188 protein-coding genes, 4 tRNA genes and 1 other RNA gene (2 of these 193 running past the window's edge) are annotated in these 230,686 nt (G+C 65.8%); 95 read left to right on the forward strand and 98 right to left on the reverse strand.

Annotated features, from left to right (window positions below):
* Nucleotides 1-429, reverse strand: partial view of a 4-hydroxy-3-methylbut-2-enyl diphosphate reductase gene (ispH, locus tag AM586_RS10135; RefSeq protein WP_197416517.1) — the 5' end (the start) only. Its footprint begins 513 nt before the window's first position; the window shows 429 of its 942 coding nt (coding positions 1-429); it begins with the start codon at nt 427-429; its stop codon lies beyond the left edge, outside the window.
* 10 nt (nt 430-439) lie between these two features.
* The gene (locus tag AM586_RS10140) at nt 440-895 is read right to left on the reverse strand and encodes a peptidylprolyl isomerase (protein ID WP_047826834.1); all 456 of its coding nucleotides are present in this window, start codon (nt 893-895) and stop codon (nt 440-442) included.
* Between the two features lie 95 nt (nt 896-990).
* Between AM586_RS10140 and radC the strand changes: the two genes are divergently transcribed.
* Nucleotides 991-1,665 (forward strand): DNA repair protein RadC, encoded by a 675-nt coding sequence (gene radC / locus AM586_RS10145; protein ID WP_047826833.1) that lies wholly within the window; start codon nt 991-993, stop codon nt 1,663-1,665.
* 10 nt (nt 1,666-1,675) lie between these two features.
* Here radC and AM586_RS10150 read toward each other — a convergent pair whose 3' ends face one another.
* On the reverse strand, nt 1,676-3,214 hold the full coding sequence (locus AM586_RS10150) for a glycosyltransferase family 39 protein (protein ID WP_052234494.1): 1,539 nt from the start codon (nt 3,212-3,214) through the stop codon (nt 1,676-1,678).
* 279 nt (nt 3,215-3,493) lie between these two features.
* On the opposite strand from AM586_RS10150, the gene rpmB reads away from it, so the two are divergent.
* From rpmB to AM586_RS10175, 5 genes are all read left to right on the forward strand, one after another.
* Nucleotides 3,494-3,730 carry a 50S ribosomal protein L28 gene (gene rpmB, locus AM586_RS10155; protein WP_060567073.1) on the forward strand — a complete coding sequence of 79 codons (237 nt, stop codon included), beginning with the start codon at nt 3,494-3,496 and terminating at the stop codon, nt 3,728-3,730.
* A gap of 13 nt (nt 3,731-3,743) precedes the next feature.
* Nucleotides 3,744-3,911: a 50S ribosomal protein L33 gene (gene rpmG, locus AM586_RS10160; RefSeq protein ID WP_005665735.1), complete on the forward strand. Its 168-nt coding sequence runs from the start codon at nt 3,744-3,746 to the stop codon at nt 3,909-3,911.
* A gap of 151 nt (nt 3,912-4,062) precedes the next feature.
* Entirely contained in the window at nt 4,063-5,184 is a 1,122-nt protein-coding gene (locus AM586_RS10165) for a hypothetical protein (RefSeq protein WP_047826830.1), read from the forward strand.
* A gap of 125 nt (nt 5,185-5,309) precedes the next feature.
* The gene (locus tag AM586_RS10170; protein ID WP_047826829.1) at nt 5,310-5,597 is read left to right on the forward strand and encodes a hypothetical protein; all 288 of its coding nucleotides are present in this window, start codon (nt 5,310-5,312) and stop codon (nt 5,595-5,597) included.
* Nucleotides 5,598-5,698: 101 nt separating this feature from the next.
* Nucleotides 5,699-6,892 carry a fatty acid desaturase gene (locus AM586_RS10175; RefSeq protein ID WP_047826828.1) on the forward strand — a complete coding sequence of 398 codons (1,194 nt, stop codon included), beginning with the start codon at nt 5,699-5,701 and terminating at the stop codon, nt 6,890-6,892.
* Between the two features lie 77 nt (nt 6,893-6,969).
* Here the strand turns inward: AM586_RS10175 and AM586_RS10180 are convergent, their stop codons facing one another.
* The 5 genes from AM586_RS10180 to AM586_RS10200 form a co-directional block, all read right to left on the reverse strand.
* Nucleotides 6,970-8,181: a fatty acid desaturase gene (locus AM586_RS10180; protein WP_047826827.1), complete on the reverse strand. Its 1,212-nt coding sequence runs from the start codon at nt 8,179-8,181 to the stop codon at nt 6,970-6,972.
* A 120-nt stretch (nt 8,182-8,301) separates the two neighbouring features.
* Complete coding sequence (locus AM586_RS10185) at nt 8,302-9,627, reverse strand: mechanosensitive ion channel family protein (RefSeq protein ID WP_047826826.1); 1,326 nt, start codon at nt 9,625-9,627, stop codon at nt 8,302-8,304.
* A 10-nt stretch (nt 9,628-9,637) separates the two neighbouring features.
* Entirely contained in the window at nt 9,638-10,963 is a 1,326-nt protein-coding gene (locus tag AM586_RS10190) for an RsmB/NOP family class I SAM-dependent RNA methyltransferase (protein WP_047826825.1), read from the reverse strand.
* A gap of 13 nt (nt 10,964-10,976) precedes the next feature.
* The gene (purN, locus tag AM586_RS10195; protein ID WP_047826824.1) at nt 10,977-11,594 is read right to left on the reverse strand and encodes a phosphoribosylglycinamide formyltransferase; all 618 of its coding nucleotides are present in this window, start codon (nt 11,592-11,594) and stop codon (nt 10,977-10,979) included.
* Nucleotides 11,595-11,757: 163 nt separating this feature from the next.
* On the reverse strand, nt 11,758-12,207 hold the full coding sequence (locus AM586_RS10200) for a barstar family protein (protein WP_060567075.1): 450 nt from the start codon (nt 12,205-12,207) through the stop codon (nt 11,758-11,760).
* Nucleotides 12,208-12,510: 303 nt separating this feature from the next.
* Here AM586_RS10200 and AM586_RS10205 point away from each other — a divergent pair, with 303 nt between their 5' ends.
* The 4 genes from AM586_RS10205 (at nt 12,511) to AM586_RS10220 (ending at nt 15,923) form a co-directional block, all read left to right on the forward strand.
* Nucleotides 12,511-13,029, forward strand: coding sequence for a glycine zipper 2TM domain-containing protein (locus tag AM586_RS10205; protein ID WP_052234493.1), 519 nt, complete (start codon nt 12,511-12,513; stop codon nt 13,027-13,029).
* 139 nt (nt 13,030-13,168) lie between these two features.
* Nucleotides 13,169-13,993, forward strand: a complete 825-nt coding sequence (locus tag AM586_RS10210) for a spermidine synthase (protein WP_047826823.1) — start codon at nt 13,169-13,171, stop codon at nt 13,991-13,993.
* 3 nt (nt 13,994-13,996) lie between these two features.
* A complete protein-coding gene (locus tag AM586_RS10215; protein WP_047826822.1) occupies nt 13,997-15,793 on the forward strand; it encodes a GspE/PulE family protein in 1,797 nt (598 codons plus the stop codon).
* A gap of 54 nt (nt 15,794-15,847) precedes the next feature.
* Nucleotides 15,848-15,923 (forward strand) — tRNA-Lys (locus AM586_RS10220).
* Nucleotides 15,924-15,992: 69 nt separating this feature from the next.
* Here AM586_RS10220 and AM586_RS10225 read toward each other — a convergent pair.
* Both AM586_RS10225 and AM586_RS10230 read right to left on the reverse strand, forming a co-directional pair.
* The gene (locus AM586_RS10225; protein WP_162600536.1) at nt 15,993-17,567 is read right to left on the reverse strand and encodes a family 16 glycosylhydrolase; all 1,575 of its coding nucleotides are present in this window, start codon (nt 17,565-17,567) and stop codon (nt 15,993-15,995) included.
* Nucleotides 17,568-17,672: 105 nt separating this feature from the next.
* Nucleotides 17,673-17,858, reverse strand: a complete 186-nt coding sequence (locus AM586_RS10230; RefSeq protein ID WP_060567077.1) for a hypothetical protein — start codon at nt 17,856-17,858, stop codon at nt 17,673-17,675.
* A 91-nt stretch (nt 17,859-17,949) separates the two neighbouring features.
* Here AM586_RS10230 and AM586_RS10235 point away from each other — a divergent pair.
* The 5 genes from AM586_RS10235 to AM586_RS10250 all read left to right on the forward strand — a co-directional run bounded on the left by AM586_RS10235 (nt 17,950) and on the right by AM586_RS10250 (nt 24,888).
* Nucleotides 17,950-18,025, forward strand: a tRNA-Lys gene (locus tag AM586_RS10235).
* A gap of 802 nt (nt 18,026-18,827) precedes the next feature.
* On the forward strand, nt 18,828-21,455 hold the full coding sequence (locus tag AM586_RS10240; RefSeq protein ID WP_060567079.1) for a type VI secretion system Vgr family protein: 2,628 nt from the start codon (nt 18,828-18,830) through the stop codon (nt 21,453-21,455).
* A gap of 1 nt (nt 21,456) precedes the next feature.
* Nucleotides 21,457-23,334 (forward strand): triacylglycerol lipase, encoded by a 1,878-nt coding sequence (locus AM586_RS10245; protein ID WP_109370457.1) that lies wholly within the window; start codon nt 21,457-21,459, stop codon nt 23,332-23,334.
* A gap of 94 nt (nt 23,335-23,428) precedes the next feature.
* The gene (locus AM586_RS28085) at nt 23,429-24,517 is read left to right on the forward strand and encodes a T6SS immunity protein Tli4 family protein (protein WP_162600537.1); all 1,089 of its coding nucleotides are present in this window, start codon (nt 23,429-23,431) and stop codon (nt 24,515-24,517) included.
* A gap of 92 nt (nt 24,518-24,609) precedes the next feature.
* A complete protein-coding gene (locus tag AM586_RS10250; protein WP_082439690.1) occupies nt 24,610-24,888 on the forward strand; it encodes a PAAR domain-containing protein in 279 nt (92 codons plus the stop codon).
* Between the two features lie 295 nt (nt 24,889-25,183).
* Here the strand turns inward: AM586_RS10250 and AM586_RS10255 are convergent, their stop codons facing one another.
* Nucleotides 25,184-26,767 carry a methyl-accepting chemotaxis protein gene (locus tag AM586_RS10255; RefSeq protein WP_047824784.1) on the reverse strand — a complete coding sequence of 528 codons (1,584 nt, stop codon included), beginning with the start codon at nt 26,765-26,767 and terminating at the stop codon, nt 25,184-25,186.
* A gap of 189 nt (nt 26,768-26,956) precedes the next feature.
* On the opposite strand from AM586_RS10255, the gene AM586_RS10260 reads away from it, so the two are divergent.
* Nucleotides 26,957-27,592, forward strand: a complete 636-nt coding sequence (locus AM586_RS10260; RefSeq protein ID WP_047824783.1) for an outer membrane beta-barrel protein — start codon at nt 26,957-26,959, stop codon at nt 27,590-27,592.
* Nucleotides 27,593-27,712: 120 nt separating this feature from the next.
* Here AM586_RS10260 and ilvD read toward each other — a convergent pair whose 3' ends face one another.
* Nucleotides 27,713-29,572, reverse strand: a complete 1,860-nt coding sequence (ilvD, locus tag AM586_RS10265) for a dihydroxy-acid dehydratase (RefSeq protein WP_047824782.1) — start codon at nt 29,570-29,572, stop codon at nt 27,713-27,715.
* Between the two features lie 188 nt (nt 29,573-29,760).
* Here ilvD and AM586_RS10270 point away from each other — a divergent pair.
* The 5 genes from AM586_RS10270 to AM586_RS10290 all read left to right on the forward strand — a co-directional run bounded on the left by AM586_RS10270 (nt 29,761) and on the right by AM586_RS10290 (nt 33,844).
* Nucleotides 29,761-29,836 (forward strand) — tRNA-Lys (locus tag AM586_RS10270).
* A gap of 162 nt (nt 29,837-29,998) precedes the next feature.
* Entirely contained in the window at nt 29,999-30,496 is a 498-nt protein-coding gene (locus tag AM586_RS10275; RefSeq protein ID WP_047824781.1) for a hypothetical protein, read from the forward strand.
* A 73-nt stretch (nt 30,497-30,569) separates the two neighbouring features.
* Nucleotides 30,570-31,160, forward strand: coding sequence for a YigZ family protein (locus AM586_RS10280; RefSeq protein ID WP_047824780.1), 591 nt, complete (start codon nt 30,570-30,572; stop codon nt 31,158-31,160).
* An 85-nt stretch (nt 31,161-31,245) separates the two neighbouring features.
* Nucleotides 31,246-32,550, forward strand: coding sequence for a lipopolysaccharide biosynthesis protein (locus AM586_RS10285; protein ID WP_047824779.1), 1,305 nt, complete (start codon nt 31,246-31,248; stop codon nt 32,548-32,550).
* Between the two features lie 109 nt (nt 32,551-32,659).
* Nucleotides 32,660-33,844, forward strand: a complete 1,185-nt coding sequence (locus AM586_RS10290; RefSeq protein WP_082439742.1) for an MFS transporter — start codon at nt 32,660-32,662, stop codon at nt 33,842-33,844.
* On the opposite strand, the gene AM586_RS10295 is transcribed toward AM586_RS10290, so the two are convergent.
* The 7 genes from AM586_RS10295 to AM586_RS10325 form a co-directional block, all read right to left on the reverse strand.
* Nucleotides 33,810-34,643 (reverse strand): HDOD domain-containing protein, encoded by an 834-nt coding sequence (locus AM586_RS10295; RefSeq protein ID WP_047824778.1) that lies wholly within the window; start codon nt 34,641-34,643, stop codon nt 33,810-33,812. The genes AM586_RS10290 and AM586_RS10295 overlap by 35 nt on opposite strands.
* A gap of 138 nt (nt 34,644-34,781) precedes the next feature.
* Complete coding sequence (locus tag AM586_RS29135; protein WP_052233662.1) at nt 34,782-35,888, reverse strand: BON domain-containing protein; 1,107 nt, start codon at nt 35,886-35,888, stop codon at nt 34,782-34,784.
* Nucleotides 35,889-35,994: 106 nt separating this feature from the next.
* Nucleotides 35,995-36,687 (reverse strand): hypothetical protein, encoded by a 693-nt coding sequence (locus tag AM586_RS10305; protein WP_047824777.1) that lies wholly within the window; start codon nt 36,685-36,687, stop codon nt 35,995-35,997.
* Nucleotides 36,688-36,807: 120 nt separating this feature from the next.
* A complete protein-coding gene (locus AM586_RS29175; RefSeq protein ID WP_052233661.1) occupies nt 36,808-38,460 on the reverse strand; it encodes a methyl-accepting chemotaxis protein in 1,653 nt (550 codons plus the stop codon).
* 195 nt (nt 38,461-38,655) lie between these two features.
* Nucleotides 38,656-40,392, reverse strand: a complete 1,737-nt coding sequence (locus AM586_RS10315) for a DNA mismatch repair protein MutT (RefSeq protein ID WP_047824775.1) — start codon at nt 40,390-40,392, stop codon at nt 38,656-38,658.
* Nucleotides 40,393-40,447: 55 nt separating this feature from the next.
* Nucleotides 40,448-41,743: a nitrate/sulfonate/bicarbonate ABC transporter ATP-binding protein gene (locus AM586_RS10320; RefSeq protein WP_047824817.1), complete on the reverse strand. Its 1,296-nt coding sequence runs from the start codon at nt 41,741-41,743 to the stop codon at nt 40,448-40,450.
* 27 nt (nt 41,744-41,770) lie between these two features.
* Entirely contained in the window at nt 41,771-43,498 is a 1,728-nt protein-coding gene (locus tag AM586_RS10325) for an ABC transporter permease subunit (protein ID WP_082439743.1), read from the reverse strand.
* A gap of 454 nt (nt 43,499-43,952) precedes the next feature.
* Here AM586_RS10325 and AM586_RS10330 point away from each other — a divergent pair, with 454 nt between their 5' ends.
* On the forward strand, nt 43,953-44,723 hold the full coding sequence (locus tag AM586_RS10330) for a PEP-CTERM sorting domain-containing protein (RefSeq protein WP_047824774.1): 771 nt from the start codon (nt 43,953-43,955) through the stop codon (nt 44,721-44,723).
* 17 nt (nt 44,724-44,740) lie between these two features.
* Here the strand turns inward: AM586_RS10330 and AM586_RS10335 are convergent, their stop codons facing one another.
* Nucleotides 44,741-45,787, reverse strand: coding sequence for a hypothetical protein (locus AM586_RS10335; RefSeq protein ID WP_047824773.1), 1,047 nt, complete (start codon nt 45,785-45,787; stop codon nt 44,741-44,743).
* Nucleotides 45,788-45,857: 70 nt separating this feature from the next.
* Between AM586_RS10335 and AM586_RS10340 the strand changes: the two genes are divergently transcribed.
* Nucleotides 45,858-46,130 (forward strand): hypothetical protein, encoded by a 273-nt coding sequence (locus AM586_RS10340; protein ID WP_307164101.1) that lies wholly within the window; start codon nt 45,858-45,860, stop codon nt 46,128-46,130.
* Here the strand turns inward: AM586_RS10340 and AM586_RS10345 are convergent.
* From AM586_RS10345 to AM586_RS10355, 3 genes are all read right to left on the reverse strand, one after another.
* Complete coding sequence (locus tag AM586_RS10345) at nt 46,127-47,626, reverse strand: efflux transporter outer membrane subunit (protein WP_373887931.1); 1,500 nt, start codon at nt 47,624-47,626, stop codon at nt 46,127-46,129. The genes AM586_RS10340 and AM586_RS10345 overlap by 4 nt on opposite strands.
* A 139-nt stretch (nt 47,627-47,765) precedes the next feature.
* Nucleotides 47,766-49,355, reverse strand: coding sequence for a DHA2 family efflux MFS transporter permease subunit (locus tag AM586_RS10350; protein ID WP_047824771.1), 1,590 nt, complete (start codon nt 49,353-49,355; stop codon nt 47,766-47,768).
* Between the two features lie 9 nt (nt 49,356-49,364).
* Nucleotides 49,365-50,501, reverse strand: coding sequence for an HlyD family secretion protein (locus tag AM586_RS10355; protein ID WP_047824770.1), 1,137 nt, complete (start codon nt 50,499-50,501; stop codon nt 49,365-49,367).
* A gap of 115 nt (nt 50,502-50,616) precedes the next feature.
* Between AM586_RS10355 and AM586_RS10360 the strand changes: the two genes are divergently transcribed.
* The 3 genes from AM586_RS10360 to aqpZ all read left to right on the forward strand — a co-directional run bounded on the left by AM586_RS10360 (nt 50,617) and on the right by aqpZ (nt 52,615).
* Nucleotides 50,617-51,279, forward strand: a complete 663-nt coding sequence (locus AM586_RS10360) for a TetR/AcrR family transcriptional regulator (protein WP_052233660.1) — start codon at nt 50,617-50,619, stop codon at nt 51,277-51,279.
* A 127-nt stretch (nt 51,280-51,406) separates the two neighbouring features.
* Entirely contained in the window at nt 51,407-51,592 is a 186-nt protein-coding gene (locus tag AM586_RS10365; protein ID WP_047824769.1) for a hypothetical protein, read from the forward strand.
* A 276-nt stretch (nt 51,593-51,868) separates the two neighbouring features.
* Entirely contained in the window at nt 51,869-52,615 is a 747-nt protein-coding gene (gene aqpZ / locus AM586_RS10370) for an aquaporin Z (protein ID WP_047824768.1), read from the forward strand.
* Nucleotides 52,616-52,628: 13 nt separating this feature from the next.
* On the opposite strand, the gene AM586_RS10375 is transcribed toward aqpZ, so the two are convergent.
* The 3 genes from AM586_RS10375 to AM586_RS10385 are packed head-to-tail and all read right to left on the reverse strand — an operon-like array spanning nt 52,629 to nt 54,893.
* The gene (locus AM586_RS10375; protein WP_047824767.1) at nt 52,629-53,144 is read right to left on the reverse strand and encodes a DUF1993 family protein; all 516 of its coding nucleotides are present in this window, start codon (nt 53,142-53,144) and stop codon (nt 52,629-52,631) included.
* Nucleotides 53,145-53,165: 21 nt separating this feature from the next.
* The gene (locus AM586_RS10380) at nt 53,166-53,999 is read right to left on the reverse strand and encodes a hypothetical protein (RefSeq protein WP_047824766.1); all 834 of its coding nucleotides are present in this window, start codon (nt 53,997-53,999) and stop codon (nt 53,166-53,168) included.
* 15 nt (nt 54,000-54,014) lie between these two features.
* Nucleotides 54,015-54,893 carry an NAD(P)-dependent oxidoreductase gene (locus AM586_RS10385; RefSeq protein ID WP_047824765.1) on the reverse strand — a complete coding sequence of 293 codons (879 nt, stop codon included), beginning with the start codon at nt 54,891-54,893 and terminating at the stop codon, nt 54,015-54,017.
* 98 nt (nt 54,894-54,991) lie between these two features.
* On the opposite strand from AM586_RS10385, the gene AM586_RS10390 reads away from it, so the two are divergent.
* Both AM586_RS10390 and AM586_RS10395 read left to right on the forward strand, forming a co-directional pair.
* Nucleotides 54,992-55,426, forward strand: a complete 435-nt coding sequence (locus AM586_RS10390; protein ID WP_047824764.1) for a potassium channel family protein — start codon at nt 54,992-54,994, stop codon at nt 55,424-55,426.
* Between the two features lie 165 nt (nt 55,427-55,591).
* Nucleotides 55,592-56,011 carry a hypothetical protein gene (locus AM586_RS10395; protein WP_156328162.1) on the forward strand — a complete coding sequence of 140 codons (420 nt, stop codon included), beginning with the start codon at nt 55,592-55,594 and terminating at the stop codon, nt 56,009-56,011.
* 16 nt (nt 56,012-56,027) lie between these two features.
* Here the strand turns inward: AM586_RS10395 and AM586_RS10400 are convergent, their stop codons facing one another.
* The gene (locus tag AM586_RS10400) at nt 56,028-58,415 is read right to left on the reverse strand and encodes a PAS domain S-box protein (RefSeq protein ID WP_052233659.1); all 2,388 of its coding nucleotides are present in this window, start codon (nt 58,413-58,415) and stop codon (nt 56,028-56,030) included.
* Between the two features lie 145 nt (nt 58,416-58,560).
* Between AM586_RS10400 and AM586_RS10405 the strand changes: the two genes are divergently transcribed.
* A protein-coding gene (locus tag AM586_RS10405) for an IS3 family transposase (RefSeq protein WP_109370458.1) occupies nt 58,561-59,921 on the forward strand; the annotation gives its coding sequence in 2 pieces (ribosomal slippage) (nt 58,561-59,040 and nt 59,043-59,921; 1,359 coding nt in all).
* A 72-nt stretch (nt 59,922-59,993) separates the two neighbouring features.
* Here the strand turns inward: AM586_RS10405 and lpdA are convergent.
* The 3 genes from lpdA to aceE form a co-directional block, all read right to left on the reverse strand.
* Nucleotides 59,994-61,844, reverse strand: a complete 1,851-nt coding sequence (lpdA, locus tag AM586_RS10410) for a dihydrolipoyl dehydrogenase (RefSeq protein ID WP_060567083.1) — start codon at nt 61,842-61,844, stop codon at nt 59,994-59,996.
* A 12-nt stretch (nt 61,845-61,856) separates the two neighbouring features.
* Nucleotides 61,857-63,497: a dihydrolipoyllysine-residue acetyltransferase gene (gene aceF, locus AM586_RS10415; RefSeq protein WP_060567085.1), complete on the reverse strand. Its 1,641-nt coding sequence runs from the start codon at nt 63,495-63,497 to the stop codon at nt 61,857-61,859.
* A gap of 80 nt (nt 63,498-63,577) precedes the next feature.
* Nucleotides 63,578-66,274 carry a pyruvate dehydrogenase (acetyl-transferring), homodimeric type gene (gene aceE / locus AM586_RS10420; protein WP_060567087.1) on the reverse strand — a complete coding sequence of 899 codons (2,697 nt, stop codon included), beginning with the start codon at nt 66,272-66,274 and terminating at the stop codon, nt 63,578-63,580.
* 395 nt (nt 66,275-66,669) lie between these two features.
* Between aceE and folD the strand changes: the two genes are divergently transcribed.
* From folD to AM586_RS10445, 5 genes are all read left to right on the forward strand, one after another.
* On the forward strand, nt 66,670-67,578 hold the full coding sequence (gene folD / locus AM586_RS10425) for a bifunctional methylenetetrahydrofolate dehydrogenase/methenyltetrahydrofolate cyclohydrolase FolD (RefSeq protein ID WP_052233273.1): 909 nt from the start codon (nt 66,670-66,672) through the stop codon (nt 67,576-67,578).
* Nucleotides 67,579-67,606: 28 nt separating this feature from the next.
* The gene (locus AM586_RS10430; RefSeq protein ID WP_052233272.1) at nt 67,607-69,691 is read left to right on the forward strand and encodes a M3 family metallopeptidase; all 2,085 of its coding nucleotides are present in this window, start codon (nt 67,607-67,609) and stop codon (nt 69,689-69,691) included.
* Between the two features lie 13 nt (nt 69,692-69,704).
* Complete coding sequence (locus AM586_RS10435) at nt 69,705-70,130, forward strand: DNA polymerase III subunit chi (protein ID WP_052233271.1); 426 nt, start codon at nt 69,705-69,707, stop codon at nt 70,128-70,130.
* A complete protein-coding gene (locus tag AM586_RS10440) occupies nt 70,127-70,561 on the forward strand; it encodes a hypothetical protein (protein ID WP_052233270.1) in 435 nt (144 codons plus the stop codon). The genes AM586_RS10435 and AM586_RS10440 overlap by 4 nt, the downstream gene beginning before the upstream one ends.
* A gap of 133 nt (nt 70,562-70,694) precedes the next feature.
* Nucleotides 70,695-71,837, forward strand: coding sequence for a branched-chain amino acid ABC transporter substrate-binding protein (locus AM586_RS10445; protein ID WP_052233269.1), 1,143 nt, complete (start codon nt 70,695-70,697; stop codon nt 71,835-71,837).
* A gap of 116 nt (nt 71,838-71,953) precedes the next feature.
* Here the strand turns inward: AM586_RS10445 and AM586_RS10450 are convergent, their stop codons facing one another.
* The gene (locus AM586_RS10450; RefSeq protein WP_052233268.1) at nt 71,954-72,262 is read right to left on the reverse strand and encodes a c-type cytochrome; all 309 of its coding nucleotides are present in this window, start codon (nt 72,260-72,262) and stop codon (nt 71,954-71,956) included.
* A gap of 174 nt (nt 72,263-72,436) precedes the next feature.
* Between AM586_RS10450 and AM586_RS10455 the strand changes: the two genes are divergently transcribed.
* From AM586_RS10455 to AM586_RS10470, 4 genes are all read left to right on the forward strand, one after another.
* Entirely contained in the window at nt 72,437-72,661 is a 225-nt protein-coding gene (locus AM586_RS10455) for a TIGR04438 family Trp-rich protein (protein ID WP_052233267.1), read from the forward strand.
* Between the two features lie 147 nt (nt 72,662-72,808).
* Nucleotides 72,809-73,702: a LysR family transcriptional regulator gene (locus AM586_RS10460; RefSeq protein ID WP_052233266.1), complete on the forward strand. Its 894-nt coding sequence runs from the start codon at nt 72,809-72,811 to the stop codon at nt 73,700-73,702.
* 2 nt (nt 73,703-73,704) lie between these two features.
* Nucleotides 73,705-74,520, forward strand: a complete 816-nt coding sequence (gene lgt, locus AM586_RS10465) for a prolipoprotein diacylglyceryl transferase (RefSeq protein ID WP_052233265.1) — start codon at nt 73,705-73,707, stop codon at nt 74,518-74,520.
* Between the two features lie 51 nt (nt 74,521-74,571).
* On the forward strand, nt 74,572-74,781 hold the full coding sequence (locus AM586_RS10470; protein ID WP_052233264.1) for a hypothetical protein: 210 nt from the start codon (nt 74,572-74,574) through the stop codon (nt 74,779-74,781).
* Here AM586_RS10470 and AM586_RS10475 read toward each other — a convergent pair.
* From AM586_RS10475 to AM586_RS10490, 4 genes are all read right to left on the reverse strand, one after another.
* Nucleotides 74,774-75,253, reverse strand: coding sequence for an EVE domain-containing protein (locus tag AM586_RS10475; protein ID WP_052233263.1), 480 nt, complete (start codon nt 75,251-75,253; stop codon nt 74,774-74,776). The genes AM586_RS10470 and AM586_RS10475 overlap by 8 nt on opposite strands.
* 54 nt (nt 75,254-75,307) lie before the next feature.
* Nucleotides 75,308-75,488: non-coding RNA, 6S RNA (ssrS, locus tag AM586_RS10480), on the reverse strand.
* Between the two features lie 44 nt (nt 75,489-75,532).
* Nucleotides 75,533-75,844 carry a cell division protein ZapA gene (locus tag AM586_RS10485; protein WP_052233262.1) on the reverse strand — a complete coding sequence of 104 codons (312 nt, stop codon included), beginning with the start codon at nt 75,842-75,844 and terminating at the stop codon, nt 75,533-75,535.
* On the reverse strand, nt 75,841-76,101 hold the full coding sequence (locus tag AM586_RS10490; RefSeq protein WP_052233261.1) for a hypothetical protein: 261 nt from the start codon (nt 76,099-76,101) through the stop codon (nt 75,841-75,843). The genes AM586_RS10485 and AM586_RS10490 overlap by 4 nt, the downstream gene beginning before the upstream one ends.
* Nucleotides 76,102-76,364: 263 nt before the next feature.
* Between AM586_RS10490 and groES the strand changes: the two genes are divergently transcribed.
* The 3 genes from groES to AM586_RS10505 all read left to right on the forward strand — a co-directional run bounded on the left by groES (nt 76,365) and on the right by AM586_RS10505 (nt 78,876).
* Entirely contained in the window at nt 76,365-76,655 is a 291-nt protein-coding gene (groES, locus tag AM586_RS10495) for a co-chaperone GroES (RefSeq protein WP_052233260.1), read from the forward strand.
* A gap of 41 nt (nt 76,656-76,696) precedes the next feature.
* Nucleotides 76,697-78,343: a chaperonin GroEL gene (groL, locus tag AM586_RS10500; protein ID WP_052233259.1), complete on the forward strand. Its 1,647-nt coding sequence runs from the start codon at nt 76,697-76,699 to the stop codon at nt 78,341-78,343.
* Nucleotides 78,344-78,438: 95 nt separating this feature from the next.
* The gene (locus AM586_RS10505) at nt 78,439-78,876 is read left to right on the forward strand and encodes a hypothetical protein (protein ID WP_052233258.1); all 438 of its coding nucleotides are present in this window, start codon (nt 78,439-78,441) and stop codon (nt 78,874-78,876) included.
* Between the two features lie 23 nt (nt 78,877-78,899).
* Here AM586_RS10505 and AM586_RS10510 read toward each other — a convergent pair whose 3' ends face one another.
* Nucleotides 78,900-80,267, reverse strand: coding sequence for a serine hydrolase (locus AM586_RS10510; protein ID WP_052233257.1), 1,368 nt, complete (start codon nt 80,265-80,267; stop codon nt 78,900-78,902).
* 176 nt (nt 80,268-80,443) lie between these two features.
* Nucleotides 80,444-82,063 carry a methyl-accepting chemotaxis protein gene (locus tag AM586_RS10515; RefSeq protein WP_052233256.1) on the reverse strand — a complete coding sequence of 540 codons (1,620 nt, stop codon included), beginning with the start codon at nt 82,061-82,063 and terminating at the stop codon, nt 80,444-80,446.
* A 133-nt stretch (nt 82,064-82,196) separates the two neighbouring features.
* Here AM586_RS10515 and AM586_RS10520 point away from each other — a divergent pair, with 133 nt between their 5' ends.
* Entirely contained in the window at nt 82,197-82,643 is a 447-nt protein-coding gene (locus tag AM586_RS10520; protein WP_052233255.1) for a hypothetical protein, read from the forward strand.
* An 87-nt stretch (nt 82,644-82,730) separates the two neighbouring features.
* On the opposite strand, the gene AM586_RS10525 is transcribed toward AM586_RS10520, so the two are convergent.
* A complete protein-coding gene (locus AM586_RS10525; RefSeq protein ID WP_082439746.1) occupies nt 82,731-83,594 on the reverse strand; it encodes a helix-turn-helix transcriptional regulator in 864 nt (287 codons plus the stop codon).
* Between the two features lie 74 nt (nt 83,595-83,668).
* Between AM586_RS10525 and AM586_RS10530 the strand changes: the two genes are divergently transcribed.
* Nucleotides 83,669-84,877, forward strand: coding sequence for an MFS transporter (locus tag AM586_RS10530; protein WP_052233254.1), 1,209 nt, complete (start codon nt 83,669-83,671; stop codon nt 84,875-84,877).
* On the opposite strand, the gene AM586_RS10535 is transcribed toward AM586_RS10530, so the two are convergent.
* Nucleotides 84,874-85,623, reverse strand: a complete 750-nt coding sequence (locus AM586_RS10535; protein ID WP_052233253.1) for a FadR/GntR family transcriptional regulator — start codon at nt 85,621-85,623, stop codon at nt 84,874-84,876. The two genes, AM586_RS10530 and AM586_RS10535, sit on opposite strands and share 4 nt — an antisense overlap.
* A 117-nt stretch (nt 85,624-85,740) precedes the next feature.
* On the opposite strand from AM586_RS10535, the gene garD reads away from it, so the two are divergent.
* The 8 genes from garD to AM586_RS10575 all read left to right on the forward strand — a co-directional run bounded on the left by garD (nt 85,741) and on the right by AM586_RS10575 (nt 95,269).
* Complete coding sequence (gene garD / locus AM586_RS10540; RefSeq protein ID WP_052233252.1) at nt 85,741-87,309, forward strand: galactarate dehydratase; 1,569 nt, start codon at nt 85,741-85,743, stop codon at nt 87,307-87,309.
* 95 nt (nt 87,310-87,404) lie between these two features.
* Complete coding sequence (locus AM586_RS10545; protein ID WP_052233251.1) at nt 87,405-88,481, forward strand: porin; 1,077 nt, start codon at nt 87,405-87,407, stop codon at nt 88,479-88,481.
* A 20-nt stretch (nt 88,482-88,501) separates the two neighbouring features.
* Complete coding sequence (locus AM586_RS10550; RefSeq protein ID WP_052233250.1) at nt 88,502-89,410, forward strand: LysR family transcriptional regulator; 909 nt, start codon at nt 88,502-88,504, stop codon at nt 89,408-89,410.
* A 199-nt stretch (nt 89,411-89,609) separates the two neighbouring features.
* Complete coding sequence (locus AM586_RS10555; protein ID WP_229412959.1) at nt 89,610-90,890, forward strand: MFS transporter; 1,281 nt, start codon at nt 89,610-89,612, stop codon at nt 90,888-90,890.
* Nucleotides 90,891-90,921: 31 nt separating this feature from the next.
* The gene (gene gudD / locus AM586_RS10560) at nt 90,922-92,262 is read left to right on the forward strand and encodes a glucarate dehydratase (RefSeq protein WP_052233249.1); all 1,341 of its coding nucleotides are present in this window, start codon (nt 90,922-90,924) and stop codon (nt 92,260-92,262) included.
* Nucleotides 92,263-92,273: 11 nt separating this feature from the next.
* Nucleotides 92,274-93,068 (forward strand): 2-dehydro-3-deoxyglucarate aldolase, encoded by a 795-nt coding sequence (garL, locus tag AM586_RS10565; RefSeq protein ID WP_229411033.1) that lies wholly within the window; start codon nt 92,274-92,276, stop codon nt 93,066-93,068.
* Nucleotides 93,069-93,092: 24 nt separating this feature from the next.
* Complete coding sequence (gene glxR, locus AM586_RS10570; RefSeq protein ID WP_052233248.1) at nt 93,093-93,986, forward strand: 2-hydroxy-3-oxopropionate reductase; 894 nt, start codon at nt 93,093-93,095, stop codon at nt 93,984-93,986.
* A complete protein-coding gene (locus tag AM586_RS10575) occupies nt 93,983-95,269 on the forward strand; it encodes a glycerate kinase (RefSeq protein WP_052233247.1) in 1,287 nt (428 codons plus the stop codon). Before glxR ends, AM586_RS10575 begins: the two co-directional genes overlap by 4 nt.
* Before the next feature lie 84 nt (nt 95,270-95,353).
* Here the strand turns inward: AM586_RS10575 and AM586_RS28090 are convergent, their stop codons facing one another.
* The 3 genes from AM586_RS28090 to AM586_RS10585 form a co-directional block, all read right to left on the reverse strand.
* Nucleotides 95,354-95,512, reverse strand: coding sequence for a hypothetical protein (locus tag AM586_RS28090; protein ID WP_156328084.1), 159 nt, complete (start codon nt 95,510-95,512; stop codon nt 95,354-95,356).
* 153 nt (nt 95,513-95,665) lie between these two features.
* Nucleotides 95,666-97,534, reverse strand: coding sequence for a glucokinase (gene glk / locus AM586_RS10580; protein WP_060567091.1), 1,869 nt, complete (start codon nt 97,532-97,534; stop codon nt 95,666-95,668).
* A gap of 2 nt (nt 97,535-97,536) precedes the next feature.
* Nucleotides 97,537-99,183: an alpha-amylase family glycosyl hydrolase gene (locus AM586_RS10585; protein ID WP_052233245.1), complete on the reverse strand. Its 1,647-nt coding sequence runs from the start codon at nt 99,181-99,183 to the stop codon at nt 97,537-97,539.
* A 226-nt stretch (nt 99,184-99,409) separates the two neighbouring features.
* Here AM586_RS10585 and AM586_RS10590 point away from each other — a divergent pair, with 226 nt between their 5' ends.
* Nucleotides 99,410-102,151, forward strand: coding sequence for an alpha-1,6-glucosidase domain-containing protein (locus tag AM586_RS10590; protein ID WP_052233244.1), 2,742 nt, complete (start codon nt 99,410-99,412; stop codon nt 102,149-102,151).
* 2 nt (nt 102,152-102,153) lie between these two features.
* Here AM586_RS10590 and AM586_RS10595 read toward each other — a convergent pair whose 3' ends face one another.
* From AM586_RS10595 to AM586_RS10610, 4 genes are all read right to left on the reverse strand, one after another.
* Nucleotides 102,154-103,944 carry an FAD-binding oxidoreductase gene (locus AM586_RS10595; protein WP_052233243.1) on the reverse strand — a complete coding sequence of 597 codons (1,791 nt, stop codon included), beginning with the start codon at nt 103,942-103,944 and terminating at the stop codon, nt 102,154-102,156.
* Nucleotides 103,945-104,193: 249 nt separating this feature from the next.
* Entirely contained in the window at nt 104,194-106,065 is a 1,872-nt protein-coding gene (locus tag AM586_RS10600; protein WP_052233242.1) for a glucokinase, read from the reverse strand.
* A 120-nt stretch (nt 106,066-106,185) separates the two neighbouring features.
* Nucleotides 106,186-107,679 (reverse strand): MDR family MFS transporter, encoded by a 1,494-nt coding sequence (locus AM586_RS10605; RefSeq protein WP_229411032.1) that lies wholly within the window; start codon nt 107,677-107,679, stop codon nt 106,186-106,188.
* Nucleotides 107,676-108,128 (reverse strand): MarR family winged helix-turn-helix transcriptional regulator, encoded by a 453-nt coding sequence (locus AM586_RS10610; RefSeq protein ID WP_052233241.1) that lies wholly within the window; start codon nt 108,126-108,128, stop codon nt 107,676-107,678. The genes AM586_RS10605 and AM586_RS10610 overlap by 4 nt, the downstream gene beginning before the upstream one ends.
* A 195-nt stretch (nt 108,129-108,323) precedes the next feature.
* Between AM586_RS10610 and AM586_RS10615 the strand changes: the two genes are divergently transcribed.
* Complete coding sequence (locus tag AM586_RS10615; RefSeq protein ID WP_156328083.1) at nt 108,324-108,674, forward strand: hypothetical protein; 351 nt, start codon at nt 108,324-108,326, stop codon at nt 108,672-108,674.
* Here the strand turns inward: AM586_RS10615 and AM586_RS10620 are convergent.
* Together AM586_RS10620 and AM586_RS10625 are read right to left on the reverse strand one after the other, a co-directional pair.
* Complete coding sequence (locus AM586_RS10620) at nt 108,598-109,815, reverse strand: MFS transporter (RefSeq protein ID WP_052233240.1); 1,218 nt, start codon at nt 109,813-109,815, stop codon at nt 108,598-108,600. The genes AM586_RS10615 and AM586_RS10620 overlap by 77 nt on opposite strands.
* 10 nt (nt 109,816-109,825) lie before the next feature.
* Nucleotides 109,826-110,875, reverse strand: coding sequence for an NAD(P)-dependent alcohol dehydrogenase (locus AM586_RS10625; protein WP_052233239.1), 1,050 nt, complete (start codon nt 110,873-110,875; stop codon nt 109,826-109,828).
* A 134-nt stretch (nt 110,876-111,009) separates the two neighbouring features.
* Here AM586_RS10625 and AM586_RS10630 point away from each other — a divergent pair, with 134 nt between their 5' ends.
* On the forward strand, nt 111,010-111,939 hold the full coding sequence (locus AM586_RS10630) for a LysR family transcriptional regulator (protein WP_052233238.1): 930 nt from the start codon (nt 111,010-111,012) through the stop codon (nt 111,937-111,939).
* On the opposite strand, the gene AM586_RS10635 is transcribed toward AM586_RS10630, so the two are convergent.
* Nucleotides 111,928-112,365: a GNAT family N-acetyltransferase gene (locus tag AM586_RS10635; RefSeq protein WP_052233237.1), complete on the reverse strand. Its 438-nt coding sequence runs from the start codon at nt 112,363-112,365 to the stop codon at nt 111,928-111,930. The genes AM586_RS10630 and AM586_RS10635 overlap by 12 nt on opposite strands.
* A gap of 123 nt (nt 112,366-112,488) precedes the next feature.
* On the opposite strand from AM586_RS10635, the gene AM586_RS10640 reads away from it, so the two are divergent.
* The gene (locus AM586_RS10640) at nt 112,489-113,706 is read left to right on the forward strand and encodes a YeeE/YedE family protein (RefSeq protein WP_052233236.1); all 1,218 of its coding nucleotides are present in this window, start codon (nt 112,489-112,491) and stop codon (nt 113,704-113,706) included.
* Between the two features lie 9 nt (nt 113,707-113,715).
* On the opposite strand, the gene AM586_RS10645 is transcribed toward AM586_RS10640, so the two are convergent.
* On the reverse strand, nt 113,716-114,780 hold the full coding sequence (locus AM586_RS10645) for a DUF5694 domain-containing protein (RefSeq protein ID WP_052233235.1): 1,065 nt from the start codon (nt 114,778-114,780) through the stop codon (nt 113,716-113,718).
* Between the two features lie 161 nt (nt 114,781-114,941).
* Here AM586_RS10645 and AM586_RS10650 point away from each other — a divergent pair, with 161 nt between their 5' ends.
* A complete protein-coding gene (locus AM586_RS10650; protein ID WP_162600538.1) occupies nt 114,942-115,226 on the forward strand; it encodes a colicin immunity domain-containing protein in 285 nt (94 codons plus the stop codon).
* Nucleotides 115,227-115,238: 12 nt separating this feature from the next.
* Here AM586_RS10650 and AM586_RS10655 read toward each other — a convergent pair whose 3' ends face one another.
* The 4 genes from AM586_RS10655 to AM586_RS10670 all read right to left on the reverse strand — a co-directional run bounded on the left by AM586_RS10655 (nt 115,239) and on the right by AM586_RS10670 (nt 121,987).
* Nucleotides 115,239-116,930 carry an alpha-amylase family glycosyl hydrolase gene (locus AM586_RS10655; RefSeq protein ID WP_052233233.1) on the reverse strand — a complete coding sequence of 564 codons (1,692 nt, stop codon included), beginning with the start codon at nt 116,928-116,930 and terminating at the stop codon, nt 115,239-115,241.
* Nucleotides 116,931-116,988: 58 nt separating this feature from the next.
* A complete protein-coding gene (locus tag AM586_RS10660; protein ID WP_052233232.1) occupies nt 116,989-118,620 on the reverse strand; it encodes an alpha-D-glucose phosphate-specific phosphoglucomutase in 1,632 nt (543 codons plus the stop codon).
* A gap of 88 nt (nt 118,621-118,708) precedes the next feature.
* Entirely contained in the window at nt 118,709-120,034 is a 1,326-nt protein-coding gene (locus AM586_RS10665) for an MFS transporter (protein WP_052233231.1), read from the reverse strand.
* Nucleotides 120,035-120,163: 129 nt separating this feature from the next.
* Nucleotides 120,164-121,987 (reverse strand): DEAD/DEAH box helicase, encoded by a 1,824-nt coding sequence (locus AM586_RS10670; RefSeq protein WP_052233230.1) that lies wholly within the window; start codon nt 121,985-121,987, stop codon nt 120,164-120,166.
* Nucleotides 121,988-122,118: 131 nt separating this feature from the next.
* Here AM586_RS10670 and AM586_RS10675 point away from each other — a divergent pair, with 131 nt between their 5' ends.
* The 4 genes from AM586_RS10675 to AM586_RS10690 all read left to right on the forward strand — a co-directional run bounded on the left by AM586_RS10675 (nt 122,119) and on the right by AM586_RS10690 (nt 124,449).
* The gene (locus AM586_RS10675; RefSeq protein ID WP_052233229.1) at nt 122,119-123,018 is read left to right on the forward strand and encodes a LysR family transcriptional regulator; all 900 of its coding nucleotides are present in this window, start codon (nt 122,119-122,121) and stop codon (nt 123,016-123,018) included.
* Between the two features lie 95 nt (nt 123,019-123,113).
* Complete coding sequence (locus AM586_RS10680; protein ID WP_052233228.1) at nt 123,114-123,356, forward strand: tautomerase family protein; 243 nt, start codon at nt 123,114-123,116, stop codon at nt 123,354-123,356.
* Nucleotides 123,353-124,027: a carboxymuconolactone decarboxylase family protein gene (locus AM586_RS10685; RefSeq protein WP_052233227.1), complete on the forward strand. Its 675-nt coding sequence runs from the start codon at nt 123,353-123,355 to the stop codon at nt 124,025-124,027. Before AM586_RS10680 ends, AM586_RS10685 begins: the two co-directional genes overlap by 4 nt.
* Before the next feature lie 2 nt (nt 124,028-124,029).
* On the forward strand, nt 124,030-124,449 hold the full coding sequence (locus AM586_RS10690) for a cupin domain-containing protein (protein ID WP_052233226.1): 420 nt from the start codon (nt 124,030-124,032) through the stop codon (nt 124,447-124,449).
* On the opposite strand, the gene AM586_RS10695 is transcribed toward AM586_RS10690, so the two are convergent.
* Both AM586_RS10695 and AM586_RS10700 read right to left on the reverse strand, forming a co-directional pair.
* Nucleotides 124,400-125,932: a tryptophan halogenase family protein gene (locus tag AM586_RS10695; protein WP_052233225.1), complete on the reverse strand. Its 1,533-nt coding sequence runs from the start codon at nt 125,930-125,932 to the stop codon at nt 124,400-124,402. The genes AM586_RS10690 and AM586_RS10695 overlap by 50 nt on opposite strands.
* An 89-nt stretch (nt 125,933-126,021) precedes the next feature.
* Nucleotides 126,022-128,787, reverse strand: a complete 2,766-nt coding sequence (locus AM586_RS10700; protein WP_052233224.1) for a TonB-dependent receptor — start codon at nt 128,785-128,787, stop codon at nt 126,022-126,024.
* Between the two features lie 527 nt (nt 128,788-129,314).
* Between AM586_RS10700 and AM586_RS10705 the strand changes: the two genes are divergently transcribed.
* From AM586_RS10705 to AM586_RS10715, 3 genes are all read left to right on the forward strand, one after another.
* Nucleotides 129,315-131,201 carry a glycoside hydrolase family 13 protein gene (locus AM586_RS10705; RefSeq protein WP_052233223.1) on the forward strand — a complete coding sequence of 629 codons (1,887 nt, stop codon included), beginning with the start codon at nt 129,315-129,317 and terminating at the stop codon, nt 131,199-131,201.
* Nucleotides 131,202-131,280: 79 nt separating this feature from the next.
* Nucleotides 131,281-134,202, forward strand: a complete 2,922-nt coding sequence (locus AM586_RS10710) for an esterase (RefSeq protein ID WP_052233222.1) — start codon at nt 131,281-131,283, stop codon at nt 134,200-134,202.
* Nucleotides 134,203-134,213: 11 nt separating this feature from the next.
* Nucleotides 134,214-135,299, forward strand: a complete 1,086-nt coding sequence (locus AM586_RS10715; RefSeq protein WP_052233221.1) for an alpha/beta hydrolase — start codon at nt 134,214-134,216, stop codon at nt 135,297-135,299.
* Between the two features lie 120 nt (nt 135,300-135,419).
* Here the strand turns inward: AM586_RS10715 and AM586_RS10720 are convergent, their stop codons facing one another.
* The 3 genes from AM586_RS10720 to AM586_RS10730 form a co-directional block, all read right to left on the reverse strand.
* Nucleotides 135,420-135,935, reverse strand: coding sequence for a GNAT family N-acetyltransferase (locus tag AM586_RS10720; RefSeq protein WP_052233220.1), 516 nt, complete (start codon nt 135,933-135,935; stop codon nt 135,420-135,422).
* Between the two features lie 4 nt (nt 135,936-135,939).
* Nucleotides 135,940-136,470 (reverse strand): GNAT family N-acetyltransferase, encoded by a 531-nt coding sequence (locus tag AM586_RS10725; protein ID WP_052233219.1) that lies wholly within the window; start codon nt 136,468-136,470, stop codon nt 135,940-135,942.
* A gap of 173 nt (nt 136,471-136,643) precedes the next feature.
* Nucleotides 136,644-137,924, reverse strand: a complete 1,281-nt coding sequence (locus AM586_RS10730; protein ID WP_052233218.1) for an amidohydrolase family protein — start codon at nt 137,922-137,924, stop codon at nt 136,644-136,646.
* A gap of 175 nt (nt 137,925-138,099) precedes the next feature.
* Here AM586_RS10730 and AM586_RS10735 point away from each other — a divergent pair, with 175 nt between their 5' ends.
* From AM586_RS10735 to AM586_RS10750, 4 genes are all read left to right on the forward strand, one after another.
* A complete protein-coding gene (locus AM586_RS10735; RefSeq protein WP_052233217.1) occupies nt 138,100-138,852 on the forward strand; it encodes a phasin family protein in 753 nt (250 codons plus the stop codon).
* A 74-nt stretch (nt 138,853-138,926) separates the two neighbouring features.
* Entirely contained in the window at nt 138,927-140,678 is a 1,752-nt protein-coding gene (locus AM586_RS10740) for an ABC transporter ATP-binding protein (protein WP_052233216.1), read from the forward strand.
* Nucleotides 140,668-142,464 carry an ABC transporter ATP-binding protein gene (locus tag AM586_RS10745; RefSeq protein ID WP_052233215.1) on the forward strand — a complete coding sequence of 599 codons (1,797 nt, stop codon included), beginning with the start codon at nt 140,668-140,670 and terminating at the stop codon, nt 142,462-142,464. Before AM586_RS10740 ends, AM586_RS10745 begins: the two co-directional genes overlap by 11 nt.
* Nucleotides 142,465-142,575: 111 nt before the next feature.
* A complete protein-coding gene (locus AM586_RS10750) occupies nt 142,576-144,663 on the forward strand; it encodes a tetratricopeptide repeat-containing diguanylate cyclase (RefSeq protein WP_052233214.1) in 2,088 nt (695 codons plus the stop codon).
* A 62-nt stretch (nt 144,664-144,725) separates the two neighbouring features.
* On the opposite strand, the gene AM586_RS10755 is transcribed toward AM586_RS10750, so the two are convergent.
* The 7 genes from AM586_RS10755 to AM586_RS10785 all read right to left on the reverse strand — a co-directional run bounded on the left by AM586_RS10755 (nt 144,726) and on the right by AM586_RS10785 (nt 153,952).
* Complete coding sequence (locus tag AM586_RS10755; protein ID WP_229411031.1) at nt 144,726-145,022, reverse strand: hypothetical protein; 297 nt, start codon at nt 145,020-145,022, stop codon at nt 144,726-144,728.
* Nucleotides 145,023-145,088: 66 nt separating this feature from the next.
* The gene (locus AM586_RS10760) at nt 145,089-145,997 is read right to left on the reverse strand and encodes a hypothetical protein (protein WP_060567095.1); all 909 of its coding nucleotides are present in this window, start codon (nt 145,995-145,997) and stop codon (nt 145,089-145,091) included.
* Between the two features lie 9 nt (nt 145,998-146,006).
* Nucleotides 146,007-149,783, reverse strand: coding sequence for a tubulin-like doman-containing protein (locus tag AM586_RS10765; protein ID WP_047821975.1), 3,777 nt, complete (start codon nt 149,781-149,783; stop codon nt 146,007-146,009).
* 18 nt (nt 149,784-149,801) lie between these two features.
* Nucleotides 149,802-150,254 (reverse strand): hypothetical protein, encoded by a 453-nt coding sequence (locus AM586_RS10770; protein ID WP_047821973.1) that lies wholly within the window; start codon nt 150,252-150,254, stop codon nt 149,802-149,804.
* A 37-nt stretch (nt 150,255-150,291) separates the two neighbouring features.
* The gene (locus AM586_RS10775) at nt 150,292-151,797 is read right to left on the reverse strand and encodes a hypothetical protein (RefSeq protein ID WP_229411030.1); all 1,506 of its coding nucleotides are present in this window, start codon (nt 151,795-151,797) and stop codon (nt 150,292-150,294) included.
* Nucleotides 151,794-153,296: a hypothetical protein gene (locus AM586_RS10780; RefSeq protein ID WP_047821968.1), complete on the reverse strand. Its 1,503-nt coding sequence runs from the start codon at nt 153,294-153,296 to the stop codon at nt 151,794-151,796. Before AM586_RS10780 ends, AM586_RS10775 begins: the two co-directional genes overlap by 4 nt.
* A gap of 137 nt (nt 153,297-153,433) precedes the next feature.
* Nucleotides 153,434-153,952 (reverse strand): DUF3828 domain-containing protein, encoded by a 519-nt coding sequence (locus AM586_RS10785; protein WP_082439748.1) that lies wholly within the window; start codon nt 153,950-153,952, stop codon nt 153,434-153,436.
* A 111-nt stretch (nt 153,953-154,063) separates the two neighbouring features.
* Here AM586_RS10785 and AM586_RS10790 point away from each other — a divergent pair, with 111 nt between their 5' ends.
* Together AM586_RS10790 and AM586_RS10795 are read left to right on the forward strand one after the other, a co-directional pair.
* Complete coding sequence (locus AM586_RS10790; protein WP_047821965.1) at nt 154,064-155,113, forward strand: hypothetical protein; 1,050 nt, start codon at nt 154,064-154,066, stop codon at nt 155,111-155,113.
* Entirely contained in the window at nt 155,110-155,958 is an 849-nt protein-coding gene (locus tag AM586_RS10795) for a phytanoyl-CoA dioxygenase family protein (protein WP_229411029.1), read from the forward strand. Before AM586_RS10790 ends, AM586_RS10795 begins: the two co-directional genes overlap by 4 nt.
* Nucleotides 155,959-155,961: 3 nt before the next feature.
* Here AM586_RS10795 and AM586_RS29180 read toward each other — a convergent pair whose 3' ends face one another.
* On the reverse strand, nt 155,962-157,503 hold the full coding sequence (locus AM586_RS29180) for a methyl-accepting chemotaxis protein (RefSeq protein WP_060567097.1): 1,542 nt from the start codon (nt 157,501-157,503) through the stop codon (nt 155,962-155,964).
* Between the two features lie 252 nt (nt 157,504-157,755).
* On the opposite strand from AM586_RS29180, the gene lplT reads away from it, so the two are divergent.
* The 6 genes from lplT to AM586_RS10830 all read left to right on the forward strand — a co-directional run bounded on the left by lplT (nt 157,756) and on the right by AM586_RS10830 (nt 167,401).
* Complete coding sequence (lplT, locus tag AM586_RS10805) at nt 157,756-158,982, forward strand: lysophospholipid transporter LplT (RefSeq protein ID WP_047821961.1); 1,227 nt, start codon at nt 157,756-157,758, stop codon at nt 158,980-158,982.
* A gap of 186 nt (nt 158,983-159,168) precedes the next feature.
* Entirely contained in the window at nt 159,169-161,541 is a 2,373-nt protein-coding gene (locus AM586_RS10810) for a M1 family metallopeptidase (protein WP_229412956.1), read from the forward strand.
* A 113-nt stretch (nt 161,542-161,654) separates the two neighbouring features.
* Entirely contained in the window at nt 161,655-164,075 is a 2,421-nt protein-coding gene (locus AM586_RS10815; RefSeq protein WP_060567101.1) for a M1 family metallopeptidase, read from the forward strand.
* On the forward strand, nt 164,072-164,581 hold the full coding sequence (locus AM586_RS10820; protein ID WP_047821958.1) for a DUF6702 family protein: 510 nt from the start codon (nt 164,072-164,074) through the stop codon (nt 164,579-164,581). Before AM586_RS10815 ends, AM586_RS10820 begins: the two co-directional genes overlap by 4 nt.
* Nucleotides 164,582-164,594: 13 nt before the next feature.
* Nucleotides 164,595-166,625, forward strand: a complete 2,031-nt coding sequence (locus tag AM586_RS10825) for a TonB-dependent receptor (RefSeq protein WP_047821956.1) — start codon at nt 164,595-164,597, stop codon at nt 166,623-166,625.
* A 23-nt stretch (nt 166,626-166,648) separates the two neighbouring features.
* The gene (locus AM586_RS10830; protein WP_047821954.1) at nt 166,649-167,401 is read left to right on the forward strand and encodes a 2OG-Fe dioxygenase family protein; all 753 of its coding nucleotides are present in this window, start codon (nt 166,649-166,651) and stop codon (nt 167,399-167,401) included.
* Nucleotides 167,402-167,560: 159 nt separating this feature from the next.
* On the opposite strand, the gene AM586_RS10835 is transcribed toward AM586_RS10830, so the two are convergent.
* Entirely contained in the window at nt 167,561-168,808 is a 1,248-nt protein-coding gene (locus AM586_RS10835; protein ID WP_047821952.1) for a DUF1501 domain-containing protein, read from the reverse strand.
* Between the two features lie 46 nt (nt 168,809-168,854).
* Entirely contained in the window at nt 168,855-170,309 is a 1,455-nt protein-coding gene (locus AM586_RS10840) for a DUF1800 domain-containing protein (RefSeq protein WP_047821950.1), read from the reverse strand.
* A 185-nt stretch (nt 170,310-170,494) separates the two neighbouring features.
* Between AM586_RS10840 and AM586_RS10845 the strand changes: the two genes are divergently transcribed.
* Genes AM586_RS10845 through AM586_RS10855 form a run of 3 tightly spaced genes read left to right on the forward strand, consistent with a single transcriptional unit; the run spans nt 170,495 to nt 175,137 of the window.
* A complete protein-coding gene (locus AM586_RS10845) occupies nt 170,495-170,845 on the forward strand; it encodes a DUF3147 family protein (protein WP_047821948.1) in 351 nt (116 codons plus the stop codon).
* An 8-nt stretch (nt 170,846-170,853) separates the two neighbouring features.
* The gene (locus AM586_RS10850) at nt 170,854-172,011 is read left to right on the forward strand and encodes an efflux RND transporter periplasmic adaptor subunit (protein ID WP_047821946.1); all 1,158 of its coding nucleotides are present in this window, start codon (nt 170,854-170,856) and stop codon (nt 172,009-172,011) included.
* Between the two features lie 9 nt (nt 172,012-172,020).
* Nucleotides 172,021-175,137 carry an efflux RND transporter permease subunit gene (locus AM586_RS10855; protein ID WP_047821944.1) on the forward strand — a complete coding sequence of 1,039 codons (3,117 nt, stop codon included), beginning with the start codon at nt 172,021-172,023 and terminating at the stop codon, nt 175,135-175,137.
* A 148-nt stretch (nt 175,138-175,285) separates the two neighbouring features.
* Here the strand turns inward: AM586_RS10855 and AM586_RS10860 are convergent, their stop codons facing one another.
* The 4 genes from AM586_RS10860 to pepN all read right to left on the reverse strand — a co-directional run bounded on the left by AM586_RS10860 (nt 175,286) and on the right by pepN (nt 180,283).
* Nucleotides 175,286-176,089 (reverse strand): YqjD family protein, encoded by an 804-nt coding sequence (locus AM586_RS10860; protein WP_047821943.1) that lies wholly within the window; start codon nt 176,087-176,089, stop codon nt 175,286-175,288.
* Nucleotides 176,090-176,382: 293 nt separating this feature from the next.
* A tRNA-Thr gene (locus AM586_RS10865) sits at nt 176,383-176,458 on the reverse strand.
* Nucleotides 176,459-176,533: 75 nt separating this feature from the next.
* Nucleotides 176,534-177,535, reverse strand: a complete 1,002-nt coding sequence (locus tag AM586_RS10870) for a class 1 fructose-bisphosphatase (RefSeq protein WP_047821941.1) — start codon at nt 177,533-177,535, stop codon at nt 176,534-176,536.
* 93 nt (nt 177,536-177,628) lie between these two features.
* Entirely contained in the window at nt 177,629-180,283 is a 2,655-nt protein-coding gene (gene pepN, locus AM586_RS10875) for an aminopeptidase N (protein ID WP_047821939.1), read from the reverse strand.
* A 209-nt stretch (nt 180,284-180,492) separates the two neighbouring features.
* Between pepN and AM586_RS10880 the strand changes: the two genes are divergently transcribed.
* Complete coding sequence (locus tag AM586_RS10880) at nt 180,493-181,131, forward strand: DUF4136 domain-containing protein (RefSeq protein ID WP_047822121.1); 639 nt, start codon at nt 180,493-180,495, stop codon at nt 181,129-181,131.
* A 49-nt stretch (nt 181,132-181,180) separates the two neighbouring features.
* On the opposite strand, the gene AM586_RS28575 is transcribed toward AM586_RS10880, so the two are convergent.
* Genes AM586_RS28575 through AM586_RS10895 form a run of 4 tightly spaced genes read right to left on the reverse strand, consistent with a single transcriptional unit; the run spans nt 181,181 to nt 183,642 of the window.
* Nucleotides 181,181-181,333 carry a hypothetical protein gene (locus tag AM586_RS28575; protein WP_197416363.1) on the reverse strand — a complete coding sequence of 51 codons (153 nt, stop codon included), beginning with the start codon at nt 181,331-181,333 and terminating at the stop codon, nt 181,181-181,183.
* A 5-nt stretch (nt 181,334-181,338) separates the two neighbouring features.
* Entirely contained in the window at nt 181,339-182,313 is a 975-nt protein-coding gene (locus tag AM586_RS10885; RefSeq protein ID WP_047821937.1) for a quinone oxidoreductase, read from the reverse strand.
* 17 nt (nt 182,314-182,330) lie between these two features.
* Nucleotides 182,331-182,708 carry a methylglyoxal synthase gene (locus tag AM586_RS10890; protein ID WP_047821935.1) on the reverse strand — a complete coding sequence of 126 codons (378 nt, stop codon included), beginning with the start codon at nt 182,706-182,708 and terminating at the stop codon, nt 182,331-182,333.
* Between the two features lie 10 nt (nt 182,709-182,718).
* Complete coding sequence (locus tag AM586_RS10895; RefSeq protein WP_047821933.1) at nt 182,719-183,642, reverse strand: DMT family transporter; 924 nt, start codon at nt 183,640-183,642, stop codon at nt 182,719-182,721.
* A 132-nt stretch (nt 183,643-183,774) separates the two neighbouring features.
* On the opposite strand from AM586_RS10895, the gene AM586_RS10900 reads away from it, so the two are divergent.
* The 3 genes from AM586_RS10900 (at nt 183,775) to purD (ending at nt 186,681) form a co-directional block, all read left to right on the forward strand.
* Complete coding sequence (locus tag AM586_RS10900; RefSeq protein ID WP_047821931.1) at nt 183,775-184,542, forward strand: DUF2182 domain-containing protein; 768 nt, start codon at nt 183,775-183,777, stop codon at nt 184,540-184,542.
* A 126-nt stretch (nt 184,543-184,668) separates the two neighbouring features.
* The gene (locus AM586_RS10905; protein WP_047821929.1) at nt 184,669-185,394 is read left to right on the forward strand and encodes a YebC/PmpR family DNA-binding transcriptional regulator; all 726 of its coding nucleotides are present in this window, start codon (nt 184,669-184,671) and stop codon (nt 185,392-185,394) included.
* A gap of 18 nt (nt 185,395-185,412) precedes the next feature.
* Entirely contained in the window at nt 185,413-186,681 is a 1,269-nt protein-coding gene (purD, locus tag AM586_RS10910) for a phosphoribosylamine--glycine ligase (RefSeq protein ID WP_047821927.1), read from the forward strand.
* 120 nt (nt 186,682-186,801) lie between these two features.
* Here the strand turns inward: purD and AM586_RS10915 are convergent, their stop codons facing one another.
* Entirely contained in the window at nt 186,802-187,095 is a 294-nt protein-coding gene (locus tag AM586_RS10915; protein ID WP_047821924.1) for a GIY-YIG nuclease family protein, read from the reverse strand.
* A 227-nt stretch (nt 187,096-187,322) separates the two neighbouring features.
* On the opposite strand from AM586_RS10915, the gene hemF reads away from it, so the two are divergent.
* From hemF to AM586_RS10950, 7 genes are all read left to right on the forward strand, one after another.
* On the forward strand, nt 187,323-188,234 hold the full coding sequence (gene hemF / locus AM586_RS10920; protein WP_047821922.1) for an oxygen-dependent coproporphyrinogen oxidase: 912 nt from the start codon (nt 187,323-187,325) through the stop codon (nt 188,232-188,234).
* Entirely contained in the window at nt 188,231-188,890 is a 660-nt protein-coding gene (locus AM586_RS10925; RefSeq protein WP_047821920.1) for a nicotinate-nucleotide adenylyltransferase, read from the forward strand. The genes hemF and AM586_RS10925 overlap by 4 nt, the downstream gene beginning before the upstream one ends.
* Entirely contained in the window at nt 188,890-189,612 is a 723-nt protein-coding gene (gene rsfS, locus AM586_RS10930) for a ribosome silencing factor (RefSeq protein ID WP_047821918.1), read from the forward strand. Before AM586_RS10925 ends, rsfS begins: the two co-directional genes overlap by 1 nt.
* Before the next feature lie 19 nt (nt 189,613-189,631).
* On the forward strand, nt 189,632-190,102 hold the full coding sequence (gene rlmH, locus AM586_RS10935) for a 23S rRNA (pseudouridine(1915)-N(3))-methyltransferase RlmH (protein ID WP_047821917.1): 471 nt from the start codon (nt 189,632-189,634) through the stop codon (nt 190,100-190,102).
* Nucleotides 190,103-190,104: 2 nt separating this feature from the next.
* Nucleotides 190,105-190,725, forward strand: coding sequence for a nucleoside triphosphate pyrophosphatase (locus tag AM586_RS10940; protein WP_047821915.1), 621 nt, complete (start codon nt 190,105-190,107; stop codon nt 190,723-190,725).
* Nucleotides 190,726-190,820: 95 nt separating this feature from the next.
* Complete coding sequence (gene rng / locus AM586_RS10945) at nt 190,821-192,305, forward strand: ribonuclease G (protein ID WP_047821913.1); 1,485 nt, start codon at nt 190,821-190,823, stop codon at nt 192,303-192,305.
* A gap of 329 nt (nt 192,306-192,634) precedes the next feature.
* On the forward strand, nt 192,635-193,738 hold the full coding sequence (locus AM586_RS10950) for a glycosyltransferase family 9 protein (protein WP_047821911.1): 1,104 nt from the start codon (nt 192,635-192,637) through the stop codon (nt 193,736-193,738).
* Between the two features lie 10 nt (nt 193,739-193,748).
* Here AM586_RS10950 and AM586_RS10955 read toward each other — a convergent pair whose 3' ends face one another.
* From AM586_RS10955 to AM586_RS10985, 7 genes are all read right to left on the reverse strand, one after another.
* Nucleotides 193,749-194,519, reverse strand: a complete 771-nt coding sequence (locus tag AM586_RS10955) for a substrate-binding domain-containing protein (RefSeq protein WP_047822118.1) — start codon at nt 194,517-194,519, stop codon at nt 193,749-193,751.
* Between the two features lie 66 nt (nt 194,520-194,585).
* Entirely contained in the window at nt 194,586-195,263 is a 678-nt protein-coding gene (locus tag AM586_RS10960) for an energy-coupling factor ABC transporter ATP-binding protein (RefSeq protein WP_047822115.1), read from the reverse strand.
* 65 nt (nt 195,264-195,328) lie between these two features.
* A complete protein-coding gene (locus AM586_RS10965; RefSeq protein ID WP_047821909.1) occupies nt 195,329-196,030 on the reverse strand; it encodes an ABC transporter permease in 702 nt (233 codons plus the stop codon).
* A gap of 62 nt (nt 196,031-196,092) precedes the next feature.
* Entirely contained in the window at nt 196,093-196,962 is an 870-nt protein-coding gene (locus tag AM586_RS10970; RefSeq protein ID WP_047821907.1) for a formate dehydrogenase accessory sulfurtransferase FdhD, read from the reverse strand.
* Nucleotides 196,955-199,771, reverse strand: coding sequence for a formate dehydrogenase subunit alpha (gene fdhF / locus AM586_RS10975; protein WP_047821905.1), 2,817 nt, complete (start codon nt 199,769-199,771; stop codon nt 196,955-196,957). Before fdhF ends, AM586_RS10970 begins: the two co-directional genes overlap by 8 nt.
* A complete protein-coding gene (locus tag AM586_RS10980) occupies nt 199,768-201,477 on the reverse strand; it encodes an NADH-ubiquinone oxidoreductase-F iron-sulfur binding region domain-containing protein (RefSeq protein WP_047821903.1) in 1,710 nt (569 codons plus the stop codon). Before AM586_RS10980 ends, fdhF begins: the two co-directional genes overlap by 4 nt.
* A gap of 120 nt (nt 201,478-201,597) precedes the next feature.
* Nucleotides 201,598-203,289, reverse strand: a complete 1,692-nt coding sequence (locus tag AM586_RS10985; protein ID WP_047821901.1) for an OFA family MFS transporter — start codon at nt 203,287-203,289, stop codon at nt 201,598-201,600.
* A 130-nt stretch (nt 203,290-203,419) separates the two neighbouring features.
* Here AM586_RS10985 and AM586_RS10990 point away from each other — a divergent pair, with 130 nt between their 5' ends.
* Nucleotides 203,420-204,505, forward strand: coding sequence for a substrate-binding domain-containing protein (locus AM586_RS10990; protein WP_047821898.1), 1,086 nt, complete (start codon nt 203,420-203,422; stop codon nt 204,503-204,505).
* Nucleotides 204,502-206,004, forward strand: a complete 1,503-nt coding sequence (locus AM586_RS10995; RefSeq protein WP_047821895.1) for a class I adenylate-forming enzyme family protein — start codon at nt 204,502-204,504, stop codon at nt 206,002-206,004. Before AM586_RS10990 ends, AM586_RS10995 begins: the two co-directional genes overlap by 4 nt.
* Here AM586_RS10995 and AM586_RS11000 read toward each other — a convergent pair.
* On the reverse strand, nt 206,001-206,237 hold the full coding sequence (locus AM586_RS11000; RefSeq protein WP_047821893.1) for a hypothetical protein: 237 nt from the start codon (nt 206,235-206,237) through the stop codon (nt 206,001-206,003). The two genes, AM586_RS10995 and AM586_RS11000, sit on opposite strands and share 4 nt — an antisense overlap.
* Before the next feature lie 192 nt (nt 206,238-206,429).
* On the opposite strand from AM586_RS11000, the gene AM586_RS11005 reads away from it, so the two are divergent.
* Entirely contained in the window at nt 206,430-208,679 is a 2,250-nt protein-coding gene (locus tag AM586_RS11005; RefSeq protein ID WP_047821891.1) for a family 1 glycosylhydrolase, read from the forward strand.
* Nucleotides 208,680-208,834: 155 nt separating this feature from the next.
* Entirely contained in the window at nt 208,835-209,779 is a 945-nt protein-coding gene (locus AM586_RS11010; RefSeq protein ID WP_052233211.1) for a VirK/YbjX family protein, read from the forward strand.
* Between the two features lie 90 nt (nt 209,780-209,869).
* Here AM586_RS11010 and waaF read toward each other — a convergent pair whose 3' ends face one another.
* From waaF to AM586_RS11025, 3 genes are read right to left on the reverse strand one after another with little or no spacing between them, the layout of a single operon-like run.
* Nucleotides 209,870-210,907, reverse strand: coding sequence for a lipopolysaccharide heptosyltransferase II (gene waaF / locus AM586_RS11015; RefSeq protein WP_047821890.1), 1,038 nt, complete (start codon nt 210,905-210,907; stop codon nt 209,870-209,872).
* A complete protein-coding gene (msbA, locus tag AM586_RS11020) occupies nt 210,904-212,634 on the reverse strand; it encodes a lipid A export permease/ATP-binding protein MsbA (protein WP_229411028.1) in 1,731 nt (576 codons plus the stop codon). The genes waaF and msbA overlap by 4 nt, the downstream gene beginning before the upstream one ends.
* Nucleotides 212,627-213,868, reverse strand: coding sequence for an O-antigen ligase (locus AM586_RS11025; protein WP_047822111.1), 1,242 nt, complete (start codon nt 213,866-213,868; stop codon nt 212,627-212,629). The genes msbA and AM586_RS11025 overlap by 8 nt, the downstream gene beginning before the upstream one ends.
* An 82-nt stretch (nt 213,869-213,950) precedes the next feature.
* On the opposite strand from AM586_RS11025, the gene AM586_RS11030 reads away from it, so the two are divergent.
* Nucleotides 213,951-214,760: a glycosyltransferase family 2 protein gene (locus AM586_RS11030; RefSeq protein ID WP_307162655.1), complete on the forward strand. Its 810-nt coding sequence runs from the start codon at nt 213,951-213,953 to the stop codon at nt 214,758-214,760.
* On the opposite strand, the gene AM586_RS11035 is transcribed toward AM586_RS11030, so the two are convergent.
* The 4 genes from AM586_RS11035 to dnaE form a co-directional block, all read right to left on the reverse strand.
* Entirely contained in the window at nt 214,742-216,550 is a 1,809-nt protein-coding gene (locus tag AM586_RS11035; RefSeq protein ID WP_047821883.1) for a S8 family serine peptidase, read from the reverse strand. The two genes, AM586_RS11030 and AM586_RS11035, sit on opposite strands and share 19 nt — an antisense overlap.
* A 195-nt stretch (nt 216,551-216,745) precedes the next feature.
* Nucleotides 216,746-218,296 (reverse strand): methyl-accepting chemotaxis protein, encoded by a 1,551-nt coding sequence (locus AM586_RS11040; RefSeq protein WP_109370459.1) that lies wholly within the window; start codon nt 218,294-218,296, stop codon nt 216,746-216,748.
* Between the two features lie 202 nt (nt 218,297-218,498).
* Nucleotides 218,499-219,353, reverse strand: coding sequence for a MipA/OmpV family protein (locus AM586_RS11045; RefSeq protein ID WP_082439751.1), 855 nt, complete (start codon nt 219,351-219,353; stop codon nt 218,499-218,501).
* 275 nt (nt 219,354-219,628) lie between these two features.
* Complete coding sequence (dnaE, locus tag AM586_RS11050; protein WP_047821876.1) at nt 219,629-223,123, reverse strand: DNA polymerase III subunit alpha; 3,495 nt, start codon at nt 223,121-223,123, stop codon at nt 219,629-219,631.
* A gap of 164 nt (nt 223,124-223,287) precedes the next feature.
* Here dnaE and AM586_RS11055 point away from each other — a divergent pair, with 164 nt between their 5' ends.
* The gene (locus tag AM586_RS11055; protein WP_047821875.1) at nt 223,288-224,172 is read left to right on the forward strand and encodes a sulfurtransferase; all 885 of its coding nucleotides are present in this window, start codon (nt 223,288-223,290) and stop codon (nt 224,170-224,172) included.
* A 111-nt stretch (nt 224,173-224,283) separates the two neighbouring features.
* On the opposite strand, the gene AM586_RS11060 is transcribed toward AM586_RS11055, so the two are convergent.
* The 5 genes from AM586_RS11060 to AM586_RS11080 all read right to left on the reverse strand — a co-directional run.
* Nucleotides 224,284-224,865 (reverse strand): DUF4214 domain-containing protein, encoded by a 582-nt coding sequence (locus AM586_RS11060; protein WP_047821872.1) that lies wholly within the window; start codon nt 224,863-224,865, stop codon nt 224,284-224,286.
* Between the two features lie 213 nt (nt 224,866-225,078).
* The gene (locus AM586_RS11065; RefSeq protein WP_229411027.1) at nt 225,079-226,449 is read right to left on the reverse strand and encodes a TolC family outer membrane protein; all 1,371 of its coding nucleotides are present in this window, start codon (nt 226,447-226,449) and stop codon (nt 225,079-225,081) included.
* Nucleotides 226,450-226,451: 2 nt separating this feature from the next.
* Nucleotides 226,452-227,822: an HlyD family type I secretion periplasmic adaptor subunit gene (locus AM586_RS11070; protein ID WP_047821870.1), complete on the reverse strand. Its 1,371-nt coding sequence runs from the start codon at nt 227,820-227,822 to the stop codon at nt 226,452-226,454.
* The gene (locus AM586_RS11075) at nt 227,822-229,672 is read right to left on the reverse strand and encodes a type I secretion system permease/ATPase (protein WP_047821869.1); all 1,851 of its coding nucleotides are present in this window, start codon (nt 229,670-229,672) and stop codon (nt 227,822-227,824) included. The genes AM586_RS11070 and AM586_RS11075 overlap by 1 nt, the downstream gene beginning before the upstream one ends.
* 406 nt (nt 229,673-230,078) lie before the next feature.
* A protein-coding gene (locus AM586_RS11080; protein WP_047821867.1) for a DUF4214 domain-containing protein crosses the window boundary here: on the reverse strand, nt 230,079-230,686 show its 3' end. Its footprint extends 3,553 nt past the window's final position; the window shows 608 of its 4,161 coding nt (coding positions 3,554-4,161); its start codon lies off the right edge, out of view — the gene reads right to left on this strand; the stop codon is at nt 230,079-230,081.

The raw sequence follows: 230,686 nt of genomic DNA on the forward strand, positions 1-230,686 counted from the left end.
GACCAGGTGCATGCCCTCTTCCGCCTGGCCCATGGTGCCCTCGACTTCCGGGTGGCCGGCGTGGCCGATCATGATGATCTCGGCGCCCTGCTTGCGCATCTTGGCGACTTCGACGTGGACCTTGGTGACCAGCGGGCAGGTGGCGTCGAAGACTTTCAGGCCGCGCGATTCGGCTTCGTCGCGCACGGCTTTCGACACGCCGTGGGCCGAGAACACCAGGGTGTTGCCCGTCGGAACGTCGTCGAGCTCTTCGATGAAGATCGCGCCCTTGTTGCGCAGGTCGTTGACGACATAGGCGTTGTGCACGATCTCGTGACGCACGTAGATCGGCGCGCCGAACTGCTGCAGGGCGCGCTCGACGATCTCGATCGCACGGTCGACACCGGCACAGAAGCCGCGCGGCTGGGCTAACAGGATCTCGTTTTCCATGATCTTATTTTTACAGGACAGAAATCAGTTGCACTTCGAACTTCAGGGTCTGGCCGGCCAGCGGGTGGTTGAAGTCGAACAGGGCGTCGTTCTCGCGCATCTGCAGCAGGACGCCGGCAAAACGGCCGCCGCCCGGCGCGGCGAAGTCGACCAGGTCGCCGACCTGGTAATCGGCGTCCGGCACCGAATTCTCCGCCAGCGTCTTCTTCGACACGGCCTGGATCAGTTCCGGGTTGCGCGGGCCGAAAGCTTCATCGGGACCCAGTTCGAAGGTCGTATGCGTGCCTTCTGCCATGCCCAGCAGGCGTTGCTCGAGAGGCGGCGCGAGCTGGCCCTGGCCCAGCATCAGGGTGGCCGGCGTGCTGCCGAAGGTTGTGACGATATCAGTACCGTCGGCGGTGGCAAGACGATAATGCAGAGTCAGGTAAGCCGTTTCGGTGACGATGGGAGCGTTGGTGGTGGACATTGCGGAGTGCGTAGTGTGTGGACATGCAAACCGCTATTGTAAGCCAGAGCCGCCAGTCCCGTCCGTTCCAGCCCACTTTTTACGGAGAGGCCGCCATGGGAATCAAGGACTGGTCCGAACAGGAAAGACCGCGCGAACGCCTGGTGCGCGAAGGCGCGCAGGCGCTGTCCAATTCCGAGCTGCTGGCCCTGCTGCTGCGGGTGGGCGTGCGCGGCAAGAGCGCGGTCGAGCTGGGGCGCGACATCCTGCAGCACTTCGGCTCCCTGCATGGCCTGTTCGGGGCGACGCTGTCCGATTTTTCCGAAGTGCATGGGCTAGGCATGGCCAAATATGCGCAGATGCAGGCCGTGATGGAGCTGGCGCGCCGCGCGATCGCCGAGCAGATGCATGCCGGCGATGTGCTGTCCTCGCCCGAGGCGGTCAAGCGCTACCTGCGCATCAGGCTCGGCGGACGCTCCTACGAATCCTTCGTGGTGTTGTTTGTAGACGTCAAGAACCGCCTGATCGCCGACAAGGAGCTGTTCCGCGGCACCCTGACGCACGCCAGCGTCCACCCGCGCGAGGTGGTCAAGGAAGCCCTGGCCTGCAATGCGGCCAGCGTCCTGCTGGCGCACAACCACCCGTCCGGCTCGCCGGACCCGAGCGAAGCCGACCTTCGCCTGACGCATACGCTGAGCCAGGCGCTGGCGCTGGTCGACATCCGCGTGCTGGACCATTTCGTGGTGGCCGGGCCGCTGGTTCACTCGTTTGCCGAGCACGGCCAGCTCTAGAGGATGGCGCTTACGGCGGACCGGCCGGGACGCAAGCCAGCATGAAGGCCATGCGCCTGCCGCTGCCCCCGCCGTGTTCCAGCGCCAGCTCCACCACCTCGCCGCGCGCCAGCCGGGCCGCCGGCCAGATCGCGTGGAAACTTGCCAGCGCGGCGGGCGCGTCCTGCGCATGGGCCACCAGCACGGCCGGCGCGGCCAGGTCGTGACGCTCGCGCCGTTCGTCTTCCAGCAGCACGGAGCGCAGCGTGGGCAGGGCGAAGCGCAGGTTGCCGGCCGTCAGCAGGCTTTCCGTCACGATCGTGCGCGCGGCCGGGCATTGCCGCTGCAGCGCCTGCGCCAGCGCGGGATAGGGGTGATTGCGCGTCATGTCCTTGCCCAGGACCGGCCCCAGCCAGGGTCGCGCCGGCAGCAGGGCCAGCAGGCACAGCGCAACCGTCACGGCGATGCGCCGGATATCGGCGTAGATGGCGTCCCGGCCCAGCGCGGGAAACATGACGACGACGCCCAGCGGCAGGGAAAACAGCAGCGGAATCATCCAGCGTTCCTTGATCGTGCCGACCTCCCCCGTCAGCGCGAGCACGAGCAGCGCTGCGCCGCAGATGGCGTACAGGCAGGCGAAGAAGCGGCTGGCCGGCGCGGTACGGTCGAAGCTGGCCCGCCCGCGCCACAGCGCCCTGCGGCGCCAGCAGACCGCCGCCCAGACCAGCGCCGGCGGCGTGACGAAGCTGGCGACCGCCTTCAGCTCCCCCAGGCCGCCCTGCACCACCCGCCGGAGCCACGGCGCGGCGATCGCCCCATCCTGCATCTTGCGCAGCGTGCCGCCGAAGGCCAGGCCGGGATCCTGCACCATCCAGCCGGCATGCGGCAGCACCAGCAGGATGGCCGGCAGCACGGCAGTCCAGATCCTGCGGTTCCACAGGAGCTCGCGATGCGCGCGCACCAGCAGGCTGGCCCCCAGCAGGCCCATCAGGAACACGCCGTAGTTGTACTTGGCCTGCAGGCCGAGCCCGCACAGCAGCCCGAAGCCGACATGGCGCGCCAGCGTCGGCCTTCCCAGCAGCGCGAAGTACAGCCACAGGGTGGCGCCGGCAATGGCGGTCATCAGCACCGAATGGGTCTGGATGCGCATCGCTTCCCAGCCGACCTGGGGAAACAGCGCCAGCGACGCCGTGATGGCCAGCGCGCCATGGCGTCCGATCAAGAGCCGGGCCGCCCGGTACACCGTGATGCAGGTCGCGGCCAGCACCAGGGTCTTGAGGATCAGCAGGCCGAAGCGGTTGATGCCGAAGATGTCGAAGCTGAGCCACTGCAGCCAAGCGTACAGCGGCGGCTGGGTGCCGTAGCCGAGCCGCAGATCCTGGGTGAGATAGACGATCTCGGCCTCGTCGCGCTCGAGCGTGCCGTGCTCCGCCAGGCGGATGAGGAAGTAGGCCAGGCACCAGGCGAGCAGCGCCAGCAGTGGGCGCGCGTCCGCGCCGGATGGCGGATCCGGGGGCGCGGCGCGGGAATCTGGCGGCCGCTGCAATTCGGCCGGCGAGTCGTCGTGCATGGCAGCCTCGTGGTGTCGACCTGCCCACACTGAGGCATCCATGCATCATGGGATTGAAGTTCGACAAAGGTGCGGCATGGCCAGCGAGGGGCTGCTTATTACACCGGATAACAGTGTGAAAACAGCAGCTTAGCGCACAAGACTTGCCAAATTTTACGATTGTTAAATCTGTGAGATATTCTAAGAAACAATTTTTTTCCGCAAGTTGTTGATTACGCGGCTGTTTTCACGCTATACTCTCGTTTTTCCAATTGTGGAAGTTTACTCAAGGAGTGCGCTATGGCACGTGTTTGCCAAGTTACTGGCAAGGGCCCGATGGTTGGCAACAACGTCTCCCACGCCAACAACAAAACCAAGCGTCGTTTTCTGCCGAACCTGCAGAACCGCCGCATCTTCGTAGAATCCGAAAACCGCTGGGTCTCCCTGCGTATTTCGAATGCCGGCCTGCGCGTCATCGACAAGCTGGGCATCGACGCTGTGCTGGCCGATCTGCGCGCCCGCGGCGAGAAAATCTAAATAGGGAGCTATCATGGCAAAAACTGGCCGCGACAAGATCAAACTGGAATCGACCGCAGGTACCGGTCACTTCTACACCACGACCAAGAACAAGCGCACGATGCCGGCGAAGATGGAAATCACCAAATTCGACCCGAAAGCACGTAAGCACGTGATCTACAAAGAAACCAAGATCAAGTAATCTGGTTTCTTCGGTCCCAAAAAAAGCCGCCCACTTCGCAGTGCGCGGCTTTTTTGTTGTTGACTCGGATCAGCCCGCCATTGAATTGCTTCCGCCGCCCGGCGGCAGGCTCGCTATAGTCGAATGTCTGCCGCTCTCGGAGGAAAGAACCATGTGGCAAGCTTTCCGTTTCAATCTCCGCCTCAAACTCCTCGTCCTGCTCATCCCCGGCCTGCTGGCCGCCTGCTCCACTCCCTACCGCCCCGCGGTTGTCGTGCGCGACAGCGCGCCCTTCCCCGGCATCGCCAACCTGGTCCGGACCGGCAGCGGCCGCCCGCTCGACGTCATCCTGGTGCATGGCATGTGCACCCACGACGCCACCTGGGCCAACCGCGGCATCGACCACATCGCCGGCGTGGTGTCGGCGAACGTCCCGGAGCAGGCGACGCAGAGCGCCAACGGCGTCCAGGTCGTCGAGCGCACCCAGCAGATCGGCGGGACCCCGGTGCGCTTCCACGCCCTGCTCTGGTCGCCGCTGACCTCGCCGCTCAAGCGCCAGCTCGACTACGACAACACCGGCAGCCCGAGCGATTGCTCGGCCGCCGGCAGTGGCGAGTGCAAGCCGAAGCGGGCCCGGCTGAATGGCTACGTCAAGGACAATCTGCTGAACGACTGCCTGTCCGACGCCGTGATCTACGAAGGCGCCAGCCATGATGCGATCCGCGACGCCATGGTCGAGTCGATCTCGCGCATCCTGGAAAGCAATCCGAACGGCGACCACACCCTGGCCGTGGTCGCGGAAAGCCTGGGCAGCAAGATCCTGTTCGACGCGCTGAGCAGCATGCTCGAATCGCGCCAGCCGCGCACCCGGGAGCTGGGCCAGCAGGCGGCGCGCCGCCTCGGCCTGCTGTTCATGGCCGGCAACCAGCTGCCCATCCTCGGGCTGGCCGAGCAGGACATCGAACGCCAGCCCGGCAACCGCAGCGCGGGGGCGCCGGACTCGCTGCAGCGCTTCCTCGAACTGCGCCGTCGCCAGACGGCCCCGCGCGCGGAAACGATCGCGCGCCTGGCCGTGGTCGCGTTTACCGATCCGAACGACCTGCTGTCCTACCGCCTGCTGCCGGCCCGCTATGCGGCGCCGGACGTGGCGGTGGCGGACGTGCTGGTGTCGAACGCCAGGACCTGGCTCGGCCTGATCGAAGACCCGGTGTCGGCGCACCTGGATTACCTGGCGAATCCGGAGGCGGCCAGGCTGGTCGCATGCGGCTGGCCGGACACCGGCGCCTGCCCTTGAACGGCGCCGGCGCGGCCGCTGGCGTGCGCCCCGCGCCCTCGAATGCGCGTAGATTCAAAGGAGGCAGATCGTGCCGCGGCGGCTTCGCCGCAGGGTAGACCGGCCACGCGCAGAGCGAGGGCATCATGACTGAAAACGATCCGCGGACCAGCTTTCGCGGCCTGCCGCTGACCGCGGAACAAGACAGCGAAATCAGGCACTACATCCACGTCCGGACACGCCTCGGCCTCCCCTGGGATACCCCCGAGCTGCAGGCGATGCTCGACGACATGCTCGACCCGCCCGAATCCGCGGACGAAGACCGGCAGGCGCTGGCCGACAGCATGGGCGCACACGGCCTGCAGGCGGAGGACGACGCGGACGACGACGCCGCAGCAGCACCGCACGAACACCATGGCTGGCAGGCTCCCTAGCGGTGTCAGGCCCCGGCCCTGGACTGCCACACGGCAGCGGTTCGACGGCGCCGCCGATCGGGGTTAAGCTGGTCCGGGCACCGCTCTCATGGAGGACCGGCATGGATCGACTTTCGCAATTTGTCGCGCACGGCCTGCTGGATGCAGGCGCCTGGCACATCGTTGCCTATACCCTGCTGACGACCCACCTGACCATCGTCGCCGTCACCATCTACCTGCACCGCTGCCAGGCGCACCGGTCCCTCGAGCTGCATCCGGCCGTCAGCCATGCCTTCCGTTTCTGGCTCTGGATCGCGACCGGCATGGCCACGCGCGAATGGGTTGCGGTGCACCGCAAGCACCATGCCCATTGCGAAAAGGAGGGCGACCCGCACAGCCCGCAGCTGGCCGGCATTCGCAAGGTTTTGTTGGAGGGAACGGAACTTTACCGGGCCGCAGTGCGCGATCCGGCCACCGTCGAGCGCTTCGGCCAGGGCACGCCCGACGACTGGCTGGAGCGGAAAGTGTACGCGGCCTGTTCCTGGCAAGGCGTGGGCCTGTTGCTGCTGGCCGACCTGGCGATGTTCGGCGCGATCGGCGCCACCGTGTGGGCCGTCCAGATGCTGTGGATCCCGGTCACTGCCGCCGGCATCATCAATGGCCTTGGCCACTACCGGGGCTACCGCAATTTCGACGGTCCGCATGCGGCCGCCAACATCCTCCCCTGGGGCATCCTGATCGGCGGCGAAGAGCTGCACAACAACCACCATACCTTCCCGGCCTCCGCCAAACTGTCGGCGCGCTGGTTCGAGCTGGACATCGGCTGGTGCTACATCCGCCTGCTGCAGGGCCTGGGCCTGGCCCGCGTGAGACAGCTGCCGGCGCGACCGGCAAGGCGGGGCGCCGGCCAGCCCGCCACGCCGCTGAGCATCGCCACCGTCGTCGGGATCAGCGCCTGCCGTCATCACGTGATGCGCGAATACGGCCTGATGCTGGCGCGCACCCTGCGGATCGAATTGCGCCAGGCCGGCTGCCGCACCAGCCTGCGCGTCAGGCGCCAGGCCGAGCGCCTGCTGCGGCGCGAGCCGGATTACCTGGGCGCCGGCCAACGTGCCGAACTCGAGCTCCTGCTCGGGGCCTACACGCCGCTGGCGCGCATGCAAGCCATGCGCCAGGAACTGCGCCAGTTATGGGAAGCGAAATCGGCGAGCCCGCAGGAATTGCTGGGTCACCTGAGCGAATGGTGCGAACGGGCCGAACGCTCGGGCGTGGCGCCGCTGCTCGGCTTCGCACAGCGCCTGCGTTCCTATGGCTGAACGGCGGAAGCGGCGCGACAATGAAAAATGCCCCTGGTCAGGGGCATTTGGGGACAATTCAAGAAAGCGCAGGAAACTCAGGCATAGCTGCGCAGGCGCAGCGAGAAATCCTGCAGGGCCTTGATGCCCGAGGCTTCGGCACGAGCGCACCAGTCCTGCAGCTGTTGCAGCAGCTGGTCGCGGGTCGAGTGCGAACGCTCCCAGATTGCGCCCAGTTCCACGCGCATCTGGTGCATGGTTTCCAGCACCTTGCTGTGCTCGAACAGCTCGCTCAGCTGGGCCTGCTGCGGCGCCTGCAGCTTGGCCGGCTCGCGCTGCATCAGCTTGCGCGAGGTCTTCAGGAAACGCGCTTCCAGTTCGGCCTTGTGCTTCAGGTGCTCGACTTCCTCGCGGAACGCCGCTTTCACCGACTTGGCGTACTTGGCCATCACGTCGTAGCGGTTGGTGATGACGGACTGCAGCGTATCGAGGTCGGCTTCCAGCTTGTTCTTGGCCAGCTTCGGCTTCGGAATGGTCTTCTTGACCTTGGCCAGGCCCACCATTTCCATCATGCGGATGTAGGCGTAGCCGATGTCGAACTCGTACCACTTGCTCGACAGCTTGGCCGAGGTGGCGAAGGTGTGGTGGTTGTTGTGCAGTTCTTCGCCGCCGATCAGGATGCCCCACGGGATCAGGTTGCAGGCTGCATCGTTGCAGTCGTAATTGCGGTAGCCCGTCCAGTGGCCCAGGCCGTTGATGATGCCGGCCGCCGTAATCGGGATCCACAGCATCTGCACGGCCCAGATCGTGATGCCGGCCACGCCGAACAGCATCACGTTGATCGGCAGCAGGGCCGACACGCCCAGCCAGCTGTACTTGGTGTACAGGTTATTTTCGATCCAGTCGTTCGGGCAACCGTGGCCGTACTTCTCCAGGGTTTCCAGGTTCTTGGTCTCGGCGCGGTACAGTTCGGCGCCTTCCAGCAGCACTTTCTTGATGCCGCGGGTAACCGGGCTGTGCGGATCGTCGACGGTCTCGCACTTCGCATGGTGCTTGCGGTGCACGGCGGCCCATTCCTTGGTGACCTGGCCGGTGGTCAGCCACAGCCAGAAGCGGAAGAAATGGCTGACGATCGGATGCAGGTCCAGCGCACGGTGCGCCTGGTGACGGTGCAGATAGATGGTGACGCCGGCGATCGTGATGTGGGTAACGATCAGCGTGTACACGACCATCTGCCAGCCCGACAGATCGGCCAAGCCACCGTCCAGGAAGGACAGGACAGCTTGAAAGATGTTGCTCAGAAAATTCATTAACACTCCAATTGGATGGCTTGCAATCGCCCAGAACTGTCAAACGCGTCGCATGACGCCAATACGCATTTTACGCGTATCTAGTGACCTGCGGCACGCCCAAGGCTAATGAATGCAGTCTTAATTGTGGATCCGTGCCACAACCGATGCTATATGCGCATCAAGAAGACGAGTGTCAAGTGCCGGGATGCCAAGCTTGATCTCGCCAGCTTGCACCAGGGCATAAATTTTCTTGTTGATTTCGGAAACCACGCCGCCCTGCCCGTTTTCCGGATCGCCGATCCAGAAGCCCAGGTCGAGCTCGTAGCCTTCCGGCGCGAAGCGGCTCAGCGAGACCCCGGGCGCCGGGTTCTCCAGCACGCGTGGCGTGCCGATCGCCTGGGCCGCCAGCAGCGGCATCACCTGCTCCAGGTCGGAGCCGTAGGCCACCATCAGCTTGGTCGAGGCCCGCACCGCGCGCATGCTGAGGGTCTGGTTCAGCACCGGACCGGAGATCAGCATCTCGTTCGGCAGCACGGTTTCGACGCCGTCCAGGCCCTGCAGCACGGTGTAGCGGGTATTGATCTGGGTGACCTTGCCGGTGTACTTGTCGACCGAGATCATGTCGCCGATCGACAGGCTGCGCTCGATCAGGATGATGAAGCCGGACACGTAGTTGCTGGCGATACGCTGCATGCCCAGGCCGAGGCCGACGCCGAGCGCGCCGCCGAACACGGACAGGACGGTGAGGTCGATGCCGACCAGGCTCAGGCTGATCAGCACGGAGCCGACGATCAGCACCGCGCGGCTGACCCGCGCGAGCGCCACGCGCAGCGAGCTGTGCAGGGCCTGCACGCCCATCAGGCGCTCTTCCAGCGCGGCGCCGGCCCACAGCGCCAGCATCATCAGCACCGCCACCGAGACGATGGCCTGCAGCACGTCCGCCAGGGTGACGAAATCGTTGCGCCTGGTGCCGTACTTGATCGTGGTGGCGTCGAGGACGTCGAAGATCTCCGGCCACATGCCGGTGATGTACAGCGCGACCGCCGCCCACACCACCAGGGCGAAGATCTTCTCGAAGGTGATAAAGGCCTCGCCCAGCTGGCCGTGGCGCGCGAACACCCGCCGCAGCAGGTAGAAAGCCAGGCGGATCACGACCAGCGACCAGAACACGGGAATCGCCACCTTCACGATATTCGTGTGGAAACGGTGCCCGGCCAACAGCGTACTGGACAGGTACAGCAGGCCGACCACCAGCAGCGGCGCCACCACCCGCGCAAGGCTTTCCATGCCCTCGTGGCGCGTGGTGACGCCGCGTGCGGTGCGGCGGCGGCGCCACCAGAATTGCAGCAGGCCCGCGCACAGCCAGCCCAGCACGACGCTGGCGGCAATCGACCCGACCTGCCACGGCATGCCGGGGCGGCTCAGGTCGCCGAGCAGATCGTCGATCAGGCTGGTCAGCGGCATGGTCTAGCGATTACTCGTCGGTATCGGCGGCCTCGTCGGCTTTGGGGGCCTCGTCGGCTTTGGCAGCCTTGGCCGCGGCCTTGCGCTCGAACACGGCGGCGAAGAAGCCGTCGGTGTCGTGCTTGTGCGGCAGCATCTTGAGGGTATCGCCCATTTCCAGCGGAATCCGCTGCTCGGCCAGGACCTTGTTCATCGGCACCAGTTCGAAGTCCGGATGGCTGGCCAGGAATTGCGCGACGATGCCGTCGTTTTCCTCATCCAGCAGGCTGCAGGTCGCATAGACCAGGCGACCGCCGAACTTCACCAGGCGCGAGGCGCCGTCCAGGATCGAGATCTGCTTTTCGGTCAGTTCGGCGATGTCTTGCGGCTGCTGGCGCCATTTCACGTCCGGATTGCGGCGCAGCGTGCCCATGCCCGAGCACGGTGCATCGACCAGCACGCGGTCGATCTTGCCGGCCAGGCGTTTTACCTTGGCGTCGCGCTCGTGCGCGATCACCACCGGATGCACGTTCGACAGGCCGCTGCGCGCCAGGCGCGGCTTCAGCTTGGTGAGGCGCTTTTCCGAGACGTCGAAGGCATACAGGCGGCCGGTGCTGCGCATGATCGCGCCGATCGCCAGCGTCTTGCCGCCGGCGCCGGCGCAGAAGTCGACCACCATCTCGCCGCGGCGCGCACCCAGCAGCTGGGCCAGCACCTGGCTGCCCTCGTCCTGGACTTCGATCGCGCCTTCCTTGAACAGCGGCAGGTTCTGCAGGGCCGGCTTCTTCCGGATCCGCAGGCCGGTCGACGCGTACGGGGTCGGCTCGGCCACGATCGGGGCAGCGGCCAGCTCGGCGATCACCTTCTCGCGGTCGGTCTTCAGGGTGTTGACGCGCAGGTCCAGCGGCGCCGGCGTGTTCAGCACGGCAGCCAGCTGCAGGGTCTCTTCTTCGCCGTACTGGGCGACGAATTTGTCGTACAGCCAGTCGGGCAGGTTGGCGCGCTTCTTCGGCGGCAGCAGCGAACGGTCGATTTCCTTGATGCGGGCCAGGAATTCGTTTTCGTCTTCCGTCAGGCCGCCCAGCGACTCGACGCCGACCGCCTCGGCCATGCCAAGCAGCACCAGGCGGCGCATGGTGGCGCTGGCGCCGGTGCCGAAGCCGCCGAATTCGGTGAAGAAGTTCTTGTTGCGCAGCACCGAATAGATGCATTCGGCGATGGCGCCGCGTTCGCGGCCGCCGAGGCGGGGATGGTCCTTGAAGTAGCGCGACAGGGTGACGTCGGCCGGCGCCATGAAGCGCAGGATCTCGCGCAATACTTCTTCAGCATTGCCGAGGATCGCGGGTGGCAATCTCATGTGTTTCCTTGGTTTAAATACTGGTGGTCTCGGCGATGCGGACTTCGCCGTCGGCGATGCGCAGCCTGTCTTCGACGAACAGGCGCACCGCTTGCGGATAAATGACGTGTTCCTCGGCCAGCAGGCGCTGCGCCAGGCTGTCCTCGGTGTCGCCGGGCAGCACCGGGATGCGCGCCTGCAGCACGCTCGGGCCATGGTCCAGCTCGGCAGTGACGAAGTGCACGGTGGCGCCATGCTCGACCACCTTCGCCTCCAGCGCCTGGCGGTGCGTGTGCAGCCCGGGGAACAGCGGCAGCAGCGACGGGTGGATGTTCAGCATGCGGCCTTCATAGTGCTGGACGAAAGCCGGGGTGAGGATGCGCATGAAGCCGGCCAGCACCACCAGGTCGGGCGCGAAGCCGTCGATGAGCTGCTGCAGGGCGCCGTCGAAGGCTTCGCGCGAGGCGAAAGCCTTGTGGTCGACCACCGCGGTCGGGATGCCGTGGGCCTGCGCGAACGCGAGCCCCTGGGCCTCAGGCTTATTGCTGATCACGGCGGCAATCCGGGCTGGCCACTGCTGCGCTTCACGCGCACGCACGATGGCTTCCATATTGCTGCCGCGGCCAGAAATAAGGATCACGATATTTTTCATAAGCGCGCATTGTACCGCGAGGGCGGGGGTAGGCCAACGGAAAGGGAAAGGAATACCGTCATCCCTGCGCAGGCGGGGATCCAGGTTCGCAAGCGTTTCGTTGGTTCAAATAGAACTTGGCTCCCCGCCTTCGCGGGGACGACGTTTATACGCCGCAGGGCCCTTATTCGAAGGGCCGCGCCCCGACCCACCCCACCGATTGCGGCGATTGCGGCTCTTCAAAGGAATAGAACACGCGGAACGGGACTTTTTTCTCGGCCCAGAATTCGGCGGCGTCGCGGAAGACGTCGAGCAGGGTTTCGCGGGCTTCCTTGTCGAATTTTTGCGTGTTCGGCAATTGGTCGAGCACGGCGATGAATCCCGGCTGCGGTCCGGCCTCGGCAATCACGTTAGTGATGCAATTACGCAACGCTTCGAAATTCTTGCTGCACTGACGGGGGAAAGTAAATTGCTCGCCGATGCGGGCGCAGACTTGCTGTTTGGTGAGGGCGTTGGCGCAATGAGCGTACAGGAAGTGATGGCCCAGGCGGCCTGCTTCCTTCTGCAGTTCCGTCGCGCGATAGGCCCGGATCGACTGCACAAGATTAGGCGGCACTCTCATCAACAAACTCATTTTCCCCTCAAGTTTCCCACCGTTAAAACCCTTAGTCCCGTAAGGGTAACGTTTTGTGGTAGTTGAATCAACCCGAATATTGTCGGGCAGGCTCGATTTGTAAGATTTGCAGGGAATTTTCAGCCTGTATTAAGGCTTTTACACTGTTTTTCGCTGTAGAGATCGATATGCATATCTGCTTCCTCCTGTTACATTTTGTTGCCACGCGGATTGCCATTGAGTTGTCGACTAGCGGTAACATGCAGTCGTGGCAGTAAGCGTCCAACCAACCAGAACATAAAGCACACCAACGAGGTATTGAACATGAACTTCAAAGCCAAACTGATTCTCTCCGCCGTGGGCGTTTGCGCCCTGCCGCTGGCCCAGGCTGGCGATTTCGAAGATTTCGGCCAGGTCGTGCGTGTGCAGCCGCGCATCGAGCAGGTCCGCACCCCGCGCCGCGAATGCCGCACCGACTACGTGCAGGCGCCGGTCCAGCAACAGCGCGGCCAGGGCGGCACGGTGGTCGGCGGTATCGCCGGCGCCCTGCTGGGCAGCCAGGTTGGCGGCGGTAACGGTAAGGTTGCAGCGGCAGCCGCCGGCGCCATCGCCGGCGCCATGGTCGGCGACCACGTCGAGAACGACGGCCGCGGCGGCTACGCCGGCACCCAAGAACAGGCGGTGCAGCGCTGCCGTACCGTGGAATCGGTCGAACAGCGCACCAACGGCTACGACGTGACCTATAACTACCGCGGCCAGACCTTCAATACCGTGATGAACCGCGATCCGGGCAACCGCGTCCGCCTGCGCGTCTCGGTCGAGCCGGACCAGTACCAGCAGTAATCAGTTCTACCGGTGCGGAGGACCTACCTCTTCCGCGCCGCAGTTCCTCCGCAGCATCAGCCTGCTGCACTTCCCCGGTGTGTTGCTTGCACTGGGGAAGCCTCCCCCCGATAATAGGATGTTCCCTTCAGGTCGTCCTATGCTCATCAAACGCAAATCCATCGAACTGGCCGAATCCTCGCGCCGCCCCGCCTCCGCGCCCGCAGCGAAACCCAAAGCCGCGCGCAAGCCGAAGTTCGCCCCCGTCACCCTGTCCGAGCAGGACGGCGTGCGCTTCCTGCACTTCGGCACCGAGTGGGTGCAGGGCGCCATGCGCATCCGCAAGCCGGACTGGCCGGAGCTCGAATACGCGCAGCAGATGATGGCCTGGATGCTGTTCATCGAGCAGCCGCGCACCATCGCCCAGCTGGGCCTGGGCGCCGCCACGCTCACCAAGTTCTGCTACCGCCAGTTTCCCCAGGCCCTGGTCACCGCGGTCGAGCTGAACCCGGCCGTGATCGCGATCTGCGGCTCGATGTTCAAGCTGCCGTCCGATGACGAGCACCTGCAGGTGCTGGAGATGGATGCGCTGGACTTCGTGCTGGACGAGGCCAACCACGGCGCCTTCGACGTCCTGCAGTGCGACCTGTACGACGCCACCGCGCGCGGCCCGGTCCTCGACACGCCCGAGTTCTACCAGGCCTGCAACGCCTGCCTGGCCGGGGACGGCGTCATGACCGTCAACCTGTTCGGCGACCACCCGAGTTTCAAGAAGAACATCAAGGCCATGCGCTTCGCCTTCGAGCAGGTGATCTGCCTGCCCGAAGTCCACGAGGGCAACGTGGTCGCGCTGTGCTTCAGGAACAAGCCCGACCTCGATCCCGAGCGCCTGGCCGCGCGCGCCGCGCAGATCGTGGCCGCGACCAAGCTCCCGGCCAAGTCCTGGGTGAAGGGACTGCAGGCAGCGATCGCCGACCAGCGCTGAGACATGGACGCCACCGCCTCGAAGCAGGCCCGTCCCAGGGCGCTCGACCTGCAGGCCATCTTCTCCTGGCTGCTGGCCGACGGCATCGTCGACAAGTCGACGGTCAAGCCGCACTTCGCCGAGGCCCAGGGCATCCTGAAGAATGCGGTCGGCGCCATGCATCCGCTGACGGCGGTCGCGCAGTGCAAGATCGTCTCGGGCAAGGCGCCGCACAGGCTGCTGACCCTGGACCTGCTGACCGAGTGGTGCGCCGGCAAGGTCGGCCTGCCTTTTCTGCGCATCGACCCCTTGAAGATCGACTTCACCAAGGTCGCGGACGTGATGTCGGCCAGCTATGCAGCGCGCTTCAACATCCTGCCGGTCGAGCTCAAGGGCGATGCCCTGGTGGTGGCGACCGCCGATCCCTACCACACCGAATGGCGGGACGAGATCGGCCGCATCTCGCGCCGGCGCATCGAGCTGGTGCTGGCGAATCCGCTCGACATCGCCCAGTACATCTCGCAGTTCTTCAGCCTTGCCAAGTCGATCCGCGACGCCAACAAGTCCAGCGGCCAGGACCTCGCGCTGCGCAACAACTTCGAACAGCTGGTCGAACTCGGCAAGGCAAACAAGCAGGTCGACGCCAACGACCAGCACATCGTCAACATCGTCGACTGGCTGTGGAGCTACGCCTTCGACCAGCGCGCTTCCGATATCCACCTGGAACCGAAGCGCGATGCCGGCGTGATCCGCTTCCGCATCGACGGCGTGCTGCACCAGGTCTACCAGGTGCCGGCCGTGGTGATGATCGCGATGACCGCGCGCATCAAGCTGCTGGGCCGCATGGACGTGATCGAGAAACGCCGGCCGCAGGATGGCCGCATCAAGACCAAGACCGGCGCCGGCCAGGAGGTCGAGCTGCGCCTGTCGACGATGCCGACCGCCTTCGGTGAAAAACTGGTGATGCGCATCTTCGATCCGGAAGTGGTCGTCAAGACGCTGCCGGAACTGGGCTTCCCGCCCGACGACGCCCAGCGCTGGGACGCGCTCACCAAACGCCCGCACGGCATCATCCTGGTGACGGGACCGACCGGCTCGGGCAAGACCACGACCCTGTACACGACCCTGAAGGCGCTGGCCACCAGCGAGGTGAACGTCTGCACGGTCGAGGACCCGATCGAGATGGTGGAAGCCTCATTCAACCAGATGCAGGTCCAGCCCGGCATCGACCTGTCCTTCGCGGACGGCGTGCGCGCCCTGATGCGCCAGGATCCGGACATCATCATGGTCGGCGAGATCCGCGACCTGGAAACGGCCGAGATGGCGATCCAGGCGGCGCTGACCGGCCACCTGGTGCTGTCGACCCTGCACACCAACGACGCGCCGTCGAGCGTGATGCGCCTGCTGGAGCTGGGCGTGCCTTATTACCTGCTGGGCTCGACCCTGAGCGGCATCATGGCCCAGCGCCTGGTGCGCACGCTGTGCACGCATTGCAAAAGCCCGGACGGGGAACTGTCCGACGAGATCTGGGACAGCATGGTCGGGAGCCTGAAGATCCCGAAGCCGGCCACCGTATACCGCCCGGTCGGCTGCCCGGAATGCCGCCAGACCGGCTTCCGCGGCCGCACCGGCATCTATGAACTGGCGACGGTGACGGAAGCCTTCTCGCATCTGATCCGCGAAGTGACGGACCTGGCGGCGCTGCGCCGGCAAAGCGTGGCGGACGGCATGAAACCGCTGCGCATCGCCGGCGCCTACAAGATCGTGGAAGGGGTGACGACGGCGGAAGAGGTGCTGAAGGTCAGCTCTGCCCTCTCCTAGAACAGATACCTCTGGCGCAAATCAAAACCGCCCGCTATAATGCGTGCCTTCTTCGGGTCGTTAGCTCAGTTGGTAGAGCAGCGGACTTTTAATCCGTTGGTCGCAGGTTCGAGCCCCGCACGGCCTACCAAAGATCTCGTGTCAACACATACGCCAGCCTTCGAGCTGGCGTTTGTGTTTTTGGCGCTTGTCTCAGCACTTACTTCGCATAGATCGCCTCGTTATCGAGGTAATAGGTATCGCCCGTGCTGGAGTTCGGATTCAGCATCAGCACGATCTGGTTGACGGCGTTGTCGGCAGTTTCGCCGTCGATACGGTCGTTCACCAGGAACTTCAGGCGCTGCCAGCCGTTTTGCACCGTTGTCGTCGCCAGGTATTTCGAATGGCGGCCGGACGGATAGTTGGACGCGGTGGCGACCTTGTTGTTCTCGAGCTGGATCAGGATCGGCGTTCCTACCGGCGCCGCGGTGTAGACGTCGAGGTAGAAGGCCTTGTCGCCGCGCACGAACGGGGCGGCGTCCGGAATCGCCGTGGTGGTTGCCGTGATCAGGTCATATTGCTGGGCGCTGCTGCGCACGTACTTGCCCACGGTGGTGGACGCATTCACCGTGTTCGGCGCGGGATTGGCGGCGCTCTGGTTGAAGGTGCCGGTCACCGTGGTGTAAGCCTGGTTGCGGGTGCCCTCGAAATCGTCCAGCACCAGCGACTTGGTCAGCACCGGCGACACCGCCACGTTGACGGTCTTGGTAAAGCTGCCGCAGCTGTTCTTGACCGTGACGCTGACCGGGCCGCTGGCCGTGCCCCAGTTCACCGTCAGCGCGCTGCCGGTCGAGGTCTGGCCGGTCGGCGAAGTCCAGCTGTAGGTCGAGCCGCCGGCGCTGTCGTCGACCACCGTGTAGGTGGCGGCGCTGTTCGGCTCGACGATATGCTTGCCCGAAATGGACGGCTGCGGCACCGCATACGCGCGCACATAATCCACCTGCATGGTCTGCGGCAGCGCGGTGTCGTCCACCGTTCCGCCCAGGTTGCCGCCGACGGCCAGATTCAGAATCATGTAGTACTGATAATTCTCGAAGGTCCAGTCGGCCGGGTTCGCGAGGTCGGAAGGCGTCTTGGTCGCGAACAGCAGGTCGTCGACGTACCAGCTGATCCGGTTGGTGGTCCACTCGACCGCGTAGACATGGAAGTCGTTGGCCCAGGTATCGGGCTGCTTGAGGATCTGGCTGCCCTGCTGTTGCGCGTTGGCGCTCGAGGGGCCATAGTGGATCGTGCCGAGCTGGAACATCGACTTCTGTCCGATCGCCTCCTGGATATCGATTTCGCCGCTGGCAGGCCAGGCCACCGTGGTGTTGGGCAGCATCCAGAACGCGGGCCACATGCCATGCCCGCCCGGAATCTTGATGCGCGCTTCGAAACGTCCATGCGTCCACTGGCCGCCGGCCGGCCGGTTCAGCGTGCGCAGCCGTGCCGAGGTGTACGATTTCGAGCCTACCCGCTGCTTCTTCGCGGTAATCGTCAGCAGGCCGTTGGCGACCGTGGCGTTGGCCGCCTGGTAGGACTGCAACTCGTTGTTGCCCCAGCCACATATCCCATAACTGCAACCGTCGCCGGTCTGGATTTCCCACTTGGTGGTATCGACTGCCGTGCCGTTGAATTCATCGGCGAACAGCGGCGTGGTGCTCGGGCATTGCTGCGCGCTTGCGGCGGCGGCGGTCAATGCCAGAGCGGCAGCAAGCGCACCTGCGGGCAGCGCGCCGGGAAAACGATATGCCATGCTTAGTCTCCAAATTTGATGATTTGTTATGAGCCGCCTCCGCGGCGCATGATTGGAAACGATTCCAATCATGCATATGCAGTGTGGACTGAAGCGTTGCAGGTGTCAAAAGGAATGTGAGGCGTCAAGGAAAATCAGCGGCGGGAACGCCAGGCGGGCGGGACGAACCGCTATGCCTCGCCCGATGGCAAGATCGCGATCCGCTTCGAGACCGGCATCTACAAGGAGCGCATCCTGCTCGAGCAGGACCGTCCCATCGGCCAGCAGGATGCGATCCGCCTCGCGATGCATGCGCGTCCGGGTCGTGGCGGCGCCGACCGGGATTTTTTTGGCTCGAAAGGGCTTAGCAAAATACCGCTGAGCCGCTATAATGGCTGTCTTCGGGTCGTTAGCTCAGTTGGTAGAGCAGCGGACTTTTAATCCGTTGGTCGCAGGTTCGAGCCCCGCACGGCCTACCACGAATTTGCAGTATCAAATCAAGGCGTTACGAGTGATCGTGACGCCTTTTTTTGTGCCTGCGGCAGTCCTCTCTTCTACCTACTGTGCCGTATTTGTGACGCGCAGCAGTTCGTCTACTACCGCCGTGTGACGCGCCATCTGTGCCGGCGTTAGGTGCGCGTACCGCCACACCATCGCGGCCGACTTGCGGCCGCCCCCCATCTCCTGCAGGTCGTACAAAAGCGCACGCGACCTGCGTCAGGTCACGGAGCCTCTTGGCCTTTGCTAAGGCAACAGCGGCCGGACTATGCCGACAGCAGTGCTGGGACAAGAATGCATCGACTTCAAGGATGAACGGACGATCGAACGTTCACCGCGATCCGTGAACGCCAAACGCAGTCAAAGAATGAAGACGTCTACAGCTACATGCTGCGGTAGCGGCGATATTGAAGAAGGAAATTTACACGAACTTTACTTACGGACGTCCTAGGACAACATTCACTCAACGATATGTGCTTTCACGCCAAAGGCGTTTCCCTATGCTTGCGATGGTGGAGTGGGAAAATCCATAAGGCTCGCTAGCTTGACCTTTAATTTGGCAAGGATAAGCCAGTATCAACAGGTGTGCGCATCTGATGAGCTCGGCTTGATATCACTCAACGGCGGGTCACCAGTCCGATCATGCTTCACCACTCAGCCAGCATCCGATGTACGAATACAAAGCCGAGCCCGCTTCTTGCTTTTGGTCAAGGTCGCCGTAGACCTGTTGGCTACCTTAGCCGATGGAAATTCTGATACCTGATAAGCCATCGGAGGCAACACATGGGCGAAAGCCAAGCGATCGCGGCGGGAGCTGCGCTATCGGCGTTCAGTCTCAATGCGCAGCACGACCGCCTGCTGCGCCTGGAATTCCCTCACAACGATGGCCCCGACCGCATTCTCCTGTCCAACCGCTTGAAAGCGCACGAGGAAGTCTCGCGCTGCTTCCGCTTCGAGGTCGAACTACTGTCGGATGACGCACAGATTCGCCTGAAAGCGATGATGGGCAGAATGGTCACGATCTCGCTGGTGCGCGAAGATGGCTCACTGCGCTACTTCAACGGCTACGTCACCGAGTTCCGCTTCCTACGCGCCGACGGCGGCTTCGCCTTCTATCACATGGTGCTCGAACCGTGGCTGGCTTTCGCCAGGCTGCGCAAGGACAACCGTTCATTCCTCGGTAAGAGCGTCATCGAAATTACCGAACTCACCCTTGCGCATTACCGCCAGTCCGACTGGCATCCGGTCCTCGCGGGAGAGTATCCGCGCCTGACCTGCGCCAACCAGTATGACGAGACCGACTACAACCACCTGCACCGGCGCTGGGAGGAATACGGGCTGCACTATTACTACGAGCACCGGGCAGACGGGCACTCGCTCTTGCTCTGCGACCGCAGCACACTCGCCCAGCCCATCGACCCGACCGGGATCGACGACTCGGGCGAAATCCCATTCCGCGATCAGGCCGGCTCGCTCGAACACGACGGCATCCGAGAATGGAGCGCGGTGCGTCGGCTCGGCTCCGGCCAGACGACCCTGGCCAGCTTCGACTACAAGAACCCGGTGGCGCAGCGCTCGACCGCCGAGTCTCTGAACAACCAGGGCGACGTCTACCCTTACGAAATCTACGAGAACACGGGTGCGTACGGTTTCCGCACCCATGACGAAGGCGAACGCCTCGCCCAGCAGCGCATGGGCGAGCGCGACGCGAACACGCAGACCTTCGAAGCCCGGGGCAACGATCGTACCGTCCAGCCGGGCCGGTGCTTCAAGCTCGGCGGCCATTTTAGCGCCGAGCTGCAGGTTCCGAAGCGCGGCGAACCAGCCAAGCCCAGCATCCGTGACCGCGACTACCTCATCCTCTCCGTCGACCACGAAGCTAGCAACAACTACCAGGCGAGAGCAGGCGCGCCATCGCACTACGAGAACAGCTTCCGCTGCGTGCGCAAGGACATCCAGTGGCGCCCGGGACGGCACTACAACAGCCAGCCCTGCACCTACCCCGGCATTCAGACCGCCATCGTGGTCGGCCCGGCCGGCGCCGAGATCCACACCGACGGCTACGGGCGGGTCAAGGTGCAATTCCACTGGGACCGGCTGGGCAGCTACGACGAGAACAGCTCGCCCTGGCTGCGCGTGATGGCGCCGAGCGCCGGCGTCGAGTTTGGGAATATCCGCCTGCCGCGGGTGGGCGAGGAAGTGGGAGTAGCCTTTGTCAATGGGAACATCGACCGCCCGGTCATTCTGGGCGCGCTGTACAACCACACCCACATGCCGCCGTGGCAATTGCCGGAGCAGCAGGCCCTGAGCGGTCTGCGCAGCCGGGAGCTGCTGGCGGGCGAAGCGAGCGAACGCGGCAATCACCTGGTGCTGGACGATACGCCAGGCAAGATCCAGGCGCAGTTGAAGAGCGATCATCAGTGCAGCCAGCTGTCGCTCGGACACATCACTCGCATCGAGGACACTAGCGGACGCAAGGACGCGCGCGGCGAAGGCTGGGAAATCGCTACCGATGCCTGGGGCGTTGCCCGGGCCGGAAAAGGCATGCTGATCACCACTGAAGCGCGCCCCAACGCGACCTCCGAGGTTAAGGACATGGGCGAAATCCTTCAACGTCTCGCCTCCGCCGAAGAATGGCAAAAGAACCATGCGAAAGTAGCGGAAAAAAACCGGGCACAGGAAAACGGCCAGCAATCATGCGTAGCGGCCTCGGTCAAGGCGCAAAACGACGCGGTTAGGGGTGATGGCAGTTCCGCAAAACGCAGCTTCCCCGAACTCGCCGAGCCCCATTTGATACTGGCGAGCGCCGCTGGAATTGCCACTACCACGGCTCAGTCTACGCACATCGCAAGCGAAGGCGACACCGCGATCACAACGGGGAAAAGCGTCGCGATTGCAGCCGGTGACGGTTTCTTCGCGAGTGTCGTCACGACGCTCCGCCTGTTCGTTCAACGAGCTGGCATGAAGCTGATTGCTGTGGCAGGCGATATCGACGTGCAGACCCTCTCCGACAGTATCAATTTGTTCGCGAAATTGAACATTACACAAACGGGGAATCGAATTGTTATCAATGCCAAGGAAGACATCGTCATCAACGGCGGTGGCAGCTACGTCAAGTTCAGTAAGGCCGGAATTGAACACGGTACAACCGGCACATTTGTGGCCCACGCCGCCTCCCATAGCCTCACCGATCCAAAGAGCCTCGCACTGGCCTCAAATGAAATGGAAAAGGGCCACTTCGATCAGACCCCGATCTTGCGCGATCTCGATGGACCGTTAGCAAATCGCAAGTTCGAACTGATGCGCGAAGATGGAACGATCATCAGGGGCATGACCGATGCCGAGGGTCGTATGCCGATACAAAAAGGCATAGATATGGCAACTGCCAAATTAAGAATATTGGGCGAATAAAATGGCCGAAGACACTCATAACGTTAAAACGATGACACAAAGCGTGGGAGGCGCAATGGAAGGGGAATTCCATCTCACGCCAGTGGATACCGAACAGCGGGAAACGGTTTTCATAGCGCCGCCCAACAGGGTCATCCCCGTCATATTCTTGCCAGGTGTCATGGGTAGCAATCTGCGTATGAGCAGGGCAAGAAAAGCAGATCTCAAGAGTCAAAACGATATCGCCTGGCGACCAGATAATCTTGGTTTTTCAACGGTGCTTAGTGATGTTCGAAAAGCAGCCAATCTAAGCCCGCGGGAACGGCAGATGAAGCTCGATCCTGACGAAACTGAAGTGGACTATTATCGGTATACCGAAGATCAGGGCAGATTTGACCCAAGCGGAACGCTCAGTCAGCAATCCGATTCTCGACACAGCAACGTACCCGACATACTGCAAGACGTTGGTTTGCTCAAGAGCGACCATTCTAACACGGGATTGCATCAACCAACAAAACATCCGCATGCAGCGACGGCAGCACAAAAAGCCCGGTGGCGCGGTTGGAGCGAAATATCGTTCGGCGACTATAGCGGGGCATTGTCTACCCTTGAGGGCAGGCTAAACCGTATTATTGGCTTTGGGTGCGCGCTGGCTAAAGATAAGGCTGGCCGTAACCCGTTGGATCTGTTCTGGATGTCAAATGTGAACGTTACCGGCCCGCCTGTAGGAGTAACAGACGTGTCGCCAAAACGATGGGGAGCGCTTAACGCGGCCATGCTTGAAGAGAAAGAAGTTATGCGCGTAGCCAACTGTCTATATCCAGTCCATGCAATGGGATATAACTGGCTCCAAAGCAACGCTGTGTCCGCCAAGAAGACGGCCGCCCGTATCAGGGATCTCATCAAATCATATCAAGCACATGGTCACAAGTGCGACAAAGTAATTCTGGTTACCCATTCAATGGGTGGCATCTTGGCGCGCGCTCTAATTCATCCGGAAATGGGCGGCTTGAATGATTGCGTTCTAGGTATCTATCACAGTGTACAACCGGTTTATGGTTCTGCAGCAGCATACAAACGCGTCCGTAGCGGAGTAAACGGCCATTTGCCTGCTCCGGCAATCATCGGAAATACGGGACAGGACGTCACCGCGGTATTTGCCAATGCTCCCGGCCCTCTTGAACTTTTACCAACCCCAGAGTACGGCCATAACTGGTTAAAAGTCCAAGACCTCAATGGGAAAACCTTGGCGCAGTGGCCAGCAGACGCGGGCGTATCGGCCCCCCCCTCCAACGCAACCAACGCGATGTCGATGAGTGGAGCACCACTGTCCGATATTTACACGCAGAAACCTGAAAACTGGTGGCGCTTGATCAATCCTGAATGGATAAACCCGGCAGGGAAGACATTAAAGGCGTCATCAACAACGAAGTTAGTTAATGAAAGGATCGCCGACGCCCAGGCATTTCACGCCAAAATCAAAAATACGTTCCACGCCCATACGTACGCCAGCTACGCAGCCGATGTAAAAAACCCGACACATGGCAGCGTGATTTACAAAATCGAGCCTTTATCCCATGCAGACATTCACGTCAATACGGCAATTGCAGCGGCAAAAGAGTCGCCACTGTTGTGGAGACTGGTAAGCGAGGACGGGACAGGCGATCTGATCGTTTCCTTGAAAGACCAGCGCAGGTTTAAATTGAAACTCCTGCCGCCGCAGGACGCGGGAGATGGTACTGTCCCTTCCGATTATTCGGCAGCGAAAGTGAAAGCGGCTGTGCACTTTGTCCAGGCCGGGTATGACCATCAAGGGAGCTACAAGGCGGATGCAGTCAATGTCTCGATGCTATATGCAATGATAAAGATTGCCAATACCGCTGAGGGGTGGAAGACCTGATACGAATATGACGTACTCTGCTGTCAACACTTGATTTGCTAATCCAAACAGAATCAGGACATTGCTGCCTAAATATTTTTCACATCTATCAATAATGAGTAACCCCATCTTAAGACCAGAATCAAAAAAAAGACTTGTAGTCACGGCCTTAGCTGGTGCCATTGCCACTGCAGGCCTTTACCTCTTTCTTCATCATCAGGCCTATTCTTACGAGGACACTGGCGTGCCAACTCAAACCGAAATGTCTCCACGACTGAAAAAGTTGTTTGCAAGAACAAAAGGTGTCTGTTTTGGCCGGTATGTGCTCGACGTTCCTGAAGAAGCGCAGCTCATCCTGGGCAATCAAGAAATGCCAGCAGAAATAGTTACGCATGAGAATGCGGCTGGAAAAGAGAAAGATCTGGCAGATGCTTTTCGCAAAGCAACTCTCATGAAGCGAGAGAACGCGGAATTTACATCCCTCTCAGCCGGCCCGGTTCCAAACAGCTTGTTACTGCGTTACTTCGGCAGTCCTTATCTAAAATCGGTTGGCGGCGAAGGAATTATGAATTTCGTCCCCGCAGGCACCCATGTTTTCGAGTTCGGCTGGGGATCCGGAGATGAAGAAAGTGTTGATCAAATAATAAGAAAATCGGCTGACATTGCGCGCAGCCTGCGCGCTCGAGATAATGAGGAAGTACCAGCGGGTCCAGGTGTTTGCATCGACTTGGGATTCATTGCAGAAACCACCGGACAGTTCCAGGAGATATTCTCGGCTGGCTTGCATTTTCCAAGCCTGCCCGATGTGAGTTTCTCCGTAATGTCAAATAAAAATGCCCGCACCGATGGTCCCAATGGCGTAGGCATCATCGCGCGTCATGAAGCAGCCATGCGGGATCAAGGGGTTATTTTCCCAACTGATTCCGAACTAGCACGTCTGCGCATCGGCAAGCATATCGTTAATGGTTGGAACGGCGAAGAAGTCTTATTGCGGCATAACGGAAAAGATGGCGTGATGATCCACGAGTTCATGTGGGAGGTTATCGGAAAAACTGGTGATTTGCGTCATCCCGCGGCTGTCGACATCAATCTCGATACCGGTGTGGCTGCAAACACAAAGTACGCAACAAAAGGTTCACTGACGGATGACGAAGCCGTTGCTCTTTGGGACAAACTTCTTTCTAGCCTCCGTTTTCGGGATTGATAGGCAAAGGCATACCATGCGTTTTAGTAACTACTGGAATTAAGCCAGCAGCGTGGTCGAATAATGAAACTGCTGCGGAGAGGGTGCGAAACATGTCAATGAAAATCATTGTCGTGGGCGATTCTACCGATCATGGCGGCAAAGTGATCAGCGGCTCGCCACAGCACGACGTAGACGGGAAGCCCATCGCGCGGCTTGGCGACCAGGTGGATTGCCCTCAGCATTACCCAGGTGGGAAACCACACGGAGTCAACAAGATCATTACCGGCCACTCCAGCGTGACTGTGGGAGGTATAGCGGTAGCCGTGGAAGGCTGTGTCACGGAATGTGGATGCAAGTTGATCGGCTCGCACCGGGCCAGCGTGGGCTGACGGGCTCGATCACTACGCCGCCAGCTCGCCATGTGACGTACTTGTGACGTGCCTCCTGATAAGTTACCATCCCTCCCCTTTGGTGTGACTGGTTATCGCATCTGGCAAGCGTTGCAAGTCACTGATTAATAAAGGTTGTCCGTGCCGACCCAGCGACTTTTAATCCGTTGGTCGCAGGTTCGAGCCCCGCACGGCCTACCAGTATTACCAGGAAGCCCACGCATTTCGGTGCGTGGGCTTTTTGCTTTCCGGCTCTCGCGCTGGCGCGGTTCAGCCGGTTTTGCAGATGAGCTGTCTAGTGGGAGTGAAATTCCATGAGGGAGCCCCGCTGTTCGGCCAGGCGGAAGCGGGACACCACGGCCGCCAGCTGCGCGGCCTGTTCCTGCAAGGCGGCCGCCGCCGCGGCGGCTTCTTCAACGAGGGCGGCGTTGCGCTGGGTGGTCTCATCGATTTGCACGACGGCCTTGTTGATTTCCTCGATACCGGAACGTTGCTCGAGACTGGAAGCCGAGATCTCGCCTACCACGTCGCTCACACGGCGCACGCTGGCAACGACCTGTTCCATGGTAGTGCCGGCCTGCTGCACCAGTACCGTGCCGGAATTCATCTGCTGCACCGAATCGCCGATCAACTGCTTGATCTCCTTGGCCGCAGTCGCGCTGCGCTGCGCCAGGGTCCGCACTTCCGATGCGACGACCGCGAATCCGCGTCCCTGCTCGCCCGCGCGCGCGGCTTCCACCGCCGCGTTCAGCGCGAGGATATTGGTCTGGAACGCGATGCCGTCGATGACACCGATGATGTCGACGACCTTGCGTGAAGCGGCACTGATTGCCTCCATGGTCGCGATCACTTCGCCGACGACTTTGCCGCCGTCGGCCGCCACGCTGGATGCCGATTGCGCCAGCTGATCGGCAAGACGCGCATTCTCTGCATTCTGCCGCACGGTGGCGGTCAGCTCTTCCATGGCTGCGGCGGTCTCCTCCAGCGAGCTGGCCTGGCCTTCGGTGCGGGCCGACAAATCCAGGTTGCCGCTGGCGATTTGCGCCGATGCCGTGGCGATCGCCTCGGTCGAGCCGCGCACCTGGCCTACCACGAGCGCCAGGCTGTGGTTCATGTCGCGCAGCGAGCGCATGAGCATCCCGGTTTCGTCGCGGCTGGGCGCCTCGATCGTGGCCGTCAGGTCGCCGTCCGCGACCCGCTGCGCCACGCCGACCGCCTCTTTCAGCGGTCCGGCCACCATGCGCGCCATCCACAGCGCCAGCAGCAGACCGACCCCGACCAGCAGCATCAGTGCGCCGACGATCAGCTTGCGCGACATACCGAAAATCTGCTCGGCCGCCAGTTCGGATGCGTTGCTGCCATCGTCGTTGTACTTGGCCAGCGCTTCGAACTCCTCGTTGATCTTGCGATATATTTTGTTGGACGCGCCCTTGAACAAGGCCCGCGCTTCGTCCTTGTTGCCGGCATGCGAGAGCGCGGTCAGCTTGCCGCTTTCCGCCATGTAGGCATCGATGTCCTGCTGGAGCTCTGCATGAATGCGCTTTTCCTCGGGGTCCGACACCAGCGCAGCCAGGGCATCCTGCTGCCTGCGCATCGTATCGCGGCGGGTCGAGAGCGCCTTGTCGGCGGCTTTCATCCCGGCTTCGTCGTCCTGCAGAATATGGGTGGCTTCCGAAATCCTGAAGCGCGCCAGCGAGGTCTGCACCTCGCCGATGTGGCGGATGGCCGGCAGCCAGTTTTTGGCAATGTCGGCGGAGGAATTGCTGACCTTGACCAGCTGGACAATCGAAAATATGCCCATGCCACAAGTCATTGCAATCACGAGGGTAAACGCGACCAGCAACTTGCTGGCGATCTTCAGGTGCTGGAACCAGCGCATCGATGTCTCCGGTATTGTTGTGTACTGCTTGGCGGATTATCGGGGCCCCAGGCTTTCAGTTCGGTTTCATTCTGCGGAAAGAGGTCCTTGCCGGGATATGCATGCCTTTACCAAATCAGGACAATTTTGCCGATGGCGAGCTGCTATGCTTTGCACAGTGACCATGCAGGCATCAGGAAGGAGAACGCAATGAAGGCATCCCGTTTCGCATTGGCTGCGGCCCTCCTGGGTGCCGGCGCCGCCCACGCGCAGCTGCTGGATCCGGAATCCCGGCCCCGGCTGCAGGCCAGGCCCTCGCCGGAAGCACAGGCCTTTGCGAAGATCCCCGCCCCTTTCGAGCCCACCTACATGGCCAACGAGGGCGCGCACCCGTTCACCTCGCTGTTCGACGGCTACCGGACCGATCCGCGACTGGTCGCCGGCATCAACCTGAACCGCTACCTGGCGCTCGAGGCCGGCTACCGGGAACGCCTGGACCGGGGTTTCCATGCGATCGATCCGCGCGATCCCCTGGACAATACCGGCGCCCTCGGGACCAAGGGTTTCCACAGCTATGCCGCGGTCAAGGCCACGGCCCCGCTCACCGACCGGCTCTCGGCCTATGGCGCGCTGGGCGTCGCCTACAGCGAGCGCCGCGGCGCCGATGCCGTGGGCAGGAACCAGAACGTCGACGTGGGCGTCTATAGCGGACTCGGCGCGCAGTACAAGTTGAACGAGAAGGCCTCGGTCACCGTCGAAAGCCGGAGCTTCGGCAATACGGCCCAGAAGTGGGGCAAGGACAGCAACGGCAGCGGCGTCAACGCCAGGATGAACCTCGGCTTCTGAACCTCGCGCGGCAGGGCATCCAAGGGGCGGGATCCCGTCCATCCTGGCGCGATGTCGAGCACATCGGGCTTGCGTCCGGCATGCGGCCGGACGCGGTTTTTTTTGATTGAAAGCGCCCGATCAGCGCTTCAGCTGCGACAGGTCGCGCACCGCGCCGCGGTCCGCCGAGGTGGTCAGCGCCGCATATGCCTGCAGCGCCTGCGACACGACGCGCTCGCGGCTCGGCTTCCACGCATCGTCACCGCGCGCTTCCATCTTCGCGCGGCGATGGGCCAGCTCTTCGGTCGACACGCGCAGGTCGATGGTGCGGGCCGGGATGTCGATGTCGATCATGTCGCCCTCTTCCACCAGGCCGATCGCGCCGCCTTCGGCCGCTTCCGGCGAGGCGTGGCCGATCACCAGGCCCGAGGAGCCGCCCGAGAAGCGGCCGTCCGTGAACAGCGCGCAGGCCTTGCCCAGGCCCTTCGACTTGATGTAGGAAGTCGGGTACAGCATCTCCTGCATGCCCGGGCCGCCCTTCGGTCCTTCATAGGTGATGATGACGACGTCCCCTGCCACCACCTGGTCGCCGAGGATGGCCTCGACCGCCGCATCCTGGCTGTGGAACACGCGCGCCCTGCCCGAGAATTTCAGGATGCTTTCGTCGACGCCGGCCGTCTTCACGATGCAGCCCTTTTCCGCGATGTTCCCGTACAGGACCGCCAGGCCGCCGTCCTGCGAATAGGCGTGGGCGAGGTCGCGGATACAGCCCTTCTCGCGGTCGATGTCGTTGGTGTCGAAACGCTCGGCCTGCGAGAACGCGACCTGGGTCGGCACGCCGCCCGGCGCCGCGCGGAACAGCTTGTGGACTTCCGGATCGTCGCTGCGGCGGATGTCGTATTTTTCGATGGCGTCGCCGAGGGTCGGCGAGTGCACGGTCGGCACCGAAGTATCGAGCAGGCCGGCGCGCGCCAGTTCGCCGAGGATCGAGACGATGCCGCCGGCGCGGTGCACGTCTTCGATGTGGTACTTGTCGGTCATCGGCGCCACCTTGCACAGGCAGGGCACCTTGCGCGAGATGCGGTCGATGTCGGCCATCGTGAAGTCGACGCCGGCTTCATGGGCCGCGGCCAGCAGGTGCAGCACGGTATTGGTCGAGCCGCCCATCGAGACGTCCAGCGCCATCGCGTTTTCGAAGGCCGTGCGGCTGGCGATCGAACGCGGCAGGACCGAGTAATCGTCACCTTCGTAGTGGCGCTTGGCCAGGTCGACGATCAGGCGGCCGGCGCGCAGGAACAGTTCCTTGCGGTCGGCGTGGGTGGCGACGATGGTGCCGTTGCCCGGCAGCGCCAGGCCCAGCGCCTCGGCCAGGCAGTTCATCGAGTTCGCCGTGAACATGCCCGAGCAGGAACCGCAGGTCGGGCAGGCGGAGCGCTCGGCTTCCAGCACGTCGGCGTCCGACTGGGTCGGGTCGCCGGCCTTGATCATGGCGTCGATCAGGTCGAGCTTGATGATCTTCTTGTCGTTGTTGACGGTCTTGACGACCTTGCCCGCTTCCATCGGGCCGCCCGACACGAACACCACCGGGATGTTCAGGCGCATCGCGGCCATCAGCATGCCCGGGGTGATCTTGTCGCAGTTCGAGATGCAGACCATGGCGTCGGCGCAGTGGGCGTTGACCATGTACTCGACGGAGTCGGCGATCAGGTCGCGCGAGGGCAGCGAGTACAGCATGCCGCCGTGACCCATGGCGATGCCGTCGTCGACGGCGATGGTGTTGAATTCCTTGGCGACGCCGCCGGCCGCTTCGATCTCGCGCGCGACCATCTGGCCCAGGTCCTTCAGGTGCACGTGGCCCGGCACGAACTGGGTGAAGGAGTTCACCACGGCGACGATCGGTTTCTCGAAGTCGCCGTCCTTCATGCCGGTTGCGCGCCACAGGGCACGGGCGCCGGCCATGTTGCGGCCCTGGGTGGTGGTACGGGAACGGTAGGTCGGCATGATGTCTCCTCGGAACGGCCAGCGAATAAAGCACCAGAGTGCCGCAGACCCTGTGATTTGTCCAATACACGATTTATTGCTGTGTAATTCTTTTTACATATCACAGCCGAGCTCACCCGAGCGCCAAGACCTTGCCTGCACGAAAGTTCTTGGCCGAATGCTGTCGAGCCGCTATAATGCTCGCCGTCGGGTCGTTAGCTCAGTTGGTAGAGCAGCGGACTTTTAATCCGTTGGTCGCGTGTTCGAGCCACGCACGGCCTACCACGAACAAGCAGTAGCAGATCAGCCAGCTTTCGAGCTGGCTTTTTTGTTTTTTGCGCCTGCACCCTGTTTTTTCGTGCTGATGTAAATTTTTTCTAAATTTCATCCGTCTTTTCAAAATAATATTATATTATTAATTTATTGCGAGAAAAGAAAGGGACGATCATGAAGAAGTCGCTCGCCGCACTGGCCGGCGCCGCATGCCTGCTCTGCTCGACTGCCGCGAATGCAACTCTTTATGCACTGGACTTCACGGCCTCCGGCTTCGGACCCGGCATCTTTGCCGGCATGACGGCCCCGCAAACCTCTGTGAAGGGCTCGATTTCCTTTACCGCAGCCTCGCTGGGCGCCCCCATCACTTCCGACGATGCCGTCGACCTGACGATCGGCGGGCATGCCTATACGGTGCCCGAGATCGGCGGCGAGCTCCTCGGTAACGGCTATCTGTTCGGCGCCCTGGCGAACGGCATAGGCGTGACCAACTACACTTCGTATGCGGTAGACCAGGGCTACGACACTTGGGAAACGCAACCGAGCACGGCAAGCTTTTCCGAAGCGGCGCCTGCCGGCGCCGATGTGCGCGAGCCTGGCGGGCTGACCTTGCTGGGTCTTGGGCTTGTCGGCCTGACGCTGTCGCGCCGCCGCCTGGCAGGCCTTTCCTGAGCTGAAAACGCCAGCGTCCGCGCTGGCGTTTACTTTGGCGGCTACAATCGCGGATTGCACATCCGTTACTGCCATGCCCCAGACCCTGCTCGCCCCCGTCCACCACGAACTGATCATCAAGAAAAGCCGCTTCCTCGCCTGCGTGCAGCCGATGGCGGACCGTGCCGGCGCGCAGCAGGTCGTGGCGCGGCTGCGCGCCGGGCATCCCGGCGCCGCCCACGTGTGCTGGGCCCTGCTGGCCGGCGGGCAGTCGGCCGCGGTCGACGACGGCGAACCGAGCGGCACCGCCGGACGCCCGATGCTGGACGTGCTGCGCCACCAGGACCTCGAAGGCGTGCTCGCCACCGTGGTGCGCTACTTCGGCGGCGTGAAGCTGGGCGCGGGCGGGCTGGTGCGCGCCTATACCGACAGCGTTGCCCAGGCACTTTTGAGTGCAGAAAAGATCGCCATCATCCGCCAGCGCCTGCTCCGCTGCGCCGTGTCGTATCCGCTCGAAGGCCTGCTGCGGCGCGAGCTGGAACTGGCCGGCGCGGCGCTCGAACAGGTCGAGCATGGCGAGCAGGTGCAGTTCACATTTCAGCTGCCCGACGACCGCGCAGATGCCTTTATTTCGAGGCTGAACGAGGCGGGCAGCGGCCGCATCGCCTGGATCGGCGAGCCCTGAATCTTTACATGGCTTTACATCGTTTTACATTCCTTCTCCCGGTTCGACGAAAAGCCTGCCGCCGGCATCGACGTAGCATGGGCGCATGTTCACGAATTCTTCACACTCGGATTTCTGGAAGAACGTCGTCACCGTCCTGGTAGGAACGATCGGTGCGCAAGCCCTGCCGCTGCTCGCGGCGCCGCTGATCACCCGCCTGTGTACGCCGGCCGAGATGGGCGCCTTCAGCGTCTGGCTGGGCGTGGTCGCGGTGACGTCCATCGTCGCCACCTTGCGCATCGACACCGTCATGGTGCTCGACCAGGAAATCCAGCAGCAGCGCCTGTGTTTCAGCGTGGTGGCTTATGCCGCGACCACGCTGTCGCTGGCGCTGACCCTGTTCGCGCTTGTCGCGCGCGCCCTCGGCCTGCCCGGCCTGCACGCCCTGTCCTGGCTGGAGCTGCTCAGCATCGGCGCCGGCACCTGGTTGACCGCGATCATGCAGACCACTCTCGCCTATGCCACTTCACACAATCTGTTCGGCAAGGCGGCCAAAGCGAAGGTAATGCAGGCGGGAACGATTGCACTGACCCAGCTCGCGCTGCTGTCCGCCGGCGCCGACGGCGCGCTGCTGGCGGGCCAGTTGATCGGGCTGTGCGTCGGGCTGTGCACGGCGCGGCGGCTGCTGGCGCCGCCGACGGCGCCCTTCAGGCTGACGCTCGAGGTCGACCAGCGCCATTACCTTCTCAGGCACCAGGCCTTCTGGCGTTTCTCTTTACCGTCGAGCCTGCTCAACACCCTGGTCGGACAGTTACCGCTCTTTATGATCGGCCTGCACCACGGGGTCCAGGCGGCCGGCCTGTTCGCCCTGACCCAGCGCGTGCTGAGCGCCCCGATCGCCCTGATCTCGGCCTCGGTCCTCGAAGTGTTCAAGCGCCAGGCGGTGCAGGACTTCCGCGCCGCCGGCAACTGTCGCGACGTCTACCTCGCCACCTTCCGGGCCCTGCTGCTGCTGGCCGTGCTGCCCTCGCTGGTCCTGCTGCTGTTTTCGCCGGCACTGTTCAGCTGGGTATTCGGCCCGGCCTGGGAGCCCGCGGGAGAGCTTGCGCAGATGCTCGCCCCGCTGTACTTCCTCAACTTTATCGCCAGCCCCCTGAGCTACGTCTTCTTCATCGCCGGCAAGCAGAAGACGGAGTTGCGCTGGCAGGTCGCGCTGTTCCTGATGACCATCGCCGTGTTCGCCCTGCCGCTGTCGCTGCGCCAGAGCATCGCCTGCTACGCGGTCGGCCGCTCCCTGCTCTACCTGGTCTACCTAGCCATGTCCTGGCGCTGCGCGCAGAACCGGGCATCCCCGCGCATCGGCCGCTTCCGCGGCCGTCCTCAGGCGAGCCCGGCAGAAAATCGCCGGTAAGGCTATCATTTAGGGCTATACCGGACATCACCACTCAAAAGCGGACGCGGCAATCGTGTGCCGCCATAATTGCCGGTTCCCCATCGTTCCGCAGCAAAGCGACTATTACGTGATCAAGAAGAGCCTGGCCCCACTGGCCCTGGGCGGTTTCGGCATTGGCATGACGGAATTCGTCATGATGGGCATCCTGCCCGACATCGCCACCGGCCTCGATATTTCCATCCCTCAAGCGGGTTACCTGATTTCGGCCTACGCCGTCGGTGTGGTGGTCGGCGCCCCGACCCTGGTCAGCATGCTCGGCCACCGTCCGCCGCGCGGCGTGCTGGTCTGGTTCATGCTGATGTTTGCCGCCTTCAATGCGCTGTCGGCCTTTGCCCCGAACTTCCACACCCTGATGCTGTTCCGCTTCCTGGCGGGCCTGCCGCACGGCGCCTTCTTCGGCGTCGGCGCGGTGGTCGCCACCCGCCTGGCGGACAAGGGCAAGGAAGCGGCGGCGCTGGCCAGCATGTTCTCCGGCCTGACCATCGCCAACGTGGTCGGCGTGCCGGCCGGCACCTGGCTGGGCCACCACATGAGCTGGCGCATCGTGTTCCTGATCGTCGCCGTGATCGGCCTGGCGACCGCCTTCATGACGCAAAAAGTGATTCCTTACTTCGAAGGCAGGGAACGCGCCGGCCTGGCCAGGGACCTGCGCATCTTCCGCAACCCGAAGCTGTGGCTGGCGCTGGGCATCACCTCGATCGGCACCGGCGGCCTGTTCGCCTGGCTCAGCTACATCGCGCCGCTGCTCACCGAAGTCACGCACTTCCACGCCGACATGATCCCGCTGATCATGACCGTGGTCGGGGTCGGCATGACGGCCGGCGTGCAGTTCGGCGGCAAGCTGGCCGACCGCCTGCACCCGCTGCGCGCGATCCAGATCCTGCTGGCCACGATGATCGTGCTGCTGGTCCTGAACGCGCTGCTGGCGTCCTCGCAGATCGCGATGGTGATGCTGGCCTTCCTGGTGGGTGCGAATGCGCTGGCGCTGGGTCCGTCGATACAGATGCTGCTGATCGAGCACTCGCGCGAAGCCGAGATGCTGGGCTCCTCGCTGGGCCAGTCCGGCTTCAATATCGGCAATGCCACCGGGGCTTTCCTCGGCGGGATTCCGCTGATCCTGGGTTACTCCTACGACTCGCCGCAGTGGGTGGCGGCCGGCCTGGCCGGCGCCGGCCTGGTCCTCGCATGCGCCATGCACGCGCATGGACGCCGCGCATTCAAACCAGGACAGCCTGCCCCATTGAATCGCTGAGCTCGGCGGCTTCGCCGATGATGCCGTGCAGGGTGACCTCGTCGACCAGGTAGTCGAGCGCGCTGTCGCTGTGGTCCGGCAGCGGCGCCTCGGCGCCCAGCGGCGACGGCACCCTGGCGTACAGATTGGCCAGCAGCAAGGTGTCGAGCAGCGAGCTCGGCGGCATATGCAGCCAGCTGCCGCGCAGTTCGAAGACAGCCTCGGCCACCGGCTCGGGCAGGCCCAGGCGGCGCCCCACTTCGCGCGTGACCACGTCCTCGCACAGCTCGCCCCAGCGCTCGTCGTCCTCGTCGAGCAGGCCCGGGAATTCATCGGCGCGCGACAGCAGATAGAAGGCGCCGATCTCGTGCACGATGCCGGCAAACATGGCCGTGTCCGGATTGACGAAGGTGACGCGGCGCGCGAACACCTGGGCCAGCGCGGCCACCTGCACCGTGTGCTCCCATAATTGCTCGGCCTTGGCGCGCAGTTCGGGATCCTGGATGCGGCTGCCGAACTGGCGCACCGCCAGGCTGGCCACCAGCATCTGCAGGTTGCGGTAGCCGACCCGGGTCACGGCCGCACGCACATTCGTGATCGGCGCGTTGCCGGCATTGAAGGCGGACGAGTTGGCCAGCGCCACCGTGCGCGCCGCCAGCTGCGGCTCGCCCAGCACCAGGCGGATCGCTTGTTCGAGATGGCAATCGGGTTCGTTCAGGGCCTGCTGCAGGCGCAGCACGGCATTCACACTGGTGGGGAAGGATAGGTCACCGCGCGCCGCCTGGGCGGCAATGTATCCGAAGGCTTCGATTCTATTCACGCCGGCGATTATACCCTGCAGAATTTAGCCTACAGGCAATTTCAGCACTGACGTTCGCAACCTGTGGTATCACAACAAAACAAACGGCCAGCTACAAAGCCGGCCGTGCTGCATGGGCAAACACTTGCTTGTGAGCGCTTACTTGACCTTGATCGCGCTCTTCACGCTGGTCACGCCATCGACGCCCTTGGCAACCTTGACCGCCGTGTCGGCCTCGGCCTTCGAATTCACGAAGCCGCTCAGCATCACGACGCCTTTCTCGGTCTCGACGTGGATGCCCAGCGATTCCAGGTTCGGCTCCTTGACCAGGCCGGCCTTCACCTTGGTGGTGATGGCGGTGTCGGAAGCGGCGAGCTTGGTCGTGGCGGCGGCATCGCGGGTCTTGTCGCCGGCATGGTCCATCGCATTGTCGGTCTTTTGGGCCGTGGTGGACGCCGTATCGCGGGTCTTGTCGCCGGTGCGGTCCATCGCGTTCTCGGTCTTCTGGGCAACCGTATGCGCCAGCTCCTTGGTCTTCTCGGCGGCGACGTGGGCAACTTCCTTGGTCTTCTCGACCGCAGTGGCGGCGGCATCCTTGGTCTTGACGGCGGCGGTCGAGGCGGCGGCCGCGGTCTTGTCGCCGGCATGGTCGGCGGCGTTCTCGGTGCGGTTGGCGATCGCGCCCGCGTTGTCCTTCACGCTCGATGGCTTGGTCTGGACCAGGCAGCCGGTCCTGGTGTCGCCGCCCTGCTGGGCGCACTTGTCGACCGCGGCGGACTTGGCCGGGTCGCGGGTGCTGGTGCGATCCACCAGGCCGCCGTCCGAGCCGGTGGCGCCGGCCGCGCTCGCGCCGGTCGCGGTGGCGGCCGACTTGGCGTCCGCCAGGGCCGCCGTGTGCACCGACCTGGCGTTGTTCATGCAGTCGTCCTTGTCGGCGCCGCTCTTCGCGTCGCACTTGGTCTTGGCCAGGTCGTACTCGGCGTCGGCCAGGTTGGCGCGCGCCTTTTCGCGGCTGGCCGGCGTGTTGTTGTACCGGGACAGGGCATTGGCTTCGGTGCGGGTGCGCATCAGGCGGGCCTCGGCCATGCACACATCCTTGTCGTTGCCGCTCATGCTGCCGCATTTCGCGGCGGCCGCCTTGTACTCGGCGGCAGCTTTCTGGGTGACCGCACGGTAGCTGGCCGGATCGTGGTTCAGTGCAAACGTGGGGGCGGCGAAGGCGGCGCCTGCGGCCGTCGCGAACAGGGTCGCAATCAGCGTTTTCATGTGGTGGTCCCTTGTCTAGGTTGTTGTGTAATGCAGACCATTAGACGCCCCGCCGGACCTGACATCTGTACGTCATCGCACAGTTGTCGAATAAACCATAAATAACTCAATCGTCATTTAAAAGACCTTCTTTCCACAGCGCGGCCGCGGCGTCGAACGGCCTGTCGTCGCCGCCGAAGCGGCCGGCATCGGCGGCCAGCTTGACCCACACCCGGGTATCGTGGCCGCTGCGCGCGACCGGCTGCACGGCGCGCACCTGGTCGAGCCAGGCGTGGACGCGGGCGTAGTCGCCGGGGTGGCTGTGGCGGGTCCAGGCCAGCGCCGCCAGGTCGGCATAGCCCTCTTCGCGACGCATCTCGCGCATCGCCTTCGATGCCGCCAGCAGGGACGGATCGGCAGCGCTCTCCTCGCCCACCTCGACGAAGCCGGCCGGCAGCGCATGCCAGGCGCCCTGGGCATAGCGCCAGCAGTGCGCGATCTCGTGCGCCGCCATCGCCTCGATCAGCTCGCCCTGCCGCTCCAGGGGGACGCCGGCCAGCACCTTCTCGGAGTCCGGATTGCCACGCAGCGAGACCACCAGCTTGCAGCGGCCGCCGTCGAAGCCCATCGCCAGCGGCACGTCGTCGGGACCGGCCTGCGGCTGGACCACGATGTCGATCGGCAGCGGCAGGCCGCGGGCGTAGTCGAGTACCGGGTAGGCGGCGGCAATCCAGCGTTTTTCGAGCGCGGTGAGCTCGGTGCTGCTTGCAGCCTGGGATGCCGCGCACAGGGCCGCGGCGACGAGGAGAGACTTGAACATGACAGGGATTCCCCGGCGAGATAGTTAACATGCCTATCGGCAATTCTATCCCTCGGGAAAGCCCTTTTCGGAAAATTTTTTACTGACTGTACAGAACAGTAAAATTACCAAAAGTACAAATCAATACGTTTCGACCTGGGGTTCCAAGCGGACCCGGCCGTGGTGCAGGGCCAGGGTGACGCCAGCCTGCCGGCCTGCGCCTGCGCCGTCGATCCTGAAAACGCTGACCAGGCGGGCCAGGCTTTCGGCCTCTTCCTGCAGGGCGGTCGCGGCGTTGCCGGCCTGTTCGACCAGGGTGGCGTTCTGCCGGGTGGTCTCGTCCATCTGGCCGATCGCATGGTTGACCTGCTCGATGCCGGCGCTCTGCTCCTGGCTGGCGAGGGTGATCTCGGCCATGATGTCGGTCACCCGCTTGACCGAGGTCACGATCTCTTCCATCGTGCTGCCGGCTTCGTCGACCAGCCTGGCGCCGTCGTCGACCTTCGCCACCGAGTCGCCGATCAGGCCCTTGATCTCTTTCGCCGCGGCCGCCGAGCGCTGCGCCAGGTTGCGCACTTCGCTGGCGACGACCGCAAAGCCCCTGCCCTGCTCGCCTGCCCGGGCCGCTTCCACGGCCGCGTTCAGCGCCAGGATATTGGTCTGGAAAGCGATGCCGTCGATGACCCCGATGATCTCGGCAATCTGCCTGGAGGACGCATTGATGGCGGCCATGGTCTGGACCACCTGTCCCACCACCGCGCCGCCGCGCTGGGCCACGTTCGAGGCCGATTCGGCCAGGGCGTTCGCCTGGCGCGCATTGTCCGCATTCTGGCGCACGGTGCCGGTCAGCTCTTCCATCGACGAGGCGGTTTCCTCCAGCGTACCGGCCTGGCGCTCGCTGCGCCCGGACAGGTCATGGTTGCCGGCCGCGATCTCGGTCGAGGCGTTGGCGATCGTGAGCGTGCCGGCGCGCACCTGGCTGACGATGTTCACCAGGCTGTCGCGCATGCCCTGCATCGCGAACAGCAGGCTGGAGCGGTCGCCGGCGCGGGTCGCGATCGGCACCGACAGGTCGCCGCCGGCGATGGCGCCGGCGATCGCCACCGCATAATCCGGCTGGCCGCCCAGCTGGCGCAGCAGGCCGCGGCTGATTCCCCAGGCAGCGGCGGCGCCGGCGCAGACCGCGACCGCCAGCAGGGCCAGCATCCAGGCGAGGAAACTGCCGGACAGCGCCCTCGCTTCCTTCGCGGCGTCGTTGTTCAGCTTCTCTTCGAGGTCGATCAGGCGGTTCACGTCGGCCAGCCATTCGACGAAGGCCGGGGCGGCCTGCTTGTCGAGCAAAGCGGCCGCTTCCGGCACACTGCCGGCCTCGCGCAGCGCGATGAGCCGGGCGATCAGCGGCTGGGTACGGCCCTCGATGTCCTTGATCGCGGCCAGCGCCTGGCTTTCCTCCGGCAGGATGTCCTGGTGTCCGGTAAACAGCGCATCCAGCGGACCTGCCGATTCCTGGTAACGGGCATCCAGTTTCCGGATCAGCTCGACCTGCCGCTTCAGCGCCTCGGCATCGGCCGCCAGCACCACGTCGCGCACGGCGATGGACCGGTCATGCACGCTGCCGCGGAAATTGATCGCATAGCGCTGCTTGACGCTGTTGACGTCGTTGATGCGCGTGAGGATGTGGTCGATCTGGCCGACGCGATGGATCGCCAGGCCGGCCAGGATGGCCATGAGCGCCAGAACGCCGCCGAAACCGATGGCAAGGCGCTTGCCGATCGTAAGACTAGAGCTTGTCATGATGTGCACGCTGTAAGGTAAGCCGGATGGAGCGATCCGGACGCCGATGCCGATAAAGTTTCGCTATGGCAACTAAGTTGACTATAGCACATAATTATTGGCAACACCTTACCAAACGGCAACTAATTCGACAGATTACGCAGTTTTACACCGCAAAACGTGTCTTCACAGCCGCACATCATGCCGGATTGGCGCTTATTTCGTCAATTTTGCCGCCGTCGTAAACGCCGGCCGGATATCGTTCGGCACCGACTTCATCCTGTCGAGCGCCTTCTGGACGTCCGGGCGGATCACGACATACTGCTTCATCAGCGCCTGGGCGCGCGCGTAGTCGCCAGTCGCCTCGATGGTCAGGAACTCGCGGTCGAGGTCGGCCACTGCATCCTTGATCTTGTCGAAATCGACCGAGAAGCTGCCGTCGCCGTGGGAGACGAAGCCGCCCTTGTCGAGCAGGTAGTTGACCTGGATCGCCATGCCGCGCGCGTGCGAATCGGTCAGGCCGAAGTGCAGGGTGCGGAAGCTCGATGCCAGGAAGGTGTTGTACAGCTTGCGCTCGGCGCCGGCGCCCTGCCCCAGCGAGGACTTCAGCTGGCCCTTGTCCATCATGTAGCGCAGCGCCCACAGGCCGGTCACGTCGGCCTTGGCTTCCTCGATGGTCGAGTAGGCGTCCTTCAGGTCCTGGCGCGGGGTCGAGGGCTTGCCGCCCTGGGTGGTCGCGTGCGGGCCCAGGCCGTGCATGATCTCGTGCGCCAGGATGTGGGTGAAGAAGGAATCGAAGTCGAGGTCCTTCTGGTCGCCTGGTCTCAGCACCAGCCTGGTGATCGGCTTCAGGGTGGCCTCGAACTTCGCTTCCTGCACGTTCTTCAGCATCACGCGCTTGGAGCCGCGCTTGCTGATGATGCGCTCGTCGTTCGGCAGGTTGTAGGCGGCGGTCTGCACGCCCATGTTGCCGTCGCCGGCGCCGTAGACCTGGTTCACGACCACCATCGGCGCGATCGCGCCGACCTTCGGATTGCGGTACTTCGGATCGATCGGCAGGTTGTTTTCCAGCTCCTGCATGTGCTTGCCGAAGAAGTTCAGCTTCTCGGTCTCCTTCGCGTCGCGCACGTTCACATAGGCTTCGAAGGCGGCCTTGTAGCCGAACAGCTCGTCGTTATAGGTTTCGTAGGGCCCGATGGTGACGTCGACCGGCGAGTCCAGGTCCATCCAGGCGAAGTCCGAGGCCAGGTAGTCGTTCGACAGGAAGGCGTCGGCGCGCAGGTCCAGGAATTTCTTGAGCGAGGCATTGTCGGTGGCCTTGGCCGCGTCCTTCAGCAGCCTGGACAGCTTCTGCAGCTCGGTCGCGTATTCGTCCGAATACTTCACGATGGCGTAGCGCTTGGCGCCGCTGCCGTCCTTCGTGTTGCGGATCACCGTGAAGAACCACTGCGCCTGCTCCTTGTCCTGCGGCGACAGGGAATTCATCCAGGTCTCGAGATCCTGCTTGCTCGCCCCTTCCGGATAGAAGTTGGCGCCCAGCGGTTTTTCAAGCGGGACCTGGATCCCGGCATAGTCGGCCGGCATGAAGGAGCGGTTGCCGTCGATGATCGACCACGGCCCCTTGTTCAGCCAGAAGTAGTCGCGGCGCGCCTTGCCGAGCGGCGTCGTGTCCTTCTGCAGCGCGGCCCACAGCGCTTCGTTGCCGGACCAGCGCTGGCGCAGCTGCAGGGTGTCGACGATCTTCGCGGCCTCGATCAGCTTTCCGATGGCGACGCGGTCGCCCTGCGAGAGCTTGCTGGTGTCGGCCGTCAGGTCGACCGGCGCGAAGCGTTTCTCCATCGTGGTCAGCTGGGCCACGGTGGCCGGCGCGGGGGCGTCGGCGGCGAGGGCCGATGCCGACATGGCGCCGGCGGCCAGCAGGGCGGCGGCGAGCGGGGTGAGCAGTTTCTTCATGGTGTCTCCTGGTCTCCGTATTGTTGTCGTCGGCGATTGTAATCCAGCGCCAGGGCTACTCGGCGTCCGGCAGTTTCAGGCGCTTGAGGTGGAAGTCGTATTCGTACAGCTCGCCGTAGCGCCCCCATTCGACCGCGATGCCCAGCGTGCGGCGGGCGCGGTTTTCCTTCATGCCCTCCTCCAGCAGTTCGATGAAGGGTTCTTCCGACAGCGTGCCGCCGGCGCTTTCCGCCAGCGCGCTGCGGATCCGCGCCACCAGCGGCACGTTCTCCAGCACCTGGCGGCCGAAGATCTCCTGGCGCTCGGCCTGTTCCGCGCCGGCATAGCGCCGGCCCAGGTGGGTCAGCATGATGTCGCCGCTTTCCACATGGGCAAGGCCCAGCATCGCCAGCGCCTCGAAGGTCGGGAACAGTTCTTCGTCGGACAGCTCGGCCTCTTCGGCGAGGTGCGGCAGGTCGGCGCGGCCGTCGAAAGGCGGCTCGGCGACCAGCTCCAGCACCGCCTCGATGCGGCTGACGTCGGTGTCGGGCAAGGCGAAATCCGGCTGCCGCGCCGGCGCGCCGACGACCAGCGGCGCGGGCGCGCGGCGCATCGTCATCAACCCGTAGACCTCGTCGATCAGGGCCCGCACGCGCGGGCTGTCGGCGTCGCGCGGACGCGCCTGGTCGACCCGGACTTCGCTGACGATGCGCCCGGGATCGCTGGACAGGATGATGATCCGGTCGGCCATCATCACCGCCTCTTCGATATTGTGCGAGACGACCACGATGCCCCGGGTCGGGATCTGGCTGCTCTCCCACAGTTGCAGGATGTCGTCGCGCAGGGTTTCGCCGGTCAGCACGTCGAGCGCGGAAAACGCTTCGTCCATCAGCAGGACGTCGGGATTGGTCACCAGCGCGCGGGCGATGCCGACGCGCTGGCGCATGCCGCCCGACAGCTCGCGCGGCAGGGCGCCGCCGAAGCCGGCCAGGCCGATCAGTTCGAGCACGGCGTCGGCGCGGCGCTCGCGTTCGAGCGGCGCGACGCCCTGCGCCTCCAATCCGAGCTCGACGTTCTGCTGCACCGTCAGCCAGGGAAACAGGGCGAAGGACTGGAACACCATCGCCACGCCCGGCGCCGGGCCGGCGATCGGGCGTCCACGGTAGCTGGCGCTGCCGCCGTCCGCCGGCACCAGGCCGGCCATGATGCGCAGCAGGGTCGACTTGCCGGAGCCGGACTTGCCGAGCAGCGCGACGATCTCGCCCTTGCGCAGCGTGAAGTCGACGCCGTCGAGGATGCGGCGCGGCGCACCGTCGGCGCTGGTGAAGGATTTGCCCACGGAGGCCAGTTGGATCAGGGTATCTTGTGTCATCTTGTTTCCTTCGTCAGGCGCGCGCATTTAAGCTCGATTGTCTGCCAGTAGATAAAGCTTGCGCCAGAAAAACCGGTTCAGCAGCATCACGAAGATGCACATGATGCCGATGCCGAGCGCGATCCGGTGGAAGTCGCCGGCATCGGTCATCTGCTTGATGTAGCTGCCCAGGCCCTGCGCCGCCAGGGTGGTCTTGCCCCAGGTGACGTATTCGGCCACGATGCTGGCGTTCCACGAACCGCCGCTGGCCGTGATCGCCCCGGTCAGGTAGGCCGGGAACACCGCCGGCAGGTACACCCGCTTCCACTTCAGCCAGCCCTTCAGGCCGAGGTTGTCGGCGGCCAGCCGCAGCTCGTTCGGGATGGTCGATGCGCCCGCCACCACGTTGAACAGGATGTACCACTGGGTGCCGAACACCATCAGGGGGCTGAGCCAGATGTCCGGGTTCAGGTGGAAGCGCACCATCAGGAACACGACCAGCGGGAACAGCAGGTTGACCGGGAAGGCCGCCAGGAATTGCGCCACCGCCTGCACCCGCTGGGAGTAGCGCGGGCGCAGCCCGATCCATACCGCCACCGGCACCCAGAGCAGGGAGGCCAGCGCGATCAGCAGCATCACCCGCAGCAGGGTCGCCAGGCCCAGCAGGACGACATGGCCGGCTTCGCGCAGGCCGACTTCGCTGTGCACGTACAAGGCCAGCTTCAGCGTGGCGGCCAGCACCAGCACCGGCAAGCCGATGTCCCACAGGCGCGGCAGGACCTGCGTCCAGCGCCCCGCCGGCCGCGCCGACGGCGCCGCGTCCGCCGTGCCGAACCAGCCCAGCGTGATGCGCATCAATGCCCAGAAGCGGTCGGCCAGCCGGCTGACCCAGCGGCTGCGCCGGCCCCAGTCCAGCAGCCAGGAGCGCTGCGCGGTCTCGCCCTGCGACTCCTCGAAGCGGAACTTGTCCGCCCAGGCCAGCAAGGGCCGGAAGAACAGCTGGTCGTACATGACGATGCCGGCCAACATCGCCAGGATCGCCCAGGCCACGGCGCGCCCGTCCTCGCGTTCGATGGCGACGGCGATGAAGGCGCCGATGCCGGGCAGCTTGATGTCCTGGCCGGCCACCGAGATCGCTTCCGCGGCGACCAGGAAGAACCAGCCGCCCGACATCGACATCATCATGTTCCACAGCAGCGCCGGCGTCGCGTAGGGAAGCTCCAGGCGCCAGAAGCGCTGCCAGCCGGACAGGGAGAACACGCGCGCCGCCTCGCTCAGTTCGTCGGGCACCGTGCGCATCGACTGGTACAGGCTGAACGCCATGTTCCAGGCCTGCGAGGTGAAGATCGCGAAGATGGCGGCGCATTCCACGCCCAGCAGGCTGCCCGGGAACAGCGCGATGAAGGGCGCGATCGCGATCGCCTGGAAGCCCAGGATCGGCACCGACTGCAGGATGTCGAGCAGCGGGATCAGCACCTTCTCGGCGGCGCGGTACTTGGCGGCGACGGCCGCGAACACGAAGCTGAACAGCAGCGAGCAGCCGAGCGCGACGAACATGCGCAGGATGGTGCGCAGCAGGTAATACGGGAGCGCGGCGGCCTCCAGCGAGATCGGGGTCGGCTGGCCCAGCACGAAGGGGCGCGCCATCTGCATCGCGCCATACGCGGCGGCGGCGATGACCGCCAGCACCAGCGGCAGCAGCAGCCAGTCCCAGCGGTTGAATCCGCGCCCGCCGCGGTCGGCGACCGGCTTGCGGCCATTGAAGAATTCAAACATCCACTTTCCTTGCAGACAAGGTAAAACCGTCGTTACGATGCGCCGGCGCCGGACTGCGGGGCAGCCCGGCCACACGCGCGAATGCGCTTGTTGCTGGAATGTGAATGCTCCGGTGCGACCGGAACAGAAAAGATACCATCATCCTGGCAGATGACGGCAGGAGACGGGAAGCCTGCGTTATCTTGCCGAGGACGCACCAGAAGTGATCTGGCGACAACTACCGCTCGAACAAGTGCCCATGAATGGACCCAAAAAATGAAAACAGAGCGAGTGTAATTGCCTGCTGATCAGGGCGTCAACCTCGGCGGCGACTTGTACTCGGCAAGTGTCGAAAAACTTTACATTAACAAACCGTAACTTGTAAAACCCAGTCACAAAGTGTTGATATTACTAAATGTTTTCCTTTTGGCATGATTATTGCTGATATCAGTTACATTTGCACAAAAGGAACATAATGAAAAATACCTGGAAAATAATCGCTGCGACAATCGCACTGGTGGGCAATCACGCCATGGCAGCTCCGGTCACGCTCGCGTTTTCCGGAACATTGAATTATACCGATGCCGACACCAAGCAAATTATTTACAAGGATGCGGCTTTCGCAGGATCGGTGACATACGATCTGGCCGGCCGGCCTGCCCAGATCTACAACAATAGCGCTACGGGCGGCGCCTCCTTGAAAGACATTGGCGGATGCGATGGATGGGTGGATGGCGTTTGCAGCTACCAATACGGGACATCGAATCCTGTCATCAGCCGGTTCACGGTCACCGGCGCGTTTGGAACGATCACGATCCAGCCTGACCTTGGCGGTGCCAAGACCAGTTCGTCGATCGTAAGGAATGTCGACTATTCTGCTCACACGCAAGAGGCCTCGTACAGGCTTACGAACGAGAACTATGCGGAAACGAACGGCGGCTGGGATTACACCCAGCGTTATACCGATGCCTACCTTTATCTTGCCGGCAACGAAGGCCTGTTCACCAATTTCCAGGATCTGGCGGAAGCCGGCAACTTCAACAAGCTGACCGGCGCCGATTTCAGCCTTGAAAACTATTCCGACACATCCGTGGGCGGAAACGTCCTTGGCGCCGGATACAGTCTTTTCGGGTCCATCACCGAAATGCATCTTGCAAGTGCTACCCAGGATCTCCCGGAACCGGCATCGCTCGCGATCCTTGGCCTGGGGCTTGTCGGCATCGGCGCTGCCCGCCGCCGCAAGTAATCGCGACGTCGCTGTCCTTATCGCGCTTTTGCGCCATCCAGCACCGGGCCGGTGTACTTCATCAGCAGCCCTTTCGGACCGACCGCCCAGCCGCTGGCCGGCCCGGCAAAGCCGACCGTGTTCACCGGCGTCCGGTCGAGCACGGTCCAGCTCCGGCCGGCGTCGAGCGAGTAGCCGGAACCGGCCAGGCCCGCCGCGACCAGCGCGCGCGGGGCGCCCGGCACCGGCGTCACCACCGACATGTAGCCGGCCGGCTGCACGGGCGCGGGGATCCAGGTGGCGCCGCCGTCTTCCGAGCGCGCGCCGTTGATGCCGGCCATCTGCGTTTCCTTGTAGTCGCCGCCGGCGGCAAAGCCCTCTTTCGGGTTCAGGAAGGCGACCGAGAACACGCCGCGCGCCGCCGCGCCGGCCGGGATCGGCGTCGGAGCCGGGCGCCAGGTCTTGCCGCCATCGAGCGAGTGGAACACGCGCGAGCGCGCGCTGCCGCCGGTGGCGATCCAGGCGTCGTTCGCCCCTGCCACGGCCAGGCAGGTGCCGCTGGCGGCGAAGGCGCCTTCGTTGGGCATCGCTTCGAGGCCTTTGGCGGCGACTTCCTGCCAGCTCGCGCCGCCGTCATGCGTGGTGTAGACCTGGAAGTGGCCCGCCACCGGGTCGCCGAACAGGATGCCGTGCTCCTTGTCCCAGAAGGCCATCGCGTCCCAGAAGCCTTCCGGCACCTGGTTGGTGAGCATCAGCTTCCAGCTCGCGCCGCCGTCTTCGGTACGGTAGATGCGCGAGGCCGCGCCCGGGCCCGCGCCCATCGCGATGGCGGTGTCCGCATCGATTGCGTGGATGTCGCGGAAGTCGATGCTGTCGGCACCGGGCACCTGCATCGCCTGCCAGTGCGCGCCGTCGGCCGTGCGCAGCACCGTGCCCCTGGCGCCGCTGGCCCAGGCGATCTTGTCGCTGACGACGGACAGGCCACGCAGTTCGGCGCTGGTCCCGCTCGGCGTGGCTTGCCAGGATTGGGCGCAGGCGGCGGTGGAAGTCAGCAGTGCGGCGATCAGGACGGAGCGTGCGAACATGGTGGCGGCCTTCGAAGTGGGGTTGCGCCCATTATAATGAGCTCTTTCCCCGCAATCCGAAATGAACACCATGGACACCCTGACCTACGAAGCCTTCCTCGACGAAGTCACCACCCTGCTCACCGAGATATACGACATGGAGGACGACGCCGCCATCAAGCTGGTGATGCAGGCCCAGGACGCCGAGTACTTCGTCATCCACGACGACAAGCCCGAACTGCGCACGCTGGAGCAGGCCAGGAAGGACGCGGTGGCCTTGTACAAGGCCAAGCAGAACCGCGTGGAAACGCAGCAGAAGCAGCAGCGGGCCCAGCACCAGAAGGGCGGGCCCAAGAAACGCTAGTTACCAGCCCTGGCAATCGTCGCCACCGGCTCTCCCTGCTTCCACCCTCCCCCCAGCGCCCGCGCCACCGACACCGCCGCCAGCAGGCGCTGGGTACGGATCTGCGCCGCGGCGCGGTCCGCCGCCAGCGTGCTGCGCTGGGCGTCGGTGACGTCCAGGTAGGTCGAGACGCCGCGCTCGTACCTGGCCTGCGCCACCAGCAGCGCGCGGCTCGCCGCCTGCTGGGCCTGGGCCTGCACCTCGCCCTGCTGCTGGCGCTCCTGCACGTCGGACAGCGCATCTTCCACTTCGCGCAATGCGGTCAGCAGGCGCGCTTCGTGATTCGCCACCGCCTCGTCGTAGCGGGCCTGGGCCAGTTTCAGGTTGGCGCGGTTGCGGCCGGCGTCGAACACCGGCAGCGACAAGGCCAGCGGGCCGATCGAAAACTGGCGCGCGCTGCCCTGGGCCAGGTTGCGCAGGCTTTCCGAGGCATAGCCGTAATTGCCGGTCAGGGAAAGCGAAGGATAGAAGGCGCCTTCGGCCACGCCGACCTGGGCGTTGAAGGCCTTCAGCGTGGCCACGCTCGACGCCAGGTCCGGGCGCTGGCCCAGCAGGCTGGCCGGCAGGCCGACCGGAATGCCCGGCGGCTCGGGTAAAGCCTTGTCCTGCGATGCCGCGCCCTGGCCCGCTGCGATCAGCGGTTCGCTCGGCGACGCGCCCACCAGCACGGCCAGCGCATGCTCCAGCGTGTTGCGCTGGCGCTGGGCTTCGTGCAGGTCGGCCTCGGCGTTGGCGCGCTCGATGCGGGTGCGCGAGACGTCCAGTTCGTTGGACAGGCCGGCATTGAAACGCGCCTCGATCAGCTGCTGGGATTCGCGGCGGGTCGCCAGCGCATTGCGCAGGATCGCCAGCTCGGCGTCCAGGCCGCGCAGCTGCCAGTAGGCGGTGGCCACCTGGCTCGACAGCATCAGCAGGACCGCGTCGCGGTCGTCCTGGGCCGCCAGGGCCTGGGCGTCCGACGCTTCGACCACGCGGCGCACGCGGCCCCACAGGTCCAGCTCCCACGAAAAGCCGACCCCGGCCTGGTAGTTGTTACCCTCGATCGAACGATGACCGAGCGCCAGGCCCTGCGAGCTCTCGGCCGAGGTGCGCGAGTTCGACACGCCGGCCTGCACGTTCACCTGCGGCAGCTGGCCGGCCCGCACCACGCCCAGCTGGGCCTGCGCCTGCACCAGGCGCTGCGCGGCGGCGCGCACGTTGGGGTTGTCGTGCAGCGCACGGCTTTCGAGCGACGACAGGGTCTGGTCGCCGAACACGGTCCACCAGTCGGCCGGCAGGCGCGCGCTCTGGTCCGGCTGGGCGCCGGCCTGGCCGGCTGGCGCGTGGCGGTAGGCCGGGGTCACGGCGCTTTGCGGCGCCTTGAAGTCGGGGCCGACGGTGCCGCAGGCGCTCAAGGCCGCGGCGACGGCCGCGGCGAGGACGGTTTTGATGACAGGCTTGAACATAATCGTTTTCATTAAAGTTATCCTCAACCGTCGCCCCCGCGAAGGCGGGGGGCCAAGTTTGTGCGAATAGTGCAAACGCTAGCGGTGCGCCACGAACTTGGATCCCCGCCTGCGCGGGGACGACGTGCAAATAAATTCCGCGTGACCTTATTCAGTGGCCCCCGCCGCTCGCCCCGCCCGGCGACTTGACCTTGTCCGCGAACCACAGCGGAATGATCGCGCCCAGCAGGATGACGCCGACGAGGAAGAAGCCGTCGTTGTAGGCCATCACGAAAGACTCGCGCCGCACGATGCGGTCGATCGCCCCGATCGCCTGGTTGGCCGCGGTCGCCGGATCGATGCCGCGGGCGATGAAGGCCTGGGTCAGCTGGTCCAGGCGCAGCTGCGTGGCGCTGGACGCCAGCGACACCGATTCGCCCAGGCGCGCGGAGTGGAAGTGCTCGCGGTTGGTCAGCGCCGTCGCCAGCAGCGCGATGCCGACCGAGCCGCCCAGGTTGCGGGTCATGTTGAACAGGCTCGAGGCCGACGGCATGTCCTTCGGCGTCACGCCGTTCATCGCGAAGTTCGACAGGGTCAGCATCACGAAGGGCTGGCCGATCGCGCGGATGATCTGCGACACCATCAGCTGGTCGTAGCCGGTCGACGCATCCATGTAGGCGTTCATCAGGCAGGAAATGCCGAACAGCGCCAGGCCGAACATGCACATGATGCGGTTGTCGATCTTCTGCGACAGGCGCGCCACGAAGGGCATCACGAACAGCTGCGGCAGGCCCATCCAGGCGATCACTTCGCCGATCTGCATCGGCGAATAGCCGGCGATCTGGCCCAGGAACAGCGGCAGCAGGTAGGACGATCCATACAGGCCCATCCCGATCACCGCCGAGAGCATGGTCGCCACCAGGAAGTTACGCTGGCCGTAGAGCTGCAGGTTCACGAACGGCTCCTTGCGCCAGAAGCCGATCACGACCCAGCCGAGGATGCCGATCAGCGCCATCGCGGCGAAGATGACGATGAAGCTCGACTCGAACCAGTCCTTCGAGTTGCCCTCTTCCAGGAAGATGGTCAGGCTGGCCAGGCCGACCGCCATGAAGGCGATGCCCAGCCAGTCGGCCTTCAGCAGGGCCTGCAGGTTCTTCGGCTCCTTGTCGATGCCCCAGTACATGCCGGCGATCAGCAGCACGCCCGGCACCCAGTTGATGTAGAAGATCGAAGGCCAGCCGTACAGTTCCGTCAGGTAGCCGCCCAGGGTCGGGCCCATGGCCGGGGCCAGGGTCGCGGTCAGGCCGAACATCGCCATGCCGACCGCGCGCTTGGCAGGCGGCAGGCGGGTCATCACGAGGGTCATCGCCATCGGGATCAGCGCGCCGCCCGTGAAGCCCTGCAGCATGCGGAACACGATCATGCTCTGCAGGTTCCAGGCCGTGCCGCACAGGGTCGAGAACAGCAGGAAGAAGGCGGTGGTCCCCATCAGGTAGCGGCGCTGGCCGAAGGCGCGCACGAACAGCGCGGTCATCGGGATGACGACGATCTCGGCGCACAGGTAGGCGGTCGAGATCCACGAGCCTTCTTCCTGCGTCGCCGACAGCGTGCCGAGGATGTCCCGCAGCGAGGAGTTGGTGATCTGGATGTCGAGCACCGCCATGAAGGCGCCGAGCATGCCGGCGAACACCGCGATCCAGGTGCGGGCGTCGATGCGCGCACCGTTGGCCGGCGGCGCCATCATCTGGGTGGAACTCGTCATGACGGTCCTTTAGTGTTTCTGGCGCAGGTCGATCTCGACCACGGTCGACATGCCCGGCACCAGGCGGCCCGCGTACTTCTTCAGGTCTTCCGGCTTGAAGGTGATCTTGACCGGCACGCGCTGGACGATCTTGGTGAAGTTGCCGGTCGCGTTATCGGCCGGCAGCAGCGCGAACTGGTTGCCCGAGGCCGGCGAGAAGCTGTCCACGCGGCCGACCAGCTCCTTGTCCTTCAGGGCGTCGACTTCGATCCTGACTTCCTGGCCCGGCGCCAGGCCCGGCAGCTGGGTTTCCTTGAAGTTGGCGGTCACCCAGACGTCGTCCTGCACGATCGCGGCCAGCTGCTGGCCCGGCTGGATGCGGGCGCCGACTTCGACGCTGCGCTTGCCGATGCGGCCGCCGACCGGCGCCACGATCTGGTTGTAGCCAAGCTGCTGCTGGGCGTCCTTGAGCTGGGCCTGCAGCACCTTGACCTGGGCCTTCAGCACCTCGCGCGCCGAGGCGGCGGCGGCGATCTGGGCCTTGGCCGCATTCGCGTTGTCGCGGCGCGCGGTGACGTCGGCGGTCGCGCCGGCGCGGGCCGCGGTGGCGGCGTCGACCTCGGCCTTCGAGACGGCCTTCATGTTGGTGTTGTAGAGCTGGCCGTAGCGCTCGGCGTCCTGCTTCGCGCGCACCAGGTTGGCCTGGGCCTGCACCACCTGGGCGCCGGCGGCCGAGGCCTGGGCCCTGGCCTGCTCGACCGAGGCGTCGGCCTGCACGATCTGCTGCTGCACGCTGGCGATCTGGGCCTGGATCTGCTCGACCTTCACGCCCTGGTCGGCCGGATCCAGCTCGGCCAGCACGTCGCCGGCCTTCACCAGCTGGTTGTCGTCGAACAGGACCTTGGTCACCACGCCCGGGATGCGCGCCGATACCGGATGCACGTGGCCGGTAATATAGGCGTTTTCGGTCTCGACGAAGTTGCTGCTGCGGTACCACATGCGCCCGCCCGCAACGATGGCGGCCAGCGCGATCAGGCCGACCACGATCAGCACGCGCTTCGGCGGTCCCTTGCCGGCATTGGCGGGGGCGCCAGGGGTGCCTGCGGCCGGCGCTGCCGGCGGGACAGCTGCGGACGGTTTCTCGACCGTGGTTTGCGAATCTGCCATGAATACGACTCCGAAGAAAAAATGAAATGGGTTCATCGCATTATTCGACAAAGCCTTCGCGAAGGCAAGAAATGAAACGGTTGCATTTCATTTTTCCCTGCGCTACAGTGTCGGCATGGACAAACCACTGCAAGACCCCGTCGATACTGCCTGCAAGGCGGCCGGCCGGCCCAAGGCCGCCGATGTCGAGGCGCGCCTGCAGGAGCTGCTGCAGACTGCCGGCGCCCTCTTCCTCAAGAACGGCTATACCAAGACCAGCCTGGAATCGATCGCCCGCGCCGCCCACGTGGCGGTACGCACCATCTACGTGAAGTTCGGCGGCAAGGCCGGGCTGCTGCACGCGGTGCTGGCGGCCAAGCGCGACCGCTTCTTCCGCAGCCAGCCGATGCAGACCGACACCCGTCCGCTGAAGGTCATCGTGGACGAGTTCGCGCGCAATATGTACGAACTGCTGACCTCCCAGGAAGCGGTCGACATGCAGCGCATCGTGATGGCCGAGGCGCCGACCAATCCGGAACTGGCGGAAGCCTTCTGGAACGGCGGCCCGCGCCAGACCCGCGAAATGCTGCGCCAGTTCTTCGCGCGCCCGGACATCCGCGCCCAGTTGCGCGAGGACCTCGAGCTCGACCTCTTGCCCGGCCACCTGATGACCTGCATCGCCGGCGACCAGCTGTGCCGCTTTGTCTTCCCGCCGGAAAAGCTCCCGCCGGAACAGGCGCTGCGCGAGCTCGAGCGCCGCATGGACCTGTTCTACCGCGCCATCCTGGACAAACCTTGAGCGCCCGGGTCAATGTGCGGCATCGCACTGACCTTTGACGCCCCTTGCGGCATCCTGAAGCCCTTCAGAAGGAGGATGTCATGGACACGAAAAATACAAAGACGGCAGTTCGCCGCAAGGGGGTAGCATGAGCAAGTCGTCCCGTTACGAATGGCGAGACCAGCAGGCGGCGCTGCAGGAGCGCATGAAGGGTTTCCTGGCGAATCCGAACAGTGAGCAGATGGAAGCCGTGGTCGCCGAGATGCGCGCCTACGCCGACGCCGCCCAGGCCGGCCACATCGAGATCCCGCAACGCTGGACCAGTTACAACTGAGGCTGAGCATTGCTGCCGACATGCCGTCCGCTTCGCCGGGCGGCATTTTTTTTGCCCAACTTAAGCGCTACGCGCTCAAGCTTGAGCGTCTGACAAAGCCTTCAGGGCAAGGCGCACCGTCGAAGACAGTAGGCCAGTACGGCGAGACGGTGCAACGCCGCCATGAGGGCTTTGTCAGGCGCTCATGGCGGGCTGCTGTACGAATTAGCTGGCGCCCTCTCCCCCGGCATCTAGAATGAAATGTGCACCACGTTTCTTGTCCCGGGAGGAGATGCCATGTTCCGCAAATGTCTGGCCGAATTCATCGGCACGTTCTGGCTCGTGCTCGGCGGTTGTGGCAGCGCCGTGCTGGCCGCCAGGTTCCCCGAAGTCGGCATCGGCCTGGCCGGGGTCGCGCTGGCCTTCGGGCTCACCGTGCTGACCGCCGCCTATGCGCTCGGCCCGATCTCCGGCGGCCATTTCAATCCGGCCGTGACGGTCGGCCTGTGGGCCGGCGGACGCTTCCCCGCCCGCCAGATCGGCCCGTATATCGTCGTGCAGGTGGCGGGGGCGATCGTCGCTTCCGCGGTGCTGTACGCGATCGCCAGCGGCAAGCCGGGTTTCGACGCGGCCGCCGGCTTTGCCGCCAACGGCTATGGCGATCACTCGCCGGGCAACTACACGCTCGCCTCCGCCCTGATCACCGAGCTGGTCATGACCTTCATGTTCGTGCTGGTCATTCTCGGCGCCACCCACACGCGGGCGCCGGTGGGCTTCGCCGGCCTGGCGATCGGCCTGGCGCTGACTCTTGTCCACCTGATCAGCATTCCCGTCACCAACACCTCGGTGAACCCGGCGCGCAGCACCGGCCCCGCCCTGTTCGCGGGCGCATGGGCGCTGCAGCAGCTCTGGCTGTTCTGGCTGGCGCCGCTCGCGGGCGGTGCGCTGGCGGGTGTGCTGCACCGGACCGTGCTGGAACGCGAAGCGGTGGAACCGGCCATCGAAGGCCGGCCCGAAGGAGGATGGCGCCCGGTTCACCACTGATGCTTGCCGCCGCTTACCGGGTCCCGAAGGCCCCCAGGTAATCCAGCTTGCCGATCTTGACGCCCTGGTTGCGCAGGATGTCGTAGGCCGTCGTCACGTGGAAGTAGAAGTTCGGCAACGCGAACGTCAGCAGATAGCTCTCGCCGGTAAAGTCCGCGCCGAAGCTGCCGAACTTCAAGCTTACTTCGCGATCGGCGCCTGCATCGAGTTGCGCCGCGTCCACGCTGTGCAGGTAGGCGATCGTATTGGCGATGCGTTCCTGCAACTGGGCGAAGGTGGTTTCCTCGTCGGCGAATTTTGGCGCCTCGCCGCCGCCGATACGCTGCACCGCGAATTTCGCCGTGTCGCTGGCGCGCTGGACCTGGGCGCCCAGCGGCAGCATGTCGTCGGCCAGGCGCGCGCCGAGCATGGCGTCGGGGGCCGCGCCGGCTTGCGCCGCGTGCTCCTCCCCCTTCTTCAGCAGCGTGGAAAGGATGCTCAGGCCGCGCACGAAAGCGGGCACGGACAGCGTGGACATCGTCAGGGACATGGTGCCTCCTCGTTGTGATCGTCAGCGGCCCTGCAAAAAGCGGAAGGTCGGTTCGATGTTCTTCGCGTGCAGGTGGCGCACGATGTCTTCCAGGGTCGCATCCTTCAGCAGCAGGCCCTCCGATGCGGCGGCTTTCGGCCTGGGCGGGGCTTTTGCCGGCGCCTGCTCTGGCGGCTGCAGCGCGAAGGGCTCGGCCGCCAGGGCGTCCAGCGCCGCACTGGAGACCGGTTCGGCCGGCGCAGGCGCGGATGCGGGCGCCTGGCGCTGTTCGAGCTTGCGCAAGGCATTCCGGAACTGTTCTTCGTCGATGCTGTCCAGGCCGTCCAGGAAGCCGACCTGCCCCGCCAGCGGCGGCGACATCTCCAGCCCCGACTCCTCGGCGAAGGACGCGCCCATGCCCGGATGGATGAAGGCCGCCCACTTGCCGCTGCGCGGGTTCAGGCAGGGCGGCAGGTAGACCGGCGCGGTGGCGGCGTCGGGCGCCAGCTCGTATTCGGGAAAGTAGGCCTGGCGCAGCAGCGACAGGAAATCCTGGGCCTGGTCAGGCGGCACCGGTGTCTCCAGCGACAGCCACAGGCGGTAGGCCGCCGCGCCGTCGATGCTGACCGCCGGCGTCGGCAGCCCGAGATCGGCCGGCAGGGCATTCGCCACCTTGCACAGGCGCGCCCAGTGGCCGGCCTCGCCATCGCCGAAGGCCTTGCGGAAGGTAATGGCCAGCGCGCGGACCAGGCCATCGGCCGTGGTCAGCTTGATGGCGAGCGTGGTCTTGCCGAGGATGTGCTGGGCCAGCGCCTCGCGCGTCACGGCCTCGGGCGCCAGGTAGAGGCGCGTCAGTTCTGCGATCAGTTTTTCCATATCGGTTCGTTCAGTTCAAGTGAGCCCGCCGCGGCGCGCGGCGTTCTTGCCCAGCGCGGCCAGGTCGAGGTCGGCGTCGCCATGGTCGACGGCTTCCTTCAGCACGCCCTGCAGGGCATCGCCGAAAGCCAGCGGCAGGCCCTTGCCCCTCCCCGCCTCGACCGCCAGGCGCACGTCCTTCTGGCCCAGCGAGAGCTTGAAGCCGGCAGGACTGTAGCGCTGCTGCGCGATCATGCCGCCATAGCCCTTGTACACGGGCGAGCCGGCAAACAGGGTGTTCGTGATCAGGTCGATGAAGTTCGCGGCCGGGATGCCGTGCGCGCCGGCCAGCGCCGCGCCCTCGCCCATCGCTTCGATCGCGCAGGCCAGGGTCAGGTTGCAGGCCAGCTTGATCGCGTTCGCCTGTTCCGGCGCATCGCCGAAGCGCCAGGTCTTCTGGCCCATCAGGTCGAACAGCGGCTGCACGCGCTCGACCAGCTCGTCGGGGCCGCCGGCCAGGATGTTCAGCTTGCCGGCTTCGGCCACGTCGACGCGGCCCAGCACCGGCGCGGCGATGTAGCCGATGCCCTTCTCCATGTGCAGCGCCGCCATCTCGCGCGCGAACGCGACCGAGACGGTGGCCATGTTGACGTGGATACTGCCCGGCGCCATCGCGTCGAGCACGCCGCCATCGACCATCACCGCGCGGGTGGCATTGTCGTCGGCCAGCATGCTGAACACGACATCGGCGATGCCGCATTCGGCGGCAGTGGCGGTCGGCTTCGCGCCTTTCGCGGCGAGCGCCTGCACGGGGTCCGGGTTGCGGTTCCAGACGTGGACGGGCTGGCCCAAACGCAACAGGTTGGCGGCCATGTGGTGGCCCATGGCGCCGAGGCCGATGAATCCGATGCTCATGTCAGTGCTCCTTTATCCGACGGCGAATGAAAGCCGTATTAGACCAGCAATTGCGGAACACTGCGCTACGCCCGAACGCTTCACGCTAAGCTGGCCGGATGGAAATCGCCGCCGCCGCCTGCCTGCTCCTGCTGGTCGCCACCACCGTCATCCATTACGAGGTGCTGCGCCTGCTGACGGCCGGCCTGCCCTTCCTGCGGATCCGGCCGCGCGTGCAGCTCGTGTTCGTCATCATCGGCGCGTTCGGCGCGCACTTCCTCGAGATCCTGCTGTATGGCGGCGCCTACTATCTGCTCGCCACCGCCTTCCACATCGGCAGCATGGGCGAGCCGGGACCGCTGCCCTTCACGCGCTGCCTGTACTTCTCCGCCGAGACCTATACGACGCTGGGGTATGGCGACGTGCTGCCGCACGGCGACCTGCGCCTGCTGGCGGGGCTGGAAGCGCTGAACGGCATGCTGCTGATCGGGTGGACGGCGTCGTACACGTTCTTGTCGATGCAGCAGTTATGGGGGCGCGGGCCGGATGCCTGAAGCTGCAGGGGCACGTATGTGCGTATTCCTACATACGGACGGGAACAGCGCTGGCACTATTGTCGAGTGATTAATTTGTACCATTGGACTTCCCGAGTAAATACGCCTACGGCGCTCCGGCAGCCCTTCACCGGTAGCCACAAGCGCTTCTTAGCAAAGTCAAACATGAAAGCTGCACTAGTACTCGAGAAAGATCCGATTTCAACCCAGAAGACCTCCCAACTTCTGAAAGCCCTGGGTTACTTGCCTGCGCCTGTACAAAGCGCGGACGAGGCCATGGCCGTTGCAGGCGCCATCCGCTTCAAGGTCATCGTCACCTGCACGCCGGTCAAACCGAACGACAGACGTTCGCTGCCGGGGGAGCTGAAGCGTACGGCCCCGGAAGCAGCCATTGTTCTCATTGCAGAAAATGATGAGGAATATGCGGAAGCGCGCAGGCAGTCCTATGCCGGTCTGAGCGCGGTGCTGACCCGGCGGACGATGGCGGACGGCCTGCGCCGGATTATCCAGTTCGGAATCGACGGCTTCGGCCTGCCGACGCCGGGCATTCCGGCGTCGTCGGAACGGCGCCGCGCAATGGCGTAGACAGCCACAGGCCGAATCAGTGCGCCAGCCTCATCTTGATTAATGCGCGCACCTTGTTGGCGAACGCGCCGATCTCGAATGGCTTTGTCATCACCTCCATGCCGGGATCGAGGCGGCTATTGCCGACCGCTGCAGTGTCGGCATAGCCGGTGATGAACAAGACCTTCAGCCCGGGGCGCCTTACCCTTGCGGCATCGGCCACCTGGCGCCCATTCAGGCCGCCGGGCAGGCCGACATCTGTGACCAGCAAGTCCACGCGCGTATCCGAGTTCAGCACCTGCAAGCCGGTCGGGCCGTCCTGCGCCGTGAGCACACGATAGCCGGCATCGCGCAGCACCTCTTCCACGATGTCACGCAGCGCGTGCTCGTCCTCGATGAGGAGCACCGTTTCGCCGTGGCCCGACTCGATGGGCGGCGCCTCGACAGGCGCCCTGTCCTCCACCACGCCCGAATGGCGGGGCAAATACAGGCACACGGTGGTGCCGGCGCCGACGTCCGAATGCACGCGGACCTGGCCATCCGACTGGCGCACGAAGCCGTACACCATGGACAGCCCCAGGCCGGTTCCTTCGCCCAGGGGCTTGGTGGTAAAGAACGGATCGAAGATACGCGCCATCACCTCCGGGGGCATGCCGGCGCCGGTGTCGGAGACGCACAGCGAGACGTATTGTCCTGGCCGCATATCCTTTTCTTTTGCAGCGGCCGCGTCGATCCACTGGTCGGCTGTCTTGAGCGTCAGCGTCCCACCGCCCGGCATCATCGCGTCGCGGGCATTGATGCACAGGTTGAGCACCGCATTCTCGAGCTGGGACGGATCGACCTTCGTCAGTCCGAGATCCTGCGCCTTGTCTACCGCGAGCTGGACCATGGGGCCGACCGAGCGCCGGATCAGTTCCTCCATGCCGAGGATGAGACGGTTGACGTCGGTGGGTTTGGGATCGAGCGTTTGCCGGCGCGAGAAGGCCAGCAGGCGCTGCGTCAGCGAGGCGGCACGCCGCACGGACGATTCTCCCAGCTCGATGTAGCGCTCGAGGCCACTATACTGGCCGCGATGCATTTTGAGTTTCAGCACCTGCAAGGCGCCGCTGATCGAGGCCAGCAGGTTGTTGAAGTCATGCGCCAGGCCGCCCGTCAGCTGGCCCACCGCCTCCATCTTCTGCGACTGGCGCAAGGAATCCTGCGCCTGCTCGAGTTCCGCCTCGCGGGCCTTGTTGAGGCTGATGTCGCGCCCCACCGCCACGAAGTTCTGGCCGCCGCGTTCAGGCGTGACGGTCCACTCGATGTGTTTCCAGCCGCCGTCCCGCGTGGCGATGCGGTTCTCGAAGCGCGCCGGCTGGTGCGTCTCGGCCATGCGCGCGATCGCCGCCAGCGTGGGCGGCATGTCTTCCGGATGCATGAGGCTGGCGTAGGGACGCGTAAGAAGCTCGGTCTCGCTCCAGCCCAGGACTTGCGTCCAGGCCGGACTGACGGCCGACATCCCCCCCTCGTAATCGGCCCGGGCGAACATGTCTTGCGAAAGGTTCCACAGTCGTTCACGTTCGGCGGTACGCATGGCCAATTCGATTTCGCGTTCCTTTTCGGCCGTGATGTCGCGGCCGGTGGCGTAGGTCATGTCGCCCGCCGGCGCCGCCACCCAGGAAATCCAACGGGTCGAACCGTCCTTGTGCCGGTAACGGTTCTCGAGCGCCGCTCGGCGGCCCGATGCGGCGATCTCGTACGCATCGACGGTCGAGGCGCGGTCGCCGGGCAGCACGAATTCGTTGACGTGCCGGCCGATGAGCTCCTCGGGCGTGTAACCGAGCAGGGTGGTCCAGGCCGGGTTCACCCGCCGCAGATAGCCGTCGAAGTCGATGACGAGCATGAGCGCGGGCGAGGTATCCCACATGCGGTCGCGCTCGGCCGTGCGCTCGATGACCTGGCTCTCCAGCGTCTCGTTCAGTTCCCGGAGCTTGCGCTCGGCCCTCTTGCGGGCGCTGACGTCCTGGAACAGGATCGCCACCTGGCGCTTGGCAGCCGGCTCGATGCGGGAACATGCCACCTCCAGGTGCCGGTCGGTCGCCTCCAGCTCGCGCTCGAAACGGATCGGCTCGCCTGTTTCGAGCACCTTGCGGAAGATCGCCACCCAGGCGTCCGCCTCGCTTTGCGTCAGCTCCCCGCGCCCTGTCTTGCCGACAATGTCGGGGATACCGGCATGCCGTATGTAAGCCTGGTTCGCTTCAAGGTGCACGTAATCGGACAGTGGACCATGCGGGCCGTCGATGAACTCGACGATGCAAAAGCCCTCGTCGATGGAATCGAACAGGGTGCGATAGCGCGCTTCGCTTTCACTCAGCTTGTCTTCGGTTCGCCGTGTGTCGGTTTCGGGACTGTCTGGAACGGTGGGAGATAAAAAGTCGGGCGGCATGGCACTCTGAACGGTTAGAGGCGAACCATAGCATAATTGATGAATTTGAGCATCAATGCATTGCCAAAAAGCCACTGCACAAAAAAAACCGGGACACACGTGAACTGAACCCCAAAAGTTGGACACCAACTTTTGGGGTTTTTTCATGACGAAGTACGATGAGCGGTTCAAGCTCAAGATTGTCCAGGAATACTTGGTCAAGCGAAGGGGCAGCAAGACCTTAGCGAGGAAGTACGGTTGTCAACGTTCATCTGTAGAGCACTGGGTCAGCTTGTATCGTGTGCATGGCAAGGACGGACTCAAGAAGAAGCACAGCTCGTATAGTGCGGAGTTCAAGCTGTCGGTGCTGCAGCACATGTGGGACAATGAGCTGTCATTCGGCCAAACAGCAGCTGCTTTCAATATCCGCAATCACGCAGCGGTAGGCATATGGGAGCGCAGTTATCGAGAAGGCGGTTTCGACGCACTGATAGCACGCCCACGAGGAAGGCCCAAGCAGATGTCTGCTCCAACAACAAAACCAGAGCCGTCGCCCGACGATGAAAAGTGTACTCGCGACGAGTTGTTGGCCGAGTTGAATCAGCTGCGCATGGAGAATGCGTACCTAAAAAAGTTGCGAGCCTTAGTTCAAGCCAAGCAGAAGGCGACGCCGCCGACAAAGCGCAAATAGTGCAGGAACTAAGGCAGCAGTATCCGCTTGCGGGTTTGCTTGCGTTCGCCGGGCTGGCTCGCAGCACGTTCTACTACCAACTCAAGACGCGGCAAGCGAGCGATAAACATCAGCAGCTCAAGACCATAATCCGATCCGTTTTCGCCCGTCACAAGGGTCGTTACGGTTATCGGCGTGTCACCGCAGCCATTCGTCAGACAGGAACGCTCGTCAACCATAAGACCGTACAGCGATTGATGACGGTGTTGGGATTGAAGTCATTGGTGCGCCCCAAGAGATATCGCTCGTTCAAAGGAGAGATAGGTCACGCTGCACCTCACGAGTTACAACGCAAATTCACAGCTGCAGGTCCGAACCAGAAGTGGGTGACGGACGTTACCGAGTTCAACGTCGCTGGCGAGAAACTGTACCTTTCGCCAATCCTGGACCTATACAACGGTGAAATCGTGGCCTTCGAAACATCCCGGCGCCCTGCATTCGACCTGGTGAGTTCGATGCTCAAGAAGGCATTGCGCAAGCTTTCGCCACAGGATAAACCCATGCTGCACTCCGACCAGGGATGGCAGTATCGTATGCCAGCCTACCAACGCATTCTTCGGAAACGCGGGCTCGTGCAGAGCATGTCACGCAAAGGGAACTGCCTCGACAACGCGACCATGGAAAGCTTCTTCGCCGTGCTCAAGTCCGAGTGCTTCTACCTGAACAAATTCGCCAACATCGACGTCCTGCAGGTTGAACTGACCCGCTACATCCGCTATTACAATCACGACCGTATCAAGCTCAAACTAAAAGGCCTGAGTCCTGTTCAGTACAGGACTCAGGCCTTGGCCGCTTAATAAACTAACCGTCCAACTTTACGGGGTCAGTTCAACACGGTCCCGGTTTTCACGACAGCCAACAGCCCGATATCAGCGCTTGCGCGGCGCCGGCAAATCGGTGCAGACGCCTTTGTAGACTTCGGCCGCCATGCCGATCGACTCGCCCAGGGTCGGGTGCGGGTGGATGGTCTTGCCAATATCCACGCCGTCCGCGCCCATCTCGATCGCCAGCGCGATCTCGCCGATCATGTCGCCGGCGCTGGTGCCGACGATGGTGCCGCCGACGATGCGGTGGGTCTCGGCGTCGAACAGCAGCTTGGTGAAGCCTTCCGAACGGCCGTTGGCCACGGCGCGGCCGGAAGCGGCCCACGGGAAGTGGCCCTTCTCGACCTTGATGCCCTTGGCTTTCGCTTCGTCTTCGGTCAGGCCGACCCATGCCACTTCCGGATCGGTATAGGCCACCGACGGGATCACCTTGGCGTCGAAGAAGGCCTTCTCGCCGTGCGCGGCTTCGGCGGCCACGTGCGCTTCATGCACGGCCTTGTGCGCCAGCATGGGCTGGCCCACCAGGTCGCCGATCGCGAAGATGTGCGGGACGTTGGTGCGCATCTGGCCGTCGACCGGGATGAATCCGCGGTCGGTGACGGCGACGCCGGCAGCTTCCGCGCCGATCTTCTTGCCGTTCGGGCTGCGGCCCACGGCCACCAGCACCAGGTCGTAGACCTGGGCTGCCGGCGCCGGCTGGCCCGCTTCGGCGGCTTCGAAGCTCACCTTGATGCCCTCCGGCAGCGCTTCCACGCCGACGGTCTTGGTCTTCAACATGATGTTGTCGAAGCGGTGCGCGTTGTACTTCTGCCAGACCTTGACGGCCTCGCGGTCCGCGCCCTGCATCAGGCCGTCCATCATCTCGACCACGTCGATGCGCGCACCCAGGGTCGAGTACACGGTCGCCATTTCCAGGCCGATGATGCCGCCGCCGATGACCAGCATGCGCTTCGGCACCTGGCGCAGCTCCAGCGCGCCGGTCGAGTCGACGATGCGCGGATCTTCCGGTACGAAAGGCAGCTTCACGACCGCGGAACCGGCCGCGATGATCGCCTTCTGGAACTGGACGACTTTCTTGCCGCCGTCGGCTGCGGTCACCTCGATGTGGTTCGGGCTAAGGAACCTGCCCACGCCCTGCACCACATTCACCTTGCGGCCCTTGGCCATGCCGGCCAGGCCGCCGGTCATGGTCTTGATGACGCCATCCTTGTAGGCGCGCAGCTTGTCGATGTCGACCTGCGGCTTGGCGAAGGACACGCCGATGTCGGCCATGTGCGCGGTCTCGTCCATGATGTGCGCCACGTGCAGCAGCGCCTTGGACGGGATGCAGCCGACGTTCAGGCAGACGCCGCCCAGGGTCGCGTACTTCTCGACCAGCACGGTGTTCATGCCGAGGTCCGCGGAGCGGAAGGCGGCCGAGTAGCCGCCCGGGCCCGCGCCCAGCACCATCATCTCGCACTCGACGTCGACCTGGCCGCTGTAGCTCGAGGCGTTCGGGGCCGGGACGGCGTTCGGCGCGGCGGCGTCCAGCTTGTGGGCCGGTGCGTAGGAGTCGGTCGGCGCGGCGGCGGCGGTCGGCGCGACTGCCTGTGCGCCGATTTGGGCGGCCGGCTTGTCCGATGCGGCTGCGGGTGCAGCAGCCGGCGCTGCGCCGGCGCCGGATTCGTCCAGGACCAGCAGCAGCGAGCCTTCGCCCACCTTGTCGCCGACCTTGACCTTCAGCTCCTTGACCGTGCCGGCGTGGCTGGACGGGATCTCCATGCTGGCCTTGTCGGACTCCACGGTCACCAGCGACTGGTCGACCTTGATGGTGTCGCCCGGCTTGACCATCAGCTCGATGATTTCGACTTCCTTGAAATCGCCGATATTCGGGACTTTGACTTCAACGGTGCTCATATGCTCGGCTCCTTACAGCAGCGTCTTGCGCAGGTCGGCCAGGACGTCGGCCAGGTAAGCGGCAAAGCGGGCCGCGCCGGCGCCGTCGATCACGCGGTGATCGTAGGACAGGGCGATCGGCTGCATCAGGCGCGGCTGGAAGGTCGAGCCGTCCCACACCGGCTTCATCGCCGACTTGGACAGGCCAAGGATCGCGACTTCCGGTGCGTTGATGATCGGCGTGAAGTTGGTGCCGCCGATGCCGCCCAGCGAGGAGATGGTGAAGGTGGCGCCCTGCATGTTGGCCGGCGACAGCTTGCCTTCGCGCGCCTGCGCGGACAGCTCGCCCATCTCGGTGGCGATCTGCGAGACCGACTTCTTGTCCGCATCCTTGATCACCGGGACCACCAGGCCGTTCGGGGTGTCGGCGGCGAAGCCGATGTTGTAGTACTGCTTCAGGATCAGCGCGCCGTTCGGCTCGTCCAGCGAGGCGTTAAACGCCGGGAACTTCTTCAGCGCGGCGACCGACGCCTTGATCACGAAGGCCAGCATGGTCAGCTTGACCGGCGACTTGGCTTTCGCGTACGCGGCGTTGGAGTCGACGCGGAAGGCTTCCAGGTCGGTCACGTCGGCTTCTTCGAAGTGCGTGACGTGCGGGATCATGACCCAGTTGCGGTGCAGGTTCGGACCGCTGATCTTCTTGATGCGCGAGAGCGGCTGGACTTCCGTCGGGCCGAACTTGCTGAAGTCCAGCGACGGCCACGGCAGCAGGTTCATGCCCATGCCACCACCGGCGGCGGCTGCCGGTGCGGCGGTCGGGCCGGCGGCCATCACGCCCTTGACGAAGCCCTGCACGTCCTGCTGGGTGATGCGGCCTTTCGGACCGGTGCCCTTGACCTTGCCCAGGTCGACGCCCAGTTCGCGGGCGAACTTGCGCACCGACGGCGAGGCGTGGGCGCTGGCGAAGGACGGCGCCGGACCGGATGCTGCGGCCGGCGCGGCGGCAGGGGCCGGAGCGGCGGCAGGGGCGGATGCCGATGCTGCTGCAGGTGCGGCGGCAGCCGACGGTGCGGCCGCGGCAGGCGCCGGAGCGGCGGCGGCGCCAGTCGTTTCGACCAGCAGCACCAGCGAACCCTTGGCGACCTTGTCGCCCACCTTGACCTTGATTTCCTTGACGGTACCGGCGTGGCTGGACGGGATCTCCATGCTCGCCTTGTCCGATTCGACCGTGATCAGGGACTGTTCGACCTTGATCTGGTCGCCCGGCTTGACCATCACTTCGATGACTTCGACTTCCTTGAAGTCGCCGATGTCCGGCACGGTGACTTCGACGATGCCGCCCGATGCAGCCGGGGCGGCTGCCGCGGGTGCGCTCGGCGCGGCGGCCGGCGCGGCGGCTGGCGCCGGAGCGGCGACCGGCGCCGGAGCGGCGCCTTCGGCCTCTTCCAACATCAGCACCACCGAACCTTCGGCGACCTTGTCGCCGACCTTGACCTTGATTTCCTTGACGACGCCGGCATGGCTGGAGGGGATCTCCATGCTGGCCTTGTCCGATTCCACCGTGACCAGCGACTGGTCGACCTTGATGGTGTCGCCCGGCTTGACCAGCAGTTCGATCACTTCCACTTCCTTGAAGTCGCCGATGTCGGGGACTTTGACTTCCACAATGCTCATGTTGGGTAGCTCCGTTTTTATTAGTTAGCGCAGAGCCGCCATCCGCGCCGCGGCGGGGATGGCGGCTAACTCCACGAACATTACTGGGTCACAGGATTCGGCTTGTTCGGATCGATGCCGTACTTCGCGATCGCGTCCTGCACGACTTGCGCCGGGATCTTGCCTTCCTCGGCCAGGGACTTCAGCGCGGCGACCGTGATGTAGTAGCGGTTCACCTCGAAGAACTCGCGCAGCTTGACGCGCGAATCCGAGCGGCCGAAGCCGTCGGTGCCCAGCACTTTATAGGTGCGGCCGTTCGGAATGTAGGCACGGATCTGCTCGGCGAACATGCGCATGTAGTCGGTGGTCGCGACGATCGGGCCCTGGGTGTCCTTCAGCAGCTGGGTCACGTACGGCAGGCGTGCTTCTTCCAGCGGGTGCGTCAGGTTCCAGCGGTCGGCGTCCTGGCCGTCGCGGGCCAGCAGGGTCAGCGACGGGCAGGACCAGACGTCGGCAGCGACGTTCCAGTCGTTCTTCAGCAGCTCGGCGGCGAACTCCGACTCGCGCAGGATCGTGCCCGAGCCCATCAGCTGGACGCGGTTGGCGGCGGACTTGTCGCCTTCCTTGAGCAGGTACATGCCCTTGAGGATGCCCTCTTCGGTACCCGGCTTCAGGCCCGGCTGCTCGTAGTTCTCGTTCATGATGGTGATGTAGTAGAAGACGTCTTCCTGCTTCTCCACCATGCGCTTCAGGCCGTCCTGGATGATCACCGCCACTTCGTGGCCGTAGGTCGGGTCGTACGGCAGGCAGTTCGGGACCGTGGCCGCGATGACGTGGCTGTGGCCGTCCTCGTGCTGCAGGCCTTCGCCGTTCAGCGTGGTGCGGCCGGCGGTGCCGCCCATCAGGAAGCCGCGGGCGCGGATGTCGCCCGCCAGCCAGACCAGGTCGCCGACGCGCTGCATGCCGAACATCGAGTAGAAGGTGTAGAACGGGATCATCACGCGGTTGTTCGACGAGTAGGACGTCGCCGCGGCGATCCACGAGCACATGCCGCCCGCTTCGTTGATGCCTTCCTGCAGGATCTGGCCGGCCTTGTCTTCGCGGTAGTACATCACCTGGTCCTTGTCGACCGGTTCGTACAGCTGGCCCTGCTGGTTGAAGATGCCGATCTGGCGGAACAGGCCTTCCATACCGAAGGTACGCGATTCGTCGACCAGGATCGGCACGATGCGCTGGCCGATTTCCTTGTCCTTCAGCAGTGCGGTGATGACACGCACGTAGGCCTGGGTGGTCGAGATCTCGCGGCCGGCGGCGGTCGGCTCCAGCACGGCCTTGAAGGTTTCCAGCGGCGGCACCGGCAGCTTCTCGTCGGCCTGTTCGCGGCGCGACGGCAGGTAGCCGCCGAGGGCCGCGCGGCGCTCGTGCAGGTACTTGATCTCGGGCGCGTCGTCGGACGGCTTGAAGAACGGGATCTCGGCCAGCTTGTCGTCCGGGATCGGGATCGCGAAGCGGTCGCGCATCTCGCGGATGGCTTCATCGTCCAGCTTCTTGGTCTGGTGCGCGGTGTTGCGCGCCTCGCCCGACTTGCCCATGCCGAAGCCCTTGACGGTCTTGACCAGCAGGACGGTCGGCGAGCCCTTGTTTTCCTGGGCGTTCTTGAAGGCGGCGTAGATCTTGTGCGGATCGTGGCCGCCGCGGGTCAGGCGCCAGATGTCGTCGTCGGTCATGTTGGCGACCATCTTCAGCAGCTCGGGGTGCTTGCCGAAGAAGTGCTTGCGCACGTAGGCGCCGTCCTTGGCCTTGTAGTTCTGGTATTCGCCGTCGACGGTTTCCATCATCACGCGCTGCAGGATGCCGTCCTTGTCCTTGGCCAGCAGGGTGTCCCAGCCCGGGCCCCAGATGACCTTGACGACGTTCCAGCCGGCGCCGCGGAAGTCGGCTTCGAGTTCCTGGATGATCTTGCCGTTGCCGCGCACCGGACCGTCCAGGCGCTGCAGGTTGCAGTTGACGACCATGACCAGGTTGTCGAGCCGTTCGCGCGCGGCCATGCCGATCGCGCCCATCGATTCCGGCTCGTCCATCTCGCCGTCGCCGCAGAAGACCCAGACCTTGCGGCCGTCGGTTTCGGCGATGCCGCGCGCGTTCAGGTACTTCAGGAAGCGCGCCTGGTAGATCGCCATCAGCGGACCCAGGCCCATCGAGACGGTCGGGAACTGCCAGAAGTTCGGCATCAGTTTCGGGTGCGGGTACGAAGACAGGCCCTTGCCGTCGACTTCACGGCGGAAGTTCAGCAGCTGTTCTTCGGTCAGGCGGCCTTCCAGGAAGGCGCGCGCGTAGACGCCCGGCGAGGAGTGACCCTGGATGTACAGCAGGTCGCCGCCGTGTTCGGCGCTCGGGGCTTTCCAGAAGTGGTTGAAGCCGATGCCCAGCATGTTGGCCAGCGAAGCGAAGGACGACAGGTGGCCGCCCAGGTCGCCGTCGGCGCGGTTGGCCTTGACGACCATCGCCATGGCGTTCCAGCGCATCCAGGAGCGCAGGCGCTCTTCGTATTCGAGGTTGCCCGGGCAGTGCTCTTCGAGGTGCGCCGGGATGGTGTTCACGTAGGCGGTGTTGCTGGAGAACGGCATCTGGGCGCCACGGCGGCGAGCCAGGTCGACCAGGCGCTCCAGCAGGTAGTGGGCGCGATCGGTGCCTTCGAATTCGATGACTGCTTCGAGCGCGTCGAGCCATTCCTTGGTCTCGAGCGTATCCGGGTCATTGGCGGCCTGGGCCGTCAACTGGTCGAGTTGAGCTGACATGTGCTACGTCTCCTTGAGTGTGGTGCCCCACCCGATCCCGAGATCGCCCGGACGTTTGGTGGCGAAAAGACTATCCCTAAATTAAAGCCTGTCGATTCTACCAGTGGAGCAGTCATTTTTCAAAATACGATATTCAATTTCATAATATGGAAAACGCCGATGCAGAACGCATGCAAACACCGTCGTCCCCGCGCAGGCGGGGGCCCAAGTTCGCTGCACTCCAGGAAGACTTGGGTCCCCGCCTGCGCGGGGACGACGGATTTACGGCCAACAATATTCTTCACTGCCCAGCCGGACAGCGGCATCTATAAATATGACAATGAACGCCCCATCGCGGCGCGCGATACCGGACGGCGGCTTATAATTTCGTTTTTGTCCAGAAGCCGAGTCCCGCCATGCCTGCCCAACTGATCGACGGAGTCAAACTTTCCCACCAACTGCGCGCCGACATCGCCCGCCGCGCCGCCGAACTGACCGCCACGGGCCGCCAGCCGGGCCTGGCCGTGATCATCGTCGGCGACGATCCCGCCAGCCACGTCTACGTGCGCAACAAGGTCAAGGCCTGCAACGAAGCCGGCTTCCACTCGGTGCTGGAAAAGTACGAGGCCGACTTCAGCGAGCAGGCCCTGCTGGACCGCATCGCCGCCCTGAACGCCGACCCGGCGATCCACGGCATCCTGGTGCAGATGCCGCTGCCGAAGCACATCGACCCGTCGAAGGTGATCGAAGCGATCGCCACCACCAAGGACGTGGACGGCTACTCGGTGCTGTCGGCCGGCGAACTGGTCGCCAACCTGCCGGGTTTCCGTCCCTGCACGCCGTATGGCTGCATGAAGCTGATCGAGACCACCGGCGTCGACCTGCGCGGCAAGCATGCGGTCGTGATCGGCCGTTCGAACACGGTCGGCAAACCAATGGCGCTGCTGCTCTTGCAACAGAACGCCACCGTGACCATATGCCATAGCGGCACGCCGGACCTGGGCTACCACACCCGCCAGGCCGACATCGTGGTCGCCGCCGTCGGCCGCCGCAATACCCTGACCGGCGACATGGTCAAGCCGGGCGCGATCGTGATCGACGTCGGCATCAACCGCGACGACGAAGGCAAGCTGTGCGGCGACGTCGATTTCGCCAGCGTCAGCGAGGTGGCCTCGCACATTACGCCGGTCCCGGGCGGCGTCGGGCCGATGACGATTACCATGCTGTTGATGAATACGCTCGAGTCCGCGGAACGCGGGCTTGCCAAGAATCAAGCACAGCCTGGCCAGGCCTCGGGGATGGACCCGAAGCCCGGTCTTGCCTGACCCTTTGCATCAACCAGGAAGGAGCACCATGAGCATTGAAACCAGCAATCCCCTCCTCGACTTCACGGGCCTGCCCCGCTTCGACCTGATCCGTCCCGAGCACGTGACGCCGGCGATCGAACAGCTGATCGCGGATGCGCGCGGCGTCGTCCAGCAACTGGAGGCACCAAGCGATAGCGTGAGCTGGGACAATTTCGTGGTGCCCCTCGAGGAATCGACCGAACGCCTGGGACGCGCCTGGGGCGTGGTCAATCACCTGAACCACGTGATGGACACGCCCGAGCTGCGCGCCACCTACAACGAGAACCAGCCGAAGGTGACGGAGTTCTGGACCGAGCTGGGCCAGAACGAGGCGCTGTTCGGCAAGTACAAGCAGCTGCGCGCCAGCCCGGAATTCGTGAACCTGAGCGCGGCGCGCAAGCGCATCGTCGAGAACGCCCTGCGCGACTTCCGCCTGGGCGGCGCCGAACTGCCCGAGCACCAGAAGCAGCGCTTCGCCGAGATCCAGGAAGAGCAGGCGAAACTGTCGACCCGCTTCTCGGAGAACGTGCTGGACGCCACCAACGACTTCAAGCTGCTGGTGAGCGACGAAGCCGAGCTGGCCGGCCTGCCGGACGACGCCAAGGCGGCCGCGCGCGCCGCCGCCGAGCGCGACGGCAAGCAGGGTTGGCAGTTCTCGCTGCACTTCCCGTCCTACTTCCCGCTGCTGCAGTTCGCCGACAACCGGAACCTGCGCGAGCGGATCTACCGCGCCAACGCCACCAAGGCGTCCGAGATGGGTGCGGTGTTCTCCGAGGTCGAGAAATGGGACAACACCGGCAACATCGCCCAGCTCCTGAAGCTGCGCGACGAGGAAGCCAAGCTGCTCGACTTCCGCAGCTTCGCCGACGTCTCGCTGGAGCCGAAGATGGCGGAGAGCCCGGAACGCGTGATCGAGTTCCTGGAAGACCTGGCGCGCCGCGCCCGTCCGTACGCCGAAAAGGACCTGGACGAGCTGCGCGCCTTCGCGAAGGACGAGCTGGGCATCGCCGAGATGCAGGCCTGGGACGTGACCTACGCGTCCGAGAAGCTGCGCGAAAAGCGCTACGCCTTCTCGGCCCAGGAAGTGAAGCAGTACTTCCCCGAACCCAAGGTCGTGGCCGGCCTATTCGGCGTGATCTCGAAGGTGTTCGGCGTGACGATCTCGCTGGACCAGGGTCCGGTCTGGCATCCGGACGTGCGCTTCTACCGCATCGAGCGCGACGGCCAGATGATCGGCCAGTTCTACCTCGACCTGTATGCGCGCCAGGGCAAGGGCCAGGGCGCCTGGATGGACGACGCGCGCGGCCGCAGGCTGGCCACGGGCGGCATCGTGCAGACCCCGATCGCCTACCTGGTCTGCAACTTCACGCCGCCGGCCCAGGTGGACGGCCAGCTGCAGCCCTCGCTGTTCACGCACGACGAAGTGACGACCCTGTTCCACGAGTTCGGCCATGGCCTGCACCACATGCTGACCGAGGTCGACGAACTGTCCGTGTCCGGCATCTCGGGCGTGGAATGGGATGCGGTCGAGCTGCCCTCGCAGTTCATGGAAAACTTCTGCTGGGAGTGGGAGGTCCTGCAGGGCATGACGGCGCACGTGAAGACGGGCGAGCCGCTGCCTCGGGCACTGTACGAGAAGATGCTGGCGGCGAAGAATTTCCAATCCGGCATGCAGACCCTGCGCCAGGTCGAGTTCTCGCTGATCGACATGCACCTGCACTACGACTTCGACCCGAACAGCCAGAAGACGGTGCAGGACTTGGTCGACGAAGTGCGCAGCAAGTTCTCGGTGCTGATCCCGCCCTCGTTCAACCGCTTCCAGCACAGCTTCGGCCACATTTTCGCGGGCGGCTATGCGGCGGGCTACTACAGCTACAAGTGGGCGGAAGTGCTGTCGGCCGACGCCTATGCGGCCTTCGAGGAGGCGGTCGAAGCGGGCGGCGACGCGCTCGACCAGACCGGCAAGCGCTTCCACCGCGAGATCCTGTCGGTGGGCGGCTCGCGTCCGGCGCTCGAATCGTTCAAGGCCTTCCGCGGCCGCGAACCGCAGATCGACGCGCTGCTGCGCCACAACGGCATGCAGGCGGCCTGAGGGATCGAAGTCCATGACCCGGATCGACTTCCATACCAACATCCCCGACAAGCTCGGGTATGCCTGCCGGCTGGCGCGCAAGGCCTATGCCGCGCGCGGCAAGGTCGTGCTGCTGGCCGAGACCAGCGACCAGGCCGACCAGCTGAACGAGGCGCTATGGACCCTGTCCGGCACCGACTTCATCCCGCACGTGATGGCAGGCGACCCGCTGGCGCCGGAGACGCCGGTGATCGTCACCGTCGACGAGCGCGCCGCGCTGCCGCACCACGACATGCTGGTCAACCTGACCCGCCGCACGCCCGAAGGCCTCGACCAGTTCGCGCGCGTGTTCGAGATCATCTCGACCGACGAGGAGGACGCCGCCGCCGGGCGCGCCCGCTACGTCGCCTACCGCAAGCAGTCCTATCCGCTGACCCACTTCGTGGCAGGCCAGTCATGACCGACACCCCCTCCTTCGACGAAATCCCGGTGCTGACCGAAGTCGTGGTCGAGCCGGCGGCGCCGGCCGCTGCCGAAGCGGCGCCGCCGGCTGCCGACGCCGACGCCGACGCCGAAGCCGGGGCCGAGGCGGTTCCGGTACTCGAGGTGGCGGCCGCCCCCGCGCCCGCGTCGGCGCAGTCCGGCGCTCCCGACGACGAGGCCTGGCGCGCCCTCGAGGAGCGCCTGGTGACGCGCGTGCTGGACCGCCTGCAGCCGCGCATCGACGTGGTGCTGGAAGACCAGGTGCGCGACCAGATGGCGATCGTGCTCGACCACGTCGCCGAGCGCCTCGGCCTCGAGCTGCGCGCCGCGCTGCAGCAGTCGATCGAGCACGTCGTCGCGCGCGCCGTGCAGCAGGAACTGGCACACCTGGTCGCGCGCCAGGGCTGAGCGTTCCGGGGCTTTTCCGCCCCCTTGGCGGGCATCCATGCACCTCCGCTGGGCGAGCTTCGGGAAAGCTTTGCCAACGCCGGAATTTGATGTACCTTTGCCTGGCGTAATTACTACTCCCAGGAGAAGAGACATGCAGGCCACCATCAAATTCGCCCTCATCCCGGCCGCCATCGCGCTGGCCTTCGCCGGTTCCGCCTGCGCCCAGCAAGTCGTCAAGCTCGGCCACGTCGCGCCGATCTCGGGTCCCAGCGCCCACCTCGGCAAGGACAACGAGAATGCCGCGCGCATGGCGGTGGACGAACTCAACGCCAAGGGCTTCGCCATCAACGGCCAGAAGGTCACGCTGCAGCTGGTCTCGGAAGACGACGGCGCCGATCCCAAGCAGGGCACGGCGGTCGCCCAAAAGCTGGTCGACGCCAGGGTGAACGGCGTGATCGGCCACCTGAATTCGGGCACCACCGTGCCGGCCTCGAAGATCTACAACGATGCCGGCATCGTGCAGATCTCGCCGGCCACCACCGCCCCCGCCTACACCCGCCAGCACTTCCCGGGCGCGTTCCGGGTGGTGGCCAGCGACGCCAAGCTGGGCGGCACCCTGGCCAGGTATGCGGCCGGCACGCTGAAAGTGAAGAACATCGCCGTCATCGACGACCGCACCACCTACGGCCAGGGCGTGGCGGACGAATTCGTGAAGGGCGCCAAGGCCGCCGGCATGCGCGTCCTGGGCCGCGAATTCACCAGCGACAAGGCGACCGACTACACCGCCATCCTCACCTCGATCAAGGCCAAGAAGCCGGACCTGATCTTCTTCGGCGGGATGGACTCGGTGGCCGGTCCCATGCTCAAGCAGATGAAGGCGCTCGGCATCCAGGCCACCTTCATGGGCGGCGACGGCATGTGCACGGAAGCGCTGGGCCGGCTGGCCGGCGACGGCCTGGTCGACGGCAAGGTGATCTGTGCCGAAGCGGGCGGCGTCAAGGGAGCGCAGGAAAAGACGATGGACGACTTCCGCGCCCGCTACAAGAAGAAGTTCAACCAGGACGTGCAGCTGTACGCGCCCTATGTGTACGACTCGGTGATGGTGATGACGACCGCGATGCAGAACGCGAAGTCGGCCGATCCCGCGAAATACCTGCCGGCGCTGAAGGCGATCAAGTACGAAGGCGTGACCGGCACCATCCAGTTCGACCAGAACGGCGACATCAAGGATGGCGCGCTGACCCTGTACACCTACAAGGGCGGCAAGCGCAGCAAGATCGACGTGGTCCGGTAAACAAACCCCAGGGCGGCGTTGCATCGTCTCGCCCTGGGGTTTGTTTGCCGATCAGCCAGGCATGAAAAAAGCGCCCTGTCGACAGGGCGCTTTTTCATGAGGGCTGCGTGCGCGGCTTATTTCTGCGACAGCACCCACTTGACCAGGGTGCGGGCTTCGGCCTCGCTGACCTGCGGGTTGGCCGGCATCGGCACCGGCCCCCAGACGCCCGAGCCGCCTTTCATGACCTTCTGGACCAGTTTGTCTTCAGCACCTTTCTGGCCCGCGTATTTGGCGGCGACATCCTTGTACGCCGGACCGACCAGCTTGGTGCCGATGGCGTGGCACGCCATGCAGTTCTTGGCTTTGGCCAGGTCAGCCTGCGCGAAAGCGCTGGTCGACACCAGGGCGGAAACCGCCATCAACATCATCAGGGACCGTTTCATTCCGTACTCTCTCCAAAGTGAAATACTGCACAAATTCTATCCTGTTTCCCTTGCATCGGCAGTATCGATACAGTCCGTAACGGCTGATACACATTTCGGTTGACCAAATGGCAGGATTTCGTTTCCGCAAAGCACTATTATTGTAAGATGGCGCCAGAAAGTAAAGGACTCATCATGCCCCTCATCCTCCTGCTGCTTGCCCTCGTCGCCCTGCGCTTCTTCGAAGTCTGGAAATTCGCCCAGCTGTCCTGGTGGTGGATCGTCGCCCTGGCGGTGCTGGCCTTCATCTGGTTCGAATTCATCGAAAAGATGCTCGGCCTCGACAAGAAAAAAGCCCACAAGGTCGACGACGCCCGCCGCAAGGAGCGGGTCAAGCAGGCTTTCGACAAACGTAAATAAACCTCAAACCGGGGTCAGACTCCGATTTTTGGCAATTTCTTTGGTCCAGTTGCCAAAATCGGGAGTCTGACCCCGGTTTGTCTTGGCTCAAGGCTGTGATACATTCCGCGAATAGATCAGTCCAAAATCGCGGGAAATGCATATCACATGAATCTGGAACTGCGCCAGCTGCGCTACTTCGTCACCGTCGCCGAGGAGCTGCATTTCGGCCGGGCGGCGGCGCGGCTGCATATGACCCAGCCGCCGCTGTCGCAGGCGATCGCGGCGCTGGAAGAGCTGCTGGGCGCGCCGTTGTTCGTGCGCAACCGGCGCACCGTCGAGCTGGCCCCGGCCGGCAGCGCCCTGCTGCCCGAAGCGCGGCGCCTGCTGCTCGAAGCCGACGCGCTGCCGGAACTGGCGCGCCGCGCCGCCGCCGGCGAAGCGGGACGGCTGTCGCTGGCCTTCGTCACCTCGTGCGACTACAGCGTGCTGCCGCCCTTCCTGCGGCGCTACAGCGAGCGCTACCCGGACGTCCACCTGAACCTGCTGGAAGCGACTTCCGACGTGCAGGCCGACGAGCTGCTGCGCGGCCGCGTCGACGCCGGCCTCCTGATCCCGCCGCTGCCCGACAAGGCCCAGGGCGAACTCGATTACATGAAGCTGCTGGAAGAGCCGCTGATCCTGTGCGCCCCGGCCGGACTGCCGGCGCTGTCCGCCCAGGCGCCCGTGCGCCTGCAGGACCTCCCCCGCCTGCCCCTGATCATCTTCCCGCGCGAGATCTCGCCGGCCCTGCACGACGCCATCCTGTCCTGCTTCCGCGCGGCCGGCATCACCCCCGCCATCGGCCAGCAGGCGATCCAGATGCAGACCATCGTCAGCCTGGTATCCAGCGGCATGGGCTTGGCACTTGTGCCACAATCCGTGTCTAACCTGATGCGGCCAGGCGTAGAATACCGTGCCCTCGCGGACCCGACCCCGCTGGTCGAGACCGGCATCGCCTGGCGCCGCGACAACGCGTCGCCCGTGCTGAAGGGTTTTCTGGAACTATTGAGGAATCACTGACTATGCTCGTCCATCCGAACCCGGATCCCGTCGCCTTCCACATCGGTCCCCTGGCCATCCACTGGTACGGGATCATGTATGTGCTGGCCTTCGCCCTCTTCATCATCCTCGGCCGCGTGCGCATCAGGACCCAGCCGCACGTCCAGGCCCAGGGCTGGACCAGGGAAGACCTGGACGACATGCTGTTCTACGGGATGCTCGGGGTGGTGATCGGCGGCCGCCTGGGCGAGGTGCTGTTCTACCAGCCGGCCCACTACTTCGCGCACCCGATCGAGATCTTCAAGACCTGGGAAGGCGGCATGTCCTACCACGGGGGCTTCATCGGCGTGCTGCTGGCGATGGCGCTGTGGGCCAGGAAGCGCAAGCGCAACCTGCTCGACGTCTACGACTTCATCGCGCCGATGGTCCCGATCGGCTATGCCTGCGGCCGCCTCGGCAACTTCATCAACCACGAGCTGCCGGGCCGCCTGGCCGATCCTTCCCTGCCCTGGGCCATGAAGTGGCCGGGCATCGAAGACCACCTGGTCCACCCCTCGCCGCTGTACCAGATGCTGGTCGACGGCATCCTGGTGTTCGTCATCATGTGGATCTTCGCCCGCAAACCGCGTCCGCGGCTGGCGGTCGGCGCCCTCTACACCCTGCTGTACGGCTGCGCGCGCTTCTTTACCGAGTACTTCCGCGTGCCGGACTGGGAGACCCACGTGATGGGCCTGCCGATCACCTCCGGCCAGGTGCTGTCGCTGCCGATGATCGTGGCCGGCCTGCTGATGCTGGGATGGGCGTACTCGGGCAACGGCAAGCGCGCCGTGCACGCCTGAAACGTTAAGTACAGCACTGCAAGGGGATGGCGATGCACGTATCGTCATCCCATGAGCAAAGCCTTTTCGCCCAAAAAGCTGTATGCGATGCAGCGCATGTCGATCGCCTTGCGGCGGGCCGCCGCCGCGCGTCCCTTCGGCGCGGCCACCGACCAGGCCTTGCGCTGGGCCGCGGCCTGGGGCATGTGCGCCGGCATCCGCACGCCGCATCCTCACACGCGCCTGCGCCTGCGGCGCTGCACCCTGATCGGCGCTAACTGAAAAGCGCCGGGTTCACGCCCGCCAGCTGGAGGATCGCCTGCCACTGTCCCGGCGTCACCGGCGACACCGACAGCCGGCTGCCCTTCTGCAGCAGCACCATGTCCTCGAGTTCCGGCACGCCGCGCAATTCCGTCAGCGGCAGGTAGCGTCCCTGCGCCACCGCCTGCACGTCAACCGAGATCCAGCGCGGCGTCTCCCGCGTCGCCTTCGGATCGTGGTAAGGGCTGGCGGGATCGAACTGCGATGCATCCGCATACGCCGTGCTGGCGACCCGCGCGATGCCCGCCACGCCCGGCACCGCGCAGCTGGAGTGATAGAACAGGATGCCGTCCCCCAGCTGCATCTGGTCGCGCATGAAATTGCGGGCCTGGTAGTTGCGCACCCCGAACCACGCCACCGTCTTGTCAGGGGCCTGCAGGACGTCGTCGAAACTGACTTCATCGGGCTCGGACTTCATCAACCAGTAGCGCATGCGATCTCCAAATGAAAAGCGGCTGCGCACTCTCGTGTCGCAACCGCTCGGAATTAATGCCCCGCCTGTGCCGTTTTTGCCGGCATCCCGAACCAGAAGGCTCAAGGTGGTCGCAGTCAGCTCGATTTCGGGTTCGTCAGACTAGTGACGATCGCGCCCACCAAACATGTCCCGCAACCTATGCGAAAGAATGGTTCAAGGAATATATGGCAAATCTCGAACACCGCAGGGTAGACGGCAGTTTACTACGATGAACTGCCATGTCAAACGAATTTAGCCTCAGAGCAGATTTTCTTGCGGAGCCAGAGCCTGGTCCAGGACCGAATGCATGGCCTCCAGCTTCTGCTTGACTTCCAACATGGACTGGTCGCCAAGCGGGCCCTGCGGCGATTTCACGGACAGGAATTCGGCCGCGACCGACAGCGCCGCCATGACGGCGATGCGGTCGGTGCCCTTGACCTTGCCCGAATCGCGCAGCGCGCACATCTTGCTGTCGAGGTAGTGGACCGCTTCGCGCAGGGTGCGCTCTTCGCCTTCGCGGCAGGCCAGGCGGTAGGACTGGCCCATGATGAGGACGTCAAGATGGATCATCGGGCGGCATCAAAGTCGTCAGGGTTGGCGGATGCGTCTTCAGCCTCGTCTTCCGGGCTGGCGTCGGCGGGTTCCAGCTGGGCGAGCATCGCTTCGACGCGTTGCTGGGCCTGCAGCAGCCGGTTCTTGAAATCGAGGTTCTCGGCGCTCAGCAGGGCGTTCGCCTGGCGCAGCAGATAGTTTTCGCTGCGCAGCGACTGGGCAAGCTGGGCGAGACGGTCGATTTTATCGGACAGTTCTTGGAATTCGGAAATCATCCGTAACTATAGGACCGGTATCGATTTTTCGTCAACAGATGCCGTGCCGTGCGCAGGTTTCAAGAAATGGATGGTAGGCTTTTGCGCTTTCCTGCAACGAGCCACCCCTCGCGCTTGCGTCCCATCAAAAAAGTCTGGCAAATCACCAACATCTCTGCTTGAAATGGGAAATTATCGTCCCTATAATTAGCACTCGTTGGTGAGGAGTGCTAACAGCCCCTCACCGCCAACGAACAATCAATCAACAATCAAAGGAGTTTTGCATGAACCTTCGCCCATTGCACGATCGCGTGATCGTGAAGCGTCTCGACCAGGAAACCAAAACTGCGTCCGGCCTGATCATCCCCGATGCGGCGGCAGAGAAACCGGACCAGGGTGAGATTCTCGCCGTGGGCAACGGCAAAGTGCAAGAAAACGGCAACGTCCGTCCGCTGGAAGTGAAAGTCGGCGACCGCGTGCTGTTCGGCAAGTACTCGGGCCAGACCGTCAAGGTCAACGGCGAGGAACTGCTGGTCATGCGCGAAGAAGACATCATGGCCGTCGTGGCCCAGTAATACAGTCCAATACAGACTTCCTGAATACGGAGAAATAGAACATGGCAGCTAAAGACGTAATTTTCGGCGATGTGGCACGCGCCAAGATGGTCGAGGGTGTGAACATCCTGGCCAATGCAGTCAAAGTCACCCTGGGCCCGAAAGGCCGCAACGTGGTGCTGGACCGTTCGTTCGGCGCCCCGACCGTCACCAAGGACGGCGTCTCGGTCGCGAAAGAGATCGAGCTGAAAGACAAGCTCATGAACATGGGCGCGCAGATGGTGAAGGAAGTCGCTTCGAAGACCAGCGACAACGCCGGTGACGGCACCACCACCGCGACCGTGCTGGCGCAAGCCATCGTGCGCGAAGGCATGAAGTTCGTTGCCGCCGGCATGAACCCGATGGACCTGAAGCGCGGCATCGACAAGGCCGTCACCGCCACCGTCGAAGAACTGAAGAAGATCGCCAAGCCGACCACCACCTCGAAAGAGATCGCCCAGGTCGGCACCATCTCGGCCAACTCGGATTCGTCCGTTGGCGAGCGCATCGCCGAGGCGATGGAAAAAGTCGGCAAGGAAGGCGTCATCACCGTCGAAGACGGCAAGTCGCTGAACGACGAGCTGGACATCGTCGAAGGTATGCAGTTCGACCGCGGCTACCTGTCGCCGTACTTCATCAACAACCCGGACAAGCAGGTTGCCGTTCACGAGAACCCGTTCGTCCTGCTGTGCGACAAGAAGATCTCGAACATCCGTGATCTGCTGCCGGTGCTGGAGCAGGTTGCGAAAGCCGGCCGTCCGCTGGTGATCGTCGCCGAAGATATCGAAGGCGAAGCCCTGGCGACCCTGGTGGTCAACAACATCCGTGGCATCCTGAAGACCGTCGCCGTCAAGGCCCCGGGCTTCGGCGACCGCCGCAAGGCCATGCTGGAAGACATCGCCATCCTGACCGGTGGCCAGGTCATCGCCGAAGAAGTCGGCCTGACCCTGGAAAAAGTCAGCCTGAACGAACTGGGCCAGGCGAAGCGCATCGAAGTCGGCAAGGAAAACACCATCATCATCGATGGCGCCGGCGCCGCCGAAGCGATCGAAGCACGCGTCAAGATGATCCGCGTCCAGATCGAAGAAGCGACCTCGGACTACGACCGCGAAAAACTGCAAGAGCGCGTGGCCAAGCTGGCCGGCGGCGTTGCCGTGATCCGCGTCGGTGCTGCTACCGAAGTCGAGATGAAAGAGAAGAAAGCACGCGTGGAAGACGCGCTGCACGCCACCCGCGCTGCCGTCGAAGAAGGCATCGTCCCGGGCGGCGGCGTGGCCCTGCTGCGCGCCCGCGCTGCCCTGCAGGTCAAGGGCGACAACCCGGACCAGGAAGCCGGCATCAAGATCGTCCTGCGCGCAATGGAAGAACCGCTGCGCATGATCGTCCAGAACGCCGGTGAAGAGCCGTCGGTCGTCGTGTCCGCCGTCCTGAACGGCCAGGGCAACTACGGCTACAACGCCGCCAACGGCACCTACGGCGACATGGTCGAAATGGGCGTGCTGGATCCGGCCAAGGTCACCCGCTCGGCCCTGCAGAACGCAGCGTCGATCGCCGGCCTGATGCTGACCACCGACTGCATGGTCTCCGAGATCGCCGAAGACAAGCCGGCCGGCGGCATGGGCGGCGGCATGGGCGGCATGGGCGGCATGGGCATGGACGGCATGATGTAATCAAGCCGGACGGCTCCCAAGCCAACCGAGTAGTAAAGTAAGGCCCGCGGGGTTTGCGCCCCGCGGGCCTTTTCTTTTTTCATGGTGAGGAAGCGATGCCGGCAATCAAACTGGACGAACTCGAAAACGCGGCCATCCTGGTCGACGACGGTGAAGGCAGCGCGAAGGCGCTCGTCGCGCGCGACACCGGCATGATCCACCTGCTCAACGACGAGTACATGGACGAGGAAGCGCCGCTGCCCGGCGACTTCGAGACCGGCGACGCCTACGTGTCCGTGCCGGCCGCCAGCACGCTCGGCCTGGGGCGCGAGCTGATGGCCCGCTTCGCCGCCGGCCACCTGCACGGCGACCGCGAACAGGTGCGCGAGATGCTGGACCGCGGCGACGGCTACGAGCGCTTCGCGAAACTGCTCGAGGAACGCGGCGTGCTCGATGCCTGGTACCGCTTCCGCGAGGAAGAAACGCGGGTCGCGCTGGAAGCCTGGTGCCGCCAGCACGGTCTGGAACTCGATGTCGCTTCACCCCTGGAATAGCTGAGCATGCAAGTCTCGGAGCCTCATTGCCTTCTACCCGGGCGCGGCCTGCCGTCGACGAAGCTCAGGGTCTGCACCGGCGCGTCGCCGTTCGCATCGAAATGCAGGGTCGCGTCCTTTTCGCGGATGAAGAAATCGTGGTCGCCGGCCGGCACCAGTTCGACCGGATCCGGGCCCAGCGGCGGCCCGGCGGCGTACAGGCGGTCGCCGCGGCGCTCGATGTGCAGCACGATGTTCGAGACGAGGTAGTCGCCGGCAAAGCGATCGTAGAGCGCGGTGTCGGCCGGCGCCGCCGCACGCTCCAGCGGCCGGTAATCCTGCCAGCCGTATTCGGCCGCGATGCTGCGCATCAGCTCCTCGATCAGCGGCCAGCCGCCCGCGCCGTTCGTCATGATGACGGCGCCCTGCCCGCTCCCCACGTAGCCGAACATCAGCGCCTGGTAGCCGTCCTGCGCGCCGCTGTGGTGGAAGGCCGGCTGCGCTCCCTGGTGGTCGAGTTCGAAACCCAGGCCGTAATCCTTGCGCACCGGCGTGAACAGTGCCTTCACCTGGTCCTGGCTGAGAAACGCGCCGCCATGGCCGGCCGCTGCGCGCTGCAGCGCGGTCACGAAACGCGCCAGGTCGCCCGGCGTGCTCCACAGGCCGGCCGCCGCCAGTTCCGGAAAACGGCGCCAGCCGCCGTCGACCTTGCTGCCGTCCAGCGCATGGCCGGCCGCCACCCGGGCCGTCAATGCGGACGGCGGGCTCGCGGCGAACAGGCTGTCGCGCATGCCCAGCGGCGCAAGGACCTGATCGCGCGCCAGGTCCGCGAATGGCCGGCCGGCGGCATCGACGATGTATTGCTGGAGCACGCCATAGCCGAGGCTGGAATAGGCATACGGGCCGGGCGCATGGTCGGGCTCGGCCTTCGGCGGCTTTGCGGGAGCGGCGCCCGCCAGCACCTGCAGCAGGGTCGGCAAGGGCTCGGCGGCGCCGTAACCGGGCACGCCGCCGGCCGGCATGCCGGCCGTGTGGCTGAGCAGGGCGCGCGCGGTGACGGTCCGGGCGCCGGGCAGTTTCCAGGCGTGCAGGCGCCGGTTGATGTCTTCATCGAGATCGAGCTTGCCCTGCCCCGCCAGCCGCAGGCTCAGGACCGCGGCGACCGGCTTGCTGATCGACGCCGCCTGGAACAGGGTGTCGGTCGTGAGCGGACGGCCGCTGCCGGCATCGGCGACGCCGTAGGCACGCGCCCACGCGATCCGGCCGCCGTCGATCACGGCCACGCCCAGGCCCGGCACATGCAGGGCGCGCATGCGCTCGGCCAGCGCCATGGCATGCACCGCTTCGCCGCGCACGGCGACCGGCCAGCGCAGGCCGTTCTCGACCCGCGCGATACGGGCGTGCAGGCTCATGTCCTGGTCTTGCGCAGATACCCAGCAGGCCCACCCGGCCAGGCACAAACCCCACCAACGCTGTCCCATCGCGGCTCCGTCGAACGTGATCGATCCGGTATTTCAAGCTGCCCCAGCATTGATGTCAATGAAAAAAACCCGCTCGGAAGCGGGTTTGGCGAGGATCGCGGCGCGGATCAGGCCAGGCGCGGCGCCAGCCTGCCTTCCGGTTCGCGGCGCCGCCCGGCGCCCGGCGTACGGCTGCCGTCGTCATCCAGCCTGAACACGCTGACCACCTGCGCCAGCTGCTGCGCCTGGTCCTGCATCGCCGCCGACGCGGCCGCCGCCTGCTCGACCAGCGCCGCGTTCTGCTGGGTCACCTGGTCCATCTGGCTGACGGCCTCGTTAATCTGGCCGATGCCGGAACGCTGTTCCTCGGTCGCGGCCGTGATCTCGCCGATGATGTCGGTCACGCGCCGGACGCTGCCGACGATCTCGTCCATCGTGGCGCCGGCCTCGTTCACCAGGCGCGCGCCGCTGTCGACCTTCTCGACCGAATCGGTGATCAGTTCCTTGATCTCCTTGGCCGCCGCGGCCGACCGGTGCGCCAGGTTGCGCACCTCGCTCGCGACCACCGCGAAGCCCCTGCCCTGCTCGCCCGCGCGCGCCGCCTCGACGGCCGCGTTCAGCGCCAGGATATTGGTCTGGAAGGCGATGCCGTCGATGACGCCGATGATGTCCGCGATCTTCTTCGATGAGGCGTTGATCGAGGCCATGGTGTCGACCACCTGGGCCACCACCGCGCCGCCGCGGCCGGCGACGGTGCTGGCCGTCGCCGCCAGCTGGCTGGCCTGGCGCGCGTTGTCCGAGGTCTGGCTGACGGTCGACGTCAGCTCTTCCATCGAGGATGCGGTTTCCTCCAGCGAGCCGGCCTGCTGCTCGGTGCGCGCGGACAGGTCGTGGTTGCCGGCCGCGATCTGCGACGAGGCGCTGGCGATCGCATCCGAACCGCCGCGGATCTCGCGCACCATGCGCAGCAGCTGGTCGTTCATGTGCTTCAGGGCCGACTGCAGCTGGCCGATCTCGTCACGTCCGCCGACTTGCGGGTTGGCGGTCAGGTCGCCGGCGGCCACGCGCTGGGCGACGTCGACGGCTTCCTGGACCGGCTTGACGATGCTGCGGCCCAGCCACCAGGCGCACAGGACGCCGAAGACCGTGCCCAGCACGCCGAGCACGATCACGGTGCGGCGGCACTCATCCTTGATCGCTTGGATCTCGCCGCTCAGTTCCTTGACGCGCTTGCGCTGCATCTCGACCAGCCTGGCGATGCCGGCCTGGTAGACCTTCGCCGCCGGCAGATAGACCTTGTCGAGCACCTCGTTCGATTCCTGCACCTGGCCGGCTTCCTTGAGCTCGATCGCTTTCTTGCGCCCGCCCTTGTAGTCCTTGCGGATTTCCATCATCTGCGCAAAGGCCTGCTTCTCCTCCGCGGTCGTCAGCATCGGCTCGATCTCTTTCAGCAGCACCGCGGCCTTCTGGTCGGTTTCCACGGCGTTGGCGGCAAAGACCTGGACCAGCGAGGGATCGCTGCTCTTGACGATGGCGGTGGTGCGCTGCACCGCCAGTGCGATGTTGCCGTCCCATTCCGTGATCAGGCGGTCTTTCTTGACGGGTTCGTCCAGCATGCGCTGGGCTGCATCGGCGATCGTATTCAGCTTGACGATGCCGATCGCCGTGGTCAGGATCGACAGGAAGAGGACGATGGCAAAGCCGAGCGCCAGGCGCTGGCCGATCTTGAGATTCGATAGAAAATTCATGACGGGGGATTTGAAAAGGCGGGATGTCGGAATATTAGCGATGCATTTGCTGCAATGCAACCAAAGTTGTATATACGAAACATTGTTCACAATCCGGCCGTGGTTTAGTATGGCAACAAAACAACGGAACATCATGCAAAGTCCAAACTTCTCCTTCAGCACCCTGCTCCTCGCGCTGGCCCTGGCGATCGGCGTGACGGCCTGCAAGCGCGCGGAAACGCCGCCGCCCAAGCCGGCCGTTGCCGAAGCGCCGGCCGCGCCCACGCGCACGCGCGAGCAGGCCATCGCCGAACTGATGGCGTTGCCGGAACTGAAGGCATGGTCGGAGCAGATCGAGCAGGGCTCGCACGGCAAGGTGCACGGCGCCGTGATCGAGGACGATCCGACAGCGCGCGTCATCGGCGGCAAGGCCTATTACCAGCTGAGCTTCGTCGAGAACCGCAAGCAGAACGTGCACCGCCGCGCCAGCTTCCTGGTCGCGAAGACCGGCGACGAGATCCTGGTCGAGGATGCGGAAACCGACAGCCTGCAATCGCTGTCGGAATGGCGGCGCAATATCCAGCGCGTCGAATTGAAATAGATAAGCAGCTTGGATTCCCGCTTCCACGGGAATGACGTTGTTCTTGAGGGAGCGCAAATCTCCTGCACCTTGATGCGCTTATCGTAGTCAGCGCTGCTGGCCGCGAGGCGCTGTCGCATGCAAATGTGGCGGCGCCACTCCTCCCCCGGCCGGCGGCTCCTGCACTCCCTTCCACTCCGCCAGATAATGCTGCGGCGTCCTGCCCAGCAAGCGCCTGAACATGCTCGTGAACGCGCTCGGGCTGGCATAGCCCAGCGTGCGCGCGATCGTGCCCACGCCCTCGCCGCGCGCCAGCATCTCGAAGGCATGCGCCAGGTGCACCTGCTGCACCCACTGGCGGTAATGCAGCCCGGTCTCCTTCGGGAACAGGCGGATCAGGGTGCGCGCGCTGGCGCCGGCGTCCGCAGCAAGGTCGTCGAGCCGGCGCGGGCTGCCCGGCTGGGCCATGATCCCGCTGCACAGCGCCTGCAGGCGGCGGTCGCGCGGCCAGGGCACGGCGATCGGCACGGTTTCCATCGCCGCCAGCTCCGACAGGATCAGGCGCGCCAGGTCGCCGCCGCGGCCTTCGGGCGGATACGCGACCGGTTCCAGCGCCAGCGCCAGGATCAGCTCGCGCAGCAGCGGGCTGACTTCCAGCACCCGGCAATCCTCGACCAAGCTGCCGGCGGCGTCGGCGTCGATGTAGAGGGTGCGCATGTTGACGTGGCTGAGCATGGTCAGCTCGTGCAGCACGCCGGGCGCGATCAGCAGCGCGCGGCGCGGCGGGATGATCCACACGCCATGCTCGGTACGCACCCGCATCACGCCGCCGCTGGCGTACAGCAGCTGCACCCAGGGGTGGCAATGGGCCTCGATGGTCTCGCCGTGCTGGACTTCGGACGGCACGGCCGTCACGCGGCGCGGCAGCGCGAGGAATTTCGGACGGTAGCGTGGGGAAGGCGTGAGTGTCACTTTGGCGACGAAAAATGGAAGATGCGTTCGGATCGCCCATATTACACTGGCCGGTCACTCAGTTCATCCTTGCCATGACCACATCCACGACTTCCCCCGGCGCCAGGACGGCGCAGACCGGCACGGTCCTGCAGATCCTGTTTTCCGTCGCCTTCGTCCACCTGCTGAACGACTGCGTGCAGGCCGCGCTGCCGGCGATCTACCCGCTGCTCAAGCAGGAATTCGCGCTCAGCTTCGCGCAGGTCGGCCTGATCACCCTGACCTTCCAGTGCACGGCCTCGCTGCTGCAGCCCTGGATCGGCCTGTACACCGACAAGCACCCGATCCCCTTCCTGCTGCCGATGGGGATGTGCATGACCCTGCTCGGCGTGGCGCTGCTGTCGATGGCGGGCAGCTTCGGCATGCTGCTGCTGGGCGCCGGCATGATCGGGGTCGGCTCCTCGACCTTCCATCCGGAAGCCTCGCGCGTCGCGCGCCTGGCCTCGGGCGGGCGCTTCGGCTTCGCGCAGTCGCTGTTCCAGGTCGGCGGCAACCTGGGTTCGGCGCTCGGCCCGCTGCTGGCGGCCGCGATCCTGGTCGGGCGCGGGCACGGCAAGTTCGCCTGGTGCGCGATCCTGGTGGTGCTGGCGGTGCTGGTGCTGGTGGGCGTGAGCCGCTGGTACGGCAGCCACCTGAAGAACGCGCCGAAGAAGGCCGCGCTACATGCCGGTCCGCCGCTGCCGCGCAAGCGCGTGTTCCAGGCCCTGGCGGTGCTGGCGATGCTGGTGTTCTCGAAGTACATCTACATGGCCAGCCTGTCGAGCTACTACACCTTCTTCCTGATCGAGAAGTTCCACGTGCCGGTCGGGACCGCGCAGATGTACCTGTTCCTGTTCCTGGCCTCGGTGGCGGTCGGCACCTTCGCCGGCGGCCCGATCGGCGACCGCATCGGCCGCAAGCGCGTGATCTGGGTTTCGATCCTGGGCGCGGCGCCGTTCACGCTGGCCCTGCCCTACGCCAGCCTGTTCTGGACCGGCGTGCTGTCGGTGGTGATCGGCCTGGTGATGTCCTCGGCCTTCTCGGCCATCGTGGTGTTCGCGCAGGAGCTGGTGCCGGGCAAGGTCGGCATGATCGCCGGGATCTTCTTCGGCCTGATGTTCGGCATCAGCGGCATCGGCGCCGCCGCCATGGGTCACATCGCCGACGTCGCCGGCATCGAGCAGGTGTACCGCATCGCCTCCTTCCTGCCGCTGCTGGGCATCCTGGCGGCGCTGCTGCCGGACATGGAGAAGGCGAAAGCCTAGGCTTCCGTGCCCTGGACGGCTTCCAGCGCCTCCTGCGCCCGGCGCAGCCGCTCGCGGCTGTTGCCGATGTGCAGGCGCATCGCGGCGCGGGCCGATTCGGCGTCGCCGCGCGCGATGGCGTCGACGATCTGCTGGTGCTCGCGTCCGACCTGTTCCATATAAGCCACCGGGTCGGCATGGGTCAGGCGCGCCGAGTTGACGCGCGCCCGCGGGATGATGTTCGCGCCCAGGTGCTGCAGGATGGCGCGGAAGTATTCGTTGCCGGAAGCCTGGGCGATCGCCAGGTGGAAACGCTGGTCCAGCTCGACGGTGTCCTGCCCCGTGCTGGCCGCCTGCTGCAAGGCCGCCAGCGCCGCGCGCACCTCGTCCATCTGGGCGTCGGTGCGGCGCGTCGCCGCCAGCCCGGCGGCTTCGGTCTCCAGGCCGATCCGCAGTTCCAGCAAGGCGATCACGTCGCGCACCGTGGTCACGGTGGCCGGATCGATGCCCATCACCGGCGGTGGCGGCGGCAGCACGAAGGTGCCGATCCCGTGCCGCGTCTCGACCACGCCGGCCGCCTGCAGGCGCGAAATCGCTTCGCGCACCACGCTGCGGCTGACGCCCTGTTCCGTCATGATTTCCGTCTCGGTCGGCAGTTTGTCGCCGGGATGCAGCGCGCCATTGCGGATGTGTTCGGTCAGCTGCTCGACCACCAGCTGGGCGAGATTGCGGTGTTTCCGGGGAGTGGGGAGCGTCATGTTGCTCATTGCCGACCTTTAAATCAATCGATTGCTATTTCAGGTAGGCCTGATTATACTTGCCCTCAGCTTGTAAGACGTCAGACAACTGATGTTGAACAAACCTACACAAGCACGGAGGCAATAATGCGGTCAGAAACTACCGGAACGCCACGCAACATCCGGATGCACGACAAGGATAACGTCGCCATCGTCTCGAACGACGGCGGCCTGCCGGCCGGCACCGTCTTCCCGGACGGCCTGGTACTGAAGGACAAGGTCCCGCAGGGACACAAGGTGGCGCTGCGCCCCATCGCCCAGGGCGAAGCCATCCTGCGCTACAACGTCGCCATCGGCCACGCCCTGCGCGACATCGAGCCGGGCCAGTGGGTCGAAGAATCCCTGGTCGGCATGCCGCCGGCGCGCGAACTCGACAACCTGCCGATCGCCACGATCCGCCCCGATCCCCTGCCCCCGCTGGAAGGCTACACCTTCGAAGGCTACCGCAACCCGGACGGTTCGGTCGGCACCCGCAATATCCTCGCGATCAGCACCACGGTGCAGTGCGTCTCCGGCGTGGTCGAGTTCGCGGTCAAGCGCATCAAGGACGAACTGCTGCCGAAGTACCCGAACGTCGACGACGTCGTCAGCCTGGACCACACCTACGGCTGCGGCGTGGCGATCGAAGCGCCGGGCGCCGAGATCCCGATCCGCACCCTGCGCAACATCGCCAGGAACCCGAACTTCGGCGGCCGCGCGATGCTGGTCAGCCTGGGCTGCGAGAAGCTGCAGCCGGGCCGCCTGTTCCCGGCCACCGGACTTTCCTCATCCATGCCGATCAAGGACGTGAACGGCCCGGACCACGTCTGCCTGCAGGACAACGCCCACGTCGGCTTCGGCTCCATGATCGACAACATCATGGACACCGCCGAGCGCCACCTGATGGAACTGAACGCGCGTGTGCGCGAGACCTGCCCTGCTTCGGACCTGGTGGTCGGCGTGCAGTGCGGCGGCAGCGACGCCTTCTCGGGCGTGACCGCGAATCCGGCGGTCGGCTTCGCCAGCGACCTGCTGGTGCGCGCCGGCGCCGCCGTGATGTTCTCGGAAGTGACCGAAGTCCGCGACGGCATCGACCAGCTGACCGCGCGCGCCGTCGACGAAGCCACGGCCCAAGCCATGATCCGCGAGATGGCCTGGTACGACGACTACCTGAAGCGCGGTGGCGTCGACCGCAGCGCCAACACCACGCCCGGCAACAAGAAGGGCGGCTTGGCCAACATCGTCGAAAAGGCGATGGGCTCGATCATCAAGTCCGGCACCGCCCCGATTACCGGCGTGCTGTCGCCGGGCGAGAAGCTGCAGCAGAAGGGCCTGATCTACGCCGCCACCCCGGCCAGCGACTTCATCTGCGGCACCCTGCAGCTGGCCGCCGGCATGAACGTGCACGTGTTCACCACCGGCCGCGGCACGCCCTACGGCCTGGCGGCGGTGCCCGTGGTGAAGGTCGCCACCCGCGACGACCTGGCGCGCCGCTGGCACGACCTCATGGACATCAACGCCGGCCGCATCGCCACCGGCGAGGCGACGATCCCGGACGTCGGCTGGGAACTGTTCAACTTCATCCTCGACGTGGCCAGCGGCCGCAAGAAGACCTGGGCCGAGCACTGGCGCCTGCATAACGCGCTGGCGCTGTTCAACCCGGCCCCGGTGACGTAAAGCGTTTTCACCCAGGAACCTGCTGCGTCCGGCTTTCGACAGCCGGCGCGGCAGGCGCACGCCCCTACCCATAACAAACCCAAGGAGACAGCAGCATGAAGAAAGCAGCAGCCCTGATCGTCGGCCTCGCAGCCGGCGCCGCCCAGGCCCAGGCCCAGACCTCGGTGGAGATCTACGGCATCATCGACGCCGCCATCGTCAGCGAACACGGCGGCGTAGCCAGCCCGACCACCAAGATCACCAGCGGCGCCGCCTCGGCCTCGCGCATCGGCTTCCGCGGCACCGAGAACCTGGGCGGCGGCCTGTCCGCTTTCTTCACGCTGGAAACCGGCACCAAGATCGACACCGGCGAGGTCGACGCCGCCGGCACCATCTTCAACCGCCAGGCTTTCGTCGGCCTGAAGGGCGCCGCCGGCCAGGTCGCGCTGGGCCGCCAGTACACCCCGTGGCACAAGGCCCTGGCCGCGGTCGACCCCTTCGGCACCGGTTACGCCGGCACCTCGAAGAACCTGTTCCCGGATAACGGCTCGAACGTCCGCACCAGCAACACGATCACCTACGCCTCGCCGAAAGTCAGCGGCTTCGACGGCGAACTGGCGTATGCCTTCGGCGAGCAGCCGGATGCCTCGACCGGCCGCCAGTTCGGCGCCGCGGTCGGCTACGCCAACGGCCCGCTGGCCCTGCGCGCGGCCTACAACAGCAAGAACACCGACGTCACCGCCACCGCCAGCGCGCCTTTCGTGAGCCGCTCGCTGGGCCGCAACACGCTCCTGACCGCGGCCTGGCAGCTGCCGCTGGCTTCGCTGCGCTTCGCCTACGGCATCGACAAGGGCTTCAACGCCGCCACGCTGGGCAACGCGAACAATCCCTACGGCGGCGTGAAGCCGACCCCATCGACGGATGGCCGCTCGATCCTGCTGGGCGTCTCGGCGCCGGTCGGTCCGGGCACGCTGATGGCCTCGGTGATGCACAAGGACGACCGCACCAGCTTCAACCAGGACGCCAATGCCTGGGGCATCGGCTACCTGTACGCCCTGTCGAAGCGTACCGGCGTGTACGCGGCCTACGGCCATATCGATAACAGGAACGGCGCGGGTTACACTGTTGCCAACAATACCGAGACGGGCACCGGCAACACCGGCTACAACCTGGGCCTGCGCCACGTCTTCTAAAAGCCCGACAAGGAGACTGGATGTTCGAGATCAGCCAGGTCCGCTGTTTCGTCGCCGTGGCGGAAGAGCTGCACTTCGGGCGCGCCGCCGAGCGCCTGAACATGACGCAGCCGCCGCTGAGCCGGCAGATCCAGCTGCTCGAACACCACGTCGGCACCCGCCTGCTGGACCGCAGCAGCCGCGGCGTACGCCTGACGGCGGCCGGCAAGGCCTTCTTTCCCGAGGCGGCGCGCATCCTGCGCATGGCCGACGAAGCGGTGGTGACGGCGCGCCGGGTCGCCAAGGGCGAACAGGGCGCGCTGGCGATCGGCTTCACCGCCGCCTTCGGCTACGGCCTGTTGCCCGACCTGGTGCGGCGCCTGCGCGAGCGCGCGCCCGGCATCTCGCTGACGCTGAAGGAACTCGTCACCACTTCCCAGCTCGAAGGACTCGACAGCGGCCAGCTCGACATCGGCCTGATGCGCCCGCACGCCCGTCATGGCGAGCTCGAGACCCTGCTGCTGGCGACCGAGCCGCTGATGCTGGCGATTCCGGAGCGCGAAGCGGCCGACTGGCCGGAAGAGCCGACCCTGGACTGCGTGCACGGCAAGCCCTTCCTGATGTATTCGCCCTACGAGGCGCGCTACTTCTACCAACTGCTGATCAACTGCTTCGACGCGGCCGGCGTGGCGCCCGACGTGGTCGAGCACATCGGCCAGATCCACACCATGCTGGCCCTGGTCAGCTCGGGCGTGGGCGTGGCCCTGATCCCCACCGCGGCCGCGCGCCTGCAGTTGCGCGGCGTGGTCCTGCGCACCATGCATACCGAGCCGCGCGAGCCGGTCCAGACGATCTGCGCTTATCGCCGCGACAATGGCAATCCCATCCTGAACGTCTTCCGACGCGACATCCTGCCGGCCTTCATCCAGAGTCAACGATCCAATTTTTGAATCGATCTAAACACTCATTGGTTTGTTTGAGCATGATTGCCGCACTAATATGGGGTCATAAGAAAACCAAATGATCGGATCCCTGCCGCCGGCGGGGGCGACTCAACGACATCAGGAGACCCTTGTGGAACAAGCACAAGCCATCAGGACCGCGGCAGCGGCCAAAGTCCAGACCCGTACCCGCTGGACGATCCTCGCCATGCTGTTCGTGATCACCACCATCAACTACGCCGACCGCGCCACGATCTCGATCGCCGCCCCGGGCATCCGCAAAGAGCTCGGCCTCGACGCGATCCAGATGGGCTTCGTGTTCTCGGCCTTCGCCTGGTCCTATGTGCTGGCCCAGCTGCCGGGCGGCTGGCTGCTCGACCGCTTCGGTTCGAAGATCACCTATTTCTTCAGCATCTTCCTGTGGTCGGTCTTCACCATGCTGACCGGGACCGCCGGCTTCTTCGCCGGCGGCGCCGCGGTGTTCATGCTGTTCGCCCTGCGCCTGCTGGTCGGCGCCGCCGAAGCGCCCTCCTTCCCCGGCAACAGCCGCATCGCATCAAGCTGGTTCCCGACCAACGAGCGCGGCCTGGCCGCCGCCATCTTCAACTCGGCCCAGTACTTCGCCACCGTGCTGTTCGCACCGATCATGGGCTGGCTGGTCCACTCCTACGGCTGGCACAGCGTGTTCTTCGTGATGGGCGGCCTGGGCATCGTGATGGCCTTCGTCTGGCTCAAGGTCATCTACGGCCCGAAGGACCACCCCTCGGTCAGCCAGAGCGAACTGAAATACATCCAGGACGGCGGCGCCCTGGTCGACCTCGACGGCGCGCAGAAGGCCCCGGCGCAGGTCAACACCTTCGCCGCCATCAAGGAACTGCTGGGCAACCGCATGCTGCTGGGCGTGTACATCGGCCAGTACGCCATCACCACGCTCACCTACTTCTTCCTGACCTGGTTCCCGGTCTACCTGGTGCAGGAGCGCCACATGACGATCCTGAAGGCCGGCTTCGTGGCTTCGGTGCCGGCGATCGCGGGCTTCCTCGGCGGCGTCGCCGGCGGCTGGCTGTCGGACCGCCTGGCCAAGCGCGGCTACTCGCTGTCGGTGTCGCGCAAGGTGCCGATCGTGCTGGGCATGCTGATGTCGATGAGCATGATCGCCTGTAACTACATCGAGACCGACATGCTGGTCGTGGCCGTGATGTCGCTGGCCTTCTTCGGCAAGGGCGTCGGCGCGCTGGGCTGGGCGGTGGTGTCGGACACCTCGCCGAAGGAAGCCGGCGGCCTGTCGGGCGCCCTGTTCAACACCTTCGGCAACACCGCCGGCATCACCACCCCGATCGTCATCGGCTACATCGTGCAGGCCACCGGCTCCTTCTCCGGCGCGCTGGTCTTCGTCGGCGCCAACGCGGCCCTGGCGATCGCCTGCTACCTGTTCATCGTCGGCGACATCAAGCGCTTCAGCCTCTCCAAATCGCTGATCGCGAAGTAAAGCAATCCTCATAGCTATCAAGGAAGTACACATGACACCCTACGTATCCGGCGCTCCCGTCGTCACCGAACTGCGCGTCGTTCCCGTGGCTGGCCGGGACAGCATGCTGCTGAACCTCTCCGGCGCCCACGGCCCCTGGTTCACCCGCAATATCGTGATCCTCAAGGACAGCGCCGGCAATACCGGCCTGGGCGAAGTGCCGGGCGGCGAGAAGATCCGCCAGACCATCGAGGACGCCAAGCCGCTCATCGTCGGCAAGACGCTGGGCGAGTACAACAACATCCTGAATGCGATGCGCCGGACCTTCGCCGACCGCGACGCGGGCGGGCGCGGCAACCAGACCTTCGATTTGCGCACCACCATCCATGCCGTCACCGCGGTGGAGTCGGCCCTGCTCGACCTGCTGGGCCAGTTCATGAACGTGCCGGTCGCGGCCCTGCTGGGCGAAGGCCAGCAACGCGACGCCGTCGAGATGCTGGGCTACCTGTTCTACGTGGGCGACCGCCGGAAGACCAACCTCGACTACCGCAGCGAGCCGGACGCCGGCAACGCCTGGTTCCGCCTGCGCAACGAAGAAGCGCTCACGCCCGAGGCCGTGGTGCGCCTGTGCGAAGCGGCGCGCGAGCGCTACGGCTTCAACGACTTCAAGCTGAAGGGCGGCGTCCTGAGTGCGGACGAAGAGATGGAAGCGGTCGATGCGATGCACGAGCGCTTCCCGGATGCGCGCATCACGCTCGACCCGAACGGCGCCTGGTCGCTGAAGGACGCGATCCGCGTGTGCCGCGACAAGCACGGCGTGCTGGCCTATGCCGAAGACCCGTGCGGCGCGGAGAACGGCTTCTCGGGCCGCGAAGTGATGGCCGAGTTCCGCCGCGCCACCGGCCTGCCGACCGCGACCAACATGATCGCCACCGACTGGCGCCAGATGGCGCACTCGATCCAGCTGCAGTCGGTCGACATCCCGCTGGCCGACCCGCACTTCTGGACCATGCAGGGTTCGGTGCGCGTGGCCCAGCTGTGCGAGATGTTCGGGCTGACCTGGGGCTCGCATTCGAACAACCACTTCGACATCTCGCTGGCGATGTTCACCCACGTCGGCGCCGCCGCGCCCGGCAAGGTCACCGCGATCGACACCCACTGGATCTGGCAGGACGGCCAGCGCCTGACGAAGGAGCCGATGAAGATCGAAGGCGGCAAGATCCGCATTCCTTCCAGGCCGGGCCTGGGTATCGAGATCGACGAGGCCGAGCTGGAAAAGGCGCACCAGGCGTATAAAAACATGGGCCTCGGTGCTCGCGACGACGCCGCCGCGATGCAGTTCCTTATCCCGAACTGGACCTTCGATAACAAGAAGCCCTGCCTGGTGCGCTGACTGGAAAAATCATGGCCTACAAGGAAAACGACATGCGTCCCTACAGCGGCATTCCGAACCGCTTCAAACAGGATCTCCGTGACGGCAAGCGCCTGATCGGCTGCTGGTCTTCGCTGGCCAACCCCTTCACCACCGAGATCCTCGGTCTGGCCGGTTTCGACTGGCTGCTGCTGGACGGCGAGCATTCGCCGAACGACCTGAACAGCTTCATCCTGCAACTGATGGCGCTGAAGGACAGCCCGAGCGCGCCGGTGGTGCGCCCGCAGTCGAACGACACGGTGCAGATCAAGCGCCTGCTCGACGCCGGCTTCTACAACTTCCTGATCCCCTTCGTCGAGAACGCCGACGAGGCGGCCCAGGCAGTCGCCGCGACCCGCTATGCGCCGGAAGGCGTGCGCGGCGTCTCGGTCTCGATGCGCGGCAACCGCTTCGGCACCATCCCCGACTACCACCAGGTCAGCAACCGCCACATCACGGTGGCCCTGCAGATCGAGAGCCGCACGGCGGTCGCCAACATCGAGGCCATCTGCGCGGTGGACGGCGTCGACTGCGTGTTCATCGGCCCGTCCGACCTGGCGGCCGACTATGGCTACCTGGGCAACTCGAACCACCCGGAAGTGCAGGAAGCGATGCAGCGCGTGTTCGCCGCCGCCAAGGCCGCCGGGGTGCCGGTCGGGATCCTGGCGCCGGCGGAAGACGATGCGCGCCGCTACATGGAAATGGGCGCAACGATGGTCGCCGTGGGCAGCGACCAGGGCCTGTTCCGCGCCGCCACCCAGGCGCTGCGCGACAAGTACGCACAGTAATCTACGAAAGATACGGAGAACACAATGAGCAAGATCGGATTCATCGGCCTGGGCATCATGGGCACCCCGATGGCGGGCAAGCTGATCGAGGGCGGCCACGAGGTGTACCTGTACACCCGCAGCAGCGTGCCGGGCGCGCTGGTCGAAGCCGGCGGCAAGGCCTGCGCCTCCAGCAAGGAAGTCGCGCAGAACGCCGACATCATCATCACCATGGTGCCGGACACCCCGCACGTGGCGGACGTCCTGTTCGGCGAGAACGGCGTGGCCGACGGCCTGAGCCCCGGCAAGGTGGTGGTCGACATGAGCTCGATCTCGCCGGTCGAGACCAAGGCCTTCGCCGAGCGCATCCGGCTGCTTGACTGCGAATACGTCGACGCCCCGGTCTCCGGCGGCGAAGTCGGCGCCAAGGCGGCCAGCCTCACCATCATGGTGGGCGGCTCGGAAGCGGCCTTCGAGCGCGTCAAGCCGCTGTTCGAACTGATGGGCAAGAACATCACCCTGGTGGGCGAGAACGGCGCCGGCCAGACCTGCAAGGTGGCCAACCAGATCATCGTCGCCCTGAACATCGAGGCGGTCGGCGAAGCCCTGCTGTTCGCATCGAAGATGGGCGCCGACCCGGCCAAGGTGCGCCAGGCGCTGATGGGCGGCTTCGCCGCGTCGCGCATCCTCGAAGTGCACGGCGAGCGCATGGTCAAGCGCACCTTCGATCCGGGCTTCCGCATCGAACTGCACCAGAAGGACCTGAACCTGGCGCTGTCGAGCGCACGCGCGGTCGGCGTCTCGCTGCCGAATACCGCCACCGCCCAGGAACTGTTCAACAGCTGCGCGGCCCACGGCGGCGGCGGCTGGGACCACTCGGCGATGGTGCGAGCGCTGGAGAAGATGGCGAACTTCGAAATCGGCCAGCAGCAAAAATGAGCACGACGACGACGCGTTCGATCCCGCGTCAACTGCTGGTGAAGATGTTCGAGGCTGCGATCGCGTCGGCCCAGCCCGACCATTGCGTGCCCCTGCACCTGCCCGAACCGGGCCCCGGCAGGACGATCGTGATCGGCGCCGGCAAGGCCTCGGCGGCCATGGCGCAGGCGCTCGAGAAAAGCTGGGCCGGTCCGCTGTCCGCGCTTTCCGGCCTGGTTGTCACGCGCTACGGCTATGCGGTGCCCTGCCAGCGCATCGGGATCGTCGAAGCCGCGCACCCGGTGCCGGACCAGGCCGGCCTGGATGCGGCCCGCCGGATCATGGAACTCGTCGAGGGCTTGGGTCCGGACGACACCGTGATCTGCCTGATCTCGGGCGGCGGCTCTTCGCTGCTGCCGCTGCCGCTCGACGGCATCACGCTGGAAGACAAGCAGGTCGTGAACCGCGCCCTGCTCGCCTCCGGCGCCACCATCAGCGAAATGAACTGCGTGCGGCGCCACCTCTCTGGCATCAAGGGCGGACGCCTGGCCGCGGCCTGCCATCCGGCGCGCGTGTTCACCCTGCTGATCTCCGACGTGCCCGGCGACCGTCCCTGCGACATCGCCTCCGGCCCGACGGTCGGCGACCCGAGCACCTGCGCGGACGCGCTGGCGATCGTGCGCCGCTACGGCATCGAACTGCCGGCGGCGGTACGCGAGGTATTGGAGAGCGGACGTGGCGAATCGGTCAAGCCGGGCGACGCACGCTTGGCGCGTTGCGAAACGCGCATGATCGCGACGCCGCAGATGGCGCTGGAAGCGGCGGCGCTGGTGGCGCTCGACGCCGGCATCACGCCTTATATTCTCGGCAATGCGATCGAGGGCGAGGCGCGCGACGTCGGCAAGGCGATGGCGGGCATGGCGCGCCAGGTGGCGGACCACGGCCAGCCCTTCGCCAAACCCTGCGTGATGCTGTCCGGCGGCGAAACCACGGTGACCGTGCGCGGCCGGGGCCGCGGCGGACGCAATGTCGAATTCCTGCTGGCGCTGGGACTGGCGCTGGAAGGCCGCGCGGGCATCCATGCGCTGGCGGGCGACACCGATGGCGTCGACGGCCAGGAAGAGATCGCGGGCGCCGTGCTGGCGCCGGATACGCTGGCGCGGGCCTGGGGGATCGGCATCAAGCCGGCCGATGCCTTGCAGGACAACGACGGCCACGGCTTCTTCGGCTCGCTGGACGATTCGGTGGTGACCGGGCCGACGCTCACGAACGTGAACGACTTCCGGGCCATATTGATACTGTAAACGCGTCGTCTTCGCGTAAACGCGTCGTCCCCGCGGAGGCGGGGACGACGTTAAAAAGCTATCGGTACTGCTGCTGCCTGAATCTTACAGCTCGATCATCACGTTGCCTTCCGGGTCGATGCGGTTGCCGTAGGAGGCGACCCAGGCATTGAACAGGCTGCGCCAGAAGCCCTGGCCCGGCTGGCGGAAGGTCGGCGACGACATCGATTGCATCTGAGCGACTGCGCTGGACTGGTTGGACATGATTCGCCTTTCGAAGAATATTTTGGATTGGTGTCCATCTTAGAGAGGCGGCGATATATCGTCCAATGATATGTCCGAATGCCGGCCATCAAAAAACAATATGACTTATGGCCGGCCTGCCAGATCCGACATAAGGATCGGTGATATCAGGTTTCAGAGGTCGAGGTGCGAGATCATGAGGCCGCCCTGGTCCTGCTGGCCGAGCGAGAGGCCGACCGCCATGATGTCGATCAGGAGCAGCTGCAGCACCCGCGAGATCATCGACAGGAAGCCGACATTGTCCTCGGCATGGTCGACCGCCAGCACCACGCTGGCGCGCTTGGCCAGCGGCGATTCGCTGCTGCTGATGGCGATCACGTCGGCGCCGGCGGCGCGCGCCTTGTCGACCGCCGACAGCAGCTCGGGCAGGCGGCCCGAATTCGAGATCGCGATCACCACGTCGCCCGGCCCCAGCAGGTCGGCGGCAAGGCTGAACAGGTGCGAATCGCCGTACAGCGCGGTCGGGATGCGGAAGCGGAAGAACTTGTGCTGGCCGTCTAGCGCCACCACGCGCGCATTCCCCATCGCGTAGAACTCGATGCGCCGGGCGCGGCTCACCAGCTCGATCGCGCGGTCGATCGCGCGCACGTCGAGCTGGTCGCGGAATTTCAGGATCGCCGACACGGTGTTGTCGATCACTTTGGCGGACAGGTCGTGCGTGCTGTCGCTCATCCGCACCTGGCTGTGGCGCACCGGGATCGAACCGGTCAGCGAGCTGGCGAACTTCAGCTTGAAGTCGGCCAGGCCGAGGAAGCCCAGCGAGCGGCAGAAGCGGATCACGGTCGGCTGGCTGACGTCGGCCAGCTTCGCGATGCCGGCGATCGGCTCGTTCAGCACCAGGCGCGGCTGCTCCAGCACCAGGCTGGCGACACGCTGCTCGGCCGGGGTCAGTTCCGGCTGGAGCTGGCGGATGCGGTCCATCAGGGTGTTGTCGCCGCTGCGCCCGCGCAGGTGCTCGGACAGGATATTCGCCACGCCGTCGAAAGCGACGTGCGGCGTGGTGATGACGTAGGTCGGGATGTCGGCGATGTAGCCGGAAAACCGCCCCTTGGCCTCGAAACGGGTGCGGAAGGGAGAGCTGCGGAACCACTCGCCCAGGCGCGGCACGATGCCGCCGCCGATGAAGATGCCGCCGAAGGCGCCCAGCGTCACCGCCAGGTTGGCCGCGGCGCCGCCCAGCATGCCGCAGAAGCATTCCAGCACTTCCAGGCACAGCGGGTCCTTGTCGTCCAGCGCGCCGGCGATGATGGAGGCCGAGTCGCGCACGGGCACAGGCAGCTGCGCGGACGCGGACGACTGCGCGGCGTTGCGCGCGGCCAGCGCGCGGTAGATCAGCTCCATGCCGGGACCGGAGATCAGGCGTTCGTTCGACACGTGGGTCCACTCGCGCCAGGCGGTCTGCAGGATCGCGAATTCGCGCTCGTCGCTGGGCGCGAAGTTCACGTGGCCGCCCTCGCTGCCGAGGGTGACGAAGCCGTCCACGGTCGGGATCCCGCCCGAGACGCCGAGGCCCGTGCCCGGTCCCAGCACGCCCAGCACCGCATGCGGCGCCGGCTTGCCCGGCCCGACCTGCATCAGGTCTTCCGGCTTCAGGCCGGGGATCGCCATCGCCAGCGCCGTGAAGTCGTTGACGATCAGGAGGGTGCTCAAGCCCAGCTCGCGCCGCACGGCGTCGGTCGAGAAGGCCCAGGGCCGGTTGGTCATGCGCACGTAGTCGCCGTCGACCGGGTTGGCCAGCGCCAGCGCCGCGTGGTGCAGGCGCACGTCCTCGTGTTCGGACAGGTAGAAGCGCAGCAGCGGGACGATGCCGTCGAACTCGTCGCAGCGCAGCACCCGTACCGAGCGGTAGGCGCCGGGCGCCGTCTGCAGGGCGAAGCGTGCGTGCGTCGCCCCGATGTCGGCCAGCAGGCGCGGGCCGTCGGCGAAGGCGGTGCGGGCGAGTTTTCCTTCCCGATTCTGTTCGGCTGCCGGCTGCTCCTGCATGCTCAGCCCTTCGCCGCGACGCTGCCGAACCAGGCGCCGAAAGGCGGCAGGCTCACCGTCGTACCGACGACTTCACCGGCCATGCCGTGGCCTTCGAGCTTCGTGGCGCCGGCCGCTTCCGGCCAGTCGAAGCTCAGGGGCTGCCCGGTCGTGTTGAACACGGCCAGCACCGACAGGTAGCCCGGCAGGTCGCGCTGCAGGGCCAGCGCCTGTTCCGGCACGTCGAAGAAGGCGATGTCGCCGCGCGTGAGCTGCGGCATCGTGCGGCGCCAGTGGATGATGGCGCGCTGGAAGTTCAGCATCGATTGCGGGTCCTTGTCCTGCAGGTCCTCCGCCAGGGCCAGGTGTTCGGGCGGCACCGGCAGCCACGGCTTGCCGGTGGTGAAGCCGCCGTTGGCGTCGGCAGCGGTCCACGGCATCGGCGTGCGGCAGCCGTCGCGGCCCTTGAACTCGGGCCAGAAGGTGATGCCGTAGGGGTCCTGCAGCAGTTCGTAAGGCACGTCCGCTTCCGGCAGCGCCAGCTCGTCGCCCTGGTACAGGCAGGGCGTGCCCTTCAGCGACAGCTGGATCGCCAGCACCAGCTTCGACAGGGCCGGCGTCGAATCCGCCACCGAGGCGCCGCGGGCCCAGCGCGTGGCGACGCGGATCGCATCGTGGTTGCCGACCGACCAGGAAGCCCAGCCGTCCTTCACGCGCACATTGAATTCCTCGACCTGCTGGCGGATGTGGGCGGCGGTAAACACGGGCGTCAGCAGGTTGAAGCTGTAGGCCATGTGCAGCTTGTCGCCGCCTTCGGTGTACTCGGCCATCTGGGCCAGCGCATCGTCGGACGAGACTTCGCCGATCGACACCGCGCCGAATTCGTTCAGCTGGGCGCGCACGCGCTGCAGGAAGGCGATGTTTTCCGGCTGGGTCTTGTCGTAGATGTGCGCCTGCATGCCGTAGGGGTTCACATCGGTGACGGTCGAGGTGTCGCGCACCAGCGCCGGCGGATTGCTGCGCAGCTGGCGGTCGTGGAAGTGGAAGACGCAGGCATCCATGCGCACGCCGTCGACGCCGCGCTCGAGCCAGAATCGCTGGGCGTCGAGGTGGGCCTGCTGCACTTCGGGATTGTGGAAGTTCAGCTGCGGCTGGCTGACCAGGAAGTTGTGCATGTAGTACTGCTTGCGGCGGGTATCCCACTGCCAGGCCGAGCCGCCGAACACGGACAGCCAGTTGTTCGGCGGATTGCCGTCCGGGAGCGGGTCGGCCCACACATACCAGTCGGACTTCGGGTTGTCGCGGCTGGCGCGGCTCTCGGCGAACCATGGGTGATTGTCGGCGGTATGCGACATCACCTGGTCGATCATGATCTTCAGGCCCAGGCTGTGCGCCCTGGCGACCAGGGCGTCGAAGTCGGCCAGGGTGCCGAACATCGGATCGACGTCGCAGTAGTCCGCGATATCGTAGCCGAAGTCCTTCTGCGGCGACTTGAAGAAAGGCGACAGCCAGACGATGTCCACCCCCAGGCCGGCGATGTAATCGAGCTTGGCCGTGATGCCGGGCAGGTCGCCGACGCCGTCACCATTGGTGTCGAGATAGCTGCGCGGATAAACTTGATAAATGATGGCTTCTTTCCACCACGGATTGTTCGCGTCGGGAGTCGTCATGATAAGGGTGTCCGATTGGTAAATTTTTACGCAATATACAGTATCGATCTCGACCTGACAATCGTCCCAACCGAGAAGGATTTTAGTAAATATCCTTTAAAATCATAAGACTATATAAAACATGACCGAAGAATATATGGCACTGTAGTAGTCAAACTACAGAATCAATGTTAGGGTGACAAACTTGCCGCCCGGCCGCATGCCGCGTTTCTCAATGAGCTATCCGATGACAAGTAAAACCATTACCGCTGCAGGCCTCCTGTCCCTGCTGGCCTGCGGCGGCGTCCACGCCGCGATTTCTCCCGAAGCCTGCGACAGCAAGGCTTTCCAGACCGTCCTGCATCCGGCCGCCGCCAGCTTCGACGCGCGCGCCGTCTGGCTCGACCGGCGCCTGATCGCCTTCCCCGGCGCCGCGCCGAACGGCGTGTTCAAGCTCTACTACTCGCCAGTCGCGTCGATCGCCGCGCCGGTCGGCGGCAAGGTCGCGGGCGCGGCCGGCGCCCTCGGCCTCGGCCTGTTCCAGGGCGGCGTCCCTGCGCCGCTGGCCGCGCGCTTCAAGTGGCTGGGCGCCGGTCCGGTGCTGCAGCTGGATGAGAACGACGTCACCCGGATGAACGAACTGCACCGCGGGCAGCTGGTGCTGGTGCAGGAAGATGCGCAAGGCAGCGTGCTCGCCGCCACGCGCGTGCAGGCGGCGGGTGCGCTGGACGACCTGTATGCCGCGGCGGCCGGCCTGGACAAGCTCGGCGTCGACATCGACAGCGCCAGCAAGCGCACCGGCTTCAGCGTATGGGCGCCGACCGCCCGCCAGGCCGCCGTCTGCGTCTACAATTCGCCCACGTCGATGGCGCGCGCGGTCTACCAGCTGAACAGCGACCCGGCCACCGGCGCCTGGAGCGCCCAGGTGCCGGGAGACCTCACCGGCAAATACTACAAATACGTGGTCGACGTGCCGGTCGACGGCGCGGCGGGATCCGGTGGCATCGTACGCAACCTGGTGACCGACCCCTACTCCATCAGCCTGAGCACCGATTCGAAGCGCAGCTATATCGCGCGCCTGGATTCGCCGCGCCTGACGCCGGCCGGCTGGGACGCGCCGTCTCCGCAGACCGTCAGGAACCCGACCGACATGGTGGTCTACGAGCTGCACGTGCGCGACTTTTCGATCAACGACGACAGCGTGCCCGAGCGCCTGCGCGGCAAGTACGGCGCCTTCACCCGCCTCGAGTCCAACGGCATGCGCCACCTGGCCGCGCTGGCGAAAAGCGGCCTGACCGACATCCACCTGCTGCCGGTGTACGACATCGGCAGCGTGCCCGAGGTGGGCTGCGCCGTGCCGAAGCCCAGCGGCGCGCCGGACAGCGAAAACCAGCAGGCGCTGGTGAAGAAGACCGCGGAAACCGACTGCTTCAACTGGGGCTACGACCCCTACCATTACAACGCGCCGGAAGGCAGCTATGCGAGCGATCCGGCGGACGGCGCGCGCCGCGTGATCGAATTCCGCGAGATGGTGGGCAGCCTGCACAAGCTCGGCCTGCGGGTCGGCATGGACGTGGTGTTCAACCACACCTTCATCGCCGGCCAGAACGAGAAGTCGGTGCTCGACCGCGTCGTGCCCGGCTACTACCACCGCCTGAACGCCACCGGCGGCATCGAGCGCTCGACCTGCTGCGACAATACGGCCACCGAAAACCTCATGATGGGCAAGCTGATGATCGATTCGGTGGCCCTGTGGGCAACCCAGTACAGGATCGATTCCTTCCGCTTCGACCTGATGGGGCACCAGCCGCGCGCCACGATGGAAGCGCTGCAGCGGAAAGTGAACGCGGCCGCCGGCCATCCGGTGCAGCTGATCGGCGAAGGCTGGAACTTCGGCGAAGTGGCCAACGGCGCGCGCTTCGTGCAGGCCTCGCAACTGTCGCTGAACGGCAGCGGCATCGGCACCTTCAACGACCGCACCCGCGACGCCGTGCGCGGCGGCTCGGCCGGCGATTCCGGCGAGGCGCTGTTTGCGCGCCAGGGCTGGATCAACGGCCTGGTCTACGATCCGAACGCCCACGCCGGCGCCCATTCGGCCGAAGAGCTGATGCGCACCGCGGACCTGGTGCGCGCCGGCCTGGCGGGCTCGATCCGCAGCTACCCGCTGCAGACCTGGGACGGCAAGACCGTGCCGCTCGACGCCATCGACTACAACGGCCAGCCGGCAGGCTATGCCAGCGAGCCCTCGGAAGTCGTCAACTACGTCGAGAACCACGACAACCAGACCCTGTACGACATCGACGTGTTCAAGCTGCCGGCATCGACCTCCAGCCAGGACCGCGCGCGCGTGCAGGTGCTGGGCATGGCGGTGGACGCCTTCGCGCAGGGCATCGCCTACTACCACGCCGGCATCGACATACTGCGTTCGAAGTCCCTGGACCGCAACAGCTTCAACTCGGGCGACTGGTTCAACCGCCTCGACTGGCGCTACCGCGACAACTACTTCGGCACCGGCCTGCCCCCAAGCGAGGACAACGGCAAGGACTACGCGCTGATCAAGCCCCTGCTGTCGAATCCGGCGTTCAAGCCGGCGCCGTCGGACATCGCCTTCGCGCGCGACGCCTTCCGCGACCTGCTGGCCATCCGCGCCAGCTCGGCCCTGTTCCGCCTGCCGACCGCCGCCGAGATCAAGCGCCGCCTGCGCTTCTTCAACACCGGCCCAGGCCAGAACCCGACCGTGGCGGCGGCCCACCTGGATGGCGAAGGCTACCCGGGCGCCAACTTCAGGGGCATCAGCTACTTCATCAACGTCGACAAGGTCGGGCACACGGTGCTTGATCCGCAGGCCGTGGGCAAGACGATGCGCCTGCATCCGGTGTTCCTGGCCCCGAACGTGGCCGACAAGCGCGCGACCCAGGCGCGCTTCGATCCGGCCAGCGGTTCCTTCGATATTCCGCCGCGGACGGCGGTGGTGTTCGTGGAGGACTGAGCTCAGCCCTTGCGCGCAAACCCGTCCACGCTCCAGTCCTCGCTCCCGACCCCATGCCGGACGGTGAACAGCCCGTCCGGATCGTAGCGCTGCTTTATCTTCAGCAGCTTCGGATAGTTGGGTCCCCAATAGGCATCCTGCCAGCGCTGCTGGAAGAAGTCGCTTTCCGAAACGTAGGCGCCGGCGTCCGGCGCCGCCTTGCGCAGCAGGTCCATCGCGCGGCGGATCTTGGCGGCGCGGCGCTGCGCTTCCTTGTCGTCGACCTTCGCGCCCGGCATGCCGGGATAGGCGGCGTCGCCGCCGCCGGCGATGATGGCCAGGGCGAAGGCGTCGACCACGCCCGGATGGCTCGAGGTAGCGCGGGTCGCGGCCAGCGCCTGCGCCGGTGCACCGGCGATCCCCTTGTTGAAGTGCAGTTCGACCCACCATTGCTGCGACGCCGCGCACAGGCTGTCCACCAGCCGGGCCTGCGCGCCCTCGTCCAGCAGGCTGGCCGGCAGCCAGGTCGATTCGTAGCCGTGGATGTACCAGCCGACCTGGCCGCGGTCGCCCTGCCACACGACGTGGTGCGCCGGCGCACCCTCGCGCTCGTCGCGCGCCATGATGCCGGGCGCCGTCTTGCTCCAGAAATCCCCATCCCAGAAGCGCCGCGCCGGCACCGCCATGATGGTCGGTTCCTTGAAGTTGTAGTCTTCGCTGGCGCGCACCCAGTCCAGGAAGGGCGCCCACAGCGCCTTCGCCTCGGCGCCGCTCAAGCCCTGGAACACCATCGACAGGTGCAGCTGCCTGCCCTCGCGCAGCGACACGGTTTCGCCCCAATGCGGATTGAACAGGCGTTCATGGTAGAAGGCGACGAAGCGCGCGACCAGGGCCTTGAACGCCGCATCGGAGTCCGCCGTGATCTCGCCGAACACGCCGCCGAAGAATTCCGGCAGCTCGTGGGTGCGCAGCGTCATGCGCGTGACGACGCCGAACGACCCTCCCCCGCCGCCCTTGATGGCCCAGAACAGGTCCGGATTCGTGTACGCGTTGGCGATCCGGGCCTGGCCATCCGCGGTGACGATCTCCGCCTCGAGCAGGCTGGCGGCGGCGGTGCCGTAGCGCTTCGAGAAGCTGCCGAAGCCGCCGCCCTGCACCAGTCCCGGCACGCCGACCGTGGTGCAGCCGCCGCCCTGCACGTAGCGGCCGGCCTTCGTGGTCACGGCCGTGTAGGCATCGATCCACATCGCGCCGGCGCCGACGCTCACCGCGGGCACGGCCTCGCTTCCCTTGCCGCCCTGGGGTACGAAGGCGTCGATGACGGTGACCTCGTTCATGGCGCGCGGCCACACCAGCAGCGAGTCCGGCGCGTTCGACCCGCCCTTGTAGCTGTGACCGCCGCCCTTCACGACCAGGCGCAGCTTGTGGGTGCGGGCGAAGTTGACGGCGGCGACGATGTCGGCCGTCTCGCGCGCCGCCACCGCATAGGCGCTCGGCTGCGACAGCCAGGCATCCTGCCAGCCGCTGGTCTGGGTCAGCGCGGGATTGTCGCCGACGAAGTACGGGTTCTTCAGCTGCTCGCGCATGGCGGCGCAGGCGGCGGCATCCGCGGCGCAGCCGGCGAACGGCGGCGCCAGCGGCATCAGCCGTCCCGAGGTCGCGCGCCGCAGCCCGTCCCACTCGGCGGCGCTGGGCCAGCCGGCGCCGCCGGGGCGCACCCGCGAAAGAACCGTCTTCGCCCGCGCCGGTTCGGGCACGCCGCCCGCCAGCAGCGCTGCGCCCAGGGAAGCCTTCAATACCTCGCGTCGTTTCATGCCTCATCCCTTGTTATCAGTTTATTCACGGAAAGCATGAATCAACTTGGCGCGATGAGCAAGCTGTTTGAAACGACAGGGACCGGTTTACACGCCGGTCGGCCGGGCCAGGCCGGAACCGAGCGCGCACAACATGATCAGGGTGGCCATGATCGCCAGGCGCTTGATGTCATCCGGATGCATCATGCGGCTCTCCAATGAGGGAATACCCCATTGTGGAATGCCGCACGGAAACATCATTGAAGACGATCAGATATCGAGGTGTGAAATCAGCAGGCGACGCCGTTCGCTATCCCCTTCGCCGTGGTCGCCGTTCTCCTGGCCCAGTGAGATGCCGACCGCCATGATGTCGATGAGGAGAAGCTGCAGGATGCGCGAGATCATCGACAGGAAGGTGGTCGAGTCTTCGCTGTGGTCGACCGCCAGGCAGATGCTGGCCTTGCGCGCCAGCGCCGACTTGCTGCTGGTGATGGCGATGACGTCGGCGCCCGCCGCGCGCGCGGTGTCGACGGCCGACAGCAGTTCCGGCAGCTGGCCGGTGGTCGAGATCGCGATCACCACGTCGCCCGGCCCCAGCAGCTCGGCCGCCAGGCTGAAGAGGTGCGAATCGCCGTAGGACGAGGTCGGGATGCGGAAGCGGAAGAACTTGTGCTGGCCGTCCAGCGCCACCACGCGCGAGTTGCCCATCGCGTAGAACTCGACGCGCTTGGCGCGGCGCAGGATCTCGATGGCGCGGTCGATCGAGTTCACGTCGAGCTGGTCGCGGAACTTCAGGATCGCCGACACCGTGTTGTCGATGACTTTGGCCGACAGGTCGTGCGTGCTGTCGCTCATCCGCACCTGGCTGTGGCGCACCGGGATGGTGCCGGTCAGGCTGCCCGCGAACTTGAGCTTGAAGTCGGCCAGGCCGGAAAAGCCCAGCGAGCGGCAGAAGCGGATCACGGTCGGCTGGCTGACGTCGGCCAGCTTCGCGATCTCGGCGATCGGCTCGGACAGCACCTTGCGCGGATGCTCCAGCACCAGGGTCGCGACGCGCTGCTCGGCCGGCGAGAGTTCATGCTGCAGGTGCTGCACGCGCTCCATCAGCGTGTTGGCGCCGGTGCGGCCGCGCAGGTGCTCCGAGAGGATGCTGGCCACGCCGTACAGCGCCGGGTTCGGCGTCATGATCACGTAGGTCGGGATCTGCGCCAGGTAGCTCGAGAAGCGGCCCTTGGCTTCGAAGCGGGCGCGGAACGGCGAGGTGGCGAACCACTGCGCCACGCGCGGCACGATGCCGCCGCCGATGAAGATGCCGCCGAAGGCGCCGAGGGTCACGGCCAGGTTGGCGGCCGCCCCGCCCAGCATGCCGGCGAAGCATTCCAGCACTTCCAGGCACAGCGGGTCCTGCTGCTCGAGGGCGGAGCTGACGATGTCGGCGGCGTTGCGAGGTGGAGCCTGCACGCCGTTGCGCTGGGCCAGCGCGCGGTAGATGATCTCCATGCCGGGGCCGGAGATCAGGCGTTCGTTCGACACGTGCTGCCACTCGCGCCAGGCGTACTGCAGGATCGCGAACTCGCGCTCGTCGGCCGGCGCGAAGTTGACGTGGCCGCCCTCGCTGCCGAGGGTGACGAAGCCATCGACGGTCGGAATCACGCCGGACACGCCCAGGCCCGTGCCCGGTCCCAGCACGCCGGCCACCGCGTGCGGCTGCGGGGTGCCGCCGCCGATCTGCAGCAGCTCGTCCGGCTTGAAGCCCGGCAGCGCCATCGCCAGCGCGGTGAAGTCGTTCACGATCAGCAGCGTGGTCAGGCCGAGTGCGCGCCGCACCTCGTCGGTCGAGAACTGCCAGTCGCGGTTGGTCATGCGGATGAAATCGCCGCTGATCGGATTCGCCAGCGCGAAGGCGGCGTGGCTGATCCGCACTTCGCCCAGCTGCGCCCTGGCCTGCGCCAGATAGGCGTTCAGCAGCGGGACGATGCCGGTATAGTCGTCACACAGCAGCACGGCGACATTGCGCAGCACGCCCGGCGCGCTCTCCAGCGCAAACCGCGCATGGGTCGCGCCGATGTCGGCCAGCAGGCGGGGGCCGTCGGAGTAGGCGGCGCGAGGTTGCTTCTGTTCGGTGTCGGACTCGGTATTCATTGCCCAAGGATACCATTGATTGAATGGCACCAAAACAGTCAAAACGCCATCCCTGCAATCACCTCGTCATCCCCGCGCAGGCGGGGACGACGGTAGTAAGCGGGGACGACGAGCTGTCAACTACTCCGCCTGCGCCGGCTGCGGCTTTGCCGCCCCCTCCACCTGCACATGCGGCATGAACAGCAGGATCACCAGCCCGGCCAGCACGATCACGGTGCCGGCGCCGAAGATGTTGGCGATGGCATGCCGGTAGACCTCGCGCATGGCCGGGTCGAGGACCACGCCGGCGCCGGCGCTGGCCGCGGCCTTGATGCCATGGGCCTGCAGCTGGTGCGCCAGGATCGCGCCGGACCCGGTCACGCCGAGCAGGCCGCCGAGCGAACGGAAGAAGGTCAGCATCGCCGTGCCGACGCCGCGCCGCGCGGCCGGCAGCGCGCTCTGCACGACGATGGTCATGTTCGGCATCACCAGGCCCAGGCCGGCGCCGAGGAAGAAGATCGGCGGCTCGATGAACAGGTAGCCGCGGCCGCTTTCCATGGCCCAGGTCAGCGCGGCGAAGGCGGCCACCGCCACCGCCAGGCCCGCCACCTGCCCTTCCTTGTACTTGTTGGCGCGCGCCACAAGCCGGCCGACCAGGCTCGAGGCGATGATCATCCCGGCCATCATCGGCACCGTCAGCATGCCGGAATTGGCCGGGCTGCTGCCCATCACGAGCTGGAAGAACAGCGGGAAGAACACGCTCGATCCCATCAGGCCGACGAAGCTCAGCGCCATCACCACGCTGGCCAGGTTGAAGACCCGGTTGCCGAACAGGTCGGGCGGCAGCACCGGCTCGGGGGCGCGGCGCAGGTGCATGACCAGCCAGCTCCCCAGCACCACGGTCAGCAGCGCGCAGACCTTGATCTCGGGCGCGTCCCACGGCCATTCGGTGCCGCCCAGCGCCAGGATCAGCAGCAGCGAGACGATGCTGGCGGTGAGCAGGACCGAGCCCAGGTAGTCGATGCGGTGCGCATGCGTGGCGGCCGGCTTGCGCAGCGAGCGCGCGATCGACCAGCAGGCGAAGGCGCCGACCGGCAGGTTGATGAAGAAGATCCAGTGCCAGGACAGCAGGTCGGTCATCACGCCGCCCAGCACCGGCCCGAGCACGCTGGTAATGGCGAACACGATCGCGATCGACCCCTGGCGCCTGGCGCGGTCCTTGGGCGCCACCAGGTCGCTGATGATGATCTGGGCCAGCGGCATGAAGCCGCCGGCGCCCATGCCCTGGATCGCGCGGAACACGATCAGCTGGGTCATGCTGCCGGCCAGGCCGCACAGCACCGAGCCGATCAGGAAGGTGGCGAGCGCGGTGAAGATCATCGGCCGGCGGCCGTACTGGTCGGCCATCTTGCCGTACAGGGGCATGGTGGCGGTCGAGGCCAGCACGTAGGCGGTCACCACCCAGGATAAATGGGCCATGCCGCCGAGGTCGCCGACGATGCGCGGCAGCGCGGTGGCGACGATGCTCTGGTCGAGGGCGCCCAGGCCGAGCACGGCCATGAGGGCGAAGTAAACGGCGCGGATCTCCTTCTCGGAGACCGGTGCGGGCGCGATGGCGTGCGGAGTCTGGGTCATGGGCGTGCGATGGATTTGAGGGGTTCGATGGCGGCCGCCAGCGCGTCGAGCTGGGCGGCGTCGAGACGGGCGACGCGCTGGGCCAGCCAGTCCAGGCGTTGCGCGTGCAGTTGGTCGTTGATGGCCTGGCCGGCCTCGGTGAGCTGCAGGCCGGTGCGGCGCCGGTCCTCGGGATCGGGCGCGCCGCGCGCCAGCAGGCCGGCCTCTTCGAGCGCCTTGACCTGGGCGCTCATGGTCGGGGTGCGCACCTGCTTCATGCGCGCCAGCTCGGCCACGCCGATGCCCGGCTGGTGGCCGACGGCGCCCAGCAGCATGGCCTGCATCAGCGACAGGCCGGAGGTCTGGCGTTCGGTGTCGCGGCGGATTTCGCGCACCAGCAGCTTGATGGCGTCGCGCAGGTCTTCCGCGAGCTGGACGCTGCGGCCGGAAGGATCGGAAGCTCGTGTCATGATGATTAGATTAGGTAGGCTACCTAACCATATTAGGACAAAAGCTTGGCGAGTTCAAGCGTGCGAATCGGGCCTCGTGCTGACCTTCCTCAAATAACTTCCATTTAATAGCAATTTTTATTGCCTTCAAATAGAAGTTAACGATACATTAATCACGCAATCCGGCACTGATGACCTGACCTGGGAGATTCGACCATGCCTCACCTGTCCATGTTCCGCTTGCCCCATGCGTGCGGCCTGGCGATCCTTGCAATCACCCTCGGCGGCTGTGCCGGCACGCGGCATGCGAACGAGCCCGCAAGCGCGGACGCGCTGCGCGGCCAGTACGCCTTGGCCGATGGGCGCCAGCTGACGATGGCCGGCAGCGCCCACCGGATTCGCGCACAGTTCGGCGGCCGGCCGGACACCCTTGTCGTGCCGGCCGGCGGCGCCGTGTTCGATGCGGTGGACGGCAGCTTCCGGCTGCGCTTCAATCAGCTCGAGAACGGGATCGTGGCCGACGTGACGCTTGACGAGATGCCAGCCATGCCAGGCCCGCGCCGATGACCAGCACTGTCGCGCTCATGCTGAAACTGGCGCGGTAGCCGCTGGCGTCGAACAGGATGCCGCCGAGCGTCGCGCCGGAGGCGATCGCCAGCTGCACCACGGCCACGATCAGGCCGCCGCCCGCCTCCGCATCCTGCGGCAGGGTGCGCGCCAGCCAGGTCCACCAGCCGACCGGCGCCGCGGTCCCGACCAGGCCCCAGATGCCCAGCAGGACAGCGGTCGTCGTCACCGAAGAACCGAAGGCCATCAGCGCCACGCCGATCGCCGCCATGAGGAGCGGAATGAGGATCAGGGTCCGGTACAGGCCCTTCTCCAGGAAGCCGCCGATCAGCGTGGTGCCGACGAAACCGGCCACGCCGACGACCAGCAGCATGCCCGACAGCCCCGATACGCCGAGCTTCGTCACCGTTTCGAGGAAGGGGCGCAGGTAGGTGAACAAGGCGAACTGCCCCATGAAGAACAGGGCCACGCCCGCCATCCCCAGCGCCACCTCCGGACGCCGCAGCAGGCGGAAGGCGTCGCCAACCCCTGCCCCGCCCTGCGCCTGCATCTTCGGCAGGCTGGCGAGCTTCCAGCCGAAGGCGATCGCGGCGACCGGCACCACGGCGAAGAAGGCGCCGCGCCAGCCGACCACGCTGCCCAGGAAGCTGCCCAGCGGGGCCGCCACCACCGTCGCCAGGGCGTTGCCGCCATTGACGATCGCCAGCGCGCGCGGCACCTGGTGGTCCGGCACCAGGCGCATCGCCGTCGCCGCCGACATCGACCAGAAGCCGCCGATCGCCACGCCGATGAAGGCGCGGCCGATCATGAAGACCGTGTAGTCGGGTGCGAAGGCGGCGACGGTCCCCGACACCATCATCATCAGGGTCAGCGCCAGCAGCAGCAGCTTGCGGTCCAGCCGTCCGGCCAGCGGCGCGATGAACAGGCTGGTCACCAGCGCAAACGCGCCGGACACGGAAATCGCCTGCCCGGCCTGCCCTTCGCTGATGTGCAGGTCGGCCGCCACGGGCGTGAGCAGGCTGACCGGCATGAACTCGGAGGCGACCAGCACGAAGGCGCCGAGCGCCATCGCGAACACTGCGCCCCACGCCGCCGGCCTGTCGCTCGCTTCAACCTGGTCGGCTGTGACGCGCATGTCCATGGCTGTCTCCTTAGGCCGCCAGCGTGGCGCTGTCGATCACGAAGCGGTACTTCACGTCGCCCTTGAGCATGCGCTCGTAGGCGGCGTTGATCTCGTCTGCGCGGATCATCTCGATGTCGGCGACGATGCCGTGTTCGGCGCAGAAGTCCAGCATCTCCTGGGTTTCCGGGATCCCGCCGATCATCGAGCCGGCCAGCGCGCGGCGCTTCATGATCAGGTTGAACACCTGCGGCGACGGGTGCGGCGTGGCCGGCGCGCCGACCAGCACCATGGTGCCGTCGCGCTTCAGCAGGGTCAGGTAGGCGTCGAGGTCGTGCGGGGCCGCCACGGTGTTGACGATCAGGTCCAGCGTCTTCGCACGCGCGGCCATCGCCGCCGGGTCCTTCGACACCACCACTTCGTGCGCGCCCAGGGCTTCGGCGTTCTGGCGTTTCGATTCCGAGGTCGTGAACGCGACCACGTGCGCGCCCATCGCGCGCGCCAGCTTGATGCCCATGTGGCCCAGGCCGCCGATGCCGACGATGCCGACCGTCTTGCCGGGGCCGGCCTTCCAGTGGCGCAGCGGGGAATAGGTGGTGATGCCGGCGCACAGCAGCGGCGCCACCGCGGCCAGCTGGTCTTCGGCGTGGTTCACGCGCAGCACGTAGCGCTCGTGCACGACGATCTGCTGCGAGTAGCCGCCCAGCGTGTGGCCCGGCGCGTCCCGGGTCGGACCGTTGTAGGTGCCGACCATGCCGTCGCAGTAGTTTTCCAGGCCTTCTTCGCAATCGGCGCAGTGCTGGCAGCTGTCGACCATGCAGCCGACGCCGACCAGGTCGCCGACCTTGTAGTTGTGCACATGCGCGCCGACGCTCGACACGCGGCCGACGATCTCGTGGCCCGGCACGCAGGGATACAGGGTGCCGGCCCATTCGCCGCGCACGGTATGCAGGTCGGAGTGGCAGACGCCGCAAAAGGCGATGTCGATCTGGACGTCGTGCGGACCCGGCGCGCGGCGGGTGATGTCCATCGATTCCAGCGGCTGGTCGCCGGCGTAGGCGCCGTAGGCTTTCACAGTCATGTTCGCTCCTATGTGTTCATTCGCAAAGGGAGGCATGATAAGCGCAAACCTGGCGGTAAAACGAGGCTGGAATTGCATGGGCTTATGAATCTGGCTCATGAATTACAGACTTGATTAGGATTACACTGTCATCAATGGCCCGCGAAAACATCAACGACATCCTCGTCTTCCTCGCCGTCGCGCGCGAGCGCAGCTTCACGCGCGCCGCGGCCAAGCTCGGCATGACGCAGTCCGCCCTCAGCCACATCATCCGCGGGCTGGAAGAGCGCCTCGGCGTGCGCCTGTTGACCCGCACCACGCGCAGCGTCTCGCCCACCGACGCCGGCGAGCGCCTGCTGCAGAACGTGGGCCCGCGGCTGGACGAGATCGAAGCGGAGATCGCCGCCGTCAGCGACCTGGGCGACAAGCCGGCGGGCACGGTGCGCATCACGGCCATCGACCACGTGGTCGACAGCGTGCTGTGGCCGCGGCTGGCGCCGATCCTGCCGCAGTACCCGGACCTGCACGTCGAGATCAGCGCCGACTACCGCATGGTCGACATCGCCGCCGAGCGCTACGACATCGGCGTGCGCTTCGGCGACCAGCTCGAGAAGGACATGATCGCGGTGCGCCTGACGCCGGACGTGAAGATGATGATCGTCGGCGCCCCCGCCTACTTCGCGCACCGGCCGGTCCCGGCGTCGAGCCAGGACCTCATCAAGCACAACTGCATCAACCTGCGCCTGGCCAGCAGCGGGGGTTTGTATGCCTGGGAGCTGCGCCACGAAGGCCGGGAACTGGAAGCGCGGGTGCGCGGCCAGCTGACCTTCAACAGCGCCTACCAGATCCTGAATGCGGCCCTGGGCGGCTGCGGCCTGGCCTTCGTTCCGGAGGACCTGGCCGGCGCGCACGTGCGGGCGGGACGCTTGACCAGCGTGATGGAAGACTGGTGCCCGACCTTCCCCGGCCTGCACGCCTATTACCCGAGCCGGCGCCAGAACTCGCGCGCGCTGGCGCTGGTGATCGAGGCGATCCGCCTCAAGAGCGACCGCGATGATGGCGGCGAGCAGGCTTCAGCTTCTTGACCGTAGCGAGTAAGCGATCTCGGAAGAACTCACTGGCTTACGCTGCCAACCCTGTGCAGCATAAAACCGGTCTGCCCTCGTGTTGGCGCCAGTGCTCAGGTGGACACGATCATGGCCAAGCTCGAACAGCCAGTCGACGGCTTGCTCGAGCAATGATTTGCCGAGTCCCCGTCCCTCATGACCCGGGCTTACGAAGAGTGCCGAGATGGATGCGTTGACCTTGTCCGCGTAGCAAAAAGCGACGATTTCCCCCCCGCTTTCGGCAACCCACCCGCGCCCCGACTTTTCCAGGAAGTCCTCGTACATCGCTGCGGTGATGCGACCCGGATCGGACAGGACGTTTTCCGTCACGGACAGCCGTATCCGGGACATTTCGGGAATGTCGGCGCTGGTGGCTTGCCTGAGCAATAGGAGATGTCCGTTCATGCGCGAACCCGGATGGAAACCGATGAGTATAGTGACGCATCGAGCGCCCTGTCTGCACGAAAAAGAAAAAAGCGCGAAAATGTGTGATTACACCTCCATTTGCCGTTTCAGGCATCTATCACAATGTCCAATGCAGCTTCTCCTGCCCTGCCCCGCGGCAGCGGCATCAATCCCGCGCCACTTGGCCTTGCAGTCATACTGATCGCCCTCGGCGCCTTGTATCTTGCACAAGCCGTCAGCGCGAGCCAGGCCGCGCTCTACGTGGTCGGCGCCCTGCTCGGCCTCGCGCTGTACCACGCCGCCTTCGGCTTCACGTCCTCGTGGCGCGTGTTCATCGCCGACGGCCGCGGCGCCGGCCTGCGCGCCCAGATGATCATGCTCGCCATCGGCGTGGCCCTGTTCTTCCCGGCGCTGGCCGCCGGCACCCTGTTCGGCGCGCCGGTCAAGGGCCTGGTGTCGCCGGCCGGCACCTCCGTCATCGTCGGCGCCTTCATGTTCGGCATCGGCATGCAGCTCGGCGGCGGCTGCGCCTCCGGCACCCTGTACACGGTCGGCGGCGGCAGCACGCGCATGATCGTGACGCTGATCGCCTTCATCGTCGGTTCCGTCATCGGCACCGCGCACATGCCCTTCTGGACTTCGCTGCCGCAACTGAAGCCGATCTCGCTGGTCACCACGCTGGGCCTGGCGCCAGCGCTGCTGCTCAACTGGCTGGTGTTCGCGCTGATTGCCGCCATCACGGTGGTGGTCGAAAAGCGCCGCCACGGCCGCCTGGTCGCGCCGGACCTGCCGGCGAACCGCGCCGCCACCTGGCTGCACGGTCCATGGCCGCTGGTGGCCGGCGCCATCGCGCTGGTGCTGCTCAACTTCGCCACGCTCGCGCTGTCGGGCCGTCCGTGGGGCGTGACCTCGGCGTTCGCGCTGTGGGGCGCCAAGGCCGCCTCCCTGGTCGGCTTCGACCCGGCCAGCTGGACCTACTGGTCGAGCAAGGCCAACGCCGCCGCGCTGGCCGCGCCGATCTCGAAGGACGTGACCTCGGTGATGGACATCGGCATCGTGCTCGGCGCGATGGCGGCGGCGGCGCTGGCCGGCCGCTATTCGCCGGTGTGGAAGCTGCCGCTGCGCTCCCTGATCGCGGCCGTCGTCGGCGGCCTGCTGCTCGGCTACGGCGCGCGCCTGGCCTACGGCTGCAATATCGGCGCCTACTTCAGCGGCATCATCTCCGGCAGCCTGCACGGCTGGCTGTGGCTGGTCGCCGCCTTCACCGGCAATGTGTTCGGCACGCGCCTGCGCCCGCTGTTCGGGCTCGAGGTCGAGCGGATCAAGCAGACCGGCTGCTGAAGCGGCGATCTACTTCAGCACCGCCTCCGCATCGACGATGTCCACGCCCTGCAGCTGGCCCAGCCAGGCATCGAACCAGGGCTTGTGCGAAGCGCCGACGATGGACAGCACGCGCGCGGCCGGACGTTCGCGGAAGGTCTCGCGGATGTTGGCGACCATGCGCAGGTTGCGCACTTCCCAGCCGCCGACGAACATGCGCGGATAGCCTTCCGGCGACTGGGCGCGCAGGGACGGGACCACATTGACTTCGGCCAGCACCCGCAGGGTGTTCGGGTCGTTGACGGCGCGGTACAGCGGCAGCAGGTCGGACGCCTGCTTCAGCGGCTCCTCGCGTTTCTGGAGCGCGTCCAGTTCCGCGCGGCCCGTGGCCCAGGCGGCTTCGAGCGCCCTGGCGTAGGCCTTGACGTCCGGGACGTCGATGTTGTCGCCGGTATGGTTGTCGACCGGGTAGACCCGCTCCAGGCCCAACCGGGCGGCCAGGCGCGCGGCCAGCTGGATGCTTTCGTTGTTGCGCGTGCCGAGCTTGCCGAGCTGCTCGACCAGCGCGGCATCCAGGCCATCGCCGGCGCGGCGCTCGGCCTCGGGCAGGCGCAGCCACTGCACATAGCCGGACGCCGGTTCGTGCGCGGCCAGGAACAGCGCGGCCAGGTGCCGCCGCTGGGCCGGCGCCGGCTGCGCGGGCCAGGTCTTGAGGGTTTTATGGATCTCGGCCAGCGCGGCCGGGATCTCCAGCCCGGTCGCCTTTCGCGCCGCGTCGGGCGCGTCGCAATAGTCGGCGCCGTACTTCGCGGGATGGCGCAGCGCGAGATCGCAGTCCTCGCCGGGCTCGTCCTCGATGGTGACGATCTCGGGCTTGAACGCCGCGAGCCGGTCCAGCACCGGGTCCAGCGCCGCGGGCTTGAAACTCTTCGGCATCTCGCGCAAGTGCACGGTGCCCAGCACCAGCACCTGCGCGCGCGGCCCGGCCATGTCGCGGTCGAGCGTCGTCAGGTCGATCCGCGCTGGCGCCTGCGCCTGCACCACCAGCGGCAATGCCGCGATCGATCCCCAGGTCCACTTCGTCCATGTTCCCATCCGGTTCTCCCTTGGCATTGATTGTCATGTAGCTGGACAATGTAGAAAAATGCGCGAGCGGACTCAAGCCCGATGTGAACAGAGTGTTATTTTCACGGCTTGAAGTGCCGAAAAGCCGGACAGGCGGGAGGGTGGAGATGAGGTGGTGGACGAGATGGCGGATGGGCGCCGTATGCGCCGACTACAAGGCCTTGCTGGACCGGTTCCTCGACGGCGCGATGCCGACGGCGACGTTCCGGACCTTGTATTTCAAGCGGTTCAAGGAAGAGACCCGCTACATGAGCAGCGACTTGTTCGAGGTGCTGGACGGGCTCTTTGCCGATCTCGATGGGTTGACCGACGACCCGGAACTGCTTGCCGCGAAGCCGGATTATTTCATCGACGAGGCCCGGCTGCGCGCGCGGGTCCAGGCGGCATCGCGCCGCCTGGCCTCCTTTACCGCTTAGCGGCTGCGCGCCTCAATCCAGCGCAATCAGCGCCACCGGCGCGCGCAGCTCGAACTGCACCTTGCCTTTCGCAACCATGGCGCTCTTGCCGGTGTACCAGTCACGCACGGTCTGGCCGTCCGAGAACACGCCCGCCACCGGGATCGCCACCGTGCGGTCCTGCGGCAGGCCGATCGCCACCACCACGCGGTCGCTCACGCCGCCCTTGTCATAGGTGCGCTTGAAAACGTAGGGGCTCGATTGCAGCATCTGGTGCATGCCCGCGCCGACCGCCGGATGCGCGTGGCGGAAGCGGGCCAGGCGGGCCCAGTGCTCGCGCACCTCGGCCACGCCGAACAGGCCGACGCGGGTGTTGTTCTTCAGCTGGTCCCAGTTCATGAAGGAGCGCAGGTTGGCGTCGCCTTCCGCACCGTCGATCTTCAGCACGCGCGCGGTCTCGTCGCCGTAGTAGATCTGGGCCTGGCCAGGCGCCAGCAGCAGTTTGTTCGCCGCTTCCATCGGGTGCTCGCGCAGCGCGTCGAAGGGATGGCCGTCGTCGTGCGAGTCCAGGTAGTTCAGCACCGAGTAGCCCTTCAGCGGGCCGTTCAGCGCCGCCGAATAGCTTGAAAACAGCTGTTCGTAGTCCTGGCGCGCATCGCCCGCCATGCTGAAGTTGATCATGCTGTCGAAGCCGTTGTCGTAATAATCGACCTTCGCGCCGCCGTCATAGGTGAACTCGCGGCCGGCCTTGACCGAGTAGCCGTAGGTCTCGGCCGTCATGAAGAACGGCAGGTTGCCGATCCTGGCCACCGCCTGCTTGCCGGCCGGGGTGCGCTTCCAGTCCTCGTAGGCGCTGCTGGCGACCTTCTTGAGGTCCTTCCACACGCCCGGTTCGGTGTGCTTGACGGTGTCGGCGCGGAAGCCGTCGAAGCCGTACTTGCGCACCCAGTCGGCGTGCCATTTCATCAGGTAGTAACGCGGCGCACGCGGGTAGCCGGTGCGCTTGAAGAAGTCGTTCAGCTCGGCCATCTCGCGCTCGTAGCGCCCTTCCTTCTTCCACTTCGCCGCCACCGCCGGCGGCACCTCGACCTTCTCGTTGCTGTCGGTGCGGAAGTCCGGCAGGTTCTTCACCAGCGTGCAGCTGACCGTACCCTTGAAGTCCTTGAAGTTGCAGGCCGGCTCCGTGCGCACCCACTCGGCGGGCCAGACCGGATCCTCGGCCGTCACCGGACCGGTGTGGTTCATCACCACGTCCAGCAGCACGCGGATGCCACGCGCGTGGGCGGCGTCGACCAGCTCGTGCATGTCCTTCTCGGTGCCGAGATTGGCGTCGATGCTGGTGAAGTCGCGCGCCCAGTAGCCGTGGAAGCCGTAGGACTTGCCGGTGCCTTCGTCGGTGGAACCATGGATCTGCTCCACCGGCGGCGTGATCCAGATCGCGTCCACGCCCAGGTCGTCGAAATACCCCTCCTTGATCTTCTGCGTGACGCCGGCCAGGTCGCCGCCCATGAAGCCGCGCGCCGTTGCGGCGTCATCCTTGCGGCCGTAGGCATGGTCGTTGGCCGGGTTGCCGTTGTTGAAGCGGTCCGTCAGCAGGAAGTAGACGGTCGCGTTCTCCCAGGTGAAGGGCTTGCCTTTGACCGGCGACAGGTCCGGCGCGGCGGACGCGGCGGACGCGGCGCCGAAGGCAAGCATCAGGGAAACGGCAAGGGCAGACAATTTCATTCAGGGTCCTTTGGTGATGGATGAGAACTTGGGTCCCCGCCTGCGCGGGGACGACGGGTCAGGTAATAACAGTCGGTTCCTTGCGTCCGGTACGCTGCCTGAGTTCCGACACCTGTTCGGCGATGGCGATCAGGGGCGCCAGCGCGTCCTGGGTGTCGAGCGCATGGCGGGACGGGTCGGCCTCGTAGCGTTCGAGGTAGACCCGCACGGTGGCGCCCTCGGTGCCGGTGCCGGACAGGCGCAGCACGATGCGCGAGCCGTCGCTCATGATGATGCGGATGCCCTGGCGGCTGGCGACCGACTTGTCGACCGGGTCGGTGTAGACGAAGTCGTCGGCCTGCGCGACGCGGAAGTCGCCGAAGCTCTGGCCCGCCAGGCCCGGGAGCCTGGCGCGCAGGTCGGCCATCATCCGGTCTGCAGCCTGGGCGTCGACGGCTTCGTAGTCGTGGCGCGAATAGTAGTTGCGGCCGAAGCGCGCCCAGTGCTCCTGCACCAGCTGGTTGACCGACTTGCCGCTCGCGGCGATCAGGTTCAGCCAGAACAGCACGGCCCACAGTCCGTCCTTTTCGCGGATGTGGTCCGAGCCGGTGCCGTAGCTCTCCTCGCCGCACAGCGTGGCGAGACCGGCGTCGAGCAGGTTGCCGAAGTACTTCCAGCCGGTCGGGGTCTCGAAGCAGGAGATGCCCAGGCTTTTCGCCACGCGATCCGCCGCCTGCGAGGTTGGCATCGAGCGCGCGATGCCCTTCAGGCCGGCGCGGTAGCCCGGCGCCAGGGTGGCGTTGGCGGCGATGATGGCGAGGCTGTCCGACGGCGCGACCGCCAGCTTGCGGCCGACGATCATGTTGCGGTCGCCGTCGCCGTCCGACGCCGCGCCGAACTCGGGCGCGTCCGGGCCATTCATCAGCGCCACCAGCTCGGCGGCGTTGACCGGGTTCGGATCCGGGTGATGGCCGCCGAAGTCTTCCAGCGGCCGGTCGTTGATGACGGTGCCCTCGGGCGCGCCCAGCATGCCCTCGATGATCGCTTTCGCGTAGGGACCGGAGACGGCGGACATGCCGTCGAAGCGCATCGTGAAGCCGCGGCCGAACAGGGCGCGGATCGCGTCGAAGTCGAACAGGCGTCCCATCAGCTCGGCGTAGTCGGCCACCGGATCGATCACCTCGACCGTCATGTCTTCCAGTTGCGTGGCGCCGAGCCGGTCGAGGTCGACCGGACCGGCGTCGCTGATGCGGTATTCCTCGAGCGACTGGGTGTGGGCGAAGATCGCCTCGGTGACCTTCTCGGGCGCCGGGCCGCCGTTCTCGATGTTGTACTTGATGCCGAAGTCGCCGTCCGGGCCGCCGGGGTTGTGGCTGGCCGACAGCACGATGCCGCCGAAGGCGCCGTGCTTGCGGATCACGCAGCTCACCGCCGGCGTGGAGAGGATGCCGCCGCGGCCGACCAGCACCCTGGCCACCTTGTGGGCGGCGGCCATGCGCAGGATGGTCTGGATCGCGCTGCGGTTGAAGAAACGGCCGTCGCCGCCGAGCACGAGGGTACGGCCGCTGCAATCGCCCAGGGTCAGGAAAATCGCCTCGACGAAGTTTTCGAGGTAGCCGGGCTGCTGGAACTCGGTCACCTTCTTGCGCAGGCCCGAGGTGCCGGGACGTTGTCCGGCGAAGGGCGTGGTCGCTACTGTCTGAATCGTCATCTCGCGCTCCTGTATCGATGCATGGTTTGTTGTCAAACCTTCATGATAAGACAGGAGCCGAAATGGTGGCGCGGGCTTGCTATACCTTTTACTTCTCGGCCTTGTCCGTGACAAACAGCGTCAATACCGCCGCCAGCACCATGCTGGCGCCGCCCAGCGCCAGGGTCAGCACCGTGTGGCCGCCGAAGAAGTGCTTGGTGAAGAAGCCGAGCAGCAGGCCGCTGACGATCTGCGGGATCACGACGAAGAAGTTGAACAGGCCCATGTAGTAACCCATGCGGTTGGCGGGCAGCGCGCCGGCCAGGATCGCATACGGCATGGTCAGGATGCTGGCCCAGGCGATGCCGACGCCGATCATCGGCAGCATCAGCATCTTCTGTTCGTGGATGAAGAAGATGCTGGCCAGCGACAGGCCGCCGATGGCCAGGCAGATCGTGTGGCAGGTCTTGCGGCTGGTGGCGCGCGCCAGGATCGGCAGCAGGAAGGCGGCCAGCGCCGAGACGCCGTTATACACCGCGAACATCACGCCGACGTAGTTGCCGGCTTCCTGGTAAGCCACCGATTGCGCATCCGTGGTGCCGAACACGTTGTCGGCGATCGCGGTGCCGGTATAGATCCACATCGCGAACAGCGCGATCCAGGTGAAGAACTGGACGAAGGCCAGCTGCACCATGGTCTTCGGCATCTGGCCGAAGCCGCCGACGATCTCGCGCAGGGCCACGCTGAAGCTGCGCGCATGCTTGCGCTGTTCCTGGAAGCGGTCCAGGTCGGGCGGCGGCAGTTCGGTGGCGGTGAACACGGTCCAGCTGACGGCGGCCAGGAACACGGCGCCGCCGACGTAGAAGGAATAGCGGACGGTATCCGGAATCGCGCCGTTGACCGGCACGTTGGAGACGCCCAGGTAGTCCGAGAAGAACATCGGCAGCAGCGAGGCGATCACCGCGCCGCAGCCGATGAAGAAGGTCTGCATCGCGAAGCCGGCGGTCTGCTGCGAGGTGTCCAGCTTGTCGCCGACGAAGGCGCGGAAGGGCTCCATCGAGACGTTGATCGCGGCATCCATCATCCACAGCACGGCCACCGCCATCCAGACGGCGGCGGAATTCGGCATCAGGAACAGGGCAAGCGCGGCCAGGATGGCGCCGAGGAAAAAGAAGGGACGGCGGCGGCCCCAGGTCGGGTGCCAGGTATTGTCGCTGAGGTAGCCGATCACCGGCTGCACCAGCAGGCCCGTGACGGGCGCGGCGAGCCAGAACAGCGCCAGGTCGTCAGGCGAGGCGCCGAGGGTCGAGAAGATCCGGCTGGTGTTGGCGTTCTGCAGGGCGAAGCCGAACTGGATGCCGAAGAAGCCGAAGCTCATGTTCCACAGCTGCCAGAACGACAGGCGCGGCTTGAGCGAATGAGTTTGCATTTCCATCTGTGTCCCCTAACGGTGCCCGGGCTGGCGCCGAACTACCTCCATGTAGCAAAGTAACATGGCGATTGTTGAGTGTCAACGTAACAACGCCCGCAAAAGCGGGCGTTTTGTAGTCAAATTACGACTGCATCAGGACTTTTTGAAGGTCTTCTTCTCGCCGAACTTTTTCTCGCCGAACTTCTTCTTCGGCGCGGCCTTGATCGGCTCCTCGCCGTCGCGCGTGATGTTCAGCTGGCGGCCGGCCACCCAGACCTTCTGCAGGTGCTGCAGCAGGTCCTGCGGCAGGTCGGCCGGCATGTCGAGGGTCGAGTAGTCGTCGTAGATCTCGATGCGGCCGATTTCCTTGGACGGGATGCCGCCCTCGTTGGCGATCGCGCCGACGATGTTGCCCGGCTTGACGCTGTTGGCGTGGCCGACTTCGATGCGGTAGGTCGCCATGCCCGGTTCCGGCGCGCGCATCACGCGCTCCTTCTTGAAGCTCTCGCGCGGCTGGGCGAAGCCTTCGCGCGTCGGACGTGCAGGCCGCTCGTCGCTGCCGAAGCTTTCGCGGCCGGCGCGGGCCGGACGCGCATCGTCGCGCCATTCAGGGCGCGGCTCCCGCTCCTTCCACTCCGGCTTCGGCTCGCGGTCCGGCTTTTCGATCAGCAGCGGCTCGTCGCCGCGGTTCAGCTTCGCCAGCGCCGCGGCGATATCGATCGCCGGCACGTTGTGTTCGCGCTCGTACTCTTCGATCAGGTTGCGGAACAGGTCCAGGCCGCCGGCCGCCAGGGCTTCGCCGATCTGGTCCTTGAACTTCGCGATGCGCACGTCGTTGACGGCCTTGATGGTCGGCAGGGTCAGCTGGGCGACCGGCTGGCGGGTGGCGCGCTCGATCGCCTTCAGCATGCCGCGCTCGCGCGGGGTCACGAACAGGATCGCGTCGCCGCTGCGGCCGGCGCGGCCGGTGCGGCCGATGCGGTGGGTATAGCTTTCCGGATCCGACGGCACGTCGTAGTTGATCACGTGGCTGATGCGCTCGACGTCCAGGCCGCGCGCGGCGACGTCGGTGGCGACCAGGATGTCGATCTTGCCGTTCTTGAGCTGGTCGATGGTGCGCTCGCGCTGCTGCTGGGCCAGGTCGCCGTTGATGGCGGCGGCCGCGAAGCCGCGCGCCTGCAGCTTGGACGCCAGTTCCTCGGTGCCCAGCTTGGTGCGCGCGAAGATGATCATGCCGTCGAAGGGCTCGGCTTCCAGGATGCGGGTCAGGGCTTCCAGCTTCTGCAGGCCGGCCACCAGCCAGTAGCGCTGGGTGATGTTGGTGGCGGTGGTGGTCTTGGCGGCCACCGTCACTTCCTTCGGTTCGCGCAGGTAGGTCTTGGCGATGCGGCTGATCGCCGGCGGCATGGTGGCCGAGAACAGCGCGGTCTGGCGCTGCTCCGGGGTCTCCTGCAGGATGCGCTCGACGTCGTCGATGAAGCCCATGCGCAGCATCTCGTCGGCCTCGTCCAGCACCAGGGTGGTCAGCTGGGACAGGTCGAGCGTACCCTTGTCGAGGTGGTCGATGACGCGGCCGGGGGTGCCGACCACGACCTGCGCGCCGCGGCGCAGCGCCGACAGCTGCGGACCGTAGGCCTGGCCGCCGTAGATCGGCAGCACGTGGAAATTCTTCAGGTGCGCAGCGTAGCTCTGGAAGGCTTCGGCCACCTGGATCGCCAGCTCGCGCGTCGGCGCCAGCACCAGCGCCTGCACGGCGGGGTTCTTGACGTCGATGCGCGACAGGACCGGCAGCGCGAACGCCGCGGTCTTGCCGGTGCCGGTCTGGGCCTGCCCGAGGATGTCGCGGCCTTCCATCAGGAGGGGGATGGTGGCGGCCTGGATCGGCGACGGCGTCTCGTAGCCGACGTCCTTCAGCGCTTTCAGGATCGGTGCGGGAAGGTTCAGGTCGGCAAACGTCGGGAGCTGGGTGTCATGCATGTAGGAAATTCTCTTAAAAATCGAAGGCAAACCTGCAGTTTACTCTCTCACGGGGCGCTAAGCCCGGATTATTTGCTGGAGACGCGGCAGGCATACCACGATGTCAACAGCCGCTGCTACACTTCCCGACCATGCCACGTCCCGATTTCAACCATCTGCAAGCCTTCGTCCTGGTCGCGCGCGAGCGCAGTTTCACGCGCGCCGCCGCCCAGCTGGGCGTGTCGCAATCGGCCCTCAGCCACACGATCCGCGCGCTGGAATCGAAGCTGGGCGTGCGCCTGCTGACCCGCAGCACCCGCGGCGTCGCGCCGACCGAGGCCGGCGACAAGCTGTACGCCTCGCTCGAGCCGCATTACGAAGCCATCGAAGCAGGCCTGTCGGCGCTGGGCGAGGCGCGCGACAGGCCGGCCGGCACGATCCGCATCACGACCCACGACCACGCGGCCGGCACGATCCTGTGGCCGAAGCTGTCGAAGGTGCTGGCAAGCTACCCCGACGTCAGGGTCGAGATCAGCATCAACTACGGCCTGATCGACATCGTCGCCGAGCGCTTCGATGCCGGCGTGCGCCTGGGGGCCCAGGTCGCCCGGGACATGATCGCGGTGCGCATCTCGCCGGACATGAAGCGCGCGGTGGTCGGCAGTCCCGCCTACCTGGCCGGACGGCCGCTGCCGCAAACGCCGCAGGACCTGACGCGCCATAACTGCATCAACATGCGCCTGCCGACCTATGGCGGCCTGGCGCCGTGGGAATTCGTCAAGGACGGCAAGGAACTGCAGGTGCAGGTCGAGGGCCAGGCCATCTTCAATACCACGCCGCAGAAACTGCAGGCGGCGCTGGACGGCGCCGGACTGGCCAGCCTGCCGGACGACATGGTGCGCGAGCACGTCGCCGCCGGCCGCCTGCAGCGGGTGCTGGAAGACTGGTGCCCGACCTACCCCGGCTACCACCTCTACTACCCGAGCCGCCGCCAGGCATCGCCGGCCTTCGCGCTGGTGGTCGAGGCGCTGCGCTGGCGCTCCAATTCATGAGATTTCCTCATATCGGCATTGAATAAACCCCGGCTATTCTCATGAGTCGGCGCTGGCTATAGTGGAACCCTGATCACGCATCGAGGATTCATGCCATGCCGCATATCATCGTCAAACTCTGGCCGGGAAAATCCCGGCGCCACAAGCAGCAACTGGCCGACGAGATCACCCGCAGCGTCACCAGCGTCCTCGGCTACGGCGAGGAATCGGTCTCGGTCGGCTTCGAAGAGGTCGGCGCAGGCGACTGGATGAAGCAGGTCTACGAACCGGATATCGTCGCCGCGCAGGACCGTCTCTTCAAGAAACCCGGCTACGGCCCGCTGCGAGGCCAGTCATGATGTCACCCGCATTGAAGCACTATACCCAGGACCTGGTGCTCGGCGAACTGTGGCAGCGCCCCGGCCTGGCGCCGCGCGACCGCAGCCTGGTCACCTTGTCCGTGCTGGTGTCGAAGAACCAGTCCCAGGACCTGCCCTTCTACCTGAACCGCGCGCTCGACAGCGGCGTCGAGCCGGGCGAGATCGCGGAGCTGATCACCCACCTGGCCTTCTATTCGGGCTGGGCCAATGCCAGCGCGGCCGACGCCGCGGCCAAGACCGTGTTCGCCGGACGGCAGATCGATCCCGCCACGCTGCCGCCGGCGGCACCGGCGCCGCTGCCGCTGGACGAACAGGCCGAGGCGGCGCGCGCGAAAAACGTCGACCAGAACTTCGGCGAGGTGGCGCCCGGCGTCGTCAAGTACACGACCGAGGCCCTGTTCCGCGACCTCTGGCAGCGCCCCGGCCTGGCGCCGCGCGACCGCAGTCTGGTCACCGTCAGCGCCCTGGTGGCGAACGGCCAGGTCGCCCAGCTCACCTACCACCTCAAGCGCGCCATGGACAATGGCCTGACCGGGCAGCAGGCCTCCGAGGCGCTGACCCAGCTCGCCTTCTACGCAGGCTGGCCGAACGTGTTTTCGGCCATGCCGGTCTTCAAGGACGTTTTCGCACAACGCAGCAGAAAGGAATGAACATGCATCTCAAACCTGTGGGCTCGCAGCCCTCGATGAAAGGCCCCGAGGAATACTTCACGGGCACCGTGCGGATCGATCCGCTGAACAGCGCGCCGGCGCCCTCGCGCGTGTCCTGCGCGAGCGTGACGTTCGAGCCGGGCGCGCGCTCGGCCTGGCACACGCATCCGCTGGGCCAGACCCTGGTGGTCACGAGCGGCTGCGGCTGGACCCAGTGCGAGGGCGAGCCGATCGTCGAGATCCGCGCCGGCGACGTGGTCTGGTGCCCGCCCGGCCACAAGCACTGGCATGGCGCATCAAGGACCACGTCGATGACGCACATCGCCATCCAGGAAGCGCTGGATGGCGTGAACGTGGTATGGCTGGAGAAGGTCAGCGACGAGCAGTACCTGGCCGGCCCGCCGCCACGATCGCCGCAATGAAGTCCTTGTGCGCCGGCATCACGTCGACGCACTTGCCGATCACCTGCTCGATATTCCCGAGGAAGTCCTGCAGCTCCTTCTCGTCGAGCAGGCCGGCCAGCGGATGGTGACCCTGGGCGCGCACGCCCTGGCCGTGCAGCACCTGCTGCCAGCCGACTTCGGCGAACAGCTCGTTGTTCTCGCGGACCACCCGGCCGTGGCTCTTGTACAGCTCGAGCTTGCGGCGCAGGGTCTCCGGGATCTCCATCGTGCGGCAGTGGTCCCAGAACGGCGTGTCGTTCCGTTCGGTCGCGTGGTAGTGCAGGATGATGAAGTCGCGGATGCGCTCGACTTCGAAGTCGCACTGGGCGTTGAACTCGTCGATGTCGGCCTGGTTGAAACCGGCATCCGGGAAGAAGCCCACCAGGCGCGACACGGTCGACTGGACCAGGTGGATCGAGGTCGACTCCAGCGGCTCCAGGAAGCCCGAGGACAGGCCGATCGCGACCACGTTCTTGTTCCAGGTCTTCTTGCGCTTGCCGGCCGTGAAGCGCAGCATCTTCGGATCGGCCAGCGCCTTGCCGTCCAGGTTCCGCATCAGGATGGCGGCGGCTTCGTCGTCGCTCATGAAGCGGCTCGCATACACGTGGCCGTTGCCGGTGCGGTGCTGCAGGCCGATCCGCCATTGCCACCCGGCCGGGCGCGCGCTCGCGCGCGTGTACGGCGGCAGATCGCCCGCCAGCTCGCAGGGCACGGCCCAGGCCCGGTCGCAGGGCAGCCAGTGGCTCCAGTCCTCGAAGCCGGTCTTCAGGGTCTGTTCGATCAGCAGCGCGCGGAAGCCCGAGCAATCGATGAACAGGTCGCCCGCGATCGTCTCGCCGTTTTCCATCACCACCGAGTCGATGAAGCCATCGGCACGCTGGCGCACGTCGACCACCTTGCCCTCGGTGCGGACCACGCCATGGTGTTCGGCGTAGTTGCGCAGGTAGCGCGCGTACAGGCCGGCGTCCAGGTGGAAGGCGTAGGGGATGTCGGCCAGCGGCGAATTCGGCATGTCGGTGGACGGGCGCATGAACTTGCCGGCCTTGGCCGCCATGCGGTTGAGCGAATAGCGTTCCAGGTCCGGCGCCTTGCCCATCTGCCAGGCGCGCAGCCAGTACTGGAAGAACTCCAGTGTCCACAGCGGCTGGCCGAAGGTGCCGAAGCCGTGCATGTAGCGTTCGCCGAGCCGGCCCCAGTCCTCGAACTCGATGCCGAGCTTGAAGGTGGCGCGGGTCTCGCGCATGAATTCGTCCTCGTTGATGCCGAGGGCGGTATTGAACAGGCGGATCATCGGGATCGTCGATTCGCCGACGCCGACGGTCGATATCTCGTCCGATTCGATCAGGCGGATCGCGTAGCGGTTCTGCAGGAGGCGCGAGAGCGAGGCTGCGGTCATCCAGCCGGCGGTGCCGCCGCCGACGATCACGATGTTCTTGAGTGGGGTAAGTGTCTCGTTTTTCATTGTGTTAGCAGCATATGTAAAAAGCCTCCTGCGCGGTAGTACCGGGCAAGAGGCTTTTGTTTAACTGTCGGCTTGCGCCAACACCTGAATTACATCTTGTAGTTCAGGCCGAACAGCACGGTGCGGCCGTAGCGGGTGTCTTCGATGACGTTATCCTTGGTCTTGCGATAACGCTTGAAGTGCGCGTCGTTGACGTTGTTCATCTCCACCAGGAAGGACAGGCCTTTCATCGGGCCGGTCTGGATCTCGTAGCCGAACTGCAGGTCGAGAACCTTGTCGCCGTTGATGTAGGTGAGTTCGCGGTCGCCGGTGTTGGTGGCGACTTCACCGATGAAGTCCGAACGATAACGCTCTGCGGCACGGGCCGAGAAGCCTGCCTTCTCGTAGTACAGGGTCAGGCTGGCGACGCGGCGCGACAGGCCCGGCAGGCCCATGGTGCCCGAACCGCCTTCGGCCGTGTCAGGCAGGTTGACTGCGCTGCTGTTCTGCGAGGCGTTGGCCACCACGCCGAAACCGTCCAGGTAACGGCTGAACACGTTCAGCGGCATCGACGCTGCCAGTTCCACGCCCTTGATGTTGCCGCCATTGCCGTTCACCGGCGAGGAGAACAGGCCGATGTTGGTCGGCGCCTTGACGGTGGTCGGCTGCAGGTACGGCGTGTAGTCGATCGTGCGGCTGGTGGTCACGATGTAAGTGTCCAGCTTCTTGTAGAACACCGCGGCGCTCACGTAGGCCTTGCTGTCCCAGTACTTCTCGTACGACAGGTCGATGCCCTTGGCGCGGAACGGATCCAGTTTCGGGTTGCCGCCGCTGCCGTTGTAGATGCCGCGGGTCGCGTCGTAGCCGAAGTTGCCGCTGGCGCGCATGTCGTTCAGGGTCGGACGGGCCATGATCTTCGACAGCGAGAAGCGCAGTGCCTGCTGGTTGCCCAGGTCGCCGATCAGGTTCAGGCTCGGCAGGAAGTCGTTGTAGCTGGTGCCTGCGGAGACCGGCGAGGTCGGACGGGTCGCGTCGCTGGTGCCGCCGGCGGTGTCCACCGAGTAGGCGGTCGAATCCTGCTTGGTGTGAACCATCTGCAGGCCCAGGGCGCCGCGCAGCGGCATGCTGCCGAGTTGCGAATCGATGCCCAGCTTGGCGAAGGCGGTCGTGACCTTTTCATTCACGATCCAGTCCTTGTTCGTGATGTCCGGGTGCATCTTCTGCTTCAGGTCGTACAGCGCGTTCAGGTTCGCGACCGGATCGAAGGTGATCACGTTGATGCCGGTGCCGGCGGCCATGCCCGAACCGCTGCCGGCCGGGTAAGCCTCGGTGGCGAACGGGCTGCTGCTGCCCTTCACCGACAGCAGGTCTTCGGTGTACTCGCGGGTCTTCGAACGGTTCGAGACGTTCACGCCGGCGGTCAGCTTGCTGAAGAACATGCCTTCCGGCAGGTCACGCGTTGCGTCCAGGCGGATCGCGTCGATCTTGTCGTAGACGTGCGGGAACTTGACGTAGCCAGCCTGGATGTCGGCGCCGCCCCAGCCCTGCGGGTCGGTCAGCTTGACGACGTTCGGGTCGGCGTAGTTCAGGCCCGGCACGAAGTTCTCGCTGCCGGCGGTGAACTTGACGGTGTCGAGGGTGGTCGAGCTGCCGTAGGTTTCGATGTTGGTGCCGGTACGCTCGGCCGAGTTGTACGACAGGTCCAGGTTGGCGGTCCAGTCCTGGGTCACGCGCAGCTTGTTGTTCCAGCCGATCGACTTGGTGGTGTCGCTCCACGACACGGCGTCGTTACGCAGCACGGCGCGCACGTTGTTGAAGGCGCCCGAGGTGACGTTGTTGCCCGACAGGACAGGGTTGATCAGCTGGCCCGGCTGGTCGTAGGCATTGTTGGTGCCGTCGTTCAGCGGCATCTGGATGCCACGGGTGCGGTTGTTGCGGTCGTACTTCGTGTACAGCAGGTCGACGGTCGAGGTGAAGTCCTTGCTCGGACGGTACTGGATCACGCCCATCAGGCCGTTGCGCGACTGCGAATAGCCGTCGGTCCAGGCGTTGAAGCCGTTGTACGGGACGTTGACGTCCTGGCCATTGTACTTGGCGGTGCCGTTGCCCCAGGATTCGAAGCGGGTGGTGTCGCCGCTCTTGCCCTGCAGGCGGGCGAAGCCGAAGGCCACGCCGATCTGGCGGTTCGCGAACTGGTCGATGTACGAGAAGGTGAAGCGGTTGCCGTGGCCCTTGTCGTTATCCATGCCCAGGCCGGTCTTTTCGCGGCGGTAGTTCACGGCCATGGTGCGCTTGGCGAAGTCCAGCGGACGCACGGTCTGCAGGTCGACGGTGCCCGACAGGCCCTGGCCGACCAGGGCGCCGTCCGGGGTCTTGTAGATCACCACGCCCGACAGCAGCTCGGACGGGTACTGGTCGAATTCGACGCCGCGCGAGTCGCCGGTCGAGACTTGCTCGCGGCCGTTCAGCAGGCCGGTCGAGAAGTCCGGCGACATGCCGCGGATCGAGATCACGGCCGCCTGGCCGTTGGTGCGCTGGGCGGTCACGCCCGGCAGACGGGCGATCGATTCGGCGATCGACTGGTCCGGCAGCTTGCCGATGTCTTCGGCCGAAATCGCCTCGACGATGGAGTCGTTGTTCTTCTTGACGGAGATGGCCGCCTCGATACCGCGGCGGATGCCGGTCACCTGGACGGTCTGGATGCTGGAATTGCTTGCGCCGGTCGCCGCGGCGTCCTGGCCGCTGGTCGTTTCTTGCGCGAGCGCGGCGTGGCTGGCCAGCGCCATGAAAACGGCGCAGCCGGCTGCAACCGGGCTGAGCTTGAATGCGATGCTGCCCGGCACAGTGCGCGCCGCGCGCTTATTGATCAGGTTCATGTGTCCCCTCAAATCGTTCATATCTATGTTTTTTCCCGAAAACACTAGCCGGAGAGCCATCACTACGGGAGCCAGAAGAAAAACGTTCTTAGACGTTCTGTCAAGGATTCTGTACTAAAACTAGATGCACTGTCAACGGAACTTGCCTCTGACTACGCCAATGTGGATTTTTTATGTGCTTTTCTTAGAGTGAAGCCGAATATCGTTGTATGCGAGCTACAAAGTCGATATACAGACAATGTAGTCGTACTACAAACCGCTTACTTTGCACCAACATGGCTTGCTTTTGCACCAGCTTGGTGCGAATTTTCGTAGTAGATTTTCAACCTAGATCAAGGAATACGTTCGAAAGGATGTAATTACTCTATTGAAATGCTGTAGCAAAACTAGCGATTCAACGGAGTACTGTCGTTGATGCCATATCTGCGCTGGTGTATTCTCTAGGAAACAATGCAAAGGCGGCATATTTTTCAAGACACTTCTGTCCGCCAGCCTATGTAGTTGCACTACTTATGGAGACACTTCGCATGCCCGGCAGCTTCCGCCACACCCTTTCCAGCATCCTCATCGGCACCGCCCTCCTCGCCACCGGCGCAGCTTGCCCGGCTGCCCCCGCCCAGGCCTCCGCCATCGACCACGTCGATCCGCCGTTCTGGTGGGCCGGCATGCACGACAAGCGGCTGCAGCTGATGGTGCACGGTCCCGGCATCGCCGATCTCGAGCCGGCGCTGGCCTATCCCGGCGTGCGCATCGCCCAGGTGACGCGGGTCGCCAACCGCAACTACCTGTTCATCGACCTGGTCGTCGACGAGCAGGCGGCGCCGGGCAGCTTCCGGATCGACTTCAGCGGCAAGGGCGAAGCGCAGGGACGCAGCGCCAGCTACGCCTACCGCCTGCTGGCGCGCGAGCCGGGGTCGAGCCAGCGCCAGGGTTTCGACACCAAGGATGCGATATACCAGGTCATGCCGGACCGCTTCGCCAACGGCGACCCGCGTAACGACAGCGTCGCCGGCCTGGCCGACAAGCTGGACCGCAAGCTCGGCCACGGCCGCCACGGCGGCGACATCCAGGGCATGATCGAGCACCTCGACTACATCGCCGGCATGGGCTTCACCCAGCTGTGGCCGACGCCGCTGGTGGAGAACGACATGCCGGCTGCTTCCTACCACGGCTACGCCGCCACCGATCACTACAGGATCGACCCGCGCTACGGCAGCAACGAGGATTACCTGCGCCTGTCGAAAGAGGCGCGCAAGCATGGCATCGGCCTGATCCAGGACGTGGTGCTCTCGCACATCGGCAAGAACCACTGGTGGATGAAGGACCTGCCGACGCCGGACTGGCTCAACCATCCCGGCACGTTCGTGGGAACGAAGCACCACCGCACCGCCGTGCAGGACCCCTACGCCTCCAAGGAAGACGCCAGCAACTTCACCACCGGCTGGTTCAGCCCGGGCATGCCGGACATGAACCAGACCAATCCGCTGGTCGCCAATTACCTCATCCAGAACAATATCTGGTGGATCGAGTACGCGGGCCTGAGCGGGCTGCGGATCGACACCTTCGGCTACTCCGACGGCGCCTTCCTGAGCGAGTACACGAAACGCCTGATGGACGAGTACCCGCACCTGAACATGGTGGGCGAGGAATGGAGCAAGCTGCCGGCCGTGGTCTCGCACTGGCAGCGCGGCAAGGTCAACTTCAACGGCTACGTCAGCTCGATGCCCAGCATGATGGATTTCCCGCTGACCGAGGCGATGCGCACCGCGCTGGCCGACCGCAAGGGCCAGAACATCTTCACCGACGTCTACGAGACCCTGTCGCAGGATTACCTGTATCCGGACCCGAGCCGCCTGGTGCTGTTCGAGGCCAACCACGACATGTCGCGCATCTTCAGCGAAGTGCATGAAGACTACGACCGCTACAAGATGGACATCGCCTTCGTGATGACGATGCCGCGCATCCCGCAGTTCTATACCGGCGACGAACTCCTGATGACCAGCGCTACCGGCGAGCGCGACGACAACAGCTACCGCCGCGACTTCCCGGGCGGCTGGGCCGGCGACAAGGTCAATGCCTTCACCGGCGCCGGCCTCAGCGCGCGCCAGCGCGAGGCCCAGGACTTCGTGAAGAAGCTGGTCAACTGGCGCAAGAACAGCCCCGTCATCCACCACGGCAAGCTGATGCACTACGGGCCCGAGGACAACACCTATGTCTACTTCCGCTACGACGACAAGAACAAGGTGATGGTGGCCTTCAACGCGAACGACAAGGAAACCGTGCTGGATGCGGCGCGCTTCCACGAGATGCTGTCGGGAGTGACGTCCGGGCGCGATGTGCTGACCGGCAAAGTCTACGATTTGAAGGACCAGATCCGGCTGCCGGCAAAGTCGACGCTGATTCTGGAAATCTGACGCAGGGTGGGCACCATGTGCCCACGCGAACGCCAACATTACGCAAACGTCACGCGTGGGCACGGGTGCCCACCCTACTATGAAGCCAACTATCCTCGCCATCGCCGCGGCCCTTGTCGCACAATCCATTCCAGCCCTCGCCGCCGAGGCGCCGCCCCTGCGCTTCGACCTCTACGTGCGCGGCGCCTTCAACGGCTGGGGCACCGACAACCAGCTGGCCTGGAAGGGCAAGGGCGTGTACGAGACCGACATCCTGATCAGCCCCGGCAACCACGCCTTCAAGATCGGCAGCAAGGACTGGAACGCCGAGTGGGTCGCGAACCCGTCCGCCAGCGTGGCGGTCAAGCCCGGCGCGGCCTATCCGCTGGCCCTCGAGGCGGGCCCCGAGGACTACCTGTTCACGAAGCAGACCACGACCTTCCGCTTCCGCGTCGACGTCAGCGATCCGGCGAAACCGGTGCTCAGCGTGAACCGCGTCGACACCCCGGCCGCCGGCCCGGCCGTCGATCCGCACGCGAACGCCGGCGCGACCGCCTCCCTGGCGTTCCCGACCTGGGACGGCAAGCAGGAGACGGCGCGGTTCTCGGTGCGCGACCCGCAGGCGCCTCTGCGCAGCTACGCGCACTCGACCACCATGCAGCTGCGGGACCCCGGCCCGCAGTACACCACCTACCAGGAAGACGCGGCCCTGCCCCGGGTCCGCAGCGGCAACCTCGGCTTCGACGCCCTGTTCGCGCTGGCGGCCCACGAGATGCGCCTGGACTCCGTCAAGGAGATCCGCGACGGTAACTACAACGGCAACAACGCGATCCCCTGCGACTGCTTCGAGACCGGGGAAAAGTGGCACTACGTCTGGACCCGCGACCTGTCCTATGCCGCCGACCTCGGCCTGGCCATGCTGGATCCGCAGCGGGTGCGCAATTCGCTGCTGTTCAAGCTTTCCGGCTGGCGCGACGGCATCGCCAGGGCCCCGCAGGTCGCAGGCACGCCGGACGGACTGCAGGTCGTGCAGGACACCGGCAGCGGCGGCAGCTGGCCGGTCAGCACCGACCGCATCACCTGGGCCTTCGCCGCCGAGGAAGTGCTGAAATCCCTGCCCCCTGCCGAGCGCCAGGCCTTCGCCGCCACCGCGCTGAAAGCCCTGTCGAACACCATCGACAACGACCGCCTCGCCGCCTTCGACAAAGCCACCGGCCTGTACACGGGCGAGGAATCCTTCCTCGACTGGCGCGACCAGAGCTATGCGGCATGGATTCCGCAAGACCTGGCCTCGATGGCGAGTTCGAAGGCGCTGTCGACCAACGTCGGCCACTACAAGGCCCTGAGCCTGGCCAGCCAGCTGGCGCGCGAACAGGGAGACGCGGCCCGCGCCGCGCGCTACGCAGGCTGGGCGCGCGAGCTGAAGCGCGCCATCAACGCCCGCCTCTGGCTGCAGGACGCCGGCATGTACAGCAGCCTCACCGCCGCGCACTTCGACGGCGCGCCGATGCACAAGTTCGACTGGCTGGGACAGTCGCTCGCCATCCTCACCGGCGTCGCCGACGCCAGGCAGGCGCGCAGCATCCTGGCCAGCTATCCGCACGGCCCGATGGGCGCGCCCGTGATCTGGCCACAGCAGCTTGACATGCCGGTCTACCACAACCGCGCGATGTGGCCTTTCGTGACGGCCTACGGACTGCGCGCCGCGGTGGCGGGCCGGAACGTGGCGGTGGCCGACGCCGCCTACGATTCGCTGATGCGCGGCGCCGCCCTGAACCTGTCGAACATGGAGAACCTGGAGTGGCTGTCCGGCCAGTCCGTGCTGCTGGACGAAGCCCATCCCGGGCTGATCGGGCCCGTCATCAACTCGAAGCGCCAGCTGTGGTCCGTCGGCGCCTACCTCGGCATGGTGGTGCGCAACGTCTTCGGGGTCTCGACCACCGGCGATGGCGTCAATCTGCAGCCCTTCGTGACCGCGAAACTGCGCAGCGGCGTGTTCGCGGCCGCCGACAGCGTCACGCTGGACAACCTGCGCCTGCAGGGCCACAGGATCGCCGTGACGCTGCGCCTGCCGAAGGCTGCCGGTGCAGGCACGAACGGCGTCTACGCGGTCGAGCGCATCCTCCTGGACGGCAAGCCCGTCGCCGGCGCCATCCCGTGGAGCGCGCTGGCGTCCGAGAACCATATCGAGATCGTGCTTGGCGCGCTGGAGCCGGGCGAGCAGGCGATCCGCCGCGTGAACGCCGACCCGTATCTGGAGACGCCGGCCGTGTTCGGGCCGCACGAGCCGGTCATCGCGGCCATGCGACGCGACGGCGCCGGCCACGCCATCCTCGACATCGCATCGACCGACAAAGGCGAGGTACGCTACAACGTCTACCGCGACGGCAGGCTGGTGGCCACGAAGCTGCCGGCCGGCGCCTGGACCGCCCGCCAGGCCTCGAGCACCGCCTGCTATGCCGTCGAAGCGGAATTTACCGGCTCCGGCAACCGCAGCCATCACAGCCGGCCGCGCTGCGTCGATGCCGGCATCGCCATCGCCGTCACCGACGCGCGCGTGAAGGCGGACGTGCCGCTAGCCCCGCCGAACGCACGCTTCGACGAGCCGCACCTGGCCGGCTGGGGCAAGCCGCAGGACCGCTTCAGCGTCAGGGACATCAGGGCGCCGGCGGCCGGCCGGTACGCCGTGCAGGTCCGCTACCACAACGGCGCCAACCAGGTGAACCTGGGCATCAGCGGTGGCGTAAAATGGCTGGCGGTCAAGGATGAGTCCGGCGCCATCGTCGCGCAGGGCGTGGTGCAGCTGCCGCACGCGCGCCTCGAGAAGGCACATACGCCGATCGTGTATTCGACCCCGCTGACGGTGCGCTTGACAGCGAAGACCGCCTATCGGATCGAGATGAGCGACTTCTATAACATGAGCTACCTGCAGAGCAACAGCAGCTTCAGTGCGGCCGGCGGCGTCGAGGGACCATCGAACCGCTTCGACATCTATGGCGTGCGCCTGCTGCGCGTGCGCTGAACAGGAAACCTATGAAACGACTCATGAAGACGGCCGCGGCGGCGATGCTGCTGGCCCTGGCAGCCGGGCAGGCCGGCGCCACCACGGTCCGCGTGCACTACCCGGCCGGCAAGGAAGGCATCCGCATCGTCGGCGACAAGGGGCCGATGAGCTGGTCGAAAAGCGTGCCGGCGCAGGGGCCGGAGGGTCCGGTGAACATCTGGACCTATACCTGGCCCGACGCGCTGGGCGAGGTGCAGATGAAGCCGACGCTGGGCGAGGACAAGGTCTCGGTCGGCGGCGCCTACAAGCTGGCGGCGGGCAGCACGGTCGACATCTACCCCTTCTTCGGCGCGCCCTTCGGCAAGCTCACCATCGTGAAGGATTTCGCCTCGCCACAGCTGAAGAACAGCCGCGCGCTGCGCATCTGGCTGCCGCCCAGCTATGCCGAGAACCCGGCCAAGCGCTATCCGGTGCTGTACATGCACGACGGCCAGAACCTGTTCGATGCGAAGACCGCGTCCTATGGCGTCGAATGGGGCATCGACGAAACCATGAACCGCCTGGTGGCGATGGGGACGGTGGACGAGGTGATCGTGGTCGGCATCGACAACACGCCGGACCGCATCCCCGAATACACGCCCTGCTGCGACCCGAAATACGGCGGCGGCAAGCTCGATGCCTACGGCGCCTTCATCGTCGAGACGGTAAAGCCATACATCGACCAGCACTACCGCACCCTGCCGGGCAAGGAGACGACCGCGATCATGGGTTCCTCGCTGGGCGGCATCGCCTCGGTCGCGATCGCGCAGCGCTACCCGGACCTGTTCTCGAAGGCGGGCGGCGTGTCCAGCTCGTTCTGGTGGAACAAGGGCGCTTTGATCTCGAAGCTGCCGGCGCACCTGCCGGTCAAGTTCTACCTCGACGCCGGCACCAGCGACGACGGCCTGGAAGACACCAGCAAAATGGTCGAGGCCATGCGCGCCAAGGGCTACCGCGAGAGCGAGGACCTGATGTTCTTCAAGGCCGAAGGCGGCCGCCACAACGAGGCGTCGTGGGCGGCGCGGGTGGAGAAGCCGCTGACGTGGTTCTTCCCGTGGGGGAGCACGAAGCAATAAAGACGGCGCTGCGATTTCGTTCACGCACCGTAAAAACGTCGTTCCCGCGCAGGCGGGAATCCAATTCGGCGTGTACCACCTGCGCGGGGAGTCATTTCGGGCAATGCCCGGAATGACGCTCTACTGTTCCGGCAATTCCATACTATATAAATTCGTCCCCGCATCCCCCGGCGCCAGGTGCGTGAACCGCACGAAGCCCATCCCCAGCTTGCGCAGCAGGCCGTTGGAGGCGATGTTGTTGGGCGAGACGATCGCCAGCAGGCGGCGGATGCCCAGGGTCGGCGCGTAGTCCAGCACGGCCCGCGCGGCCTCGAAGGCATAGCCCTGGCCGCGCCAGTCGGGCAGGTAGGCGTAGCCGAGGTCGATCTCGTCCAGGGTGTCGCGCTTGATCAGGCCGCACATGCCGATCGGTACGCCCGCTTCCTTCAGTTCGACCACGTACAGGGAATGGCCGCGCTCTTCCTGCATGGCGATCGGCCCGATCAGCAAGGCCTGGTGCGCCTGTTCCACCGTGCGGATGCCCTTGTCGCCGATGTGCTCGATGAAGGCCGGGTCGTTGACCAGCGCGCAGAAGAAGGCGGCGTCGTCCGTCCTTGCGGTGCGTACGCGCAAGCGCGCGGTCTCGACAATCTTCATTGCTTCACTCTTTCTCGGGATAGTCCCAGCGCGCCGGGTCTTCCAGTAATTTATACATCACATAGGCGTCGACATAACCCAGGCGGCGGTGCAGGTAAGCCTTGGGCAGGGTGCCGACGATCGAGAAGCCGAGCCGCTTCCACAGGTTGATCGCGGCATTGTTGGTGCTGACGACGTAATTGAACTGCATCGCCAGGTAACGCTGGCGGCGCGCTTCTTCGATGCTGTGCTCGCCCAGCATGCGGCCCACCCCCACGCCCTGGGCGTTCGGGCTCACCATATAGGCGGCATTCGCCACGTGGGCCCCGCGTCCGGCGTGGTTCGGCTGCAGCTTGTACATTCCGAGCACCCTCTCCTCCCCCTTCACCGCCACGAAGGTCGTCGCGCTCGGCGCGAACCAGTACTCATGGCTGTCTTCACGGCTGGTGGCGGGACCGTGGGCGAAGGTTTCGCCGCTGGCGACATGCGCCTGGAAGATGCTCCACATGGCATTGAAGTCGGTGTCATTGGCTGGTCGAATCTGGATGTCTCTCACTGCTGGCCTGCCTACATATAACGAAAGCGCAAGATTCTAAACCGCATTTTATCCGCACGGCTAGGGAAAAATGTAACTGCATTTACAGGAGGAAATTGAATTGCGGTAGGCAACTTTTCCTGCAGATTTAGCACAAACTTCCTGCGGATCGCGCGATTTTCTGCCAAAAATCCCTACTCCTTCCGGGTAAGGCGAAAATCGACGCTGGCCGGCCGGTCTGGCAGGTGCAGGGTGGCACGCGCCGGCGGCGCTTCACTGATGACCCGGCCGCGGCGCAGCACCAGGCGGCGCGCGGCGCGCAGGCGGATCGCCTCGACCGGACCACCGGCGTCGAGCAGCACCAGGTCGGCATTGCAGCCCGGCGCGATGCCGTAGCCCTGCAGGCCGAGGATGCGCGCCGGGGTCTCGGTGACGGCCTGGAAACACTGGCGCATGGCGGCCTGGCCCGTCATCTGGGCTACGTGCAGGCCCATGTGCGCGACTTCCAGCATGTCGCCGGAGCCGAGGCCGTACCACGGATCCATCACGCAGTCGTGGCCGAACGCGACCGGCACCCCGGCGGCCAGCAGTTCCGGCACCCGGGTCATGCCGCGCCGCTTCGGATAGCTGTCGTGGCGGCCCTGCAGGGTGATGTTGATGAGGGGGTTGGCGATCGCCGCCACGCCCGATTCGGCGATCAGCGGAATCAGCTTGCTGGCGTAATAGTTGTCCATCGAATGCATCGACGTCAGGTGCGAGCCCGTCACCCTGCCCTGCAGCCCGAGCCGCTGGGTCTCGCAGGCCAGGGTCTCGATGTGGCGCGACAGCGGGTCGTCGGTCTCGTCGCAATGCATGTCGACCATCAGGCCCTGCTCCGCCGCGAATTCGCACAGCAGGCGCACCGACTCGGCGCCGAGCGCCATGGTGCGCTCAAAATGCGGGATGCCGCCGACCACGTCCACGCCCATCGCGATCGCGCGCTTCAGGTTGCCGAAAGCGCTTGGGCTCCGCAGCAGGCCGTCCTGCGGGAAGGCGACCAGCTGCAGGTCGATGTAGGGCGCCACGCGGCGCTTCACTTCCAGCAGGGCCTCGACCGCCAGCAACCGGTCGTCGCAGACGTCGACGTGGGTGCGGATCGCCAGCAGGCCGCGCGCCACGGCCCAGTCGCAGTACTGCAGCGCGCGTTCGATCAGGGCTTCCTGCGCCAGCTGGGGTTTCAGCTCGCCCCACAGCGCGATCCCCTCCAGCAGGGTGCCGGACTCGTTCACGCGCGGCAGGCCGTAGCTGAGGGTGGCGTCCATGTGGAAGTGGGCGTCCACGAAGGGCGGGCTCACGAGGCTGCCTTCGGCGTCGATCTCGCGCCGGCCCTGCTGCGGCAGCGTCGGCCCGACCGCGGCGATGCGCTCGCCCTCGATGGCGATGTCGATCGAATGGCGGCCGTCGGCCAGGGTGGCGTTGCGGATGACGAGGTCCATGCGCTTTCTCCTGATGAGGTAAGTCATTGTACCGTTAATGATACAAATTAATAAACTATGCTGCGGCGCAAGATTTCCTTGCAAAAACAACACAAATACTTCTTTCCAACACTTACGAACGCCTTTACACTAGATCTTATTGCAGTGCGTCATAACTGAATAAAAAGGGATCCAGATGACTCCATTTTCCGACCAGTTGTCCGCCGTCCGCCAGGCCCAGTTGGAGGCCCAGCTCGACATGTTCCGCAACTTGAGCTCGCGCGCGCTCGACAGCGCCAGCCAGCTCGTCGCGCTGAACATGCGCACCTCGCGTGCCACGATGGAGCAGGCCGCCGGCACCGTGAAGCACCTGCTCGAAGCGCGCGATCCGCGCGACCTGTTCGCCGTCGGTTCCGCCGCCCAGGGCCAATGGCAAACCCTGTTCTCCTATGGCCGCGAGCTGTTCGGCCTGGCCATCGGGGCGCGTGCGCTGCCCACGCCGATGCCGCTGCTGGCCGCACCGGCGCCGACCGCGAACGTCCCGACCACCTATACCCAGGTCATCGAGCAGGCCTCGATCGCCGCCGATGCCGCTGCCACGATCACCAGCGAGATCGCCGCCGCCGCCGTGGACATCGGCGCCGCGCAGGCCGAAGCCGCGATCGATGCCGGGACCGTGCATCCGCAGGCCGAACCGGCAGCCGACGCCCGGCTCGCCCAAGCCGAAGCGCTGATCGACGCCGCCATCGCCGACGAGGTTCCGCCCGCCGAACCCACGCCGCTGGCCAAGGCCCTGCACGAGGTCGCCCCGAAACCGGCCGCCGCCGAGCATCCGATCGCCTCCACCGTGCCGCTGCAGGCCGAAGGCCAGGTCGCGCTGCCGGCCGTCGCCCCGGTCGACAACACGGTGCGGCCGGCCAAGCCGTCGCGCGGCCCGCGCCGCAAGTAAGCGGACAGCGCAAGAGCCTGCCAAACAGGGTACATTAGCGGTCCTCGGAAACGGAACGAAGAACAGGACAGGCAATGGGTTTGGCAAGGCTGATCGGCGGCTTCGTACGCCGGCATTGGCGTTCGTACGCGTCGTCGGCGGTCATGCTGTTCGGCGTCGCCCTGTGCTCGGTGCTGGTGCCGCGCAAGGTCGGCGCCACCATCGACGCCCTGGCGGCGCACCGCCTCCAGGGCCACGAACTCACCATCCAGCTGCTGCAGCTGCTGGGCCTGGGCCTGGCGATCTATGTCTTGCGCGTGGCCTGGCGGCTGCGCCTGTATTCGGCCGCCTACCGTCTCGGGGTCGAGCTGCGCACGAAGCTGTATGCGCGCCTCTCGGCCCAGGGCCCGGCCTTCTACCAGCGCCAGCGCACCGGCGACCTGATGGCGCTGGCCACCAATGACATCGACGCCATCGAGCAGGCCGCCGGCGAGGCGATGCTGGCCGGCTTCGACGGCACGCTTACCCTGGTCATGGTGCTCGGCATCATGTTCCTCGGCGTCGACTGGCGCCTGACCCTGATCGCCCTCCTGCCCTTCCCGCTGATGGCGCTGGCGTTCTGGCGCATTTCCAGCCACATCCACACGGCCTCCGGCGATTCGCTGAGGCGCTTTTCCGCCCTCAACGACCACGTACAGGAGACCCTGAGCGGCGTGCGCACCCTGCGCGCCCTCGGCCTCGAGCAGCGCAGCGCCAGCCAGTTCGCGGAGCTCGCGTCGAACGCGGCCCACGCCAGCCTGACGGCGCAGAAATGGGAAGCGGCCTACGAGCCGGCGGTCGGCCTGACCCTCACCGCCGCCACCGGCCTGACCCTCGGCCTGGGCGGCTACCTGGTGTGGAACGGCCAGCTCACCATCGGTTCGCTGACCAGTTTCACGATGTACCTCGGACAGCTGATCTGGCCGATGTTCGCGGCCGGCTGGGTGCTGTCGCTGATCGAGCGCGGACGCGCCGCGCTGGCGCGCCTGCAGCCGCTGCTGGAGGCGCCGCTGACCGTGGTCGACGAGGGCACCGTCGACACGCTGCAGCGCGGCCCGCTGGTGCTGGACGGGGTGCGCTTTGCCTACGGGGGACAGGAGCGTGCTGCGCTGCAGGATATCTCGCTGCGCCTGGAGCCGGGCCAGACCCTGGGCCTGGTCGGCCCCACCGGCGCCGGCAAGTCGACCCTGCTGCGGGTGCTGCTGCGCCAGGCCGAGCCCCAGCACGGCCATGTCAGCTGGGGCGGGCATGCGCTCGACGAGTACCGGCTGGCCACGCTGCGCGCCGGGATCAGCTGGGTGCCGCAGGAGTCCTTCCTGTTCTCGGCCTCGATCGCCGAGAACATCGCCCTCGGCCGCCCCGGCGCCGCGCGCGCGGAGATCGAGCAGGCGGCGAAGATGGCCGACATCCACGACGATATCCTGCGTTTCCCGGACGCTTACGACACCCCGGTCGGCGAAAAAGGCATCACCCTGTCCGGCGGCCAGCGCCAGCGCGTCGCGATCGCGCGCGCACTGCTGGTGCAAAGCCCGCTGCTGCTGCTCGACGATGCCTTGTCCGCCGTCGATACCGGCACCGAAACCCGCATCCTCGACCACCTCGACGAGCTGCGCGCCAGCCGCCCGGAACTGTCGGCAGTCATCGCCAGCCATCGCCTGTCGGCCGTGGTCAAGGCCGACCTGATCGTCGTGCTGAAGGAAGGCCGGATCCTCGAATCGGGCAGCCACGAAACGCTGCTGGAACGCGATGGATGGTATGCCAGCCAGTGGCGCTATCAACAACTGGAGGCCAGCCTCGATGCAGTCTAAGGAAAAAACCACGCCGGCCCAGGCCAGGCGGGCCGCCGGCCTGCTGCGCCGCGCCGCCCATCCGGACCGGGCCCACCTTGGCCGGGCCACGGCCTGGCTGATCCTGGCCGCCGGCCTCGAAGTGCTCGGCCCCCTGCTCGGCAAGAAGCTGATCGACGAGCACCTGCTGCCGCATCACCTGGACTGGACCCGCATGGGGCTGCTGCTGGCGGGCGTGCTGCTCACCGGCTGGGCCGCTTCCTGGCTGCGCTTCCTGCAGCTGGTGCGCCTGTCGGGCCTGGCGATGCGTTCGGTGCAGCGCCTGCGCGAATGGGTCTACGGCCACGTGCTGCGCCTGCCGATGGCCTTCTTCGACCGCGCCATCACGGGCCAGCTGGTGAGCCGCGTGACCAACGATACCGAGGCCGTGAAGACCCTGTACATCCAGGTGCTGTTCGTGATCCTCGACAGCAGCATCGTCCTGGTCGGCACCTCGATCGCGATGGCCTGGCTCGACTGGCGCCTGATGCTGATCGTGCTGGCCCTGCTGCCGGCCGTCCTCGGCATCATCTGGCTGTACCAGCGCCTGAGCGCGCCGGCCGTCACCCGCGCGCGCGCCCTGCGCAGCGACATCAACGCCCAGATGGCGGAATCGATCGGCGGCATGAGCGTGCTGCAGGCGAACAATGCCCAGCACCGCTTCGGCGAACGTTTCCAAGCCACCAACGACCAGCACTACACGGCGCGCCTGGCCGAGCTGCGCGCCAACGCCTTCCTGCTGCGCCCGGCCCTCGACTTCCTCAACGTGATCCTGCTGGCGGTGGTGATCTTCAGCTTCGGCCGCCAGAGCATGGGCGCGGTCGAGGTCGGGGTGCTGTACGCCTTCATCAGCTATATCGCGCGGGTGGTCGAGCCGCTGATCCAGATCACGATGCAGTTTAGCGGCCTGCAGCAGGCGGTGGTCGCCACCGCGCGCGTGGCCGCGCTGCTCGACGAAGCCAACGCGCCCGAACACGGCAAGCGCAGCGGCAGCGGCGGCCGCCCGGCCGACAATCCCGCCGGGGCCGACCCGGACGCGCCGGCGGTGCGGGTGCGCGACCTGAGCTTCGGCTACGTCGAGGGCGTCAGCGTACTGCACCACCTGTCGCTCGAGATCCCGCAGGGCGCCTTCGTCGGCATCGTCGGCCACACCGGCAGCGGCAAGTCGACCCTGCTGTCGCTGCTGCTGCGCTACTACCCGGCCGGCGCGGGCAGCATCGAGATCCACGGCGAGCCGCTGGCCGGCATCCCCAACGAACGCTTCCGCAACGAGGTCGGGCTGGTGCCCCAGGATCCCTTCCTGCTGGCGGCGTCGGCGCGCGAGAACATCGACATGGGGCGCGGGCTGCCGCCGGACCAGATCGAGACCGCGGCGCGCGCGGCCCACGCGCACGACTTCATCGCCGCGCTGGAACAGGGCTACGACACGCCGCTCGGCGAAGGCGGCTCGCGCCTGTCGTCCGGCCAGAAGCAGCTGATCGCGATCGCGCGCGCCCTGGCCGGAAAACCGCGCATCCTGCTGCTGGACGAAGCGACCTCGCGCATCGACAGCCAGACCGAGCAGATCGTGCAGCAGGCCGTGGTCGGGCTGCGCGGCAAGGTCACCGTGATCGCGATCGCGCACCGCCTGTCGACCATCCGCGACGCCGACCGCATCATCGTGCTGAACCACGGCCGCATCAGCGAAGCCGGCAAGCACGAGGAGCTGATGCGCATCGAAGGAGGCCTGTACCAGCGCCTGTATCTGCTGCAGCAGCTGGCTGTCTGATATATGTATCTTTTTCGCATATCTCCCGGAAAATCTGTATTTCTTTGCAGCAAGCGGCGTAAAATGTCTGGTTGAGTCCCGCGTGGGACATCGACACGTCCCCGGGGAACTATGTTGGCAGGCCTATATCGCGGATCGCATCATCGGCGCAGTCTGGGACTGCTGGCGGCGCTCTTCCTGGCCTCCGGCCTGGCCCTTGCCGACGCCCCGCCGCCGCTCGCCGAGCGCCTGGCGGCGCTCCAGGACGTCAGCCGTTTCACGCCCTTGCGCGCCCTGCCGCAGCTGGCCCGGCTGGAGCAGGAAAGCCGCGCCGCGCCGCTGGCCGAGAAAGCCGCTTTCCTCGACCTGTCCTGCAAGACCCATAAAAGCCTCGGCCATCTCGACCTGGCCGGCAAGCTGTGCGACGAGCTGATCGCGCTCGGCCAGCAGCATGCCGACGACACGATCGTCGCGCGCGGCCTGCTGTCCAAGGCGTATGTGCTGTTCGCGAGGAACGACCTGGCCCAGTCGCACCAACTGGTCTGGCAGGCGGAAAAGCTGGCCGCCGGCAGCCGCGACATGGACTTGCGGGTACGCTCCACGATCTCCTCGGGCGAATCCTTTGCCGAGGAAGGCAACTTCCCGATGGCGCTGGGCAAGCTGCAGGCCGCCGTCACGCTGGCGCGCCAGAGCGGCCAGCCGATGCTGATGACGATCGCGTACAACTCGCTGGCCTACCTGTATAACCAGATGCGCGAGCACGAAAAGGGCTTCGAGGCGCTGACGGAAGCCTACCGCGCCGCGGAGGGCATCGACTCGCCGGGACGCCTGGCGACCCTCAAGAATACCGAATACGCGCTGTCGATCGAAACCGGCCAGGTCCAGCGCGGCCGGAACGCCCTGCTGGCTGCGGTCGAACTGGAACGCAAGATCGGCGCCGGACCGATGGTCGCGACTTCGCTGGTCAACCTGGCGGATTGCTACCTGAAGCTGAAGGATTACCGCAACGCCCTCTCCTACGCCCAACAGGCGCTTGAACAGGCGCGCCTGCTCAACAAAGAGAGCTCGATCGCGACCGCGTACACGAACATCGGCGAAGCCTACCTGGGGCTGGGCCGCATCGACGAGGGCAAGAAGAAACTCGAAGAAGCCCTGGCGTGGTACGAGAAGCAGGGCGACAAGCCGTCGCTGCACGACTTCCTGTCCGAATACGGCGACGCCCTGGAACGCGCCGGCGACCTGGCCGGCGCCCTGAAGGCCTACCATCGCGAGCGGACCCTGTCGAACGAACTGTTCGAAAAGCGCCGCCAGAAGGCGGTCATGGAGCTGCAGGCAAAATACGAGTCCGACGCGCGCCAGCGCCAAATCGAACTGCTGCGCCAGGAAAACCAGGTCAAGAGCACCGAGATCGACAACCGCCGCCTGCAGCAGCGCGTCTGGTGGCTGCTGGCCGTGGTCTTTGCGCTGGCCTCGGTGATCGTCTACTTCCTGTACCGCAAGGTGCGCCAGGCCAATGCCCAGCTCGAAGAAAAGAACCTCGAACTCAAGCAGCAGAGCGCGCGCGACCCGCTGACGGCCCTGTACAACCGCCGCCACTTCCAGGAATTCATGCGCGGCCACCAGGAGATCGCCCAGCGCGGCGCCGGCGCGCACACCGGTTCCGCGGACGAGACGGTCAGCGCCCTCTACCTGATGGACGTCGACCACTTCAAGCACATCAACGACACCTACGGCCACGGCGCCGGCGATGCGGTGCTGCGCGAGATCGCCGACGCCCTGCGCGACATCCTGCGCGAGACCGACATGATCGTGCGCTGGGGCGGCGAGGAATTCCTGGCCTTCCTGCCGGCGGTGCCGCGCAGCAGCCTGGACGACGTTGCGCGCCGCCTGCTGAACGGCATCCCGGCCCGCGCCGTCGTCTACCAGGGCGTCACGCTGTCGGTGAACGTCTCGATCGGCTTCGCGCCCTTCCCGCTGGCGCCGGGCGGCAAGCCGATGTCATGGGAACGCGCCGTCAACCTGGTCGACATGGCGCTCTACCTGGCCAAGGGCCACGGCCGCAACCGCGCCTACGGCGTGCAGGGTTTTGCGCACGATACCAGCATGAGCATGGAAGAGATCGAGCAGGACATCGAAGCCGCCTGGCGCTCGGGCAGCGTCGAGCTGTCGATCGTGCAGGGCAACTGGACGCATCCGCAGTTGCAGGCGCTGTCGGCCTGAACGACGTCGTACCGGCGCCATAAAAACAAGGTCGTCCCCGCGCAGGCGGGGACGACGGTAAATCAGCGCGCCGCCTCCTGCATCTTCTCGCCCGCCTGCTCGACCTTCTCCCCGACCTTCGCCGTCGCCCGGTCCAGGTTGTTCCTGGCCTGGGCGGTCGCTTCCTTGGCCTTCTCGCGCGCCTGCTCGGCCGCGGCGTCGGCCTTGACCACCTGCTGCTGGACCGCATCCTGCACCTTCGCGCCGGCGTCGTCGACGACCTTGCCGGCCTTCTGGGCGGGGCCCATGGCATCGCCCGACGATTGCTCGCAGCCGGTTAGCGGGACGACTGCCGCGGCGGCCAGCACCATGGCTGACATGGCTGATATGGCTGATATGGCTGACATGGGCTTGCGCTTCATTTCCTGCCTCCTTTCTGACTGGACTTACTGGTTTCCGGAACCATCCTGCGGCGCCGCCAGCGGATGCTCGCGGTGCATCATGTCTTCGCGGCGCGCCGCTTCGATCCTGTCCTGCAGCGCGCGCGTGTTGTCGTCCTCGCCCCAGCGGCGGATGAAGGCCTGCAGGCGGATGCGCGCCTTCTCCCAGCCGGCCGCCACCGCCAGCGCCGACTCGGCCGCGGCGCTGGTCTCGTTCCAGGCCTTGGCGCGCAGGCGCCGCCGGGTGCAGATCGCCGCTTCATCGTTGAGGCCCTGCTGCAGGTGCTGCAGCTGCTCCGGCGTGGCGCTGGTCTTGCGCAGGGCGATCAGCTCGGCCTGCGCCTCGCTGCCCTTGCACTGGTGCGCCAGGGCGATCGCGGCGTCGATGCGGCGGTCGATCTTCTTCGCCGAGGGCTTGGCCATCAGCCACACACCCCACAGCACGGCCAGCGCCAGGATCCACCAGCGCAGCCGGATCGGCCGGCGGGCAGGCGGATGCGCGGCCAGCGGCGGACGCGGCACTTCCTGCGGCGGCGGCGCTGCCGGTCCTGCCGTCGATCCTGACGCCGCTGCGCCGGCTGGCCCGGCGGCCTGCGCGGCGGCCTTGCCGCTGCGGCCGAACTCGGTCGCGCTGGGGGCCGCGGCCGTGGTCTCGGGACGCGGCGGATTCGATGGCGCGGCCGGCGGCGGCGCGTCCGACCAGCCGGACAGCGCGGCCGCGGCGCTCGCGCCCGCAGTAGCGGCGGCCGCCGCCGCGGCGGCCCGCGGCGCAGCCGCATCCGGGATGGCCGCAGCCGGCGCCCGCGCGCCCGCGCGCCCCTGCGCGGTCCCGCACCAGGGGCAGAAATTCACGGGCCGCGGCGCCGGACGGCCGCAAGCCTCGTTGATACAGCGGTAGATTGCTTCGTCGGCCACGGCGCTCCCTTATTCCGGATCGGGAATGCCGTCGTCGGGATCCGGAATCGCGGTATCGAAAGTACCCGCCAGTTCCGGGACCTCGCCGATCGTCTTCCACTTGTCCAGGCGCGGATTCCACTGCATGTTCCAGATCCGCGTGGCATGCTCGACCTCGCCGCGCGCCAGCATCTGCGCGACCTCCTCCAGCGCATACGGGCCGCGCTGGGCGCCGTTCACGAACAGCTTGTAGCGCGCCGCCATCGGGGTGGCGCCGACCACGAAAGCCGCCGGACCGACGCTTTCGGGATGCAGGCCGGCCGCCGGCGCCGCCGGCATGGACGGGCTGACGATGGTGGCGCCGGCGTCGCCGTGCTCCATGCCCGGCGCGGACAGTCCCGATGCCGCCAGGCCGGCCGCTGCCGCCACCGGCGACGCTGCGCGCCGCTCCAGCGCCTGCAGCGCCCTGGCCTCGCTGGCCAGGAACTCGGGCCGGATAGTGCGCTTGTCGCTTGGGCGTTCGACTTCCCACTGATAGGCGTCGCCGGCGGAATCCGGCACCGTCTCGGACCACAGGTCGAGCTGGGCCAGCGCCGCCTCGACCTGGGCCGGCGACAACTCGGGATGCAGGGTCGCGGCGCGCCGCATCCACTGCTCGTACAGGCGCCGCGCCGTGATCGTCGGCAGCGAAGGAGACGGCAGCTGGGCGCCGGTCTCGTCCACTTCCAGCCTCGGTTCGTAGACCCGCAGCTGGTAGTAGCGCATCAGGGTCGCCAGCAGCGCCAGCCGGTACGGTCCCATCTGGCCCAGGCGCTGGCGCACGGCGGCGATCACCTGCTCGCGGTAATACGGCGGCAGGCCGTTCGAGCGGATCGCGTACTCGTTGCCGATCTGGAGCCATTCACCGGAACCCGGTTCGACCTCGAACAGGTACTGGCCGCGCGGCTGGAAGGCGGCCTCGCGGTCGCCCGCATCCTGCTTGCGGCGGATCACGCCCAGCGCGACCGCCTGCAGGAACCACTCGTAGTCGTCGGCCAGGCGGTTCAGCTCGTCCATCGAGGGCGAGATCGGGTGGCGGAAGCGGGTCGAGTCGAAGTGCAGGTGGGTCGGGATCTTCGGGTTCTCGATCTGGTAGGAGGCGCGCCAGGTCGGCAGGCCGCGCAGCACCGTCATCGGATAGCCGGACAGCTCGATGTAGCACACCGCCCTGCCTGCCACGCCGGTGTTGACGATGGCCACCGCGTCGCCCTGGAAGAAGCCGGTCGGCACGGCCGCGCGGATCTCGGCCTCCAGCTTGCGCCAGGCGGCCGGGTCGCCGACGCCGATGAAGCACTTGAACTGGTCGGCGCTGGGCGTGAACTCGGCCGAGAAGCGCGCGTTAATCCAGGGCATGGCGCTCCGGATCCATTCGCCGAACACGCGGTGGCGCTCCTGCGGCGACATCGCGCCGAGGCGTTCCAGCAGCGGATCGACGGCCTGGGCCGGCTCCTGCCCTGCCGCCTGCATGCTGGAGAGCTGGGTCTGCGCGCGGCGGAACAGCTTCAGCAACAAGTCGGCCCGCAGCCGCTCGTCGCCCAGTTGCGGGAACAGCTGGGCCGAGCCGCCGAATTCCAGCAGCACTTCCTCGGCCCAGCCGCTGACGTCGCTGGTGAGCCGGACCGGCTGCGGCAACACGTCGCTGGCCAGCTTGATATAGGTGGCGTGCTCGTGGCGGGCGTCGGCGCGCAGCTGGCCGATGCGCTGGTCGCAGGCCGCCAGCATCGCTCCCACGTCCCGCCGGCCTTCCTGGAATTCGCCGGCGATGCCGCTCCACTGGGCCTGGCCCTGCTCGTCGGTGCCCTGCGGATTGCCGAGCCAGGCCGACATGCTGTTCATGACGTCGATCGCCTGCCCGGACGCCACTGCCAACAAGTGGAAGCGCAGGTAGTCGGCGATGTCGCGCTTGAGGTGGTTCATCACCTCGCGCGCCTGGGCGTCCTTGCCGAACAGGCGGCCGGCGGCCTGCGACAGGTTGTTCAGCGATTCCTCGACCTGGCGGGTGCGCAGGGCGTCGCGGATGTCGCGGTAGCGCTTGCCGTTGCGCTGGGCGTTGGCGAGGTCGCGCTGGGCCAGTCTCGCCTTGACCTGTTCCAGCAGCGACAGCACGAATTCCAGCCCGCCCTGCTTGCGGTCGTCGAGCAGCATGTACAGGCGGCCGCGCACGTTCAGGCGCAGGTTGGCCAGCAGCTCTCCGGTATGCCGCTTGATGCGGTCCTCGCTGGTCTCGGCGGTGGCGCCGGCCTCGCGGATGGCGTCGCGCTCGAGGTTCGGCAGCAGCTCGACCACCTTCTCGCGCCACAGCTTGAGGTCGTAGGACGCCATGATGCGGTCGACCTCGACCTGCACCTTGCTCTCGACCCGTTCCAGCAGCGAGCGCTGGTCCTTGTCCATCAGGAGCATGTCGGTCAGCGCGTATTCCTGGAAGGGCGTGACGTCGACCGTGCCCTTGCGGAAGTCGGGGAATTCGGAAAACGGGTGCTCGCCCATGCCCATCTGTTCGCGCATGAAGCTGTCGCGTTCCGCATCGGTGGCGCGGCGCGCGGCGGTGCCGTCTGTCGAGGCCAGCCCGAAGAAGGCCTTCACCATCAGCGCCGCCAGCTCGTAGGCGCGGATGTCGTCGCGCAGGCTTTGCTGGGTGTCGAGCACCGCCTGGCCGAAGGCCGAGTACACCTTCGAGTAGGACAGGCGCATGTCGCCGAAGCGCTGCTCCGGCACGCGCGGGTTGTAGGGCCCGAGCTTGTGCTGCTGCTGGTTGACCGCCACCGAGCGCTTGCGGTTGGCGAAATCGGCCGAGGCAAAGTCTTCGAACAGGGTGTCGGCCACCATCTGGTAGACGTCCTTGATATCCTGGGTCGCCTTGTTCGCCAGGTTGGCGGTGTCGACGAAGTACACGTCGTCGAAGGGCGCGCCGCGGCCGACCACGCTGTCCGGGTCCATCCACTGCACGCGCGCACTCATGTCGCGCATGGTGGTCTCGAGTTCCATCAGGGTCGCGTAGGCATTCGCCTCGGTGCGCTCCTTGTTGGCCTTCGCATAGCCCGAAGGCAGGAACATCACCAGGTCGACCTGGCTGTCCGACACCTCCTGGCGCGCGATCGCCTTCGCGATCCAGCCCAGGTCGATGGCGCTGCCGGCGCCGGTGCCGCCGGCGTTCGAGGCGATCACGACGATGCGGAACTTGGACGTATCCACCTGCAGGCCGAGGCGCTGGTAGTTCTCCTTGCGCTCGATGCCGGCATTCGAGCTGAGGAAATTCAGCGCGCCCTTGATGCGTCCGCGCAGCTTGGGGTATTTGTCGAACAGGTACAGACGCGCCAGCGCGCGGATCTGGCCGGCGCCCTTCGACGGGTCGATGCCGAGCGAGCGCAGCTTCTTGGGCCGCAGCGGCATCCATTGTTCGATGAGGGGGAAGCGCGCCAGGCTGTCGTCGGACTCGTGGTATTGCGGCAGGTCGAGCGGTTCCACCAGCCGCTCTTCGTCGCTCAGCTTGACCAGCTCGAACCACGGGTCGGTGCGCTGCGACTTGCCTTCGTCGATGATGGCCTGGTTGTCGAGGTCGAAGTGCAGGAAGCGCGCCACCGGGAAGTCGGCGATCGACTCCACCCGCGTCGGGTGCTGGCGGTTCCACACCGCCGACAGGATGCGGCGGCGGATCCGCATCATGACTTCCATGCCGGTGCCGCCGGCGCCGATGAACAGCGTCGGGCGCAGGTCGACTTTCAGTTCGGATTTGTTATTCAGGGCCGAGGGATCGGGAAAATCTGCCATGTCATGCTTCCTTTGCTTTTATCGGCGGCCGATCATGAGCGCGGCGATCAGGGCCACCACGCCGATGACGACCAGCGGCCCGGTGATCGCCAGGGTCAGGTATTTGGCGGCGTTGATGATGGCCAGCACCGCCGCGAAGGACAGGAAGGCCAGTCCCACGAACATCAGCCAGCCCGCGCTGCCGGCCGAGGACGGCGCCACGCGCTTGACCACCAGGTGGTGCACGTAGGCGTTCCGCACGAAGAAGTAAATCACCAGCAGCACCACGAACACCGCGGCGCCGATCGCCAGGTCGCGCGCCGAGGTGTCGCGCAGCGGCGCGGCGCTGGTGTTGGTGGCGCCGCCGGGCGCGATCTCGACCGGCTGGTTGGCGGTGTCGGGCGTGGTCTTGGGCAGCGCGCCCGAGGGCGTGGTTTGCGGGCTCTGGTCCGGCAGCTTGAAACCGGGATCGGTGGGTTTCTGGTCTTGCATGGGGTCCTCTCGGTTTTCTTGTTCGATCGTTGTTATCTCATCGTCCCAGCCTGACCTGGGCGCCTTCGCGCAGGTCGATCAGCCGGTGGCCGAACAGCGTCGTCTTCAGGCTGGCGACCTGCTGGCCGGCCTTGTCGTAGATCGGCTGGGTGGCGCCGGGGCGCGTGTGCACGGTGCGCAGCTCGTCTTCCACGGTCAGCTGCACGCGGCGCGGCCGGGCATAGGCCCAGGCCGCGCCGCCGCCCGCCGCCAGCAGGGCCAGCACGCCGCCGATCAGCGCCAGCAGCGGCCCGGAACCGAAGTGCACCCTCACTTCGAGCGGCAGCGTCGCGGTCGAGGCCTGGATCTCGGCGGGCGGCGTGAAGATCTCGGGCAGCGGATCGCCAGGGAACAGCGCCGCCATCCGCTCGCGGAAAGCCTGCGACAGCACCAGGCGCTGGCCGGCCAGGTGCAGCTCGATCTGCCCCGGCAGCACATAGGCCGAGCCGGCCGATTTCAGCGCCGCCATCGACCACTTGCCGGGCAGCTTCGCCACCGGCAGCTGCAGGGTGGACGCCAGCGGCTCGGCCTTGCCGGGCGCCAGCTGCCGCAGCTCGTGGCGCGCCAGTTCGAGCGGGCGGTTTTCGCCGGCCAGCATCGAGCGCGCGCTGAGCGTGGCGTCGGCGATGGTGTAGGGATAGATCGTGTTCTCGAGCTGCCACTGGATGCGGGTGCTGGGGGCCGTGGCGCCGGGTTCGACGTCGGCGTGCAAACGGCCGCCGGCATCCATGGTCAGCGACACGCCGGGCGCGCCCTCGACGCGGCGCGGCACCAGGCGCACGGTATCGCGGTCCAGCGGTTTCAGGCGCGCCGGCGGCTCGGTGATCACACGCTGCACCCGGCCGGCGGCCAGCAGGGCGTCGAGCGCGCGCGAACCCTCCTGCCCGGCCGCGAACACGTAGACCATCAGGCCGTTCGCGCTGTAGTGCGCGCCCTTGACCGGCATCCGCAGCGGGAAGGCCAGCGCCTTGTCGATCGCGGCGCCGCGGTGGATCAGGGCGTAGAACTCGCGGTTGCGGGCGGCGGTCGCCTGGTCGTTGTTCGGACTGTTGCGGTTGTTGGTCACCAGCCAGACCAAGCCCGGCTTGCCTTTCAATACCTGGTTCAGGGCGGCGTTCACGGCCTCGCCGAGGTCGGTGTCGGCCAGGGCCGCGCCGCCGGGCTTGCGCGCCATCTGCAAACCGTTCAGCGCCGCCTGCACGTGTGCATGCAGGGTCTTCGGATCCGCCTGCTCGGACAACAGGCCGCGCGGCGACGGCGCGCCGGGCAGCGACTGGTTGAAGGCGGCCAGCAGCAGCGCATCGCCGGGCTGCACCACGCTGGCGACGAGTTCCGTCACCAGCGGCTTGAAGGCGGAGTTCGGGTCGCTGTAGAAGGGCTCCATCCAGCCCGAGTTCTGCACCAGCACCACCTGCGGGATGGCGCAGGCCGGCGCGGCCACGCCGAGCAGGCCGCCGGCGAGCATCGCCCACCGCGTGGCAAGGAGTGCGAGCGCGCGCCTCACGACGGCTCTTCCAGGTTCCAGCCGCGGATCCGGTTCCAGTCTGGGTGGTGCAGCCACAGACGATTGGCATACACGAAGGGCAGGCACTCGAGCGGACGCGACAGGCGTGCGATCTCGTCGAGGATGACGTTGCGCCGGCCTATCCATTCGACGGTGGTGCGGGCGATCACGCGGTCGGCCAGCGCGTCTTCCGCGCGGCCGGTGTATTTGTGGAAGCGCAGCACCAGCCCGCTGGGCTGGCTGCGGTTGTTGTTGAAGCTGCGCAGCAGCGGCAACACCAGCGAATCGTCTTCGGCCTGGTCTTCGACGTGCTCCCCTAGCCAGGGTTCGTCGATGACAGGATGGCCGCGCCGGAACAGCAGGTTGGCGAAACCCAGGCGCGCGCCGTCGATCGGCTCGCGCTGCGGGCGCTCGACGCCCAGTTCGAGGAAGCAGTAGGACTGGCCGTCATGCCCGATCAGCCACATGCGGCCGTCGCGGCTCAGGGTCGGGCCGCCGAACTGCAAGCGCGCCAGCCAGGTGTCGGGCCAGGGCAGGAAGCGCGGCGCCTCGCCCGGACGCCACAGCAGCTGGCCTTCGTCGTGCAGCCAGGACAGCTGGCCGTCGTAGCCGATCGGCCGGCTCCAGCCGGACAGCGGCAGCGCGCCGCATTCGTATTGCGGGCCGGGGGCCAGGTCGGGGTCGAGCGTGGACAGCAGCAGCACCCCGGCATTCCCGCGCACCAGGCAGGCGAGCTGGCGCCGCATCTGGCCCGGCGCGGCCACGAGCGGGGCGGCCAGCACCGGTTCGAGGCGGTAGGATTCGTTGATCGGGTTGATCCACAGGCGGTACAGGCCCTGGGCGGCCGGCACCAGGCCGACTTCGCCGCGGCGCGGCTCCAGCGCCGGCAGCCAGCCGTAGTCGGAAGCGCCGAAGCGCAGGTCGGCGCTGCCCTCTTCCGGCACCAGCACGTGCCACGCCTCGCCCAGCGGATCCCAGTACTGCAGCACGCCGCGTCCCGGCGCCAGGGCCAGCAGGCGCTGTTCCGGGAAACCGTAGCCGGCGGCGATGAACATGCACTGGGCGTTCGGCGGCGGCGGCATCGACGCGTCGAAGCGGCCGATGTGCGGCGCGGCGGGACGCTCCTCGAGGCTGTCGCCGAGCGGCAGCGAGGTGACCGGCAGGCCGTGCGGCACATGGCGCGGCAACAGCTGGTCGGCATGCGGACCCCACCAGTCGGGCCGGCGCTGCTGGCGCCCGGCCAGGCGGGCCAGGGGACGGCCGCATTCGGGGCAGAAGGAAAAACCTTCGGGGTAGATGGGCGAGTGCTCGCAGCCCTCGCCGGCCTCGCCGTCGCACAGCGGCAGCGAGGCGCCGAGCAGGTGCGCGAAGTCGGCCACCCGTCCGCGCGAGTGGGCGCGCCAGTCGATCCGTCCCAGCCCTTCGCTGGCCGCCAGTTCGAACTGCCCGTTCTCCTCTTCCAGCCAGACGCTGGCCGGCGTTTCCCATCGGTATGCCATTGTCCCCCGCTGTCGGATCGTCAAAAACGCCACGGCCCGCACCCATCATGGTGCCGTTATGCTTTTGGAATCATAGCGCCACCATGGGGGGCACGGCGCGCCGTTCACGAAAGGAGCGCGGGGCTGTCCTTCACGGATCAAATGGCGGGCTGTTCAGCGGAACTTCCGGCCGCGTCGACGGAAACGACCCGGCGGATTTTCCAGCCGCCGTTTTCCAGCACCATCGACAGCGCCAGCACCTGGCGCGCGCCGCCGTCCTCGCTCGCATCGCCGAGCGTGACCAGGACCTCGGCCACCCCGGCGCGCTGGCGCATGGTGGCCGCGTGCACGCCGCGCAGCCAGGCCGGACGATAGCTGGCGGACTGGGTGAAGTAGTCGATGCGCGGCAGCCGCCCGCCCTGCAGGCCTTCGACCAGGCGCGCCGCCAGGTCCTTCGCCACGTAGCGGGTGAAGGTGTCGAAGCGGTCGCTGAGCGGATCCTGGTCGGCGCCCAGGGTCTCCAGGTACCAGCCGTAGAACTCGGCCGCCACCAGGTCCGGCGCGCGCGCCCCGGTCTTGGCTTCCAGCGCCCGGGCAGGCGCGACGGCGGCCAGCAGCAGTGCCAGCAGCACGGCGAACAAGTTAAGCAGAGGAAATTTTCCTTTTAGAATCAACATGATATGACTCCTGACAGCCAAACTGTGCAGCAAAGCCGATGCCCGCTTCGTGAGCTGCCGCAAGCGTCCGGCCGGCTTATAATGTCGGGTTGTTGCCTATTGCCCGACGCCATGAACGCCCCCGAACTTTCCGCCATCGACCTTCCCTCCTCCGCCATCGACGCCGCCGGCGCGCACCTGCGCGACGTGCTCGCGATCGCGCTCGAACACGGGCCGGGACGGCGCGCGCTGGTGGTGTTCGACCGGCGCACGGGCCTGTCGCGCGCGCTGCTCGAGGCCTACCGCCGCAACCTGCCCGACGCCGCCTTCATCGACTTCGACGCCGTCACGCCGGAGGCGGTCCTGGACGCGTTCAAGACCTATGCGCCGGGCGACCTGGTGGTGCTGGTGCAGTCGACCAACTTCCGCCTCGACGGCTTCCGCCTGCGCGTGGAACTGTTCAAGCTGGGACTGAAGGTGATCGAGCACGTGCACCTGTCGCGCATGTCGGGCGCGCAGGGAGAGCACTACATCGAGGCGCTGGCCTACGACCCGCGGTACTTCCGCGGCGTCGGCCATGCGCTCAAGCGCCGCATCGACAGCGCGCAGCGCGCCGAGGTGCACGGCGGCGGCGACGTCCTCGTGTTCGATTCGCCCTTCGAATCGGCCAAGCTGAACGTCGGCGACTACGGCGCGATGAACAACGTCGGCGGCCAGTTCCCGATCGGCGAAGTGTTCACCGAGGCGCGCGAGCTGGAAGCCGTCAGTGGCCGCGCCCAGGTCCACGTGTTCGGCGACACGGCCTACCTCGTGAACCGTCCGGACGCGCCCGTCACGCTGATCATCGAACGCGGGCGTGTGACCGGCGCCGAGAACGCGACGCCCGAATTCCAGCAGGTGCTGGACATCATCCGCCGCGACGAGGGCGAGGTCTGGGTGCGCGAGCTGGGCTTCGGCATGAACCGCGCCTTCTCGCGCGAGCGCCGCGTCGACGACATCGGCACCTACGAGCGCATGTGCGGCATCCACCTGTCGCTGGGCGCCAAGCACGGCGTGTACGCCAAGCCCGGCTTCAAGCGCAAGGACGCGCGCTACCACATCGACGTGTTCGTGGTGACGGACGCGGTGTACCTGGACGGCGAGCGGGTGTATGCCGACGGGGCGTGGACGGTGGCGGCATGATGCAGGTGCTGACCCCGGAACAGCGCGAGCGCTACCGGCGCGACGGCTACATCGTCATCCCCGGCTTCAAGACGCTGGACGAAATCGCGCGCCTGCGCGCCCGCGCCGAAGAGATCGTCGACGCCTTCGACCCGCGCGAGTCGCGCGCCGTGTTCACCACGCGCGACCAGGAAAACGCCAGCGACGCCTGGTTCCTCGGCTCGGACAACACGGTGCGCTGCTTCTTCGAGGAGGAAGCCTTCGACGAACACGGCCGGCTGAAGCAGGCCAAGGCCCTGTCGATCAACAAGATCGGCCACGCCATGCACGACCTCGACCCGGTGTTCGATGCCTTTACGCGCGATCCGAAACTGGCAGCGCTGGCGCGTGAGCTGGGGCTGGAGCAGCCGCAGGTGTGGCAGTCCATGTACATCTTCAAGCAACCCGGCATCGGCGGCGAAGTGCGCTGGCACCAGGACGCCACTTTCTTCGACTCGACCCCGATCAGCGTGACGACCTTCTGGTTCGCGCTGGAAGACGCGAGCATCGCCAACGGCTGCCTGTGGGTCGAGCCGGGCGGCCACCGCGGCCCGCTGCGCGAGCGCTTCCTGCGCGACGGCGACAGGATCGCGATGGAAAAGCTGGACAGCACGCCGTGGCCGGACGACTCGACCGCCGTGCCGCTGGAGGCGAAGGCCGGCAGCCTGGTGTGCTTCCACGGCCTGCTGCCGCACTACAGCGCGCCGAACAGGTCGGCGGTGTCGCGCCATGCCTTCACCCTGCACGCGACGGACGCGCGCACCGCCTATTCGCCGCGCAACTGGATCCAGCGCGACGAGCGCTTCCCGGTGCGCGGCTTCGACTGATTTTTATGCGAGCCTGAACACGCCGACCAGCCGCGCCAGGTTCGCGGCCTGGTCCTGCATCGCCTCCGATGCCGCCGCCGCCTGCTCCACCAGCGCGGCATTCTGCTGGGTCACCGAGTCCATCTGGCCGATCGCCTCGTTGATCTCGACGATGCCCATCGACTGCTCTTCGGTAGCGCGCATGATCTCGCCGATGATGCCGGCCACGCGCTCGACGCTGACGACGATCTCGTCCATCGTCGCGCCCGCGCGGTCCACCAGCTTCGCGCCGGCGTCGACCTTCTCCACCGAGTCGCCGATCAGCACCTTGATCTCCTTGGCCGCAGCCGCGGAGCGTTGCGCCAGGTTGCGCACCTCGGTGGCGACCACCGCGAAGCCGCGGCCCTGCTCGCCCGCCCGCGCCGCCTCCACCGCCGCGTTCAGCGCCAGGATATTGGTCTGGAACGCGATCCCGTCGATCACGGCGATGATGTCGACGATCTTCCGCGATGCTTCGTTGATCGACGCCATCGTGCCGACCACGTCGCCGACCACGCGGCCGCCCTGCGTCGCGACGCCCGATGCCGACTGCGCCAGACGGCTGGCCTCGCGCGCGTTTTCCGCGCTTTGCTTGACGGTCGCGGTCAGTTCCTCCATCGAGGCCGCGGTCTCCTCGATCGAGCTGGCCTGCTGCTCGGTGCGCGAGGACAGGTCGAGGCTGCCCGCCGCGATCTCGCTGGACGCGGTGGCGATCACGTCGGTGCCCTGGCGCACCTCGCCGACGATGCCGGCCAGGCTGTCGCGCATGGTCTTCATCGCGAACAGCAGGCTCGACTCGTCGCCCGGCCGCGTGCGGACCTCGGTTTCCAGGTCGCCCGCGGCGATGCGGCGCGCGACTTGCGCCGCAAACTCCGGCTCGCCGCCGACCGAACGCTCGATGTTACGTGCGATCAGCAGGACCAGCACCGACAGCGCGACGCCGGCCACCGCCAGCATCGACAGCGACACCGTCAGGTCCTTGTAGAAGGCGCTGTTCAGGTCGTCGATGTAGGTGCCGGTCTGGAAGGTCCAGTTCCAGTCCTTGAAGCCGTTGTCGAAGCCGAGCTTGGGCACTGGCTTCTGCTCTCCCGGCTTGGCCCACAGGTATTGGGTGAAGCCTTCGCCGTGATCGCGCACCATCGCCATCGCCTCGACGTACACCCGGGTTCCGTCCGGATCCTTGAACGCGGCCGGGTCGGTGCCGATAAGTTCAGGCTTGAACGGGTGCATCAGCACCGCGGTCTCGCCGAGCACGGTCAGGTAGCCGTTGGCGCCGTAGCGCAGGTCCTTGATCTGTGCCAGCGCCTGCTTCTTGGCGTCGGCGTCCGTCAGCGCGCCGGACGTGGCCAGCGCGGCGTAGTGCCTGGCGACCGACTGCGCCATGTCGCCGGCATTGTGGAGCTGCGTCTTGCGTTCCTCCAGGCGCAGCGAGCGCTGCTGCATGAGGCTGACGACCACCACGGCCAGCAGGCAGACCCAGCTGATAACCAGGGGGAGGAAGAGTTTTGTGCGAAAGCTGAGTTTCATTTGAAGAATTCGAACGATCATTGTGATTGACCGTTCGGTAAACGACAGCGCCAGTCCGGGCTGAATGACGCTTTGTCAGCAATCGGCAATTTATTTTCGTGGCTTACCAAGCAGACAATGCTTTCGGCCAAGCCTGTATGCGGCCGGAAGATCGGCCGGAATATTTGCGCTATGCCTTATGCATGATTCAAGCGGAATCGACGCCGTCAAAGGCTGTGATATAAGGGCAATCCAAGCACCGGAACCGATCCCATGAAACCTGCCTTCTTCGCTATCGTTGGGGCCCAGTTCTTTTCCTCGCTGGCCGACAGCGCGTTGTTCATCCTCTGCGTCTCGCTGATCACGACGCTGTCGTTTCCAGGATGGATGACGCCGATGCTGAAGATGGGTTTTGTCCTCTCCTATATCCTGCTGGCTCCCTTCGCCGGCGCCTTCGCCGACATGTTTCCCAAGGGCCGGGTGATGCTGGTGACAAACACGATCAAGATGCTCGGCTGCTCGCTGATCCTGGCCAAGGCCAATCCCCTGCTCGCCTATGGCATCGTCGGCTTCGGCGCCTCGGCCTATTCGCCGGCCAAGTACGGCATCCTGGCCGAAGTCCTGCCGGCCCGGCGCCTGGTGGCGGCGAACGGCTGGATCGAGGGCACCACGGTGGTCTCGATGATCCTCGGCACCATCCTGGGCGGCCTCATTTCCGCCAACGAACACACGATCGCCTGGCTGCTGCGGGTCGCGCCCGCGCATGACGGCATCGCCGAGACGCCGGTGCGGGCGGCGGTGTTCGTGATCGTGCTGACCTATTTCGTGGCCGGCGTGCTGAACCTCTGCGTCGTGAATGCCGGCAAGCGCTATGAGAACGCGCGCCGTTCCATCCCCGCCCTGCTGCTCGAGTTCTACCGCTGCAACTCGACCTTGTGGCGCGACCGCGAGGGCCGGGTGTCGCTGGGCGTGACCTCGCTGTTCTGGGGCGCCGGCATGGTGCTGCAGATCCTGCTGCTGGCCTGGGCCAAGTCGGCGCTCGGCCTGGGCCTGGACAAGGCGGCCGCGCTGCAGGGCGTGTTCGCGCTCGGCGTGGTGGTCGGCGCCGCGATCGCCGGCAAGACGGTGCCGCTGGTGCGCTCGATGTCGGTGATGCCGGTCGGGATCGTGCTCGGCATCGGGCTGTGCGCGATGGTGTTCGTGCACACGGTGCAGGTCGCGCTGCCGCTGCTGCTCGTGATCGGCGTGCTGGCCGGGCTGTTCGTGGTGCCGATGAACGCCATCCTGCAGCACCGCGGCCACAGCCTGATGAGCGCCGGCCAGTCGATCGCGGTGCAGAACTTCAACGAGAACCTGGCCATCCTGGCGATGACGGCCAGCTATGCGATGGCGCTGCAGGTCAAGCTGGAGATGAATACGGTGCTGCTGTTGCTGGGCATTCTCGTCGCCACCACCACCATCTACCTGCGCGCCGTGGCGAACACGGATCGAGCCGCCTGAGACAGGCCGACCGCAGTAGCCAAAACGCCACATCCCGGCGTTTTTTTATGCTTTGTAACAACCTTGTTACAAATCAAGCGAGCCATTGCCCTAGAGCTAAGAATAGAATATTTTCTTCTTTTCAACCTCTATTGCAGGGTAAATATGATACGTTTGCCGATCAGCTTGGCGGCTCTATGCCTCACCATGTCCGCAATCGCGGCCGAACCTTTTGACGACAAGTTCCGCCAGCTCGACGAACTGCTGCCCACCCCGACCACGATCCGCACCGCTTCCGGCGCCCCGGGCCACGCCTACTGGCAACAGCGCGCCGACTATTCGATCCGCGCCACGCTGGACGAGGCCAAGCGTGCGATCAATGGCTTTGAAACGGTCACGTATCACAACAACTCCCCTGACACGCTGACCTACCTGTGGGTCCAGCTCGACCAGAACATCTACAAACCCAACTCGGATGCGCGCACCGGCGCCACCATCCGCTCGCGCGATGCGTGGGACAAGCCGCGCGGTCCGGACGACGGCATGAAGTTCGACGCGATGCAGTCGCTGATGACCGCACGCAGCTTCGACGGCGGCTTCAACATCAAGTCGGTGAAGGACGCCGGCGGCGCCCCGCTCCATTACGTCATCAACCGCACGATGATGCGCATCGACCTGCCGCAGCCGCTGAAGCCGGGCGCGAAGCTCGCGTTCTCGGTCGAGTGGAGCTACAACATCAACGAACAGAAGGTGCTCGGCGGCCGTTCCGGCTACGAGAAGTTCGACGAAGACAAGAACGACCTGTTCGAGATCGCCCAGTGGTTCCCGCGCATGGCCGCCTACTACGACGTGACCGGCTGGCAGCACAAGCAGTTCCTCGGCACCGGCGAGTTCACGCTGGAATTCGGCGACTACGATGTGTCGGTCACGGTCCCGGCCGACCACATCGTCGCCTCCACCGGCGAGCTGCAGAACCCGGGCGACGTCCTTACCGCCACCCAGCGCCAGCGCCTGGAGCAGGCGCGCACCGCGAAGCAGCCGGTCGTGATCGTGACCCAGGCCGAAGCGGAAGCGAAGGAAAAGACCCGCGCCACCACCACGAAGACCTGGCGCTTCAAGGCCAGGAACGTGCGTGACTTCGCCTGGGCCTCGTCCCGCAAGTTCATCTGGGATGCCCAGGGCTTCAAGAAGGATTCGACCAATGTGCTGGCGATGTCCTACTACCCGAAGGAAGGCAACCCGCTGTGGGAGAAGTACTCGACCCAGGCCATCATCCACACCATCGACCAGTACAACAAGTACTCGTTCGACTACCCGTATCCGGTCGCGATTTCCGTGAACGGCCCGGTGGGCGGCATGGAGTACCCGATGATCTCGTTTAACGGCCCGCGTCCGACCAAGGACAAGAAGACCGGCGAAATCACCTATTCGAAGCGCACCAAGTATGGCCTGATCGGCGTGGTGATCCACGAAGTCGGCCACAACTACTTCCCGATGATCGTCAACTCGGACGAGCGCCAGTGGACCTGGATGGACGAGGGCCTCAACAGCTTCCTGCAGTACCTGGCCGAGAAGGCCTGGGAAGAGGATTATCCGCAGTCGCGCGGCGAGCCGCGCGCGATCGTGGACTACATGAAGAGCGCCGGCCAGCAGCCGATCATGACCAACTCCGAGTCGATCTCGGCGCTGGGCCCGAACGCCTACTCCAAGCCGACCGCCGCCCTGAACGTGCTGCGCGAGACCGTGATGGGCCGCGAACTGTTCGACTTCGCGTTCCGCGAATACGCACGCCGCTGGAAATTCAAGCGCCCGACCCCGTCCGACTTCTTCCGCACCATGGAAGACGCCTCCGGCACGGACCTCGACTGGTTCTGGCGCGGCTGGTTCTACACCACCGACCACGTCGACGTGAGCGTGGACGGCATCAGCGAGTACACGGTCGGCACCAAGGATCCGGAAGTCGAGAAGGCCTGGAAGAAGGCCCGTCACGATGCCGAGCCGATCTCGATCACCGAGCAGCGCAACAAGGGCACCCTGCCGCGCCGCGTCGACAGCCATCCGGAACTGAAGGACTTCTACAACGAGCACGACGACTTCACGGTCACCAACAAGGACCGCAACAAGTACAACGAGGCGATGGAAGGTCTGGAAGACTGGGAAAAGGCGCTGCTGAAGGAAGGCAAGCACATGTACCTGGTCGACTTCACGAACAAGGGCGGCCTGGTGACGCCGCTGATCCTCGAGATCACCCTTGCTTCCGGCAAGAAGTACGTCGAGCGCGTGCCGGCCGAAGTGTGGCGCTACTCGCCGAAGAAGATCACCAAGCTGATCATCACCGACGAGCCGATGACCAGCCTGGTCCAGGACCCGTACTGGGAAACCGCCGACACCGACCAGAGCGACAACGCCTGGCCGCGCAAGGCCACCCCGTCGCGCCTGGAGCTGTTCAAGTCGCAGCGTAACGGCGGCGAGGACCTGATGCGCGACTATAACGAGAAGCTGAAGACCAAGGAGTCGAAAGAGTCCAAGGACGCCAAGCCGGAAGTCAAGGCGGCCGCGGACGCAGGCGCAGCGAAGTAACCCGTCGTCCTTGCGCCACCCCGTCGTCCCCGCGCACGCAGGAACGACGGCATAACACTGCTCGGTAGCCGCACCCTCCAGGTCCGGCTGCCGTTTTCACTTCATACCGAGACATGAAACTGCCCGCCAGCCTCGCCACCCTCACCCTGATCGCCGCCATCACCGGCTCCGCCTTCGCCGCGGAACCGTTCGACGACAAGTTCCGCCAGCTCGACGAACTGCTGCCCACGCCCACCGACACCCGCACCGCGTCGGGCGCGCCGGGCCATGCCTACTGGCAGCAGCGCGCCGACTACCGGATCCGCGCCCGGCTGGACGAAGCCGGACGCGCGGTGAGCGGTTCCGAGACGGTCACCTACCACAACAATTCGCCGGACACGCTGCACTACCTGTGGGTGCAGCTCGACCAGAACATGTTCCGCGCCGACTCGGACAACCGCAACATCTCGAGCTACCCCTCGCGCGAGGCCTGGCGCACGGCGGGCGCGAATGGGCAGACCGGCCTGCAGTACGAGGCCGCGCGCTTCCTGGTCGAGAGCCGCAGCTTCGACGGCGGCTTCAGGCTCGCCGGCGTGACGGGCACGGACGGCAAGCCGCTGCGCTACGTGATCAACAAGACCATGATGCGCATCGACCTCGACCAGCCGCTCAAGCCGGGCGCGCGCTTCTCGTTCGACATGGCGTGGTCCTTCAAGGTGCCGGAGACGAACGTGCTGGGCCGCCGCATGGGCTTCGAGCGTTTCGATAAAGAAGACGGGAACGACCTGTTCGAGATCGCCCAGTGGTACCCGCGCATGGCCGCCTACTACGATGCGCACGGCTGGCAGAACAAGCAGTACCTGGGCGACGGCGAGTTCACGCTGGAATTCGGCGACTACGACGTCGAGCTCACGGTGCCGTCGGACCACATCGTCGCCGCCACCGGCGAACTGCAGAATCCGGGCGATGTCCTGAGCGCCGCCCAGCGCGAGCGCCTGGAGCAGGCGCGCACGGCGAAGCAGCCGGTGATCATCGCCAGCCAGGCGGATGCCGAAGCGCGCGAGAAAGGCCGCGCCACCACGACGAAAACCTGGCGCTTCAAGGCCAGCAACGTGCGCGACTTCGCCTGGGCCACCAGCCGCAAGTTCATCTGGGACGCCCAGGGCTTCAGGAAGGATTCGACCAATGTGCTGGCGATGTCCTACTACCCGAAGGAAGGCAACCCGCTGTGGGAGAAGTACTCGACCCAGGCCATCATCCACACCATCGACCAGTACAACAAGTACTCGTTCGACTACCCGTATCCGGTCGCGATTTCCGTGAACGGCCCGGTGGGCGGCATGGAGTACCCGATGATCTCGTTCAATGGCGGCCGCCCGACCAGGGACAAGAAGACGGGTCAGCTGAGCTACTCGCGCAGCACCAAGTACGGCCTGATCAGCGTGATCATCCACGAAGTCGGCCACAACTACTTCCCGATGATCGTCAACACCGACGAGCGCCAGTGGACCTGGATGGACGAGGGTATCAACTCCTTCATGCAGTTCCTCGCCGAGACCGCGTGGGAAGACAACTACCCGGCCCGCCGCGGCGAAGCGCGCAACATCGTCGACTACATGAAGAGCCGCAACCAGCAGCCGATCATGACCAACTCCGAGTCGATCACTAACCGCGGCAGCAACGCCTATGCCAAGCCGGCCACGGCCCTGAACGTGCTGCGCGAGACGGTGCTGGGCCGCGAACTGTTCGACTTCGCCTTCCGCACCTATGCCGAACGCTGGAAGTTCAAGCGCCCGACCCCGGCCGACTTCTTCCGCACCATGGAAGACGCCTCCGGCACGGACCTCGACTGGTTCTGGCGCGGCTGGTTCTACACCACCGATGCGGTGGACGTGAGCGTGGACGGCATCAGCGAGTACACGGTCGGCACGAAAGACCCGGAAGTCGAGAAGGCCTGGAAGAAGGCCCGTCGCGATGCCGAGCCGATCTCGATCACCGAGCAGCGCAACAAGGGCACCCTGCCGCGCCGCGCCGATGCGCATCCCGAGCTGAAGGACTTCTACAACGAGCACGACGACTTCACGGTCACCAACAAGGACCGCAACAAGTACAATGAAACCGTGGAAGGCCTGGAAGACTGGGAGAAGGCGCTGCTGAAGGAAGGCAGGCACCTGTACCTGGTCGACTTCACGAACAAGGGCGGCCTGGTGACGCCGCTGATCCTCGAGATCACCCTTGCTTCAGGCAAGAAGTACGTCGAGCGCGTGCCGGCCGAAGTGTGGCGCTACTCGCCGAAGAAGATCACCAAGCTGATCATTACCGACGAGCCGATGACCAGCCTGGTCCAGGACCCGTACTGGGAAACCGCCGACATCGACCAGAGCGACAACGCCTGGCCGCGCAAGCCGGTGCAGTCGCGTCTCGAACTGTTCAAGAGCCAGCACGAAGCGGACGACATGATGAAAGACTACAGCGAAAAACTGAAGACGAAGGACAGCAAGGAAGCCGCCAAGGCCGCCGAGCAGTCCATCGAAGCGGGCAGGAAGGTCGAATGAAACTCAAATCCCACCTCGGCTTCATTGCACGGTGCGTTGGCGCCGCCGTCCTGGCGGGCGCCTGCGCGCTGGCGCCCGCGCACAACTTCCACGCCGGGATCACCGACATCAGCCACAACGAGCGCAGCGGCAGCCTCGAAGTCGTGCACACCTATATGGCGCACGACGTCGAAGCCCTGCTGACCAATCTGTTCCAGCGCCAGTTCGACCTGTCGGATCCGGACGACCAGGCGGTATTCCGCAAATACGTCGAGAAGCAGTTCTGGCTGGCGGACAAGGACAAGCGACGCCTGCCGCTGAACTGGGTCGGCATGACGGCCGATGCCCAGAGCGTCATGGTGTACCAGGAAGCGCTGCAGACGCCGGCCGCCAAGGTCGAGTTCATCCACGACGAAGTCATGACCGATTTCATGCCCGACCAGATGAACACCGTGAACCTGACGGTGGCGGGCAGCATCCGCACCTTCGGCTTCAGCAGCGGCCATCCCGAGTTTTCGGTCCACTGAAGCGGCGTTCCCGATGCGTCTCCGAGTCCTGCCCTGCGCGCTGGCCGCGCTGTTTTCCCACGTCGGCGCGCACGCCGACGATTTCGTGATCCAGCGCGTGCTGGTCGAAGGAGCGCGCGCCAGCCAGCTCGGCATCGCCGACTCCGCGAATGCCGGCAGCGTCAGCCAGAAGGAACTGGAGATGCGCACCATCTACCGTCCCGGCGAGCTGCTGGAGGCGGCGCCCGGCCTGATCGCCAGCCAGCACAGCGGCGAAGGCAAGGCCAACCAGTTCTACCTGCGCGGCTTCAATCTCGACCACGGCACCGACCTCGCCACCTGGGTCGACGACATGCCGGTCAACCAGCGCTCGCACGCCCACGGCCAGGGCTGGACCGACCTGAACTTCCTGATCCCGGAACTGACCGCCCGCCTCGACTACCGCAAGGGCCCGTACTCGGCGCGCGACGGCGACTTCGCCTCGGCCGGCAGCGCCTCGGTCGTGTATGCGAACCGGCTGGTGCGCGACGTCGCGACCCTGAGCGTGGGCCAGAACGGCTATGCGCGCACGGCGTTGGCGGCCTCGCGCGATGCGGCCGGCGGCGCCCTCACCTATGCGCTGGAACTGCTGCACAACGACGGCCCCTTCGTGCATCCGGACGATTACCAGAAGCTGAACGGCGTGCTGCGCTACAGCCGCGGCTATGCCAACAACGGCTGGAGCGTCACCGCGATGGCCTATCACGGGCGCTGGAATTCCACCGACCAGATTCCGGAACGCGCCGCCGATGACTCAGTGGACCATAAAGGTATTGGACGCTTCGACGCCATCGACGACAGCGACGGCGGCGAGGCGCGGCGCTACAGCCTCTCCGGCGCGTGGCGCCGCACCGCGTCCGACTCGGCCTCGAAGGTGAACGCCTACATCATCCGCAACCAGCTGGACCTGTGGTCAAACTTCACTTATTTCATGAACGACCCGGTCCACGGCGACCAGTTCGCCCAGCCGGACCGGCGGGTGACTTCCGGCTTCAACGCCCTGCACACCTGGCACGCGTACCACGGCGATACGCTTGCCTCGGACCTGAGCGTCGGCCTGCAGGCCCAGAACGACAACATCTTCAACGGCCTGCTGCACACGCAAGCGCGCCAGCTTCTTTCCGTCACACGCCAGGACCACATCGTCGAGACCAGCCGCGCGGCCTGGATCGAGAGCGCGACGCGCTGGGGCGATTCCTTCCGCAGCATCGCCGGACTGCGCGCCGACAATTACCGCTTCCGCGTCAGGAGCGACCTGGGCGGGGCCGCGGCGAGCGCCGGCGACACCCTGCTCAGCCCGTCGCTGAACCTGGTGTTCGGCCCGTGGAAGAGCAGCGAACTGTACCTGAACTATGGCCAGGGCTTCCACAGCAACGATGCGCGCGGCGCCGTCACCAGCGCCGCGCCCCTGGTGCGCTCGCGCGGCATGGAGGTCGGCCTGCGCACGGAAGCGATTCCGAAGATGCAGACCGCGCTGTCGCTGTACCGCCTGGATTTCGATTCGGAGCTGAGCTACATCGGCGACGAGGGCACGACCGAGGCCGGCGCGCCCAGCCGGCGCATCGGCATCGAGTTCTCGAACTACTACAAGCCGGTGAAATGGCTGTCGATCGATTTCGACGCCGCCTTCGCGCATGCCCGCTCGCGCGAGGTGGCGCCGGGCCAGGACAGGATTCCCGGTGCGGTCGAAGGCGTGGGCCAGCTGGCGCTCACGGCCAGCCAGCTCGGCAAGAACGGCGCCTGGGAAGCCGCGCTGCGCCTGCGCTACTTCGGCCCGCGTCCGCTCATCGAGGACAACAGCGTGCGCTCGCATGCCAGCACCACGCTGAACGGCCGCATCGGCTACCGCATCGCCAGCGACCTGCGGCTGGAGCTGGAAGGCTTCAACCTGGCCGACAAGCGCGTCTCTTCAATCGATTACTACTATGCGTCGCAGCTGGCCGGCGAAGCGGAACCCCGCGCGGACATCCACTTCCACCCGCTCGAATCGCGCTCCTTCCGGCTCACCCTGATCAAGAATTGGTAGGCAAAAAGTGCTACGCTAGCGGGATGACTACACCGCAACCACCCTATACCGACCCGGCGCGCATCGTCGATGCGCTGCGTACCGACGGCTATGCCCTGCTGCGTCCGCAAGACGTGGCAGGCCTGGCCGGCTGCTCCATCGACGACCTGCAGGCCCTGGCGCCGAGCTGGGACCGCCTGGAACTCGACAACTACCTGAAGGACGGCGGCCGCTACCGGCGCCGGCGCCATTCCTGCTTCGTCGACAACGGCGTCGCGCTCGCTCAAAGCCCGCACCGCGCGCACTGGCAACCGGTCGAGTACAACGCCCTGCACGGCGGCATGCACCGCCTGTTCGTGCCGATCGAACCGACGACCATCGAACAGCCCGCCTGGAAGCGCCTGCTGCGCGCACTCGGCGGGGTGTGTTCGAGCGTGAAGGGCCCGCAGACCTGGTATGTCGAGGCGCACCAGTTCCGCATCGATACCGCCGACGGCATCGGCCGCCCGACGCCGGAAGGCGCGCACCGCGACGGCGTCGACTTCGTGGCCGTGATCCTGATCGGGCGCGAGAACATCAAGGGTGGCGAGACGCGCGTGTTCGAGGCCGAGGGACCGAAAGGCCAGCGCTTCACCATGCTCGAACCCTGGACCATGCTGCTGCTCGACGACGCCGCCGTGATCCACGAATCGACGCCGATCCAGCCGCTGGGCGAACACGGCCACCGCGACACGCTGGTGCTGACCTGGCGCGCGGGGGCGTTCCAGGGGGACGAGACCGAGGCGGCCGGCGTCTAGGCAAAAAAAAGCCCGCTGACCTTGCGGCGCGGGCGGAATCCAGGTTTCGGAGAAAACTGGAGGAGACGGTTCTACTATAGCGCCAGTTTTTGTGCACCGCAATACGGTAGAACTACGATAGCGCGTTGGCCTCGCTCCAGGGTGGGATCGATCCTACAGTCAGCTCGAGAACAGGCGGAAGGATGGCGCCCTTTGCGGCATTGCGGGAAAGACCGCGTTGAGCTGCCGATCGGTCAAAAGCAAATGCCGTTCGGCCACCTGCGCCAGCACCGAACGGAAATCGGTCGTGACCGGTAAATCCCTCCCTTCGTTCAGCTTGGCCTCTTCCAGGCCCTGCCAGTCGCCATAGACCCGGCCGCCGTTCACTTTCCCGCCCAGTACCCACATCGCATTGCCATGGCCGTGGTCGGTGCCGCCGGTACCGTTCTCGCGTGCGGTGCGCCCGAATTCCGACATCACCACCACCACGGTATCGTCGAACAGGCTGCCCAAGCGTTCGGCCAGCAGCGCCAGGCCCTGGCCGAGCGGCGCCAGGCGGTTCGCCAGCTGGCCTGTGCCGGCGCCCTGCGCGACATGGGTATCCCAGCCGCCCAGCGCAATGAAGGCCAACTGGATGTTCGGGTCGTTGCGCATCAGCGTCGCCAGGCGCGCGGCATCGTCGGGGAAGCCGTTCGGCAGCGGCGCGCCGCGGTCGGCGGCCTGCATCTGCGGCGTCTCGGCGGTGGCCAGCATCACTTCACGGTGCGCCTTGCGGCCGTCCTCGTAGGCGCGGCCGAAGCGCGGATGGCCGGCGTAGAGCTGGTCGAAGGCGGCGCCGATCGCCGGGCGGTCGAGGACATCGGCCCTGGCGCCGGCGGCCACGTTCGGCAGGTTGACCGCGGCGGCCTGGCCGGCCAGGATGCGCGGCATCACCGGGCCGATGCCCAGCAGGCGGCTCGGCGTCGACGTCCCCGGCAGGGCCGCGACCAGGCGGTTCATCCAGCCGTCCGGCGTGCTCTTGCGGCCGGGCGTCGCCGATTCCATATAGTCCTGGGCGTCGAAGTGCGAGCGGGTGGTGTCCGGCGAACCGCTGGCGTGGACGAAGGCCAGCTTCTTCTGCTGCCACAGCGGCTGCAGGCTGGCGAGGGCCGGGTGCAGGCCGAAGTAGCCGTCCAGGTCGAGCGCGCCGTTCTCCATGCCGGGGCTGGCCAGGCCGATGCCGGGACGCAGGCGCAGGTAATTCTCGTCGCCCACCGGCGCCACCACGTTCAGCCCATCCACCGCGCCGCGCAGCATCACCACCACCAGCTTTTTCCGGGTCGGGCCGTCGCCGCTGCCGCTGCTGCTCAGGGCCCAGGCATGGCGTCCCAGCGGCAGCACGATGCCGGCGCCCAGCGCCAGCGTGTTCAAAAAGTCTCTGCGTCGCATGATCTGTTCCCAGTAGTGTTTAGTCAGCTTATCGGGGGCCGCCCCGTCAGCGCTGCATGAAATCCGGACTGCCCAATAACATCGCGGCGCGCAGATTCTCCGGTTGGCGCGCAACCGTGTCGAGGGTGCGTGGCGACACTGCCCCCGCCAGCGTGGCCTGCAGCAGGGCCGGGTCCAGCGGAACCGATCCCTGCGGCAGCCTGCCCTGGGCGAGCGCGGTGGCGAACGCGATGCGGCGTGTCAGCGCATCCGGGTTCAGCCAGGCATCCTGGGTGTTCTTGTAGCCGTCCGGGGTCTGGCAGCCGTACAGCGGCATGCCGAGCTGGCTCATGGCGCCCACCAGCGGAGTCACGTTCGCCAGCGGCGCGCTGCCGGCGCGCATGGCCGAGACCACGAACTGGTAGGGCGTCTTGAACTTGGCCCCTAGCGCCGCGCTGTCCATGAATTCGCTGCTGGCGAACAGGGTCTTGAGGACGGCGCGGATGTCGCCCTGGCTCGCCAGCCAGGTGCGCGTCATCGCCTCGACCAGGGCCGGCGGGGGCGCATCGCTGACGAAGTACTGGGCCAGCTGGAAGCTGACATGGCGCGCGGTGGCCGGGTGCATGGCCAGCACGTCGAGCGCATGCTCGCCCTCGCCTTGGCCGCCGGGTGCGATCTCATGCCCGAGCCAGGTCTTGGCGCCCTGGTCGTGGCGCCGGGGGTCGAAGCGGAAGGTCTCGCCGTCGCGCACCAGGCGGCGCTGATCGAAGGTCCAGCCGGTCAGCATGCGCGCCAGTTCGGTGACGTCGCGCTGGGTGTAGCCGCCGTCCACGCCCAGCGTGTGCAGCTCCATCAGCTCGCGCGCATAGTTCTCGTTCAGGCCCTGCGCCCTGCCCTTGGCGTTCGGCCGCGGCATCGACGACACGACATTGTCGAGGTAGAACAGCATCGCCGGGTGCTTGGCGGTGGCGCCGAGCAGCGCACGGAAGGAACCCAGCGCGTTCGGGCGGATGGCATCGCGCTCGTAGCTGGCGACCAGGGCGCGGTCGATGCCCTTGCCGGCAAAGACGTTGAAATGGTTGAACCAGAAGTCGACCATCACTTCCTCGAGCTGGCGCGGACTCTCGACCGCACGCACCAGGCGCGCCTCGGCCTCCTCGAGCACGACACGGCGCATCTCGAGGCGGCGGCGCTGCTGCGCGCCCTCGTCCTCGTTGCGCACCTCCTTGCGCAGCTCGACATAGGCGCCCAACGATTCGCCGGCGCTGCGCCTGACCGTTTCCAGCGCGTCCAGGCGCGCGCTCAATGCCGGCGGCATGGGAATGGTCTCGGGATGCAGCTGCTCGTCGATCCATGCCTGCACGCCCATGCGCCGGACGCGCTCGACGTCGCCGGGACGCGGACCGAAGGCCAGGCGGTTCAGCACGTGCACGGCCTGCTGCCCCGGCGCGAGCGGGGCGGCGTGCAGGGCCGGCGCCAGCAGGGCGGCAGCCAGGATGGCGGACGAGACACGACTGAACATGGTGAACGCTCCGAGAATTTATCGAACAATCAGCGAGCCATCAGCTCTGCTGCACAGTCTAGTAAGAGAGCCGCCTTGCAAGAGTAAGCATTTGTAACTGCTGGCGGTACGTACGCGCGGGGTCCGAGACGACCTCTTTGTTACACTATCCGTTGTCACACGCCCACCCACCCAAGCTCTGCGCCATGATCTGGATCCTGACCAAATACCTTGTCACCGCCCTCGTCGTCGTACTGGTGTCGGAAGCCGCGGCGCGCAGCGATCGGCTGGGCGGCCTGGTCGGTGCGCTGCCGCTGGTGACCATCCTGACCCTGGTCTGGCTGTACCTGGAAAAACAGCCGTCCGCGAAGATCGCCAACCATGCCTGGTACACGCTCTGGTACGTGCTGCCGACGCTGCCGATGTTCGCCGCCTTCCCCTTCCTGATGGAGCGCTTCGGTTTCTGGCCGGCGCTGGGCGCGGGCGTGCTGATCACCCTGTGCAGCTTCGGCCTGTTCGCCCTGCTGATGAAGCGTTTCGGTATCCACCTTCTCTGAGCCACCCGATGCAAATCCGTCTCCGCCCTGCCCGTCCCCTCCTTGCGGTGCTGCTTTCCGCCCTGCTGCTGGCCGGCGTCCTTGCCGCGAACAGCCGGGCCGACGACAAGAAAAACACCGCGCAGCCATCGGCAAACAAGCCTGCCCTGACCGTGACCAGCGAGCGCCCCGCCACCGCCCGCCTGCCGCTGCGCCTTGCCGCCAACGGCAACGTCGCCGCCTGGCAGGAAGCCGTGATCGGCAGCGAGTCGAACGGCCTGCGGCTGCGCGAAGTGCGCGTCAACGTCGGCGACGTCGTCAAGAAGGGCCAGGTGCTGGCCGTGTTCGACGCCGACGTGGTGAACGCCGACCTGGCCCAGGCCAGGGCCGGGCTGCAGGAAGCCGAAGCGAATGCCGCCGCCGCCCAGGCCGACGCGCAGCGCGCCCGCGCCCTGCAAAGCTCGGGGGCGATGAGCGAACAGCAGGTCACCCAGTACATCACCGCCGAGCGCACCGCCAGCGCACGGGTGGCGGCCGCGCGCGCCACCTTGTCGCAGCAGCAGCTGCGCCTGAAATATACCCAGGTAGTGGCGCCGGACAGCGGCATCGTATCGAGCCGCAATGCCACCGTGGGCGCGGTCGCGGGCGTGGGCACGGAGCTGTTCCGCATGATCCGCCAGGGCCGCCTGGAGTGGCGGGCCGAAGTCACGGCCGCCGAACTGCCGCGCCTCAGGCCGGGCCTGAAGGCCCAGGTCAAGGCCGCCAGCGGCGCGATCGTGAACGGCACCGTGCGCACCGTGGCCCCGACCGTCGATCCCGCGAGCCGCGTGGCCCTGGTCTACGTCGACCTGCCGCCCAGCCTGGCGCCGGACGCGCCGCTGAAAGCCGGGATGTTCGCCGGCGGCCAGTTCGAACTGGGCGAGTCGAGCGCGCTGACCGTGCCGCAGCAGGCGATCGTGGTGCGCGACGGGTTCGCCTACGTATTCCGCCTCGATCCGGGCAAGGGCGCTGACCAGCGCGTCAGCCAGCTCAAGGTCGCGACCGGGCGCCGGCTCGGCGAGCGCGTCGAGGTGGTGGCGGGACTGCCGGCGGATGCGCTGGTGGTGGTCAGCGGCGCAGGTTTCCTGAACGATGGCGATTTGGTGCGCAATGTCGCCGCGGCGCCAGGCGCCGTCGCCGCGCGCTGAGGAATTGCCATGAATTTCTCGGCCCTCTCGATCCGCAATCCGATCCCGGCGATCATGCTGTTCGTCCTGCTCACGCTGGCGGGCATCCTTGCCTTCCGCGCCAACAAGGTCCAGGACTTCCCGGACATCGAGCTGCCCATCGTGACCGTCACCGCCACGCTCGACGGCGCCGCCCCGGCCCAGCTCGAGACCGAGGTCGCGCGCAAGATCGAGGACTCGGTTGCGACCCTGCAGGGCGTGAAGAACATCTATACACGGGTGCTGGACGGCGTCGCCACCATCACCGTCGAATTCATCCTCGAGAAGGACCTGTCGGACGCCGTCAACGACGTGCGCGACGCGGTCTCGCGCGTGCGCGCCGACCTGCCCGCCGAGATGCGCGACCCCAGCGTCACCAAGACCACCACCGCCGGCCGCGTGGTGCTGACCTTCACCGCCGAGGCGGCGCAGATGAACGGCAAGCCGGCGCTGGATGCGCCCGACCTGAGCTGGTTCGTCGACAACACGGTCTCCAAGCGCCTGCTCAGCGTGCCGGGCGTGGGCGCGGTCAAGCGCGTGGGCGGCGTCTACCGCGAAGTGCGGGTCGAACTCGACGATGCGAAAATGGCGGCGCTGCGGGTGTCGGCGCTGGATGTCTCGCGCATGCTGCGCAACGTGCAGCAGGAAGCGCCCGGCGGGCGCGGCGACGTCGGCGGCGCCGAGCAGTCGGTGCGCACCCTGGCCACCGTGCAGACCGCGCAGGAGCTGTCGCGCATGGAGATCCCGCTGCCGGACGGGCGCCATGTGCGCCTGGACGAGATCGCGACGGTCGCGGACACGGTGGCCGAGCCGCGCGCCGTCGCCGAGCAGGATGGCCGAACGGTGGTCGGCTTCGAGATCTTCCGCACCCGCGGCGCCGGCGAGACCGAGGTGGCGGCCGGCGCGCGCGCGGCCCTGCGCGAGCTGCAGGCGAAACATGCCAACGTGGTGCTGCGCGAAGTGATCGACAATGCCCGGCCGGTCGAGGAAAACTTCGACGCCTCGATGGAGATGCTGTACGAAGGGGCGATCCTGGCGGTGCTGGTGGTGCTGTGGTTCCTGCGCGACTGGCGCGCGACCATCGTCGCCGCCGCCGCCCTGCCGCTGTCGGTGATCCCGGCCTTCCTCGGCCAGTACCTGTTCGGCTACACCCTGAACATGGTGACCCTGCTGTCGCTGGCCCTGGTGGTGGGGGTGCTGGTCGACGACGCGATCGTCGAGATCGAGAACATCTCGCGCCATCTGCGCATGGGCAAGACGCCGATGCAGGCCGCGCTGGAAGCGGCCGACGAGATCGGCATGGCGGTGATCGCGACGACCTTCTCGCTGGTCGCGGTGTTCCTGCCGACCGCCTTCATGAGCGGCATCCCCGGCAAATTCTTCAAGCAGTTCGGCTGGACCGCGGTGCTGGCCATCCTGGCCTCGCTGCTGGTGGCGCGCCTGCTGACGCCGATGATGGCGGCCTACTTCCTGAAACCGGTGAAGCACACCGAGGAAAAGGACGGCCCGCTCATGCGGCGCTACATGCGCACCATGCAGTGGTGCCTGCGCCACCGCGGCCTGACGATGATCGCCGCCGCCCTGTTCTTCGGCGCCTCGATCTCGCTGGTGCCGCTGCTGCCGACCGGCTTCGTGCCGCCCGCGGACCGCGCCCAGACCCAGATCAACGTCGAGCTGCCGCCAGGCTCGACCCTCGCGCAGACGCGCGCCGTGGCCGAGCGCGTGCGCCTGGCGGTGCTGCAGGTCCCGCACATCAAGACCGTGTTCAGCTCGATCGGCGGCGGCTCCAGCGGTGACGCCTTCGCGCCCGGCGCGGCGGCCGAGGCGCGCCGCGCCGTGCTGACCGTCACCACCACGCCGCGCGGCGACCGGAAGGAAAAGCTGGCGGCCATCGAATCCCTGCTCCGCGCGAAGCTGGACGATATCCCCGGCGCGCGCTTCACCGTCGGCCCGCCCGACACCGGCGTCAAGATGCAGCTGGTGCTGCGCAGCGAAGACCCGGTGGCGCTGACCGCCGCCGCGCGCGAAGCCGAGCGCCAGCTGCGCACCCTGCACGGGATCGGCAACGTCAGTTCCAGCGCCTCGCTGGTGCGGCCCGAGATCATCGTGCGCCCCGACTTCGCGCGCGCCGCCGACCAGGGCGTGACCGCGGCCAGCATCGGCGAAACCGTGCGCGTGGCCACCGCCGGCGACTACGACCAGGTGCTGGCGAAGATGAACGTGTCCGAGCGCCAGGTGCCGATCCGCGTGAAGCTGCCGGACTTTGTCCGCGCCGACCTCGACGCCATCGGCCGCCTGACGGTACCGGACAAGAACGGCCCGGTGCTGCTGGCGAACGTGGCCAGCATCACGATGGAAAGCGGCCCGGCCCAGATCGACCGCCTGAACCGCAGCCGCAACGTGACGATGAGCGTGGAGCTGAACGGGCGCTCGCTGGGCGAGGTGAACGCCGAGGCGCGCGCCCTGCCCGCCCTGAAGAACCTGCCGGCCTCGGTACAGATCGCCGAACTGGGCGACGCCCAGGAAATGCAGAACCTGTTCGCCAGCTTCGGCATCGCGATGCTGATCGGCGTGCTGTGCATCTATGGCGTGCTGGTGCTGCTGTTCACCGACTTCCTGCAGCCGGTGACGATCCTGGCGGCGCTGCCGCTGTCGATCGGGGGCGCCTTCGTGGCGCTGCTGCTGACGCACAATGCGCTGTCGATGCCGACCATGATCGGCCTGATCATGCTGATGGGGATCGTGACCAAGAACTCGATCCTGCTGGTCGACTACGCGATCCTGGCGCGGAAAGCCGGCATGAACCGCTTCGACGCCCTGGTCGACGCCTGCCACAAGCGTTCGCGCCCGATCGTCATGACCACGATCGCGATGGGCGCCGGCATGCTGCCGCTGGCCCTCGGCCTGTCCGGCGACCCGAGCTTCCGCTCGCCGATGGCGGTGGCGGTGATCGGCGGCCTGATCACCTCGACGCTGTTGAGCCTGCTGGTGGTGCCGGCGGTGTTCACCTATGTCGACGATGCCGAGCACTTCTTCGGCAGGATGGCGCGGCGCTTCCGCAAGCATCCACGTCATCCGGCGCCGCGCGAGGAAAGCGCCGTCAAATGAACGTCGCCCCCGCACACTAAAGACGTCGCCCCCGCACACCAAAACGTCGCCCCCGCGAAGGCGGGGGCCCAAGTTCTGCATGCGTTTCTTCTGCACCAGAAAACTTGGGACCCGCCTGCGCGGGGGCGACGGTCTTACGGCTAGCTAATTAATAGTCGCGGCGGCTGCCACCCAGCAGCTTGGCCAGCAGGAAGCCGACGCCGGCGGCAATCGCGATCGCCTTTTCCGGATTCTGGCGCACATACTCACGGCCCTGGTCCATGTATTGGCCGTAGGCATCGGTCAGCTGCTCCTTGCGCTGGCCCAGGCTGGCGCCGGTGCCCGACAGCATGCCCTGCAGCTTGTCCACGCCGGCGTGGGCGGTGGTGGCCAGGCGGTCGACCACCGGCTGCACGCTGTTGACGGCCTTGTCGACCATCGGCTTGGCGGCGTCGGCGGCCTGGTCGATCTTCGCGTGCAGGTCCTGCGCCTTCTGATCGGCCATGCCCTGGGCCTTGTTGGCCATGTCCTTCATGTCGCCGCCGGTGCCCGAGCCGGTGCCGGCGCTGGCGCCCATGCCGCTCTGGCTGCTGCCCGACGAACCGGTGGAGCCCATGCTGGAGCCGCCGCGGTTGAGGTTGGACGAGCCGGTCGAGCCGCTGCTTGCGCTGTTGGTGCCGCTGGCGGTCGAGCCGCTGGCGCTCATCGCACCCATCGAGCCCACGCCCTGCGACGAGGACGACGAGGACGAGGACGGCGACGAACCGGCGTTGCTGGTGCCGCCCACGGCGCCGGTGCTCGACGCGGTGGCGCCGCCGGTGCTCGATCCGGTCGAACCGGCCTGGTCCTTGCCTTGATTCAGCTGGCTGCTCTTGTTCAGGCTGCCCGAGCTGTTCGAGCTGCTCGAGTTGTTCGAGCTGCCCTGGTTACCTGCATTGCTGCCTTTTGCTTCGTTGGGCTTCTGATTATCCATGATGAATTCCTTGTAAAAATTATGACCAACGCGGAGTAGACCGATATTCGACCATCAACACATTGACACTGAACACTTTCAGGAGTTCCGCGCATGGGGATGATCCATCTCGCGCTTCGCTGGATGTGCCGCGATGCCGGTTCGACACCGGTACGCGGCGTCGCGATAGAAAAGTTATAACTTTTAGTAGACGGGGACTGTGCGCTGACTAACAGAGCCGTAGGATGGTGGGAAAAGGCGCCGCAGAAAGCAAAAAGGCATCCATGAGGATGCCTTTTTCGCTAAAACCAAACTGGTGCCGCTGACCGGAATCGAACTGGTGACCTTCGCATTACGAATGCGCTGCTCTACCGACTGAGCTACAGCGGCGGGGATTCGTATTCTAACAAACAACTACGCAAACTTGCTAGTCCGACTCGGCAATTTTGCGTGTCATCTGCCAAATCACGCCTGATGGTAGCTCGTCACGCGCTCCACCTCGCTCTTCGAGCCAAGGAAGACCGGCACGCGCTGGTGCAGCTTGGTCGGCGGAATGTCGAGGATGCGCTGGCGGCCGTCGGTGGCGGCGCCGCCGGCCTGCTCGACGATGAAGGCCATCGGATTGGCTTCGTACATCAGGCGCAGCTTGCCCGGCTGGGACGGATCGCGCAGGTCGGCCGGGTACATGAAGATGCCGCCGCGGTTCAGGATGCGGTGCACGTCGGCCACCATCGAGGCGATCCAGCGCATGTTGAAGTCCTTGCCGCGCGGGCCGGTTTTGCCGGCCAGCATTTCATCGACGTAGCGCTGCACCGGCGGATGCCAGTGGCGCTGGTTCGACATATTGATCGCGAATTCCTTGGTCTCTTCCGGGATCTGCATGTCCTTCTGGGTCAGGACCCAGGAGCCCATCTCGCGGTCGAGGGTGAAACAGTTGACGCCGTCGCCGGTGGTCAGCACCAGCATGGTCTGCGGGCCGTAGACCGCATAGCCGGCCGCCACCTGCTTGCTGCCCGGCTGCATGAAGTCGGCTTCGGTCGGGGCGCTCATGCCTTCCGGCGCCTTCAGCACCGAGAAGATGGTGCCGATCGAGACGTTGACGTCGATGTTCGAGGAGCCGTCCAGCGGATCGAACAGCAGCATGTATTCGCCCATCGGATAGCGGTTCGGGATCGGGTGGATCGATTCCATCTCTTCCGAGGCCATGGCCGCCAGGTGGCCGCCCCACTCGTTGGCTTCGAGCAGGATTTCGTTCGAGATCACGTCGAGCTTCTTCTGCACTTCGCCCTGGATGTTCTCGGTGTTGGCGCTGCCCAGGATATCGCCGAGGGCGCCCTTGCCGACCGAGTGGCTGATGGTCTTGCAGGCGCGCGCCACCACTTCGATCAGGAGGCGCAGCGACGCCGGGATGTTGTTGTGGAGGCGCTGCTCCTCAACCAGGTATTGGGTCAGGCTGACACGTTTCATGGACTTCCTTTGGTTTGTTTTAGATTCCGTTGCAGCCAACATTATGCAGGCGTCACGCGTGGGCACATCGTGCCCACCCTACGGTTGTTTGACTTAATTGGCGAGGGCTTTACTCACCACTTCTCTTACGTCGTTCGACAGCTTGGCCTGACCGGCGACCTGCTGCAGCGCCTTCTTCATGTGGGCCTGCAGCGCCGGCAGGTAGCGGCGCCAGCGGTCCATCGCGCGCGCCAGGCGGCTGGCGACCTGCGGGTTCAGGGCGTCGAGCGCGATCACCTGCTCGGCCCAGAAGGCGTAGCCGCTGCCGTCCGGGGCGTGGAACTGCACCGGGTTGTTGACGCAGAAGGCGGCCACCAGGCTGCGTGCACGGTTCGGGTTGCGCAGCGTGAAGGCCGGGTGCCGCATCAGTTCGCGCACGGTGGCCAGGTCGGTGGTCGAGGCGGTCGCCTGCATCATGAACCACTTGTCGACCACCAGGGCCTCGTTCTGGAACTCGTCGTAGAAGCGCTGCAGCGCGTCCCGGGCGCCAGGGGCGCGCGCATGCACCAGCGCGCCCAGGGCGGCGACGCGGTCGGTCATGTTGGACGCCTCGTCGAACTGGCGCTGGGCCAGGGCGATCGACTCCTCGTCCGGGGCCGCGCACAGGTAGGACAGGCACAGGTTCTTCAGCGAACGCTTGCCGACCGAGGCGGCGTCCGGGCTGTACTCGCCCGGCGTCTGGTTGGCCTGGTACTGGGCCAGCAGCTCGCTGCGCAGGCGGACGCCGATGTCGGCGCGCACGAACTGGCGCGCGGTATGGATGGCCAGCGGATCGACCGCGTCCAGCTGGTCGGCGATCATGGTTTCCGAAGGCAGCAGCAGGGCCTGCTCGCGGAAGGCCGGATCGAGGCTTTCGTCGGCCAGCATCTTGCGCATCGCTTCGACGAAGACGTCGTCCAGGTCGAGGCCATCGGCGCCGCCGTTTGCGCCGGCCATGGCGGTCAGCTTGAGCAGGCGGCCCATCGCCAGGCGCTGGCCGGCTTCCCAGCGGTTGACCGGGTCGCTGTCGTGGCTGAACAGGTGGACCAGCTCGGCGTCGCTGTAGCCGTACCGCAGGATCACGGGCGCGGAGAAGTCGCGCAGGATCGACGGCGTCGGCTGTTCGAGCACGTCGGTGAAGACGAAGGTCTGGTCGGCTTCCGTCAGTTCCAGCACGGCCGTCGTGCCCTTCCGCTGGCCATCGATAATCAGCAGCAGGTCGGTGCCGCTCTTGCCCAGCAGGCCGACGGCCACCGGAATGTGGAAAGGCAGCTTTTCCGGCTGGCCCGGGGTCGCCGGGCAGGATTGCGTCAGACGCAGCGTGTAGGTGCGGGCCGCCTTGTCATAGCGGGTCTCGGCCTGCACGATGGGGGTACCGGCCTGGCTGTACCAGCGCTCGAACTGGGTCAGGTCGCGGCCGCCGGCGTCGGCCATCGCCATGCGGAAATCGTCGCAGGTGACGGCCTGGCCGTCATGGCGGGCGAAGTACAGGTCCATGCCCTTGCGGAAGCCTTCGCGGCCCAGCAGGGTTTGATACATGCGGACCACTTCGGCGCCCTTCTCGTACACGGTGACGGTGTAGAAGTTATTGATCTCGACGAAGGAGTCGGGGCGCACCGGGTGGGCCATCGGGCCGGCGTCTTCCGGGAACTGGGCCTGGCGCAGGGTGCGCACCTGGTCGATGCGGGTCACGGCGCGGCCGGTATCGGTGCCGATCATGTCGGCCGAGAATTCCTGGTCGCGGAACACGGTCAGGCCTTCCTTCAGCGACAGTTGGAACCAGTCGCGGCAGGTGACGCGGTTGCCGGTCCAGTTGTGGAAGTATTCGTGGCCGACCACCGCCTCGATGCCCTGGAAGTCGATGTCGGTGGCGACGCGCGGATTCGCCAGCACGAACTTGGTGTTGAAGATGTTCAGGCCCTTGTTCTCCATCGCGCCCATGTTGAAGTCGCCGACGGCGACGATCATGAAGCGGTCGAGGTCGAGCTCGAGGTCCCAGCGCTCTTCATCCCAGCGGATGCTGTGCTTGAGCGACTGCATCGCGTAGTCGGTCTTGTCGAGGTTGCCGTCTTCGACCCAGACCTGCAGCAGGGCCGTGCGGCCGTCCTTCAGCGGGAATTGCTCTTCCTGGCAAACCAGGCGCGCCGCCACCAGGGCGAACAGGTAGGACGGCTTCTTGAACGGGTCTTCCCACAGGGCGTAGTGGCGGCCGTCGGGCAGATCGCCCTCCTCGACCAGGTTGCCGTTCGAGAGCAGCACCGGATACTTGTCCTTGTCGGCGCGCAGCATCACGGTGTACTTCGCCATCACGTCCGGACGGTCCGGGAAATAGGTGATGCGGCGGAAGCCCTCGGCCTCGCACTGGGTGTAGAAATTGCCGTTCGAGACGTAGAGGCCGCTGAGCGTGGTATTGCTCTCAGGAACGCAAATCGTCTCGATTTCCAGCGTGACGGTATCCGGCGCATCCGTGATGCGCAGCACCGTGCCATCGATCGCGTAGGCGCCCTCGCCGAGGGTCTGGCCATTCAGGCGGATCGCTACCAGCTGAATATCCTCGCCGACCAGTTCGATGTCGCGCCGGCTGCTGTCCGGGTTGCGGCGCAGGGTCAGGCGGTTGGCGACGATGGTACGGGCCGGGTCGAGGTCGAAGCCGAGTTCGACAGTGTCGACCAGGTAGCCGGGGGCCGTGTAGTCCTTACGATAGATGGTCTGGGGCGTATCGGTGCGCATGGTTGGGGTCCGCAAACGATGGTGGAATGAATGCTTATTTTACCAATAGCAGCGGCGCGCTTCGATTCGATGTTCGGTTTCGATGCCGATGTATCGCACTGTACATGTCGTAACCTCTAGTAAATGTTGCAGCGAAAATTGAACATCGCGGGTAAGCTATATCCCTGAAGAATTCCGACAGCACGAAAGACCAGTCCATGGAGCACATCATGAAACGCACTATGATCGCCGCGGTAGCGTCGCTGACCCTGCTGCTCGGCGGCTGCGCGACCACGATCCGCAGCGATGTCACCACCTTCCACCAGTGGCCGGCCCAGATGGCCGACAAGAGCTATGCCTTCGAGGCCCCGGCCCCGCAGGACGATACCCTCGAGCTGCAGAATTACGAAAACCTGGTGCGCGGCCAGCTGGCGCGCATGGGCTTCCATGAAGCGCCGCAGTCGCCGGCCCTGAAGGTGGCGGTGCGCTTCACCACGGTCGACGTGCCGACCCAGGTCCTGTACCCGTCGATGGCGCCCTTCTATCCCTACTCGGCGCGCTTCGGCTACGGCGGCTTCCGGCGCCGCTACTGGGGCGGCGGCTGGTACAACCCCTTCTACGATCCGTTCTGGGGTCCGGTGCCGCGCTACGATGTGGAGGAAGAGCACCGCTACCACCGCCAGGTGCAGATCTCGATCTCCTCGGCGGCCGACCACAAGCGCCTGTTCGACGTCACGGTGCGCAACGTCAGCAAGACCATGTCGACCCCGGCCGTGATGCCGGCCCTGGTGCAGAGCGCCTTCGAAGGCTTCCCGGGACCGAACGGCGGGGCGCGGGTGATCGAGCTGAAGCAGGAGCAGAAGGGCTGACCGTTCGACCCTGACCGTCGTTCCCGCCTACGCGGGGACGACGTGGTATTCAAGCCAGATACGCCTCCGACGCCAACGTAATCGCCACAATCAGCAAAATCGCCAGCGCCAGCACCACCAGCAGGCGGCCGAAGTGGGGGGTGTCCTGCTCGATCGGGGCCGGATCGCCGCCCGGATCGTTGTCGTCGCTGAACTCTCTCATGGCTGTCATGGCAGAAGGATGGTCTTGCCGGTGGTGCGCCGCGATTCCAGCGCGATATGGGCCTGGGCTGCGTCCGCCAGCGGGAAGCGCTGGTGGATCTCGATCTTGATCTTGCCGCTGGTGACCATCTGGAACAGGTCGGCCGCCATTGACTCGAGGTCTTCCCGTTTGGCCGCATAGGTCTGCAGCGTCGGCCGCGTGATGTAGAGCGAGCCGCGCGACACCAGCTCGGACAGCGCGAACGGCGGCACCGCGCCGGACGAGTTGCCGAAGCTGACCATCAATCCCAGCGGCTGCAGGCAGTCGAGCGAGCGGCTGAAGGTGTCCTTGCCGACCGAGTCGTAGACCACCGGCACCTTCGCTCCATTCGTGATCTCGAGCACGCGCTGCACCACATCCTCGGTGTTGTAGTTGATGACGTGCGCCGCGCCATGCTGCCTGGCCAACTCCGCTTTCTCGTTTGACCCCACCGTGCCGATCAGGTTCACGCCGAGTGCGCGCGCCCACTGGCAGGCGATCAGGCCGACGCCGCCGGCGGCGGCATGGAACAGGATGGTGTCGCCGGCCTGCAGCGGATAGGTGCGGCGGAACAGGTACTGCACGGTCAGGCCCTGCAGCATCATCGCGGCGCCGGTCTCGAAGTCGATCTCGTCCGGCAGCCTGACCAGGATATCGGCCGGCATCACGCGCAGCTCGCTGTAGGCGCCGTTCGGGCGCGCCGCATAGGCCACCCGGTCGCCGGGCCGCACATGGGTCACGCCGGGCCCCACCGCCTCGACCACGCCCGCGCCCTCCTGCCCCAGGCCGCCCGGCAGCGGCGCCGGATACAGGCCGTTGCGGAAGTAGACGTCGATGAAGTTCAGGCCGATCGCATGGTTGCGCACCCGCGCCTCGCCGGGACCGGGCTCGCCCACTTCGACGTCGACGTATTCCAGCACCTCGGGACCGCCGGTGCGCGCATAACGGATCGCTTTAGCCATTGTCATTCTCCTTTTTGTCAGGACAGTTCCATCAAGCGGGTCAGGACCAGGCGCGCGCTCGACACATTGGTGGCGCACGGGATGTTATGGACGTCGCAGGCGCGCACCAGGGCATTGATGTCGGGCTCGTGCGGCTGCGAGGTCATGGGGTCGCGCAGGAAGATCACGCAATCGATCTCGCCGTTGACGAGGTGGGCGCCGATCTGCAGGTCGCCGCCCAGCGGGCCCGAGTGCATGCGCGTGACGTCGAGGCCGAGCTCGTTGTTCAGGCGGCCGCCGGTGGTGCCGGTGGCGGTCAGCGTGCAGCGGCCCAGGAAGTCCCGGTACTCGGCGGCGAGCGCGATCATGTCGTCTTTCTTCTTGTCGTGGGCAATCAGGGCGATGCGTGGTTTCATGTTTTTCCCGTTAAGTTTTTTTCAGCGACAGCATATAGATCCCCGCCAGCACCAGGCCCGTGCCGGCCATCTGCACGGCCGTGATCGGCTCGCCCAGCAGCGCCCAGCCCAGGAACAGCGTGGACACCGGGCCGATCATACCGGCCTGCGAGGCGGTCGCGGCGCCGATGCGCTGCACCGCGACCATGGTCATGAAGACCGGGAAGATGGTACAGAATATCCCGTTCACGAGCGAGAGTCCGTAGACCTGCCAGGGCTGGACCAGCATCGAGGCCGGGCGCAGGATGAAGAACTGGGCGATGCAGGCCACGCTCGAGACGCACATCGCGTAGGCCACCAGGCGCAGCGAACCGATGCGCCGCACCATCTCGCCGGTGCCCAGCAGGTAGGCCGCATACGCCATCGCCGAGCCCAGCACCAGCAGGGAACCGGTGACGATGCTGCCGGCCCCGCCCCGCAGGTCGTGCACGAACACCAGCACGATGCCGCAGTAGGACAGGCCCAGCGCCAGCCACTCCGCCTTGCCGATGCGGCGCTTCAGGAACACGGCGGTAATCAGGAGCACGAAGGTCGGGGTCAGGAACAGGATCAGGCGCTCCAGCCCGACCGAGATGTACTGCAGCCCCAGGAAGTCGAGGTAGCTGGACAGGTAGTAGCCGACCAGGCCCAGGCCCACCAGGCGCCAGCGGTCGGTGCTGGACAACGGCGGCTGGGTCCGCATCTTCCAGATCGCCACGCCGGCAAATACCGGCAGCGAGAACAGCATCCTGAAGGCGATCAAGGTGACTGCATCGATGTGGTAGCGATACAGCAGTTTGGCGACTACGGCCTTGGTGGAAAACAGAACGGCGCCGGCGATGGCGATGGCGAGTCCGCCGACCAGTGCCGAACGTGGGGCCGGCGCAACGGAAGTGTCGATTGCAATTTTACTCATCGGAAGATTGTAGATCGAATCCGGAATCCCGGCAGAGGACGGCTGCGAACGCCGGCAGGGTGTGGCGGTCCAATTCCCGCTGACCGACTTCACACGAGGATGCCCGATGATTCACCGAAGGAGACCATCCCCATGAGCGACGCGGGCGGCATCGGCCGCAGCGGCGCCGAACGCACCGTCGTCCTGACGCTGCTGGGCGTGCTCGCGGCGCTGTGCTGGGCCTATCTGCTGGTCCGCGTTGGCCGCATGGCCCCGCTCGGCATCGGCGCGGCCGGCAAGGCGACCGCTCCCTACCACGCCCGGGACCTGGGTCTGCTGTTCGCGCTCTGGGTGGTCGTGATCGCGGCCATGCTGCTGCCGGCGGCGGCGCCGTCGGTCCTGCTGTACGCGCGCGTCAAGCGCCTGCGGCGCGAGCGCTGGGTCTATCCCGGCACGCTGGCCTTCATGCTCGGCTACCTGTTCCTGTGGTGCTGCTGCGCCCTGGCCGCCACGCTGGCCGGCTGGGCCCTGCACGACGCCGGCGCGCTCGACGAAAGCATGGCGATCTCCAATTCCACCGCCGGTGCGCTGGCGCTGGCGGCCGCCGGGGTCTACCAGTGGACGCCGGTCAAGCACGTCTGCCTGGACAACTGCCGCACGCCGCTGGCTTTCGTCCTGACCCACTGGCGGCGCGGGGCCTGGGGCGCGTTCCGGATGGGCGTCACCGATGCGCGCTACTGCACCGGCTGCTGCTGGCTGCTGATGGCCCTGGTGCTGCCTGCCGGGGTACTGAACCTGCCCGTGATCTGCGGCCTGATCGCCCTGATCCTGGCCGAAAAACTGCTTCCCGGCGGCCACCTGCTGGCCTGTGCGACCGGGCTCGGACTGCTGGCCTGGAGCACCGCCCTGTTGTTTCCCTGACAGTTTTTGAGTAAGTCCCCTATGCTAAAATGTCGAGGATCATTATATCCAGGGGCCTCGCAAAACCGTCGCGAGCGGCAGCGCAGCAGGTTTGGCGAGGCCCCCTACTAAGGGAATTTCGACATCATGGCTGGACACAGCAAATGGGCCAACATCAAGCATAAGAAAGCCGCTACCGATGCCAAGCGCGGCAAGATCTGGACTCGACTGATCAAGGAAATCACCGTGGCGGCCCGCATGGGCGGCGGCGACGTGAATTCGAACCCGCGCCTGCGCCTGGCCATCGACAAGGCGGCCGACGCGAACATGCCGAAGGATAACGTCACCCGCGCCATCCAGCGCGGCTCGGGCGGCCTGGAAGGCGTGAACTACGAAGAAATCCGCTACGAAGGCTACGGCATCGGCGGCGCCGCGATCATCGTCGACTGCATGACCGACAACCGCGTGCGTACCGTGGCCGAAGTGCGCCACGCCTTCAGCAAATTCGGTGGCAATATGGGTACCGAAGGTTCGGTGTCCTTCATGTTCAAGCACGTCGGCCAGTTCCTGTTCGCGCCGGGCGTCGAAGAAGACAAGCTGATGGAAGCCGCACTCGAAGCCGGCGCCGACGACGTGCTCGCGGACGATGAAGGCGGCTTCGAAGTGCTGTGCGACCCGAACGCCTTTGCCGGCGTCAAGGACGCGCTCGAGTCGGCCGGCTTCAAGGCCGATTCGGCGGAAGTCATCATGAAGCCGGACACGGAAACCGTGTTCACCGGCGAAGACGCGCAGAAGATGCAGAAACTGCTCGACGCCCTGGAAAACCTGGATGACGTGCAGGAAGTGTATACGAACGCCGTCATCGAAGAGTAAGTTTAAAGAAGGTCCCACATGAAAATCCTGGTAGTCGGCTCTGGTGGCCGTGAACACGCCCTGGCCTGGAAACTGGCCCAATCAGACCGCGTCCAGATGGTCTATGTCGCACCGGGCAACGGCGGCACCGCGCGCGATCCGCGCCTGGTCAACATCGACATCACCGATCCAGGCGCGCTGGCCGACTTCGTGGTCGCCGAGCACGTCTCCCTGACCCTGGTCGGACCGGAAGCGCCGCTGGCGGCCGGCATCGTCAACATCTTCCGCGCCCGCGGCCTGAAGGTCTTCGGCCCGACCCGCGAAGCGGCCCAACTGGAAAGCTCGAAGGATTTCGCCAAGGCCTTCATGGAGCGCCACGGCATCCCGACGGCGAAGTACCAGACCTTCTCCGATGCTGCCCAGGCCCACGCCTACATCGACGCCAACGGCGCCCCGATCGTCATCAAGGCCGACGGCCTGGCGGCCGGCAAGGGCGTGGTGGTCGCGATGTCGCTGGAAGAAGCGCACCAGGCGGTCGACCACATGCTGTCGGACAACCGCTTCGGCGACGCCGGCGCGCGCATCGTGATCGAGGAATTCCTGGCCGGCGAGGAAGCCAGCTTCATCGTCATGTGCGACGGCAGGAACGTGCTGGCGCTGGCCACCTCGCAGGACCACAAGCGCCTGAAGGATGGCGACCAGGGCCCGAACACGGGCGGCATGGGCGCCTATTCGCCGGCGCCGATCGTGACGCCGTCGATGCACGCGCGCGTGATGCGCGAGATCATCAACCCGACCATCCAGGGCATGGCCAAGGATGGCATCCCCTACACCGGCTTCCTGTACGCCGGCCTGATGATCGACGCCAACGGTGTCCCGAAGACGCTGGAATTCAACTGCCGCATGGGCGACCCGGAAACCCAGCCCATCATGGCGCGCCTGAAGAGCGACTTCGTGACCGTACTCGAACACGCCTGCAACGGCACGCTCGACACGGTGGAACTGGAATGGGACCGCCGCACGGCGGTGGGCGTGGTGATGGCGGCCGGCGGTTATCCGGACGACCCGGTCAAGGGCGACATCATCGACGGCATCCCGGCCGAGACCCCGGAATGCGTCACCTTCCACGCCGGCACCCGCATCGTCGGCGGCACCCTGCAAACCTCGGGCGGCCGCGTGCTGTGCGTGGTGGGCCTGGGCGACAGCGTCAAGATGGCGCAAAAGCAGGCTTACGACACCGTCGAGAAGATCCACTTCAACGGTGCGCAGTACCGCCGCGATATCGGCTGGCGGGGCCTGAAGCAGTAATTCTTCTGCTTGATTGATAAAAGCGGGACGTTGGCCGAGGGCGACGTCCCGTTTTTGTTTGCAACGGCGCGCGGCCTTACAACGTCATTCCCGCGAAGGCGGGAATCCATACTGAGCGTGCTAACTCGTGATATCGGCATAAAGATCAAGCCACCGCGGATTGCTTTTCTGAATCAATTCAAGCTTCCACCGCCGATCCCACTTCTTGATTTGCTTTTCCCGGCGAATCGCTTCCGCAATTTCGGCATGCACTTCATACCAGACCAGATTCTTGACACCGTATTGTTTTGAGAAGCCATCGGCCAGGCCTTCGCGATGCTGCCAAACGCGCTTGATCAGGTTGCTCGTCACACCAACGTACAAAGTCCCGTTCAGGCCGCTCGCCAAGATATATACGTAACTCGACTTATTCATCCTCGCCCCCAGATATCAACGAAGCATGATCGGGTAGGATGATCGACGTGCCGCTGAGGCACGGCAAAGAAATAAGCTGGCTAAGTATCAGTTCAGCATGGATTCCCGCTTTCGCGGGAATGACGGGGAAGTCGGGAATGACGGCTCAGCTGCCCGGTAATGACGGCGCAAGGGCCGGTGGTGTACAATCCCCGTTCATTTTTTTCAGCTCACCTACCTCATCCCACATGTCCACCCCAAACCCTGACGCCGTCAAGGCCTGGCTGCTCGACCTGCAGACGCGCATCGTGCGGGCGCTGGAGGAGGTCGATGGCAAGCCGTTTTTGCGCGATACCTGGGAACGTGCCGAGGGTGGCGGCGGGATTTCGCGGCTGATCGAAGAAGGCGATGTGTTCGAGCGCGGCGGCGTGAATTTCTCGCACGTGCGCGGCGCCAGCCTGCCGCCGTCGGCGATGGCCGCACGGCCCGAGCTGGCGGGGCGCGCCTGGGAAGCGATGGGCGTGTCGCTGGTGCTGCATCCGCGCAACCCCTATGCCCCGACCGTGCACATGAACGTGCGCTTCTTCGAGGCGACCGCCGAGGGCAAGGAACCGGTGTGGTGGTTCGGCGGCGGCATGGACCTGACGCCCTACTACGGCGACGAAGCGGACGCGCGCCGTTTCCACCAGGTCTGCCGCGATGCATTGCAGCCCTTCGGCGACGATCTGCACCCGCGTTTCAAGCGCTGGTGCGACGATTATTTCTACCTGAAGCACAGGAAGGAGCCGCGCGGCGTCGGCGGCATCTTCTTCGACGACTTCAATGAACTCGGCTTCGACGCATCGTTCGCGATGCTGCAGAAGGTCGGCGACGGTTTCCTCGACGCCTACCTGCCGATGGTGAAGGCGCGCAAGGACCAGCCCTACGGCGAACGCGAACGCGACTTCCAGGCTTACCGCCGCGGACGCTACGTCGAGTTCAACCTGGTCTGGGACCGCGGCACTTTGTTCGGCCTGCAGTCGGGCGGGCGCACCGAAGCCATCCTGATGTCGATGCCGCCGATCGTGAAGTGGCGCTACGACTGGCATCCCGAGGCGGGCAGCCCCGAGGCGAAGCTGTATAGTGACTTCCTCGTCCACCGGGATTGGCTGGCTCCGTGACCATTTGCGTCGCCCTGCTGGGAGGCAGTTTCGACCCGGTGCATCACGGCCACGTGGCCCTGGCCGAACTGTTTGCGCGCGAGTTGCATCCCGACGAACTGCGCATCATGCCGGCCGGGCAGCCGTGGCAAAAAAAGGCCGGCCTGCAGGCCAGCGATGCCGACCGCGTCGCGATGCTGGAGCTGGCTTTCGCCGGGGCCGCGTTTCCCGTAACCGTCGATACCCGCGAGATCGAACGCCACACCCCGACCTACACGGTCGAGACCTTGCGCGAGCTGCGCGCCGAACTCGGACCCGATGCCTCGATCGTGTTCCTGATGGGCGCCGACCAGTTGCAGAAGCTGGACAGCTGGATCGACTGGAAGGACCTGTTCGCACTGGCGAATTTCGGCGTCGCCGCCCGTCCCGGCTATGCACTGGACGCCGCCGCCCTGCCGCCCGCGGTGGCGCGGGAATTGACGCCGCGCCTTGCCACGCCTGAGGAAGTGCGTGCAAGCAAGGCGGGAAAAGTATGCCTGGCACACACGCTGGCGGTCGATATATCGGCCACCGAAGTACGTGCGGCTTTGAGGGAAAATGCGCCATCAAAGGTAAGCGCGCTCCTTGCGCCGCAAGTGCTAGACTATATTCAACAACATAACTTATACAAGAGCTAATGGATATCAAGAAACTGCAAGCGGTCGTCGTCGACGCCCTCGAAGACGTCAAAGGCCAGGACATCGCCCTGTTCGACACGACGAACCTGACCAGCCTGTTCGACCGCATCGCAGTCGTGTCGGGCACGTCGAATCGCCAGACCAAGGCGCTGGCCGCCTCGGTGCGCGACAAGGTCAAGGAAGCAGGCGGCGATGTCGTCGGCCTCGAAGGTGAAGACACCGGTGAATGGGTGCTGGTCGACCTGGGCGACATGATCGTGCACATCATGCAGCCGGCGATCCGCCAGTACTACCGCCTCGAGGAAATCTGGGGCGAGAAGCCGGTCAAGCTCGGCGCCGCCAAGCGCAAGTCGAGCGTGGAAGGCCAGGAAGCGGCCGCTGCGCCGAAGACCAAGGGCAAGCACCTGGCGGCCAACCAGGAGCAGCCGGAAGCCAAGCCGGTGAGCGAGCGCAAGCCGGCCGCCAAGCGCGCCACCGCTGCCTCGAAGACCGCCGCCTCGAAGACCGCCGGCGAAGGCGCGGCCAAGAAGCCCGCCGCCAAGATCCCGACCGGCGCCCGCGTGAAGGTTGCCGTGCCGAAGGCCGTCGCCGCCTCCGCCGCCGCCGCGAAAGCCGCCAAGGCCGTCACGCCGAAGCGCGCGACCAAGGCCGCAGCACCGGCCGGCGAAGGCGCAGCGCCGGCCAAGAAGGTCATCCGCCGCATCAAGAAGACCGACGAATAATCGGTTCGGATAAGCTTCGATGCAGTTGATGATAGTCGCGGTCGGCCACAAGATGCCGGCCTGGATCGAGACCGGCTTTGCCGAGTACGCCAAGCGCATGCCGCCCGAGCTGCGCATCGTGCTGAAGGAAATCAAGCCGGTCGAACGTTCGGGCAGCAAGACGGCGGCCACCGCAATGGCGCTCGAACGCGAGCGCATCGAAGCCGTGCTGCCGAAGGGCGTGCGCATCATCGCCCTCGACGAACGCGGCAAGGACCTCACCAGCGTCGGCCTGTCCCAGCAACTGGAAGCCTGGCAGCAGGACGGACGCGATTGCGCCTTCCTGATCGGCGGCGCCGACGGCCTCGACCCCGAGCTGAAAGCGCGCGCCGATGGCCTGATCCGCATTTCCAGCATGACACTGCCCCACGGAATCGTGCGCGTGATGCTGGCGGAACAGTTATATCGTGCCTGGTCGATTACCCAGAACCACCCCTACCATAGGGTTTAGGGATGAAACTCCTCGATAAAAAAATCTACCTCGCCTCGAAAAGCCCGCGCCGGCGCGAACTGCTGCGCCAGGTTGGCGTGGAATTCGAACTGCTCAGCCTGCGTTCCGATCCGGCGCGCGGCGCCGACGTCAGCGAGGACGAGCGTCCCGGCGAATCGCCGCTCGACTATGTGGCGCGGGTAGCGCGCGAGAAAGGCGCATTCGCCTTGAACGTGCTGCACCTGCGCCGCCAGCCGCTGCGTCCGGTGCTGTCGGCCGACACCACCGTCACCATCGACGGCGCGATCCTCGGCAAGCCGGCCGACAAGGACGAAGCCGCCGCCATGCTCGCGCGACTGTCCGGCCGCACCCACCAGGTGCTGACCTCGGTGGCCCTGCACTACACCAACATCGCCGAGCAGGTGACGCAGGTGTCGAACGTGCGCTTCGCTACCCTGTCGCCGGCGACCATCAAGGCCTATTGCGCCACCCCGGAACCTTACGACAAGGCCGGCGCCTACGGCATCCAGGGCCTGGCGGCGCTGTTCATCGAGCATATCGAGGGCAGCCACTCGGGCATCATGGGCCTGCCCGTGTTCGAGACGGCGCAGCTGTTGAAAAAGGCGGGCATTCCGCTTCTGTAGGGTGGGCTCTCCGTTATGCGTGGGCATGGGTGCCCACCCTGCGGTCCCGGCGTGTATCATGTCATCCTGAACAATAAACGCACGGCCGCCCCCTCATGACTGAAGATATCCTGATCAATATCACCCCGCAGGAAACGCGCGTCGCGCTGGTGGTACAGGGAGCCGTGCAGGAGCTGCACATCGAGCGGACGCTCACCCGCGGCCTGGCCGGCAATGTCTATCTCGGCAAGGTCGTGCGGGTGCTGCCGGGCATGCAGTCCGCCTTCATCGACATCGGCCTGGAGCGCGCAGCCTTCCTGCACGTGGCCGACATCTGGGAAGCCCGGCCCCACGACGGCAACAACGGTAATAGCGGCGGCGGCAATGCCGCCCCGACCCCGATCGAGAAAATCCTGTTCGACGGCCAGGTGCTGACCGTGCAGGTGATCAAGGATCCGATCGGCACCAAGGGCGCGCGCCTGTCGACCCAGATCTCGATCGCCGGCCGCATGCTGGTCTACCTGCCGCAGGACAAGCACATCGGCATCTCGCAGAAGATCGAGAAGGAGTCCGAGCGCGAGGCGCTGCGCGCGCGCATGCAGGGCCTGCTGCCGCCGGAAGAAAAAGGCGGCTACATCGTCCGCACCCAGGCCGAAGACGCCTCGGATGCCGACCTGGCGGCCGACATCGACTACCTGCGCAAGACCTGGGGCGCGATCACCACCGGCGCGCGCACCCGCCCCGCCACCAGCCTGCTGTACCAGGACCTGAACCTGGCCCAGCGCGTGCTGCGCGATTTCGTCCACGACGAGACCGCGGCGATCCTGGTCGACTCGCGCGAGAACTACCTGAAGCTGGTCGAGTTCGCCCAGGTCTACACCCCCAGCGTGCTCTCGCGCCTGCAGCACTACACCGGCGAGCGCCCGCTGTTCGACCTGTACGGCGTCGAGGAAGAGATCCTGCGCGCGCTGGGCCGCCGCGTCGACCTGAAGTCGGGCGGCTACCTGATCGTCGACCAGACCGAGGCGATGACGACGATCGACGTCAACACCGGCGGCTTCGTCGGCGGGCGCAATTTTGCCGACACCATCTTCAAGACCAACCTGGAAGCGGCGCACGCGATCGCGCGTCAACTACGCCTGCGCAACCTGGGCGGCATCATCATCCTCGACTTCATCGACATGGAGAACAACGAGCACCGCAACGCCGTGCTGGCGGAGCTCAAGAAGACCCTGTCGCGCGACCGCACCAAGGTCTCGGTGAGCGGCTTCTCGGCGCTCGGCCTGGTCGAGATGACGAGGAAGCGCACGCGCGAGTCGCTGGCCCACATCCTGTGCGAGCCCTGCCCCGCCTGCAGCGGCAAGGGACAGGTGAAAACCTCGCGCACCATCTGCTACGAGATCCTGCGCGAACTGCTGCGCGAAGCCAAGCAGTTCAACCCGCGCGAATTCCGCATCCTGGCCTCGCAGGAAGTGGTCGACCTGTTCCTCGAGGAGGAATCGCAGCACCTGGCGATGCTGGGTGATTTCATCGGCAAGAAAATCTCGCTGCAGGTCGAAAAAGGCTATCACCAGGAACAGTACGACGTGATCCTGATGTGATCGCAGTGTGATGTTTACACGCCAGGTTTGCCAGTTGCGCGACATGCGTTTGTCATCCTGCTCAGTTCCTGTTGCGCCTACAGGACAATACCGTTAAATATCTGGTTGAGGGCAACGCTCTTTCCCAGTTTGGACTACAATTTGTGACAATTTGCTGATATTTCGAGAGTTGGTGGTAGCGCGGTTCCAAGCGATATGCTTGCAGGAGCGACCAGCCGACCGACCGGCGCTGCCGAATCATCATTCATCAAGATGATCGGCAGGCTTTCTGATTGAACACTGGCGGCGTCGGCGACAGCCAAGAGCTGACTGGCGACCCGTAAGAGACAATGAACGACCCACTCATTCCTTCCGATTTGCTGAAGAAGTCGGACAAGATCCTGTTCATCGCCCACCTGGCGCTGGGCGATTACACGTATCTGCAGAACTGCTTCCAGGCGTTCGCGCGGGCCTACCCGCACCTGAAGCTGCACCTGTGGGTCGACGAGGTCCGCCGCACCAGCGATGCGTCGCAGTGGCCGCACCTCAAGAAGAACGTGCTGTACGACTGGCTCGACGCCTGCGACTTCATCGACAAGGTCTACAAGCAGAACTACTCGCCCGAGCTGTTCGAAGCCTCGATCGGGGAAGCGCGCGAAGAGCACTACCCGATCGTGGTCTCGCTGGGCACCCTGCGTCCGCACTTCTACGCCAACCTGGCGCGCCGCATCAGCCCGGACGGCTTCGTGGTCGGCCTGAAGAAGCCGATGCGCCTGTCCGGCCTGCCGCATTACTTCACCTACCGCAAGCTGGACGCCGCCCTGGACCCGGACGTGGCCGACCGCAGCGCTGCACCGCACATCAGCGACGTGCACGCGGAATGGTTCCGCCTGCTGGCGAACGTCGACATCCCGCCGCGCGAACGGATTCCCTTCGTCCATATCCCGGAACGCTACGTCGATGGCGCCAAGGCCCGCCTGCACGAATGGGGCTTCGACAAGCGCTGCGGCAAGCTGGTCTTCATCAATCCCTTCGCCAAGACCCGCAAGCGCTGCTGGCCGGTCGAGCGCGTGGCCGAACTGATCACCACCATGCGCGCCCAGCCGGAATGGCGTGACGCCTGCTTCATCGTCAACGCGGTGCCGCAGGAAGTCGAGCGCGTCAAGACGTTGCTGGCCGAACGCCAGCTGGACCGCACCGAGCTGTTCAGCGCCAACGAGAACTTCTTCCAGCTGCCGGCCATGCTGGCCCAGTGCGACCTGATCGTCTCGGTGGAAACCGCCGTGATGCACCTGGCGAACGCCGTCGGCGTGCCGGTGGTCGCGCTGATGCGCCAGAAGACGCCGGAATGGGCGCCGGTGGACAAGGCCAACAGCACCGTCATCACCGCCCATCAGCGGCGCGATTGGGTCAAGGCGATTCCGGTGCAGGATGTGATGCACGCGCTCGCGTGAGCGCTTTTGCTTACTTGGCAGCCGACGGGAAGAACAGCTGTTCGCCCGCCGGTTTGAAGGCCGCGATCTTCGCCTGCCCCTCCGGCGACGTGATCCACTGGATCAGCTGGGTCGCGCCCTTGTAGTTGATGCCCTTGTGCTTCTCCGGGTTCACCGCGATGATGCCGTAGGGGTTGAACATGCGCTTGTCGCCTTCGACCACGATCGCCAGGCCGGTCTTGGCTTTATAGGCGCCGTAGGTGGCGCGGTCGGTCAGGGTGTAGGCGTTCATCTCGGCCGCCATGTTCAGCACCTCGCCCATGCCCAGGCCGGCCGAGACGTAGCTGGCGCCCTGCGGCCTGGTCCCGACTTCCTTCCAGTAGGCCTTCTCCATCACGTCGGTGCCTGAATTGTCGCCGCGCGAGATGAACTTCACCTTGGCCGAGGCGATCTTCCTGAATGCACCGAGCACGTCGTGCATGCCCTTCACGCCGGCCGGATCCGAGCTCGGGCCGACCACGATGAAGTCGTTGTACATCACGTCGCGGCGGTCGATGCCCCAACCCTCGGCCACGAACTTGTCTTCCAGCTGGCGCGCGTGCACCAGGGTCACGTCGACGTCGCCGTTCTTGCCCAGTTCCAGGGCCTTGCCGGTGCCGACCGAGATCACGTTGACCTTGATGCCGTATTTCTGTTCGAAGCTCGGCAGCAGGTAGGTCAGGAGGCCGGAGTTCTCGGTGCTGGTGGTGGTGGACAGGCGCAGCACCTTGGCATCCTGCGCGTGCGCCGGCGCAGTGGACATCGCGAGGGTAGCGCCCCAGACCAGGGCGAGGCTGAACAGACGACGTTGCATATCTACTCCTTCTTGTTAACGGACTTCGAGACGCCCGTCGCGCAGCTTGAGGCGCTGCACGCCGGGCAGGTTGATCAGGTCGCGGTCATGGCAGGCGATGATGATCGTGCCGCCCGCTTCGACCACGGTGGGGATCAATTCGATCACCTGCTCGCGCGCCGGGCCGTCCAGGTTGGCGGTCGGCTCGTCGAGCAGCAGCAGCTTCGGATTCAGGACCTTGGCGCGCGCCAGCGCCACGCGCTGCTTTTCGCCGCCCGACAGCAGTGCCGGGTTGGTCCCGGTCAGGTGGCTGACGCCGGCCCAGACCATCGCTTCCTCGACCATGCGCGCCACCTCCTCCTTCGGCACGCCGCGCACCTTCAGGCCATAGCCGATGTTGTCGGCGACGCTGGTCGAGAACAGGATCGGATGCTGGTGCACGTAGACGATGGCCTCGCGCAGCGCGCGCGGGTAAGGGTGCACGCGCAGCACCTCCTCGGTCTCGAAGCGCATATCGTCGATCTCGGCGCGCTCCAGGCCGCCCAGCACGCGCAGCAGCGTGCTCTTGCCGGCGCCGTTCATCCCCGTCAGCACATAGGCGCTGTGGGTGGCGATGTCCAGCACGTCGATATCGAACAGCAGGTGCGCGCCATGGCGCTTGCGCAGGCCGCGCACGCCCAGCAGGGCCTTGCGGCGCTCGTCGCGTGGCTGCATGCCCTCGTTCTCGTAGACCGCCGCGCTGATGCTGGTATGGATCGTGAAGCTCATCCGCGCTCCCCTCAGCCTCTTTCGCGTGCCGCATGGGCGTCGCCCTGCAGCAGCATCAGCGCGCCGTTCATCAGCAGCGCCAGCGTGACCAGCACGATGCCCAGCGCGATGCCCTGCGCGAACTCGCCCTTGCTGGTCTCCAGGGCGATGGCGGTGGTGATGGTGCGCGTTTCGCCTTCGATGTTCCCGCCCACCATCAGGGCGCAGCCGACTTCCGAGATCACGCGGCCGAAGCCCGACAGCACCGCCGCCATCACGCCGAAGCGCGCCTCGTGCAGCACGCGCAGCATGGTCTGCCAGCGCGAGGCGCCCAGCGCCACCGCGGTTTCGGCGTAACGCGGATCGATGCCCTGCACCGCCGCCAGCGTGAAGGCCAGCAGCACCGGCAGCGCGACCACGAACTGGCCGGCGACGATGCCGGGCTGCGAGAACAGCCATTGCAGCCCGCCCATCGGTCCATGGCGCGACAGCAGCAGGTAGAGCAGCAGGCCGATCAGCACGGTCGGCAGCGACAGCGCCGCCTGCGCCAGCCAGATCGCGATGCGGCGCCCGCGGAAGCGGTGCATGGCGATCAGGTAGCCCAGCAGCACGGCCAGGGGCGTGGCCAGCAGCAGCCCGACCACGCTGGTCTTCAAGGACACCCAGATGATGCGCCACAGGTCGGGATCGCCCGAGAACAGCAGGGCGAAGGCGCGCAGGGTGGCGTCAAGCATGGCCTACCGTCATCCCCGCGAAGGCGGGGGCGACGCAGGGGATCGCGGGAACGACGTCGTGCTTAGGCATAATGCCGCTGGCGCTCCGCCTCCAGCGCGTCAAGGAACTCGGGCTCGAACACCAGCCGCTCCTCCCCCGCCAGCAGCAGGAAATGCCGCCCGGTACAGCGCGCCAGCAGCGACATGCCGACCTTCTCCGCCACCATATGCCCCATCTGGGTGGTGCCGGAGCGCGACAGCAGGAAGGGGATGCCCATCTGGGCGCCCTTGATCACCATTTCGGAGGTCAGGCGCCCGGTGGTGTAGAACACCTTGTCCTCGCCGCGCACCCCGTCCAGCCACATCAGGCCGGCGATCGCGTCGACCGCGTTGTGGCGGCCGACGTCCTCGACGAAGTACAGCAGCTCGCCCGTGTTCGAGAACAGCGCGCAGCCGTGCACCGAACCGGCCTGCTTGTACACCGACTGCTGGGTGCGGATCGTCTCGACGATGCGGTAGACCACGGACTGGGTCAGGCGCGCATCTTCCGGCAGGTGGATCTGGTCGACCTCGTCCATCAGGCCGCCGAACACCGAACCCTGGCCGCAGCCGGTGGTGACGACCTTCTTCGCGGTGCGCTCCTCGAGGCCGGCGATGCCCTTGCGGGTCACCACCGCCACCGCGTCCACCGACCAGTCGACCTGGATCGAGACCACGTCATGGAGGTCGCGCACCAGGCGCTGGTTGCGCAGGTAGCCCAGGGTCAGCATTTCGGGCGCGCCGCCCAGGGTCATCAGGGTCACCAGCTCGCGCTTGTCGACGTAGACCGTGAGCGGCCGCTCGGCCGGGATGTGCAGCATCGAACGGCGCCCACGCTCGTCGACCGCCGTCACTTCATGGGTCAGGCTGGCGCTTGCGTGAGACAGTCGAGGTCGGTAACGTTGCTCATTCATTATGTGATTGTGCCACGGCTGCCAGAATCTGGCCGCCACCGTAGGAACCCTGGCGCGCCATTTCCCCGCCCAGCGCCACCCGGATCGCGCAATACTTGAACTCGGGGATCTTGCCGAAGGGGTCGAGCGCCGAGTTGGTCAGCCGGTTGATCGCCGCCTCGTAGTAGCAGAAGGGGACGAAGATGGCGCCGCGCGGCGAACTGTCGTCGGCGCGCGCATACAGCGCCACCTCGCCGCGGCGCGAGGTGATCGTGATGACGTCGCCCGGCCGGCCGCCCATCGCTTCGAGGTCGAGCGGATGCACGAGGGCCACCGGATCGGGCTCGATCGCATCCAGCACGCCGGCGCGCCGGGTCATGCTGCCGGTATGCCAGTGCTCGAGCTGGCGGCCGGTGATCAGCACCATCGGATACTCGGCATCGGGACGTTCGTTGGCCGGGATGATGTCGGCCGGGACGAAGCGCGCCCTGCCCTGCTCGTCTCCGGTCCCGCGCGGGAAGCTGTCGTGGAACACCACCGGCTGTCCGGGGTCGCCCTCGACCATGCACGGATAGGTCACGGCGCCGTCGCGCTCGAGGCGCTCCCAGGTGATGCCGGCGATGCTGGGCATCAGCCTGCGCATCTCGTCGAACACCTCGGACACATGACCATAGTTCCACGGCAGGCCGAGCCGCTGGCCCATCTGCTGGATGATCCACAGGTCCTGCTTGGCATCGCCCGGCGGGAGGATGGCCTGGCGGCCCAGCTGGACCAGGCGGTCGGTATTCGTGAAGCTGCCGGCCTTCTCGGCGAAGGCGGAGGCCGGCAGGATCACGTCGGCCAGGTAAGCGGTCTCGGTCAGGAAGATGTCCTGCACCACCAGGCAATCGAGTGCGGCCAGCGCTTCGCGCGCATGGTTGGCGTCGGGGTCGGACATGGCCGGGTTCTCGCCCATGATGTACATGCCCTTGATGCCGCCGGCCAGGATGTCGTCCATGATCTCGACGACCGTCAGGCCGGGCTTGTCGTCCAGCGGCATGCCCCAGGCCTGCTCGAAGCGGGCGCGCGCGGCGGCGTTGTCGACGCGCTGGTAATCCGGGTACATCATCGGGATCAGGCCGGCGTCGGAGGCGCCCTGCACGTTGTTCTGGCCGCGCAGCGGATGCAGGCCGGTGCCGGGGCGGCCGATCTGGCCCGTCATCAGGGCCAGCGCGATCAGGCAGCGCGCATTGTCGGTGCCGTGCACGTGCTGGGATACGCCCATGCCCCACAGGATCATCGAGCCTTTCGAGCTCGCGTACAGGCGGGCCACATAGCGGATGGTCTCCGCATCGATGCCGCAGATCGGGGCCATGGCTTCGGGGCTGTAGCCTTCGACGTTCTTCGCCAGTTCGTCGTAGCCGATGGTGCGGCTCTCGATGAAGCTCTTGTCGACCAGGCCTTCGTTGACGATCACGTGCATCATCGCGTTCAGCAGGGCGACGTCGGTGTCCGGCTTGAACTGCAGGTGGCGGTGCGCATGGCGCGCCAGCTCCGAGCGGCGCGGGTCCATCAGGATCAGCTTGGTGCCGGTGCGCACCGCGTTCTTCATCCAGGTCGCAGCCACCGGGTGGTTCACGGTCGGGTTCGCGCCGATCACGATCACGACCTCGGCGCGGGTCACGTCCATCACCGGGTTCGAGACCGCGCCGGAGCCGATGCCTTCCAGGAGCGCGGCCACCGACGAGGCATGGCACAGGCGGGTGCAGTGGTCGACGTTGTTGCTGCCGAAGCCGGTGCGCACCAGCTTCTGGAACAGGTAAGCCTCTTCGTTGCTGCCCTTGGCCGAGCCGAAGCCCGCCAGCGCGCGCTTGCCATGGCTGTCGCGGATGCGCGCCAGCGAGCCGCCGGCAAGATCCAGCGCCTCTTCCCAGCTCGCTTCGCGGAATACGTCCATCACGGTGCTCGGGTCCATCGTGAAGTCGCCGGTCTTCGGCACGCCGGCGCGGCGGATCAGCGGCTTCGTCAGGCGGTGCGGGTGGTGCGCGTAGTCGAAGCCGTAGCGGCCTTTCACGCACAGGCGGCCGTGGTTGGCCGGGCCGTCGCGGCCCTCCACGTAAAGGATCTTGTTGTCCTTGACGTTGTAGGTCAGCTGGCAGCCGACGCCGCAGTAGGGACAGACCGAGTCGACCTTCTTGTCGGGGACGCTCAGCGCGGCGTCGCGCGCCGGCATCAGGGCGCCGGTCGGGCAGGCCTGCACGCATTCGCCGCAGGCCACGCAGGTCGAAGCGCCCATCGGGTCGTCCTGGTCGAACACGATCTTCGCATCCTGGCCGCGGAAGGCCAGGCCGATCACGTCGTTGACCTGTTCGTCGCGGCAGGCGCGCACGCAGCGCGTGCACTGGATGCAGGCGTCGAGGTTGACGGTGATGGCGGCGTGCGTGGCGTCCTGCTGCGGCTCCCTGCGCGTGGCCGGGAAGCGCGGCTTGCCGACACCGAGCTTCAAGGCCCACTCGTCGACCTCGTTGTGGCGCGTGTAGTCCTTCTCGGGCATGTCCGACGCCAGGAGCTCCAGCACCATCTTCTGCGCCTTCACGGCGCGCTCGCTGTCGGTCGTGACCTTCATGCCCTGGCTCGGATGACGGCAGCAGGACGGCGCCAGCACGCGTTCGCCGTCGATCTCGACCATGCAGGAGCGGCAGTTGCCGACCGCTTCCATGCCTTCGGCGTAGCACAGGCGCGGGATCTCGATGCCCTCGCGGTCCGCGACCTCGATCAGGGTTTCGTGGCGCAGGGCCTGTACTTCCCTGCCGTTGATGGTAAAGGTGACGGTTTGTAGACTCGCGTTCATTGGGCGGCCTCTTTCAGCTCATGCGGGAAGTACTTGATGACGCAGTCGAAGGGATTCGGCGCGGCCTGGCCCAGGCCGCAGATCGAGGCGTCGCGCATCACCTGGGACAGGTCGGCCAGCAGCTCGGTATCCCAGGCCGGCTGTTCCATGATGGCGACGGCCTTGGCGGTGCCGGCGCGGCAGGGCGTGCACTGGCCGCAGGACTCGTCCTTGAAGAAGCGCAGCGTGTTCAGGGCCGCGGCCTTGGCGCTGTCCTGGTTCGACAGCACCACCACCGCGGCCGAACCGATGAAGCAGCCGTAGGCTTGCAGGGTGTCGAAGTCGAGCGGGATGTCGCCCATCGAGGCCGGCAGGATGCCGCCCGAGGCGCCGCCCGGCAGGTAGGCGTAGAACTGGTGGCCGTCCTGCATGCCGCCGCAGTATTCTTCGATCAGCTCGGTGATCGTGATGCCGGCCGGGGCCAGCTTGACGCCCGGCTCGCGCACCCGGCCCGAGACCGAGAACGAGCGCAGCCCGCGCCGAGCGTGGCGGCCGTAGCCGGCGAAGCGCTCCGGCCCCTGCTCGACGATGTCGCGCACCCAGTGCAGGGTCTCGAAGTTGTGTTCGAGGGTCGGGCGGCCGAACAGGCCGACCTGGGCCACGTAGGGCGGGCGCAGGCGCGGCATGCCGCGCTTGCCTTCGATCGACTCGATCATGGCCGACTCTTCGCCGCAGATATAGGCGCCGGCGCCGCGACGCAGGATCAGCTCGGGCATGTTGTCCACCGGCGGGTTTGCGCGGAGCAGCGCCAGTTCGGCTTCCAGCATGGCGCGCAGGCCGTGGTATTCGTCGCGCAGGTAGATGTAGATGGTGTCGATGCCGACCGCCCAGGCGGCGACCAGCGCGCCTTCCAGGAAGCGGTGCGGATCGCGCTCGAGGTAGACGCGGTCCTTGAAGGTGCCGGGCTCGCCCTCGTCGATGTTAATCGCCATCAGGCGCGGACCCGGTTCGGCGCGCACGATGCGCCATTTGCGTCCGGCCGGGAAGCCGGCGCCGCCCAGGCCGCGCAGGCCCGAGGCTTCCAGCGCCGCGATCACGCTGTCGACCTCGCGCCGTCCTTCGACGCAATCGCGCAGCAGCGCGTAACCGCCGCCGGCGCGGTAGGCGGCCAGGTCCGCATGGCCCTGGTGCACATGGGTCCTCTCCCCTGCCCTTACTTTAGCCAGTACGGCATCGAGCGTCGCCTGCGGCACCGGATGCTGGCCGACCAGCGCCGCCGGCGCCTGCTCGCAGCGGCCGACGCAAGGCGCGGCCAGAACGCGCACCTCGGCGCCGAGGATGCCCGGCAGCCTGTCCAGCAGCGATGAAGCGCCCGCCATCTCGCAGGACAGGCCGGCGCAGACGCGCACGGTCAGGCTTGCCGGCGCCGCCTCGCCGTCGCGCAGGACGTCGAAGTGGTGGTAGAAGGTGGCGACCTCGTAGACTTCGGACTGGGCCAGCTTCAGCTCCTGGGCCAGCGCGGCCAGGTGAACGGCGGACAGGGCCCCGAAGGCGTCCTGGATCTTGTGCAGGTATTCGATCAGGAGGTCGCGCCGGCGCGGGCTGTCGCCCAGCAGGTCCTGCACCTCACGCAGGGCCTGCGGATCGGCGCGGCGGCCCTTCGGGGCCTCGCGCTTGCGCTGGCGGCTGGCGCCCTGCACGGCAATGGGGATGACGGGATGGTTCATGATGGAATTCCTGTGTTGCGTATATCGTTGGATCGTTCAGCTGGTTCGAGGTTCGTCGAACGCGTGGGCTTTCGGGCCGTAGGGTGGGCGGCCCCCGCCCACGCGTTCAAGCGATGCCGGTCATTTGAACAGCACGATCGCCTTCTGCAGCGTGATCCACACGCCGATCAGCAGCGGGATGCCGACCGCGGCCCAGGCCAGCAGCGTCACCAGCGTGCCGTTGGACGCCACCGGAGCGGCCGCCATCGCGGCGCCGCCGGACACGCCGGCCACCATCGAGTCGCTGGCCGCGCCGGCACGGCTGCCGGCCGAGGCTGCGATGTCGCGCTCATGGGCGCGGCGCTTTTCCTCCGCCAGTTCGGCGTCGCTCATGAAGTACTTGTCGGCCAGCGGACGCACCAGCAGGTTGCAGATGAAGCCCAGCACCAGCAGGCCGGCCAGCACGTACATCACGGTATCGTAGGCCTGCGCCTTGGCGACGCCGTGGGCGATCTGATACTCGCGGATGTAGTTGATCAGCGAGGTCCCCATCACGCCGGCGGCGGCCCAGGCGGTCAGCAGGCGGCCGTGGATCGCGCCCACCATCTGGGTGCCGAACAGGTCGGCCAGGTAGGCCGGCACGGTCGAGAAGCCGCCGCCGTACATCGACAGGATGATGCAGAAGGACAGCACGAACAGCGGCAGGTGGCCGCCGTGCGCCAGCGACGGGATCGCCGAGTACAGCACGAAGCCCAGCACCAGGAACACGAAGTAGGTCATCTTGCGGCCGATGTAGTCGGAGCAGGTGGCCCAGGCGAAGCGGCCGCCGATGTTAAACAGCGACAGCAGGCCGGTGAAGCTGGCGGCGATGGTGGCGATCTGCGCCTTCTGCGCGGCGCTCAGCTCATTGAACGCGAGGTCGACGCCGATCACCTTGCCGCCGAAGACTTCCTGCAGCAGCGGCGAGGCCATCGCCAGGATGCCGATGCCGGCCGAGACGTTCAGGAACAGCACCAGCCAGACCAGCCAGAACTGCGGGATGCCCCACACGCGGTTGACGTGCACGTGGCGGTTGGTGATCATCGCCTTGCCGCTCTTGGCTGCCGGCGCGGTCCAGCCTTCCGGCTTCCAGCCGTTGGCCGGGACGCGGTAGGCCAGCGCGCCGGCCATCATGAACACGAAATAGATGATGGCCAGGGCCAGGAAGGTTTCCCACACGCCGACCGAGGTGGCGGTGGCGAAGTGCTTCATCAGCTTGTCGGCCAGCGGCGCGCCGATCATGGCGCCGCCGCCGAAGCCCATGATGGCCATGCCGGTCGCCATGCCGCGGCGGTCGGGGAACCATTTGATGAGGGTGGAGACCGGCGAGATATAGCCCAGTCCAAGGCCGATGCCGCCGATGACGCCCGAGCCGAGCCACATCAGCCAGATCTGGTGCGTGTAGATGCCCAGGCTTGATATCACCAGGCCGCCGCACCAGCACAGGGCCGACACCACGCCGGCCTTGCGCGGGCCTGCATGTTCGAGCCAGCCGCCGAACAGCGCGGTCGACAGGCCCAGGAACACGAAGAACAGGGTGAACATCCAGCCCAGCATCGAGATCTTCCAGTCGCAGGTGGTGGACGTGATCTCGGCGAAGAAGCTCATGTCGGCAGGACAGGCCACCGATTCCTTGATGCCGATCGCCTTCGACAGCGGCAGCCAGAACACGGAGAAGCCATAGGCCATGCCGATACACAGGTGAATTGCCAATGCCGCCGGCGGAACCAGCCAGCGGTTGAAGCCGGGTCTGGCGATGGTGTGCTCCTTGTCGAGCATATCGAGTAATGCCATGTCTCCTCCGTATTTTTTGTTTGAACTAATATGTTTTAAAAAGCATATACTTCTGGAATACGTTTACTGCAACGCGGAGGGTATCATGGGCCTTCCCTGTCATAAATAGGCTTTATAAAGCATATACACGATGCTCAAGGTCCATATTCGTCCGCACTGGGAAATCAGCTTCAACAATGAGGCGCCGCTCGACACCGCTACCCTGCTGGCGCTGCTGCTGGCGATCCAGGATCACGGCTCGATCGCCGCGGCGGCCAAGGCGGCCGGGCTGTCCTACCGCTATGCATGGGGCGTGCTGCGCGAAGCCGAGGAGCTGTTCGGCGAGCCCCTGCTCGAGACCGGGCGCGGGCGCGGCACCCGCCTGACCCTGCTCGCGCAAAAGCTGGTCTGGGCCGACCGCCGCATTGCCGCGCGCCTGTCGCCGACGCTGGACAGCCTGGCCTCCGAGCTCGAGTCTGAACTGGGCAAGGTGCGCCTGCGCAGCGTCGGCCTGCGCACGATCCGCATGGACGCCAGCCACGGCTTCGCGGTCGCCGCCCTCACCGGCTACCTCGACAAGCTTGAACTGCCGGTCGAGCTGCGCTACCGCACCAGCCTGGACGCCGTGGCCGCGCTGGCGCGGCGCGAGTGCGACCTGGCCGGCTTTCACGTGCCGGAAGGCGAATTCGAAGAAGCGACGGCGCTGCGCTACCTGCGCTGGCTCGACCCGGAGCGGCACTGCCTGGTCCACATCTGCGCACGCCAGCAGGGCCTGCTGGTCGCGCCCGGCAATCCGCTCGGCATCGAGGGCCTGGCCGACCTGGCGCGCCCGAATGTGCGCTTCGTGAACCGCCAGGCCGGCTCCGGCACCCGCATGCTGCTCGAGATGATGCTCGAGCGGGACGGTATCGACTTCGATGCAATCAATGGCTGGAACAGCGCCGAATTCACCCACTCGGCGGTGGCCGCCTACATCGCCAGCGGCATGGCCGATGTCGGCATCGGCATGCGCACCGCGGCCGAGCAGTTCAAGCTCGGCTTCATCCCGCTGCTGCGCGAACGCTATTTTTTCGCCCTGCACACCGACGCCCTCGAAGACAGCCTGATGGCCCAGCTGCTGGCGGTACTGCGCCAGCCCGGCTATCATCGGCTGGTGAACGCCCTGCCCGGCTACGATGCCAGCCGCACCGGCGCCATCGAATCGATCCACGAAACCTTCCCGAAAAAACCCGCATGATCGACGTGCCTTCCCTGCTGGACGCGCTGCCGGCGCGCATCGACGCCATCGTGCGCGGGCATGCGCACGCCACGCCCGAGGCGCCGGCCTTGCGCGAAGACGGGCGCACGCTCAGCTACCGCGCGCTGCAGGACGAGATCGAGGCCTGCGCCGCCTGGCTGCGCGGCCTCGGGGTGCAGGCCGGCGAGCGCGTGATGCTGGTCAGCGAGAACTGCGCGGCGCAGGTGGGCGCACTGTTCGCCGTCGCCAGCCTGGACGCCTGGTTCGTCAACGTCAACGCGCGCCTGACCGCGCCGGAGCTGGACGCCATCCGCGCGCATTGCGGCGCGCGCGTCGTGCTGTACACGGCGCTGGCTTCGCCCGATGCGGCGGCCCACGCGGCGCGTGCAGGCGCGGGCACGCAGGCGCATGGCGGGCTGCTGGCCAGCCTGCACGGCGACGGCGCCGGGACGGCAGCGGATGCGCCGGAACCGGCGGCCGCCCAGCAGATCGCCGCCCTGGTCTATACCACCGGCACCACCGGCCGTCCCAAGGGCGTGATGCTCAGCCACCGCAACCTGCTGTTCGTGGCCGCCGTCTCGAGCCGCCTGCGCGGCCTCGCGCCTGCCGACCTGGCCTACGGCGTGCTGCCGGTCTCGCACGTCTACGGCCTGACATCCGTGCTGCTGGGGACACTCTACGCCGGCGCCTGCCTGCTGCTGTCGCCGCGCTTCACGCCGCAGGCCATGCTGGACGCGATCCGCAGCGGGGGCCTCACCATCGTGCAGGGCGTGCCGGCGATGTATGCGCGCCTGCTGGAGCTGTGCAGCGCCGGGAAGGTCGCGGCGCCGCTGGACTCGAGGCTGCGCTTCGCCTACGCCGGCGGTTCGCCGCTCGACCCCTTGCTCAAGCGCGAGCTGGAAAGCCTGCTCGGCGTCCCGCTGCACAACGGTTACGGCTTGACCGAGGCCGCGCCCACGGTCAGCCAGACCCGCCTGGATGCGCCGCGCGCGGACACCTCGGTCGGCCATGCGATCCCGGGCGTCGAAGTACGGGTCGAGGGAGCGGACGGGCAGCTGTTCGTGCGCGGCCCGAATGTGATGCAGGGTTATTACCGCGATCCGGACGGGACCGCGGCCGTGCTGAGTGCGGATGGCTGGCTCGACACCGGCGACCTGGCGCGCCAGGATCCGGACGGCGCCCTGTTCATTGCCGGGCGCAGCAAGGAGCTGATCATCCGCTCCGGCTTCAAGGTCTATCCGCTGGAAGTCGAGACGGTGCTGAACGCGCACCCGGCGGTGACGCAGTCGGCGGTGGTCGGCCGCAGCCTGCCGGACGGCAACGAAGAAGTGGTGGCCTTCGTCCAGCCGGCGGCCGGCGGCGCGCTCGCGCTTGACGAGCTCGCGGACTGGGCCGCGGCCCGCCTGGCCCCGTACAAGCGCCCGGCACGGATCGTCTTCATGGACAGCCTGCCGGCGGCGGCCAGCGGCAAGGTGCTCAAGCACCGGCTGAAAAGCTAGCGCCTGCGCTTCTTCCAGTTGTAGTCGGGGCCCGTCACATCGACCCCGGGGTGCCCGACCACGTCCGGATGTTCCGAACACATGGTGATGAAGCACAGCGCCTCGCCCGCGCGCTGGCGCGCGCGCAGCTCTTCCATGAACTTCATCGCCGCCACCATGTCAGTGGTGTCGAAAGGCTGGGCATGCGGCACGCCGGCCGCGTCCTCGATGGTGGTCCAATACACCATGTACATCCATCCCTCCTCGTTCCTCGTCTATTTCCCGGCATTTTCGCATGACCCCCGTAAATTTCCGCGAATGTCTTGGACAACGCTGACTCTACGTAGGACTTGTCCTAAATACGGCTTATATGTTCGGTGACTCACACAAGAAGCTGTGTCTGCCGACTAGGCTACCACCTTGGATCAAAAACGCAGGAAGCACTCATGAATCTGAATAGTCATATCCAGCCAGCAAGCTCGCCGCTCCAGCTCTGGGGCGGCCTCGAATGCACCGTCAACCGCGTACGCGACAACTACTTCTCCCAGATGGACCGCAACGGCCATGCAGAACGCCTGCAGGACCTGGAACGTTTTGCCTCGCTAGGCATCCGCGCGATCCGCTATCCGGTGCTGTGGGAGCGCACGGCTCCCGACGGCATCGACAGCGCCGACTGGTCGTGGCCGGATGAACGCCTGCCCGTGCTGCAGCAGCTGGGCGTCACGCCCATCGTCGGCCTGGTCCACCACGGCAGCGGCCCGCGCCATACCAGCCTGGTGTCCGAAGACTTCCCGGAAAAGCTGGCGGCGTATGCCGGCGCGGTCGCCCGGCGCTACCCCTGGGTCGAGTACTACACCCCGGTCAACGAGATCTGCACCACCGCCCGCTTCTCCGGCCTGAACGGCGTCTGGTACCCGCACGGCAACAGCGAAGCGCTGTTCGTGCGCGCCCTGATCGTCCAGTGCCGCGCGACCGTGCTGGCGATGCGCGAGATCCGCAAGGTCAACCCCGCTGCCAAGCTGGTGCAGACCGACGACCTGTCGCGCACCTACGGCACGCCGGAAATGGCCGAGATCACGAATTTCTTCAACGAGCGCCGCTGGCTCGGCTGGGATATGTTGTGCGGCAAGATCGACGAGCAGCACCCGCTGTGGGATTACCTGCTCGAGTCGGAAGCGAGCGCCGAAGAGCTGCTCTGGTTCAAGGAGAACCCGTGCCCGCCCGACATCATGGGCGTCAACTATTACATCACCAGCGAGCGCTGGCTCGACCATCGCCTGGATCGCTATCCGGAAAGCCATCGCACCCAGTACCGAGGGATCCCGCACGCCGACATGGAGTGCCCGCGCGTGCTGGCCACGCCGACCCCGGGCATCGGCCCGCTGCTGCAGGAAACCTGGGACCGCTACGGCCTGCCGATCGCGGTCACCGAAGCCCATATCGACGCCAACCGCGAAGACCAGCTGCGCTGGCTGGTCGAGATCTGGAACGCCGCCCGCAAGGTGCAGGAGAGCGGCGCCGACATCCGCGCCGTCACGGTCTGGGCCCTGCTCGGCTCCTTCGACTGGAACTGCCTGGTGACCGAATGCCGTGGCTATTACGAGCCGGGCCCCTACGACGTGCGCGGTCCGCAGCCGCGCCCGACCGCGGTGGCGCACCTGATGCGCGAACTGGCGACCGGCCGGCCGCTGTCGCATCCGGTGCTGCAGGGCCAGGGCTGGTGGCGCCGTCCGGGCCGCTTCTGGACCAAGCCGGTCGCGACCCGCACCGCGGTGGCCGACATCAACGACCGCGGCGCCTTCCGCTCGACCTTCCCGCAGCCGATCCTGATTACCGGCGCCACCGGCACCCTGGGCCGCGCCTTCGCCCGCATCTGCGAGCGGCGCAACCTGAGCTGCCACGTGCTGAGCCGCCAGGAGATGGACATCGCCGACCCGGCGTCGGTGGAAGCGGCGATCCTGCGTTATAAACCGTGGGCGATCATCAACGCCAGCGGCTACGTGCGGGTCGACGACGCCGAGCAGGAGCTCGAGCGCTGCATGCGCGAGAACGCCCACGGCCCGACCGTGCTGGCGCTGGCGGCGATCCGCCACGCGGTGCGCTTCCTGACCTTCTCCAGCGACCTGGTGTTCGACGGCGGCCTGGGCCGCGCCTACGTCGAGTCCGACCGGGTATCGCCGCTGAACGCCTACGGCCGCAGCAAGGCCGAGGCCGAGCGCCGCGTGCTGGATTCCGATCCGCAGGCCCTGGTGGTGCGCACCAGCGCCTTCTTCGGCCCCTGGGACCAGCACAACTTCGTGAGCCAGGCGCTGGCGGCGCTGAGCGAAGGCCGGCCGTTCGCAGCGGCCGGCGACATGACGGTGTCGCCGACCTATGTGCCGGACCTGGTGAATGCCTGCCTCGACCTGCTGATCGACAAGGAGTCCGGCATCTGGCACCTGAGCAACGGCGAGGCCATGAGCTGGGCCGAGCTGGCCCGGCGCGCCGCGCTTGCTGCCGGCATCGACCCGGCCGGCATCGAGGAACGTCCGGCCGCCGAACTCGGCATGGCGGCGCCGCGCCCGCTCCACAGCGCCCTGACCAGCGAACGCGGACTGATCCTGCCGTCCTTCGGCGATGCCCTGGCGCGCTACCTGCGCGAACGTGAAGTGGGCGAGCAGCGCAGCGGCGGCGGGGAGGCGCACTACGCCAGCTGATCCGGCAGCTTTGTTTCAGCGAAATCGCAACAGCCGCGCCCTGAAAAGCGCGGCTGTTGTCTTTCTACCCTTAATCAATAGCATTTTATTTACCGTCTACACTTCTTTAGTTACACTGCGTTACACGATGTTACTCTGTGCAACTTGGTGTACTCATGAAGCTCTATCAAGATGAATTTGGCTGGGCCGAACGGCTCGTCGCCACCGCCGCTCCTTCAGTGACCCTGGACTCCGCGGTACCCTCCCACCTGTCGCGCCTGCCGTTGCTGCGCGAGCGGATCAAGATCCGCCTGCGCGCCCTGCTTCATCCGCAGCAGACGCCGGCCTGGCTGCGCCTGCTGAATTCGCATCCGGCCTTTTCGGAATACGTGCGCAACTGTCCACGCTTCCTGTACAAGGTCTACCGCCCCTACATCAGCAATGCCCTGCGCCCCGAGGACAGGCTGGCGGCGATCCAGGCCCACTACGAGTTCATGTTCCGCCGTGGCCTCGGCCAGACGGTGGCGCGCGCCAGCCTGGGGCCGGTGGTGCTGGCGGCCAGCGAGGGCAAGAGCGGCCTGCCCTACGAGATCCAGCTGCGGACGGTGAACATGTTCGACCGCGAGGGCGAACTGGTGCTGCAGCTGGACCAGGACGGCAAGACGATCTACACGATCGCCTTCACGGTGGCGCCGCGCGACGGCCGCCCCGCCCTCAGCATCGGCTGCGTCCAGGGCGGCAAGCTGGATGATGCGCGCGAGGCGATCCGCCTGGCCACCCGCGACCTGCACGGCATCCGCCCGAAGCAGCTGATGGTGAGCCTGGTGCGCCAGCTCGGCCACGAATACGGCTGCGAGCGCCTGCACCTGGTGTCGAACCGCAACCGCGTGATCTACAAGGCGATCCGCCACGGACGCGTGCTGGCCGACTACGACCTGCTGTGGGAAGAGCTGGGTGCGACGAAGAACGCCAGCGGCGACTACGAGCTCGACTGCGCCCCGGTCGCGGCGCCGGACCTGGAGGCGATTCCGTCGAAGAAGCGTTCGGAAGCGAAGAAGCGGTATGAATTGATGTGCCGCCTGGCCGGCGGGGTGTGCGAGAGCTTGCGGGCCCGCGGCTGATCAACATCAAACCGGGGTCAGACTCCCGATTTTGGCAATAACTCGGTGGACATTGCCAAAAATCGGAGTCTGACCCCGGTTTGTTTTTGCTTAAGCCCGCGCCAGGATCGGCCCCAGCTCGCTCCACACCCGATCTACGCTCATCTTGTTCATGCAGTCGTGATGCCCCAGCGGGCATTCGCGCTGACGGCAGGGCGAGCATTCCAGGCGCAGCGAGACCGTGCGCGCCACTTCCGACAGCGGCGGCGCGTAGTTCGGGTCGGTCGAGCCGTACAGCGCCACCACCGGGCGGTTCAGGGCCGAGGCGATGTGCAGCAGGCCGGAGTCGTTCGAGACCACCGCGCGCGCCTGCGCCAGCAGGGCGATGGCGTCGTCGAGCGACGTCTGGCCGGCCAGGTTGCGGATCGTGCCGGCCGCCGCGCCTGCCTGGGCCTGGACCTGTTCGCAGGTTTCCAGGTCGTTCGGCGATCCCATCAGCGCAATCTGCACGTCCGGCATGAGCCCGGCCACGCGTTCGGCGAGCTGCCCGTAGTGGGCCGGCGGCCAGCGCTTGGCGATGCCGAACTCGGCGCCCGGGGCGAAGGCCACCAGCGGACGGTCCAGCGCGATGCCGAGGCGCCGGGCCACGGCTTCGGTTTCTTCGCCGGCCACGACCAGCGAAGGCCGCGCCAGTTGCCCGGGCAGCGGCAGCTCGGGCTCGCGCGCCAGCGCCGCGTAGAACGGCACCATCGAGCGCGGCGGGGTCTCGTCGTGGTGCATCACGTTGACCATCCCGTAGCGCATCTCGCCCTTGTAGCCGACCCGGCGCGGAATCCGCGCCAGCCACGGGATCAGCGCGTATTTCAGGGTGTTCGGCAGCACGTAGGCATCGCTGTAGCCGCGCTGGCGCAGCTGGCTGGCGGTCTTCAGGCGCTCGCCCAGTTGCAGGGCGCGGTGGCGGAACGGCGTCACCATGATGTGGTCCGCTTCCTGGATGCGCTTCCAGACCGGCACCACCTGCGGCGGGGCCAGCACGTCGATGGCGCGCTCCGGGTGGGCCTGCTTGAGCAGGCGCAGCAGGGGCTGGGCCATCACGGCGTCGCCGATCCAGTTCGGCGAAATGACGAGGGTACGCGCCTGGCCGCTCATAGCGCTTCCACCGGGGTCGTGAACTGCAGGCGGTACAGGTTGGCATACGTGCCGCCCTTCGCCAGCAGTTCTTCATGCGTGCCCTTCTCGACGATGCGGCCGCGCTCCATCACGACGATCAGGTCGGCGCGCTCGATGGTCGACAGGCGGTGCGCGACCACGAAGGTGGTGCGGCCGGCCATCAGGGTCTCGAGCGCGGCCTGCACGGCGCGCTCCGATTCGTTGTCCAGCGCCGACGTTGCTTCGTCGAGGATCAGGATCGGCGCGTCCTTGTAGATGGCGCGCGCGATCGCCACGCGCTGGCGCTGCCCGCCCGACAGGCGCAAACCGTTCTCGCCGATATTCGTCTCGACGCCTTCCGGCAGGCGCGCCACCACGTCGTCCAGGTGGGCGGCCTTGATTGCCGCGGCCAGGCGCGCATAGTCGACTTCCTCGACGCCGTAGGCGATGTTGGCCTTCAGCGTGTCGTCGAACAGCACCACGTTCTGGCTCACCAGCGCCATCTGGGCGCGCAGGCTGGGCAGCATGATGTCCTGGTAAGGCACGCCGTCCAGCAGGATGCGGCCGCCTTCCGGCTCGTAGAAGCGGGTGACCAGGTTGACGAAGGTCGACTTGCCGCCGCCCGACATGCCGACCAGGGCCACGGTCTGGCCCGGCTTCACGTCGAGCGAGACGCCGTCCAGCGCCGGCGCGTGCGCGTTCGGGTAGCGGAAGACCACGTTCTCGAAGCGCACCTGGCCCTGGGCGCGGCCCAGCACCCGGGTGCCCGGATCGTGCTCGACCGGCGCGTCGATCATCTCGAACACGGTCTCGGCGGCGGCGATCCCGCGCTGCATCGGGCCGTTCACTTCGGCCAGCGCCTTCAGCGGCGTCAGCAGCATCAGCATCAGGGTCACGAACTGGGTGAATTCGCCGACCGTCATGTCGGCCTGGATCGCCAGCACCACCACCAGCGACAGCGCCAGCGAGGTGGCGATCTGGGTCACCGGGGTGGTGGCGGCGAAGGCCACCGTCATGCGCTGCGAGAAGCCGCGCAGGGCCTCGCTGCGCAGGAAGAAGCGGTGGTTTTCGTAGCGCTCGCCGGCGAACACGCGGATCACCTGGTGGCCGCGCGCGGCTTCCTCGACCACCTGCGTCATCTCGGCGGTGACGCGCTGGTTCTCGCGGTTCAGGTGCCGCAGGCGCTTGCTGGTGGTGCGCACGATCACGGCGGTCAGCGGCACCACCACGATCGCGACCAGGGTCAGCTTCCAGTTCAGCCACAGCAGCGAACCGACCAGGCCGATCACCACCAGGGCGTCGCGCACGAAGGAGATGAACACCGACTGGATCATGTCCACGACCTGGCGCACGTCGCCGACCACGGTGTTGATCACCTTGCCGGTCGACTCTTCCTGGAAGCGCGCCACCGGCAGGCGCAGCAGGCGTTCGAAGGCCTGGGCGCGCAGGTCGTTCAGGACCCGGCTCAGGACCCAGTTGTTGTAGTAGGCGGTGGCGAAGGTGCCGATGCCGCGCAGGACGAAGATCGACACCAGCACGCCCGGGATCCACCACAGGGAGAACGGGACCTTCTGCCTGAAGCCCAGGTCCATCAGCAGTTGCAGCGCCTTGCCCAGCAGCGGCTGGGTGGCGGCCGTCAGCGCCATCGCCAGCAGCGACAGGAAGGCCCGCCCGCGATAGGGTTTGACGATCGCCCAGAGGCGCTTGATGATGATACGGTTATCCAATTTTATCTTTCGCATTCAGGCAGAAGCCCATGAGCATGAACACCATGAGCGCGTAAAAAAGGCTGCCTTTCATAGACCAGAAGATCACCTCGGTCAGGCCGAAGCTCACATAGCTGGTGACCACCAATACGCCGGCCAGCGCAGGCGCGAACTGCGGCCCGCCCGCCCCGGCGCGCAATTCGCGCGCGAAGAACAGCAGCGGCGTCGCCAGGATCGCCGCCCACAGCGCAAATCCCACCACGCCGCCCGTCGCCAGGGACTGCAATGCATCATTATGCAGGTGCGGCAGCGGCAATACCACCGGGTCGAGCCTGCCTTCACGCGCAAATTCGGCCAGGCGCGCGCGGCAGGCCTGGAAATCCCGTCCCAGCAGCGGGTGCTCGGCGATCAGCATGGAAGCGCCCTTCCACAGCTCGAGCCGGGTGCCGACCCGGGTGTTGACGTTGCCGCCGTCGACCCAGGTGCGCACGTCGCCGACGCCTTCGTCGAAACGCGCCTGCATGCCGGTGGCCGGTACGAACCAGGCGACCAGCACCACCGCCGCGCCCGCCGCCAGCAGGGCCCGCACGCGGCGACCGCCCAGCGCGCGCGCATGGCGCAGGAACAGCAGCGCCGCCACGCCCAGGGCCACCCAGCCGCCGCGGCTGCCGGTCAGCAGCGAAGCGCCGAGGCCGGCCAAGGCCCCGATTCCGGCCAGGCCGGCCTGGCGCGCATCGTCCTTCATGTCGATCGCGGCCGTCACCGCCAGCAGCGCCAGCAGCAGGGCCAGGTCGCCGTAGGTGATCGCATTGATCAGGCCGCCCGGACGGTCGATGCCTTCCACCAGCCGCTGCCAGGCCACGAAGGGCAAGGCCGCCAGCGCGCCGCCGATCACGCCCCACCACAGCATGCGCCGCGACGGGCGCACGGCCAGCACCGCGGCCAGGCTACTTACCGCAAAGAACATGCGCGCCGGCTTTTCCACCGTGTTCATATTCGCTCCGCGCAGCAGGGCGCAGCCCAGCACGAACAGGAAATGCAGCAGAAAGGCTAGCACGACCCAGCGTACCTGCGGCCAGTGGCGCACCAGCGCGTCACGGCACCGCTTGAACGAGATCAAAGCCGTGACCAGGAACAGGAAGCTGCCAAGACTGACGCCGAACAGGGTGACGAGGCTTAGAAAAGGAAACAGGAAGGCCAGGAATCCGGTCCAGAGTGGTCCCGGATCCCTCGTATTCGTCAGATTACTGTTCATTGATGTTCTTGTGGGATACTCTTGCCCCTGAATACAGCAGTGTACATCGGACCCTATGCGGCATGCACAGACAATCTCGGTCGTGATCACCACCTACAACCGGCCGGATGCGCTGGAGGCGGTGGTGCGGGCATGTTTCATGCAGAACGACAAGAATTTTGAAATCATTATCGCTGATGATGGCTCGACTGCCAACACGCGTGACTGCGTGGAAAGGCTTGCCGAGGGGGCGCCGGTGCCCCTGCGCCATGTCTGGCAGCCCGACCAGGGCTTCCGCGCGGCAATGGCGCGCAACCGCGGCACCCTGGCCGCGCACGGCGAATACATCATCTTCCTGGACGGCGACAGCATCCCGCAGCGCGACTTCATCGCCCGCCACCGGGCGCTGTCCGAGCCGGGCTGCCTGGTGTCGGGCAGCCGTATCCTGATGAGCGAGCGCCTGACGCGCCGCGTCCTTGAACAAGGCATCGCGATTCCCGCCACCGGCGTCGCCACGCGCATGGCCTGGCGCCTGCGCGGCGACCTCAACAAGACGCTGCAACTGGGACTGCGCTGGCCCGACCTGGGACGCGTGCGCAACAGTTTCAGCTGGCGGCGCATCAAGAGCTGCAACCTGGCCGTCTGGCGCAACGACCTGGAGCGCGTGAACGGCTTCGACGAGAGCTTTACGGGATGGGGCCACGAGGACTCGGACCTGGTCGTGCGCCTGTTTCACGCCGGGGTGAAGCGCAAGGACGGGGCCTTCGCCACCGAGGTGTTCCACCTGTGGCACCGGGAGGCGCAGCGGGACCAGGAGTCCAGCAACCGGAAGGTGGTGCTGGAGCGGGCGGAAGCGAAGGTGACGCAGGCCACGATCGGCCTGCGCGAACACGCTCACGAATACGGCGTATAGGCAAAACCCTGGCCGATGACCTTGGCCACGTTCTGTAGGTTTTCGGCGCTTTCGCTGAACTGGACCAGTAGTCCGGCGGCGCTCAGGCCATGGTTGATACCGTCGACCCAGAAAGCCAGGCCCTCGGCATCCGGGTGCCGGTGCAGAACGTTGGAGTATGCGGCGCTCACGAGCGCAACATTGCTCGGATTGGCACCGTACAGGCCCGTAAATTCTGCCGATGCCACGAAATCCCTGGCGATCTGGTCGAGTGAAGTGCCATGGTCCAGGGCATTCATCCAGAAGCTCAGCCCGGCCGGGTCAGGCGTACGGCCCAGCGCTGCCTGGTACAGGCGATAGACTTCGCCTGCCAGCTCCCCTTTCCCCACATCGATTGCAAGCGCCGTGTCGGCAAACTGCAGGCGCTCGACGTTGACCAGATGGTTCACCGAATGATCGGCCTTATTGACCACGTCCCAGGAACCGTCGCTGTTACGGGTAACCGTGAATGCCGACTTCGCGCCCGCATAATTCAACAGGTCGACGCCGCTGCCCAGGTCGTAGCTCGTGCCGGCGACTGCAGTGACGGTGTCGGCCAACGCCGTGCCGGCGTGGCCTGCCTGAAACTCGCCGAGCGCCTTGCTGTTGCCGAGCTCCGCACCGGCGGTGATTTTCCGGATGATCTCGGCGGCGGTCGCATTCGGGTTCTGCTGCCACAGCAGGGCTGTGAGCCCGGCCACATAGGGGCCCGCGAACGAGGTGCCGCCATCGTTCCAGTAGGTATAGCCGCTGTCGGAATTCGGTACCCAGCCGGTCGAACTGGCCATCACCCACGCGAAGGGATTGGCGCCCGGCTGGTTCGACGACTGGAAGGGACTGCCGCTCATGATGTCGTAATTGCCGACGTCGATGAGTTCACCTTTAAGGGCCTGTCCGATCAGCGCGGGGCCGGTTGGCGTGAAGCTGCTGAAGTTACCGCCAATGACCACCGTGACGACATTGTGCTGAAACGCATAGTGAATCGCATCCTGTACGGGCTGGTCGATCTGCGGCGAATTCGATTGCAGCGGCATGCAGATGACCTTGGCCCCATTGTCCACCGCCCAGCGGATGCCGGCCGTCATATTCGTGGAGCTGCTGCCCTGGCTTGAGCCGACACGCACGTTCAGCAGTTGGGCATCCGGGGCCACACCCATGGTGTCGCGGCCGTATTGCGGGTCATGGCTCGCAGCGATGATGGACGCCACGCCCAGCGAGTGGTCGCGATAGGCGCCGTTATCGGGCGAAGGATCGTTGTCACCGTCCTGAAAATCGTAGCCACCCACGATCCTGCCGCTGATCTCGGGATTCGCGGCGATACCGCTATCGACGATGGCCACCTTGACGCCCTTCCCGGTAATCCCCGCCGCCCATGCGGAAGGCGCATGGATGGCATTCAGCGCCGCGTAGTTGTTCTGGCCGTTCATCGGCAGCTCTTTCGTATGGGCGATACCCAGAGAGGCTTCTGCATCGATCAGGCCATAGCCCATGGCTGAGGACCACAGCCCATCCGGCGCCTGGACGATTTTTTCTTCGAAGCTGGTGAAAACCGGTTGGAAGTCCGTGCCCACCTTGATGTCGCCGGGGACGCTCGTGACGAACTTGAAGCCCACCTTGCCATCGTCGCTGGCCAGTTCCCAAACATGGGTGCTGGAAGTATCCTGCATCCGCGTCGCGCCCGGCGGGATGCTGCCGTAGGAGACCAGCTTTCCCGACTGGTCGATCCAGTACAGGTTCAGCGTTTCGCTGGACGTATTCGTGACTTGGAACATCAACTTCCCACTACTGTTCGTGGAGATAACTGGAGAAGACAGCGGGAGAAAGTCGATAGTGGACACAACATTTCCTTTCGGGGGAATGAATAGCAAAAAGGCCAGCCCAGCGATGGACTGACCTTTTTAGTTGAATAAATGCAACTATTTCGAAGCGATATTATCAGAACAATATGCTTCGAACAAGTCACGTGGCTAGGCCATTACCCGGAACACGCTCACCGTCTGCGCCAGCTTCGCCGCCTGCTCCTGCATCGCTTCCGAGGCCGCCGCGGCTTCCTCGACCAGCGCGGCGTTCTGCTGGGTCACCTGGTCCATCTGGGCGATGGCCTGGTTGATATGCTCGATGCCCGAGCCCTGTTCGTGGGTGGCGCTGCTGATCGCGCCGATCATGTCGCTCACGCGGCTCACGCTGGCGACGATGTCCCGCATGGTGGCGCCGGCGTCCAGCACCAGCCGCGCGCCGTCGCCGACCTTCTCCACCGAGTCGCCGATCAGTTCCTTGATCTCCTTCGCCGCCGCGGCCGAACGGTGCGCCAGGTTGCGCACCTCGCCCGCCACCACCGCGAAGCCCCTGCCCTGCTCGCCCGCCCGCGCCGCTTCGACGGCCGCGTTCAGCGCCAGGATGTTGGTCTGGAAGGCGATGCCGTCGATGACGCCGATGATGTCGACGATCTTGTTGGAGGAAGCCTTGATCGCTTCCATGGTGTCGACCACGCGCGCCACCACTTCGCCGCCGCGGCCGGCAACGTCGGCGGCCGATTCGGCCAGTGCACTGGCCTGGCGCGCATTCTCGGCGCTCTGCTTCACGGTGGAGGTCAGTTCTTCCATCGACGCGGCCGTCTCTTCCAGCGAGCTGGCCTGTTCCTCGGTGCGGCTCGACAGGTCCAGGTTGCCGCTGGCGATCTGGCTCGATGCGGTGGCGATCAGGTCGGTGCCGCTGCGCACCTCGGTGACGATGCCTGCCAGTGCGCCGCGCATCGCCTTCATGGCCGCCATCAGGCTGGCCTCGTCGCCCTTGCGCACGCTGACCTCGACGCCGAGGTCGCCGGCGGCGATGCGCTGCGCCACCTCGACCGCGTAGGCCGGGTCGCCGCCCAGCGACGCCTCGACCTTGCGGATGATGAGCACGACCACGATGGAGAGCAGCGCGCCGATCGCCGCCAGCCAGATGCCCGACTGGATCAGCTGCCGGTAGAAGGCCTGGTCGAGGTCGTCGATGTACAGGCCGGTCATGATGTTCCAGCCCCAGGGTTTGTAGGCCAGGGTATAGGTCAGCTTGGGCACCGGCTGCTGCGAGCCCGGCTTGGCCCACAGGTATCGGGTGTAGCCGCCGCCATCCTTGCCGGCGGCCGTGGCGGCGATCGCGTCCAGGTAGACCTGGCGACCTTCCGGATCGCGGGTGACGGCGATCTTCGAGCCGACCAGCTCGGCCTTGATCGGATGCATCAGCACCTGCTCGCCGTCGAACACGACCAGGTAGCCGGTTTCGCCGTAGCGCAGCGCCTTGATGCGGGCCAGCGCCTGCTTCTTTGCCTCATCGTCGGTCAGCGCATGGCTGGCGGCCAGCGCGCCGTATTCCCTGGCGATCGAGGCCGCCATCTGGCCGGCGTCGGCGAGCTGGGTCTTGCGCTCCTCCAGCCGCACCTCGCGGTTGTGCAGGGTGTCGATGACGAACACGGCGAGCAGGCAAAGCAGGCTCAGCAGCAAAGGAAGGAAAAGCTTTTGGCGAAAGGTGAGCTTCATGATGTTGGCGTAGGCGATTGGAATTTCTGCAGACCAACATTTATCGCTCGGCGCCTGATGAAACTCAATGGCAGGAAATTAAGAAGAACGGGAAATTTTGATGTTCAAAAACAAAAACATTCCCGATACAACACTAGGAACGTCACGGTGGGCTCGTTTTGAGGCCCCCCGGCCTCAAAACCCCACCCAGACTGTTTCAATGCTAAAAAGTATAGGAAGCAGCCACGCCAATGATCCACTGGTTCTCGTTGCCGTGCCGTTCGACCACCGGGCTGTCCTTGGCGTCGCCCAGCAGGCGCTCATAACGGCCGCCGAGCGTGACCAGCCAGTTCGGGTCGACCTGTGAGGTCAGCGTGAACGGAATCTTGATCGAGGTCAGCCCACTCTGCGCACGGTAGGGAACGCCGTTACGCTCCGGGTAGAGGGCCAGGTCGCTGCCGTTCACGCCGAAGTACTTGTCGTTGAAATGGTCGCTGGCGAAGAACAGGCCGAAGCCAACCGAACCCAGCAGCGGCTTGCCCCACATGCCCGATGCGAACGGGTGGAAATAGGTCGCGCGGACATTGCCGGTGGCGCCGTCGTAGACATTGTTGGTGTTCCAGGTGATGTCGCCGGTGAAGACCACCTTGTGCAGCGGGTTGCTGTCGAGCGGCATGTGGTAGGCCACGAAGGCGCCCATCTCGGTGGCGCTGGCGATCGGCCGCATGCGCTTGACGGTCTCGTTGTCGACGTCGTCGTCGCGCCGCTGGCGCCAGCGAATCAGCGGGCCGGCGCGGAAGTCCTTGCGCGGCACGACGTTGAGCCGGATCTCGGGGCCGACGATCTGCACGTACATCGGATTGCCCCAGGCATCGAAGTTATAGTGCAGCAGCGGCGCGGCGGCGCCCTTGTTCTTGTCCGAGCCGTAGTAGTCGGGTATCGAGAACACGCCGAGGCCGATCAGGTTGGTGTCTTCGCTGATCTGCAGGGGGATGATCTCCTGCGCAAACGCGCCCTGACCGAACATCATTGCAGCCGTTGCGGCAAGTCCCGCGCCCAAAACCCTGGATTTCGTCATGCTCGCCTCCTGGAAAAATATGACGTGATCGCTTGTCGATATGCTGTGTGGATGCGAACCATCGTACGGGGAGAGGTCATGCCCCCTGTTTGCGCCGCCTCAATGGCGCGGGATGAACTTTAGTCTCAAGGGATCTCAACGTCGGCGCTTCGTGAGGCTGCCTAGAGGGAGAAGAAGGGAGAAGGCAGGCAGCGGCGCGGCGCGGCGCGTGGCGTGTGCACGCGCCGCCGGCGGGTGTGGCAATCCCGCCACAGGCGGGGCTGAATCCAGCGGATTTAGTACTCGACCGCTACTTCTTTCGCGCCCAGCTGCAGTTCGAGCGCGTATTTCAGTTCGTCCGAGGGCGCCACGCGCCAACCGTCGCCCAGCTGCACCACGCAGGAAATGCCCTGTGGCGCCACGCGCAGGCTGACCGGCAGGCCGCCTTCCTGGCGGTAGGGTTGCAGGATCTCCGCCAGCTTGGCCGGGCTCACCGTGCATTCGACATCCATTTCCAGCTTGTGGCCGTACTGGATGCGCGCGCTGGCGATGTCGAAGGCCTTCTCGGCGGTGATGCGCAGGCCGCCATTGAAGCGGTCTTCCGACACCTTGCCGACCACCAGCAGGAATTCGTCTTCGCGGAAGATGTTCTTGTTGGCCTCGAGCAGCTCGTTGTAGATCGTGACTTCGACCACGCCGGTCTTGTCGTCGAGCGTGACGATCAGGATCTTGCCGCGCTGGGTCAGCTGGGTGCGCACGCCGGTGATCACGCCGCACAGCATGCGCGGGTCGCGCGAAGGCTCGAGGTCCTTCAGCTTGGTCTTGGCGAAGCGCCGCACTTCCTGCTGGTAGGAATCGAACATATGGCCCGACAGGTAGTAGCCGAGCGCAGTCTTTTCCTCGGCCAGCTTCTGGCGGTCGGTCCAGGGGGTGGCCTTCACATACTCGGGCGGGGCGACCAGGTCGGAGTCGTCACCGCCGAACAGGCTGACCTGGTTGGCCGCCGCCGCCGCCTGGCCGGCCGCTTCCATCGCGAAGCCGACCGAGGCCAGCAGGATCGCGCGGTCGACGCCGAAGCAGTCCATGGCGCCGGCGCGGATCAGCGACTCGATGGTGCGGCGGTTGATCTGCTTGCGGTCGACGCGCAGGCAGAAGTCGAACAGGTCCTTGAACTTGCCGCCCTCCTCGCGCGCCGCGATGATGGCTTCGATCGCGCCCTGGCCGGCGCCCTTCACGCCGCCCAGGCCATAGCGGATGTTCGACACCTGCTTGCCGGTGACGGAACGCGGCGGGCCTTCCGGGGTGAAGCGGAACTGCGATTCGTTGACGTCCGGCGGCAGGATGGTCAGCTTGCAGACGTCGATCGAGTCCTCGACCAGGATCTTGATCTTGTCCGTGTCTTCCATGGCCAGCGACATGTTAGCTGCCATGAACGCGGCGGTGTGGTGGACCTTCAGGTAGGCCGTGTGGTACGACAGCAGCGCGTATGCGGCGGCGTGCGACTTGTTGAAGCCGTAGCCCGCGAACTTTTCCATCAGGTCGAAGATCTCGTCGGCCTTTTCGGTCGACAGGCCGTCCTTGGCGGCGCCGGCGCGGAAGATCGCGCGGTGCTCCGCCATTTCCTCGGCCTTCTTCTTGCCCATCGCACGGCGCAGCATGTCCGCGCCGCCCAGCGAGTAGCCGCCGACGATCTGCGCCATCTGCATGACCTGCTCCTGGTAGACCATGATGCCGTAGGTCTCGGACAGGATCGACTCGGTGCGCGGGTCGGGGTAGTCGAACTTCTCGCCGTGCTTTCGCTTGCAGAAATCGGGGATCAGGTCCATCGGGCCCGGACGGTACAGCGCCACCAGCGCGATGATGTCCTCGAAGCGGTCGGGACGCGCATCCTTCAGCATGCCCTGCATGCCGCGCGATTCAAGCTGGAACACGGCGACGGTCTTCGCCTCGGTCAGCAGCTTGTACGAGGGCCGGTCGGTCAGCGGCAGCGACTCCAGGTTGAACCCGGCATCCTGCGGATCGAGCGCGCGGATGTAGTTGACGGCGCGGTCGAGGATGGTCAGCGTGGTCAGGCCCAGGAAGTCGAACTTCACCAGGCCGGCCGCCTCCACGTCGTCCTTGTCGTACTGCGAGACCACGCCGGCGTCGCCGCCCTGGGTGTACAGCGGGCAGAAGTCGGTCAGCTTGCCGGGGGCGATCAGCACGCCGCCGGCGTGCATGCCGATGTTACGGGTGATGCCCTCGACCTGCTGGGCGAGGTCGAGCAGCTGCTTGACCTCTTCCTCGTTCTCGAGCCGCTCCTTGAGCATCGGCTCCTCTTCGATCGCTTCCGCAATCGAGACCGGCTTGCCAGGCTTGAAGGGGATGAGCTTCGAGATGCCGTCGCAGAAGTTGTAGCCGAAATCGAGCACGCGGCCGACGTCGCGGATCGCGCCTTTCGCCGCCATGGTGCCGAAGGTGGCGATCTGCGACACCGCGTCGCGGCCGTACAGGTCCTTCACGTGCTGGATCACCAGTTCGCGCTTTTCCTGGCAGAAGTCGATGTCGAAGTCGGGCATCGAGACGCGTTCCGGGTTCAGGAAGCGCTCGAACAGCAGGTTGTATTTCAGCGGATCGAGGTCGGTGATCTTGAGGGCGTAGGCGACCAGCGAGCCCGCGCCCGAGCCGCGGCCCGGGCCGATCGGCACGCCGTTGTTCTTGCCCCACTGGATGAACTCCGCCACGATCAGGAAGTAGCCCGGGAACTTCATCTTGATGATGGTGTTGTTCTCGAACTCCAGGCGCGCCTCGTAGCGCGGACGCTCCTTCTCGCGCTGCGCCGGATCGGGGAACAGCTGGATCAGGCGCTCTTCCAGGCCCTTCTTCGTTTCGGCGACCAGGAATTCGTCGATGGTCATGCCCGGGGTCGGGAAGTTCGGCAGCTGCGGCTTGCCCAGCGTGAGGGTCACGTTGCAGCGCTTGGCGATTTCGACGGAGTTGGCGAGCGCGCCCGGCAGGTCCCTGAACAGCTCGGCCATCTCGTCCTGGGACTTGAAGCACATGTTCTCGTTGAAGCGGCGCACGCGCTTGGCGTTGGCCAGCATCTCGCCCTCGGCGATACAGACGCGCGCTTCGTGGGCGATGAATTCGTCCTTGCTGATGAACTGCACCGGATGGGTCGCCACCACCGGCAGCCCGAGGCGGCCGGCCAGCGCCACCGAATGGCGCACCTGCTGCTCCTGGTTGGGCTGGCCGGCGCGCTGGATCTCGATGTAGAAATGGCCGGGGAAGATGCCGGCCCAGCGGGCGGCGCAGGCCTCGGCCTTGGCGATATCGCCGTTGTCGATGGCCTGGCCGATGTCGCCGAACTGGGCGCCCGACAGGACGATCAGGGCGTTCGACTGCGGCACGTCCGGCTCCAGCGTGGAGACGCTGGTCGCCAGCGCTTCCAGCCACTCGACGCGGATCTCGGCCCTGCCCTTGTACTGGTTGGTGAGCCAGGCCTTGGACAGCAGTTCGCACAGCTGCAGGTAGCCGGTCTTGTTCTTGCAAAGAATCAACAAGCGGAACGGCTTGTCGCGGTTCTCGTCGTTGGTGATCCAGGCGTCGACCCCGACGATGGGCTTGACGCCCTTGCCGCGCGCAGCCTTGTAGAAGCGGACCAGGGCAAACGCGTTGGCCAGGTCGGTCACGGCCACGGCCGGCTGCTGGTCCTTGACGGTAGCCGCCACCAGGTCGTCGATGCGGACCAGGCCGTCGACGATCGAGTATTCGGAGTGTACGCGCAGGTGGGTAAAGGTCGGGGAAGTCATCTCATCATTTTACCGCGCCGGACCGGCGGACGGGAGCGTTGACATTGCTTTTAGGAACGCGCGTGGCGAATCTGCCAAGGCTTTGCCACCGTTGGGACCATACGACCAAGAGACCCATCAGGAGGCTTATAATATCGGGCTAAAGCCTTGATCCAACAGCACTTATGCAACCGACCTCCTACGTTAACATCGCCGCCTACAAATTCATTACCCTCGACAATCTCGAAGAACTGCGCCCGCAATACCAGGCGCTGTGCGAAGAGCTTGGCCTCAAGGGCACGGTACTGCTGACGCCGGAAGGCATCAATATGTTCCTGTCCGGTACCCGCGAACACATCGACCGCTACCTCGACTGGGTGCGCAGCGACGCGCGCCTGGCCGACCTGGAATGGAAGGAAAGCTTGTCGAGCGAGCAATCGCACCGCCGCATGCTGGTGCGGATCAAGAAAGAGATCATCACCATGCGCATGCCGCTCATCCAGCCGGAACTGGGCCGCGCCCCGTCCGTCGCGCCGGCAACGCTCAAGCGCTGGCTCGACCAGGGCCACGACGACGACGGCGTGCCGGTGGTGATGATGGAAACCCGCAATGCCTTCGAAGTCGATGTCGGCACCTTCGAGAATACCCTCGACTACCGCATCGACAAGTTCAGCGAGTTCCCGGACGTCGTCGCCAAGCACAAGGATGAGCTGCAGGGCAAGACCGTGGTCACCTTCTGCACCGGCGGCATCCGTTGCGAAAAGGCTGCGATCCACATGCAGAATATCGGCTACGAGCGCGTATACCAGCTCGACGGCGGCATCCTGAAGTATTTCGAGGAAGTCGGCGGCGACCACTACAACGGCGACTGCTTCGTCTTCGACTACCGCACCGCCCTGAACCCGAAGCTGGAACCGACCGAAACCAGGCAGTGCTTCGCCTGCCGCGCCGTGGTGACGCCGCGCCAGCAGTTGTCGCCGGAGTACGTGGTGGGGGTGTCCTGCCCGCACTGCGCCGGCAAGACCCACCATGAGGCCGCGGCGCCGGACCAGGCCGGACCCGCCGCCTGACAAAAGAAAAACCGCTCCCGACTGCGGCTGCGCAGTGGGGAGCGGAATCTTGACTGTCTATAGCCTGTCGCGCCGCTGGTGCGTCATGCACCGTGCAACGCGCCGCGTGACTCAGGCCATGGCATGCGGCGCATCGACGCCCTGCGGGGTACCGACGATCTGGGCGATCGTGGTATCGATCACGCCCGGATCGCGCGCCGTTGCGGCGCTGGCCAGGTCGTGGATGGAACCGATCAGGCCCTCGGCAATGTCGAACGCCTTCGGATTCAGATAAGCGTTGATCTCCGCCTGGGTGTCGATGTGCTTCGTGAACTCGACGGCAACTGCGACACGTCCGTTGAACACCACGTTGTCGGCCGCTTGCAACTTCGCCGCCGCCGCGACCATCTGCACGACCATGTTATCGATCGTGATCCAGTGCTGGTCAAGCGCACTGGTCCAGAAATTGACGCCCTCCGTATCCCCTGCACGGCCGAAAGTGTTTTCATACACCTTCATGACTGCATCATGATTGCTCAATCCGCCATAGTTTGCCTGGTATTCCGCCGATGCCGCGAAGTCCTTCGCGATTTGCGAAAGAACATCCGGGTTCTGGTTCATAGCGTCCACCCAAAACTTCAATCCGTTCGGATCGGCCGGACGCCCGAAGTATTCGACGTAGAGCTTTTGAATCTCACTGACATTGTCTGCCATCACTGCCTCCTGTCTCAGAAATGTGAATAAATTCTACCTGAATAAAAAAACAAGTGGCGCGACGTGCACATCAATTGAGCGCAACATTCCGATAGACACTATTTCTTATCGGAAGTGCTTACTTACTTTGATAAATAAATTGTTAAATAAAAATAATTCTCGGAATAAAAAAACCCGCTGACATGCAGCGGGCTCTGTCGGGCAGCCGACGGATTAGCGGAAGTAAGCCGCCACCTCGCGCACCGCGCCTTCATCGAGCGTGCCGGCGCCCGCGCGCAGGCGAACCAGGCTGATCAGGTAGTTATAGCGGGCCTGCGCCAGGTCGCGCTGGCTGGTGTACAGCTGCTGCTGGGCGTTGAGCAGGTCGAGGTTGATGCGCACGCCGCCCTTGATGCTCTGCTCGGTTGCGGTCATCAGCAGCTTGCCGGACTCCACGGCTTTCTCCAGCGCAGCGACCTTGGCGATGCTGTTTTGCACCTGGTCGTAGGCCTTGCGCATGTCGGCCAGGATACGGTTGCTGCGCACGTCGAAGTCAGCCCTGGCACGTTCATAAGCTGCGGCCGACTGGCGCGTCGAGGCGCTGATCGCTCCGCCCTGGTAAATGGGAATGTTCACCTGCACGCCGATCGTACGGTTGGTGGTTTCCTGGTTGAGCTGGTTGATCGCCTCGTTATTGCCCTTGCTGTAAGCGGCGACCAGGTCGACACGCGGAAAATGTCCAGCCCTCTGGCGCTGGATGTCCAGGCGCTGGTTTTCGATCGCCAGACGCGCAGCGGCCAGCTCCGGATTATTCGCGATGGCAGTCTGCCGCCAGTCCTCGAAGCTCTTCAGCCCCAAGGCCTGCACATGGAAGTTCGGTCCCAGCTTGTCCAGCGTGCCCGGATCCATGCCGATCACGCCCGCCAGCGTATCGCGCGCGGCGGTTTCGTTGTCCTTCGCTTCGATCAGCTGGGCTTCGGCGAGGTCCAGGCGCGCCTGGGTCTCGATCATGTCGGTCTTGGTGCCCTCGCCTTTTTCGAACAGGTGCTGGTTGACCTTCTGCTGCTCGGCATACATGTCGCGCTGCACCCGCGAGAGCTCGGCCTGGTCTTCAGCGAACAGTGCGTCGGCGTAGGCGCTGATGACGCGGATGATGACGTCACTGGTGTTTGCCTCGAACTGCTTGGCGCCCTGCGCGGCCTGTACCTTGCCCTGGCGGTAGCGCGCGATCCCATCCAGGCTCAGGATCGGCTGGCGCAGCTGGACCACCGACGAGTGGCTGAGATAACGTGGATGGGTCGGGGTTTCGACAATTTTTCCCGTCAGGGGATTTGCCTGAAAATAGGTGACGTCGGCCACGTTCCGGCTGCCGGAATAGCTGGCCGACACCTGCGGCAACAGCGCCGAACGGCCCAGCACGGCATTTTCCTTGGCCGACTCGTTCTCCCAGAAATTCATGCGGTAGGCCGGGTCGTTCTTCAGGGCTGCCTCATAGGCCTGCTGCAGGCTGACCGCGCCGGCACTGCCGGACACGGCCGCCAGCAGCGCAGCCAGGGCGACAGCCTTCCGGCGCAGCACGCCGGTGCTCACGATTGCTTTGGCCACGGTCAATCCTCGCTCATCGAGGAATGGGCACGGTCGAACACCGGCTTGAGCAGGTAGCTCATCATGGTGCGCTCGCCGGTCTTGACGAACAGTTCCGCCGGCATGCCGGGACGGATGTCCATCTTGTGGTGGGCGATCATCTTCGCGCCTTCCGGCGTCACCTTCACGCGCACCTTGTAATAGGGCGCGCCGGTACGCTCGTCGACGGTACGGTCGGCCGAGACAGCTTCCACCACGCCCGGGATGTGCGGGGTACGGTTGGCGTTGAAGGCCGAGAAGATCAGCTCGGTCGGCAGGCCAACATGCACCTTGTCGATCAGGTTGACTTGCAGCTGGCCTTCGACGATCAGCGGATCGTCCGCCGGCACGATGTCCATCATCTTGAAGCCCGGCGACACCACGCCGCCGTTGGTGAACACGGCCAGGTTGACCACGGTGCCGTCGACCGGCGCCTTGACGTCGACGTTGGCCAGTTCGAATTGCTGGGCGCTCATGCGCGCACCCTGCGCTTCGGCTTCCTTCTGTGTCTCGGCCAGCTGCGTGCGCACTTCCTTCTGGTAATCCTGCATGCGCTGCGACTTGCGCAGGTTCAGTTCCAGCACCTGGCGCTGCGAACGACCGATATTGCCGATGTCTTCCGAAATCGCGCCCTGCAGCTGGGCATAGGTACGTTCCAGGTCCAGCAGGCGGTTGCGCGCCACATAGCCTTCCTTGGAGAGGTCACGCATGCCATCCAGCTGCTCCTTCAGGAAGCCGACCTGGGCCTTCTTGCTGTCGCGCGATTCCTGCAGGCCCTGGATCTGTATCTTCAGTCCGGCAATGCTCTCGTCCACACCGCCCAGCTCACTCTGCAGCGAGGCGCGGCGCGAGGCCAGCAGCTGGGTTTGCAGCGTCATCGTCTCGGCCACGCGCGGATCGCTGGCGCGCTTGGTCAGCTCTTCCGGAAAGCGGATGGTCTTGAGTCCATCACGCTCGGCCAGCAGGCGTGCCTCGGTGGCGCGCGCACTCAGGTATTGGGCCTCGGTCATGTCGACGCCGGCACGCGCAGTGACAGGATTCATGCGCACCAGCACCTGGCCGGCCTTCACCACGTCGCCGTCCTTGACCAAAATTTCCTGGATGGTGCCGCCAGTCTGGTGCTGCACGGCCTTGCGATTCGATTCCTTGGCCACGGTGCCGGACATCGGTACGCCCTTGTCGAGCGGCGCGAACGCTGCCCAGACCAGGAAGCCGATCACGCCGACCAGTACGATCAGCCAGCCGGTGCGTGCATAGGCGCGCGCGTCGGTGTTCACGGTCAGCGGCGCGACGTCATGACCGATGACTTCGGTTGCCGCATCCTTGTGCGCATCCTTGTTCTGAATGAGCTTCATTATTTGTTTCCTTGTTCGGTCATTGCGGCTGCTGCGGCCGCCTCTGCTTCGGCCTGCGCCTTGCGGGCCTGGGCCTGTGCCTGTGCCTGTGCCTGTGCCTGTTGTGCGGCCTGTGCCTGCTGCGCGGCCTGTGCCTGTGCCTGCTGCTGGGACAGCGCTTTCTGGTTGGCGTCCTGGATCGCAGCCAGTACCTGGTCGGTCGGACCGAACATCTGAGCCACACCGTCGCGTAGCAGCAGCAGCTTGTTGGTGGCGCCGATGATACTGGTGCGGTGCGTGATCAGCACAATGGTCTTGCCGCGGCGGCGCAGGTCGAGCACTGCCTGCACCAGCGCCTGCTCACCGACTTCGTCGAGGTTCGAGTTCGGTTCATCCAGCACCACCAGCGCCGGGTCGCCGTACATTGCGCGGGCCAGGCCCAGACGCTGCTTCTGACCGCCGGACAGGCCGGCGCCGCCATCCCCCAGCAGCGTATCGTAGCCTTTCGGCAGGTGCAGGATCATATCGTGGACACCAGCGCGCTTTGCGGCCTCCACCACTTTTTCCGCGTCAACCTCGCCGAAGCGGGCAATGTTATCGCTGACGGTGCCGCCAAACAGCTCGATGTCCTGCGGCAGGTAGCCAATATTCGGGCCGAGTTCGCCCTTGTTCCAGCTGTAGATGTCGGCGCCGTCGAGGCGCACCTTGCCGGCCGCGGCCGGCCATACGCCCACCAACAGGCGCGCCAGGGTCGACTTGCCGGAACCGGACGGTCCGATTACACCCAGCGCATCGCCTGGGGCGATGGCGAACGTCAGGGCGCGCACCACCGGCTGGGCGGCCCCTGGCGGCGCCGCAGTGACGCCTTCGACGGTCACGGCCCCCTGTGGCTTCGGCAACTCCATGCCGACGCCACGTTCCGGATTCGTGCTCAGCAGCGCAGTAAGACGCTCGTAGGAGCTACGCGTGCTGGCCCAAGATTTCCACACCGCAATCACTTGCTGCACCGGGGCCAGCGCGCGGCCTACCAGGATCGATGCGGCGATCATCATGCCCGGAGTGATCCGGCCGTCAATCACCAGCAGCGCGCCCAAGCCCAGCACGAGCGACTGCAGCGAAGTCTGGGTAAACTTCGTGATCGCGCTCACGATACCGGCCTTCTGGCTGGCTTCAGCCTGCAAGCTGAGGAAACGGCTGTGCAACTTGTACCAGCGGCGCATCAGGTTGGGCAGCATGCCCATCGATTCGATGACTTCGGCGTTACGCAGATTGTTGGTAGCCAGGGTGCTGGCCGCGATTGCCATGCTGTTGGCTTCGCTCAGCGGTCCTTTCGACACCTTTTCGTTGACGATGGCGAGAATGACGAGCACCACCGTGCCGCACAGTGCGAACAGGCCGAGCCAGGGTTCGAAGAAGAAGATGACGATCAGGTAGATCGGAAACCAGGGAGCGTCAAAGAAGGCGAACAATGCGTTACCCGTGAGGAACTGACGCAAACCGGTCAGGTCGTTCAATGCCTGTCCCGCATTGCCACCGGCCTTCTTGAGGTTTTGCTCGAACGCGGCCGTATAGACACGCTTGTTGAGCATCATGTCGAACTTGGCGCCAATACGCACCAGCACAAAGCTGCGCATCATTTCCAGCGCGGACATTAACACGTAGGCGCCGAGCATCATGAGCGTCAGCATCAGCAGCGTGATCTCGTTGCGGCTCGCCAGGACACGGTCATAAACCTGCAGCATGTACAGGGAGGGTGTCAATGCCAGCAGGTTCGTGATCGCGCTGAACGTACCGACGGTGACGAAAGTACTTTTGAAGCTGCGCAGGATCTGCGCAATCTCGTTCTGGGGTTGGGATAGTTTGTTGTTCATCTTTGCCGTCTTAAGGGTAATGCCCGATAAGTGGGTAGCGGCCACTGTCAAGCAGTCGCGACATTATCGCTTAAAAACGGAACAAAATGTGACGTGGATCACATTTAATGTATTTGACTTGTTGCTTTCCGGCGTATTGCGCGCCGGGGGACAGAACGACAGCGAGTCTAGCAAAGAAATGAAAAAGCCTCCCAGCATGACTGAAGGCTCGTGCACGGCAGCGTCAAGCAATCATTCCATTTGCGCCTACACCCAGCAGCCAGATGGCCGCATTCGAAAGCGCTGCAGAAAAAATCCTCATCGATGCTTACCGCGCTTGATGCAATGAGGCGGAAGGGTTGGATTTGCATCCGCGCCTTCCGCCTAGACCACTCACCTGCCCGAAAGCAGGTGAGTGAACGAGCGATTACACCAGGCCCAGGGTGCCGAAGTCGGCGTTGAAGCTCAGGTTGCTACCGTCGATGCCGGTCAGCTTGACGATCGAATCGACGCCATTGACGAAGGTATCGTGCGGACCACCGTGATCCACGACCACGTAGGTGTCGCCCTTGTAGTTGAACCACACGGCAGCAGCGGCGCCACCTTCCTTCACTGCAGCATTGACGAAGTCCGAGAACTGTGCAGTCGCGTCGTTCAGGGTTGCGCCCAGCTTGGCAACAGTAGCGCCAGCCGTCGTGCCCAGTTGCAGCAGGTCGCCGCCTTTGAAATCCAGGATTTCAGAGTAGGTGTTGGCCTGCTTGTTGCCAACGGTGTTCAGGATGAACAGGTCGTTACCGTCACCGCCGGTCACCTTGGCGCCGTTGCTGCCCAGGCCGATGATGTCGTTACCGGCACCACCGTTGATAACGTCGGCCTTGGCATCCGTACCAACCGAAGCGTACAGGGTGTCAGCAGCCGAACCACCGGTGATGGTCATGGCGACTGCGCCGGTAGCGGCAACAGCCAGTTTGCCGGTCAGGGCAGTAGCGTCGATGGTTGCCAGCAGCGGGGTTGCTGCAGCGGTCAGACCCAGGG

The organism is Massilia sp. WG5 (genome assembly GCF_001412595.2).
GTDB lineage: Bacteria > Pseudomonadota > Gammaproteobacteria > Burkholderiales > Burkholderiaceae_D > Telluria.

Excerpts from the sequence above, each read along its gene's own strand:
- AM586_RS10210 (WP_047826823.1), top strand. The coding sequence starts at position 13,169 with ATGCTCATCAAACGCAAATCCATCGAACTGGCCGAATCCTCGCGCCGC.
- AM586_RS10670 (WP_052233230.1), bottom strand. The coding sequence starts at position 121,987 with ATGCATGACACCCAGCTCCCGACGTTTGCCGACCTGAACCTTCCCGCA.
- AM586_RS10515 (WP_052233256.1), bottom strand. The coding sequence starts at position 82,063 with ATGAATTTTCTATCGAATCTCAAGATCGGCCAGCGCCTGGCGCTCGGC.
- AM586_RS11000 (WP_047821893.1), bottom strand. The coding sequence starts at position 206,237 with ATGTACATGGTGTATTGGACCACCATCGAGGACGCGGCCGGCGTGCCG.
- AM586_RS29175 (WP_052233661.1), bottom strand. The coding sequence starts at position 38,460 with ATGACAAGCTCTAGTCTTACGATCGGCAAGCGCCTTGCCATCGGTTTC.
- AM586_RS11005 (WP_047821891.1), top strand. The coding sequence starts at position 206,430 with ATGAATCTGAATAGTCATATCCAGCCAGCAAGCTCGCCGCTCCAGCTC.
- AM586_RS10625 (WP_052233239.1), bottom strand. The coding sequence starts at position 110,875 with ATGACTGTGAAAGCCTACGGCGCCTACGCCGGCGACCAGCCGCTGGAA.
- AM586_RS10475 (WP_052233263.1), bottom strand. The coding sequence starts at position 75,253 with ATGCGCTACTGGTTGATGAAGTCCGAGCCCGATGAAGTCAGTTTCGAC.
- AM586_RS10860 (WP_047821943.1), bottom strand. The coding sequence starts at position 176,089 with ATGGATAATCAGAAGCCCAACGAAGCAAAAGGCAGCAATGCAGGTAAC.
- AM586_RS10685 (WP_052233227.1), top strand. The coding sequence starts at position 123,353 with ATGATGTCACCCGCATTGAAGCACTATACCCAGGACCTGGTGCTCGGC.
- AM586_RS10675 (WP_052233229.1), top strand. The coding sequence starts at position 122,119 with ATGCCACGTCCCGATTTCAACCATCTGCAAGCCTTCGTCCTGGTCGCG.
- AM586_RS10170 (WP_047826829.1), top strand. The coding sequence starts at position 5,310 with ATGACTGAAAACGATCCGCGGACCAGCTTTCGCGGCCTGCCGCTGACC.
- AM586_RS10595 (WP_052233243.1), bottom strand. The coding sequence starts at position 103,944 with ATGAAACGACGCGAGGTATTGAAGGCTTCCCTGGGCGCAGCGCTGCTG.
- AM586_RS10555 (WP_229412959.1), top strand. The coding sequence starts at position 89,610 with ATGCTGTTCGTGATCACCACCATCAACTACGCCGACCGCGCCACGATC.
- gudD (WP_052233249.1), top strand. The coding sequence starts at position 90,922 with ATGACACCCTACGTATCCGGCGCTCCCGTCGTCACCGAACTGCGCGTC.
- AM586_RS10950 (WP_047821911.1), top strand. The coding sequence starts at position 192,635 with ATGAACGACCCACTCATTCCTTCCGATTTGCTGAAGAAGTCGGACAAG.
- AM586_RS10735 (WP_052233217.1), top strand. The coding sequence starts at position 138,100 with ATGACTCCATTTTCCGACCAGTTGTCCGCCGTCCGCCAGGCCCAGTTG.
- AM586_RS10600 (WP_052233242.1), bottom strand. The coding sequence starts at position 106,065 with ATGAATACCGAGTCCGACACCGAACAGAAGCAACCTCGCGCCGCCTAC.
- AM586_RS10820 (WP_047821958.1), top strand. The coding sequence starts at position 164,072 with ATGAAACTCAAATCCCACCTCGGCTTCATTGCACGGTGCGTTGGCGCC.
- AM586_RS10640 (WP_052233236.1), top strand. The coding sequence starts at position 112,489 with ATGTCCAATGCAGCTTCTCCTGCCCTGCCCCGCGGCAGCGGCATCAAT.
- AM586_RS10770 (WP_047821973.1), bottom strand. The coding sequence starts at position 150,254 with ATGCAAGACCAGAAACCCACCGATCCCGGTTTCAAGCTGCCGGACCAG.
- purD (WP_047821927.1), top strand. The coding sequence starts at position 185,413 with ATGAAAATCCTGGTAGTCGGCTCTGGTGGCCGTGAACACGCCCTGGCC.
- AM586_RS10490 (WP_052233261.1), bottom strand. The coding sequence starts at position 76,101 with ATGATTTCCGAATTCCAAGAACTGTCCGATAAAATCGACCGTCTCGCC.
- garL (WP_229411033.1), top strand. The coding sequence starts at position 92,274 with ATGGCCTACAAGGAAAACGACATGCGTCCCTACAGCGGCATTCCGAAC.
- AM586_RS10545 (WP_052233251.1), top strand. The coding sequence starts at position 87,405 with ATGAAGAAAGCAGCAGCCCTGATCGTCGGCCTCGCAGCCGGCGCCGCC.
- AM586_RS10205 (WP_052234493.1), top strand. The coding sequence starts at position 12,511 with ATGAACTTCAAAGCCAAACTGATTCTCTCCGCCGTGGGCGTTTGCGCC.
- AM586_RS10380 (WP_047824766.1), bottom strand. The coding sequence starts at position 53,999 with ATGGAAAAACTGATCGCAGAACTGACGCGCCTCTACCTGGCGCCCGAG.
- AM586_RS11060 (WP_047821872.1), bottom strand. The coding sequence starts at position 224,865 with ATGGCAGACAATGTCAGTGAGATTCAAAAGCTCTACGTCGAATACTTC.
- AM586_RS10810 (WP_229412956.1), top strand. The coding sequence starts at position 159,169 with ATGTCCGCAATCGCGGCCGAACCTTTTGACGACAAGTTCCGCCAGCTC.
- AM586_RS10970 (WP_047821907.1), bottom strand. The coding sequence starts at position 196,962 with ATGAATGAGCAACGTTACCGACCTCGACTGTCTCACGCAAGCGCCAGC.
- AM586_RS10840 (WP_047821950.1), bottom strand. The coding sequence starts at position 170,309 with ATGTTCAGTCGTGTCTCGTCCGCCATCCTGGCTGCCGCCCTGCTGGCG.
- AM586_RS10620 (WP_052233240.1), bottom strand. The coding sequence starts at position 109,815 with ATGGACATGCGCGTCACAGCCGACCAGGTTGAAGCGAGCGACAGGCCG.
- glxR (WP_052233248.1), top strand. The coding sequence starts at position 93,093 with ATGAGCAAGATCGGATTCATCGGCCTGGGCATCATGGGCACCCCGATG.
- AM586_RS10700 (WP_052233224.1), bottom strand. The coding sequence starts at position 128,787 with ATGAACCTGATCAATAAGCGCGCGGCGCGCACTGTGCCGGGCAGCATC.
- AM586_RS10140 (WP_047826834.1), bottom strand. The coding sequence starts at position 895 with ATGTCCACCACCAACGCTCCCATCGTCACCGAAACGGCTTACCTGACT.
- AM586_RS10440 (WP_052233270.1), top strand. The coding sequence starts at position 70,127 with ATGACCGACACCCCCTCCTTCGACGAAATCCCGGTGCTGACCGAAGTC.
- AM586_RS11070 (WP_047821870.1), bottom strand. The coding sequence starts at position 227,822 with ATGAAGCTCATTCAGAACAAGGATGCGCACAAGGATGCGGCAACCGAA.
- AM586_RS10585 (WP_052233245.1), bottom strand. The coding sequence starts at position 99,183 with ATGACGACTCCCGACGCGAACAATCCGTGGTGGAAAGAAGCCATCATT.
- AM586_RS10650 (WP_162600538.1), top strand. The coding sequence starts at position 114,942 with ATGGGCGCCGTATGCGCCGACTACAAGGCCTTGCTGGACCGGTTCCTC.
- rpmB (WP_060567073.1), top strand. The coding sequence starts at position 3,494 with ATGGCACGTGTTTGCCAAGTTACTGGCAAGGGCCCGATGGTTGGCAAC.
- AM586_RS10605 (WP_229411032.1), bottom strand. The coding sequence starts at position 107,679 with ATGACCCAGACTCCGCACGCCATCGCGCCCGCACCGGTCTCCGAGAAG.
- AM586_RS10505 (WP_052233258.1), top strand. The coding sequence starts at position 78,439 with ATGCCGGCAATCAAACTGGACGAACTCGAAAACGCGGCCATCCTGGTC.
- AM586_RS10855 (WP_047821944.1), top strand. The coding sequence starts at position 172,021 with ATGAATTTCTCGGCCCTCTCGATCCGCAATCCGATCCCGGCGATCATG.
- AM586_RS10995 (WP_047821895.1), top strand. The coding sequence starts at position 204,502 with ATGATCGACGTGCCTTCCCTGCTGGACGCGCTGCCGGCGCGCATCGAC.
- AM586_RS10385 (WP_047824765.1), bottom strand. The coding sequence starts at position 54,893 with ATGAGCATCGGATTCATCGGCCTCGGCGCCATGGGCCACCACATGGCC.
- AM586_RS10870 (WP_047821941.1), bottom strand. The coding sequence starts at position 177,535 with ATGAAACGTGTCAGCCTGACCCAATACCTGGTTGAGGAGCAGCGCCTC.
- AM586_RS10530 (WP_052233254.1), top strand. The coding sequence starts at position 83,669 with ATGACCACATCCACGACTTCCCCCGGCGCCAGGACGGCGCAGACCGGC.
- AM586_RS10665 (WP_052233231.1), bottom strand. The coding sequence starts at position 120,034 with ATGGAAATGCAAACTCATTCGCTCAAGCCGCGCCTGTCGTTCTGGCAG.
- AM586_RS11035 (WP_047821883.1), bottom strand. The coding sequence starts at position 216,550 with ATGTTCCAAGTCACGAATACGTCCAGCGAAACGCTGAACCTGTACTGG.
- AM586_RS28090 (WP_156328084.1), bottom strand. The coding sequence starts at position 95,512 with ATGTCCAACCAGTCCAGCGCAGTCGCTCAGATGCAATCGATGTCGTCG.
- AM586_RS10255 (WP_047824784.1), bottom strand. The coding sequence starts at position 26,767 with ATGCGCTGGTTCCAGCACCTGAAGATCGCCAGCAAGTTGCTGGTCGCG.
- AM586_RS10680 (WP_052233228.1), top strand. The coding sequence starts at position 123,114 with ATGCCGCATATCATCGTCAAACTCTGGCCGGGAAAATCCCGGCGCCAC.
- AM586_RS10430 (WP_052233272.1), top strand. The coding sequence starts at position 67,607 with ATGAGCATTGAAACCAGCAATCCCCTCCTCGACTTCACGGGCCTGCCC.
- AM586_RS11010 (WP_052233211.1), top strand. The coding sequence starts at position 208,835 with ATGAAGCTCTATCAAGATGAATTTGGCTGGGCCGAACGGCTCGTCGCC.
- waaF (WP_047821890.1), bottom strand. The coding sequence starts at position 210,907 with ATGAGCGGCCAGGCGCGTACCCTCGTCATTTCGCCGAACTGGATCGGC.
- AM586_RS10895 (WP_047821933.1), bottom strand. The coding sequence starts at position 183,642 with ATGAGTAAAATTGCAATCGACACTTCCGTTGCGCCGGCCCCACGTTCG.
- AM586_RS10880 (WP_047822121.1), top strand. The coding sequence starts at position 180,493 with ATGAAACGCACTATGATCGCCGCGGTAGCGTCGCTGACCCTGCTGCTC.
- AM586_RS10390 (WP_047824764.1), top strand. The coding sequence starts at position 54,992 with ATGGAAATCGCCGCCGCCGCCTGCCTGCTCCTGCTGGTCGCCACCACC.
- AM586_RS10710 (WP_052233222.1), top strand. The coding sequence starts at position 131,281 with ATGAAGCCAACTATCCTCGCCATCGCCGCGGCCCTTGTCGCACAATCC.
- AM586_RS10980 (WP_047821903.1), bottom strand. The coding sequence starts at position 201,477 with ATGAACCATCCCGTCATCCCCATTGCCGTGCAGGGCGCCAGCCGCCAG.
- AM586_RS10360 (WP_052233660.1), top strand. The coding sequence starts at position 50,617 with ATGGACAAACCACTGCAAGACCCCGTCGATACTGCCTGCAAGGCGGCC.
- AM586_RS10315 (WP_047824775.1), bottom strand. The coding sequence starts at position 40,392 with ATGAAGAAACTGCTCACCCCGCTCGCCGCCGCCCTGCTGGCCGCCGGC.
- AM586_RS10815 (WP_060567101.1), top strand. The coding sequence starts at position 161,655 with ATGAAACTGCCCGCCAGCCTCGCCACCCTCACCCTGATCGCCGCCATC.
- AM586_RS10750 (WP_052233214.1), top strand. The coding sequence starts at position 142,576 with ATGTTGGCAGGCCTATATCGCGGATCGCATCATCGGCGCAGTCTGGGA.
- AM586_RS10615 (WP_156328083.1), top strand. The coding sequence starts at position 108,324 with ATGCCTCACCTGTCCATGTTCCGCTTGCCCCATGCGTGCGGCCTGGCG.
- AM586_RS10630 (WP_052233238.1), top strand. The coding sequence starts at position 111,010 with ATGGCCCGCGAAAACATCAACGACATCCTCGTCTTCCTCGCCGTCGCG.
- AM586_RS10845 (WP_047821948.1), top strand. The coding sequence starts at position 170,495 with ATGATCTGGATCCTGACCAAATACCTTGTCACCGCCCTCGTCGTCGTA.
- AM586_RS10375 (WP_047824767.1), bottom strand. The coding sequence starts at position 53,144 with ATGTCCCTGACGATGTCCACGCTGTCCGTGCCCGCTTTCGTGCGCGGC.
- AM586_RS10470 (WP_052233264.1), top strand. The coding sequence starts at position 74,572 with ATGAGCAAAGCCTTTTCGCCCAAAAAGCTGTATGCGATGCAGCGCATG.
- AM586_RS10785 (WP_082439748.1), bottom strand. The coding sequence starts at position 153,952 with ATGTTGATTCTAAAAGGAAAATTTCCTCTGCTTAACTTGTTCGCCGTG.
- AM586_RS10150 (WP_052234494.1), bottom strand. The coding sequence starts at position 3,214 with ATGCACGACGACTCGCCGGCCGAATTGCAGCGGCCGCCAGATTCCCGC.
- AM586_RS10965 (WP_047821909.1), bottom strand. The coding sequence starts at position 196,030 with ATGCTTGACGCCACCCTGCGCGCCTTCGCCCTGCTGTTCTCGGGCGAT.
- AM586_RS10330 (WP_047824774.1), top strand. The coding sequence starts at position 43,953 with ATGAAAAATACCTGGAAAATAATCGCTGCGACAATCGCACTGGTGGGC.
- AM586_RS10960 (WP_047822115.1), bottom strand. The coding sequence starts at position 195,263 with ATGCAGCCACGCGACGAGCGCCGCAAGGCCCTGCTGGGCGTGCGCGGC.
- AM586_RS10200 (WP_060567075.1), bottom strand. The coding sequence starts at position 12,207 with ATGAGTTTGTTGATGAGAGTGCCGCCTAATCTTGTGCAGTCGATCCGG.
- AM586_RS10890 (WP_047821935.1), bottom strand. The coding sequence starts at position 182,708 with ATGAAACCACGCATCGCCCTGATTGCCCACGACAAGAAGAAAGACGAC.
- AM586_RS10695 (WP_052233225.1), bottom strand. The coding sequence starts at position 125,932 with ATGAAAAACGAGACACTTACCCCACTCAAGAACATCGTGATCGTCGGC.
- AM586_RS10740 (WP_052233216.1), top strand. The coding sequence starts at position 138,927 with ATGGGTTTGGCAAGGCTGATCGGCGGCTTCGTACGCCGGCATTGGCGT.
- AM586_RS10165 (WP_047826830.1), top strand. The coding sequence starts at position 4,063 with ATGTGGCAAGCTTTCCGTTTCAATCTCCGCCTCAAACTCCTCGTCCTG.
- hemF (WP_047821922.1), top strand. The coding sequence starts at position 187,323 with ATGTCCACCCCAAACCCTGACGCCGTCAAGGCCTGGCTGCTCGACCTG.
- AM586_RS10720 (WP_052233220.1), bottom strand. The coding sequence starts at position 135,935 with ATGAAGATTGTCGAGACCGCGCGCTTGCGCGTACGCACCGCAAGGACG.
- AM586_RS10335 (WP_047824773.1), bottom strand. The coding sequence starts at position 45,787 with ATGTTCGCACGCTCCGTCCTGATCGCCGCACTGCTGACTTCCACCGCC.
- AM586_RS10825 (WP_047821956.1), top strand. The coding sequence starts at position 164,595 with ATGCGTCTCCGAGTCCTGCCCTGCGCGCTGGCCGCGCTGTTTTCCCAC.
- AM586_RS10885 (WP_047821937.1), bottom strand. The coding sequence starts at position 182,313 with ATGGCTAAAGCGATCCGTTATGCGCGCACCGGCGGTCCCGAGGTGCTG.
- AM586_RS10325 (WP_082439743.1), bottom strand. The coding sequence starts at position 43,498 with ATGTTTGAATTCTTCAATGGCCGCAAGCCGGTCGCCGACCGCGGCGGG.
- AM586_RS10280 (WP_047824780.1), top strand. The coding sequence starts at position 30,570 with ATGCCCCAGACCCTGCTCGCCCCCGTCCACCACGAACTGATCATCAAG.
- AM586_RS11025 (WP_047822111.1), bottom strand. The coding sequence starts at position 213,868 with ATGAACAGTAATCTGACGAATACGAGGGATCCGGGACCACTCTGGACC.
- AM586_RS10260 (WP_047824783.1), top strand. The coding sequence starts at position 26,957 with ATGAAGGCATCCCGTTTCGCATTGGCTGCGGCCCTCCTGGGTGCCGGC.
- lplT (WP_047821961.1), top strand. The coding sequence starts at position 157,756 with ATGAAACCTGCCTTCTTCGCTATCGTTGGGGCCCAGTTCTTTTCCTCG.
- AM586_RS10275 (WP_047824781.1), top strand. The coding sequence starts at position 29,999 with ATGAAGAAGTCGCTCGCCGCACTGGCCGGCGCCGCATGCCTGCTCTGC.
- AM586_RS10850 (WP_047821946.1), top strand. The coding sequence starts at position 170,854 with ATGCAAATCCGTCTCCGCCCTGCCCGTCCCCTCCTTGCGGTGCTGCTT.
- AM586_RS10250 (WP_082439690.1), top strand. The coding sequence starts at position 24,610 with ATGTCAATGAAAATCATTGTCGTGGGCGATTCTACCGATCATGGCGGC.
- AM586_RS10450 (WP_052233268.1), bottom strand. The coding sequence starts at position 72,262 with ATGAAACGGTCCCTGATGATGTTGATGGCGGTTTCCGCCCTGGTGTCG.
- AM586_RS10715 (WP_052233221.1), top strand. The coding sequence starts at position 134,214 with ATGAAACGACTCATGAAGACGGCCGCGGCGGCGATGCTGCTGGCCCTG.
- AM586_RS10590 (WP_052233244.1), top strand. The coding sequence starts at position 99,410 with ATGACAAGTAAAACCATTACCGCTGCAGGCCTCCTGTCCCTGCTGGCC.
- AM586_RS11040 (WP_109370459.1), bottom strand. The coding sequence starts at position 218,296 with ATGAAGCTCACCTTTCGCCAAAAGCTTTTCCTTCCTTTGCTGCTGAGC.
- AM586_RS10460 (WP_052233266.1), top strand. The coding sequence starts at position 72,809 with ATGAATCTGGAACTGCGCCAGCTGCGCTACTTCGTCACCGTCGCCGAG.
- aceF (WP_060567085.1), bottom strand. The coding sequence starts at position 63,497 with ATGAGCATTGTGGAAGTCAAAGTCCCCGACATCGGCGACTTCAAGGAA.
- radC (WP_047826833.1), top strand. The coding sequence starts at position 991 with ATGGGAATCAAGGACTGGTCCGAACAGGAAAGACCGCGCGAACGCCTG.
- AM586_RS10990 (WP_047821898.1), top strand. The coding sequence starts at position 203,420 with ATGCTCAAGGTCCATATTCGTCCGCACTGGGAAATCAGCTTCAACAAT.
- garD (WP_052233252.1), top strand. The coding sequence starts at position 85,741 with ATGCGGTCAGAAACTACCGGAACGCCACGCAACATCCGGATGCACGAC.
- AM586_RS10305 (WP_047824777.1), bottom strand. The coding sequence starts at position 36,687 with ATGTTCAAGTCTCTCCTCGTCGCCGCGGCCCTGTGCGCGGCATCCCAG.
- AM586_RS10445 (WP_052233269.1), top strand. The coding sequence starts at position 70,695 with ATGCAGGCCACCATCAAATTCGCCCTCATCCCGGCCGCCATCGCGCTG.
- AM586_RS10790 (WP_047821965.1), top strand. The coding sequence starts at position 154,064 with ATGAACGCCCCCGAACTTTCCGCCATCGACCTTCCCTCCTCCGCCATC.
- AM586_RS10510 (WP_052233257.1), bottom strand. The coding sequence starts at position 80,267 with ATGAGCCTGCACGCCCGTATCGCGCGGGTCGAGAACGGCCTGCGCTGG.
- rlmH (WP_047821917.1), top strand. The coding sequence starts at position 189,632 with ATGCAGTTGATGATAGTCGCGGTCGGCCACAAGATGCCGGCCTGGATC.
- AM586_RS10285 (WP_047824779.1), top strand. The coding sequence starts at position 31,246 with ATGTTCACGAATTCTTCACACTCGGATTTCTGGAAGAACGTCGTCACC.
- AM586_RS29180 (WP_060567097.1), bottom strand. The coding sequence starts at position 157,503 with ATGAAACTCAGCTTTCGCACAAAACTCTTCCTCCCCCTGGTTATCAGC.
- AM586_RS10225 (WP_162600536.1), bottom strand. The coding sequence starts at position 17,567 with ATGGCATATCGTTTTCCCGGCGCGCTGCCCGCAGGTGCGCTTGCTGCC.
- AM586_RS10230 (WP_060567077.1), bottom strand. The coding sequence starts at position 17,858 with ATGCATCGCGAGGCGGATCGCATCCTGCTGGCCGATGGGACGGTCCTG.
- AM586_RS10755 (WP_229411031.1), bottom strand. The coding sequence starts at position 145,022 with ATGTCAGCCATGGTGCTGGCCGCCGCGGCAGTCGTCCCGCTAACCGGC.
- AM586_RS10435 (WP_052233271.1), top strand. The coding sequence starts at position 69,705 with ATGACCCGGATCGACTTCCATACCAACATCCCCGACAAGCTCGGGTAT.
- AM586_RS10485 (WP_052233262.1), bottom strand. The coding sequence starts at position 75,844 with ATGATCCATCTTGACGTCCTCATCATGGGCCAGTCCTACCGCCTGGCC.
- lgt (WP_052233265.1), top strand. The coding sequence starts at position 73,705 with ATGCTCGTCCATCCGAACCCGGATCCCGTCGCCTTCCACATCGGTCCC.
- AM586_RS10400 (WP_052233659.1), bottom strand. The coding sequence starts at position 58,415 with ATGCCGCCCGACTTTTTATCTCCCACCGTTCCAGACAGTCCCGAAACC.
- AM586_RS10190 (WP_047826825.1), bottom strand. The coding sequence starts at position 10,963 with ATGAGATTGCCACCCGCGATCCTCGGCAATGCTGAAGAAGTATTGCGC.
- AM586_RS10900 (WP_047821931.1), top strand. The coding sequence starts at position 183,775 with ATGAGCGACGCGGGCGGCATCGGCCGCAGCGGCGCCGAACGCACCGTC.
- AM586_RS10745 (WP_052233215.1), top strand. The coding sequence starts at position 140,668 with ATGCAGTCTAAGGAAAAAACCACGCCGGCCCAGGCCAGGCGGGCCGCC.
- AM586_RS10645 (WP_052233235.1), bottom strand. The coding sequence starts at position 114,780 with ATGGGAACATGGACGAAGTGGACCTGGGGATCGATCGCGGCATTGCCG.
- lpdA (WP_060567083.1), bottom strand. The coding sequence starts at position 61,844 with ATGAGCACCGTTGAAGTCAAAGTCCCGAATATCGGCGATTTCAAGGAA.
- aqpZ (WP_047824768.1), top strand. The coding sequence starts at position 51,869 with ATGTTCCGCAAATGTCTGGCCGAATTCATCGGCACGTTCTGGCTCGTG.
- AM586_RS10575 (WP_052233247.1), top strand. The coding sequence starts at position 93,983 with ATGAGCACGACGACGACGCGTTCGATCCCGCGTCAACTGCTGGTGAAG.
- AM586_RS10660 (WP_052233232.1), bottom strand. The coding sequence starts at position 118,620 with ATGACGATTCAGACAGTAGCGACCACGCCCTTCGCCGGACAACGTCCC.
- AM586_RS10180 (WP_047826827.1), bottom strand. The coding sequence starts at position 8,181 with ATGAATTTTCTGAGCAACATCTTTCAAGCTGTCCTGTCCTTCCTGGAC.
- AM586_RS10730 (WP_052233218.1), bottom strand. The coding sequence starts at position 137,924 with ATGGACCTCGTCATCCGCAACGCCACCCTGGCCGACGGCCGCCATTCG.
- AM586_RS10655 (WP_052233233.1), bottom strand. The coding sequence starts at position 116,930 with ATGAAATTGTCTGCCCTTGCCGTTTCCCTGATGCTTGCCTTCGGCGCC.
- AM586_RS10215 (WP_047826822.1), top strand. The coding sequence starts at position 13,997 with ATGGACGCCACCGCCTCGAAGCAGGCCCGTCCCAGGGCGCTCGACCTG.
- AM586_RS10350 (WP_047824771.1), bottom strand. The coding sequence starts at position 49,355 with ATGACGAGTTCCACCCAGATGATGGCGCCGCCGGCCAACGGTGCGCGC.
- AM586_RS10185 (WP_047826826.1), bottom strand. The coding sequence starts at position 9,627 with ATGCCGCTGACCAGCCTGATCGACGATCTGCTCGGCGACCTGAGCCGC.
- folD (WP_052233273.1), top strand. The coding sequence starts at position 66,670 with ATGCCTGCCCAACTGATCGACGGAGTCAAACTTTCCCACCAACTGCGC.
- glk (WP_060567091.1), bottom strand. The coding sequence starts at position 97,534 with ATGCAGGAGCAGCCGGCAGCCGAACAGAATCGGGAAGGAAAACTCGCC.
- rsfS (WP_047821918.1), top strand. The coding sequence starts at position 188,890 with ATGGATATCAAGAAACTGCAAGCGGTCGTCGTCGACGCCCTCGAAGAC.
- AM586_RS10245 (WP_109370457.1), top strand. The coding sequence starts at position 21,457 with ATGGCCGAAGACACTCATAACGTTAAAACGATGACACAAAGCGTGGGA.
- AM586_RS10705 (WP_052233223.1), top strand. The coding sequence starts at position 129,315 with ATGCCCGGCAGCTTCCGCCACACCCTTTCCAGCATCCTCATCGGCACC.
- rng (WP_047821913.1), top strand. The coding sequence starts at position 190,821 with ATGACTGAAGATATCCTGATCAATATCACCCCGCAGGAAACGCGCGTC.
- AM586_RS10905 (WP_047821929.1), top strand. The coding sequence starts at position 184,669 with ATGGCTGGACACAGCAAATGGGCCAACATCAAGCATAAGAAAGCCGCT.
- AM586_RS11055 (WP_047821875.1), top strand. The coding sequence starts at position 223,288 with ATGCAACCGACCTCCTACGTTAACATCGCCGCCTACAAATTCATTACC.
- AM586_RS10795 (WP_229411029.1), top strand. The coding sequence starts at position 155,110 with ATGATGCAGGTGCTGACCCCGGAACAGCGCGAGCGCTACCGGCGCGAC.
- AM586_RS10835 (WP_047821952.1), bottom strand. The coding sequence starts at position 168,808 with ATGCGACGCAGAGACTTTTTGAACACGCTGGCGCTGGGCGCCGGCATC.
- AM586_RS10320 (WP_047824817.1), bottom strand. The coding sequence starts at position 41,743 with ATGACACAAGATACCCTGATCCAACTGGCCTCCGTGGGCAAATCCTTC.
- AM586_RS10345 (WP_373887931.1), bottom strand. The coding sequence starts at position 47,626 with ATGAAAACGATTATGTTCAAGCCTGTCATCAAAACCGTCCTCGCCGCG.
- AM586_RS10355 (WP_047824770.1), bottom strand. The coding sequence starts at position 50,501 with ATGGCAGATTCGCAAACCACGGTCGAGAAACCGTCCGCAGCTGTCCCG.
- AM586_RS10690 (WP_052233226.1), top strand. The coding sequence starts at position 124,030 with ATGCATCTCAAACCTGTGGGCTCGCAGCCCTCGATGAAAGGCCCCGAG.
- AM586_RS10940 (WP_047821915.1), top strand. The coding sequence starts at position 190,105 with ATGAAACTCCTCGATAAAAAAATCTACCTCGCCTCGAAAAGCCCGCGC.
- AM586_RS10535 (WP_052233253.1), bottom strand. The coding sequence starts at position 85,623 with ATGAGCAACATGACGCTCCCCACTCCCCGGAAACACCGCAATCTCGCC.
- AM586_RS10520 (WP_052233255.1), top strand. The coding sequence starts at position 82,197 with ATGCAAAGTCCAAACTTCTCCTTCAGCACCCTGCTCCTCGCGCTGGCC.
- AM586_RS10765 (WP_047821975.1), bottom strand. The coding sequence starts at position 149,783 with ATGGCAGATTTTCCCGATCCCTCGGCCCTGAATAACAAATCCGAACTG.
- rpmG (WP_005665735.1), top strand. The coding sequence starts at position 3,744 with ATGGCAAAAACTGGCCGCGACAAGATCAAACTGGAATCGACCGCAGGT.
- ilvD (WP_047824782.1), bottom strand. The coding sequence starts at position 29,572 with ATGCCGACCTACCGTTCCCGTACCACCACCCAGGGCCGCAACATGGCC.
- pepN (WP_047821939.1), bottom strand. The coding sequence starts at position 180,283 with ATGCGCACCGATACGCCCCAGACCATCTATCGTAAGGACTACACGGCC.
- dnaE (WP_047821876.1), bottom strand. The coding sequence starts at position 223,123 with ATGACTTCCCCGACCTTTACCCACCTGCGCGTACACTCCGAATACTCG.
- AM586_RS11045 (WP_082439751.1), bottom strand. The coding sequence starts at position 219,353 with ATGACGAAATCCAGGGTTTTGGGCGCGGGACTTGCCGCAACGGCTGCA.
- aceE (WP_060567087.1), bottom strand. The coding sequence starts at position 66,274 with ATGTCAGCTCAACTCGACCAGTTGACGGCCCAGGCCGCCAATGACCCG.
- AM586_RS10830 (WP_047821954.1), top strand. The coding sequence starts at position 166,649 with ATGACTACACCGCAACCACCCTATACCGACCCGGCGCGCATCGTCGAT.
- AM586_RS10635 (WP_052233237.1), bottom strand. The coding sequence starts at position 112,365 with ATGAACGGACATCTCCTATTGCTCAGGCAAGCCACCAGCGCCGACATT.
- AM586_RS10340 (WP_307164101.1), top strand. The coding sequence starts at position 45,858 with ATGGACACCCTGACCTACGAAGCCTTCCTCGACGAAGTCACCACCCTG.
- AM586_RS10955 (WP_047822118.1), bottom strand. The coding sequence starts at position 194,519 with ATGTCCACTGCGCCGGCGCACGCGCAGGATGCCAAGGTGCTGCGCCTG.
- AM586_RS28085 (WP_162600537.1), top strand. The coding sequence starts at position 23,429 with ATGAGTAACCCCATCTTAAGACCAGAATCAAAAAAAAGACTTGTAGTC.
- AM586_RS11075 (WP_047821869.1), bottom strand. The coding sequence starts at position 229,672 with ATGAACAACAAACTATCCCAACCCCAGAACGAGATTGCGCAGATCCTG.
- AM586_RS10915 (WP_047821924.1), bottom strand. The coding sequence starts at position 187,095 with ATGAATAAGTCGAGTTACGTATATATCTTGGCGAGCGGCCTGAACGGG.
- groES (WP_052233260.1), top strand. The coding sequence starts at position 76,365 with ATGAACCTTCGCCCATTGCACGATCGCGTGATCGTGAAGCGTCTCGAC.
- AM586_RS10985 (WP_047821901.1), bottom strand. The coding sequence starts at position 203,289 with ATGGCATTACTCGATATGCTCGACAAGGAGCACACCATCGCCAGACCC.
- groL (WP_052233259.1), top strand. The coding sequence starts at position 76,697 with ATGGCAGCTAAAGACGTAATTTTCGGCGATGTGGCACGCGCCAAGATG.
- AM586_RS28575 (WP_197416363.1), bottom strand. The coding sequence starts at position 181,333 with ATGAGAGAGTTCAGCGACGACAACGATCCGGGCGGCGATCCGGCCCCG.
- AM586_RS10365 (WP_047824769.1), top strand. The coding sequence starts at position 51,407 with ATGAGCAAGTCGTCCCGTTACGAATGGCGAGACCAGCAGGCGGCGCTG.
- AM586_RS10610 (WP_052233241.1), bottom strand. The coding sequence starts at position 108,128 with ATGACACGAGCTTCCGATCCTTCCGGCCGCAGCGTCCAGCTCGCGGAA.
- fdhF (WP_047821905.1), bottom strand. The coding sequence starts at position 199,771 with ATGAACGCGAGTCTACAAACCGTCACCTTTACCATCAACGGCAGGGAA.
- AM586_RS10240 (WP_060567079.1), top strand. The coding sequence starts at position 18,828 with ATGGGCGAAAGCCAAGCGATCGCGGCGGGAGCTGCGCTATCGGCGTTC.
- AM586_RS10550 (WP_052233250.1), top strand. The coding sequence starts at position 88,502 with ATGTTCGAGATCAGCCAGGTCCGCTGTTTCGTCGCCGTGGCGGAAGAG.
- AM586_RS10780 (WP_047821968.1), bottom strand. The coding sequence starts at position 153,296 with ATGGCATACCGATGGGAAACGCCGGCCAGCGTCTGGCTGGAAGAGGAG.
- AM586_RS29135 (WP_052233662.1), bottom strand. The coding sequence starts at position 35,888 with ATGAAAACGCTGATTGCGACCCTGTTCGCGACGGCCGCAGGCGCCGCC.
- AM586_RS10455 (WP_052233267.1), top strand. The coding sequence starts at position 72,437 with ATGCCCCTCATCCTCCTGCTGCTTGCCCTCGTCGCCCTGCGCTTCTTC.
- purN (WP_047826824.1), bottom strand. The coding sequence starts at position 11,594 with ATGAAAAATATCGTGATCCTTATTTCTGGCCGCGGCAGCAATATGGAA.
- AM586_RS10395 (WP_156328162.1), top strand. The coding sequence starts at position 55,592 with ATGAAAGCTGCACTAGTACTCGAGAAAGATCCGATTTCAACCCAGAAG.
- AM586_RS10175 (WP_047826828.1), top strand. The coding sequence starts at position 5,699 with ATGGATCGACTTTCGCAATTTGTCGCGCACGGCCTGCTGGATGCAGGC.